Annotated in this window: 193 protein-coding genes, 3 tRNA genes, 6 pseudogenes, 1 CRISPR repeat array and 2 other annotated features (2 of these 205 only partly in view); of the genes and pseudogenes, 95 read left to right on the top strand and 107 right to left on the bottom strand. The window is 54.0% G+C overall.

Annotation, left to right across the window (positions count from 1 at the left end):
• On the top strand, positions 1 to 267 hold the end of the coding sequence (locus MKFW12EY_RS11850) for a CpsD/CapB family tyrosine-protein kinase (RefSeq protein ID WP_054762228.1). The gene continues 516 nt to the left of window position 1, outside the view; the window shows 267 of its 783 coding nt (coding positions 517–783); its start codon lies beyond the left edge, outside the window; the stop codon is at positions 265 to 267.
• A 93-nt stretch (positions 268 to 360) separates the two neighbouring features.
• Here the strand turns inward: MKFW12EY_RS11850 and acnB are convergent, their stop codons facing one another.
• The 3 genes from acnB to MKFW12EY_RS11865 are packed head-to-tail and all read right to left on the bottom strand — an operon-like array spanning position 361 to position 4592.
• Positions 361 to 2919, bottom strand: a complete 2559-nt coding sequence (gene acnB, locus MKFW12EY_RS11855; protein WP_054762240.1) for a bifunctional aconitate hydratase 2/2-methylisocitrate dehydratase — start codon at positions 2917 to 2919, stop codon at positions 361 to 363.
• A 19-nt stretch (positions 2920 to 2938) separates the two neighbouring features.
• Positions 2939 to 3559, bottom strand: coding sequence for a Uma2 family endonuclease (locus MKFW12EY_RS11860; protein ID WP_054762230.1), 621 nt, complete (start codon positions 3557 to 3559; stop codon positions 2939 to 2941).
• Between the two features lie 22 nt (positions 3560 to 3581).
• Complete coding sequence (locus MKFW12EY_RS11865) at positions 3582 to 4592, bottom strand: isocitrate/isopropylmalate dehydrogenase family protein (RefSeq protein WP_221053053.1); 1011 nt, start codon at positions 4590 to 4592, stop codon at positions 3582 to 3584.
• A 215-nt stretch (positions 4593 to 4807) separates the two neighbouring features.
• Here MKFW12EY_RS11865 and MKFW12EY_RS11870 point away from each other — a divergent pair, with 215 nt between their 5' ends.
• The 3 genes from MKFW12EY_RS11870 to MKFW12EY_RS11880 all read left to right on the top strand — a co-directional run bounded on the left by MKFW12EY_RS11870 (position 4808) and on the right by MKFW12EY_RS11880 (position 9081).
• Complete coding sequence (locus MKFW12EY_RS11870; protein WP_245006291.1) at positions 4808 to 5776, top strand: ABC transporter ATP-binding protein; 969 nt, start codon at positions 4808 to 4810, stop codon at positions 5774 to 5776.
• Positions 5773 to 7068 (top strand): hypothetical protein, encoded by a 1296-nt coding sequence (locus tag MKFW12EY_RS11875; protein WP_221053054.1) that lies wholly within the window; start codon positions 5773 to 5775, stop codon positions 7066 to 7068. The genes MKFW12EY_RS11870 and MKFW12EY_RS11875 overlap by 4 nt, the downstream gene beginning before the upstream one ends.
• Before the next feature lie 159 nt (positions 7069 to 7227).
• Positions 7228 to 9081, top strand: a complete 1854-nt coding sequence (locus tag MKFW12EY_RS11880) for an ATP-binding response regulator (RefSeq protein ID WP_221053055.1) — start codon at positions 7228 to 7230, stop codon at positions 9079 to 9081.
• 85 nt (positions 9082 to 9166) lie between these two features.
• On the opposite strand, the gene MKFW12EY_RS11885 is transcribed toward MKFW12EY_RS11880, so the two are convergent.
• Positions 9167 to 9841, bottom strand: a complete 675-nt coding sequence (locus tag MKFW12EY_RS11885; protein WP_245006292.1) for a response regulator — start codon at positions 9839 to 9841, stop codon at positions 9167 to 9169.
• A gap of 185 nt (positions 9842 to 10026) precedes the next feature.
• Here MKFW12EY_RS11885 and MKFW12EY_RS11890 point away from each other — a divergent pair, with 185 nt between their 5' ends.
• Positions 10027 to 10422 (top strand): hypothetical protein, encoded by a 396-nt coding sequence (locus MKFW12EY_RS11890; RefSeq protein WP_157199413.1) that lies wholly within the window; start codon positions 10027 to 10029, stop codon positions 10420 to 10422.
• Positions 10423 to 10491: 69 nt separating this feature from the next.
• Here MKFW12EY_RS11890 and MKFW12EY_RS11895 read toward each other — a convergent pair.
• Positions 10492 to 11346 (bottom strand): annotated as a pseudogene (locus MKFW12EY_RS11895) (IS256 family transposase); the annotation flags it as partial.
• Positions 11347 to 11385: 39 nt separating this feature from the next.
• Between MKFW12EY_RS11895 and MKFW12EY_RS11900 the strand changes: the two are divergent.
• Positions 11386 to 12614 (top strand): IS3 family transposase gene (locus MKFW12EY_RS11900; RefSeq protein ID WP_245006282.1). Its coding sequence is split into 2 segments (ribosomal slippage): positions 11386 to 11677 and positions 11677 to 12614, totalling 1230 coding nucleotides; the frame shifts between segments, so codons are not numbered across the junction.
• Positions 11670 to 11786 (top strand) — a sequence feature (AL1L pseudoknot). (Overlaps the previous gene by 117 nt.)
• Before the next feature lie 38 nt (positions 12615 to 12652).
• On the opposite strand, the pseudogene MKFW12EY_RS11905 reads toward MKFW12EY_RS11900, so the two are convergent.
• A pseudogene (locus MKFW12EY_RS11905) lies at positions 12653 to 13039 on the bottom strand (transposase); the annotation flags it as partial.
• Between the two features lie 136 nt (positions 13040 to 13175).
• On the opposite strand from MKFW12EY_RS11905, the gene MKFW12EY_RS11910 reads away from it, so the two are divergent.
• The 3 genes from MKFW12EY_RS11910 to MKFW12EY_RS11920 all read left to right on the top strand — a co-directional run bounded on the left by MKFW12EY_RS11910 (position 13176) and on the right by MKFW12EY_RS11920 (position 17005).
• Positions 13176 to 13820, top strand: coding sequence for a hypothetical protein (locus MKFW12EY_RS11910; RefSeq protein WP_221053057.1), 645 nt, complete (start codon positions 13176 to 13178; stop codon positions 13818 to 13820).
• 82 nt (positions 13821 to 13902) lie between these two features.
• Complete coding sequence (locus MKFW12EY_RS11915; RefSeq protein ID WP_221053058.1) at positions 13903 to 15000, top strand: IS5 family transposase; 1098 nt, start codon at positions 13903 to 13905, stop codon at positions 14998 to 15000.
• A gap of 574 nt (positions 15001 to 15574) precedes the next feature.
• Positions 15575 to 17005: an alkaline phosphatase D family protein gene (locus MKFW12EY_RS11920; protein ID WP_054763600.1), complete on the top strand. Its 1431-nt coding sequence runs from the start codon at positions 15575 to 15577 to the stop codon at positions 17003 to 17005.
• Between the two features lie 69 nt (positions 17006 to 17074).
• Here the strand turns inward: MKFW12EY_RS11920 and MKFW12EY_RS11925 are convergent, their stop codons facing one another.
• The 17 genes from MKFW12EY_RS11925 to MKFW12EY_RS12005 form a co-directional block, all read right to left on the bottom strand.
• Positions 17075 to 17935, bottom strand: coding sequence for an HDOD domain-containing protein (locus MKFW12EY_RS11925; RefSeq protein ID WP_221053059.1), 861 nt, complete (start codon positions 17933 to 17935; stop codon positions 17075 to 17077).
• Between the two features lie 2 nt (positions 17936 to 17937).
• Complete coding sequence (locus MKFW12EY_RS11930; protein ID WP_221053060.1) at positions 17938 to 23031, bottom strand: EAL domain-containing protein; 5094 nt, start codon at positions 23029 to 23031, stop codon at positions 17938 to 17940.
• A gap of 13 nt (positions 23032 to 23044) precedes the next feature.
• Positions 23045 to 23584, bottom strand: coding sequence for a YfiR family protein (locus tag MKFW12EY_RS11935; RefSeq protein WP_054763519.1), 540 nt, complete (start codon positions 23582 to 23584; stop codon positions 23045 to 23047).
• Positions 23585 to 23651: 67 nt separating this feature from the next.
• Positions 23652 to 25637 (bottom strand): TOL_0244 family TonB-dependent receptor, encoded by a 1986-nt coding sequence (locus MKFW12EY_RS11940; RefSeq protein WP_054763518.1) that lies wholly within the window; start codon positions 25635 to 25637, stop codon positions 23652 to 23654.
• Positions 25638 to 25917: 280 nt separating this feature from the next.
• Complete coding sequence (locus MKFW12EY_RS11945) at positions 25918 to 27006, bottom strand: hypothetical protein (protein ID WP_221053061.1); 1089 nt, start codon at positions 27004 to 27006, stop codon at positions 25918 to 25920.
• A gap of 57 nt (positions 27007 to 27063) precedes the next feature.
• On the bottom strand, positions 27064 to 29862 hold the full coding sequence (locus MKFW12EY_RS11950) for a class I adenylate cyclase (RefSeq protein ID WP_054762045.1): 2799 nt from the start codon (positions 29860 to 29862) through the stop codon (positions 27064 to 27066).
• Between the two features lie 42 nt (positions 29863 to 29904).
• Positions 29905 to 30504 (bottom strand): histidine phosphatase family protein, encoded by a 600-nt coding sequence (locus MKFW12EY_RS11955; protein WP_221053062.1) that lies wholly within the window; start codon positions 30502 to 30504, stop codon positions 29905 to 29907.
• Between the two features lie 29 nt (positions 30505 to 30533).
• On the bottom strand, positions 30534 to 31280 hold the full coding sequence (locus MKFW12EY_RS11960) for a phosphate/phosphite/phosphonate ABC transporter substrate-binding protein (RefSeq protein ID WP_221053063.1): 747 nt from the start codon (positions 31278 to 31280) through the stop codon (positions 30534 to 30536).
• A gap of 11 nt (positions 31281 to 31291) precedes the next feature.
• Positions 31292 to 31768, bottom strand: coding sequence for a PAS domain-containing protein (locus MKFW12EY_RS11965; protein ID WP_064021765.1), 477 nt, complete (start codon positions 31766 to 31768; stop codon positions 31292 to 31294).
• Between the two features lie 27 nt (positions 31769 to 31795).
• Positions 31796 to 32158 (bottom strand): roadblock/LC7 domain-containing protein, encoded by a 363-nt coding sequence (locus tag MKFW12EY_RS11970; protein ID WP_054762039.1) that lies wholly within the window; start codon positions 32156 to 32158, stop codon positions 31796 to 31798.
• Positions 32159 to 32204: 46 nt separating this feature from the next.
• Positions 32205 to 32849, bottom strand: a complete 645-nt coding sequence (locus tag MKFW12EY_RS11975; RefSeq protein ID WP_221053064.1) for a hypothetical protein — start codon at positions 32847 to 32849, stop codon at positions 32205 to 32207.
• Positions 32850 to 32853: 4 nt separating this feature from the next.
• Positions 32854 to 33390, bottom strand: a complete 537-nt coding sequence (locus MKFW12EY_RS11980) for a GTP-binding protein (RefSeq protein WP_054762037.1) — start codon at positions 33388 to 33390, stop codon at positions 32854 to 32856.
• Between the two features lie 21 nt (positions 33391 to 33411).
• Positions 33412 to 34635 (bottom strand): hypothetical protein, encoded by a 1224-nt coding sequence (locus MKFW12EY_RS11985; protein WP_054762035.1) that lies wholly within the window; start codon positions 34633 to 34635, stop codon positions 33412 to 33414.
• On the bottom strand, positions 34632 to 35336 hold the full coding sequence (locus tag MKFW12EY_RS11990; RefSeq protein ID WP_054762033.1) for a type IV pilus assembly protein FimV: 705 nt from the start codon (positions 35334 to 35336) through the stop codon (positions 34632 to 34634). Before MKFW12EY_RS11990 ends, MKFW12EY_RS11985 begins: the two co-directional genes overlap by 4 nt.
• A 64-nt stretch (positions 35337 to 35400) precedes the next feature.
• Positions 35401 to 36792: an argininosuccinate lyase gene (gene argH, locus MKFW12EY_RS11995; RefSeq protein WP_054762031.1), complete on the bottom strand. Its 1392-nt coding sequence runs from the start codon at positions 36790 to 36792 to the stop codon at positions 35401 to 35403.
• Between the two features lie 54 nt (positions 36793 to 36846).
• Positions 36847 to 38166, bottom strand: coding sequence for a sensor histidine kinase (locus MKFW12EY_RS12000; RefSeq protein ID WP_245006293.1), 1320 nt, complete (start codon positions 38164 to 38166; stop codon positions 36847 to 36849).
• Complete coding sequence (locus tag MKFW12EY_RS12005) at positions 38166 to 38828, bottom strand: response regulator transcription factor (protein WP_221053065.1); 663 nt, start codon at positions 38826 to 38828, stop codon at positions 38166 to 38168. The genes MKFW12EY_RS12000 and MKFW12EY_RS12005 overlap by 1 nt, the downstream gene beginning before the upstream one ends.
• A gap of 130 nt (positions 38829 to 38958) precedes the next feature.
• On the opposite strand from MKFW12EY_RS12005, the gene MKFW12EY_RS12010 reads away from it, so the two are divergent.
• Both MKFW12EY_RS12010 and MKFW12EY_RS12015 read left to right on the top strand, forming a co-directional pair.
• Complete coding sequence (locus tag MKFW12EY_RS12010; protein WP_054762029.1) at positions 38959 to 39597, top strand: cytochrome b/b6 domain-containing protein; 639 nt, start codon at positions 38959 to 38961, stop codon at positions 39595 to 39597.
• A 95-nt stretch (positions 39598 to 39692) separates the two neighbouring features.
• On the top strand, positions 39693 to 40823 hold the full coding sequence (locus tag MKFW12EY_RS12015) for a hypothetical protein (RefSeq protein ID WP_054762027.1): 1131 nt from the start codon (positions 39693 to 39695) through the stop codon (positions 40821 to 40823).
• 159 nt (positions 40824 to 40982) lie between these two features.
• Here the strand turns inward: MKFW12EY_RS12015 and MKFW12EY_RS12020 are convergent, their stop codons facing one another.
• From MKFW12EY_RS12020 to atpD, 8 genes are read right to left on the bottom strand one after another with little or no spacing between them, the layout of a single operon-like run.
• The gene (locus tag MKFW12EY_RS12020; RefSeq protein ID WP_221053066.1) at positions 40983 to 41783 is read right to left on the bottom strand and encodes a F0F1 ATP synthase subunit gamma; all 801 of its coding nucleotides are present in this window, start codon (positions 41781 to 41783) and stop codon (positions 40983 to 40985) included.
• Entirely contained in the window at positions 41780 to 43219 is a 1440-nt protein-coding gene (locus MKFW12EY_RS12025) for a F0F1 ATP synthase subunit alpha (RefSeq protein ID WP_054762025.1), read from the bottom strand. Before MKFW12EY_RS12025 ends, MKFW12EY_RS12020 begins: the two co-directional genes overlap by 4 nt.
• Positions 43212 to 43967 carry a F0F1 ATP synthase subunit delta gene (locus MKFW12EY_RS12030; protein WP_245006294.1) on the bottom strand — a complete coding sequence of 252 codons (756 nt, stop codon included), beginning with the start codon at positions 43965 to 43967 and terminating at the stop codon, positions 43212 to 43214. Before MKFW12EY_RS12030 ends, MKFW12EY_RS12025 begins: the two co-directional genes overlap by 8 nt.
• 46 nt (positions 43968 to 44013) lie before the next feature.
• Positions 44014 to 44280: an ATP synthase F0 subunit C gene (gene atpE / locus MKFW12EY_RS12035; RefSeq protein ID WP_054762023.1), complete on the bottom strand. Its 267-nt coding sequence runs from the start codon at positions 44278 to 44280 to the stop codon at positions 44014 to 44016.
• Positions 44277 to 44963: a F0F1 ATP synthase subunit A gene (locus tag MKFW12EY_RS12040; RefSeq protein ID WP_221053067.1), complete on the bottom strand. Its 687-nt coding sequence runs from the start codon at positions 44961 to 44963 to the stop codon at positions 44277 to 44279. Before MKFW12EY_RS12040 ends, atpE begins: the two co-directional genes overlap by 4 nt.
• Complete coding sequence (locus tag MKFW12EY_RS12045) at positions 44960 to 45238, bottom strand: AtpZ/AtpI family protein (RefSeq protein WP_054762021.1); 279 nt, start codon at positions 45236 to 45238, stop codon at positions 44960 to 44962. The genes MKFW12EY_RS12040 and MKFW12EY_RS12045 overlap by 4 nt, the downstream gene beginning before the upstream one ends.
• Positions 45239 to 45240: 2 nt before the next feature.
• A complete protein-coding gene (locus MKFW12EY_RS12050) occupies positions 45241 to 45651 on the bottom strand; it encodes a F0F1 ATP synthase subunit delta/epsilon (RefSeq protein WP_064021777.1) in 411 nt (136 codons plus the stop codon).
• The gene (atpD, locus tag MKFW12EY_RS12055; RefSeq protein WP_172680298.1) at positions 45648 to 47084 is read right to left on the bottom strand and encodes a F0F1 ATP synthase subunit beta; all 1437 of its coding nucleotides are present in this window, start codon (positions 47082 to 47084) and stop codon (positions 45648 to 45650) included. The genes MKFW12EY_RS12050 and atpD overlap by 4 nt, the downstream gene beginning before the upstream one ends.
• 257 nt (positions 47085 to 47341) lie before the next feature.
• On the opposite strand from atpD, the gene MKFW12EY_RS12060 reads away from it, so the two are divergent.
• Positions 47342 to 48238 carry a hypothetical protein gene (locus MKFW12EY_RS12060; RefSeq protein ID WP_221053068.1) on the top strand — a complete coding sequence of 299 codons (897 nt, stop codon included), beginning with the start codon at positions 47342 to 47344 and terminating at the stop codon, positions 48236 to 48238.
• A gap of 278 nt (positions 48239 to 48516) precedes the next feature.
• On the opposite strand, the gene MKFW12EY_RS12065 is transcribed toward MKFW12EY_RS12060, so the two are convergent.
• A complete protein-coding gene (locus tag MKFW12EY_RS12065; protein WP_054762019.1) occupies positions 48517 to 49518 on the bottom strand; it encodes a cytochrome-c peroxidase in 1002 nt (333 codons plus the stop codon).
• 289 nt (positions 49519 to 49807) lie between these two features.
• Between MKFW12EY_RS12065 and MKFW12EY_RS12070 the strand changes: the two genes are divergently transcribed.
• Together MKFW12EY_RS12070 and MKFW12EY_RS12075 are read left to right on the top strand one after the other, a co-directional pair.
• Positions 49808 to 50779 (top strand): helix-turn-helix transcriptional regulator, encoded by a 972-nt coding sequence (locus MKFW12EY_RS12070; protein ID WP_221053069.1) that lies wholly within the window; start codon positions 49808 to 49810, stop codon positions 50777 to 50779.
• 92 nt (positions 50780 to 50871) lie between these two features.
• Positions 50872 to 51507: a DEAD/DEAH box helicase gene (locus tag MKFW12EY_RS12075; protein ID WP_221053070.1), complete on the top strand. Its 636-nt coding sequence runs from the start codon at positions 50872 to 50874 to the stop codon at positions 51505 to 51507.
• Here MKFW12EY_RS12075 and MKFW12EY_RS12080 read toward each other — a convergent pair.
• Positions 51496 to 52245 carry an IS5 family transposase gene (locus tag MKFW12EY_RS12080; protein ID WP_054763859.1) on the bottom strand — a complete coding sequence of 250 codons (750 nt, stop codon included), beginning with the start codon at positions 52243 to 52245 and terminating at the stop codon, positions 51496 to 51498. The two genes, MKFW12EY_RS12075 and MKFW12EY_RS12080, sit on opposite strands and share 12 nt — an antisense overlap.
• A gap of 123 nt (positions 52246 to 52368) precedes the next feature.
• On the opposite strand from MKFW12EY_RS12080, the gene cas3 reads away from it, so the two are divergent.
• The 4 genes from cas3 to csb2 all read left to right on the top strand — a co-directional run bounded on the left by cas3 (position 52369) and on the right by csb2 (position 59061).
• Positions 52369 to 54081, top strand: a complete 1713-nt coding sequence (gene cas3, locus MKFW12EY_RS12085) for a CRISPR-associated helicase Cas3' (protein WP_221053071.1) — start codon at positions 52369 to 52371, stop codon at positions 54079 to 54081.
• Positions 54078 to 56369, top strand: a complete 2292-nt coding sequence (gene cas8g1 / locus MKFW12EY_RS12090) for a type I-G CRISPR-associated protein Cas8g1/Csx17 (protein WP_221053072.1) — start codon at positions 54078 to 54080, stop codon at positions 56367 to 56369. Before cas3 ends, cas8g1 begins: the two co-directional genes overlap by 4 nt.
• Before the next feature lie 175 nt (positions 56370 to 56544).
• Positions 56545 to 57543, top strand: a complete 999-nt coding sequence (gene cas7g, locus MKFW12EY_RS12095) for a type I-G CRISPR-associated RAMP protein Csb1/Cas7g (protein ID WP_221053073.1) — start codon at positions 56545 to 56547, stop codon at positions 57541 to 57543.
• Entirely contained in the window at positions 57544 to 59061 is a 1518-nt protein-coding gene (csb2, locus tag MKFW12EY_RS12100) for a type I-G CRISPR-associated protein Csb2 (protein WP_221053074.1), read from the top strand.
• 4 nt (positions 59062 to 59065) lie between these two features.
• Here csb2 and MKFW12EY_RS12105 read toward each other — a convergent pair whose 3' ends face one another.
• Together MKFW12EY_RS12105 and MKFW12EY_RS12110 are read right to left on the bottom strand one after the other, a co-directional pair.
• Complete coding sequence (locus MKFW12EY_RS12105) at positions 59066 to 59410, bottom strand: type II toxin-antitoxin system PemK/MazF family toxin (RefSeq protein ID WP_245006295.1); 345 nt, start codon at positions 59408 to 59410, stop codon at positions 59066 to 59068.
• Complete coding sequence (locus MKFW12EY_RS12110) at positions 59407 to 59715, bottom strand: ribbon-helix-helix protein, CopG family (protein ID WP_221053075.1); 309 nt, start codon at positions 59713 to 59715, stop codon at positions 59407 to 59409. Before MKFW12EY_RS12110 ends, MKFW12EY_RS12105 begins: the two co-directional genes overlap by 4 nt.
• A gap of 74 nt (positions 59716 to 59789) precedes the next feature.
• Between MKFW12EY_RS12110 and MKFW12EY_RS12115 the strand changes: the two genes are divergently transcribed.
• From MKFW12EY_RS12115 to cas2, 3 genes are read left to right on the top strand one after another with little or no spacing between them, the layout of a single operon-like run.
• Positions 59790 to 59993 carry a hypothetical protein gene (locus MKFW12EY_RS12115; RefSeq protein WP_064042695.1) on the top strand — a complete coding sequence of 68 codons (204 nt, stop codon included), beginning with the start codon at positions 59790 to 59792 and terminating at the stop codon, positions 59991 to 59993.
• 24 nt (positions 59994 to 60017) lie between these two features.
• Complete coding sequence (gene cas4g/cas1g, locus MKFW12EY_RS12120; RefSeq protein ID WP_221053076.1) at positions 60018 to 61739, top strand: CRISPR-associated endonuclease Cas4g/Cas1g; 1722 nt, start codon at positions 60018 to 60020, stop codon at positions 61737 to 61739.
• A complete protein-coding gene (cas2, locus tag MKFW12EY_RS12125; RefSeq protein WP_054761773.1) occupies positions 61739 to 62035 on the top strand; it encodes a CRISPR-associated endonuclease Cas2 in 297 nt (98 codons plus the stop codon). Before cas4g/cas1g ends, cas2 begins: the two co-directional genes overlap by 1 nt.
• Positions 62036 to 62468: 433 nt before the next feature.
• A CRISPR array of direct repeats spans positions 62469 to 62863; the repeat unit is 36 nt; unit sequence GCATTCCCCGGCCTCCCGCCGGGGCCTCATTGAAGC.
• 103 nt (positions 62864 to 62966) lie between these two features.
• Here cas2 and MKFW12EY_RS12130 read toward each other — a convergent pair.
• The 5 genes from MKFW12EY_RS12130 to MKFW12EY_RS12150 are packed head-to-tail and all read right to left on the bottom strand — an operon-like array spanning position 62967 to position 72478.
• The gene (locus tag MKFW12EY_RS12130) at positions 62967 to 66449 is read right to left on the bottom strand and encodes a response regulator (protein WP_054761774.1); all 3483 of its coding nucleotides are present in this window, start codon (positions 66447 to 66449) and stop codon (positions 62967 to 62969) included.
• Between the two features lie 19 nt (positions 66450 to 66468).
• Positions 66469 to 67002: a YfiR family protein gene (locus MKFW12EY_RS12135; protein WP_157199377.1), complete on the bottom strand. Its 534-nt coding sequence runs from the start codon at positions 67000 to 67002 to the stop codon at positions 66469 to 66471.
• Positions 67002 to 69938, bottom strand: coding sequence for a TonB-dependent receptor (locus MKFW12EY_RS12140; protein ID WP_221053077.1), 2937 nt, complete (start codon positions 69936 to 69938; stop codon positions 67002 to 67004). The genes MKFW12EY_RS12135 and MKFW12EY_RS12140 overlap by 1 nt, the downstream gene beginning before the upstream one ends.
• 56 nt (positions 69939 to 69994) lie before the next feature.
• A complete protein-coding gene (locus MKFW12EY_RS12145) occupies positions 69995 to 72019 on the bottom strand; it encodes an EAL domain-containing protein (protein WP_221053078.1) in 2025 nt (674 codons plus the stop codon).
• 45 nt (positions 72020 to 72064) lie between these two features.
• A complete protein-coding gene (locus tag MKFW12EY_RS12150; RefSeq protein WP_054761783.1) occupies positions 72065 to 72478 on the bottom strand; it encodes a response regulator in 414 nt (137 codons plus the stop codon).
• A gap of 280 nt (positions 72479 to 72758) precedes the next feature.
• On the opposite strand from MKFW12EY_RS12150, the gene MKFW12EY_RS12155 reads away from it, so the two are divergent.
• The 10 genes and pseudogenes from MKFW12EY_RS12155 (at position 72759) to MKFW12EY_RS12195 (ending at position 79374) form a co-directional block, all read left to right on the top strand.
• Positions 72759 to 72846, top strand: a tRNA-Ser gene (locus tag MKFW12EY_RS12155).
• A gap of 151 nt (positions 72847 to 72997) precedes the next feature.
• Entirely contained in the window at positions 72998 to 74212 is a 1215-nt protein-coding gene (locus MKFW12EY_RS12160) for a tyrosine-type recombinase/integrase (protein WP_054761786.1), read from the top strand.
• A gap of 108 nt (positions 74213 to 74320) precedes the next feature.
• Positions 74321 to 74914, top strand: a complete 594-nt coding sequence (locus tag MKFW12EY_RS12165) for a hypothetical protein (RefSeq protein WP_054761788.1) — start codon at positions 74321 to 74323, stop codon at positions 74912 to 74914.
• A 101-nt stretch (positions 74915 to 75015) separates the two neighbouring features.
• Positions 75016 to 75243, top strand: coding sequence for a helix-turn-helix transcriptional regulator (locus MKFW12EY_RS12170; protein WP_054761791.1), 228 nt, complete (start codon positions 75016 to 75018; stop codon positions 75241 to 75243).
• Positions 75240 to 76022, top strand: coding sequence for a Rha family transcriptional regulator (locus MKFW12EY_RS12175; protein ID WP_054761795.1), 783 nt, complete (start codon positions 75240 to 75242; stop codon positions 76020 to 76022). The genes MKFW12EY_RS12170 and MKFW12EY_RS12175 overlap by 4 nt, the downstream gene beginning before the upstream one ends.
• Before the next feature lie 137 nt (positions 76023 to 76159).
• On the top strand, positions 76160 to 76465 hold the full coding sequence (locus tag MKFW12EY_RS12180; RefSeq protein WP_054761797.1) for a hypothetical protein: 306 nt from the start codon (positions 76160 to 76162) through the stop codon (positions 76463 to 76465).
• A 506-nt stretch (positions 76466 to 76971) separates the two neighbouring features.
• The gene (locus tag MKFW12EY_RS23280; RefSeq protein ID WP_373280597.1) at positions 76972 to 77139 is read left to right on the top strand and encodes an HGGxSTG domain-containing protein; all 168 of its coding nucleotides are present in this window, start codon (positions 76972 to 76974) and stop codon (positions 77137 to 77139) included.
• A gap of 103 nt (positions 77140 to 77242) precedes the next feature.
• Positions 77243 to 77584 (top strand): hypothetical protein, encoded by a 342-nt coding sequence (locus tag MKFW12EY_RS23285; protein ID WP_054761799.1) that lies wholly within the window; start codon positions 77243 to 77245, stop codon positions 77582 to 77584.
• 105 nt (positions 77585 to 77689) lie between these two features.
• Positions 77690 to 77893, top strand: a complete 204-nt coding sequence (locus MKFW12EY_RS12190) for a hypothetical protein (RefSeq protein ID WP_157199380.1) — start codon at positions 77690 to 77692, stop codon at positions 77891 to 77893.
• Between the two features lie 308 nt (positions 77894 to 78201).
• Positions 78202 to 79374: pseudogene (locus MKFW12EY_RS12195) on the top strand (IS3 family transposase).
• Between the two features lie 271 nt (positions 79375 to 79645).
• Here the strand turns inward: MKFW12EY_RS12195 and MKFW12EY_RS12200 are convergent.
• The 12 genes from MKFW12EY_RS12200 to rpoH all read right to left on the bottom strand — a co-directional run bounded on the left by MKFW12EY_RS12200 (position 79646) and on the right by rpoH (position 91763).
• The gene (locus tag MKFW12EY_RS12200; RefSeq protein ID WP_054763794.1) at positions 79646 to 79873 is read right to left on the bottom strand and encodes a ribbon-helix-helix domain-containing protein; all 228 of its coding nucleotides are present in this window, start codon (positions 79871 to 79873) and stop codon (positions 79646 to 79648) included.
• A 228-nt stretch (positions 79874 to 80101) separates the two neighbouring features.
• A complete protein-coding gene (locus tag MKFW12EY_RS12205) occupies positions 80102 to 81136 on the bottom strand; it encodes a protein NO VEIN domain-containing protein (protein WP_157199706.1) in 1035 nt (344 codons plus the stop codon).
• Positions 81137 to 81551: 415 nt separating this feature from the next.
• Positions 81552 to 82778 (bottom strand): IS256 family transposase, encoded by a 1227-nt coding sequence (locus MKFW12EY_RS12210; protein ID WP_221053079.1) that lies wholly within the window; start codon positions 82776 to 82778, stop codon positions 81552 to 81554.
• A 317-nt stretch (positions 82779 to 83095) separates the two neighbouring features.
• Positions 83096 to 84267, bottom strand: a protein-coding gene (locus MKFW12EY_RS12215; protein WP_425334028.1) for an IS3 family transposase whose coding sequence is annotated in 2 segments (ribosomal slippage) — positions 83096 to 83997 and positions 83997 to 84267 — 1173 coding nt in all. Because the reading frame shifts where the segments join, the coding sequence is not laid out codon by codon here.
• An 833-nt stretch (positions 84268 to 85100) separates the two neighbouring features.
• The gene (locus MKFW12EY_RS12220; RefSeq protein WP_221053080.1) at positions 85101 to 85496 is read right to left on the bottom strand and encodes a cyclic nucleotide-binding domain-containing protein; all 396 of its coding nucleotides are present in this window, start codon (positions 85494 to 85496) and stop codon (positions 85101 to 85103) included.
• A gap of 351 nt (positions 85497 to 85847) precedes the next feature.
• A complete protein-coding gene (locus MKFW12EY_RS12225) occupies positions 85848 to 86168 on the bottom strand; it encodes a hypothetical protein (protein WP_054760533.1) in 321 nt (106 codons plus the stop codon).
• Complete coding sequence (locus tag MKFW12EY_RS12230; protein ID WP_172680256.1) at positions 86149 to 86724, bottom strand: helix-turn-helix domain-containing protein; 576 nt, start codon at positions 86722 to 86724, stop codon at positions 86149 to 86151. Before MKFW12EY_RS12230 ends, MKFW12EY_RS12225 begins: the two co-directional genes overlap by 20 nt.
• Positions 86725 to 86755: 31 nt before the next feature.
• Positions 86756 to 88984: a phage/plasmid primase, P4 family gene (locus MKFW12EY_RS12235; protein WP_172680257.1), complete on the bottom strand. Its 2229-nt coding sequence runs from the start codon at positions 88982 to 88984 to the stop codon at positions 86756 to 86758.
• Positions 88985 to 89021: 37 nt separating this feature from the next.
• The gene (locus MKFW12EY_RS12240) at positions 89022 to 89204 is read right to left on the bottom strand and encodes a helix-turn-helix transcriptional regulator (RefSeq protein ID WP_221053082.1); all 183 of its coding nucleotides are present in this window, start codon (positions 89202 to 89204) and stop codon (positions 89022 to 89024) included.
• A gap of 120 nt (positions 89205 to 89324) precedes the next feature.
• On the bottom strand, positions 89325 to 90578 hold the full coding sequence (locus MKFW12EY_RS12245; RefSeq protein ID WP_221053083.1) for a tyrosine-type recombinase/integrase: 1254 nt from the start codon (positions 90576 to 90578) through the stop codon (positions 89325 to 89327).
• Positions 90579 to 90770: 192 nt separating this feature from the next.
• A tRNA-Leu gene (locus MKFW12EY_RS12250) sits at positions 90771 to 90857 on the bottom strand.
• A gap of 51 nt (positions 90858 to 90908) precedes the next feature.
• Positions 90909 to 91763 carry an RNA polymerase sigma factor RpoH gene (rpoH, locus tag MKFW12EY_RS12255; RefSeq protein WP_054760542.1) on the bottom strand — a complete coding sequence of 285 codons (855 nt, stop codon included), beginning with the start codon at positions 91761 to 91763 and terminating at the stop codon, positions 90909 to 90911.
• A 233-nt stretch (positions 91764 to 91996) separates the two neighbouring features.
• Here rpoH and MKFW12EY_RS12260 point away from each other — a divergent pair, with 233 nt between their 5' ends.
• Together MKFW12EY_RS12260 and MKFW12EY_RS12265 are read left to right on the top strand one after the other, a co-directional pair.
• Positions 91997 to 93661, top strand: a complete 1665-nt coding sequence (locus MKFW12EY_RS12260) for a glutamine--tRNA ligase/YqeY domain fusion protein (protein ID WP_221053084.1) — start codon at positions 91997 to 91999, stop codon at positions 93659 to 93661.
• 10 nt (positions 93662 to 93671) lie between these two features.
• Positions 93672 to 94559: a fructosamine kinase family protein gene (locus tag MKFW12EY_RS12265; protein WP_221053085.1), complete on the top strand. Its 888-nt coding sequence runs from the start codon at positions 93672 to 93674 to the stop codon at positions 94557 to 94559.
• A 214-nt stretch (positions 94560 to 94773) separates the two neighbouring features.
• Here the strand turns inward: MKFW12EY_RS12265 and MKFW12EY_RS12270 are convergent.
• From MKFW12EY_RS12270 to cysM, 5 genes are all read right to left on the bottom strand, one after another.
• Positions 94774 to 94860 (bottom strand) — tRNA-Leu (locus tag MKFW12EY_RS12270).
• A gap of 104 nt (positions 94861 to 94964) precedes the next feature.
• Complete coding sequence (gene truA / locus MKFW12EY_RS12275) at positions 94965 to 95768, bottom strand: tRNA pseudouridine(38-40) synthase TruA (RefSeq protein ID WP_054760544.1); 804 nt, start codon at positions 95766 to 95768, stop codon at positions 94965 to 94967.
• Positions 95769 to 95840: 72 nt separating this feature from the next.
• Positions 95841 to 96395, bottom strand: a complete 555-nt coding sequence (locus MKFW12EY_RS12280) for a L,D-transpeptidase (protein ID WP_082409739.1) — start codon at positions 96393 to 96395, stop codon at positions 95841 to 95843.
• Positions 96392 to 97714 (bottom strand): 23S rRNA (uracil(1939)-C(5))-methyltransferase RlmD, encoded by a 1323-nt coding sequence (gene rlmD, locus MKFW12EY_RS12285; protein ID WP_054760561.1) that lies wholly within the window; start codon positions 97712 to 97714, stop codon positions 96392 to 96394. The genes MKFW12EY_RS12280 and rlmD overlap by 4 nt, the downstream gene beginning before the upstream one ends.
• An 87-nt stretch (positions 97715 to 97801) precedes the next feature.
• Positions 97802 to 98692 (bottom strand): cysteine synthase CysM, encoded by an 891-nt coding sequence (gene cysM, locus MKFW12EY_RS12290; protein ID WP_054760546.1) that lies wholly within the window; start codon positions 98690 to 98692, stop codon positions 97802 to 97804.
• 124 nt (positions 98693 to 98816) lie between these two features.
• Between cysM and ppk1 the strand changes: the two genes are divergently transcribed.
• A complete protein-coding gene (gene ppk1 / locus MKFW12EY_RS12295) occupies positions 98817 to 100886 on the top strand; it encodes a polyphosphate kinase 1 (protein ID WP_221053086.1) in 2070 nt (689 codons plus the stop codon).
• A 9-nt stretch (positions 100887 to 100895) separates the two neighbouring features.
• Positions 100896 to 101612 (top strand): DNA polymerase III subunit epsilon, encoded by a 717-nt coding sequence (gene dnaQ, locus MKFW12EY_RS12300; protein ID WP_221053087.1) that lies wholly within the window; start codon positions 100896 to 100898, stop codon positions 101610 to 101612.
• Between the two features lie 12 nt (positions 101613 to 101624).
• On the opposite strand, the gene MKFW12EY_RS12305 is transcribed toward dnaQ, so the two are convergent.
• Positions 101625 to 102083 carry an Rrf2 family transcriptional regulator gene (locus MKFW12EY_RS12305; RefSeq protein WP_054760548.1) on the bottom strand — a complete coding sequence of 153 codons (459 nt, stop codon included), beginning with the start codon at positions 102081 to 102083 and terminating at the stop codon, positions 101625 to 101627.
• A gap of 109 nt (positions 102084 to 102192) precedes the next feature.
• On the opposite strand from MKFW12EY_RS12305, the gene MKFW12EY_RS12310 reads away from it, so the two are divergent.
• The 4 genes from MKFW12EY_RS12310 to MKFW12EY_RS12325 all read left to right on the top strand — a co-directional run bounded on the left by MKFW12EY_RS12310 (position 102193) and on the right by MKFW12EY_RS12325 (position 105587).
• On the top strand, positions 102193 to 102531 hold the full coding sequence (locus tag MKFW12EY_RS12310) for a hypothetical protein (protein ID WP_082409740.1): 339 nt from the start codon (positions 102193 to 102195) through the stop codon (positions 102529 to 102531).
• Complete coding sequence (locus MKFW12EY_RS12315; protein WP_221053088.1) at positions 102524 to 103126, top strand: c-type cytochrome; 603 nt, start codon at positions 102524 to 102526, stop codon at positions 103124 to 103126. Before MKFW12EY_RS12310 ends, MKFW12EY_RS12315 begins: the two co-directional genes overlap by 8 nt.
• A 4-nt stretch (positions 103127 to 103130) precedes the next feature.
• The gene (locus MKFW12EY_RS12320) at positions 103131 to 104630 is read left to right on the top strand and encodes a cbb3-type cytochrome c oxidase subunit I (RefSeq protein WP_221053089.1); all 1500 of its coding nucleotides are present in this window, start codon (positions 103131 to 103133) and stop codon (positions 104628 to 104630) included.
• 390 nt (positions 104631 to 105020) lie between these two features.
• Positions 105021 to 105587, top strand: a complete 567-nt coding sequence (locus tag MKFW12EY_RS12325; protein WP_157199284.1) for a hypothetical protein — start codon at positions 105021 to 105023, stop codon at positions 105585 to 105587.
• Positions 105588 to 105822: 235 nt separating this feature from the next.
• On the opposite strand, the gene MKFW12EY_RS12330 is transcribed toward MKFW12EY_RS12325, so the two are convergent.
• The 7 genes from MKFW12EY_RS12330 to katG form a co-directional block, all read right to left on the bottom strand.
• Entirely contained in the window at positions 105823 to 106410 is a 588-nt protein-coding gene (locus tag MKFW12EY_RS12330) for a hypothetical protein (RefSeq protein ID WP_054760551.1), read from the bottom strand.
• Complete coding sequence (locus MKFW12EY_RS12335) at positions 106400 to 109837, bottom strand: type I restriction endonuclease subunit R (RefSeq protein ID WP_054760554.1); 3438 nt, start codon at positions 109835 to 109837, stop codon at positions 106400 to 106402. The genes MKFW12EY_RS12330 and MKFW12EY_RS12335 overlap by 11 nt, the downstream gene beginning before the upstream one ends.
• Positions 109834 to 110958 carry a PDDEXK nuclease domain-containing protein gene (locus tag MKFW12EY_RS12340; protein WP_245006297.1) on the bottom strand — a complete coding sequence of 375 codons (1125 nt, stop codon included), beginning with the start codon at positions 110956 to 110958 and terminating at the stop codon, positions 109834 to 109836. The genes MKFW12EY_RS12335 and MKFW12EY_RS12340 overlap by 4 nt, the downstream gene beginning before the upstream one ends.
• A complete protein-coding gene (locus MKFW12EY_RS12345; RefSeq protein WP_221053091.1) occupies positions 110945 to 112369 on the bottom strand; it encodes a restriction endonuclease subunit S in 1425 nt (474 codons plus the stop codon). Before MKFW12EY_RS12345 ends, MKFW12EY_RS12340 begins: the two co-directional genes overlap by 14 nt.
• Positions 112369 to 114810 (bottom strand): type I restriction-modification system subunit M, encoded by a 2442-nt coding sequence (locus MKFW12EY_RS12350; protein ID WP_221053092.1) that lies wholly within the window; start codon positions 114808 to 114810, stop codon positions 112369 to 112371. Before MKFW12EY_RS12350 ends, MKFW12EY_RS12345 begins: the two co-directional genes overlap by 1 nt.
• A 25-nt stretch (positions 114811 to 114835) precedes the next feature.
• Positions 114836 to 116290 carry an ATP-binding protein gene (locus MKFW12EY_RS12355; protein ID WP_221053093.1) on the bottom strand — a complete coding sequence of 485 codons (1455 nt, stop codon included), beginning with the start codon at positions 116288 to 116290 and terminating at the stop codon, positions 114836 to 114838.
• Between the two features lie 292 nt (positions 116291 to 116582).
• The gene (katG, locus tag MKFW12EY_RS12360; RefSeq protein ID WP_221053094.1) at positions 116583 to 118805 is read right to left on the bottom strand and encodes a catalase/peroxidase HPI; all 2223 of its coding nucleotides are present in this window, start codon (positions 118803 to 118805) and stop codon (positions 116583 to 116585) included.
• A gap of 391 nt (positions 118806 to 119196) precedes the next feature.
• Between katG and MKFW12EY_RS12365 the strand changes: the two genes are divergently transcribed.
• The 6 genes and pseudogenes from MKFW12EY_RS12365 to MKFW12EY_RS12390 all read left to right on the top strand — a co-directional run bounded on the left by MKFW12EY_RS12365 (position 119197) and on the right by MKFW12EY_RS12390 (position 125507).
• Positions 119197 to 120072 carry a LysR substrate-binding domain-containing protein gene (locus MKFW12EY_RS12365; protein ID WP_221053095.1) on the top strand — a complete coding sequence of 292 codons (876 nt, stop codon included), beginning with the start codon at positions 119197 to 119199 and terminating at the stop codon, positions 120070 to 120072.
• A 402-nt stretch (positions 120073 to 120474) separates the two neighbouring features.
• Positions 120475 to 120625: pseudogene (locus MKFW12EY_RS12370) on the top strand (IS3 family transposase); the annotation flags it as partial.
• Between the two features lie 453 nt (positions 120626 to 121078).
• Positions 121079 to 123028 carry a DUF3987 domain-containing protein gene (locus MKFW12EY_RS12375; RefSeq protein WP_054760557.1) on the top strand — a complete coding sequence of 650 codons (1950 nt, stop codon included), beginning with the start codon at positions 121079 to 121081 and terminating at the stop codon, positions 123026 to 123028.
• A gap of 253 nt (positions 123029 to 123281) precedes the next feature.
• Positions 123282 to 123821 (top strand): ParB/RepB/Spo0J family partition protein, encoded by a 540-nt coding sequence (locus MKFW12EY_RS12380; RefSeq protein WP_221053096.1) that lies wholly within the window; start codon positions 123282 to 123284, stop codon positions 123819 to 123821.
• A 47-nt stretch (positions 123822 to 123868) separates the two neighbouring features.
• Entirely contained in the window at positions 123869 to 124966 is a 1098-nt protein-coding gene (locus MKFW12EY_RS12385; RefSeq protein ID WP_221053058.1) for an IS5 family transposase, read from the top strand.
• A gap of 124 nt (positions 124967 to 125090) precedes the next feature.
• Entirely contained in the window at positions 125091 to 125507 is a 417-nt protein-coding gene (locus MKFW12EY_RS12390) for a hypothetical protein (RefSeq protein WP_221053097.1), read from the top strand.
• A 51-nt stretch (positions 125508 to 125558) separates the two neighbouring features.
• Here the strand turns inward: MKFW12EY_RS12390 and MKFW12EY_RS12395 are convergent, their stop codons facing one another.
• Positions 125559 to 126785, bottom strand: coding sequence for an IS256 family transposase (locus MKFW12EY_RS12395; RefSeq protein ID WP_221052987.1), 1227 nt, complete (start codon positions 126783 to 126785; stop codon positions 125559 to 125561).
• A 667-nt stretch (positions 126786 to 127452) separates the two neighbouring features.
• On the opposite strand from MKFW12EY_RS12395, the gene MKFW12EY_RS12400 reads away from it, so the two are divergent.
• Positions 127453 to 128466: a YagK/YfjJ domain-containing protein gene (locus MKFW12EY_RS12400; protein WP_082409863.1), complete on the top strand. Its 1014-nt coding sequence runs from the start codon at positions 127453 to 127455 to the stop codon at positions 128464 to 128466.
• A gap of 133 nt (positions 128467 to 128599) precedes the next feature.
• On the opposite strand, the gene MKFW12EY_RS12405 is transcribed toward MKFW12EY_RS12400, so the two are convergent.
• Positions 128600 to 128950 (bottom strand): hypothetical protein, encoded by a 351-nt coding sequence (locus MKFW12EY_RS12405; RefSeq protein WP_221053098.1) that lies wholly within the window; start codon positions 128948 to 128950, stop codon positions 128600 to 128602.
• A gap of 12 nt (positions 128951 to 128962) precedes the next feature.
• Between MKFW12EY_RS12405 and MKFW12EY_RS12410 the strand changes: the two genes are divergently transcribed.
• From MKFW12EY_RS12410 to MKFW12EY_RS12430, 5 genes are all read left to right on the top strand, one after another.
• Positions 128963 to 129388, top strand: coding sequence for a VOC family protein (locus MKFW12EY_RS12410; RefSeq protein WP_054762401.1), 426 nt, complete (start codon positions 128963 to 128965; stop codon positions 129386 to 129388).
• 112 nt (positions 129389 to 129500) lie between these two features.
• Entirely contained in the window at positions 129501 to 129797 is a 297-nt protein-coding gene (locus MKFW12EY_RS12415; RefSeq protein ID WP_172680309.1) for a hypothetical protein, read from the top strand.
• 995 nt (positions 129798 to 130792) lie between these two features.
• The gene (locus tag MKFW12EY_RS12420) at positions 130793 to 131326 is read left to right on the top strand and encodes a hypothetical protein (protein WP_157198135.1); all 534 of its coding nucleotides are present in this window, start codon (positions 130793 to 130795) and stop codon (positions 131324 to 131326) included.
• 166 nt (positions 131327 to 131492) lie between these two features.
• Entirely contained in the window at positions 131493 to 131966 is a 474-nt protein-coding gene (locus MKFW12EY_RS12425) for a hypothetical protein (protein ID WP_054762405.1), read from the top strand.
• Between the two features lie 236 nt (positions 131967 to 132202).
• Complete coding sequence (locus MKFW12EY_RS12430) at positions 132203 to 132673, top strand: GNAT family N-acetyltransferase (RefSeq protein WP_221053099.1); 471 nt, start codon at positions 132203 to 132205, stop codon at positions 132671 to 132673.
• A 247-nt stretch (positions 132674 to 132920) separates the two neighbouring features.
• Here the strand turns inward: MKFW12EY_RS12430 and MKFW12EY_RS12435 are convergent, their stop codons facing one another.
• Positions 132921 to 133430 (bottom strand): DUF1993 domain-containing protein, encoded by a 510-nt coding sequence (locus MKFW12EY_RS12435; protein WP_054762406.1) that lies wholly within the window; start codon positions 133428 to 133430, stop codon positions 132921 to 132923.
• Positions 133431 to 133831: 401 nt separating this feature from the next.
• Between MKFW12EY_RS12435 and MKFW12EY_RS12440 the strand changes: the two genes are divergently transcribed.
• The 6 genes from MKFW12EY_RS12440 (at position 133832) to MKFW12EY_RS12465 (ending at position 141765) form a co-directional block, all read left to right on the top strand.
• A complete protein-coding gene (locus MKFW12EY_RS12440) occupies positions 133832 to 135889 on the top strand; it encodes an HsdM family class I SAM-dependent methyltransferase (RefSeq protein WP_221053100.1) in 2058 nt (685 codons plus the stop codon).
• Complete coding sequence (locus tag MKFW12EY_RS12445; RefSeq protein WP_172680310.1) at positions 135886 to 137211, top strand: restriction endonuclease subunit S; 1326 nt, start codon at positions 135886 to 135888, stop codon at positions 137209 to 137211. The genes MKFW12EY_RS12440 and MKFW12EY_RS12445 overlap by 4 nt, the downstream gene beginning before the upstream one ends.
• Before the next feature lie 12 nt (positions 137212 to 137223).
• Positions 137224 to 137421 carry a ribbon-helix-helix domain-containing protein gene (locus MKFW12EY_RS12450; RefSeq protein ID WP_054762424.1) on the top strand — a complete coding sequence of 66 codons (198 nt, stop codon included), beginning with the start codon at positions 137224 to 137226 and terminating at the stop codon, positions 137419 to 137421.
• Positions 137408 to 137932: a PIN domain-containing protein gene (locus MKFW12EY_RS12455; RefSeq protein ID WP_054762411.1), complete on the top strand. Its 525-nt coding sequence runs from the start codon at positions 137408 to 137410 to the stop codon at positions 137930 to 137932. Before MKFW12EY_RS12450 ends, MKFW12EY_RS12455 begins: the two co-directional genes overlap by 14 nt.
• Positions 137925 to 141152 carry a DEAD/DEAH box helicase family protein gene (locus tag MKFW12EY_RS12460; RefSeq protein WP_054762412.1) on the top strand — a complete coding sequence of 1076 codons (3228 nt, stop codon included), beginning with the start codon at positions 137925 to 137927 and terminating at the stop codon, positions 141150 to 141152. The genes MKFW12EY_RS12455 and MKFW12EY_RS12460 overlap by 8 nt, the downstream gene beginning before the upstream one ends.
• Positions 141153 to 141246: 94 nt before the next feature.
• Positions 141247 to 141765 (top strand): hypothetical protein, encoded by a 519-nt coding sequence (locus MKFW12EY_RS12465; RefSeq protein ID WP_157199429.1) that lies wholly within the window; start codon positions 141247 to 141249, stop codon positions 141763 to 141765.
• Positions 141766 to 141966: 201 nt separating this feature from the next.
• Here the strand turns inward: MKFW12EY_RS12465 and MKFW12EY_RS12470 are convergent, their stop codons facing one another.
• Entirely contained in the window at positions 141967 to 145479 is a 3513-nt protein-coding gene (locus MKFW12EY_RS12470) for a bifunctional diguanylate cyclase/phosphodiesterase (RefSeq protein WP_221053101.1), read from the bottom strand.
• A gap of 37 nt (positions 145480 to 145516) precedes the next feature.
• On the bottom strand, positions 145517 to 148318 hold the full coding sequence (locus tag MKFW12EY_RS12475) for a CheR family methyltransferase (RefSeq protein WP_245006517.1): 2802 nt from the start codon (positions 148316 to 148318) through the stop codon (positions 145517 to 145519).
• On the opposite strand from MKFW12EY_RS12475, the gene MKFW12EY_RS23055 reads away from it, so the two are divergent.
• The gene (locus MKFW12EY_RS23055; protein ID WP_245006527.1) at positions 148277 to 148447 is read left to right on the top strand and encodes a hypothetical protein; all 171 of its coding nucleotides are present in this window, start codon (positions 148277 to 148279) and stop codon (positions 148445 to 148447) included. The genes MKFW12EY_RS12475 and MKFW12EY_RS23055 overlap by 42 nt on opposite strands.
• Positions 148448 to 148655: 208 nt before the next feature.
• On the opposite strand, the gene MKFW12EY_RS12480 is transcribed toward MKFW12EY_RS23055, so the two are convergent.
• Positions 148656 to 149884, bottom strand: a protein-coding gene (locus MKFW12EY_RS12480; protein ID WP_245006282.1) for an IS3 family transposase whose coding sequence is annotated in 2 segments (ribosomal slippage) — positions 148656 to 149593 and positions 149593 to 149884 — 1230 coding nt in all. Because the reading frame shifts where the segments join, the coding sequence is not laid out codon by codon here.
• Positions 149484 to 149600, bottom strand: a sequence feature (AL1L pseudoknot). It overlaps the preceding gene by 117 nt.
• A 47-nt stretch (positions 149885 to 149931) precedes the next feature.
• Positions 149932 to 150543 (bottom strand): hypothetical protein, encoded by a 612-nt coding sequence (locus MKFW12EY_RS12485; protein ID WP_054763849.1) that lies wholly within the window; start codon positions 150541 to 150543, stop codon positions 149932 to 149934.
• A gap of 178 nt (positions 150544 to 150721) precedes the next feature.
• Here MKFW12EY_RS12485 and MKFW12EY_RS12490 point away from each other — a divergent pair.
• Positions 150722 to 150967: pseudogene (locus MKFW12EY_RS12490) on the top strand (transposase); the annotation flags it as partial.
• Positions 150968 to 151204: 237 nt separating this feature from the next.
• Here MKFW12EY_RS12490 and MKFW12EY_RS12495 read toward each other — a convergent pair.
• From MKFW12EY_RS12495 to MKFW12EY_RS12505, 3 genes and pseudogenes are all read right to left on the bottom strand, one after another.
• Complete coding sequence (locus MKFW12EY_RS12495) at positions 151205 to 152302, bottom strand: IS5 family transposase (RefSeq protein ID WP_221053058.1); 1098 nt, start codon at positions 152300 to 152302, stop codon at positions 151205 to 151207.
• A gap of 47 nt (positions 152303 to 152349) precedes the next feature.
• A pseudogene (locus MKFW12EY_RS12500) lies at positions 152350 to 152565 on the bottom strand (transposase); the annotation flags it as partial.
• 23 nt (positions 152566 to 152588) lie between these two features.
• Positions 152589 to 153371: an IS110 family RNA-guided transposase gene (locus MKFW12EY_RS12505; protein WP_245006298.1), complete on the bottom strand. Its 783-nt coding sequence runs from the start codon at positions 153369 to 153371 to the stop codon at positions 152589 to 152591.
• Here MKFW12EY_RS12505 and MKFW12EY_RS12510 point away from each other — a divergent pair.
• From MKFW12EY_RS12510 to MKFW12EY_RS12585, 16 genes are all read left to right on the top strand, one after another.
• Complete coding sequence (locus MKFW12EY_RS12510; protein WP_221054605.1) at positions 153360 to 154379, top strand: restriction endonuclease subunit S; 1020 nt, start codon at positions 153360 to 153362, stop codon at positions 154377 to 154379. The genes MKFW12EY_RS12505 and MKFW12EY_RS12510 overlap by 12 nt on opposite strands.
• 167 nt (positions 154380 to 154546) lie before the next feature.
• Entirely contained in the window at positions 154547 to 154753 is a 207-nt protein-coding gene (locus MKFW12EY_RS12515; RefSeq protein ID WP_054762618.1) for an AAA family ATPase, read from the top strand.
• Positions 154754 to 154917: 164 nt separating this feature from the next.
• The gene (locus MKFW12EY_RS12520; RefSeq protein WP_054762620.1) at positions 154918 to 155268 is read left to right on the top strand and encodes a hypothetical protein; all 351 of its coding nucleotides are present in this window, start codon (positions 154918 to 154920) and stop codon (positions 155266 to 155268) included.
• Positions 155269 to 155686: 418 nt separating this feature from the next.
• Positions 155687 to 156016 (top strand): ArsR/SmtB family transcription factor, encoded by a 330-nt coding sequence (locus tag MKFW12EY_RS12525; protein ID WP_082409873.1) that lies wholly within the window; start codon positions 155687 to 155689, stop codon positions 156014 to 156016.
• 85 nt (positions 156017 to 156101) lie between these two features.
• Positions 156102 to 156593: an arsenate reductase ArsC gene (locus tag MKFW12EY_RS12530; protein ID WP_054762622.1), complete on the top strand. Its 492-nt coding sequence runs from the start codon at positions 156102 to 156104 to the stop codon at positions 156591 to 156593.
• A 55-nt stretch (positions 156594 to 156648) separates the two neighbouring features.
• Positions 156649 to 157131 carry an arsenate reductase ArsC gene (locus MKFW12EY_RS12535; protein WP_054762625.1) on the top strand — a complete coding sequence of 161 codons (483 nt, stop codon included), beginning with the start codon at positions 156649 to 156651 and terminating at the stop codon, positions 157129 to 157131.
• Positions 157132 to 157146: 15 nt separating this feature from the next.
• Positions 157147 to 157743, top strand: a complete 597-nt coding sequence (arsD, locus tag MKFW12EY_RS23195) for an arsenite efflux transporter metallochaperone ArsD (RefSeq protein ID WP_221053103.1) — start codon at positions 157147 to 157149, stop codon at positions 157741 to 157743.
• Positions 157744 to 157777: 34 nt separating this feature from the next.
• Positions 157778 to 159535, top strand: a complete 1758-nt coding sequence (gene arsA / locus MKFW12EY_RS12545; protein ID WP_221054606.1) for an arsenical pump-driving ATPase — start codon at positions 157778 to 157780, stop codon at positions 159533 to 159535.
• 15 nt (positions 159536 to 159550) lie between these two features.
• A complete protein-coding gene (locus tag MKFW12EY_RS12550) occupies positions 159551 to 160075 on the top strand; it encodes an arsenate reductase ArsC (RefSeq protein WP_221053104.1) in 525 nt (174 codons plus the stop codon).
• An 18-nt stretch (positions 160076 to 160093) separates the two neighbouring features.
• Complete coding sequence (locus MKFW12EY_RS12555) at positions 160094 to 160540, top strand: ArsI/CadI family heavy metal resistance metalloenzyme (protein WP_054762626.1); 447 nt, start codon at positions 160094 to 160096, stop codon at positions 160538 to 160540.
• 31 nt (positions 160541 to 160571) lie between these two features.
• The gene (gene arsB, locus MKFW12EY_RS12560) at positions 160572 to 161630 is read left to right on the top strand and encodes an ACR3 family arsenite efflux transporter (protein WP_221053105.1); all 1059 of its coding nucleotides are present in this window, start codon (positions 160572 to 160574) and stop codon (positions 161628 to 161630) included.
• A 35-nt stretch (positions 161631 to 161665) separates the two neighbouring features.
• Positions 161666 to 162496 (top strand): class I SAM-dependent methyltransferase, encoded by an 831-nt coding sequence (locus MKFW12EY_RS12565; protein WP_221053106.1) that lies wholly within the window; start codon positions 161666 to 161668, stop codon positions 162494 to 162496.
• Positions 162497 to 162962: 466 nt separating this feature from the next.
• Positions 162963 to 163670 (top strand): helix-turn-helix domain-containing protein, encoded by a 708-nt coding sequence (locus MKFW12EY_RS12570; RefSeq protein WP_221053107.1) that lies wholly within the window; start codon positions 162963 to 162965, stop codon positions 163668 to 163670.
• 55 nt (positions 163671 to 163725) lie between these two features.
• Positions 163726 to 164127, top strand: a complete 402-nt coding sequence (locus MKFW12EY_RS12575) for a DoxX family protein (protein ID WP_221053108.1) — start codon at positions 163726 to 163728, stop codon at positions 164125 to 164127.
• Between the two features lie 12 nt (positions 164128 to 164139).
• Positions 164140 to 164370: a DUF4287 domain-containing protein gene (locus MKFW12EY_RS12580; RefSeq protein WP_221053109.1), complete on the top strand. Its 231-nt coding sequence runs from the start codon at positions 164140 to 164142 to the stop codon at positions 164368 to 164370.
• A gap of 770 nt (positions 164371 to 165140) precedes the next feature.
• Entirely contained in the window at positions 165141 to 166508 is a 1368-nt protein-coding gene (locus MKFW12EY_RS12585) for a pentapeptide repeat-containing protein (RefSeq protein WP_054762628.1), read from the top strand.
• A gap of 224 nt (positions 166509 to 166732) precedes the next feature.
• Here the strand turns inward: MKFW12EY_RS12585 and radC are convergent, their stop codons facing one another.
• From radC to MKFW12EY_RS12620, 7 genes are all read right to left on the bottom strand, one after another.
• Positions 166733 to 167206, bottom strand: a complete 474-nt coding sequence (radC, locus tag MKFW12EY_RS12590; protein ID WP_054762630.1) for a RadC family protein — start codon at positions 167204 to 167206, stop codon at positions 166733 to 166735.
• A gap of 146 nt (positions 167207 to 167352) precedes the next feature.
• Positions 167353 to 169116, bottom strand: coding sequence for a DUF4942 domain-containing protein (locus tag MKFW12EY_RS12595; protein WP_054762632.1), 1764 nt, complete (start codon positions 169114 to 169116; stop codon positions 167353 to 167355).
• Between the two features lie 204 nt (positions 169117 to 169320).
• Entirely contained in the window at positions 169321 to 170208 is an 888-nt protein-coding gene (locus tag MKFW12EY_RS12600; protein ID WP_054762634.1) for a recombination directionality factor, read from the bottom strand.
• 236 nt (positions 170209 to 170444) lie between these two features.
• Positions 170445 to 170897 carry a hypothetical protein gene (locus MKFW12EY_RS12605; protein ID WP_221053110.1) on the bottom strand — a complete coding sequence of 151 codons (453 nt, stop codon included), beginning with the start codon at positions 170895 to 170897 and terminating at the stop codon, positions 170445 to 170447.
• A 57-nt stretch (positions 170898 to 170954) separates the two neighbouring features.
• Positions 170955 to 171452: a YqaJ viral recombinase family nuclease gene (locus MKFW12EY_RS12610; protein ID WP_221053111.1), complete on the bottom strand. Its 498-nt coding sequence runs from the start codon at positions 171450 to 171452 to the stop codon at positions 170955 to 170957.
• A gap of 227 nt (positions 171453 to 171679) precedes the next feature.
• A complete protein-coding gene (locus MKFW12EY_RS12615) occupies positions 171680 to 172651 on the bottom strand; it encodes a DUF932 domain-containing protein (RefSeq protein WP_245006299.1) in 972 nt (323 codons plus the stop codon).
• An 11-nt stretch (positions 172652 to 172662) separates the two neighbouring features.
• A complete protein-coding gene (locus tag MKFW12EY_RS12620; RefSeq protein WP_054762639.1) occupies positions 172663 to 173022 on the bottom strand; it encodes a hypothetical protein in 360 nt (119 codons plus the stop codon).
• Positions 173023 to 173383: 361 nt separating this feature from the next.
• On the opposite strand from MKFW12EY_RS12620, the gene MKFW12EY_RS12625 reads away from it, so the two are divergent.
• A complete protein-coding gene (locus MKFW12EY_RS12625; protein WP_221053112.1) occupies positions 173384 to 173671 on the top strand; it encodes a hypothetical protein in 288 nt (95 codons plus the stop codon).
• Here the strand turns inward: MKFW12EY_RS12625 and MKFW12EY_RS12630 are convergent.
• Positions 173637 to 174734: an IS5 family transposase gene (locus tag MKFW12EY_RS12630; protein WP_221053058.1), complete on the bottom strand. Its 1098-nt coding sequence runs from the start codon at positions 174732 to 174734 to the stop codon at positions 173637 to 173639. The two genes, MKFW12EY_RS12625 and MKFW12EY_RS12630, sit on opposite strands and share 35 nt — an antisense overlap.
• Before the next feature lie 59 nt (positions 174735 to 174793).
• Between MKFW12EY_RS12630 and MKFW12EY_RS12635 the strand changes: the two genes are divergently transcribed.
• Both MKFW12EY_RS12635 and MKFW12EY_RS12640 read left to right on the top strand, forming a co-directional pair.
• A complete protein-coding gene (locus MKFW12EY_RS12635; RefSeq protein WP_221053113.1) occupies positions 174794 to 176680 on the top strand; it encodes a hypothetical protein in 1887 nt (628 codons plus the stop codon).
• A 601-nt stretch (positions 176681 to 177281) separates the two neighbouring features.
• Positions 177282 to 177515, top strand: a complete 234-nt coding sequence (locus MKFW12EY_RS12640; RefSeq protein WP_221053114.1) for a helix-turn-helix transcriptional regulator — start codon at positions 177282 to 177284, stop codon at positions 177513 to 177515.
• Positions 177516 to 177523: 8 nt separating this feature from the next.
• On the opposite strand, the gene MKFW12EY_RS12645 is transcribed toward MKFW12EY_RS12640, so the two are convergent.
• Positions 177524 to 178816: a tyrosine-type recombinase/integrase gene (locus MKFW12EY_RS12645; protein WP_054759038.1), complete on the bottom strand. Its 1293-nt coding sequence runs from the start codon at positions 178814 to 178816 to the stop codon at positions 177524 to 177526.
• Positions 178817 to 178982: 166 nt separating this feature from the next.
• Between MKFW12EY_RS12645 and mutS the strand changes: the two genes are divergently transcribed.
• From mutS to MKFW12EY_RS12665, 4 genes are all read left to right on the top strand, one after another.
• Positions 178983 to 181559: a DNA mismatch repair protein MutS gene (gene mutS, locus MKFW12EY_RS12650; protein ID WP_245006301.1), complete on the top strand. Its 2577-nt coding sequence runs from the start codon at positions 178983 to 178985 to the stop codon at positions 181557 to 181559.
• Positions 181560 to 181704: 145 nt separating this feature from the next.
• Positions 181705 to 184011: a CHASE2 domain-containing protein gene (locus MKFW12EY_RS12655; protein WP_221053115.1), complete on the top strand. Its 2307-nt coding sequence runs from the start codon at positions 181705 to 181707 to the stop codon at positions 184009 to 184011.
• A gap of 207 nt (positions 184012 to 184218) precedes the next feature.
• Positions 184219 to 184665: a FecR family protein gene (locus MKFW12EY_RS12660; protein ID WP_064040833.1), complete on the top strand. Its 447-nt coding sequence runs from the start codon at positions 184219 to 184221 to the stop codon at positions 184663 to 184665.
• A 14-nt stretch (positions 184666 to 184679) separates the two neighbouring features.
• Positions 184680 to 185276, top strand: a complete 597-nt coding sequence (locus MKFW12EY_RS12665; protein ID WP_054759032.1) for an OmpA family protein — start codon at positions 184680 to 184682, stop codon at positions 185274 to 185276.
• 40 nt (positions 185277 to 185316) lie between these two features.
• Here the strand turns inward: MKFW12EY_RS12665 and dsbC are convergent, their stop codons facing one another.
• The 9 genes from dsbC to rpsB all read right to left on the bottom strand — a co-directional run bounded on the left by dsbC (position 185317) and on the right by rpsB (position 193490).
• The gene (gene dsbC / locus MKFW12EY_RS12670; RefSeq protein ID WP_221053116.1) at positions 185317 to 186024 is read right to left on the bottom strand and encodes a bifunctional protein-disulfide isomerase/oxidoreductase DsbC; all 708 of its coding nucleotides are present in this window, start codon (positions 186022 to 186024) and stop codon (positions 185317 to 185319) included.
• Positions 186025 to 186088: 64 nt separating this feature from the next.
• Positions 186089 to 187453 (bottom strand): RIP metalloprotease RseP, encoded by a 1365-nt coding sequence (rseP, locus tag MKFW12EY_RS12675; protein ID WP_221053117.1) that lies wholly within the window; start codon positions 187451 to 187453, stop codon positions 186089 to 186091.
• A gap of 7 nt (positions 187454 to 187460) precedes the next feature.
• Positions 187461 to 188645, bottom strand: a complete 1185-nt coding sequence (gene ispC, locus MKFW12EY_RS12680; protein ID WP_221053118.1) for a 1-deoxy-D-xylulose-5-phosphate reductoisomerase — start codon at positions 188643 to 188645, stop codon at positions 187461 to 187463.
• Positions 188642 to 189565, bottom strand: coding sequence for a phosphatidate cytidylyltransferase (locus MKFW12EY_RS12685; protein ID WP_054759028.1), 924 nt, complete (start codon positions 189563 to 189565; stop codon positions 188642 to 188644). The genes ispC and MKFW12EY_RS12685 overlap by 4 nt, the downstream gene beginning before the upstream one ends.
• A gap of 37 nt (positions 189566 to 189602) precedes the next feature.
• Positions 189603 to 190364 (bottom strand): undecaprenyl pyrophosphate synthase, encoded by a 762-nt coding sequence (locus MKFW12EY_RS12690; protein WP_054759026.1) that lies wholly within the window; start codon positions 190362 to 190364, stop codon positions 189603 to 189605.
• Positions 190365 to 190375: 11 nt separating this feature from the next.
• Positions 190376 to 190933: a ribosome recycling factor gene (gene frr, locus MKFW12EY_RS12695; protein ID WP_054759024.1), complete on the bottom strand. Its 558-nt coding sequence runs from the start codon at positions 190931 to 190933 to the stop codon at positions 190376 to 190378.
• A 4-nt stretch (positions 190934 to 190937) separates the two neighbouring features.
• Positions 190938 to 191657, bottom strand: a complete 720-nt coding sequence (gene pyrH / locus MKFW12EY_RS12700; protein ID WP_054759022.1) for a UMP kinase — start codon at positions 191655 to 191657, stop codon at positions 190938 to 190940.
• 85 nt (positions 191658 to 191742) lie between these two features.
• Entirely contained in the window at positions 191743 to 192627 is an 885-nt protein-coding gene (gene tsf, locus MKFW12EY_RS12705) for a translation elongation factor Ts (RefSeq protein ID WP_054759020.1), read from the bottom strand.
• A 119-nt stretch (positions 192628 to 192746) separates the two neighbouring features.
• Positions 192747 to 193490, bottom strand: coding sequence for a 30S ribosomal protein S2 (rpsB, locus tag MKFW12EY_RS12710; protein WP_054759018.1), 744 nt, complete (start codon positions 193488 to 193490; stop codon positions 192747 to 192749).
• 275 nt (positions 193491 to 193765) lie between these two features.
• Here rpsB and map point away from each other — a divergent pair, with 275 nt between their 5' ends.
• Positions 193766 to 194530: a type I methionyl aminopeptidase gene (map, locus tag MKFW12EY_RS12715; protein WP_221053119.1), complete on the top strand. Its 765-nt coding sequence runs from the start codon at positions 193766 to 193768 to the stop codon at positions 194528 to 194530.
• Entirely contained in the window at positions 194527 to 197172 is a 2646-nt protein-coding gene (glnD, locus tag MKFW12EY_RS12720; protein WP_245006302.1) for a [protein-PII] uridylyltransferase, read from the top strand. The genes map and glnD overlap by 4 nt, the downstream gene beginning before the upstream one ends.
• Positions 197173 to 197177: 5 nt before the next feature.
• Here glnD and MKFW12EY_RS12725 read toward each other — a convergent pair whose 3' ends face one another.
• Positions 197178 to 198398: an FAD-dependent monooxygenase gene (locus MKFW12EY_RS12725; RefSeq protein WP_064025968.1), complete on the bottom strand. Its 1221-nt coding sequence runs from the start codon at positions 198396 to 198398 to the stop codon at positions 197178 to 197180.
• A 249-nt stretch (positions 198399 to 198647) separates the two neighbouring features.
• On the opposite strand from MKFW12EY_RS12725, the gene MKFW12EY_RS12730 reads away from it, so the two are divergent.
• The 4 genes from MKFW12EY_RS12730 to MKFW12EY_RS12745 all read left to right on the top strand — a co-directional run bounded on the left by MKFW12EY_RS12730 (position 198648) and on the right by MKFW12EY_RS12745 (position 207270).
• On the top strand, positions 198648 to 204131 hold the full coding sequence (locus tag MKFW12EY_RS12730) for a glutamate synthase-related protein (RefSeq protein ID WP_221053121.1): 5484 nt from the start codon (positions 198648 to 198650) through the stop codon (positions 204129 to 204131).
• Between the two features lie 111 nt (positions 204132 to 204242).
• On the top strand, positions 204243 to 205985 hold the full coding sequence (locus MKFW12EY_RS12735) for a sulfite reductase subunit alpha (RefSeq protein WP_054759016.1): 1743 nt from the start codon (positions 204243 to 204245) through the stop codon (positions 205983 to 205985).
• Between the two features lie 316 nt (positions 205986 to 206301).
• Positions 206302 to 206694: a bacteriohemerythrin gene (locus MKFW12EY_RS12740; protein WP_054759012.1), complete on the top strand. Its 393-nt coding sequence runs from the start codon at positions 206302 to 206304 to the stop codon at positions 206692 to 206694.
• A 6-nt stretch (positions 206695 to 206700) separates the two neighbouring features.
• Positions 206701 to 207270, top strand: coding sequence for an alpha-ketoglutarate-dependent dioxygenase AlkB family protein (locus MKFW12EY_RS12745; RefSeq protein ID WP_054759010.1), 570 nt, complete (start codon positions 206701 to 206703; stop codon positions 207268 to 207270).
• 35 nt (positions 207271 to 207305) lie between these two features.
• On the opposite strand, the gene nqrM is transcribed toward MKFW12EY_RS12745, so the two are convergent.
• The 8 genes from nqrM to MKFW12EY_RS12785 form a co-directional block, all read right to left on the bottom strand.
• On the bottom strand, positions 207306 to 207500 hold the full coding sequence (gene nqrM / locus MKFW12EY_RS12750) for a (Na+)-NQR maturation NqrM (RefSeq protein WP_054759047.1): 195 nt from the start codon (positions 207498 to 207500) through the stop codon (positions 207306 to 207308).
• Between the two features lie 89 nt (positions 207501 to 207589).
• Entirely contained in the window at positions 207590 to 208810 is a 1221-nt protein-coding gene (nqrF, locus tag MKFW12EY_RS12755) for an NADH:ubiquinone reductase (Na(+)-transporting) subunit F (protein ID WP_064021958.1), read from the bottom strand.
• Between the two features lie 12 nt (positions 208811 to 208822).
• Positions 208823 to 209431 (bottom strand): NADH:ubiquinone reductase (Na(+)-transporting) subunit E, encoded by a 609-nt coding sequence (gene nqrE / locus MKFW12EY_RS12760; protein WP_054759008.1) that lies wholly within the window; start codon positions 209429 to 209431, stop codon positions 208823 to 208825.
• Positions 209431 to 210099, bottom strand: a complete 669-nt coding sequence (locus MKFW12EY_RS12765) for an NADH:ubiquinone reductase (Na(+)-transporting) subunit D (RefSeq protein WP_054759006.1) — start codon at positions 210097 to 210099, stop codon at positions 209431 to 209433. The genes nqrE and MKFW12EY_RS12765 overlap by 1 nt, the downstream gene beginning before the upstream one ends.
• Positions 210100 to 210107: 8 nt before the next feature.
• Positions 210108 to 210968: a Na(+)-translocating NADH-quinone reductase subunit C gene (locus MKFW12EY_RS12770; protein WP_054759005.1), complete on the bottom strand. Its 861-nt coding sequence runs from the start codon at positions 210966 to 210968 to the stop codon at positions 210108 to 210110.
• The gene (locus MKFW12EY_RS12775; protein WP_054759003.1) at positions 210961 to 212160 is read right to left on the bottom strand and encodes an NADH:ubiquinone reductase (Na(+)-transporting) subunit B; all 1200 of its coding nucleotides are present in this window, start codon (positions 212158 to 212160) and stop codon (positions 210961 to 210963) included. The genes MKFW12EY_RS12770 and MKFW12EY_RS12775 overlap by 8 nt, the downstream gene beginning before the upstream one ends.
• Positions 212161 to 213504: a Na(+)-translocating NADH-quinone reductase subunit A gene (locus MKFW12EY_RS12780; RefSeq protein ID WP_054759001.1), complete on the bottom strand. Its 1344-nt coding sequence runs from the start codon at positions 213502 to 213504 to the stop codon at positions 212161 to 212163.
• Between the two features lie 188 nt (positions 213505 to 213692).
• A complete protein-coding gene (locus tag MKFW12EY_RS12785; RefSeq protein WP_064021961.1) occupies positions 213693 to 214421 on the bottom strand; it encodes a metallophosphoesterase in 729 nt (242 codons plus the stop codon).
• A 96-nt stretch (positions 214422 to 214517) separates the two neighbouring features.
• On the opposite strand from MKFW12EY_RS12785, the gene ispG reads away from it, so the two are divergent.
• The gene (gene ispG / locus MKFW12EY_RS12790; protein ID WP_221053122.1) at positions 214518 to 215738 is read left to right on the top strand and encodes a flavodoxin-dependent (E)-4-hydroxy-3-methylbut-2-enyl-diphosphate synthase; all 1221 of its coding nucleotides are present in this window, start codon (positions 214518 to 214520) and stop codon (positions 215736 to 215738) included.
• A gap of 49 nt (positions 215739 to 215787) precedes the next feature.
• On the opposite strand, the gene MKFW12EY_RS12795 is transcribed toward ispG, so the two are convergent.
• Both MKFW12EY_RS12795 and MKFW12EY_RS12800 read right to left on the bottom strand, forming a co-directional pair.
• The gene (locus MKFW12EY_RS12795; protein WP_221053123.1) at positions 215788 to 216963 is read right to left on the bottom strand and encodes an NnrS family protein; all 1176 of its coding nucleotides are present in this window, start codon (positions 216961 to 216963) and stop codon (positions 215788 to 215790) included.
• Positions 216956 to 217759: a ferritin-like domain-containing protein gene (locus MKFW12EY_RS12800; RefSeq protein WP_054758999.1), complete on the bottom strand. Its 804-nt coding sequence runs from the start codon at positions 217757 to 217759 to the stop codon at positions 216956 to 216958. The genes MKFW12EY_RS12795 and MKFW12EY_RS12800 overlap by 8 nt, the downstream gene beginning before the upstream one ends.
• Before the next feature lie 365 nt (positions 217760 to 218124).
• On the opposite strand from MKFW12EY_RS12800, the gene MKFW12EY_RS12805 reads away from it, so the two are divergent.
• The 3 genes from MKFW12EY_RS12805 to MKFW12EY_RS12815 all read left to right on the top strand — a co-directional run bounded on the left by MKFW12EY_RS12805 (position 218125) and on the right by MKFW12EY_RS12815 (position 221003).
• Positions 218125 to 218880 (top strand): DUF6901 family protein, encoded by a 756-nt coding sequence (locus tag MKFW12EY_RS12805; protein ID WP_054758997.1) that lies wholly within the window; start codon positions 218125 to 218127, stop codon positions 218878 to 218880.
• A 15-nt stretch (positions 218881 to 218895) separates the two neighbouring features.
• The gene (locus MKFW12EY_RS12810) at positions 218896 to 219273 is read left to right on the top strand and encodes a VanZ family protein (RefSeq protein WP_064025992.1); all 378 of its coding nucleotides are present in this window, start codon (positions 218896 to 218898) and stop codon (positions 219271 to 219273) included.
• A 155-nt stretch (positions 219274 to 219428) separates the two neighbouring features.
• On the top strand, positions 219429 to 221003 hold the full coding sequence (locus MKFW12EY_RS12815; protein WP_231879418.1) for a peptide chain release factor 3: 1575 nt from the start codon (positions 219429 to 219431) through the stop codon (positions 221001 to 221003).
• Between the two features lie 53 nt (positions 221004 to 221056).
• Here MKFW12EY_RS12815 and MKFW12EY_RS12820 read toward each other — a convergent pair whose 3' ends face one another.
• The 3 genes from MKFW12EY_RS12820 to hrpA form a co-directional block, all read right to left on the bottom strand.
• Positions 221057 to 221380 carry a hypothetical protein gene (locus tag MKFW12EY_RS12820; protein WP_064021965.1) on the bottom strand — a complete coding sequence of 108 codons (324 nt, stop codon included), beginning with the start codon at positions 221378 to 221380 and terminating at the stop codon, positions 221057 to 221059.
• A 145-nt stretch (positions 221381 to 221525) separates the two neighbouring features.
• Positions 221526 to 222230: a rhomboid family intramembrane serine protease gene (locus tag MKFW12EY_RS12825; protein ID WP_064021966.1), complete on the bottom strand. Its 705-nt coding sequence runs from the start codon at positions 222228 to 222230 to the stop codon at positions 221526 to 221528.
• Between the two features lie 40 nt (positions 222231 to 222270).
• Positions 222271 to 226164 carry an ATP-dependent RNA helicase HrpA gene (gene hrpA / locus MKFW12EY_RS12830; RefSeq protein ID WP_221053124.1) on the bottom strand — a complete coding sequence of 1298 codons (3894 nt, stop codon included), beginning with the start codon at positions 226162 to 226164 and terminating at the stop codon, positions 222271 to 222273.
• Here hrpA and MKFW12EY_RS12835 point away from each other — a divergent pair.
• The 3 genes from MKFW12EY_RS12835 to MKFW12EY_RS12845 all read left to right on the top strand — a co-directional run.
• Positions 226163 to 226348, top strand: coding sequence for a hypothetical protein (locus MKFW12EY_RS12835; RefSeq protein ID WP_054758993.1), 186 nt, complete (start codon positions 226163 to 226165; stop codon positions 226346 to 226348). The genes hrpA and MKFW12EY_RS12835 overlap by 2 nt on opposite strands.
• A 357-nt stretch (positions 226349 to 226705) precedes the next feature.
• Positions 226706 to 228688: a TonB-dependent receptor plug domain-containing protein gene (locus MKFW12EY_RS12840; RefSeq protein ID WP_221053125.1), complete on the top strand. Its 1983-nt coding sequence runs from the start codon at positions 226706 to 226708 to the stop codon at positions 228686 to 228688.
• 10 nt (positions 228689 to 228698) lie between these two features.
• Positions 228699 to 230686: the 5' portion of a TonB-dependent receptor plug domain-containing protein gene (locus MKFW12EY_RS12845; protein WP_221053126.1), read on the top strand. 70 nt of this gene lie beyond the right edge of the window; 1988 of the gene's 2058 nt are visible here — the first part of the coding sequence; the start codon lies at positions 228699 to 228701; its stop codon lies off the right edge, out of view.

Genomic DNA, 230686 nt, shown 5'->3' on the forward strand with positions numbered 1-230686 from the left:
TCGCCGAAGATGGTCAGACTGGTCAACGAATTGAAGAGCCGTTATCCGTCGCGGATTATCATTTTCGATATGCCACCGATCCTGTCGCACGACGACACGCTGGGCTTCTCTCCGTATGTGGATTGCGTGCTGCTGGTAGTGGAAGAAGGCCACACCAAAACCGACGAACTGAAGAACGCCGCATCGTTGTTGAAAGATACTAACGTTTTGGGAGCGGTATTCAACAAGGCCACCGACAACAAAATCGGCTTTAACGAAGCGGTCTAAAAGCCGTTTGACGGCCCCGTAACCCAGCAGCCACTTTAGACTTAGAAAGCCGGACTACCTAAAACAGGTAGTCCGGCTTTTTTTATTGGCCTATCACGCGACTTGCTTGGCTTTATCTTGGTAACTGTCGATCTGGTCGAAGTTCAGATAACGATAAGTATCCGAACTGGTCTGCTCGATGCTGGCGGCATATTGCATGTACTCGGCAACTGTCGGAATCTTGCCCAATAGCGAGCACACCGCCGCCAATTCTGCCGACGACAGATAGACGTTGGCGCCATTGCCCAAACGGTTGGGGAAGTTACGCGTCGATGTTGATACCACCGTCGAGCCTTCTGCCACCCTCGCCTGGTTACCCATGCACAGCGAGCAACCCGGCATTTCGGTGCGGGCGCCGACTTTGCCGAAGGTGCCGTAATAGCCCTCCTCCACCAACTGATTTTGGTCCATCTTGGTAGGCGGCGCCACCCATAAACGGGTCGGCAGGTCTTTAGCTTTTTCCAGCAATTTGCCGGCGGCGCGGAAGTGGCCGATGTTGGTCATGCACGAACCGATGAACACTTCGTCGATTTTGGTGCCAGCCACTTCAGACAAAGGCTTGATATCGTCCGGGTCGTTCGGGCAAGCCAGCAGCGGCTCCTTGATTTGGTCGAGATCGATTTCGATGATTTCCGCGTATTCGGCGTCCTTGTCGGCTTGCATCAGCACCGGATTCTCCAGCCAGTCCTGCATGGCTTTAATCCGGCGTTGGATAGTCCGGGCATCGCCATAGCCTTCGGCGATCATCCATTTCAGCAAGGTGATGTTGGAGTTCAGATACTCGCGAATCGGCGCTTCGTTGAGCTTGATCGTACAACCGCCGGCGGAACGTTCGGCCGAGGCGTCAGACAACTCGAATGCCTGCTCAACTTTGAGATCAGGCAAGCCTTCGATTTCCAGTATCCGCCCGGAAAACACGTTCTTCTTGCCCTGCTTGGCGACGGTCAGCAAGCCGCGCTGTATCGCCGCATAGGGAATGGCATTGACCAAGTCGCGCAAGGTGATACCGGGCTGCATCTTGCCCTTGAAGCGCACCAGCACCGACTCCGGCATGTCCAGCGGCATCACGCCGGTCGCGGCGGCAAACGCCACCAGGCCGGAGCCAGCTGGGAAGGATATGCCGATTGGAAAACGGGTATGCGAGTCGCCGCCGGTACCGACCGTGTCCGGCAACAGCATCCGGTTCAACCAGGAGTGAATCACGCCGTCGCCGGGACGCAACGACACGCCACCACGGGTCATGATGAAATCCGGCAAGGTGTGCTGCATCTGCACGTCCACCGGTTTCGGATAGGCGGCGGTGTGGCAAAAGGACTGCATCACCAAATCGGCCGAGAAGCCCAGGCAAGCCAAGTCTTTCAGTTCGTCGCGGGTCATCGGTCCGGTGGTGTCTTGCGAGCCGACCGTAGTCATTTTCGGTTCGCAATAGCTGCCCGGACGCACGCCGGCCACGCCGCAAGCCTTGCCGACGATTTTCTGCGCCAGCGTATAGCCCTTGCCGGTATCGGCGGCTTCGCCCAAGCGGCGGAATACGCTCGATGACGGCAAGCCAAGAGCTTGACGAGCCTTATCGGTCAAGCCGCGGCCTATGATCAACGGAATGCGGCCGCCCGCGCGAACTTCGTCCAGAATCACCTCGGTTTTCAGTTTGAATTCGCAGACCACCTCATCGCTGCCGTGACGCTTGACCACGCCTTGATACGGATAAATGTCGATCACGTCGCCCATCGCCATATTAGTCACATCGCACTCAATCGGCAGCGCGCCGGAGTCTTCCATGGTGTTGAAGAAAATCGGCGCGATCTTGCCGCCGATACAGACCCCGCCGGCGCGTTTGTTGGGGATGTACGGAATGTCGTCGCCCATGAACCACAACACCGAGTTGGTCGCCGATTTGCGCGACGAGCCGGTGCCAACCACGTCGCCGACGTAGGCAACCGGAAAGCTTTTGGCTTTGAGTTCGGTAATTTGCTGCTCGGCGTTGGTGATGCCGTCGCGCGGCATTTTCAGCATCGCTTTGGCGTGCAACGGAATATCCGGCCGCGACCAGGCGTCCGGCGCCGGCGACAGGTCGTCGGTATTGGTTTCGCCGGTCACTTTGAACACGGTGACGGTCAGTTTTTCCGGCACTTCGGGCTTGGCAGTAAACCATTCCGCATCGGCCCAGGATTGCAGCACTTGTTTGGCGTAAGCGTTACCGGCTTGAACTTTTTCCTGCACATCGTGGAACGCATCGAAGATCAGCAAAATTTGCGACAAGGCTTTCGCGGCGAGCGGCGCCAATGCGAAATTGTCCAGCAATTCGATCAACGGCGCGACGTTGTAACCGCCAAGCATGGTGCCGAGCAATTCGGTGGCTTTTTCAGGCGTGATCAACGGCGATGAAGTCTCGCCTTTGGCTACGGCGGTCAGAAAGCCGGCTTTGACGTAAGCCGCTTCGTCGACGCCGGCTGGAATGCGGTTTTCCAGTAAGTCCAGCAAAAATGCTTCTTCGCCGGCAGGCGGCTGTTTCAATAATTCAACCAGCGCGGCGACTTGTTCGACGTCCAGTGGTTTGGGAACGATGCCTTCGGCAGCGCGTTCGGCGACGTGTTTTCGGTATTGTTCTAGCATGATGATTTCCGGTAAAAAATTAGGCTTGGGATGCGTCGGCATCGGCTTGCGCCAGCGCTTGTTCGGCGACGAAGGTCCGCATGTCGTCGTTATCGACCCGCTGATAAATCTCGGCGACATCCAGCGTTAAATCCACCGATTCGAAGCGAGCTTGATCGCCGAGAAAGTAATGATTGGAGACCCAACCCTCGCTACGTCGGCAGACTTCGACATCGACGATGTCCTGCTCGATCAGCACGTATTCCAATAGGCTGGGTATGGTTTGGTATAGCCGGCGCTTAATGGTTTCGTCGCGGCGGCGAGTGGATTTGGACAGCACTTCGACGATCAAGACCGGCGCTTCGGCGTAATACTCGTTTGGCGAGGTATCCTCGCAAACCACCATCGCATCCGGGTAAAACAGATACTGGCCGATCCTGACTTTGACATCGGAGCTAAACGGCTCGCAGGGTTTGCCGCGCAAGCGATTGAACAAGTACCCCGCCAAATTCATCTTAATCCGCTCATGATTCTTACTGGCGCCGGACATAGCCACGACTTCGCCGTCGTCATACTCGTGCTTTATGTCGCTGAGCAATTCCGCTGCCAGATAATCCTCGATGGACATCCAGGGCTTATCGAATCTAGGTTGCGCACTCATAACCGCCTCCGCCGCCGATTAATCACTCCATCGCGTCGACGATGGCTTGCCCCATTTCCTTGGTGCCGTATTGGCTGTTTGGGTTCAAATCCGGCGTCACGTAAACGCCTTCGTTGACGACTTTCTCGATGGCTTTTTGCATCCGCACCGCCGCCTCGTGTTCGCCGAGATGGTTCAGCATCATCACGCCGGCCATCATCACCGCAGTCGGATTGGCAATATTTTTGCCGGCGATGTCAGGCGCGCTGCCGTGCACCGCTTCGAACAAGGCCGCGTCTTCGCCGATGTTGGCGCCGGGAATCAGTCCCAAGCCGCCGACCAAGCCGGCGGTCAAATCGGACAGAATATCGCCGAACATGTTGGTGGTGACCACCACGTCGAATTGCTCCGGCTTCATCACCATGTGCATGCAGGCCGCATCGACGATTTTCTCGTCGAATTCGATCTGGGAATATTTCGCCGCCACTTCGCGAGCTGTCTTCAGGAACAAACCTTGCGTGTATTTCAGGATGTTGGCTTTATGGCAAACCGTGACTTTCTTGCGGTCGTTGTCGATGGCATATTTGAAGGCGTATTCGACGATACGCTCGGAGCCGGCCTTGGTGACCACGGCCAAACTCTCGGCAATATCCTTGGCCGGGGTCAGATAATGTTCCAGGCCGACGTATAAGCCTTCGGTGTTTTCGCGGACGATGACGATATCGACATCGTCGTAACGGGTTTTCACGCCTTTCCAGCTCTTCGCCGGACGCACGTTGGCATACAGGTCGTATTGTTTGCGCAGTTCCACGTTGATACTTCTGAAGCCCTCGCCGACCATTGTCGTCAACGGGCCTTTGAATGCCACCCGGGTCTGGGCGATCGATTCCATCGTCGCATCGGGTAAAGGCGTGCCGGTCCGCTCGTAAGCCGACATGCCGGCGTCGGCTTCATGCCAGTGAATTTTCGCGCCGGAGGCGTTAATCACCGCTACCGCGGCTTCCATAATCGAAGGGCCGATACCATCACCTTTGATCAACGTGACGTTGTGCATTCATATCTCCTGCTTTTGTTTAAAAATGGTGCTCATGATACACCGTTTCGGTGCGCCGGCCCATGCGGGCGGCATGCCCGCGAACGGCCGGCAATCCTGGATTCCTTGTCCTCGGCCGACGCGGCGACTATGCACTCCCAAAGTCATTAGCAAATCTCGTACCGACACACTACTGCAAGCCATTTTGATCGGCGCTGGTTTTAGCAGCCAAGCTTTTGCCGGCAATTACCGGTATCATCCGTTTCAACTTCACCGCCACGGTATTGCCGATGATCGCAGTCGATAATCTGATTTTCGAATACCCCGGCGTGCGCGCTTTAGACCGAGCCAGCTTTACGATTCCGCAAGGCCGCGTCACCGCCTTGGTCGGCCCGAACGGCGCCGGCAAAACCACGTTGCTGCGCTGTATGGCGGCTTTGGAGCAACCCGTCAGCGGCCGGATCGAAATCGGCGGGATCGACGTGCTGGAACAACCGCGCGCCTGCCACCGCATCATCGGCTATTTATCGGACTTTTTCGGCCTCTACCAACGCCTGACCGTGCGCCAATGCCTGCACTACGTCGCCCGCGCCCAAGGCATCGCCGCAGCGGATTGCCCGGCCGCAATCGCCGATGTGGCGCGCAGCCTGCAGATCGAAGACCGCCTGGACCAATACCCCGGCGAATTATCGCGCGGTTTGCGGCAACGGCTAGCCATCGCTCAAGCCATCATCCACAAACCGGCGGTAGTGCTGTTGGACGAACCGGCCTCGGGCTTAGATCCAGAAGCCCGCCACCAACTGGCCGAACTGTTTCTGCAATTGCAGCGCCAAGGCATGACCTTGGTAGTGTCGTCGCACATCCTGGCCGAACTGGAAGCTTACAGCAGCGACATGCTGGTGCTGCGCCAAGGCCGCATCGTCGAGCATGCCGCTCTCAATGCTCCGGCGCAACACAAACCGTTCCGCCTGCAGCTGGCCGCCGCGATCCCGCAACTAGCCGACATCTTGCACAAACTACCGGGGCTGGAACTGGTGCGCACCGATCAGGACCGCCTTGCCATCGTTAACCTGGAAAGCGACGGCCTCAGCCAACATCGGGTGCTAAAAGCGTTGCTGGATGCCGGCCTGCCGGTGTGCGAATTCGCCCCCGCCGCGGTCAATCTGCAAGACGCTTATTTGCAAACCCTGGATAAGCAGCCATGAACCCGAACCCGGAATTCGAACGCCAACTGCTGCTGGAATGCCCAGCCGCCCGCCTCGGCTCGGCAACTGCGGTGCTCGGCACCATCTTCGCGCTCTGCTATTTTCTGGACGATTACCGCTTCGGCTCGATCAGCGCCGGCGCCGCGCTGAGCCTGTTCTGGCTGATTACGCTGCTATGGGGCGCCCGCCAGAGCCTGGACAGTATCGTCGACGAATACCGCGACCGCACCTGGGATACGCAACGCTTGTCGGCTTTGGGCCCGTGGCAAATGGCCTGGGGCAAACTGTTGGGCAGCACCAGCATGGTCTGGTACTGCGCCGGCTTATGCCTGGCGATATACACGCTCGCCGCCGGCCCCGGCACCGACCTGCTCCGCTTTTATATTTATGCCGTTGCCGGTGCGTTGTTGGTGCAAAGTGCCGCCCTATTGCTTGGCCTGCTGGCGGTACGGCGCGGCCAAACCAAGACCGGATCCATTCTGCTGCCTGCCCTGGTCGGCTTTGCCGTGGTTGCGCCGCAGTTAGGCGATATAGCGGAAATGGCCAACCTTAGCGACGGGCCTGCGCCGCGGATTTTTTGGTACGCCTGGGCGCTAAACCAGCGCGATTTTGTCCAATTTAGCCTGTTCTGCGCCGTGTTCTGGTGCATGGCCGCCAATTACCGGCTGCTGTCGCAGGCGTTGGGGCTACGCAAGCCGCCGTCGGCCTGGCTCGGCTTCATCGTATTTCTGATTGTCTATCTAGGCGGACTGCTACCGTCCGGCAGTTATGCGTTGGCGACCGCCGGATTCGGCGTTTGCGGCGGCTTGACTTATCTGGGCATCGTAGCCGAATCCCAGGAAGCGATGCGTATCAAACGCTTGCTGGACTATTACCGGCAACGCAATTGGCGGCGGGTGGCGGAAGAGTTACCGCTCAGTTGGCTGAGCTTTAGCCTGGCCGTACCGTTTGCGCTATACCTTAGCGCCAATCGAGTCCATTTCGCTTGGTTCGAACTGTCCTTGCATAGCTACCCGTTGGTTGCGCTATTGTTAATCTGGCGCGACTGCGCTATTTACGTTTACTTCTGCTACGGTAAAAATCCGCAACGCGCGTTGAACCTTACCTTGCTGGCCGCGGTGTTGCTCTACGGCGTGCTGCCCGGCCTGTTCGGCGCCTTGGGCATCAGTGGACTGTCCGCGTTATTTTTTCCGCTATGGGCCGATTCCGCGCTCGCCGCCCTGCTCTACGCCGCCCTGCAATGCGGCGCCGTTTTGTATTTAGTTCGCCAGCGTTGGCAGCACGCCGTGTAACTGATAGAACGGTTTCGCCTGTTAGAAATTACCTTGCCTAAACCGGTAATAGCCATGACAATGCCGCCGCAGCCATAACAACAATAAAGCCACGCCGCCGCAAGCGCTGACGCGAATCGCCATCAGCCGCTGCCCGGCACCGCACAAGGGATCGGTAACATGCTCATTTCCAGGCCGTTCATCGAACACATTTCGGTAAAATCCTTTTTCCGGAGCCCGGCCGCACCGCCCTACATTTCTCTGAATTTCAAGGAATTATGCGCGGCGGTTACGCCCAGCCGGCTGTTCGCCATTCCGCAATTCGATGCCGACACCGAACGGGAATTTTGGCAGGAACGTTACCGGGTTTTGCTGTCGCCGTTAAAATGGGCTTTGGCCCTAGGCGCCTGTGCCTTCCTGGCTTATATCCTGCTCGACCTGCATACCGGAAACGCTTCCCGAACCAACGCTTTGCTGCGCTTGCCTATCGTGCTGTTATTGTTCGGACTGTTCCACTACTTGCAATACTGTCCAAACGCGGCGGACAAAATCAACGGCGTCGCCAAGCTCAGCGCCGGCTTGTCCGCAACCCATCTGACCGCGGTGCTATTGATCGACGGCAACCCACGCTATTATCAGGAAACCTGGCCGGCCTTGTTGCCTATGTATTTTTTCAGTTACGGCCAGATGTTCATGTCGCTACGGGCGACGATAGGCTTCGGCTGGAGCACGACGCTGGCGATGCCGCTGACCGGTTACTGGTTGGGCTTAAGTGCGGTGGATTTGATCCCGTCGATTCTCAATTTGGTGATCGTCAACCTGTTTGGCGTCTGCACCCGCTGCCAGCTGGAAGCCTACGCCCGCAACTCCTTCCGCGAAAAACGCAAAGTCGAGATCATCGCCGAACGCAAAACCCGCTTCCTGCGCCAGCTCAGCCACAATTTACGACAACCGTTGCAGGCCTTGAGCTGCTACGCCTCGGTGATGGAAACCGCCTGCCGCGAACCGGCCAGCCAGCATTTGCAACACATCGCCGGCCGCATGGGTTTTGCCATCGACGAATTGAACCGCGCCGTCAACCATATTCTGGACATCGGCAACCTGGAAAACGGTACTCAACGTCCGTTGCTGACCAGCGTCGACATCAATCTGTTGCTGGCCGCATTGGAAAACCAATTCGCCCCGCAAGCCGCCAAACGCGGACTTAAGCTGATCGTACATCTACGGCAAAGCCCGCCTTACAGCGTGCAAAGCGACGCCAGCATTTTGAGCCAGATTATCGGTAATTTGTTGGACAACGCCATCAAGTACACCGATAGCGGCTGGGTCGTGTTGGCCGCGGTCAAAACCGGTCAGGACCGCTTGCAAATACATGTCCGCGATAGCGGCCCCGGCATCGCTATCGACGTGCAAGGCGAGATTTTCAAGGAATTCGTGCGCGGCCAGCGCCGTAACAACGACCCCAGCGCTCACGGCTTGGGGATCGGTCTGGCTTACGTCGCCACGGCTATCCAACATTTGCCGGACCATAAACTGGCGCTGTACTCCAAACCCGGACGCGGCTGCGACTTTAAACTGAGCTTACCCATCGCACCACACTGCCATAGCGCATTCGAATCGCCAGCCGCCACCGGCGATTTCGTCGGCCGCTTGGTGTTGGTCGTGGACGACGATGCTTACATGCTCGATGCCCTGAGCTGCCAATTGCAAACCTGGGGCTGCGACGTGCAAACCGCCGGCTCGCTAGCCGAAACCCGCATGGTATTGGCCGACAACGTGCGTGTCCCGGATTTGTTGATCACCGATTTTTATCTGTCCAATCAGGAAACCGGCCACGACATCATCGCCGCCGTCCACGCCGATTGCGGCCCGGTGCCGATCTTGGTGCTGTCGGCGGAAGGTATCGGCGAAGAGGACAAAGCTCGCTGGCCGGTCGGCACCCACTTGTTACGCAAGCCGGCGAAGTCGGATGTGCTAATGGCGACGATGGTTAAAGCGCTAGAGCGCGAGACGGGGGATGCGCAACTTATTTAAGCCTGCCATCGGGCCTACGTCTCTACGCAACCGCAAAAGCGCTGCCAATTCCCCTCTTAGAAAAAGAGGGGCAAGGGGAGATTTTCTACAATCCCGCCCCCGGCAACCCAAACACAATCCCCTGCTCGAATAACTTCACCAGCAATTCGGTCCGCCGCGACACCCCGTATTTTTGGAAAATAGGCCGTAAATGATTCCTGACCGTCTGTTCCTGAATGTTTAACTGCTTGGCAATCGATTTATTGGTATGGCCGCAGGCGATCCAACGCAGAATTTCGAACTCGCGCGGCGTCAAACCCAGGCTGACGGGACTCGTCGCCGGCTGAAGGCCGGGCGCTGCATCATCAATGTTTGCGGACGCCGGAGGCTTACCGGCCATCGTCGCCGGCAAATACACCTTGCCGGACAACACATCGCGTAACGCTTCGACAAAAGCCTGCCGCGAAACGGTCTTGACCACAAACCCCATCGCCCCCAATTTCAAGGCCTGGAACACCACCTCCCTATCCTGCACCCCGGAAAACATTACCACGCATAAATCCGGAAACGCCTGTTTCAGCTCGGCTAAACCGTCCAGACCATTGCAATCCGGCAACTGCAAGTCCAGCAATACCAAATTCAATGCCTGCTCCCTGGCAATCGCCAAGCCGGCGTTGAAACTCTCCGCCTCGAATACCTGCATATCCGGGTAAATCTGTTTCAACAAACACGCCACGCCCTCGCGAGCACAGAAATGGTCGTCGATTAGCAAAATGTTCACAGCCACGGTTGTCCTGTGCTAATACGGTGAAATGATTGTACGCCCGGCAAGGGGGAAATAAATCCAGTACGTTTGTACTGGTACGGAAAACAAGTGGCTTGCATGAGAAAACTCGCAGAAACTGTATATCATGCCGAGTCAGATGATATACATAAACCATTTAATTACTTGTTAGGCGTCTCAGCATGACCAGCAGGCTCACATCGATTGCACCGGCGCTAGAAGCTGCTATTTCCTCCGCGCCGCCCAATATGCAGAGGCGTGTGACGACAGAAGTCTTGTCATGGCTCTATCGCGAGATCCCGCAACACGAGAAGAATCTGCGAGCGTCGCTTATCAACCAAGATGAAGAGACCGCAAATCGGCTCCTCACTCAGTTGGACGACGAGTACTTCTCACTTGAGGAACAAGACCTTCAGGAAGAATCGCTAGTATCTTTTTCCCAAGCACGCACTGCGGCAGCAACACTGTTCGCTATTCGCGGAGAGGTCAGCGAAGCCGTGTACGAAGCAATTGTTGCCACCGACAATCAGGCAGGTGTTGCCAAGGTCGTACTCGAGACGCTAAGTGGCGACGCCTAACCCTTCCATCGAGAGGACGCTTTCCGGCCTATGGGAGGGTGTCCTGAATTTTGTGTAAACGGGATTTAATTATCGATTGGGCATCCTGTCTTCAAACTGAATGCTAAACCGATTCAAAGCCGCTTTCCAGTCATGCAACGGCATGGTCCATTTTTGACTGATATTCATCAGGGCCAAATAGAACAATTTCGACAAGGCTTCATCACTGGGAAATGAGCCGCGATTCTTGGTGATTTTCCGCAAACTCATGTTCACCGACTCGATCGCATTCGTAGTGTAAATGATGCGGCGTATCTCGGGCGGATAGTCGAAGAAGGGAATGATTCTATCCCAATTACGTCGCCAAATTTGAGCAATGGGCGGGTAGGCCTCGTTCCACTGCGTCTCGAACTCAGCCAGCCTTTGCTCTGCTTCAACGACGCTGGCGGATTGGTATATTCGTTTGAGATCGCCGGCGATCTGTTTACGCATTTTCCAACTGACATAGTTCAGGCTGTTGCGGACTAGGTGGACGATACACAGTTGGACGGCGGCGTGTGGATAGACGGTTTCAATCGCTTCCGGGAAGCCTTTCAAACCGTCGACACAGGCAATGAAGATGTCTTGCACGCCGCGATTCTTGAGGTCTGTCACGACCTGTAACCAAAACTTGGCGCCTTCGGTTTGGGCGATCCACAAGCCCAGCACTTCCTTCTCTCCTTGCAGGTTAATCCCTATGGCCAGATAAACGGCCTTGACACGAACGGCACCGGTATCGCGCACTTTGACGTGGATACAATCGAGATAAACGATGGGGTAAACCGGATCAAGCGGCCGCAATTGCCAGGCTTTGACTTCCTCAATCACGGCGTCCGTCACCGAGGAGATCAAGGTGGGTGAAACTTCAGTGCCATACAGTTCTTCCAGATGGCTCTGAATCGCCCTGGTTTCCTCGGAGGCTCCAACCTTTGAGAGAATGGAGCAATGAACGAGAAAACGAGCAAGCATTATTCATCGGAAATTCGAGAACGAGCGGTTCGCATGGTGCGAGAGCATCAAGATGAATACCCGTCGGAATGGGCCGCTATCCAATCAATTTCGGCCAAGTTTGGCTGCACGGCGGAGACGTTACGTCGCTGGCTGAGGCAAACACAACCGATCACTAGCTCGAGCATAGAAGTGTCCGGCAATGGCGCGGAACGCATCAAGGCGCTGGAGCGGGAAGTCCGGGAGTTACGCCAGGCCAACGAGATCCTGCGTAAGGCCTCGGCGTATTTTGCGCAGGCGGAGCTCGACCGCCGGTTCAAGCCATGAAAGCGTTCATCGACGAGCATCGCGATGGCTATGGGGTCGAGCCAATCTGCAAAGTTCTGCCGATTGCCCCATCGACGTATTACCTGCATGCGGCGCGCAAAGCCAATCCTGAGTTGCGGTCGCATCGCGCCAAGCAGGACGAGGCCCTCAGTCAGCAAATTCGTCGAGTTTGGAATGATAGCTTCCAAAATTACGGCGCGCGTAAAGTCTGGATTCAATTGAAACGCGAGGGCTTAACCGTGGCCCGTTGTACGGTGGAACGCCTCATGCGAAGCCTGGAGCTGAAAGGCGTCAGGCGTGGCAAAACCATCAAGACCACCTTCAGCGATGCCAACGCGGAGTGTCCTCTGGATCGGGTGAATCGGCAGTTCAGCGCCGTACGACCGAATGCCTTGTGGGTGGCGGACTTCACCTATGTCAAAACCTGGCAGGGCTTCGTTTACGTGGCCTTCGTGATCGATGTGTTTGCCCGCTACATCGTCGGTTGGAAGGTATCGTCATCGGCGCATACCGACTTTGTGCTGGACGCACTGGAGCAGGCGCTTCATGACCGGCAACCCCAGCGCGATGGCGGCTTGATTCACCATAGCGATCGAGGCGTGCAGTACGTTTCGATCCGCTATACCGAGCGTTTAGCCGAGGCCGGCGTTGAAGCTTCGGTAGGCAGTGTGGGTGACTCTTATGACAATGCCTTGGCTGAAACTATTAATGGTTTGTACAAAACCGAACTGATTCACAAGCAATCCTGGAAGAGCCGCGAAGCCGTTGAACTCGCTACATTGACTTGGGTGGATTGGTTTAATCATCGACGGCTGTTGGGATCGATTGGTAATATCCCACCAGCCGAAGCGGAGGCTAACTATTATCGGCAACTTCCCGAGTCCGTCATGGCAGCGTGACTCACAACCTATGGCCTCCGAGATTCCCGGGGCGATTCACTCTGGATTTCCCTGACGGTCAGACCTCGGGCATAGAGTGAAATGATCTTGTCATCAAAGCCCGTCCAGCGGGATTGGTGTTTGCCAATGATTTGCGGCTCGAACTGACCATGACGATCACGGGGAATCTCAATCGGCAATGCGCCAAAATCGCCTTTGAGGGTTTTACGGCTCTTGCCATTGCGGGTGTTGCCGGTGGCGTTGCAGACTGACTCATGCTTGGCATGGCCTAAATGTTCAGTCATTTCGGCTTCTAAGGCTCGCTCGACCAAGGCCTTGGTGAGTTGTTTTAGCAGGCCATTTTCGCCCAGCAGGTCTTCAGGTTTTTGATAGCCCGACAATAAGGTATCAATTAGGTCGGTTGGGATGGCTTTTGGTAAGGTCATAGTTACTCCTCAAAGTAAGGGCAGTTTCCTGCCTAATGGCCGTTTACACAAAAATTCTTACACCCTCGCCTATGGCCTCCAAGCGCCTCTCATGTCAAACGTTAGCCTTACTGAACCACCAAGGGAGACACTTTGAATGAGCAGAACACGACTCATACGTTGGCTTACAGCAGTATGCTGTTGGCTTCTAATAATTTTAGCGTCGTACTTCTACGGAGCTTACTGTCAGGTTAAAGTAGGAACAACCGACTTAACAACGATTATCAAAGATATTATTCCGGTTGCGCTTGCAATACCTACAGCATTTCTGGCTTATGCTTTCGCGCGGCGTAACAGCTATCTGCAAGCATTAAGGGAATTTTGGAAGCAACTCGTTCCATCGATGCAAAAAGCCATCCAATACACTCACTTGGCAGAACCCAAGCAAACTGATTTTGCGCCAGTCATGGAAAGTCTTTCTTCCGCTATAGATTTAACCCGTGGTGTTTTTTCAAATATTTCTAAAAATGGTTCGCGAGGGCTGTTTCCCCACGAGAACCTCAAGGACATTCAATCCATTATTTCGTGGCTAGGCTTTGGAGAATCATTTAAAAAAGCCAACGCAGCTAAGGCGCGACAATGTATTACCGCTCTATGGCAAGAAATGCACCATGCCATGTTAGCCGAATTTGATCGTGATGTCCCCGTCACACCTATAAGCAAATATCTGTATCAAGGTAAATCGGTAGCCGATATTTTAATTTCCAAGCAATTAAAAGATGAAGACCTAGCAGGCTGGTGAAAAACTCCCAAAGCTGCAGTCATCAAGGCGCATAGCCTCAGCAAACAAGTAAAATAGCGCATCTAAATTGGAGAAGCCCCCCATGCGCGGACACGATGCCATTCAAAATAGCTGGTTCAGCTACGTTAGCCTGGAAGACCGTATTCCCAAACAGCATCCGTTGCGTCGTTTACGGCTACTCGTCGATGGCGTATTGGCCTCTATGGATGCGGTCTTTGCCGAATGCTACTCCCATACTGGCCGCCCGTCGATTGCGCCCGAAAAACTGCTGCGCGCCTTGCTATTGCAAGTGCTGTACACCGTTCGTAGCGAACGCCAGTTGATGGAACAGCTGGACTACAACCTGCTGTTTCGCTGGTTTGTCGGTTTGGGTATCGACGATGCTGTCTGGGAACGCAGCGTGTTCAGCGCCAACCGCGAGCGCCTGCTGTCCGAAGCACTGAGTCGCGAGTTTTTTGAGCGGGTCTTGGCCATTGCCGAATGGCAAAACCTGGTGTCCGACGAACACTTCAGTGTCGACGGCAGCCTGATCGAAGCCTGGGCCTCGCACAAAAGCTTCGTGAAGAAAGACGGCAGCGGTCCTGATAAACCCGCCGGCCGCAATCCCGAGGTCGACTTCAGCGGCGAAAAGCGCAGCAATGCCACGCATCAGAGCACGACAGACCCCGAAGCGCGGCTTTACAAGAAAGGCGAATACACCGAGGCCAAACTGCGTTACATCACCCATGCCCTATCCGAGAATCGTAACGGCCTGATTGTCGATGTCGAAACCACCCAAGCCACCGGCACCGCTGAAATCGAAGCCGCGCAAACAATGATCAAACGCCGTGTTCCCAAAGGCGGCAGCGTCGGTGCCGACAAAGGCTATGACCAACCGGCGTTCGTCAACAAACTCAAGACGCAAGACATCAAAGCCCATGTTGCTCGCAAAAAGACCGGCAGTGCCGTCGATGGCCGCACCGCGCGCGGCAAAGCGTACGCTCAAAGCCTCAAGCGCCGCAAAATCGTCGAAGAAGCCTTCGGCTGGATCAAGACCGTCGGGGGCCTGCGTAAAACCCGCCACATCGGCTTAGCCAAAGTCGCAGGTCAGGCCTTGTTTTGCTTTGCCGCCTACAACCTGACGCGCTTGCTCAACCTATTGGTGTTCACGCCGAAACCGGCGTGGAGTGCGCCCACCTAGGGCGAAGTGCGCCTGAAAACCGTCCACAGACGGCTTCAGGCGAATAAAAAGCCCTTGAAACAGGGGCAAAACGGTTGAAACTCGATGTCATGACCGATTTCAACACGAAAAAATCACGGAAACCGTGGGTAAGGGGAAATATCAGTGGGTTTTTCACCAGCCTGCTAGAGAAACATAAACCCGCATCACATCCAAGAGGCTAACCATGCGCTCTAGCCGACCGCTTTCCGCTACGCGCCAAGCGGACGGCTGAGCTCTACGTTGGGCATCATTACCTGGTTCCCACGGTCCCCCGCTAGCCGTTATACACATCTTTGTTTGATAACCGTCATTCCGGCAGGGATTGCCGGAATCCAAGCTGCACGGATAGCTTGAGGCGACCATCCATGGCATTGGATGCCCGCGTCCTGCGGGCATGACGGCACTTGTGTATAACGATGAGCGGCCCCCCGTGGGAACCCAGACTCTTGACAATACCTAAAATCTGGCGAACCTGATCATACCGAATATGCATTCCCACGCGGAAGCGTGGGAACGAGGCTCAAAGACAACATAACCCGATGGAGACCCAACTATGACCATCACCCTAGGCCCCATCATAGGCCACACCACCGATACCTCAGCCAAAATCTGGATTCGCGGCGCGAAGGGACCCAATCATAACAGCCGGGAGTTTTGTTACGGCGCGTTCGATTTGTACGACGGCGCCAAGCTTGTGGCGTCGCAGTTTTGCTTTTTGAAGGATTACTACGACTTCACCGGCGTCGCATTATTCGACCAGCTCAAGTCCAACACGGAATATCGAGTGGAATGCGGCGTGGTTTACAAGCGCGATGCCGATGCGCCGCAAACAGGTGTGCCAGTGGCGGGGCCTGTCATCGCCGATATCAGGAAGGCGACGGCGACGTTCAAGACCGACCGCGGCAGTAACGACACTCGGCTGGATTTCGTGTTCGGCTCCTGCCGCTATTTGTATTGGGACAATCTATTTCAAAACGATGCCGAGAAAGGCGACAAAACCTTTCGTTCCATCGTCAATTTGCATCGGCAGCGGCCGCTGGATTTGTTTCTGGCGGTGGGCGACCAGGTCTACGCCGATCCGTTGAACAAGCTATACGAGTACAAAAACTTCGACGCCTTATGCGAGATTTACCGCAAGTCGTTCCAGTTGCCGAACATCGCCGAGCTGATGCGCACGGTGCCGACCTACATGATTCTGGACGACCACGAAATTCGCAACGACTGGTCCAAAGACCAGATGCGCAGCGAAGCCGACAGCGGTTTTTACGCGATGCGGATGCGGGCCTATGCCTCCTACCAGCACCTGCATAATCCCAACACGCCGAACGGCCAGTTCTGGTACAGCTTCGCTAAAGGGCCGTTTGCATTCTTCGTGATGGATACCCGGACGCTAAGGATCAACGACGCCAATGCGGTGGGCGGCAAAACCCTGCTCGGCCGCGAACAACTGAACGCCTTTTTCGACTGGCTGCACCAAAACCGGGCTGCCCCGGTCAAGTTCGTCGTTTCCAGCGTGCCCTTCTTCCCCGATCCGAAGCCCAATAAAGGCGGCGACGACAAATGGGCCGGTTTTAACGACGAGCGCAGCATGATTCTGGAATTCATCCGCGTCGAAGGCATCAACGACGTGGTGTTCCTGTCCGGCGACGTGCATAACTCCAGCTTTGCCCGGATGCGCTGTTATCAAGACCAGCAGTTTTTGCTGACGTCGCTGGTGTCGTCGCCGTTTTACTGGCCCTATCCGCACGAAAGCCCCAGCGATTTCTACGGCGGGCGGACGCTGGAGTTCATGCAATGGACCGACGGCAGCCGCCGCGCGCGCGACCGTGTCGAATACCGGTACGATGGCGAAGGCTTTATCGGCGACGAGGCGTTTATGGCGGTATCGGTGGATATCGGCAAAGGCAAACCGTGGTGCAGCGCGGAAATTTTCGACCGCAAGGGCCAGTCGTTTCCGGCTTATGCCGGGCCGTTTTTCTTTTGAGTCATGGACAGCGGAAGCAACGCCGACTTACGCCGTACCGGCCGATTGGGTCGGATAATACAGCGCCACTTAACCGAACAAAACCTTGGCCAGTTCCTGGGTTTTGGCAAACTCGGCTTGCAAGTGGGAGAAACAACGCTGTTCGGCGTTTTCCGAGATAGCCAAGACCTCCAGCAGTTCCAATGTCGGCATTTCCCCGTCCTTGAATAGCGCGCCGGCCATCCGCGTGGCGGCGCCGACAATCAGCGCCTGCTGCCAATAGTCGCCGCGGTAACCGCTGTGGCGGTGGTGTTCGATGGTGGTGACCAAGGCGTCCGGGATGCCCCAATACTGGGCCAGATAGGCGCCGATCTCGCAATAGTCGGTGGCGGCGGTTTTGCGTAAGGCCTGGTTCAAGTGCCACTGCGGGTTGGCCTGTTTCAGTTGCAACGCTTCCTGGGTCTGCGCCGCCATCGTATCGGCCAGACACAACAGCCCCAAGTTATGCAAAATCCCGGCGGTATGCACGGTTTGCACGAAGGCCTCGTCGACGTCGGCATCCGGCAGCGCCCGCGCCAGATCGGTGGCCGCCTGTGCCGCCAACATGCTGCTGGTCCAGTATCGGCGGATGTCGAAGCTGCGGCATTGGTAGACGTTGAACGGCTTCATCACCGCCAAACCGATGCTGACGCCGCGGACGATGTTCAAGCCCAATTTGAAGCAGGTGCGTTCGATCGACGTCACCGGCTCGCCGTTGTTGTTGATCCAAGCCGAATTGGCCAGTGCGATCAGGCGCGAGCAGATGGTGGGATGCGTCTCCAGCACTCGCGCCAGGCCGGCATAATCCAGGCCGTCGTCGGCCAGGGCTTTGATCAAATGGTGCACGTCGTGCGGCAAAGCCGGCAATTGTTTTACGTCGGCAAAACAAGCCGGCAATTCGATTCGGGGCATAGTCAGTTGTCGGGGGCAGTAAACGGGCCGGATTTGGCGTCGACGAATTCCAAACGAAAGTCCTTGCGAAACAAGGCCGGCAATGCGGCGGCCGGCTGCGGCGCGCTGAACAGAAAACCTTGTACCACCTGGCAGCCCAAACCGCTCATCACCATAGCTTGGTCTATGGTTTCCACACCTTCGGCCACCAGGCAAAACTGCATCGCATGCGCCATGCCGATGATGGTTCCGAGCAAGATCGGGGTTTGCGGATTAATCAATACATCCTGGACAAAAATGCGGTCGATTTTCAAGCAATCCACCGGCATGTGCTTTAACGCCACCAGCGACGAGTAACCGGTGCCGAAATCGTCGATGGCAATTTTGACGCCGACGTCCTTGACCCTACGGAATACCTCCATATCGGCCGGGTTCTGCATCGCGCTTTCGGTGACTTCCAGTTGCAGATACTCGGCCGGCATGCCGGTCTGTTGCAAAATATCGCGCAGAGAAACCACGAACTGCGGATCGCGAAAATGGCTGGCGGCGACGTTGACCGCCATGGTCAGCAACGGCAAGCCCTGGCTGTGCCAACTCAGCAACTGCAAACAGGCGCTGCGGATCGCCCATTGATCGATCTTGCCGATCAAACCCAAGGTCTCGGCCAGCGGGATGAATTCGCCGGGGCCGATAATACCGCGCTGCGGGTGGCGCCAACGGGCCAGGGCTTCGATACCGACCATGCGGCCGTCGCGCATGCCGACCTGGGGCTGGTAATGCAATTCGAACTGGCCTTGCTCCAACGCATCGCGCAACATTTGTTCGTCTTGCAAGCGCTTGATCGCCAAGCCGGTCATCTCCGGCCGGTAATAGGCGTAACGCTGTTTGCCGGCGGTTTTGGCCGAGTACATCGCGGTGTCGGCCGCCTTCATCAAATCGTGTTCGTTGTCGCCGTCTTTCGGGTAAATGGCGATGCCGATACTGACCCGCGGCTTTAAGTGGTGGCCGCTCAAAATCAACGGCCGGTTAATTTCCTGCAGGCAGCGTTCGGCGATATCCATGGCCTGGAATTCGTCGGTAATGGTGTTGACGATGATGCAGAACTCGTCGCCGCCCAGCCGCGCGGCAAAATCTTCCTCGCGCACCACGCTCTGGATGCGCTGGGCGATGGCTTTCAAAAACTGGTCGCCGACATTGTGGCCGAAGCTATCGTTGACGTACTTGAATTCGTCCAAATCCAAAAACAGGAAGGCGAACTCCTGCTGCGCCCGCGCCGCGGCTTTAATGGTTTGCTGCATCCGCGAGTGGTAATGCACCCGGCTGGCCAAACCGGTCAACTCGTCGAAATAGGCCAACCGGTGGATGATTTTTTCCGATTCCTTTTGTTTGGAAATATCCTGAACCGTACCGGTGACGTAGCTCTGCGCACCGCTATTAATCAAGGCCGTATCCTGGCGCACCGTGATCGGCTCGTCGCTTTCGCTCAGCAGCCGGTATTCGACACAAGCCTCCTTGCCTTCGACGGCGGCATTGACCACATCTTCCACTTGCTTACGGTCGGCAACATCGATCAAAGCCAGATACTTGCCCAATTGGCCTTGAAAATAGTCCGGGCTGGTCCGGCACAATTCGGCCAGATAAGGCGAAATCTCGAACTTGTCCTGCTTGGCGTCCCAAGTCCAGTAGCCCAGGCCGGCTATGCGTTGGGCAGCGGACAGTTGCTGCTTGCTGTTACGCAATTCGGCGGTATCCCGGTAGGAACGCAGCAGAAACTTGATGTGGTGAATCAGCACCACGTGGTTCAACGGTTTGATGATGAAATCGGCGGCGCCGGCTTTGAAGGCGCGGTTGATCGATTCGATATCGTCCAGCCCGGTGGACATGATGATCGGCACGTCGGTCATCTCCGGTAAGGCCGACATCCGGGCGCAGGTTTCGAAACCGTCTATGCCGCCCATGATCGCGTCGAGTATGACCAGATCCGGGATCTCGCGTTGCAACATTTCCAGAGCATGCTCGCCGCTGCAGGCTTCCTCGACCCGGAAACCGGCCGATTTCAGTTGTTCGCCGGTAATCAGCCGAAAGTTCGGATCGTCGTCGACCAGCAACAAGCGTACCGAGGCGCCGGCCGGGGCCGCAGCAACCTTATCGACATCGGCAGCCGCCGATTCCGCCGGACCGGCTGCGGCCAAATGGCTCAATTCGGTCACGACCTCCGGCAATTGCCGTTCGAAGGCGGCGAACAAAACCTCGACTTCTTCGGTTGCACCCTGGCGGCCGGCGGTCTCCAAGGCCAGACAGGTCTTGGCAAACTCGCGCGCGCCCAAATTGGCGCTGGCCGATTTCAACGCGTGCGCGGTATTGGCAACGGTCGGCAGGTCGGCCGCCGCTACGGCGTGGCGCAGTTTCTCGACCTGTTCCGCGGCGGTTTGCAGATACAAGGCCACCGCTTTATCGAACAAACTGGCGCCTTGGGCATCGACAATTTCGCGCAACTCGGCAATATCGGCGTGGCAAATCGGGCTCAGCCCAGCCGGCGCCGGCAGTGCCGCCGCAGCGGCCGGGCTATCGGTTCGCGATGCCCCGCCGGCCGGCAACCAAGCCAACAACAACGTACGCAACTGGTCCTTGCTGAAAGGCTTGCTCAAATAGCCGTCCATCTCCGCCGCCTGGCATTGGTCCTGGATGCCTTTTTGCACGTCGGCAGTCAATGCGATGACCGGAACCCGGCGCTTGCCGGCTGCGGCTTCCTGTTCGCGCAGCTTCAGCGTGGCGCTGAAACCGTCCATGACCGGCATGTGGCAATCCATCAGGATCAAGTCGTAATCGCGGCGGCCGGCGGCGAGTACCGCGGCTTCGCCGTCGTTGACCACGTCGGCGCTGCACCCCATGTTTTCCAGGAAGCTTTTCACCACTTCCTGGTTCACCAGATTGTCTTCGGCGACCAGTATCCGCCCGCGCAAGCGAGCGGCGGAAGTCGGTTTACCGGTTTGCGACAACTCCGGCTCGGCTACCTTGTCCTGCGCCAACGTCTCGCGCAAGCAGTTCAACAGCCGTTGCTGGAATACCGGTTTGTTCAGGAAAAAACTGATGCCGTATTCGTGGCTGCGTTCGGGTTGGAAACTGACGTTTTCCGAACTGAGCATGATGATAGCCGGCTTGGGAATCCGCCGGTCGCTTTGGATCGCCTTGGCCAGCGACAAACCATCCATGATCGGTAAATGCCAATCCAGCAACGCCAACTGGAACGGTTGCTGCACCGCGGCGGCTTCCAGCAGCATTTTCAACGCACGCGGCCCACTATCGACGCTGGTGGCGTTGGCGCCCCATAACGCCAGCTGCGAGGTCAGAATATCGCGGTTGGTGGCATTATCGTCCACCACCAGAATATTGACGCCGTGCAAATCCGCGGTGTCGGCCCGCTCGATGGCGGCTTGTATTCCCAGGCCGAATTCCAGGCTGAAGTAAAACCGCGAGCCGGCGTCGACTTTGCTTTCCAGGCGCAGTTCGCCGGCCATCAGTTCCACCAGTTGCTTGGAGATGGTCAGGCCCAAGCCGGTACCGCCGTAACGGCGGGTGATGCTGCCGTCCGATTGGGTGAAGCTGTCGAAGATCTCGTCTTGGCGTTCGTCCGGCACACCTATGCCGGTATCGACCACTTCGAACAATAGCCGGACTTTATCCGCGGCAACGCCGTCGGCGATTGGAGCCACCTTGAGCTGGACATCGCCGCGCTCGGTAAATTTGATCGCATTGCTGAGCAGATTGACCAATACCTGACGCAACCGCTCGGCGTCGCCCTGCACGATGTAATTCAGATCGTGGGGCATGTTCAAAATCAATTCGACGCCCTTGCGGTGGGCCTGGTCGGCCAGCAACTCGACGGTTTCCTCCAGCATCGGCCGTAAATCGAACTCCTGCAGAATCAATTGCAGCTTGCCGGCTTCGATTTTGGAAAAATCCAGAATGTTGTTGATGATGCTGAGCAGAGAATTGGCGGAACGGTAAGCGGTTTCGGCGAAGCGTTTTTGCCGCTCGTTCAAACCGGAGGCCATCAACAGCTCGGTCATGCCCAACACACCGTTCATCGGCGTCCTGATCTCGTGACTCATCGTCGCCAGAAACTGCGATTTGGCCTTGCTGGCCTGTTCGGCCTGCTCCTTGGCGGCCAACGCTTCGGCGATACTGCTGTTCAACTCCCGGTTCTTCTCGGCCAACTGCCGGGTGCGCTCCAGTACCTGCTGCTCCAGCGAATCGCGGTGCATCGCCAATTGGTCGTCGCGGAACTGGATTTCGGCGAGCATGGTGTTGTAGACATCGGCTAAGTCGCCGAACTCGTCGGAACTGGTCTTATTGATGCGGTGGGAAAAACTTTTTTCGTGGCCGACCGACTGCATGGCTTCCATCAATTTCAGTAACGGCGCCAGAAAGATATGCTGCATCTTGGAGGTCAACGCACTGATACACAACATCGTAAACAGCACGATGAAGCCGATGATTAGATAAAAAGTTTTCAGGATCGCGTAAAAGCCGCTCTGGTCGTCGACCAAATGCAGGACACCGACCGTTTCCCGGTCCAGTTCGATCCGCCGCACGAAATGCAGATTGTTATCGGCGTCGTATTGGAACACGTCCCGCTCCGAGCCGGCGCCGCCGGTGTCGCGGTTGTAGGGAAACAGCCTGTCGTACCAATGCGCCACGGCGTCGCCCAAGGTATCGAACAGACTGCCGCCAGCGTCGGGATTTGCCGCCTGTTGTAATAAAGCCATGGCTTGCTCCGCATCCCAATGGCTGATTCCGGGTTTGCCGGAATGGTAGTCGGCAAACAACTCGCCCTGTTTGTTGTACAACTCGGCGTTGAGGATGCTTTCCCGGGTCCGCATGCTCTCCAACATGGTGTTGGCCGCAACCGCGTCGCCGAATACCAATGCGGCGGAAATATTCGAGGCGATGATATTGGCCACTAACACCAATTGCTGCTCGGTTTCCTTCTTCTTGGCAAAGTATTCGTTGATGATGATCGCCGTGGTGGCCAGACACAGCGTCAGCATTGCAATCAGCGTCATGATCGACACCAATTTGATTTTGATCGGCGCGTTATTGAACCATTTCACCATGCGCTAAGCTCTCCTAACGGTCTCCGACGATTTTCGCCAACCGCAGCAGGTTGGAACTGATGGTTAAACCCGAGGCTTTGACGGCGGCCAGGTTGATATGCAACTGGATTTTGCCGTCGACATTGACCATGGCCACCATGCCGCCGTTAGCGGCGAAATCGGCATCCTCTCCCATCGTCAACACCGGCAATGTTTTGGTATCCAGGAATACCTGCAACAGCACGTTATTCGGCAATTCGCTGATGAACAAAATCTGGCACTGGTTCAAATTACGCAATCTCTCCGAGTTGACGATTTTAATCGAGCGGTTGCCGACGTTCTTGCCGTCGATCGATTCGAACGACTGCAGCAACACGTTGTCCCCCACCAGGCACACGTTCAGCACGTTACCCGCATCGGCGAAGGCGCTGTCCGGCCATTGGGTAAAACGGGCGAAGTTCAACGTCAGCGCCGCCAGCACCGAGTATTGTTCGAACGCCGCCGGCGCCGCCGCACAGACGCTTGCGGCCGACGCGAATAGCGCCAGCGCACAGGCTCCGATAGCGTTTACCACATTTCGCCGCGATAACAAGTCAATAACCGTTTGCAAAAGTTAGTCGAGGATTGGTAATAATAACGGTTCAAAAGCTCCAGGCCAGTTTGCCGTACATACCGCGGTCGATAAACGTGGGTAAAGTTTGGTTCTCCTGCCTAAACTCCAAATGGCTTTCGCTGAGCAGATTTTGCCCGACCAGCGACAATTCCAAATTCTGCGCCGGCCGCCACGCCAAGCGCACATCCATCGTCACGTAATCGTCGATATGCTGCAGGCCGAATACGCCGACGGAGGCGTTGCTATCGACATAGCGCAACCACAGGTCAAAATCCAAATCTTTGCGCAAGCTCAATGCGCTACGCAGGCTGACGCGTTGTTGCGGGCCGGCCGCCGCGATAAAGTTGGTTGTGGCGGCAAAATCCGATTTTAGCAGGCTGTAATTGGCGTCCCAACGCCACCAATCCAGCATTTGCCAGACGGCGGCGACTTCGTAGCCGTAGGTTTTGGCTTGATAATTGTTATTCAGCGTCAACGGTACCACCACCACGCCGCTCACCGGATCGAACGTTCCGCCGCCTTGCGAGACGTTGCGCAGGTTGTCGTAATCGTTATAAAACACGGTGACATCGAGCGATAACGCTTTGACGAACGTGGTCCGGTAACCTATTTCATAGGCGATGACATCCTCGGCCCGATAGTTGCGGTCTCCGTTCAAATACACGGCGACCGCCGGCAAAAAACCTTGCGGCGGCTGCACGGTTTGCAAGATCGACATGTTTTGTTCGGCGCGCGACGGCGTTCTGACCGCACGCGACACCGCCGCCCAAAACCGGTGTTGCGAGTGCGGCGCCCACATCAGCCGCGCAGTGGGCTGGCCTTCGAAGCCGCTGTAGTCGTTGTGTTCGAATTTGGAACCCAAAGTCAGCCACAAAGTATGATCGACCAATTCGATTTCGTCCTGGATAAAGCTGCTGAACAGTTGGTCGTTACGGCTGGCCGGGCTCAGCCGCAGCAAGCGCCCGACCTCGGTGAGGTCGTGGGTGTACTGGTAGCCGAAGCCCCAGATCACCTCGTGGTTGTCGAACAAGCCGAAGCGGTGCTGGAAATCCAAATCCAGCGTATCGCGCCCTTCGCTGAACCAGGCTTCATTGCGCCGGTAGTAGTCGTAATAGAGTTGCAACGAATAATCCGAACGGGTGGAAACGGTATGCTGCCAACGGCTCAAAAGGTTGCCGCCGTAAGCGTCGACCCGCTCGCCGAACTGGCTTTGGTAAGGCGCGGCGATTTGCGGAATGGCCAAGGTCTGGTTGATGGTGCTGTGGTACAAATCGCCCTGCACGGTCAATTCGTCTTGCAGCGACAAGCGCGAATCCAGCCTGAAACCGCCCTGAGCCTTATCCCAAGAGTCGCCGGCCGGCTCGGCGTTGGCGCGGCTGTTGGCGTCGCGGTTGAAGCCTTTAACGTAAACCCGGCCGGTAGTGTCTTCGCCGAGCCGACCGCCGTAACGAAAGCCGCCGAAGCCGCGTTCCTCGGTGCCGCCGCCCGCCACCGCCAAACCGCCCTGGGTCTTGGCCGAATGTTTGGTGATGATGTTGATAACGCCGTTCACCGCATTGGCGCCCCACAGCGTCGCACCCGGACCGCGTATCACTTCGATGCGTTCGACGTCTTCCAGCATCACGTCCTGGTTTTCCCAGTAGACGCCGGAAAACGAGCGGGTGTAGGTGTTGCGGCCGTCGATCAACACTAACAATTTATTGGCGAAGCGGCCGTTAAAACCGCGGGCGCTGACGGCCCATTTGTTGGAATCGATTCTGGAAACGTCCATCCCCGGCGCCATGCGTAGCGCTTCGGGAATGCTGGTTACCCCGGTGCGTTTGATGTCGTCATGGGTGATAACGAAGACCGCAGCCGCCGAGTCGTTCAAGGCTTGCGCTTTCTTGGACACCGACGTCACTTCGACGCTGAGCAAATCCTCGACATTCAAGTCGAGCGCATCCTTCGTATCCGGCGCCCCTAAACCCGCTTGGCTCACCGCAACGAGCAGCAATCCGGCTATTGGCTGTTTCATACTGTAACTGGCTATTGGTTTGGCGTTCCATTGCCCGCGCCGGCCGAAATCCGCTCAGTCTGGGTGGCAACGATATAATCGGGGCAATTCCGCCGCGCAGCGCCGCTCTCGATAACGGCGGACTAAGCACCGGCAAAATGCGGCTCCTCGTCAGACGAGAAAACCGAATTCGATTTGTCGAAATTTCCTCACACGCCAAGTTTAGTCCAATTTCCGATTTGGCAACGGCAGCCGGCGGCGTGGATAGCGTTTGCTGGGTAGCGCGATCGAAACGACCGCTTCAGACCACGAAATTGAGTTGCTGTACGCTACCGGCGCGGCCTTGCTCGGTCAGATAAAGGCCGCTGGCGGCTACTTCCGCCACGGCACGGTTATCGCTGTCTTTGTATTGAAACGGCGTGGCGAGATGGCCGAGGTAAATCGCGCCGATGTTTTTGTCGCCCAGAGCCAGCAATTGCTGGCTGCCGTCGTCGTGGCGTTGCCAGATGCGCAAGCGTTGGTAAATGGCGTCGCCGGCATCGATAAATTGGTTGCCGTCCTCGTCGTAAGCCGCCAGCTCGGCAAAACCGTTACCGCTGGCCGGACCGAACAGTTCGGAACCGTCGTTGACTACGCCGTCGCCGTTTTTGTCCAGCGCGAGCATGCCGCTTCCGGCTTTCAGGCCGGCAATTTGCTCCAAGCGGCCGTCGGCATCGATATCGAACGCAAACCGGGTATTGCTCAACTCGGCGGCGTTGCCGTCGAAATTGATCACCAACGGATCTGTTTTGACGGCGTCGCCGGCGCGGATTTCCAGATTCGATTCCAGATAAAAACTGCGGCTCATCGACAGCGAAACGCTAAAACTCAAGCTCTGGCCGTCTTTAGTTTTGATCGTCCCTTCCGCCGCGAAATCTAAGGTCTCGCTCTCGGCATAGGCAACGGATTGCCGGTAAATCAAACCGCCCTCGCCGGCTGCCGGCGCGTCGCCGCCGGCGGGAGGCTGCTGCGGCGGCGTTATCTCGGCGGCTCCGGCGTCGGTCGCCGGTTGCTCCGGCGCAAACAAGACGAAATCGCGGCCGGTGATTTCCTTGAATATGCGTTTGATGATTTGCAGCGTCAGACTGTGCTGAGAATCCAGCCGATTCTCCGGATCGATCGGCCGATTGCGGGAGGCGGCAGACCGCGCTGAGCTGCTGAGTTGCAACGTGTCGCCGAGCGCTTGCCGCGCCGGCGGCTCGTTAGCGGCAGGTGCCGCCGAATTGTTACGGTTAGCGCTGTCAAGCTGCGGCGCCCGGCCGGACCACACCTGTAACGAGGTTTTGCTGCGAACGCTTTGCTGAAGCTGGTGCTGGCTGCTGAAACGGATTGCGGATTTATCGATGATCATGGCGAACGCCTCCGGCCGGATGGTTACCGCACGGTTATCGGCCGCATCCGCTCGAACTTAAATGTTTAATTTATCCTCCATTTTTTGCTTGTAGTTCAGGAAATGCAGGGTTTGCAGATCCTCGCTATGTTCGGCCCCCAAAACCCGGTAAGGCGCGTCTATTTCGGTGATGTGAAACGGATAATCGTCATGGCTGTTGCGGTAACCGAGGATATTGCTGCGCACCGCCTTAAAACTGTCGGGACCGTCTATCGCGAAGCGGCGCTCGTTGCAATAGACCGCGACACCGCCGCCAGTCTCGCCGACGATCCTGACCCGCAAATCGAACACGCTGGCGCCGACCTTGACCTGGACGGCCTGGCAGGAGACGACTCCGGCCGAGTTTTTTTGAATCTCGTAAAAGCGCACGCCAATCCCTTCCGGCAACTGCGCTTGTGCCAGCAAGGTGCCGAGGAACACCGAATAATGGTTCAGCACATGCTCCGGATTGGCATTGGCATGCTGGCGGACGAATAGCGAACCTTTTTCGTCCAGTACGTAAACGGCGACGTGCTTGCTGGTGGCGTGGTAAAACACCTGCACGATGTCGGCCAGATTGTGCCGGTACAACACCGGTATATAGGTCTGTTCCAACACGTAAGCATCGAACAGCACCGCCGAGAACTCCGGCTGCGGCTTGGAAAGCTCCTGAATCAGTTGGTTGGCGTTATCCAAGCGGAAATAACCCAAGCGGCCGTTATTGAATCGAAACAGGCTGTAACCGGTCTCGGCCGGAATGATGTAACGCTGGGCCCCGGCGCCGGCCGCGACGAAGCACTTCACCAGGTTGTTGAACAAGGCCTCGGTACGCAACACGATGCTGCGGCCGCGCACCGGCGTGTAACACAATACCCGTAGCGAGTCGGCCGCGATTTGCGCTCCACTGTTGTGGACGATGTCGAGCAGGCAGTTGAGCAGGCCCTCCAATCCGGCATAGTGTTGCAAGGTCACTTCGCCCCAGCTCGACACCGACAGTTTGTGCACCGATTGCACGAAGCATTGGCGGGTTTCGCCGTAACTCAGCGGGTCGGAACGTTCGCTCATGACCAATTGCTGGCTGTTGGCGTCCATGGCCAAACTTTCGCCGAGGTTGACCAGCAACAGCGACGCCGACAACCGGTTCGGCGCGGCGAAGGCGTCCAAGCCGCCGTCGCCGCCCGGCAAGCGGGACTGAAAAAACGCGTGCAACTCGTTGAACAACAGGTACAAATCGTTGCCGGCCAGTTTCAGGTTTACCGCAGCGACCTGTAAGTTCAAGGTTTTTTTATACAATCCGTTCAGCACCGCCCAACTCAGTATTTCCAACAAACTGTCGCCCTGTTTGATGGCGCTGTGCTCGGCCGCTTGTTGGGCGGCGTTTCTGTCGCTGTACAAACGCCAAACCGGTGCGGCATCTTCGACAACGGTTTCCTTGGCCACCAGCAAATCGGGCGTGGTATGCACCGCGGTGCGCGTCGTCAGAATTTCGATTTTGCCGGGGCGCTGGTCCAGCGCGGCACGCAGCTTGCGGCCGATCAAGCGTAAATCCCGGTTTTCGCGTTGGGCCTGGTCGACCGGCAGTCCGGTGAACTTGATGATCATGCGCAAGCATTGTTGCAACTGGTCGCGAATCACGGCGTGTTCGCTGTTGGCGCGTTTTATGTCCCAGTAGCGCTGGCTGGCCAGACTGTCCAGCAAATCGTCCGGCCAGTGCCATTGTCCGGCGACTTGTTGCATAAAATTTTCGCGCAATTGCCGTACCCGGTTTTCCAGAATCGGTCCGGAACCGGCCATGATCTTCATGTAAAAACACTCGCGGATCAGGTCGAGCCGCTGTTTGGAACCGCCCTGCTGCAGGTAGGCGTCGACCTTGCTGTACATCAGCAAATACGGATCCAGGCTTTCCACGCTGAAGTCGCCGCGGTAAACGGCTTGCTTCAGCGCCAGGCACAGCCATTGCGGATGCGGAAACTCGCTGGCGTAGCTTTCCATCAATAGCAGCTTCAACAGCGACTTATGCGGCGAAGTCAGCGATTTAAAAATGTGCCACAGCGTCGCACTGACGAATTCCGCCGTCGGCATATGGTTCAGGTCGCCGAAATCCAACACCTCGGCTTCGGCGACGAAACGGTTCTCCAGCAGATGTTGCACGTATTGGCCGTAGTGGCGCTCCTGGTCGGGCGGCACCAGCCACCAGACCGGCGTGCGGCCGGCGACGTAAATCGAAGTGCGGTAAAACTCCTCCAGCAATAGATAGTGCTGGGTTTCGCCGCTGCTTTCCTTGGATATCGGCGTATTCTCGCCGCGCACAAATTGCCCGGCGTCGACCAGAAAAAAATGCACCTCGATCTTCAGCGACGCCGCCCATTTCTCGACTTCCCGGGCTTTTTGCCGCAATTCCTCCAACTCGTCGGCGGCCAACCCGGCGGCGTGGCATAACCAGATATCGATGTCGCTTTCCTTGGAAAAGGCCATGCTGCCGACGCTGCCCATCAGAAACAGGGCGTGTATCGGATATTGCCGCAACGCCTTGCGCTTGTAGACAAAACCTTTGGAAAACTGTTTGGCGACGTCGACGGTTTGCTTGCTCGGCGCGTAGTCGGGAATGCCGGCCGGGGTCTCCGACGAGACGAAGCCGGGCAATAACGGATGGTTTTGGTGGAATAACAGCGGCAATAATTTCAGAAAATCCTGCTGCCGCGGTTGCAACAAACCTTGCACGTGCAACAGCCGTTGCTGGTTGAAATATTTGAAACGCTGCGTCACCGCATGCAGATCTTTTTTACTGATCTCTTCGCCGGGTGCGCCCAATCGGATTGGAAGGAATCGGTTCGTCACTGCGGCGCGCCAAAATCGGGGGAGCCTTGAGTATAAAAGAAATCAACCCGGCCGGTGAAAGTTAAACTGTAGATAACGGCCGTCTTCGCTATCGAATGCCGTGAACCGGGTCAGCCCGGCCTGCGGAATCTCGATATGGAAAGTCTTTTCCAGCGGTAGTTGCAGACAATGGCCGAACAAGCTGCGCACGACGCCGGCATGGCTGACTACCAGCACCTTTTTGCCGGCGCAATCGGCCAGCAAATTTTCCCAGGCGGCATGCACGCGGCGGTTGAACCCGCCGAAATTTTCGGCATTGGGCGGCGGGCAGCGTTCCGGATCGCGGTAGAACGCCGCCAACGCGCCGGGCCACTCGCTTTCGATGCGATCGGCGGTCAGACCCTCCCAGGCGCCGAAATCGTATTCGGCCCAAGCCGGATCGACGCGCAACTCGGCCTGCTGCTGTTCGCACCAGGCGGCGGCGAACGAGCGGCAGCGGCGCAGCGGCGAACTGGCCACGACGTCCCAATGCAGTTCGCCGCATTGCCGGTACATTTGCCGCCAGCCGCGCTCGGTCAACGCATCGTCGGTCACGCCGCGGTAACGGGAACCGCCGCGGGCTTCGCCGTGCCGCAAAATATCCACAGTCGTCACTATCGCCATCGTTGCCGCTTCCGCTTCAGAAGTCAGGGTTAGGTGTTCAGCGTATCCATCAAATCGATCATGAATTCCATTTCCTCGTCGTCTACCGCTTGCCAACCGCTGAAGCCCAACGCGGCTAACACGCCACCACCCTTCTCGTCCGCCGCCATGTTAAGCAATACCTGGCGCAGTTCGCCGCGCCTTGCCTGCAAGCGCGGGCCGACCATCAAAGAATGGTGGATCACGCTGATCTGGCTGCGCACCAGCACCCGTAATTGTTTGCGAATCACGCCGGACAAATTGTCGTAGGCTTCGGCCAGAATGATACCGGCGTCCGCCTCGCCTTTCAGCAAATGTTTCGCCACCAGCACATGGCTATCGGCCAAAACCGGGACGATGTTGCCGACATCCAGGTCGGCCGGCTCCAGCATGATCATGCCCATCAAGCGCACGTCGGGATCGTCGGTAAACGCCACCCGGCTATTGACTTGCAAATCGGCCACGTCCTGCGCCGGGCTGTCGGCATGGACGGCGACGATGGCTTCGTCCGCCTGGCCTTGAGCCTTGACCAGCGGCAAAAAACCTTTGTTTCTGACCAGCATCGCCGCGTCGTAAGGATTGGCGTAAATCAGGTCGATTTTATCGGCCTCGATGGCTTGGTGCAGTTGTTGGTAATGGTTGTACATTTCCAGATGGATCGCGCTATCGGTTTGTTTCTGCAACCAAGTGTTGAAGATATACCAACCCGACAGGCGGTCCGGAGCGAAATCGGGACTGACGGTAAACAGGAATGTCATGGCGGGCTCCGTTAACGTAAAGTCGGATAGAGTTTGGCGCATTCGTCGACCTTGGTCCGCGACGGTTTGCGCCGGACCGAGGTATAACCCACCACCTTGCCGCCGCGCACGTTGGGAATCACCGTGGCCTTGACCCAATAATACCCGCCGTCCTTGCGCAGGTTTTTGACGTAGCCTTGCCATTTCTCGCCGCGCAGCACCGTCTCCCACAAATCCTTGAACGCCGCCGCCGGCATGTCCGGGTGGCGCAGAATATTGTGCGGCGCGCCGATCAGTTCGGCTTCGCTGTAGCCGGACATCTCGACGAAGGCCCGGTTCACCTGGCGAATTACGCCCTCCGGCGTGGTCGTCGACACGATCAATTTGCCGTCCGGATACGGCGTTTCCAGTTCGGTGTACAACACTTTGCGGCGGCTGCCGTCGTAGAACGCCAGCTCGGCTTCCCGGTAATCTCCGACGATATCCTCGGGTTTCATATCGCTAATCATGATCGGCTCCGTAGCATGGTTTCGGGATCACAGCATTTCGGAAATGCTTTCCGCCGCGCGCTTGACGTCGAGAAAAATCAAGCCCAGCTTGGCGTTAGGCTTGGCCAGCACGGTCAATACGGCTTCGCTGCCGGCATAAGTCATCAGCACATAGCCGCGCGCACCCTTGATCAGCACCTGCTCCAGATTGCCGCGGCTCAGTTCCTGTGCGGTACGGTCGCCCAGCGACAGCATCGCCGCACTCATCGCGCCGACCCGGTCTTCGTCCATGCCGGCCGGCAATACCGAGGCCATCATCAAACCGTCCGTGGATATCACGCCCGATGCTTCAATATCAGCCGAAGTGCCATTCAGCTCGGTCAACACCGAGGTCAGCATATCTGCTTTCATAATTGCTATCTCCTAAAAGTAAAATTGACAAGGGAGCCGGGCAAAACTAATCGCCCTTTTTGACGTACCGGGTCGTCAGAATCCAGGCCAGACTGACGAATTCGGCCTGGTTGAAATGCGGCGTACCGGCGATGGCCAGCACGAAACGGTGGCCGCCGACGAAGATCGGCCAAAAGCCGATTTGGCTGGCGCCGAAGGCATCGACTATCGCCCAGGCGTGGCTGGCGATGCCCATGTTGTTGCTCAATAGGCCGGAGCGGCGTTTGTGCACGGTGGCCAATTCGGCGCTCAAAGCCGATAATTCCTCGGCCACCTCGTGCGGAAAGCCGCTGCAGGCCAGATAAAAACCCTGGTCGTCGGCCAGCAACACCTTGCCCGATTCGGAGATTGCCGCCAGCAGACCGGGCAACACGTCTTCCAACGCGCCGGCGGGGGCTTGCAGCGGCGTATCCACACCCTGCACCCAGCCCAGCTTCTGGCAGTGCAATAACATTTCCAAGGCCTTGTGCTCGTCTTCGATCTCCATCAGGCTTTGCAACTGCGGCAATGCCAACGCCGGCGTTTGCGCCTGCTGCAACAAGCGCAGCAAAAACCGCCGCGGTTTGTCGGAGTCGGGAAAAGCCACCGCGTAATAGGCCCCGGCCGGCGTCGGATATAAATACAGCCCTTCGGCCAGTGTGAAGTTCTGCATGGCCTTACTCCGCCAAACCGGGATCCAGCGAGTACAACAAGGCCTGCACCAGTAACGACACGTCGTTCTTTTCCCGGGCATCCACCGCAAACACCGGAGGTTTGATGCCGAACTCCTGCAAGCGCAGATGGTAATCGTCTATGGTCGGGCGGTTGCTCAAATCCATTTGGGTAACGCCGATGGCCAGGCTGGTATCGCTGATGAATTTGCTGAACGCCTCCAAAAAGAACTTCATGTCCTGAAACGGATCGGCGCGGGTATTATCCAACAGCAAAATCAAGCCGATGCCGCCGTTGACCAGAATGTCCCACATGAAATCGAAGCGTTCCTGCCCCGGCGTACCGTATAAATGGATCTTCTCGCCTCCGGCCAGATTCATAACGCCGTAATCCATAGCCACCGTGGTCGAGGCTTTGCGGTTTTTGGTCATATCGCTGGCCGCCGCGTCGGTTTTTACCGGCGGCGTATCGCTGATGGCATTGATCGCAGTGGTTTTGCCGGCACCGACCGGCCCGGTGAAAATGATTTTGTATTGGCTCATCGAGATTCCTGCTGAGAGCGGCTAGGTACCGCGCAATTTACTGAGAATTTTGCGTAACAAACCTTCGTTTTTCGGCTTGTCGGGCGCAGGTGCGGCGATTACCGCATCCGCTTCGCGTTCGCTCTGCCGCAACAGCCCCAGGGCATGGCATGCGCTGATAAATACGAACACGTATTGCGGCTTGACGTTGAGCACCCGGCAAACCGCGATCGGCGCAGTCGGCGTTTTCACCAGCAACGCAGCAATCCGCATCGCGTCGGGCGTAATCACCAAACGGGTAAAATTGGGCCAGCGTTGCAGGAACACCGGCCGCTGGATATCCAAGCCGATAGGGAAGCGGCCTTTCGAAGTCCAGATTGCCAATTTCCAGATAAACGCCTGCAAATCCTGATACTTCTCCGGCGCCCGCTCCGCGCCGGCCGCGGCCGGGTCCAGGGCCGACAGACTCATGTTGTTGGCCGTGCCGGGTTTGAAGGCGACGCCGGCAAACGCCCGCAGTTGTTTATCGTCGGCATCGAGCCAGACCTCGTTTTGTTCGGGAAACAGGTACAACGGCTTCCAAATCGAGCTGAGTCGCAACGGCCGCGCCTGCAAGCCGGCGGTCTTGGCCGCCGACTGCACGTAACCCAGGAAAAACTGGCGCGGATCGTAGCAAGCGGTGGGCAATTGCGCTTCGTCGTCGAAATCGATATCGCCGACCGTGCCGAGAAACGCGGTGAAGCCGCCCTCGTTCAGTTGCACTGCCGATTGGTGTTTGCCGGTCTTCTGCCGCTCTGTGTTGTCGATCGGTTTGGTCGGTTTGACCGGTTTGACGTAGACGTCCAGCGTCGTTTTGATTGGAGCGGCAGGCGCCTGCTGCGGTTTTGCCGGAGCGGCCGGGGCGGGCGCCGGTTCCGGCTTGTTTTCCGCCGCTTTCAATAGCAAGCCGATTTTGTCCAACACACCGAGTATTTGTTCGGCAGTGACCGGTTTTTTGATGAAAAAAGTATTGTCGATTTGCAAGCTCTGCAACGACAGCAAAATAATCGGCCGGCCCGGCGCCGCGGCCTTGCGCTGGTCCAGAATTTCCCGCGCCTTGGCGTGGTCGGCGTCGATCATGTCGATTTGCGCGTCGTCGGGAGCAACAACCTGCGCGGCACCACGGCACGGTCCTTTCAGGTACATTTCCATGGTCTTGCAGGTGCGGCTGTCCATGCCGTGCAACGCAACCCGGTAGGGATTGGCGGTTTTTGCGGTTTTAGTCATGGCAGCTGCCGGTCGAAATAGTCTGCAACCGATTGCCATTCGCCAACTAACGGCACGGCCAAATCGGAGAAAGTGCGCCAGGCGTTTCGAAAACGCTCGTGGCTGGCGGTGGAGCGGTACAGTTCCAATAAGGCCAGTTGCAGGTCGGCGCGCTGCGGCTGGAGGCCGACCGCATTTTCCAGCACATTGATGGCCTGATCCAACTGGCTGTATTCGATAAAGTCGTTAGCCAGCACCAGCGGATCGTGGCTAGTTTCGGCTTGCGCTGGCCGCAGTGCGAGCAGTTCGCTGCTCCCCTGGACCCCGCTAGCGAGTATGGAATAGCGATTACCGAGTTTCTTCGGATCGTGCCGGTCCAAAGCTGACAGGACTTGGAAATCGCGCGGTTCCAAGCGCAACCGGCTAGCGTTAAGTATCCGGCGCCTAAGCGCCTCGCCCTTGCCTTGCAACGCAATCGACAAATCCAGCAAAGCCGCATACAACGCCGCCGAATGGCGATTTCGGTAACAACTGTGGATGCGCCGCAAATGTGCCGCCAAATCGTGCGGCTTTCTATGCACCTTGACCGACAACACGGCCAGAGCCTGGTCCGCGGCCGGATCGTAACCGAAGCCGGCCAGTTCGCCGTCCAGCCAGAAACTGCTCTCAGGCGTTGTTCCGAGCGGCGCGTCGGCAAACAAATTGGAATGAAACACGGCCATTGCCACCTTCCGTAAAAAAACGATGCCGGAAGGTTAGCAGCTAGGCCGCTTATTTCCAGGCGAATTATCCGGTTATTTGTTGTCTTGCTTCACAGATTGCCTTACGCACAGTCGCCGGAGCCGTGCCGCCGATGTGGCTGCGGGCGGCGACCGAACCTTCCAACGTCAGGATATCGAACACTTCGGCGCCGATAGTCGCGGAAAAACCCTGCAACTCCGCCAGCGTCAATTCCGACAAATCCCGGCCGCTCTGCAAACCCAAACGCACGGCTTGGCCGACCACTTCGTGCGCATCGCGGAAGGCCATACCTTTACGGACCAGATAATCGGCCAGATCGGTCGCGGTGGCGAATCCGCGCTGGGCGGAGCGGTACATATTCTCGCGCTTGGCTTTGACGTGCGGCACCATGTCGGCAAAGGCGCGCAAGCAATTGATCAAGGTATCGGCAGTATCGAACAAGGGTTCCTTGTCTTCCTGGTTGTCCTTATTATAGGCCAGCGGTTGGCTTTTCATCAGCATCAGCAACGAAACCAAATGCCCGGCCACCCGGCCGGATTTACCCCGAACCAGTTCCGGCACGTCAGGATTTTTCTTTTGCGGCATGATCGACGACCCGGTGCAGAACGCGTCCGGGATATCGATGAAATCGAATTGGGCACTGGCCCACAGTACCAACTCCTCGGAAAACCGCGACAAGTGCATCATCAACACACTGCCGGCCGCGGCGAATTCGATGGCAAAATCGCGGTCGCTGACCGAATCCAGCGAGTTATTCGACGGTCGGCTGAAACCCAGCAATTCTGCGGTCATAAAGCGGTCGATGGGGTAACTGGTACCGGCCAGTGCGGCGGCGCCGAGCGGCATCACGTTCAGGCGCTTGGCGCAGTCCAGCAAGCGGTCGCGGTCGCGGCTCAGCATCTCGAACCAAGCCATCAAGTGGTGGCCGAAAGTGACCGGTTGCGCCACCTGCAAATGGGTGAAGCCGGGCATGATGGTATCGGCTTCCTGTTCCGCTTTATCCAGCAACGCCAGTTGCAAACGCTGCAATTGGCCGAGAATGTTGCCGATTTCGTCACGCAGATACAAACGGATATCGGTCGCCACCTGGTCGTTGCGGGAACGGCCGGTATGCAGTTTCTTGCCGGCGATGCCGATCAAGTCGGTCAAGCGCGCTTCGATATTCATATGCACGTCTTCCTGCTGCACCGACCAGACGAATTCGCCGCGCTCGATCTCGCCGCCGATCTGTGCCAAACCTTTGCGGATATCCGCCAACTCCTGCTCGGTCAGAATACCGATTTTGCACAACATCGCCGCGTGTGCCAGCGAACCTTGGATATCTTGTTGCGCCATGCGTTGGTCGAAATTCACCGATGCGGTGAATTCCTCGACGAAGGCGTCGGTGGCTTCGGCAAAGCGGGCGCTGGAGAGTTTTTCGGAATTTACGGTGGTCATGATACTCGGAAGGTTGATCGAACAAAGCCCAATTATACCCGCCGCTGCCGGCGTTCAGCGCGGGAATTGCACGCTGACGCGCAAGCCGCCGAGCTGCGCAGAACGTTCGATGCTGAGCTTGCCCCGATAAAACTCGGCGATATCGCGCACGATCGCCAGGCCCAAACCGTGGCCTTGCACCGCCTCGTCCAGCCGCAAACCGCGCCGACTGAGTTGCTGCAACTCAAGCTCCGAGCAGCCCGGCCCGTCGTCCTCGACGCTGATCCGCATTGCCTGAGAACAATCGATATCGACGATGATGTGTCCTGCGGCCCATTTGCAAGCGTTGTCCAGCAGATTGCCGATCAATTCCAACATGTCTTCTCTGTCGAAATTGATCAACCGGTCCGGCGCAGCGATTTGAAAGTTCAGCACCTTTTCCGAATAAATGTTCCGCAGCAACATGGTTAACGCCGCCAGTTCTTCCTGCGGATTAAACATACTGGCCGATTGCAAATTGCCGGATAGCCGAGCCCGTTTCAATTCGCGTTCGATGCGTTCGTGCATGCGTCGAGTCTGTTGTTGCAGCTGCAACCTCAGCTCGGGATGAGCAGCCAATTCCGGATGCTCGGCCAACCTGAACAGCATCGCCAACGGCGTTTTCAAAGCGTGCGCCAGATTGCCGATTGCGGTACGCGACTGGTGCAGCCGCCGCTCCACCAACAATAGTAAGCGGTTGACCTCTCTGACCAGCGGTTTGATTTCCATCGGCACCCTGGTTTGGATTTGCTGCTTGCGGCCGCCGGCAATCTCGGCCAACTCGCCGCGCACGGCTTGTAACGGGTGCAGAGAACGCCGGACGTCGCCGGTCTGCAAACCGATGGCCAACAGCAAAACCAATACGGTCAACGCTAAATAAGCTAAGCGGATATGGTCGATATCGCGGCCGATATCGGTCAAATCCTCGGCAATTGCGATACTGACCGGAAAATCGAAGCGTTGCCAGCCGCGGGTTAACACCAACAGCGGCTGGTGCTGCGGCCCGTCGGCATAATGGGTTAACTGCACCGCGTCGGCCGGCAACGGGGTTATCGGTAGGGTTTCGCCCTGCAGGGATTGCGAATAATAGGTTTTGCCGGCGATATGCAGCACAAAGTAGTGGCCGGAGAATGCCTGGCCGTAGACGGTACCGATGTGCGAACTGTCGAAATCCAACTGGCCGGCGCTATTGGGCCGCAACGTATCCAGCAACGAATCGGCGTCGTGCTGCAAGCGCGTCGTCATCTGTTTTTCGGCGACGGCGCGAATCACCCAGTCCGCCGCCAGCCAATGGCCGACAAAGACCGTGCACAGAATAAACATCAAGCCGCGGTTCAAACGCCGTTGTAACGACATCAGGCCTTCTCGCCGAATACGTAGCCCTGGCCGCGGCGGGTAGCAATCAGGCCGTTGCCCAGTTTGCGGCGCAGGCGGTTGACATAGACTTCGATCACGTTGCTGGCGGGGTCGCTGTCGTATTGGTAGATATGCTCCAGCAAATGGGTTCGGGTAAAGACTTTGCCGGGATGCAACATGAAATAACGCAGCAAACGAAATTCGATGGCCGTCAGTTGTTCCGACCGGCCGCCGACACTGACCGTCTGCGTGTCTTCGTCCAGAACCAATCCGCAAGCGGCCAGTTGCGGCTGCATCCGACCGTGAAAGCGCTTCAACAAAGCCCGCACTCGAGCCAATAGTTCTTCGCTATGAAACGGCTTACCCAGGTAATCGTCGGCGCCGGCCTTGAAACCGTCCACTTTCTCGTGCCAGGCGTCGCGTGCCGTCAATACGATCACCGGCACTTGGTTCTCCGTGCGGCGCCAGCGGCGTAGCACCTCCATGCCAGGCATTTTCGGCAAGCCCAAATCCAGGATCACGATGTCGTAGGATTCGGTCGAGCCCAGAAACTCGGCCGCCTCGCCGTCCGTCGCGCAATCGACGGCGAAACCGGCGTTTTCCAGCTCGAGCTTTAACGATCTCGACAGGCCCGGATCGTCCTCCACCAGCAATAAACGCATAACCGACGCTCACTCCGCTTGCAAATTGGCAAAAGTTTAATGGTTTATCCGCCGTTGCGGCGATTTTTAAGATTGGTTTCATTTCGCCTGACTACAATGCCGACACCTTAACCATTCTGGAGCTTGAACCATGCAAAATGACAATTCGGTCGCTGTTTGGGATATTTTCGTCCGTGTGTTCCATTGGTCGCTGGTCGCCGCATTCGCCGTCGCTTACGCCACCAGCGAGGAAGAAAATTCCTGGCACATCTACGCCGGCTACACGGTACTGGGTTTGATCAGCCTGAGATTGGTCTGGGGTTTCGTCGGCGGCCGCTACGCCCGATTCGGCGAATTCGTGCGGTCCCCGGCTGCTGTGCTTCGCTACGTTTCCCAGCTACGCCAAGGCACGGCACCGCGCTATCTGGGCCACAATCCGCTCGGCGGTTGGATGGTGTTGGCGTTACTAGCGACGTTGTTCGTGGTGACGATCAGCGGCTTGAAGGTTTACGCCATCGAAGAAGGCCGCGGCCCGCTGGCGCAAGGAACCGAAATGATTACCGTGATCGGCGCCGCGCACGCCGAAGACCACGAAGGCAACCGGGCCGAAGCGGATGGCGATGCCGAAGAGTTTTGGGAGGAAATTCATGAAGGCGCCACCAATTTCATGTTGTTGCTGATTGCCGCCCACGTGCTGGGCGTGGTCGTCTCCAGCAAACTACACCACGAGAAACTGGTAAAAGCCATGATCACCGGCCGCAAAGCCAAAGACCTGAATTGCGATAAATAACGCATTTTTAATATTGGATTCATGCTCGCTTGCTATAACGCTCCCGTTTCTTGCACACGTTCAGTTCGATTCCGTCCGGCCAATCAGGAGCAACTATGGCGACCAAACTTAAATTCCAGGCTTATGCCGCAACTTTCTCGTTAGCCCTGTTCCCGAATATCGCTGCGGCGAGTTTTCTCGGGTTTCTGGGCAATTTCGACGTCGTTAACGATAGCGGAAATACCGCCCACGGCTTCGAAATCGAACTGGAAGGCCTGCACAGCAGCGATATTACCGACACCTTCGGCGGCGCCAACCGCGGCTTTCCCAGCGGCACCGGTTTCGATCCGAACACGGCAGTAGTGCGCTACGGCGCACCGACCATTTCCGAGTACGCCAACGGCAGCATCTTCGGCACCCGGGTCACTTATGCCAGCGCCTGGGATGCCGCCAGCCAATCCTGGTTATTCGGCACCCCGAGCGGCACCTTCATCACGCCGGGCGATAACTGTTGGACCGGCGGCGGCGTCGGCTATAACGCCGGCACGCCGTGCGACCATTTCGGCGTCGGCACCAGCAAGACCGCCAGCAAAACCAGTTACAGTTGGCTGTTCGACGACGGCAGCAACAGCGGCAAGCTGACCAACAGCAACGGCCAAGTGGTGCTGCCGGCACCGAATTGGAACGTGATCCCTGCCGATCCGGCACCGGCCGGCCAACCGCAACCCAAACCGGTAGTTGCAGCCGACATTCGCGCCCCGCAAGCCGAGCAAGAAGGCCAATTCGGCGAAGCGATTTGGGTAAAAGTGTTCCGCACCGAATTGGAACGCGAAGTGGAACTCGAAGAACTGATCGGCGGTAATCCGGTTATCGAACAAGCCGAAACCGAAATCGAATGGCAATTGCTGCAAACCGATCCGGGCAATCCGGACGCCGGCAAACTCGAAGCCGGTTACCTGAACGTATTGGGCCAAAATGCCGAGTCGGTGATCTTCCATTACGAGTTTTACAAATATGCCGGCGAGTACGATCCAGAAAACCATGAAGCCAAGGCAGGCAGCGACTCCAATCCGACCGAAGCCGAAATCGGTACCTATCTAGGTGCCCAAAACGGCGCGGTCAACTTGAATGCAGTCGCGCCCGTGCCAGTACCGCCGGCAGTTTGGTTGATGGGGTCCGCGTTGCTGGGCCTGGCGGCGAACCGCCGTCGACACTCGGCTGGGGCAGCACAAGCCGATCGGATATAACCTCTGAAGCCCGATAAACGGCGGCGCCGGCGCCCAAGCGCTTACATCCGCCGTTTACATCGGCCCCTGCTCGATCTTTCGCCACTTACCCTGGCCAAGGCGGGCCGCCCTTCCGTCCCGATGCCGGCTAAACGCAGATTTGGCCGGTGTTGGAAAGCATCAACGCCGTCCGACCATCAACTCGATTTCCTCGACGATTTCTTCCTGGCGCAAGCGGTTGCGCTGGCGTTGCAAGTCCTCGCCGCCGCGTTCCAGATGGCGCAGCGCGGTTTCCATCTGCATCAGCCGCATATGGTTTTCGACTCGGATCGACCGCAACATCAGCGCCAGCAAACTGTGGAACAGGTAATGCTGAGCCACGCCGGTAGCCACTTCTCCGGCCGGCTGATACGTCAACGGCAGTTCGGCCGGCGTACGACCGACGCTGCGCGGCAACGGCCACAGCCGCTGGCTGCGGGCGCCCTGCTCGTCGCGGATGCCTGCCACCAGGCCGTACTCGCCGCCCAGCCTTAGCTCGGAAACCGCCGCCAAAATCCGGTCTATCGCCGCCGGCGCGTCCAGCCCGCCTTCGGCGCCGTCCAGGCAACAGGCCGACGCATGGCCGCTAAATAGACTATGCAGGCGTTCGCCCACCAGGATCAGCGGCGCTTGCCCATCGGCCGCACCCTGCCAGAACCGTATCACGTCTTCGTTGAAGCTGCCGCAAAAACCGCGCACCGAACCGAATAACAGCCAGATGTCGGCGCGGGTTTCGGCGGTATCGGCATAAAACGCCGCCGGCAACGCGCCGGACAAATCCTGCAACGCCGCAGCCAACGACTCGACCACCTGTTGTTGCGACGCTTCGCGCTTGCCGACCTTACGCAACTCGGCCAAGGCAAAACTGCGCATCGCGCCAAGGATACCGGACAATTCGTCGAACAAGGCCAGGCGGGCTTCGACTTCGCGGCGCTGGCTCATGGCTTATGCGCCAGCCATTGTTTCAACGCGGCCAGCCACTGCTGTTTCGGCGAATCCAGTTTCAACGCGCTACCCGGCAATTGTTGCAGCAGCTGCGCCAGCACCGTAGCGGCTTGCTCCGGCGCGACATCGGCTAGCAAACCCTCGCCGTAAGCCAGCAGCCAAGCCAGATGCGCCTGTTCGGACAAGGGCTGCAAGCGGTCTTGTTTTAGGATTTCCCGCAACAGCCGGCCACGCTGTAATTTTTGCTCGACGCTGGCTTCCAGACGGGTGCCGAAGCGAGCGAACAGTTCCAGCTCCAGGAATTGCAGATAATCCAACCGGATATGCGCCGCCGCGTTTTTGATGGCCGGATGTTGCGCCTTGCCGCCGATGCGCGACACCGAGCGGCCGATATCGATGGCCGGCAGGATGCCGGCAGCGAACAATTTGCTCTCGAAATAAATCTGACCGTCGGTAATCGAAATCAGATTGGTCGGGATATAGGCCGATAACTCGCCCTGGCGGGTCTCGATGATCGGCAATGCGGTCATACTGCCGCCGCCGTGTTCCAGGCTCAATACGGTCGAGCGTTCCAGCAAACGCGAATGCAGATAAAAAATGTCGCCCGGATAGGCTTCGCGGCCCGGCGGCCGCTGCAGCAGCAGCGACAGCTCGCGGTAGGATTGGGCGTGGCGGGTCAAATCGTCGTAGACCACCAGCGTATCGCGGCCCAAGCGCATCCAGTGTTCGGCGATGGCGCAACCGGCAAACGGCGCCAGATAGCGAAAGCCCGGCAACGCGTTGGCTTCGGCCACGACCAGCACCGTGTAATCCAGCGCCCCGGCCGCGCGCAGGGCCTCCAGCGTGCCGGCCACCGACGAACGCGGCTGGCCGATCAACACCATCACGCACAACACGTTGCGGCCGCGCTGGTTCAACACCGCATCCAGCGCCAGCGCGCTTTTACCGACACCGTCGTCGCCTATTATCAACTGGCGTTGGCCCTTGCCGATCGGAATCAGGCTATCGACGATCTTGCAGCCGGTATAAAACGGTTCGCTGACGAAGTCGCGCTCGATAATGCTGGGCGCTGCCGCTTCCAGCGGCCGCAACTGGCGGATTTGCGGCGGCGGCAAACCGTCCAGCGGACTGCCCAACGGATCGACCACCCGGCCCAGCAAGGCGTCGCCGACGCCGATTTCCAGTTTGCGGCCGATATGCTGTACCGCCATGCCGGCAGTGACGCCGCGGCTCTGCGACAGCAGAATCGCGCCCAGCACCTCCTTACCCAACTGAAATACCAGCCCCGAGCTGCCGTCGTCGAAGCCGATCAATTCGTCCAGCCGGGCCGACGGCAAGCCGCGAATCCAGGCGATGCCGTCGCCGATGCCGGCTACGCAACCGCGCTCGGACAGACGCAAACCAAAGCGGTAAGGCGCACTCGGCTCAGTCATGGTTGATTTGGCGGCGGAAAAAGGCCAGCTCGTCGGCCAGATTGGCGTGCAACTGGCATTCGCCGACCACGGCGCGCACGCCGGCAATCAGGGCCGGATCGGTGGCAAAATTGAAGGTCAACGCCTGGCCGGCCGCTGCCGACAGGGCTTGCGTCAAACCGGCCTGCTCGGCAGCGCCGAGCGGATGGGCGCTGGCGATTTCCACCGCCGACGCCGTAATCAACCCGGCAGCCGCTTTATGCAGAGCCGCCTGCTCGGGCTCCGGCAATTGCCGCAAGTCCTCCAGAAAAATATCGACGATAGCCGAGGTCAATGCCGGCGAGGCCAAGCGTTGCAGCATCGCCGCGGTTTGGGCGTAAGCCTTGCCGGCCGCTTCGCGCACCAGGGCCGCTTCGCGGGTTGCGGTCGCGGCCTGGTTTCTGACCCGGAATTTGGCTTCTTCGTCGGCCAAGGTTTTTTGCAGCGCGGCCAATTCGCTGCTGCGCAATTGCGCCAATTCCTCGTCCAGCGCCCGCCGCGCCGCTTCCTGCTGTTGCTGCCAATCCCCCAAGCGGGCCTGGTATTGGCTTTGCAACGCTTCGGCTTCGGCCCGCAGTTGCTCCGCGCGTTCGGTTTGTTCGCTGATCCGTTGTTGGCGGGCATCCAGCAGCGCCAGCATCGGCCGGTACAGAAAACGTTGCAGTATCCACACCAGTACCAGGAAATTGACGATTTCCAGAATAAACGTGGTCCAGTCGAGTTGCATCATGGCAGAGGTCCGGCGGATTGGAGGGCGATACGGATAGTTCGGCGGCCTAGCTCAGGAAATATTCCAGCAACGGGTTGCGGAACAGCACGATCAAGGCCACGACCAGGCAGTAAATCGCCAGCGATTCGATCATCGCCAAGCCGATAAACAGGGTGCGGGTGATGGTTTTCTCGGCTTCCGGCTGCCGGGCCAGGGCTTCCAAAGCACTGGCAATGGCTTTACCCATCGCAATGGCCGGCAACATCGTGCCGAGGGCGATGACCAGCCCGGCCACGCCGGTGGAGATGATGCTGAACAGGTGTAAATCGGTCATGACGGATTCTCCGGGGATGAATTGTCGGATTCGTTGGGTTCCAGCGCGCCGGCGATGTAAATCAAGGCCAGCATGCCGAAAATATAAGCCTGCACCAAGGCTTCGACCACGTGCAGCATCAATAGCGGTACCGGCACCAGAAAGCCGGCGATCAGCAATACCAGCAACGCGGCCATTTCCAAGCTCATCACGTTGCCGAACAAGCGGATCGCCAAGGCCAGCGTTCTGGTCAGTTCGCTGATGATATGAAACGGCAGCAGGATCACGCTGGGCTCGATGTAATGGCGCAGATGGTTGCGCAGGCCACGGTCGCGAATCCCGAACCAGTGGGTCGAGGCAAACACCAGCACCGCCAACGCGGCGGTAGCCGATAAGTCGCGGGTCGGCGAATGCAAACCCGGAATCAAACCGACCAAATTGGCGACCAACACGAACAACCACAGCGTGGCGACGAACGGCAGGACCCGCCGAACCGACGCCGCCGGCAATACTTCGCCGATGGCGCTTTCTATCGCCAGCACCACCGCTTCCAGGGCATTGTGCAGCCGGGCCAATGCGCCGTGCGCCGGCAAACGTAGCAGTAAGGCCAGCACGGTAAACCCGGCCATCACCCCCCAGGTCGTCAGCACCGTGCCGTTGATCGCCAGCGGTCCGAGCTGTAAAGCAGCGTCGGGCTCGGTCATCGGGAGTGCTCCTGTAAAAAGCGGATGGCATTATAGCCGCCGACCACGATGCCCAAGACGATCAGACTGACGGTCCAGCGCACCGAATAGCCGGCCGCCAGCGTATCCAGCCAACGCCCCAGGTAGGCGCCGGCGACGATGGGCACGACAAACAACAGGCCCAACGTGCCGCCGTACAGCAACAAGCCGAGCCAGGACGCCGATTGCCGGCGTTTGTCCTGCAAGCGCCGAACATCGCGCCGGGTGAATTCGATCAATTTATTACGAAAACTCATGGTTAACGTCCCCCCGCAACCCGGTTACTCAATTCCGCCAATCGCCGCAGCAACGAGCGTTCGATTTCGGTCAGCGTCGCCCGCGCCCGGTGCACTTCCGAATCGATCCGGGCCATTTCCGCCGCCAATAGCTCGCAAATCGCGTCCGGATCGTCGCCGAGAAAATAACGCACCGCAGTCAGCGTCATCCGATTTTCGCTAAAGCGCAACACGCCGCCCGGCAAGGCCAGATAGCGCCAGACGCCGGCTTGGTCGCGAAACCGCGCCAGCCCGTAACGCAACAGCGCAACCATGCCGACATGGCCGGGCAAAATACCGAAACTGCCGTCGGCGTCGGCGCCGACGAATTGGCCGACTTGCTCGAAATATTCGACGCCGCGGCTGTCGAACAAAGTCAAGCTAAAACCGCTCATGCCGGCATCGCTCCTTTCATGTAGCAATCGGCTTCGCTGAGGTGGTCGTATTTGCCGGCGATAAAGGCCTCGCAATCGGCGATGGTTTGTTGCAACGGCACGCGCACGCCCGGCAAACCGGTATGGTCGGCCACGGTAACGAAGGGTTGGGTCAGGTAACGTTGCAGGCGGCGGGCGCGCTCGACGATGCGCCGGTCTTCGACCGACAATTCTTCGATGCCGAGCATGGCGATGATGTCTTCCAGCTCGCGGTAGCGCGACAGATGTTCGCGCACCGCCCGCGCCACCTGGTAATGGCGTTCGCCCAGAATGTGGCGGTCCATGATGCGGCTGCCGGAACGCAGCGGGTCTATCGCCGGATAAATGCCTTTGGCCGCCTGCTGCCGCGACAGGATCACCACGCTATCCAGATGACCCAGGATCGTGGCGACGGCCGGATCGGACATATCGTCGGCCGGCACGTACACCGCCTGCACCGAGGTGATCGAGCCGGAACGGGTGGATACGATGCGTTCCTGTAACGAAGCGACTTCGGTCAATAAGGTGGGTTGGTAGCCGACCGTGGCCGGCATCCGCCCCAACAGTCCGGAAATCTCGCTACCGGCCTGGACGAAGCGAAAGATGTTGTCCATTAAGAACAACACCTCGCCGTGCAACGTGTCGCGCAAATATTCGGCGTAGGTCAACGCGGTATAGCCAACGTGGAAGCGCACGCCCGGCGATTCGTCCATTTGGCCGTAGACCAGCAAAGCCTTGGGCAACACGCCGGCGTCGGCCATTTCGTGCCACAGCTCGTGGCCTTCGCGCATGCGTTCGCCGACCCCGGCATATACCGAAACGCCCTGCATGCCCGAGCTGACGGCATGCATGAATTCCATCATCAATACCGTTTTGCCGACGCCGGCGCCGCCGAACAAACCGGTCTTGCCGCCGCGCACAAATGGGCACAGCAAGTCGATGACCTTGATGCCGGTTTCCAGAATCTGCGAGGCCGGCAAAGTATCGGACAACAGCGGCGGCTTGGCCAGAATATTGCGGAATTCGGTTCTCGGCAGCGGCGGGCCACCGTCCAGCGCTTCGCCGAACAGATTCAACATCCGCCCCAGACAAGCCGGATCGACCGGCACCTGCAAGGCGTCGCCGCGGTCGTAAACCGGCATGCCGCGGTAAATTCCGGTTACCGGATGCAGGGCTATCGCCCGCACCAAGGTCGGCTCCAGATGTTGAAATACCACCATCACATAGGCATTTCCGCCGTTGGCGACATCCAGCGCCTGGCCGATAGGCGGCAGATAATCGCAGCGCACGTCCACCACCGGCCCCTGCGCCGCCTCGATGCGGCCGACCGGTTTCTGCGAGTGGCGCGTTGTTTCCGCCGGCGTCGAGTCTGCGCGATCCGCAGCCGTCTGCCGGACTGTCGATGCAGTTGCCATAAGCGCAATTTCCTTATTAGTCCTGCCGAAATACTACTCCTAAGCCGGCGCTTTCACCAGCGCCGCGCCGATCTGCCATGCCGGCCGACGTTAATCCAAAATTGAGATAAACAATTCTAAAAATATCGTTTTATTTCACAAGCTACGCTGCATAACATTAAGCGAAAGAATACAGCGCTCAACACTTGGGCGTGGCTGGCACTATTTCAGGAGCGGCGGTTTTGGCCGATCCGCCTATCTTTCGCGAGGAACTCATCATGCCGTTGCAACAATTAGTGGAATATTTCAACGACCGCCTGGAACAGGAACATAACGACGGCGTGCGGCCGTTTGTACTGGAGAACGGCGCGGCGCACGGCTTGTTCGGCCCGATCAAAGTCGGCAGCGTACTGGCGCCGATTCGGGAAACCTTGCGCAGCTCGCACGTCGTCGGCCATATTGCGCAACTGACGGTAGCGGCTAACCCGGTACTAACGCTGCAAGGTAACGAGTTGGATAATCTGGTCAATCTGCCGCGCGCACCCGGCAATAGCGACTCGGTGATCAACTTCGACCGCTTGGCTCGTACCGTGCACATGCTGAATTACCTGCCGCAGTCGCATCTGGACGAACTGCTGTTTCTCCACGTCGACCCGCGGCATATTTTGGGCGTCAAGGCCGACCACGGCGCCTATTTCGAGGAAATCATCGTCAAATGCGGCCTGCAAACCGGCAATGTGGCGATTGCGCTGAACGTCAGCAACGCCTACGCCCGCTTCTTTCCGTCTTTGCAAAAAGGCCTGGAAAACTACCAACGCCGCGGCTACAAACTGGCGTTGAAATTCGATATCCAATCGCTGGAAAAATCGGCGCTGGAGCTGATATCGCGCTTGGCGCCGGATTTTGTCGGCCTCTCCGCCGAAAACCTGGATCAAGTCAGAGACAGCCAATTGCCCGGTAAAATCCAGCAACTGAACAGCCTGGTCGCGTCGGTCAAAGGCCGCAGCATATTGCTGGACATCGACGACAAACGCGGCGCGGCACTAGCCAGACAGAGCGGCTTCGGTTTGGTGCAAGGGCGCTATTTCGAACTACCGGTAACCTCGGCGAACAAACCCGATGCCGATAATAAGGTAAGCAAGCCAGAGAGTTACCAAAGCCGACGCGCGGTTTGACCGATGTTTGCGCCATGCGGGTTGTTTAACCCTTGCCCGATTTGGCGCAGGGCAAGTTGGCGACAACCAACGTCGCGAAAACGCCCTACTCCCCAGGCTAGTTGGACGCCGCAACCGGCTGTTCGGCGATACCTTGGCCGGTTGACCGGCCGCGTCCGAATCTCGATTCGCTCATCGAAACTGGCAAAGCCGGCGGCCACCGGCAATATCCGCCGAAACTGCAGCCAATAAAAAGGGGCCGGAAGGCCCCTTTGGCTGAACCGATAAAACGGCCGCGCTTAATTGAAGCTGGAACCCGGAGTCGCCGGCAATTGCGGCATTGTTTGAGTCGGGAATTCGCCGGTCAACGCGTTCAGGAACGCGACGATGTCGGCAACGTCGCCGTCGGACAACTCTTTGTTCAACTGCAATTTGGCCATCAACCAGACCGCTCTATCCAGGGTTTTTACCGAACCGTTATGGAAATAAGGTGCGGTCAGAGCTACGTTGCGCAAGGTCGGTACCTTCCACATGTGCTCGTCGCTGTCCTTTTTGGTGACTTCCGCCAGGCCTTTGTCTTTCAAGAAGTGGTATTGCGCTTCGAAATAGCCGTTAGAGTTAACCGGGAATTTCTGGAACACACCGGGGCCGTTGAATGCCGGGCCGCTGTGGCAACTGGTGCACCCGACCTCGACTGCTTTCTCCATACCGCGGATTTGTTGCTTGGTCATCGCGTCTTTATCGCCGCCGAGGTATTTGTCATACGGGCTGTTCGGCGTGATCAGGGTTCTTTCGTAAGCGGCGATGGCTTTGGTGGCGTTTTCCTTGGAAATCGAATCCTTACCGAAGGCTTTTTCGAACGCGTGTTGGTAACCTTCGATAGTTTTCAGGCGGGCGACCACGTCGTCCCAGCTCTTCATACCCATCTCGATCGGATTGGTCACCGGACCGGCGGCTTGGGCTTCCAAACTGTCGGCACGGCCGTCCCAGAACTGGACTTTATTAAAGGCGGCGTTCCAGACGGTCGGCGCGCTACGGCCGCCGGTTTGGCCGTTGACGCCCATTGCCACCGGACGGTTGTCTTCGCCGCCCAACATAGTGTTATGGCAAGAGGCGCAGGATACGGTGCCGGTGGAGGACAACCGCGGATCGTGGTACAGCATTTTTCCCAACGTGACTTTTTCCAGCGTGGTCGGGTTGTCGGCAGGAGCCGGAGCCACGCTCGGCAGCGGCTCGGCCGCCATTACGGACATAGAACCGGTCAGCGCAATCGCGGAAACCAGCAGGCGAAATTTGAACATACCATCCTCCTAAAAATAGTTATTGTCAGAGCCAAGGGCCGGCGAATTGTAAGATATTGGCGCGCGGCAGGTAAATTAAATTGCGTCCCTCCCGCCGCGGCAGGCGCGGCGGCCGATCCGTCGGATAACGTTTCCCCGCCGCGCAACGCCGATGACGGACCGGACCGGGCGAAAATCTACCGGCCCCGCCGGCCGAAGCGACAGTTACTGGCAAAACAGCCCGGAATCAGCTAATTTTCCCCAGCAGTTAAGACGCTAGAACTTTCACTCGCTCAGGGAAGACGCTCAGATGCAACACCTCGACAAAATCGTCAAACTCCACAACCTGCTGAAAAGCCGCCATGCCCCAATCTCGGGCCCGGAAATAGAAAAAGAACTGGAATGCTCTAAAGCCACCCGCCAGCGCGTGATAGCCGATCTGCGCGACCGCCTGAACGCCCCGCTGGTCTGCGACCGTAGCGCGGGCGGTTACTACTACGACCGCGATGACCCGCGCCACCCGTTCGAGCTACCCGGCATCTGGCTCACGGCCGAAGAGCTACAAGCCTTAATTGCTTGCCAGCACCTGCTCGGCAACCTGGCGCCGGGATTATTGCAAAATGAAATCGGCCAACTCCGCGACCACCTGCAAAAACTGTTGGACCGCTCGCCGGGCGTCAAAACCCCGCAACTGGGCCGCATCAAAATCCTCAGCCAAGCCTACCGCAGCCGCAACGACGACTTGTTTCTGACCTTGGTCCAAGCCTTATTCAATCAACACCGGCTACGCATCCATTACCACGCCCGCAGCGACGACCTAACCAGCGAAAGACTGGTGTCGCCGCAAAACCTGGTTTTGTACAAAGACAACTGGTACCTCGACGCCTACTGCCACCAACGCCAGGAACCGCGGACCTTCGCGCTGGACCGAATCAGATCCGCCACCGCCAGCGGCGAAGCCGCGCAACTGCTGGACCCGGACGCGTTGCAACAACACTTCGGCTCCTCCTACGGCATATTCGCCGGCACGCCCGAACACACCGCCGTCCTCAATTTCTCCGTCAAAGCCGGCCGCTGGGTTGCCGACGAAACCTGGCACAGCCAACAAGAATCCGAGTGGCTAACCGACGGCCGCTACCAACTGCGTATTCCCTTCAACCGCCACGAAGAACTGCTGATGGATGTTTTGAAATACGGCGCCGAGGTGGAAGTGGTCGAGCCGGGGTTTTTGCGGGAGTTGGTGAGGCAAGAAGCGGAGAAGCTGCAGGCGGTTTACCGATGACTTGAAAAATATTTGTACGAAAAAAACCCCGGTATCGGCTTTTGAGACCGAGGCATGTTAGAAAACGTTTACCCTGATTCAAAAGGTTTGCCATGAGCGACTACAGCGCATTTTTCAGACAAGCAACATTGTTAGCGGAACCTTTTCCGTATCAACAAACCCTGGCCCAAGCTGCTTGGCCGGATTTCCTGGAAATTCCGACCGGCCTCGGCAAAACCGCCGCAATCATGCTGGCGTGGCTTTATAAGCGCCAAGTCGCGCATGATGCCGACACGCCGCGCCGCTTAGTGTATTGCTTGCCGATGCGGGTTTTGGTCGAGCAAACCCAAGCCAACATCGATTGCTGGCTAGAACGGCTGAATTTGCAAGGCCAAGTCAATGTACACATTTTGATGGGCGGCGAAGACGGCCAATCCTGGGTGATGCAACCGGAAAAAGACACCATTCTGATCGGTACCCAGGACATGCTATTGTCGCGCGCCTTGATGCGCGGTTACGGCGTTAGCCGTTACCAATGGCCTGTGCATTTTGCCTTGCTGCATAACGATGCACTGTGGGTGTTCGACGAAGTGCAGTTGATGGGGGCGGGCTTATCGACCAGCGCACAACTGGAAGCCTTCCGGCGTACGCTGATAACCAGTGTCGTCACAAAAAGCCTTTGGGTTTCCGCCACCTTAAATCGCGATTGGTTGAATACAGTAGGGGCTGTTGCCGTTTTACATGGGTAACCAAATAAAAGCGCAGGCCAAAGCGACAACGCTTTCAAAATTGCGTTTCAATTTGTCATATCGCGTCGCGATGGCTCTGAAATGTTTCAATCGCGCAAAGACATTTTCAACGAGGTGGCGATATTGGTAGAGACACCAATCCATTCCGTCATTCCCGACGATTGAATTCTGTTTTCTAGGAATGATGGGCACACTCCCTTTCTCTCGAATTTGAATCCTTAGAGGTTCACTGTCATAGCCTTTGTCAGCGACCGTGTAGTCAGCCAAAGGCAGTTTAGCCACTAATTTCGGCGCTTCTTTACAGTCATGGACTTCACCACCGGTGACCGAGAAATGAATAGGCAGCCCGCAGGCATCAACGGCCATATGGATTTTCGTGGTGTTACCCGCGACGGATTTCCCAATCGCGGCATCCTGTTCACGAGCCGCGCCACTACTATGCTGATGCGCTTTTACGATACTGCCGTCAATAAAGGTCCATTCCAAATCGGGTGCCACAACTAGACCTCGAAAAATGCCCATCAGTTTTTCTTGCAGTGACCACGCATTGAACCGTTTGTACACGGCATTCCACTTACCAAACGTGGCAGGCAGGTCTCGCCAGGGGCAGCCGACTCGCATGCGATAAAAAATCCCTTCTACCGTTTGCCGGAGCGAAGGCTTGTCGTAAATCCCCAGGCTTAACATGATGGCTTTGAATTTATTCCAGTATTCGTCCGTAAACAATTGTCGTGGCATCGGTTGCTTGTCTTTTGATTGAAAAATCAATCTACTGAGGCAGAGCCGCTCAATTTCAAGGCTATTGTTTGAAAATGGCAACAGCCCCTAGACTTTGCCGATTATTTGCCAAAGGCAATCAGCTTGCCATTGAGCAGCGTCGAACAAACCCTGCCAGAGGTACAACGACGCATTAAGGCGATAAAGCGCCTAACCAAAGCAGCATGCCTGCTAAGCAGCGAAACCAAAAAAAGCTACGTCGCGCAACTCGCCGAACTGGTCAGCCAACAGCATCAAATAGGGACGAACAGTTTGGTGATCGTCAATCGGGTCGAACGCGCGCAACAGTTGTTCGCGCAACTGAAAAAGCAAAAACCGACGGCGGAATTGTTGTTGGTTCACGCCCGGTTCCGGCTGCATGAGCGGCGGCAACTCAACCAGCGTTTACAGCAAGCGGCACCGGAAGCGGGCCGAATTATCATCGCCACCCAGGCCATCGAAGCCGGGGTGGATATTTCCAGCAAAACCTTGTTTACCGAGATTGCGCCGTGGTCGTCGTTGGTCCAACGCTTCGGGCGCTGCAACCGTTACGGCGAATATAACCAAACCGGCGGCGCGGATATTTTCTGGATCGACATCGAAGACGATACCTTGCCCTATGCGCCTGAGGATTTTGCACTTAGCCGCAGTCATTTGCTGAGTTTGGAGAGCGTCGCGCCGGCCGAACTGCCGAAAGTCACCGCTGAACAGGCGATTCATCCAGTCATACGCAAAAAAGATTTTCTGGATTTGTTCAACACCGACACCGACCTGAGCGGCTTCGATACCGACATTTCCCAATTCATCCGAGACCTAGGCATGCCGCAACTGCGGGTGTTTTGGCGCGACATCGAAAAGCCGCAACCGGACGAACCGCAACCCCTGCCTGGCGAGCTTTGTCCGGTGTCGATGGGGCAGATCAAAGACTATTTCAAGGACAAGGAGCGAGCCGCTTTCGTTTGGGACGGTTTGGCAAAAACCTGGAAAAAGATCGATCAACCGTTTCCCGGCATGACCCTACTCCTACCTGCTCGGTGCGGCGGCTACGATCTGGAATCAGGATTCGATCCCATCAAAAAACAAGCGGTGCCGGTTACGCTGTTGGAAACGGCGCAAACCGACGATAGTTATACCGGCGACCAAGATAGCCGTAAAACCAAGGCGATAGAACTGCCCGCTCATTTGCGCCATGTTTTCGAACATGCCCAGCACTTGGTAGATCAGGTTCATGCGCAAGTAAGCGGAAAACACGCGGTAGTTACCGCTGCTGCTTGGCATGACGTGGGTAAATCGCACAAAGTATTTCAACACACCATGCTGCAAGATGACCGGCTGAGCAATGAAAAGCTTTGGGCCAAATCCGCGGCAAACGCCAGTCACCAACGCCGATATTTCCGTCACGAACTGGCCTCCATGCTGGCGTGGCTAATCAACAATGCCGAACACCCGCAGCGCGACCTGATTGCCTATTTGATCGTCTCCCACCACGGCAAAGTGCGGTTAAGCCTGCGAGCCATGCCGGACGAAAAGCCGCCCAAGGACAAGCCGCATATTCTCTATGCCCGTGGCGTTTACCAAGGCGACCGTTTGCCGGAAGTTACTGTCCTCGACCAAATCATGCCGGCCACCGAGTTGCGGCTGGAATTGATGCAACTGGGCGAAACTGACGTGATGGGGCCGTCTTGGACCACGCGCGTGCAGAACCTATTGCGCGAACACGGCCCATTCGAGCTGGCCTGGTACGAAACCCTGGTCCGCATCGCCGACTGGCGCGCCTCGGAAGCCGAGCAACAAAACGGTACGGAGAATCTGCAATGAGCCATGAAATCGAATTAAAAGGCTGCGCACCTACGCCGCTGGCCCATTACCTGAAGGCGCTGGGCATATTGCGTTTGGTGGCGGAGCAGAAAGACCCGAATGCCAAAGGCTGCTGGCGGGACGAGGCCTTTGTGTTACAAAGCAGTTTGGATAAAGAAAGTCTGTTGCGGTTTTTTCTGGATGAGTATCAACCCACGCCGATTACCGCGCCTTGGAATGGCGGAAGCGGATTTTACTTTCAGGAAGGCAAGACCAGCGCCGTCGATCCTGAAACTGGAAAAAAATTAAAAACCGGCGTGCGAGATCAGGAGACGGAAGCCACTCGAACGGTTAAAGCCTTTATCGATAGCGAATGCGACCGTTTTGCTGTTTATCGGGATGTACTAAAACAAATTCGCTCACTGCTAACAAAATACGCTTGCCAGGAAGCACCGAAAACAGAAGCCAAAGACCTGATTCTGAAAATTTTCCGAAATACCTTTCCCGATGTTTTTCTTAGTTGGTTGGACGCCGTTTTGCTGATCGGCACCGATAAAACCTTTTTCCCGCCATTGCTCGGCACCGGTGGCAATGACGGCAACTTGGACTTCACCAACAATTTCATGCAGCGGCAACTACAGCTGTTCGACCCTCTAACCGGCCAAGCGACAGCATTGAGTGAAGCTTGGTTATCAAACTCGCTATTTGCCGATGCCACGCCACAGATGCACAAAGACGCCGCCATTGGACAATTTTTCCCCGGAAATGCGGGTGGCCCGAATGCGACGGCGGGATTCGAGGCCAAATCGCTGATAAATCCTTGGGACTTTGTGCTGATGCTGGAAGGGGCGTTGTTATTTGCCGCCAGCACGACCAGACGCTTGCAGCAGGATAAAAACGGTAGTTTGAGTTACCCCTTCACCGTTCGGATGGCCGGTGGCGGTAGTGGTGCGGGCAACCAAAACGACGAAGCGGATTCGCATGACGAAATCTGGTTGCCTGTGTGGTACCAAGCGACAGGTCTAAACGAGTTGAACGGCTTGTTTCAAGAAGGCCGGGCCACCGTGGGCAGAAGACCGGCCAAAGATGGCTTGGACTTTGCGCGTGCGGTCGCGTCCTTGGGCGTGGATCGCGGCATTACCGAATTTCAGCGCTACGGGTTCATGATGCGTTCCGGTAAATCCTATCTGGCAACCCCGATAAGCCGGATTGCAACGCGCGCCAACCCATCGGCGGAATTGATTTCCGATTTGGAACGCAACCGCTTTTTGGACAGTTTGCGCCGCTTTGCCCGCAGTGACAAAGCGTCGGCGCGATTGGCCGCCTTGGCGCATCAACTGGAAAACCGTTTGTTTGACCTCACTCGCGGCGCAGATCGGCGGGTTTGCCAAGACATTTTGATGTTACTAGGCAAAATTCAACGCGCAGTCAGTATCAGCCCGAAAGCGAAAGAAGACATTCATCAACCGATACCTTTATTAAGCTCGCAATGGCTGGTCGCCAGCGACGATGCCAGCTCGGAGTTTCGTTTGGCCTGCGCTTTGGCCGGCTTAAAAGCCGTTGGCGGCGGATCAGCAAAATCCGCAGGGTACGAAAGCTCTACCGAATCGGTTGTCGAGGCGTCTGCCGGCTTACCTATGCGCCTGCATTTTGCCGGAATCAAACTCGACAAGAAACGCTATATCTGGGACAACGAATCGCGGTTGGCCGTTTGGGGCGAAGGTTCTCTGACGCAAAATCTTAACGAAACCCTGCGTTGCCGCTGGCTGGCGGCGCAACGGCTTTCACATAAGGACAAACCCTTTGCCTATGGTGTCGGGGCAAATCAAGCCGATATAGCCGCATTTTTGGCTGGCTCAGTAGATGATCGGCGGATCAGCGACTTGGCGCATGGCTTGGCGTTGCTCAAGGAATTCAACTCAAGCGGGCTTCAAACACCGACAGCTCGGCATGCCGCATTGCCCGCCGCCTATGGTGTGCTCAAGCCGTTTTTCGTGCCGGATCGCGAATTAGTCAGAATCGGTTTCCTGGCGGAAGACGCCCACTTACCGCTACGCGGAGAATTATTGTCCTGGCTGGCCGGCAATCAAACGCAAAAAGCCGTCTATTGGGCTTGGGCCAAGTTGCGCCAGGTCGGCGTCGGTTTGCCGCATTTCCCGCAGCAAGCGCCAAGCGCGGTTGGAATTGATGGGCCTCGCCTGTTGGCGGCGTTGGCATTTCCGCTTGCATCCGGCCAACTGAAAAGTCTGTTGCTGACGCTTGGCGCCAGTGAAAAAGCAACAGAACAGCAAGCTGAATCGGTCCAATGACATTTACCTCAGATATTCCTTGTTCCAACGCGCCGCGTTGGAATATACCGGGCTTGACCGCGCTGCGGTCAGCCTAGGCACCGCAGCGCGGTGCATTCGGGTTACCACGCAGCGCATGGTAACCAGGGAACCGATCTATGTTCGCTATTTTAATTTTGTTACCAGGAGATAAACCATGAGTATCGACTTTTCCGCTCTGCACGCCGCCCCGAGGCTGTTGATCGAGGCCGAATTGCAACCGCTGCAAGGCGCGCGTTTTCAGCCCACCGGTTTTCCGGACTTGGGCGCCGCCGTTTACGATGGTCCCAACGGTAATCGACTGCTGCTGGTGGAATCGGCGCAGAGTATGGCTAACCGAATGGAGACCGTTTGCTGGGATGCACCGAACGACGATTGGGTTGATGCGTTAAAGGGCTTACCCTTGATTAAGGTGATTGATAGTCAAGGAAAACCTTTAACCAACACGGTACAGGAAGCCCACCGCCTAAACTCGGCATACGTCCTTGAGGGAAAAGACCAAACAGTCTTTGATCAATTGAAAGCCGAATTGGCGGATATGGACGAGGGGGCAGTAGATCTCAAAAAACTTGCCGCAGTCGTTCTGAGATACGACTCAAACGCTTTACTCCACGGCTTGTTTCTTGCGAAAAAAGAATTGGCCGGCGGCCGGTTACGCTTGCCGCGTGTCGTGTCATCGTTCATCGAAGCGGAAGACGTCAATTTGGCGCAAAGCGGCGGCGTCAAAAACGACCACGTAAACCCGTCCGGCGATACCGCCAAAGGTTTCGGCAACGTTCCTTATTCGCGCAGCGACTACACCGCACCCAAAATCACCGCTTACTTCAACATCGATCTGGCTCAAATACGCGGCTTCGGCCTGGGCAATGCGGTCGAGCAATTGCTGATTGCCTTGGCGCTCTACAAAATCCGCGCGGTTCTGGACTTCGGTTTGCGCTTGCGCACCGCCTGCGATTTGGATGTCAAAAAACTGACCGTTACCCGTCCGGCGGGCTGGGAATTACCCGAACGTAATACCTTGGAAGCCGCGTTACCGGGTTTGATTGCCGCCGTTGCCGCCGAAAACCGCTTTGCCGAGCCGCGCGTTACGACGGTCACCTGGGAAAAAGGCAAAACCAAAAAAACTAAGGGCGAAGCGTACAGCGAGGACAAATAGATGCTTACGCTATCGCTCAGCTTTCCGGGCGGGCGTTACCACGCCACGCCTTGGGGCCGCCACGTCAACGAAGCTGATGTGGCTTGGCCGCCCGACCCATGGCGCTTGACCCGCGCCTTGATTGCCACTTGGCACCGCAAACTCGACCATCAGCTTTACCCTGAGATTTTGCTGACAAGTTTGCTCGGATTGCTGGCGGACGAACCGCCGCATTACCGGCTGCCGACGGCGGTGCACAGTCATACTAGGCATTACATGCCCAATCGCCAAAAATCCACGTTGATTTTCGACGCCTTTGCCCGCATCGATCCAACTGAAGCGCTAATCGTGCACTGGCCCGAATGCCAACTGAACGACGCACAAACCGCATTACTGGACGAGCTTTTAAACTGCATCGGCTATGTCGGACGCGCCGAATCCTGGGTAGAGGCAAAACGCCTCGACGATTGGAACGGTGAACCAAACTGTTTTCCGGGAAGCACCCAAATCGATCAGGAAACCGGCGAGATTCAGACCGAACCGGTGCAGTTGTATGCTCCACTTACCCCCGATGCCTACGTCAATTTCCAGCAGCAAATGCAGTCCGGCTTAGCCTTACGCAAGTTGAAAACCTCGGAATTGAAAAGCATCAAGAAAACGCTGCCGATCAGTTGGTTGGAGGCGGTCAGCCTGGATACTGCCGACTTGCAAAACGCCGGCTGGAGTGCGCCGCCGGCCGCGCAAAAAGTGCTTTACCAGCGCCCGATTCAGGCATTGAAAAGCAGCGTTGCCAGCCGCGCCAAACCTAAACCAAGCCCGTCCGCCGACACGGTGCGTTACGCCGTTTACGGCAAGCCGCTGATGCGCGAATTGGATACCATCAGATTTGCCGAGCATGTGCGCCGAGCGGTGATGGGTAAGGCCAAATGGACATTGGGCGAAACCGCGATTCCGCCGTTGCTGACCGGTCATGGATTGAATGCCGATAACCGCCACTGCCACGCCTTTTACCTGCCGCAAGCCGACTCCAACGGCCTGCTCGATCACGTGCTGATTCACGTCCCGGCCGGTATTGACGGCGACATGCGCCGGGTTTTCGGCGCGTTAAAAACGGTCAAAGGCTTTGACGGCCAGGAATGGCGCCTAATGTTGGAGCATATCGGCCAGCGTGAAGATTTCGAAAACGTCTCGCCTATTGTTCAGTCCGCCAGTGTTTGGCAGTCGCGAACACCGTATCTACACCCGTGGCACTGCAAAAAAGACTTAGATGTGTCGGCACAGATTCGGCGGGAATGTAGGGAACGCCAGTTGGCCGAACCGACGGAAATCCGGCTGTTACCGACCATTAAGCCGTACGGCCGCGAGCTCCGGCCGATTGACTTTCACCGCTTTCGAAGCAAAAGGGGGCTAATGCAGCCGGATACCCGAGGTTCGTTCTGGCAGCTGACATTTGCCGAATCCGTTTCTGGACCGCTGGCATTAGGCTTTGGCTGCCATTTTGGCTTGGGTTTGTTCGCTCCAGTAAAAGCAAATGAATAATTGCTCACCACAACCCCATCACTCCCCGCAAACTCTTCTCCACCGCCGCCAGTTCTTCGGCGGTGACGGTGGCGAGGGGGCCTTCGCCGAAGCGGTCTCTGTCCAGGGCGCGGGGTTGGTCGGTAATGACCTGGCACGATTTCAACAGGCGGCCGCGCGGCGGCAGGGTCACTCGCCAGCGTTTGAACAGCGGGTAAACCTGAGTCGTCAACGGCAACACCACCACCATCGGCGTGATGCTCTCGTTCAATTCGTCAGTTTGGATAATCAGCACTGGCCGAGCTTTACCGATTTCCCGCCCGCGCGGCGGGTTGAGGTTGCCGATCCAAATTTCGCCGCGTTTCATCATTCCCACCATTTTTCGTCGGGGTCGATGCCGGCGGCGCGTTCTTCGGCAATCAATCGGTCCAGGGCCCCGTCGGCCGCATCGAATTCTTCGGCAATGGCCAAGGCTTCGCGGCGGATTTCCGGGTCGGCGTACGCCGTGCGCACTTCGGCCACCATTTCCGCCATAAACCGCTCGCGCTCGCGGCGGGCCAGGTATTCGGTGATCGCCAGGCGGGCGATTTCCGACTGGCTTTTGCCTTCCAATTGGGCTTCGGCTTTGAGGTTGGCTTCCACATCGTCGGGTAGACGTAGGCTGATGGCTGGCATGGCGGACTCCTTCAAAAGGCAAAGTGACAGACAAATTGTATGACAAAACGTATAACAAACCAGGCTTTTTTACCATGTGCGATGTAACGATAACCGATTGGCCCGAAGACACACCCATACCCTTAGATCATCCGGCGATTCCGGAGTTGATCCGCGAGGCTGTCTTGGAATATTGGCAACCGGGTTATGCCTTGCATCGTATAGTGACCGAGCAAGGCCTGGAGTGGTGGCTGCTCGATACCGAAGGCGGGTTGATCGAAGCGTTTTGGCTCGACTAAATTTTAAGGAAAATCGAGGCAGCCATGGCCGACGAACGCCCGCCCATTCAACTGGAACTACCGCTACCGTTCCCGGAACTATCCGGCGACATGCCCTTATTGCCGGCGCGGATGATTAACGAATACCAGTATTGCCCGCGTCTAGCCTATCTGGAATGGGTGCAGGGCGAATGGGCGGCGTCGGCCGATACCGTGGAAGGCGACCACGCCCACCGCCGGGTGGACAAACCGTCCAAAAGCTTTCCGGAAGCCGACGACCTGGACGAGACGGAAAAATTGCACGGCCGCTCGATTACCTTGTCGTCCAATCGCTTGGGGCTTATCGCCAAGCTGGATTTGATAGAAGCCGAGGACGGCGTGGTCACGCCCATCGATTACAAGCGCGGCAAGCGTCCGCACGTGGCGCGCGGCGCTTACGATCCGGAGCGGGTGCAGCTTTGCGTGCAGGGCATGGTGTTGCAGGAACACGGTTATGTCTGCGAGGAGGGCGCCTTGTATTTTGTGCAAAGCCGCGAGCGAGTGCGGGTGGCTTTCGACGAAGAATTGAAGCAACTCACCGTCAATGCCATCAACGGTCTGCGCCTGATTGCCGCTGGCGGCCATATTCCGGAACCCTTGCAGGACAGTCCTAAATGTTCGGGTTGCTCGCTGGTGGGTATTTGCTTGCCGGACGAAGTCAATTACCTGCGCCACGCCGACCTCGAACCCCGGCCGTTGGCGGTGATGCGCGACGAAGCCTTGCCGGTTTACGTGCAGGCCTGGAAGGCCAAGATCGGCAAGAAGGGTGAGGAGCTGGAAATCAGCATCGACGACGAAAAAGTCCAGACCGCGCGGCTGGTGGACACCTCGCAAGTGGTGGTAATGGGCAACGTGTACATCACCACACCGTGTTTGCAAGACTTGATGAAGCGCGAGATTCCGGTCAGTTGGCACAGTTACGGCGGCTGGTTTGTCGGCCACACCATAGGCACCGGCCATAAGAATGTCGAGTTGCGCACCGCCCAGTACAAAGCCAGTTTCGACGACAAAACCTGCCTGGCAATTGCCCGCAACCTGGTGCGCGCCAAAATCCAAAATTGCCGAACTCAGGCCCGCCGCAATTGGCGCGCTGACGAGCCGGTGGAAACGTTGTTGGAACCGCTGAAATCCCTGGCCGATAAATCGCAGCGCGCGCTCGATTTAGCACAATTATTGGGTATCGAAGGCGCGGCGGCGGCCTTGTATTTCGGTACGTTCGATAAATTGATCAAAAAGCCGGACGACAGCAAACAGATGAGCTTCGACTTTAACACCCGCAATCGCCGGCCTCCCACCGATCCGGTCAACGCCTTGCTGTCGTTTGCTTATGCCATGCTGGTACGCACTTGGACCATGAATCTGAGCGCGGTTGGTTTGGACCCGTATCGCGGCTTTTATCACCAGCCGCGTTACGGCCGGCCGGCGTTGGCGCTGGATTTGATGGAACCGTTTCGGCCCATCATCGCCGACTCCACGGTATTGCAAGTCATCAACAACGGCGAGGTGCGGCCCACCGACTTTATCTGTGCCGCCGGCAGCGTGGCCCTGAACGAGGGCGGCCGCAAGCGCTTCATCACCGCCTTCGAACGGCGCTTGAGCCAGGAAGTAACCCATCCCATCTTCGGTTACAAGGCCAACTATCGGCAGGTGTTCGAGATTCAGGCGCGCTTGTTCGGCCGCTATTTGCTCGGTGAATTGCCGGAATATCCCAACTTCACCACCCGCTGATGGCTGCCCTAGAACACCTGTATATTGTCACTTACGACATCAGCGATACCAAACGCTGGCGGCGGGTGTTTCGGCTGATGAAAGGTTACGGCGACTGGCTGCAACTGTCGGTTTTTCAATGCCGGTTGAGCCGCAAACGCCATGCGGAATTAATCGCGTTGCTGGATGGCATCATCCATCACAGCGACGACCATATCCTGATCATCAATGTCGGGCCGGCGGAAACGGTGAAGCCCTCGGTGGTCAGTTTGGGCAAGGATTTCGACGTGGTGGAACGGCAACCGGTCATCGTCTGATGTTGAGGAGATCAGTAAAATGTCGGCCGATCTCCACTCAAATGTGGCCGGTTCAAACTGTAAAACCGGCTCGTGGGTTTGGTTGGGTCTGGCGTACAGTCGCCCTGTCTCCTATCGCCACGGTCTGATTTTATTACGGTTTACCGTGTATGTTTCAAAAGCTTGGCAGGGCAACAATAGAATGGAACGAAAATTGACCGGTTTAAACTGGTGGCTGAGAACGTTAATCGGTGCTTGCCGCCACCACGCGAGCGCTGCAGTGCCGCGCAAAAGTCTGGCAGCTCTCGCAAGCCGGCAGCTCTTTAACAATCAGGAACTTAGCTATTTGGATTGGCGCGGCGCAGGCTTTTCCGCTAAAGTTGACCGGCCGTTTTACGCAGTCCTCGCAAACGGCCCGCGCAGGCCGCGCCAATCAAGGCCTCCAGCCCGCGCTGCATTCCCCGGCCTCCCGCCGGGGCCTCATTGAAGCATGTCGTCCGGCATGTTGCCTCCGCCGCCGCAAGAGCATTCCCCGGCCTCCCGCCGGGGCCTCATTGAAGCCATTAGCATTGCGGTTAATGTAATCCAGGTATTGAGCATTCCCCGGCCTCCCGCCGGGGCCTCATTGAAGCCAAGATACACATGCTATTATGGCGATGATTCTAATTGCATTCCCCGGCCTCCCGCCGGGGCCTCATTGAAGCCTGTACCAGCGTCACGTCGGTATCGGGGGCTTTGGTTGCATTCCCCGGCCTCCCGCCGGGGCCTCATTGAAGCTGGCCGCGCACACTGGACAGCTCCACACGCTGCCGCGCATTCCCCGGCCTCCCGCCGGAGCCTCATTGAAGCGCTGATTCCGGAAAAAGACCTGCACGTGGTCAACCGCGGCATTCCCCCTCGGCCTCACACCAGAGACTCTTGGAGCGATAACGAAAAGCAATGAAATAATCGGCTAACTTTGCGCGATCAGCCGGCGCAGTTCGGTCAGTTGGGATTGGGCTTCGTCGATTGCGAAGCGGTCCAGTTTGTTGCTGATTTCGGCAACGATAGCCTGATAATGGCTGTCGGCCAGACTTGCGCGTACTTGTTCCATCAAATCCTCCGCCGCACCCAGGTCGTGTTCCAAGGCGTCAGCCAATTTTTCCAGCAATGCGGTCATTTCCGCCTGAGGTTTGGCCGTTACGCTCGCCTCTGCCGCGGCGGAATGGCCGGCGGCGGGCAGATTGCCGATTTCGGCCAACAATTCGGCCAACAACGTGTCCATTCGCTGCAATTGGCCGGGGTCGGGGCATCGGTTTTGTTTCAGCAGGCTGTCCACCTCGGCGGCGGCTTCGAATAGCGCCACGGCCGCCAAGTTGCCGCTGACCCCTTTCAGGGCGTGGCAGCGTTCTTCGGCCGCTTTCAGTTCGCCGGCGTCGACCAGGCCGCGAATCTCGGTTATCGCTCCGGGGTAATGGGCCGCAAACCGTTGCAATTGTTTGCGGTAGGCGTCGGTGTTGCCGCCGATGCGGCGAATGCCTTGGCCGGCGTCGACGGCAGCCAAGGCCGCCAAATCGGCCGGTAAATCGGGCTGGCCGTTTTGGCGGATGCCGGCTTCGCGTTGCGGCAACGGTACCCAGGTCGACAGTGCCGACAACAGCCGCTCAGGGTCGATCGGTTTGGTGATATGGTCGTTCATTCCGGCCTCTAAACTTTTTTCCACATCGCGCGCCATGGCATGCGCGGTCATGGCGATAATCGGTAGCTTGGCGTAACGGGCATCGCCGGTGGCCGCCGCCAGTTCCCGTATCCTGCGGCTGGCCTGCAAGCCGTCCAGCACCGGCATCTGAATATCCATCAACACGGCATCGTAAGCCTGTTGTTGCACCATGGCGACCGCTTCTTCGCCATTGACCGCCTCGTCCACTTGCATGGCATGGCTGCGCAACAATTCCGACGCGAATTCGCGGTTGATTTCGTTGTCCTCCACCAACAGCAGGCGGATGCCCTGCAAATGGCGGACGTTGCCGGCGTTGGCGGTGCCGATTTGTTTGAATTTGTCGGCCATGGCCTGCACCCGGCCGCGGCCCAATGCCGACAGGATCGCATCCAGCAGCGAGGACGGCGATACCGGTTTGACCAAAAAGCCGTCGATGCCGGCGCGGCCGGCCGCATGCATGACGTCTTCGCTGCCGTAGGCGGTGACCATGATGATTTTCGGCTGCCGCACCAGCCCGGAATCGGCCCGAATCCGGCTCACGGCTTCGTCGCCATTCATGCCGGGCATTTTCCAATCCATCAACACCACGTCGTAGGGTTCGGTGCCGGCCTGGCCGATCCGGTTCAATGCGGCAGCGGCACTGGCGGCGCTATCGATGCGCAAATGAAACGGCCGCAACATGTCGGCAATGATTTCCCGCGAGGCGGCGTTGTCGTCCACCACCAGCACGCGGACATCGGCCAATAACGCGCCGATGCTGCGCTCCATCGCTTGCTGCCGCACCAACGTTTCGCCGGCGACGCCCAATTGCACGGTAAAACAGAATGTGGTGCCTTTGCCCGGTTCGGAATGTTCGATCCAGATCCGGCCCTGCATCATTTCCACCAGGGTTTTACAGATGGCCAAACCCAGCCCGGTGCCGCCGAAGCGGCGGCTGGTACCCTGGTCGGCCTGGGTAAATTCCTTGAACAATTTGTCTTTGTCGGCGGCGGACATGCCGATGCCGGTGTCGCGTACCGAGATCCGCAAGTCGATGCTTTGCTCGGTTTTGGCCGTGCATCGAAACGCCAGCTCCAGTTCGCCGGTTTCGGTGAACTTCAAGGCGTTGCCGCACAGGTTGGTCAAGATCTGGCCGAAGCGCAGCGGATCGCCGACCAGGATCGGCGGGATTTGCGGATCGTGGCGGATCAAAAATTCGATACCCTTCAGGCCGGCCTGGTAACCGATCATGTCGGCCAGTTGTTCGACGACGCTGTCGAAGTGGAATTCGATGCTTTCCAGTACCAGTTTGCCGGCTTCGATTTTCGAGAAATCCAGAATATCGTTCAAGATCCCAAGCAAGGCCCGCGCCGAGCTGTGCGCCTTGGCCAGATAGTTGCGCTGCGACGCGTTCAAATCGGTCTGCAGCGCCAGGTGCAGCATGCCCAACACGCCGTTCATAGGTGTGCGGATCTCGTGCGACATGTTGGCCAGAAACTGGCTTTTGGTCTGGGTGGCGGACTCGGCGGCGTCGCGGGCCTCTTTCAAGGCCGCCTCGGCCTGAATCCGCAACGTGACGTCTTCGTAAGTACTGACGAAGCCGCCGTCGGCGATGGGGCCGCCGGCGATTTCGATGACGCGGCCGTCGAGCCGGGTGCGGGTGAAACGGTGCGGCTGAAACCGGGTAATCTGCGCGAACAATTCGTTAAGGGCGCCGTCCGGGTTTTTGAAGCGCAGGCTGTCGTGGTCCAGATCGAAACGGACGAATTCGGCATGGTCGCGCCCGACCTGCAACATAGCGGGCGGATAACCGCGCACTTCGCTGAGTTTTTTGTTCCAGACCAGCAATTTCAGCTTGCCGTCGAATGCGATCAAGCCCTGCGACATGCTGTCCAATACCGTCGCCAGGATCACGCTGTTGTGCGCCAATTTGGCGTTGCTGTCGGCCAATTCGGCGGTGCGCGCCGCCACCCGTTCTTCCAACGCTTCGTTGATGCCGGCCAATTGTTTTTCGTTTTCGGCCAGTTGCCGGTTGGCGGCCAACAACTCCCGGTCGCGGGCCTCGATGGTGGCAATCATGGTGTTGAAGGCGCGGTTCAACGCACCGAATTCGTCGTCGCTGTCCACGGCGGCGCGCAACGTGTAGTTTTTCTGGCTGTTGATGGTCTCGACGGTTTTTTTCAGTTGCATCAACGGCACCGACACCAGCCGTTGCAAGCGGGAAGCCAATAACAACGCAATCGTCGCCGACAAGGCGATGATCGCCGCCGCCGCCAGCAGGAACTGGCGCCACAAGCCGATCAGTTCGTTCAGGCTGGCTTTGATCCAGACTTTACCCAGCACCTGGCCATCCAACAGGATGTCTTCGCCGACGTTGCTGTAGCGTTCGTAAACCACGACGCCGCCCTCGCCCAGCAAGCCCGGATATAACGGCGGACAGGCCTCCTCGCGGCGGTATTCGGCGAACAAATGGTCGTTGCGGTCGTAAATGCAGGCGGAGACGATGCTGCTTTTCATGCTGAGCGCGGCCAGTGTACCGGCAGCGACGCCACTGTCGTTGAACGACAGCGCTACGGTGCTGCGGTTGGCGACGATGCGCGCCAACGAGCGTATATCGCGGTCCATGTCGGATTTGACCCGGATGTGTTCGTAAGCGATAAAGCCGGCGCCGGCCAATACCAAGGCCACGCAACTGGTCGCCAGCATGATCAGCACCAGCTTGGTTTTAATGTTCATATCGCGTTTGGCATGGGTCATGGCAAGTTTCTCGCAAGCATCAGCGGACGATACGGGCTATTTCCATCAGTAAGGCGTTGATTTTCAATTGGGCTTTGCGCACCGCTTCCGGATTGACGCTGAGCTTGACTTGGCCTTGTTCGCGGTAAAAACCGACGGCACCGCCCTGCTCGGCAAAGCCGTCGGCGTCGCTGACCGTCAGCACCGGCGCGCCGCTGACCTCGCGCATCAGCGCCGACAATTCCGCAACGGTCCGCTCGACGTACAAAATCTGGCAGACGTGCGGGTCGTCGACTCCCGACCAGATTTGCAGCAGGCGGCCCTTGGTGTCGCGGCTGGCCAGATCGCTCAAGATATTGACCACCGCTTCGGAGCCGACCACGCAGATGTGCAGCGTGTCGGCCGCCGCCGGCCATTCGACGAACTTGGTAAAGTTGTATAGGTAGTTCGCCTTGGTATTGGCCTCTGCCGCATCGTCGGCATGGCCGGGCTGCAGCAGCAAGCCGAGCAGTAGTCCCAGCAGCCGGACCGGCGCTCGGCAACGTCGCCGCGGTATCGGTGCGAAATCGGCCATCAAAACTCCAACCGCGCGGTCAGCTTCAGCGTCAGGCCCGGCCCGGCCAAGGTGCCGAGCGGCGAGCCGAAATTCGGCGATGTAAAATCCGAGTTAAAACCCGCGTAGTTTTTGAAATCGAATAAATTCAACACATCCAGGCGCAGTTTCATCCGCGTGTCGTGCGGCGTATCGAAACTTTTGATCAAAGCGACATCGACTTGGCGGTAACCCCACCAATTGCCGGGAAAAATGAAATCTTCGCCGCGCGGCGCGAAGGTATCGAAGCGGCAGCCGCCGCCGTTGCAATTGACGCCGGAGCGGGTTTCCGGCGTGGCCAGGGTCAGCTTGGCGGAGAAAATCAGGTCCCAGGGCAAATCGACGCTGCCGCTGGCGACGATTTTATGTTTGCGCACGCCGGCGGTGTCCAGCCAGCCGACACTATGGGTATTGGGGTATTCGAACAAATAGCTGCTGCTGTCGGCAAACGATTGCGGTTTGTTCTCTTCCGAATCGGTAAAGGTATAGGCAAAGGTCATGCCCCAACCGCTATCGCGGTCGTAGGATTTTTCGGCTTTCAGGAAGATCGAATTGGTTTTGGTCTGCACGCCGTTATCGAACAGAATCAGTTGACCGTAACCCGGCAAGGCCTGGAAGGTACCGCCGAAAGCCGAGCCCGGCGCGTAGAAGCTGCCGTCGGCATTGCGGCCGCCCAACAGCCCGACCAAGCCGTTGTAGCTAACCACGTGCGAAAAGGCGATTTCGGTGAACCAGTCGCCGATCCGGTTGCGCATGCCCAGGCTGAACTGGTCGGAGAACGGCGTTTTCAAGTTGTTGCGGATCAAATTGATTTCGCGGCTGGTCCCCGGCTGCGCGCCGGTCAGCGCCGTCAACTGCGCCGGCGAATAATTCAGGTATTCCGGCGCCCAGGCGATGCAGTCGGCCGCCGCGGCGCAATCGTAGTTCGGGTCGCCCAGAAAGTTGACGCTGTAGCTGGGATAAGTGCCCTTGGTTTGCTCCAGTTGCAACACGTCGTAGATATTGCGGTCGTAAGCGCGGGCAAAGCCGCCGAATACGACGTGGCGCTGGTCGGCCAGCAAATCGTAGGCAAACCCCAGCCGCGGCGCGATATTGTTGCTGTCGGCGCTGCGGTTATTGCCGCTGCTGATGAAATTTTCGATGTCGTAACCGGCGTTGCCGTTCTGCAGATTGCTCCAGCCGCGCAAAGCCCCTGCCACGTCGGCCGGCGTGACGAAATTCAGATAACCGGGGTTGTATTCGTAATCCCAGCGCAGGCCCAGATTCAAACTGAGGTGTTTGTCCACCTGCCAGTCGTCTTGCAAATATACGCCGAACTGGCTAACGTCGCTGGCGGTGCTGCCGTCGCCGGCCCCGGCCAGCGCCGAGGCCCAACGCACCCGGTACGGAGTGCCGGCCGGATTGTTCAAGTTGAAACTGAATTGCGGATGATAGGGATCGCGTTCCAACGCGTTCAGTTCGATCCGCTTCAGTTTGACGCCGACTTTAGCGACGTGCTCGCCGTACCAGTGCAAATCGCTGAAGGTCAAATCGTCTTGCAGGCCCGGTCCGTTCTGGCCCTTCTGTTGGTAATTGGTGCTGCCGCCGGCGTTTAATACCGAGCGGCTGGCCAGCGTGTTGCCGCTCAGGCTGCCGTCCAAACGCTGCAGCAAGACGCCGGGCGCGTTTTCGGCCGGCGTTTGCTGCCAGTTGGCGTCCTCGTAGGTAAAGCGGGCTTCGTTGACCCAATGTTCGGCGCTGTATTGGTATTTGAAGTCCAGCCTGTGCTCGCTGTTGCCTTTTTCCAGCGCATAGGTGCGGGCGTTGATGCCGCCTATTCCCAAGCTTTCGGTTTCGTCGCGGAATTTGAACGAGGCCTCCAGCAGATGCCTGGCGCCGATCGCCCAATCCAATTTGCCGAAAAACAAGTCCTGCTCGAACGGCCGGTTGAATGCGCCCAGCAACGGCTGGTAAGCGGCCGGGACCGAACCGCCGTCGCCGGCGGCGACGTTGGCGAAGTCGTCGTTGACCTTGCGTTCGTAGGCCATGAAGAAATGGGCAACGTCCCGGACGATGGGCCCGCTCAAAGTCACGCCGTACTGGGCCTGTTCGGTGTCGCGCTTGCCGGCGAGCTGTTCGCTGGGGGTGGCCGCCCGCAAATCCTGGTTGGTATGGTCGTAAAAGGCTTCGCCTTGGAACCGGTTGCCGCCGGACTTGGTTTGGACCGAGACCGCCGCGGCGGCGACCTGGTCGAACTCGGCTTTATAATTTTGGCTGATGACCTTGTATTCGGCCACGGCCGATTCCGGAAACACGTTGCCTTTACTGGAGTCCTGGCCGGCCACGCCGCCGCGTACCACATAGTTTTTCTGGCTGACGCCGTCGATGAACAGATTGACGCTGTCCGGCCGCTGGCCGCCGCTTTGCAAGCGGGTAGCGCCCTCCTCGCCGTTGACGACGTTGACTCCGGGAGCGAGGTCGGCGTAATTCAGGAAATTGCGGTTGACTTGCGGCAAGCGCTGCATTTGCTCCGGCGTCAGGTAAGTCGCCAGTTCCGACGAATTTTGTTCGGCCGGATTGCCGTCCGCAGTGGTTACATCGGGTTTCGGATCGAGCGAAATGTCGAGCAAGGCGGTCTGGCCGACCTGTAGCGTCAATTCCTGCTCGGCTTTCCGGCCGTCTGGGGCCTGCACCGAAAGCCGGTAGCGGCCCGGTTTCAAGGCCATCAGCACGTAGGAGCCGTCTGCGCGGGAGAAGGTGCGGGTCGAGAAGCCGCGTTGCAGGTGGGTGGCAATGATTTGGATGCCGGCTTGGTCGCTGCCGGCGCCGAGCCGGACTTGGCCGCGAACCATCGCCGCGCTGATGTCGGCGCGGGCCGGCGGGCAAAGCAATCCGCCGCATAAGGTTGCCATGGTTAACCAGTGCAGTAGCCGCGGCATCGTGCGGTCCGGTTTAGGCGGTGCCGGCCGAAAATCGTGCGCCGACCGCTGCGACCTTAGCTCGCATCTCCGACGGATAAGGGCTTGGGCAAGGGTTTGCCGAGGTAATACCCTTGCGAGAAGTCGATGCCGAGTTGCTTGGCTTTGATTTGGATATCGGCGCTGCCGACGTATTCCGCCACCGTACGCATTCCCAAACGGCGGGCGGCATCGACGATGACTTGGGCTATGGCCTCCGAATCCGGATCGTCGATGATGTTCATGATGATGGAGCCGTCGATTTTCAAATAATCGATTTTCAAGCGCAGCAAGTGCACGAAATTGGAATAGCCGCTGCCGAAATCGTCGATCGCAAATTTGCAGCCGTAACCTTTCATCCGGTCGACGAACAAACGGACTTCCTCGTAATTCTCGATACCCTCGGTTTCGGTAATCTCCAAAACCACTCGCGGGCCGATGCCGGGTTGCGCCAGTTTTTGGTCGATGAAGGCCACCGTGTTGCTGTCCAGAATGTCTTCCACGGTCAGGTTGATGGTAACCTCGCCGGCGCACTCGGCCAAAACCGCCACCGCCTGTTCGAAGATGGCTTTGGTCAATGCCGCGTATTGCCGGGACAATTTGGCCGCCCGCAAAAAGGTCGGCGCGATCACATCGCCGTCCTCGTCTATCATCCGCATCAAGGCCTCGTGCTTGCAGACCTTTCCGCTACGGTTGTCGACGATGGGCTGGAAAAACGGCACGATGCGGCCGTCGTTCAAGGCGTTACGGATTTTCTGGCTCCAGCGGATATTGTCCTTGTAATGCGACTTGATCTCCATTTGGTCGGTATAAACCAAATAATCGCGGCGCTCGATCCGCGCCCGCTCCAAGGCCAACGCGGCATGGGTATAGGCGTTGTCGCGGCCGAAACAAATACCGGCGGTAACGCGGATATTGATTTTGTCGTCGCCGCAATCGACGGCCACCGATTCCAACTGGTTGACGATGCTGGCGATCGAACTTTCGAAGCCGCCGGCGTCGCCCTGGTTATCGGAAAACAGCGCGAACAGGTCGCCGCCGATCCGGTAGGCCGAGGCGCGCCCGGCCGCCATTTTTTGCAGGCGGTCGCCGATTTCCAGCAACACTTTGTCGCCGTTGCACAGGCCGTAAAAATCGTTGATTGCCTTGAATTGGTCGATATTGATCATGCCGAGCATGGCCCGGCTGGAGGCTTTGCCCAAATCCTGCATCAATTTGACCCGGTTCGGCAGGCCGGTCAGGGCATCGGTAGTTTGTTGACGGATCAACTCTTCCTGTTTGATCAGATAAGTGACATTGACGCTGGTGGAGATGAATTCGCGAATGCTGCCGTCGGCGTTCAGAATCGGCACGATGGTGTTGTTGACGTAAACTTCCTCGCCGGATTTGCTCAGATTGCTGTAGGTACCGCGCCATGTCGCCCCGGATAGAATCGTGCTCCACATTTCCCGGATCAGGCCCGGCGGCGTGCTCGGGTCGCCGATCACATGGTGGGTTTTACCGATCAGTTCCTCGCGGGCATAACCGTAGGTATCGACGAAGGCATCGTTGACGTAGGTAATGACGCCGGCGGGATCGGTTCTGGAGACGATATTGGAGACGTCCGCCGCGTGCTTGTATTCGTTGAGCCGCTCCACCCGGCCTTCCAACACCCGGCGCAAGCGGCCGAGTTCGAGATGGGTTTTGACTCTGGCGCGGACTTCGTCGATATCGAAGGGTTTGGTGATGAAATCGGCGGCGCCGAGCGAAAAACCGCGAATCTTTTCGCCGGAGGCATCGACGATGGTCACGAACAGAATCGGAATATTGCAGGTCTTCGGGCTGTTTTTCAGCCGCCGGCACACCTCGTATCCGTCCATTCCGGGCATTTTCACGTCGAGCAGCACCAGATCCGGCGGCGTCGGCCCTTGCGCCAATTCCACGGCTTTCGGACCGTCGGTCGCCACCAAAATGCTGTAGTCGTCTTTCAAGGCTTCGAGAAGACCGTGGATATTTTCCGGCAAATCGTCTACGACCAAAATGGTCGGCCTACCGTTCGGCACTGCGCTGTCGTCTCTGCTCATCGGTCTGAAATCGGGATAGGGTTGGTCGAGGGTAGAAACCGCTGATTATAGTCGCCCGTACCGTTTCCGATAGGCCGCCAGCTCCAAATGCACGCCAACCCGCGCCAGCAATATATCGGCGACTACCGGTTTGGCGACGTAATCGGCGGCGCCGATTGCGTAGCCTTGGGCTGCGTCCTGATTTTCGCCGGCGGCCGTCACGAAAATTACCGGGATATCGGCAGTGGCGGTTTGGTTGCGCAAGCGTTTCAACACTTCGTAGCCGTCCATTTCCGGCATCATAATATCGAGCAGAATCAAATCGGGCGGCGCATGGCCGGCGATTTCCAACGCCTTACCGCCGCTGGTCGCCGCCTGAATCGCATATTTTCCGCGCAGGATGTTGAGCAAGGTATGCAAATTTTCGTGAACGTCGTCGACGATCAAAATTCTGGCTTTATCGGGATGGGTATCGGCCATTGAAGGTGTGATTCGTTTCGGCTGAGCAAGTGCGGCCCCCTTATAACCGGCGGAAGCGTAAAACAAGATTAGCCAATATTCCGCAGAGCCGCAATAGAATGCGCTTGCGAGGCCGGACGGCCCGATTGTTTCCCCAACTGACCGCTTCGAGATTGCATCGCGAGCAAAAAGCGTCGATTGCAATTAGACAACGTTTGAATTATCCTATGCGGCTTAGATCAGCAAGCAGCATGCCAAAGCGAAAACCGCTTCCGGTAACGATGTAGCTGGTAACGATTTAGGAGAGATGGCCGAGCGGTCGAAGGCGCACGCCTGGAAAGTGTGTATACGGAAACGTATCGAGGGTTCGAATCCCTCTTTCTCCGCCAATTAAGCATCCAACCAGATGCAAAGAAAATCAAAAACCCGCAAGTTATCTGGCTTAGCGGGTTTTTTATTGTCCAGCGACATGCAACGGGATGTATTGACATACCGTCATTAGCGGCGGTAACTCACTCCAGGCCTAGAGGTGTTACCGTCATGCCGCTTTCAGATACCGCGATCAAGAACGCAAAACCCAGAGCCGACAAGCCCTACAAGCTGCCGGATGAAAAAGGCTTATATCTGCTTGTTACCGTCAATGGCGGTAAGTGGTGGCGGTTTGATTACCGATTTGGCGGTAAGCGGAAAACCCTATCCATGGGCACTTACCCTGATACCAGCCTGAAACAGGCCAGAGACAAACGGGACGAGGCCAAAAAGCAGATTGCTGCAAATGTCGATCCCGGCATAACCCGCAAGATCGAAAAAGCCGGCAGCACCGAAAACACCCTGGCCGCCGTTGCCAAGGAATTTATGGAAGCCAACCGGAAAAGATGGAGCGCCAGCCACCATGCCCACATCGAGCAATGTTTCGAGCGTGATGTGTTTCCCTGGCTTGGCAACAGACCGCTAAAAGACCTGTCGGCGGTCGAGGTATTGGCAACCTTGCGCCGCATCGTGGATCGAGGCGCACTGGAAACCGCCGCCAGAACCAAACAATTCATCGGCCAAGCCATCCGCTACGGTATCGCCACCGGTCGAGCGGAACGCGATGTAACCGCGGATTTACGCGGCGCGCTGCCCTCACCTAACCGCGGCCATTTTCCAGCCATAACCGAGCCAAAATCCTTGGCCGAGTTGTTAAGAGATATTGACGCTTACGCCGGGAATTTTGTCGTTAGAACCGCCTTACAACTCCAGCCGTTGATATTTGCCAGACCTGCCAACCTAGCCGCCGCCGAATGGACTGAATTTGATTTGGATGCCGCCGAGTGGCGCATTGCCGCGGACAAAATGAAGATGAAGGACGCGCATATCGTCCCACTCAGCAGACAAGCCATTGCCTTGTTGCGTGATATTCAGCCGCTAACCGGTTCGAGTCGTTATGTTTTCGCCAGCAACCAAGGCAAAAAAGGCAATAAACCGCATATCAGCCGCGAATCGATTGGCGCGGCCATCCGCCGCATGGGTTACCAAGGCCAGCACACCGCCCACGGTTTTCGCACCACCGCCAGCACGCTATTACATGAGCAAGGCTATCACTCCGACATGATCGAGCGCCAACTTGCCCACGCCGAGCGCAACCGGGTTAAAGCGGCTTACAATCGCGCGCAACATTTACCGGAGCGGCGAAAAATGATGCAGAGCTGGGCGGATTATCTGGACAGCTTGAAGCCCGGCGCGCAAGTCTTTCCGTTCAGGCAAGTGAGTTAAACCGTTATAATCGAATTTAACCGGATAGCCCGACGGGGCAACAAGCGGGATTCGTCCCCCGTTTCCGGTTAATCCTTTCGGACGGCTTGCACTTTGACGGAGTGTTAAATGACAGAAAGAGCAATATTTGAACTGGCACTTTCTAAAAGAAACAAACTCGCCGAAAAAATCCTCGAACTAATCGCCAAACTTGCCAACAATGAAGAAAAGGAAATTGAACGGATAAAACGAGCCAGTAGATGGATGTTTTACAGGGTATCGAAAGATGATTTTGTTTCATCTGGTTTCGATATTCCTGCGGACAAGGAACCATCAGGCGCAGAAAAGGCTTTATCTATGGGGCTTTTATCACTTGATTCAATTTTAGAATCTATCAATGACGAAGATTTAAATGAAACAATTGAAATGATGCTTATCGCGTCTGAGTGCTTCGGCTTTGCGATGGGCTCCACTATAACCCATCATTTAAACAATATTGAACAAACTCTTTTTTATAGAAATGCAGCACTGAAGCGGCACGCCGAAAATCATGCAATTAAAGCCGACGCTTTGAAATACTATGCCGAAAATATCGATAGTTTTAGAAGCATGGAAGATGCTGCCGAAAAAATAGCGCGGAAAATCGTACCGGCAAGTGTTAGAACGGTTAGGGGATGGATAACCCAATATCACAAAAAGCTACGTTCTGCTGGCACAGCGTAAGCTCTGCAAGCAAACTATAAACTATGCCAGTAAACCGTCTTAAATATTGACACCGAACGCCATAACCTACCCTTGTTTTTTACTAGACAAGGTTAGACAAAATGCAAAATCAACAATCCGCCATTGTTCTTGGCTACCTGAGAATCTGGCAAATCGTCGGCGACCGCAAACGCGGCATTGAACCATTATTGCCAGTGGGCCGCTCGACTTTTCTGGCCGGCGTAAAATCCGACAAATATCCCAAACCCGTTAAGTTAGGCGAACGCACCACCGCCTGGAAAAAAGCCGATATTTTGGCTTTGCTGGACAGCGTGGACGGTGCCGCATGAAAGCACTAGCCAAATCATCCGCCGAAAGCCAAACCGCCGACAGCTCAATCAATCTGATTATTCACGGCAGCAGCAATCAGCTTTGCGTCGATAGCCGCGATATTGCCAAGGAGTTTGGCCGGCAGCATAAAAACGTATTACAAACGTTAGATGATTTGCTGGCCGATGGCACTATTTCGCGGCTTGAATCCAAGCCACGAAATTATCAAAAATTGGGCCGGGAATACCGCTGTTTTGAACTGAACGAAGCCGGGTTTTTAAAAGCCATGCCGTTTATCGGTGGGCGCAAATCTCGGGAAGGCCAAAAGCGACTGGTCGATGAATTCTTACGAGTCCGCAGCCAACTCGACCGGCAAGCCAAGGAACGCGAAACCCTGGCCTACCAGGTGGCGCGTTTGTCCGGCAAGGACAGCCGCGGCATTCTGACCGATGCCATTCAACAGTTTGCCGACTATGCCCGCAGCCAAGGCAGCCAGCACGCCGACCGCTATTTTGCCAACATCACCCAGGCGGTTTACAAGGCTCTGCTAATCATCGAACCGCAGGCGACCGAAATCAGAGAGTTATTGACCGCGGTACAGCTCAAAACCTTGGAACTGGCCGAACTGACCGCGGCCCAGACCTTGACCGAGGGCATGGAAAGCCAGCAGCCTTACAAAGCCATTTACCAAGCCGTGAAAACGGCCCTGGATGGCGTTGTCGGCGCTAGGGTTAAGGGAACCTCTAAAAATTCACTCTCGATCCAAGAGATTGATAGAGTCAAGGATGTAAGCAATTGATTTTAAACCCATCATCCCAACCTTCTCCCCGTGGAAGAAGGAGTTTGTTTTATTTTTAGAGGTTCCCTTAAGATTCTGGGCGGTTAGGCATGGCGGCAAGGCAGTCTAAAAAACCCTACATCGCCCAAAGTGTGGAGATGATCCGTTCTGCCGCTTACCTGGATTTAAGCGGCAATGCGGTTAAATTGCTGATCCTGATGCAAACCCATTGGCGCATGTACGAACCCGTCGCCTACAGCATCAGCGAGGCCCAGAAACGCATCGGCTGTTGCCGCGGCAAGGCGCACGAAGCCTTTCGAGAACTGGAAAGCCACGGATTTATCAAGCTGATGCTGGAAGGGCATTTCAGCAAGCAATTGGCGCGACGCTGGCGACTGACGTTTCGCGAATTCAACGACCAGAAACCGACCGATGATTGGCGCAACTGGCAGCCCGAAAATTGATTTGCTTGTTCATTATATGAACGCTGCATGCCGTATGCTGAACAAGTCATGCCGTATAGTGAACAGGTGTTCATAATATGAACGCAAAACGCCAACAATCAATCACTTAGCTTGCCGGAAAATAGCCTTGGGTGTTCACTATGCTGGATGTACCTATTGTTTACCATCCGCCCCGGCTGGATTCAGCACAAAAAAGGGCAGCAAACCGGCTACGGCAGCACGGCGGCGGAAAATTGGCTGATAACCCACCTTGCCCGGCTATTCCAGCGAAGTCATGGTAAGGCAAGGTTGTAGCAAGGCTTAATAGGTATCCAAAATAGGGTAACCAGGCTGGTAGCCATCAAAATCGCCGTTTCTCGGCCAACGTACTAATGACGACACCGGAACTAAGAAAGCAGCTTAAAGCCTACTGCCGGCGGCATGAGGCCATCTTTGCCGAATGGCGCGAGCGCGGCTATCAGTATCCGCCGCCAGTTCGCGAACCTTTCCCCGCCGAGTTTCGCGATATGACTTGCGGCGCCAAAACCCGAGCCGGCACACCTTGCCAGCAAAAGGCGATTTTCGCCAATGGCCGCTGCAAATGGCATGGCGGATGCAGTACCGGCCCCAAGACCGAAGCCGGCAAACAGCGGGCCGCTTTGAACGGAAAACGCCACTCCTTTGGCGATAGGTAACATAGGCACAATTAACCTTCTGCCTTCAGATTTTACCCAGGGAGTATCATCAGTGATAGCCTTATAACTACCAAGTGAATTGGTGTTTCGATGAGGTGCTATCGTGAAAAAGTTGGTCTTATTACTGGCCTTCATTTATCTGCAAGGATGTACATTCAAAGTCCTTGAGATGGCCCAAGGTGGCGCACCGATTAACCCTCAGTGCCCAGAAAAAGGTGTCGAAGAGGCGAATCCTTGGTGGTACGCTGCTGTTCCTTTGACTATCCCCCTGGACATCATTGGTGGCTTGATATTACTGCGTGCAGGTTTTCCATTAGGAGCTGGGCTCCCGCCAGGAGGTGATGCCTCCGATAGGTACAGCAGGAGACAGGAGCTAATCGACAAGCAGAAGTGCGAAAGCAAGATAACAGTGATCCGTGTCCCTCCAGTTAAAAGCCAAAAGTAAATATAAACCCTCACCGCCTAAGTCCCCGTGACCTGTTCCACAGCGAAAGCGAAGTCATGCCGGTAGGTAAAACTCTAGTTTCAACGGCACGGAGGAATAACGATTATGGCTGCATCCAGTTTTAAAACATCCGCCGAATATCAACGCGAACGGCGAGAACTCAACAGGCGGCACGGCGTGCGGCGATTGGATATTGAAATCGGGCCAAAGCTAATGGCAAGGCTGCAACGAGAACTGGCCGACTATGGTGCGGCCACACATCCAGGGGCGGCGTTGGTGGAGTGGCTGGACGATGTGTTACCGGAATAAAGTACGCTAAAGTACGAAAACGGTACGAACGGAAATACTCAAAAACGCCACCCCGAACGCAACACCCACGGCTAGAGAATACGCGGCGTTAAAGGGCAAAAACAACAGCAATCTGCAACATAAAATGCCGCAGGTTTGCGCGCAGTGTTCGAACCAGTCAGCGCCCTAACTACCCGATAAATCAAGCCGTTATGACACGTGATAATGTTGCAATTATGTCGAAAAAATTCGACATCCATTTTTGATCCCCACCACGAATAGTGGACATTTTGAAAAGCGAGTATTCTCAACCGAAGAGAGGTACTTGCATGAACACGAAATCGACAGGCAGCAAAAGCAGTTACACAAGGCATAGCGCCGAATACAAACAAGAAAGCCTGAAACTGGCGACGCAGATTGGCGTTGCCAAGGCGGCCAAGCAGTTGGGATTACATGAATCCCAATTTTATACCTGGCGCAAACAGTCCGAACACGCCCAAAGCGTCAGTGAACGAGAGTCCGGCCTGGCCATAGAAAATGCCCGCTTAAAACGCCAACTGGCTCAGCAAGCCGAGGAGTTGGCGATCTTAAAAAATGCGGCGACGTACTTCTCTCAGCAACTCAAGCGAGGTACGACTTCATGAAAAAGCATCGAGTTGATTATTCCCTGGCAGGCATGTGCCATTGTTTTAACGTATCCCACAGCGGTTATTACGCGTGGTTGCTACGAAAGCCCAGTCACCGGCTTCAGCGACGTGAGGCCCTGGATAAGCAGGTCAAGTTCTTGTTTTATAAATACAAGCAATGTTATGGCGCAGAAAGACTGCAGCGGAAAATGCCTAATGAAAATGGTCAGCCGTACGATCTGAAAACCATCGCCGCCAGTCTGAAACGCCAAGGTCTCGTGGCCAAGGCCGCCCGAAAACTTAAGGCTACAACCAACAGCAAGCATAATCTGCCGCTGTTCGATAACCTGCTACAGCAAGACTTTTCAGCGAGTGCACCGAATCAGAAATGGGCGGGCGACATTACCTATTTGTGGACTGACGAAGGTTGGCTGTATCTCGCTGTCATCATTGACCTGTTTTCCCGACAAGTCGTGGGTTGGTCCATGAGCGAACGGATGACGGCTGATCTGGCTTGTCATGCACTACGGATGGCGATTTTCAGGCGTAAACGCCCCAAAAACGTGATGGTTCATTCGGACCGCGGTAGCCAATATTGTTCGCACGCTTACCGACAATTGTTACAACAGCACGAATTATTGGGAAGCATGAGTGCCAAGGGCAATTGTTACGAAAATGCCTGCGCCGAGAGCTTCTTCCACTCGCTCAAGGTTGAGGCTAATTCACGGTGAACGATTTTCTACCCGTGAATCCATGCGGCAGGCCGTATTTGAATATATCGAAACGGATTACAATCCCGTTAGACTGCACTCAACCAATGGCTTTTTAAGTCCGGTTGAATTTGAAACCCAGTTTTATCAATCACTCGCTTCTTGAACTGTCCGTTTTTGATGGTGGGGATCACAAAACCACTTTGATGAACTCATTGACATTTCGCAGAGTGAACCAGTGCTGATCATACGTCGTGGTTGTCCTATAGCATTCGTTCTATCGACATCTGGAAATCTGTCTACAACCCTGTTGCAAGTGATGACGCTAATGAGCGAATTGTCTCCACTTAAAGGTGATGCAGCAGTTAAAGCATTTGATGCTTACACTCAGAAAATCAGCAGTGCTGCTGAAGAGGAAGGGTTAACAGAATACGACGTTACTGCTGTAGTTCATGCCAGTCGATAGAAGAGAGAATCTCGTTCTGATCAAATTGTTTGTTGCGACTTTTTACCTTTTCCGTCACTAGGCCTGCTAAATGCAACTGGACAGCTTCATCAACAAAGTTGGAAATATCCCCTTTTTTCATCCCTGTTCCAGCAAGATAGGTTCTTAGCGCAATATCAGTAGATTCAGAAACGACAACTGACCATCGAACTCTGTTCATTGTAAGCACCTTATGTTTAGTTTTGAGCGACAAGCTGATTATATGTGTTTATACGCACAATGCTTTTGAATTGCAGCATCACAGTTCTTAACGCTTTAAGTACTCAAGAGGTCCAAGGACATTCAGACTCCGATAGCATATACCCTAAATCCGCCCTGTGGCTTGGGGTAAGGGGATATTTGTTCACTCTAAGATTTATGCAACAAAGCCGTCGGCTTTGGTGTAGTGCTAACTCATATTGTATGTGTAACTTACCACTGTTAACTTAGACTCATCAATTTCCCAAGGATCAATAATTACCGCTTGGCCGCTCCCAATTTTTATGGTTTTTCTATTCATTTCAATAGAATGAACTAAATAGAGAATCATTTTCGTAGATTTTTTCTTACTCATTTCTACTTCGTTTTTGGTAAGAATTATTTTACTGCCATCGGTTTGTGTTCCTTTGACTTCAATAAAATATTCTTTACCATCTTTTTTTGCCACAAAATCATACGGCTTTGTAAGTGATACGTCCTCTATTTCATATCCATTACTTAAGAAATGTTTTTTGCATTTATTCATTGAATATTCTTCGACGAGCTTCTTAAGCTCTATATTAGACTGAAACCCTTGCCCCGAGCTACCAAAAGCAGAATTTTCTAGTTCTTCTGATACTTCATCTTCAAAGGTTCGAATCGACGGCCCTTCGTAATTGTTCACATATTCGATAGCTTTGAATATCCATGAGTTATGCTTATCTTTTGTTTTGATTTTATTTTTTTCGTCCCTTAAGTAAAATGCATTGGCTTGGCCTGGATTGCCTTCTTTTACACCAATTATTCCATGCCCCATGAAGAATTTTCTTTTTGCGACAGGAAGCAATACTGCATCTTTTTCATCCGCCACGATGTTGTACCCGAAATTATCTCTAGCCTTTTGGTTCTTAGGACTTTGTATATATTCATAAACTGTAGATCCTTTGTACCACCCAACTATTACTTGCCCTTTTCCAATAGGATTTTTTGAGAAAAAAATTACCAAAACATCTTGGGCAGAGTTTTTTGAAAATACAGGATTGATACGTGAGAGGTTTATTTTATATGGTGATTTCATGTGAGGCTGGAAGTATCCATATAGCTTTCCATTTAGTGCTTTAAAGTTATATGCTTCATGGCCAATTTTATCTTTATTATATTTACCGCCATCAATAGGCTTTTCATCACCCTTTTGTGGCCCTTGGTAAAATTTCATATAGCCTATACGTGCAAATAAAACATCCATCTTCAATCCTTGTATTGCTAACTAGCTATTAAATAGATTCTGTATAACCGCGAAAAAATGATCCTCTACCCTCGCGAGCAACCGCGCATCACTCGGGGCCGAGACGGTGGGCTAGACCTTATCTTGTGGAGGACTTTCACCTCCTATCCTTTGCCATCTTATCCTGGAGCACACGGCTTGGGGTCGGTTTTCCTCATTCGGCTAGGTCGAGGCCCAACGTCAACTATTAAGAATGGCGAATTCACAGTTCCGGCCAAAAGCCGACCATCAAGCTTTTTGAATCAATGGAAAGTAATGGTCTCAGAGCTGTCAGTCAACGTCAGGGTAACAGGCGCCCAAACAGCTGGCAAAGTCTGCTGCTTGGATGTCCTTGCGACCGTGAGAGTGTCCTGAATTTTGTGTAAACGGGATTTAATTATCGATTAGGCATCCTGTCTTCAAACTGAATGCTAAACCGATTCAAAGCGGCTTTCCAGTCATGTAAAGGCATGGTCCATTTTTTACTGATATTCATCAGTGCCAAATAGAACAATTTTGACAAGGCTTCATCACTGGGAAATGAGCCGCGATTTTTGGTGATTTTTCGCAGACTCATATTCAAGGACTCGATGGCATTGGTGGTGTAGATGATGCGACGTATCTCCGGCGGATAGTCGAAAAAGGGAATGATTCGATCCCAATTCCGCCGCCAAATTTGGGCAATCGGTGGATAGGCCTCGTTCCACTGCGTCTCGAACTCAGCCAGTCGTTGCTCTGCTTCAACGACGCTGGCTGATTGGTATATTCGCTTGAGATCGCCGGCGATCTGTTTGCGCATTTTCCAACTGACATAGTTCAGGCTGTTGCGGACTAGGTGGACGATACACAGTTGGACGGCGGCGTGTGGATAGACGGTTTCAATCGCTTCCGGGAAGCCTTTCAAACCGTCGACACAGGCAATGAAGATGTCTTGCACGCCGCGATTCTTCAGGTCTGTCACGACCTGTAACCAGAACTTGGCGCCTTCGGTTTGGGCGATCCACAAGCCCAGCACTTCCTTCTCTCCTTGCAGGTTAATCCCTATGGCCAGATAAACGGCCTTGACACGAACAGCACCGGTATCGCGCACTTTGACGTGGATACAATCGAGATAAACGATGGGGTAAACCGGATCAAGCGGCCGCAATTGCCAGGCTTTCACTTCCTCCATCACGGCGTCCGTCACTGAGGAAATCAATCTAGACGACACTTCAGTGCCATACAGTTCTTCCAGATGGCTCTGGATTTCCCTGACCGTCAGACCTCGGGCATAGAGCGAAATGATCTTGTCGTCAAAGCCCGTCCAACGGGATTGGTGTTTGCCAATGATTTGCGGCTCGAATTGTCCATGCCGATCACGGGGAACCTCAATCGGCAATACGCCAAAGTCGCCTTTCAGGGTTTTCCGGCTCTTGCCATTGCGGGTGTTACCGGTGGCGTTGCAGACTGACTCATGCTTGGCATGGCCTAAATGTTCAGTCATTTCGGCTTCTAAGGCCCGCTCGACCAAGGCCTTGGTGAGTTGTTTTAGCAGGCCATTTTCGCCCAGCAGGTCTTCAGGTTTTTGATAGCCCGACAATAAGGTATCAATTAGGTCGGTTGGGATGGCTTTTGGTAAGGTCATAGTTACTCCTCAAAGTAAGGGCAGTTTCCTGCCTAATGACCGTTTACACAAAAATTCTTACACCCTCAGTATTCAAAGAAGCAGGTGATATGCTGAAACTGACAATCAACACCCACTCGATGCGTAAAAGTCGCGGGATGGCAATGTACAAAGACGGGGTGCCATTGCAAAAGTGCTCAATCATTCAAACACGACATCTACTTTGCGTTATCTTGGTATCACGAAAGAAGAAGTGCTGAAAACGTATGATGACTATGAGCTCTGATCTGATTGTTTCATCAATTCTAAGCTGATCCCCACCATCAAAAACGGACAGTTCAAGAAGCGAGTGATTGATAAAACTGGGTTTCAAATTCAACCGGACTTAAAAAGCCATTGGTTGAGTGCAGTCTAACGGGATTGTAATCCGTTTCGATATATTCAAATACGGCCTGCCGCATGGATTCACGGGTAGAAAATCGTTCACCGTGAATAGCCTCAACCTTGAGCGAGTGGAAGAAGCTCTCGGCGCAGGCATTTTCGTAACAATTGCCCTTGGCACTCATGCTTCCCAATAATTCGTGCTGTTGTAACAATTGTCGGTAAGCGTGCGAACAATATTGGCTACCGCGGTCCGAATGAACCATCACGTTTTTGGGGCGTTTACGCCTGAAAATCGCCATCCGTAGTGCATGACAAGCCAGATCAGCCGTCATCCGTTCGCTCATGGACCAACCCACGACTTGTCGGGAAAACAGGTCAATGATGACAGCGAGATACAGCCAACCTTCGTCAGTCCACAAATAGGTAATGTCGCCCGCCCATTTCTGATTCGGTGCACTCGCTGAAAAGTCTTGCTGTAGCAGGTTATCGAACAGCGGCAGATTATGCTTGCTGTTGGTTGTAGCCTTAAGTTTTCGGGCGGCCTTGGCCACGAGACCTTGGCGTTTCAGACTGGCGGCGATGGTTTTCAGATCGTACGGCTGACCATTTTCATTAGGCATTTTCCGCTGCAGTCTTTCTGCGCCATAACATTGCTTGTATTTATAAAACAAGAACTTGACCTGCTTATCCAGGGCCTCACGTCGCTGAAGCCGGTGACTGGGCTTTCGTAGCAACCACGCGTAATAACCGCTGTGGGATACGTTAAAACAATGGCACATGCCTGCCAGGGAATAATCAACTCGATGCTTTTTCATGAAGTCGTACCTCGCTTGAGTTGCTGAGAGAAGTACGTCGCCGCATTTTTTAAGATCGCCAACTCCTCGGCTTGCTGAGCCAGTTGGCGTTTTAAGCGGGCATTTTCTATGGCCAGGCCGGACTCTCGTTCACTGACGCTTTGGGCGTGTTCGGACTGTTTGCGCCAGGTATAAAATTGGGATTCATGTAATCCCAACTGCTTGGCCGCCTTGGCAACGCCAATCTGCGTCGCCAGTTTCAGGCTTTCTTGTTTGTATTCGGCGCTATGCCTTGTGTAACTGCTTTTGCTGCCTGTCGATTTCGTGTTCATGCAAGTACCTCTCTTCGGTTGAGAATACTCGCTTTTCAAAATGTCCACTATTCGTGGTGGGGATCACTAAACGTGTCACTACTTTTGGTGTATGCCCCTGTATTTTGTTGCATTTCGTTGGACAATAAAAAACCCGCTAAGCCAGGCGGGCTTGCAGGTTTTTGGATTTCTTTGGTCTACCCTGGAAGAGTAGGTGGTACGAGGGTCGGTATCGAATTCTTCATAAGCATATGATTTACAAAGCCTCTATTTTCAATTTGTTCAAATTGACACGAAAATTGACACGATTTCAAATCATGTACCGTTTTCGCGGCCTAAAATACCAAAAAATAAACCGGCCACAAATTGTGGCCGGTTGAAGTTTTCCCTATCCAAACTGCCAAAGAACTTGAAGGCCAGCCAAAGCCACCTGGCAAACTGCAGGCAACTTAGCAAAGCCTTGCGATAAAAAGTGCCCTTGCCTTAAGAGAGCTCCTCATGCCGTGTGCTGTCAGCATAAGGTTTATCTGTGCAGCCACAGAAAGGCGGGGGGCCGCCACACGTTGATTTACTTCGGTCTCCGGTACGTGCGGCGGGGTGGTGTTGGCCTAATCCATTCCCTTAATTTAACTAGCTCCGAGTTTCGAACAATAGAAGCGTGCCTTGTTTAGCTTTTGCTAATTTCCCTTCACCCATTAAGGCCGCTATTACCCGTCTGCTCGATTCCTCGCTTGCTCAGATTAATTGAGACAATTCACGAGTATTGATCGTCAATAAAGTCCCGGCCTTGTGGGGTTGCCCAATCGATCCTTTGAGGAGGTTCAAGATAGACGTCAACTGTCGTCGGGGTGTGTTCAAAATGGCAACCTCACTAAGGTACCTACTTTCTTGAATTGAGTTGAGTTGTGGCTAACCATTTGGGCAATAACTCGGTGCAGTTCGATTTGCCTATCGGGTGGCGCGCCGTCGATCAACCGCCGCAGAGCGGCTTTGTTGATAACCCCGACTTTGGCCGGCGCTGCCAAGGTAACCCTTGTTGCTGGCTGATTGCATTCGGTGAGCAGGTATTCGAGCCCAATAACACTCCCTGGCAACTTAGGTACTACCAGTTGCCTATCTTCGTCATAGGCTTGACCTTGCAGCGCCAACCCCTCGAGCAGGTAAAACAGGTCGGGGGATTTGGCTAGATCATGTGTTAACTCACAGTTCACCTGTTCGGTGACTTTCAACGCGGGTTTGACTAACGTCAAAAATCTTTCAGGCAGCAAAGGGCCTCCTAAATCGTGTAATTTAAGTGGCTTCGAGTGTGCTGCCTCGAAGATAAACAAATTCTAATATTTGGCACAAGCAGTCGACTACATGGGTTGTCTCCGAACCCCAGCCCGCTTTGTGTTGGTGAACAGCTTACCGGCTTTTTCGACCCCGTAAAGTGCCGTCGTAGGGTCCGACCCGGTCAGCCCCGGCCATACTTCTCGTGACAGGGCGTCCAGCGTGGGAGGTAGTTCCCAAACGCAAAAATTTCCAATTTCAGAACCGCAACGATTCTCGACCCGCAGTGGCCGGCAAAGCCAACGAACTTGCCGACCCCTTACGCCGAGTACTTAATCCTCTTTTACCGATTCGCAAAACGCAACCGCCTGCATCCAACGCCGGAACCCGACGCATGTGAATCTACTAGCAAACTTGCTGTACAGGCTCATCAGTTGCCTTCGGTAAGTGTGCCAATATTCCGCTCCCCGCCTGGTTTGGTGGTCGGGCAAGGATTCCAATTTTTCGTTGGCCGCACCATAAATCCCGAAAATGTCTTCCAACGTGTCCAGGCATTGAGCCGAATTAATCAGAAGCACGTTGTCGGGTGCGTTTGAAAATCGGCTAATTTCGTCGATCAGGTCATTTATGAAGTCATCTGCTGGGTTCGTCATAGTTAAGCCCCTCCATGGGCTCGATTGAAAAATTGCCGGCATCCGAGCCAGCTATGGTTTGGTCTTGGCGACATTCCGCCGCTTTTATCTCGATAATCTGGCCGCCGTCTTCCTCGGCTTTCTTCATTTTGACCGGTCGCGGCGTCAACCACCTCAGCACGAAGTGTGCTGCTTGCACCCTGCTTTCCATCAAAGGGCTATGCAGCTGTGTTTCCAGTACGGATACCGCCTTCCGCACAAGTTCGGGCAAAGCCTCCGCTAACGCTGCTTCGGACTCGGCTCGTAACCTTTCAAGTTCCTCCCGCCCTGCCGCGGACCTCTGTAGCCGCGAAATGGTCGCTGGACAGTACCCAACTTCCCGGGCGGCCTGTGCGGGAGGCAGTCCCTCCGCCAACTTTTGAAGGACTCGCCGTTGTCTTGGCGATAATTCTTTGATTTTTAATGACATACAACAATTTCCTTTTGCTGTTTCGAGAAAAAAGTGGAGGATGTGGAGCAATGGAGGCGAAATCACCTCTATAGGCTTACAAAATCCCTCGTAAAACTCAGTAATCACGTATCCTCCACTCCTCCACATCTTCCACCGCTTACCTAGGCCTTCGGAGGTAATTTCCGTCAGATCGTCTAAGAACCTCAAAACCTTTCTCACTGAGTTTTTGCGTAAAACGTATCTGGGAGAAAGCCTTGTGCCCCTGGTCCGCCGCCCATAGGCTGTATTGCTTGTACATAACCGAAGATTTGACGGGATCGAATGGCGGCGGATAGTCATTTAGAAATCGGCCAATCGTGTCCGACTCCTGGCGGTATTCCGCCGTTGCTTGGGCCACGCATTCCGGTATCACCAAGCCGTTAGTTCGCCAATCCTGATACCCCGCAACCATCCAGTTCAGAATTCCCGGCGCCTCAGCTTTCAATTTTTCGAACAACCTTCGATCAGGGTTGGCGACTTCGGCCCGGCAAGGTATCAGCAACAATCGCCTCCATATTCCATTATCCGTTCCCGAGACCCTTGGTTTACTGTTGGTTGCCAAGTTCAGCTTGAACTTCGGACGATATGTCACAAATTCCTCAAACAATTTACGGCAAACAACCTCGTCACCCCCGGTAAGCGATTTTACACGCCCCTCGGCTAGCGCTTGACCCTCGTCTGACTCAATCGCAGAGACGAAACGGCCCCCTTGTAGCATGGCCACATCATTGGTTTGGTCAGAGCGGCGCTGCAGCAAAGTATCCGCAGGTGTGGTTGTGGCGAAGTCGCCTAGCGCGAACTTGGTGATTTCGATCAAAATTGATTTGCCGTTTTGACCGTGACCAAAAAACACCGCCATCCGTTGCTCCGTCGTCCGGCCCGAGCAACAATACCCCAACCATTGCTGGACAAAGCGCTCCAATTCCTTATCCCCGCAGCAAAACTCTGTCAAAAATTTCTGAAATGTTGGGCATTCGGCTTCGGGGTCAAAAGCTACTGAACTTTTTCTCGTCCAAAAGCTGTTCCTGTCATGTGTCATCAGTCGTCCAGTTCTTAAGTTGAGCTGGCCATTTGCCACACACAAAAGTTCATCGTCGCTGTCGGTGGCGTTCGGGTCGAACTCCCTTAACTGGTATATGGCAAGTGTGGTAATGTCGTCCAGAGCTCTCCGGGTTTCAAGTTTTTTGGCGAGTTTGTAAAGCTTGTCGCGGCGCTGGGCATCTCGTTCATCTGTTATTTCCGATAATATCTGCCTCCCAACCTCCCGAACCGCATTGAGTAAAGCCGCCTTGTGGTGGTCGATTTTCCAAATGCCTGCCCCGGCATCGTAGGCCCATACAATTGGCCGCCGCGCCTGGCGCTGCACTCGGAAATTGTCTCCGCCGACTCCTTCGACAAATCGCCGAGCCGCTTCGGCTTCGCTGGTCCCGTGGCGAGTTTCGGCCTCCCGTCGCTGATAAGTCGCCGTCAGGCTTTCCAGTGCTTTATGTATGGTCGAATCTCGGTAGTCCGCCCTCTCGGCCCATTTGAGCCGGAACAACGCTGATTCCCTGAAAATCCGGTCGATTTGCTCTTCATCCTGGGTATAGAATCCTAACATGGAGCATAAGCGCAAATCGTCCGAGCTGTGGTCACCCGTGGTGCCGTTGTCAAACAATTGCAAAAACTCCCCACCCTTCCGAGAATTTCTCGCAAGCTGAATCACCTCTTCGTCGGACAACTCCGGCGAACTCTGCACAACCTCCGCCGAGCGCCTTGCAACTTCCGGCCTCTGCAGAAATTCGGCAAAGAACCAACTTAAAGCCTCCGTACAATCCGGGACTGTGTCCACGACTTGAATGGCGTTTCCCGTGATACTTAAGAAATGCAGACCTTTGCTACCTCTCCCATAGGCCTCAAATGTGTGGAATTCGCCGTGGCCTTTCCCGAAATGGGGCATGGTTCCCTTGCAAATTATCCGAAGCCCCAAGCCGCTTGGGGAGCGCTCTAAATAAGCTCCAGCGTCTTGGAAGCGTCGAACAATTTCACCGGCTTTGCCTGGAATATCGCCGGTATCTGGGTTGATACACCGGTCCAGGTCGATACCTAAGAATTCATCGTAGCCGAACGCATAGTTTAGGCCCTCGAACTGGCCCGAATTGACGCCAGCCAAAGCTTCGCCGAAGGTTACAAATGTCTCGGGGTCGTTGATTGCGGCATGCCGGCCCGTTCTCGGATCGTAGGGGGCACTTTGTGCGGCTTGCCGCCGGCAGGGCTTGCCTTTGCCTTCCAGCAAACCCAGCGCCGTTGCTCCCGCAATTGCTGCGGGATATTTTCTGCTACAATTTTCATTGAAATTCCCTTTCAAATCATACGTTTGTCGCCCCGGCCTTGGGGCGGTTCTCTTACGCTGCCTGGAGTGCTGCAAGCCAGGCTTGGACATCCTCCTCCCTCCAGGCAACGCTTCGGGCCGACAGTTTGACCGGCTTGGGAAATGTACCCGCCTTAATTCGGGCGTATAGGGTGGATTTTGGCAGCGCTGTTGTTTCCAAAACTTCTGGCAGTCTCAGCAATTTGATTTTTTCCATAAAAATGATCTCCTTAATGACTTGTGGAACCTCCACAGGTCTATTGTGCCGACAATTTCATGGTGGGCCTAGTGCGGATGGAGGGTTTTTAGGTAATGCGGAAACCCTCCAACTTTAGAGTTAGCCTATTTTCCGAAATGGGACTATCGTTGCCCCTGTCTTCAAACCGTCCAGGTAGTCCGCCCAGCTTTGCATCATCCGCCGTCGTTCGTCCAAATATTGCGCCCTGTTATAGGCGGCGCGGACTTGATCCCTGGGCATGTGGCACAGTTGCCGCTCAATCGCGTCCGGCGACCACCCTTGTTCGTTGAGCAAGGTCGACGCCGTAGTTCTGAAACCGTGGGCGCTCATCACGTCCTTTTCGTAGCCTAACGACTTCAGCGAGGTGCGGACGGTGCCGTCCGACATCGGCCGGCCATCGCCTCGGCTGGACGGAAAAACGTACTGACCGGCACCGGTCAATGGTTTGATGGATTCCAGTATCTCCACTGCCTGACGCGACAGTGGAACGATGTGTTTCACCTCGGTTTTAGTGACGAAGTAACGCCATTCTCTGGCCGCAAGATCAACGTCTTTCCATTCCATCTGCCGAATTTCGCCAGGCCGCTGGAACAAGTAAGGCGACAACCTTAGCGCGGTCTGCACAACAAATGTACCTTGATAGTTGCCAATATCCCGTAATAGTTGGCCGACTTCCTTTGGATCAGTAATTGCGGCATTGTGAGTCACTTTCTGGGCGGGAATCTGTGCCCCTACGGCTTGCGCCGGATCGTAATCGGTGAACCCATGCGCGATAGCGTAGGCAAAAGCGGCGCTAATGTCAGAACGCACCCGGTGGGCGGTTTCCAGTTGGTTTTTGATGATCAGCGGCCGTACGATCGCGAAAACGTCCGGCGACTTCACGGCAACAATCGGCATTCGGCCGATCACGGGGAACACGTAAAGCTCAAACCGGCGAAATTTCTTTTGCTGGGTTATATCGCGCACAGTGTGTGCTGTATCGGCCAACCATTGTCGACATACATACTCAAAACTATCAACAACAGGTAAGCCGGCCTCGATCAACTTTTCGTTAGTTGATGCCTGTTTCTTGGCTTTTTTTACCTGTGCTTTTGTTTCGGCAGGGTCAACGCCCTTAGCAACTGATTCCCTTGCCTCTCGCGCCTTTTCTCTGGCGGTTTCAAGCGTCACCGCGGGGTAAACCCTGATAGACAATTTTTTTCGCTTACTCTCAAACGTATAGACGAAATACCAGCGCTTATGGTTTTGAGTCGTGATTTGTAGATATAGCCCACCGCCGTCGTTAATCATGCGGTTTTTGCTTTCAGCCTTAGCTGAACGATAGACAGTATCCTTATTAAGATTTATCGCCATTGCTTTACCCCTCCGTGGGTGTGTCAACTTGTGTGTCAATATTATTGGCACACTTCGAATTGCTACGATATTTGCCACGCTTTTGCGTGTATGTCCTTAGCACTCCTTGTACATTGTCGGACAATAAAAAACCCGCTAAGCCAGACGGCTTGCAGGTTTTTAGATTTCTTTGGACTACCCTAAAAGAGTAGATGGTACCGAGGGTCGGAATCGAACCGACACTCCCTCGCGGGAACCGGATTTTGAATCCGGCGCGTCTACCAGTTTCACCACCCCGGCAAAGAAGTTGTCATTATACTGAAATTTTCAGCAATAGCAAATGATTTTTTATTATGCCTCAAGCGTCACTGCGGCTCTGAGCTTCTTCATCGCATTTTGTTCCAGCTGGCGGATGCGCTCAGCGGAGACCTGGTAACGGTCGGCAAGTTCGTGCAAAGTCGCTTTTTCTTCGACCAACCAGCGGCTGGACAAGATATCCCGGCTCCTTTCGTCCAATCCGGCCATTGCATCCATCAACAACGCCTCCTTGCGGCCTTCCCAATCGCTAGCTTCGAGCATTAAAGCCGGATCCGCACCGTGTTGCTCAAGGTATGCAATCGGCGCCTGAACCTGGTCCTCGCCGTCGTCGCCGGTAGGCTCCAATCCCACGTCTCGCCCATCCAAACGCCGCTCCATCTCATAGACGGTTTTGACGTCTACATCCAGATTTTGGGCAATCGCTTCAGCGTCTTCCCGCGTCAGATAGCTCAGTTCTTTTTTGAATTTACGTAAATTGAAAAACAACTTACGTTGCGCTTTGGTTGTCGCCACCTTGACGATACGCCAGTTACGGATTACGAATTCGTGGATTTCGGCTTTAATCCAATGCACCGCGAACGACACCAAGCGCACGCCCATATCGGGGTCGAATCTTTTGACTGCCTTCATCAAACCGATATTCCCTTCCTGAACGATATCCGCCATCGGCAAACCGTATCCCGAATATCCTCGCGCCACGTGCACGACAAATCTCAGGTTGGACATCACCAGCTCGCGGGCGGCTTCCAAATCGCCGCGATCGCGGTAACGCAACGCGAGATCCTGTTCCTGCTCGGCGCTGAGCTTGGGCATCTGCGCAATCAAACTTAAATATGAATCAAACGTCCCAACCGATAAATTGATAGGTAAAGCCAAGCTGTTACTCATATCACCCTCGACTCTTCTGAAAAATTAGACATGGCTGAATTCTAGCACTCGTTATCTAAGAGTGCTAATAATTTAACAAGTTCATTACAGATCAAACAATTAAGCTGCTTTTCCGCCTTTTATCCCGGCTTTCATCCGCCTTTACGGGTTCGCAGCAAACTCGTTAAAATGGAAGGCCGCCCGCTTTACCGGCGTTCTCGCAAAAAATCTAAAACTTCAGCCCCTAACCGAACATGTCCGCCAACGATAACAGCACCGCCGCGCCTAATTTCATTCGCCATATTATTGCCGCCGATTTGGCATCCAACAAAAACAACGGCAAGGTTGCCACCCGCTTCCCCCCGGAACCCAACGGCTATTTGCATATCGGCCATGCCAAATCGATCTGTCTGAATTTCACGCTGGCTTTGGAAAACAACGGAACCTGCAACCTGCGCTTCGACGATACCAATCCGGAAAAGGAAAGTATCGAATATATGGAATCGATCGAGCGCGATGTCGCTTGGCTGGGCTTCAAATGGGCCGGCAAATTTCATGCCTCGGATTATTTCGAACAGCTCTACGACTATGCGGTGCAACTGATCAAACAAGGCGACGCTTACGTAGACAGCTCCAACGCGGAACAAATGCGCCAGGACCGCGGCACGCTAACCCAGCCCGGCAAAGAAAGCCGGGACCGGAACCGTAGCGTCGATGAAAATCTGGATTTGTTCCAGCGCATGCGCGCCGGCGAATTCGCCGACGGCCAATATGTCTTGCGCGCCAAAATCGACATGGCCTCGCCTAACATTAATATGCGCGACCCGGTGATTTACCGCATCCGCCGGGTTCACCACCACCGCACTGGCGACGCTTGGTGCATCTATCCGATGTACGACTACACCCATTGCTTGTCGGACATGCTGGAAGGCATCACCCATTCGATCTGCACGCTGGAATTCGAGGACCATCGGCCGCTGTACGACTGGGTATTGGACAAATTGAACACACCCTGCCACCCGCAGCAAATCGAATTTGCCCGCCTGCAATTGGAATACACCATTGTCAGCAAGCGTAAACTGCTGCAATTGGTTACCGAAAAACACGTTTCCGGCTGGGACGATCCGCGGATGCCGACCATTTCCGGCCTGCGCCGCGCCGGCTTCACTCCGGAAGCGATTCGGGATTTCTGCGAACGGATCGGCGTAACCAAAAACGATTCCTGGATCGAAATGGGCGTACTGGAAAACTGTATCCGCGAAGACTTGAACGAACGAGCACCGCGCGCCATGGCGGTGTTGCGGCCATTGAAAGTCACCATCAGCAATTGGGAAGACGGCAAAACCGAAACCTATCAGATTGCCAACCATCCGCAAAAACCGGAAATGGGTAGCCGCGAAGTACCATTCGGCAAAGTCATTTTGATTGAACAAGACGACTTCATGGAAAACCCACCCAAAGACTTTAAACGTCTGGTACCGGGCGGCGAAGTCCGCTTGCGCGGCTCCTATGTGATCAAATGCGACGAGGTAATCAAAGACAGTTCCGGCAACGTTGTCGAACTGGTCTGCAGCTACGACCCGGCAACCTTGGGCAAAAACCCGGAAGGCCGGAAAGTCAAAGGCGTGATCCATTGGGTATCGGAGGCACATTCCATCCCGGCAGAACTGCGTTTATACGACCGCCTGTTTAGCCATCCCAATCCGGACACGTTGGATAATTTCCTGGACGGTATCAATCCCAACTCGCTGGAAATTCTCAGTGACTGCCGACTGGAAGCCAGCTTGGCCAATCCGCTACCGGACACGCGTTACCAATTCGAACGTACCGGCTATTTTTACCCAGATTACGTCGATAGCCAGCCCGAAAAGCTGGTATTCAATCGCACCGTCACTTTACGCGATAGCTGGGGAAAATAAGGAATTGCCGATGTCGGACCGGTTGCAAGGTTTAATTCAACATTTGGCGCAAACCACCGGCCATACGTTGAAACAATCTCGCCTGACGAGTCTCGGCGGCGGCGACATCAATTCCGCTTACCGACTGCAGAGCCAGGGTATCGACTGGTTTATCAAAGTTAACCGAGCGGAATTGGCCGACATGTTTGCCGCCGAAACCGCCGGCTTAACCGAATTGGCCGCCATCGGCGCAGTTCGCGTCCCGAATGTGGTCTGCCACGGCCAGCATCAGCATCACGCTTATTTGGTTTTGGAGCACATCGAACTGCGCTCCTTGTCCTTCGATGCCACCGCGCTATTCGGCGAACAACTTGCCTGCATGCACCGCCAACCGCAAGCTTATTTCGGTTGGAAAATCGACAACACCATAGGCTCAACCCCGCAATACAATCCGCGTTATCGTGATTGGGTGGAGTTTTGGCGCGACCAACGCCTAGGCAAACAATTGCAACTTGCCGCCGAGAACGGCTATTGCGGCACTTTGCAAAACCAGGGCGAACAATTATTGGATCGCCTGGACGATCTGTTCAGCGACTATCGGCCCTACCCTTCCATGTTGCATGGCGATTTATGGGGCGGAAACGCTGCGGCCGATAGTCTGGGAAAGCCGGTGATGTTCGACCCGGCCTGCTACTACGGCGACCGCGAAGCGGACATCGCCATGACCGAATTGTTCGGCGGTTTCGGCCGGGAATTTTATGCGGCCTACCAAGCGCACTACGGGCTGGATGCGGGTTACCCAGTCCGTAAGACCTTATACAACCTTTACCACATACTGAATCATCTAAATCTGTTCGGCTCCAGCTACCTAAACCAAGCTACCCGGATGCTAGGCCAACTACTCGCAGAATTGAAATAATCCGCACGCCCGATCCGCTCCAAATAGATTCCGAACAGCGGCCGAGCCAATTTGACAGGCATACCCTGGCAAAAGCTATGAGCCATGGCGAAAGCGAAAATCCAAAATTTACTTGCTGGTGAACTCAGAATGGTCAATACCCTGAGCGGATAAGCCATATAGATAAAAGATAAGAACTTTGCAGAAAAAAGACCATTTACTCGTGAAAAATAAATGGTGCCGAGGAGAGGACTTGAACCTCCACGGGGTTACCCCCACTAGCACCTGAAGCTAGCGCGTCTACCAATTTCACCACCTCGGCTGAGTCAAGTGAAGCCGCCATTGTATAGATCACTGACATACCTGTCAACAGTTGCGTGAAAAACGAATTGCCTCATCCAGCAAGCGCTCGCCAAAGCGTTTGCTTCAATCAAATCGCTTGGCATCCGCCGGCAACTTGGCGAACAGCGGATGCTTGGCGATACCGTATCGGTCAGGATAATACACCGCGGCCAGATGCAGGCCATGTGGCGGCGCCGTCATTGCCGCCCGAGTGCGGTCCCTGGCAGCCAACAATTCCGCCGTCCACTCCTCTGGCTGTTTGCCGCTACCGATTTCGATCAATACGCCGGCAATATTGCGCACCATGTGATGCAAAAAGGCATTGGCACATAACTCGATCACGACTTTCTCGCCGTCGCGGTAAACGTCGATGAAATACATTAATCGGTTCGGACTGACCGACTGGCAACTTTGGGCGCGAAACGAGGAAAAGTCGTGCTCGCCCAGCAAATGCTGCGCAGCCCGGTGCATACTCCGCTCGTCCAGCGGCAGATAGCACCAGGTCGCTTGGTTGCGCAGCAAGGCCGATTTTGTCGGCCGATTTAGAATCACATAACGGTAAGCGCGCGCAATGGCGCTGTATCTGGCGTGAAAATCGGCAACCGCTGGCTGCGCCCAAGTAATCCGAATATCGTCCGGCAAATGGCTGTTGCCCCCCATCAGCCAGCCGCGCAGATCGCGCTGTACCGGACTGTCGAAATGCACGACCTGCTCCAGTGCGTGCACACCGGCATCGGTGCGGCCGGCGCACAATACGTTGATCGGTGCGCAAGCGATCTTGCTCAACGCCCGCTCCAATTCGCCTTGTACGGTGCGCTTGCCTTGCTGCCATTGCCAACCGGCGTAGGCGCTGCCGTCGTATTCGACGCCCAAAACGATGCGATTCATACAGACAGAAAGCTGAGATCGACAGGCACGGTTTGGTGTATTAAATTGCCCGTCATATCTTGGGTACGAGGATTAGACATGGATGCACACCCGGCAACCGACCGGCACCGCATCGAATAAGGCGATCACGTCGGCGTTGGCCATCCGGATGCAACCATGCGACTCGGGTTGTCCGTTGATCAATTCGTCCGGCGTGCCGTGGATATAAATATAGCGCCAGGTGGTATCGACCTCGCCGTAACGGTTCTTGCCCGGCTCCAAACCACCCAGCCACAGAATCCGGCTCAGAATCCAATCGCGCTGCGGATATTGTCTAGACAAATCCGAACTGTAAATCTCGCCGGTCGGGCGCCGAGCCTTGAACACACTGTTGATCGGCAAACCGGCACCGATTTTGGCGCGAATCCGGTGCCAACCGGTCGGCGTGCAGTAACTGCCCTTTCTTTCGCCGGGACCGTTTTTGGCGGTCGATACCTGGTAATCGGCAATCAGCTCGCCGGCTTGCACCAAGCGCAAGCGCTGTTCGGCAATCGAGACGTCGATCAAACACGCCTCCGGCGCATGCCCTCCGCCCGGAACGTTACCCTGGTTCCGGCCCAAGCCGGTGGCACCGGTCGAAACCGTCATTTCACGAACAACGCAATCGATTCGACGTGAGCGGTCTGCGGGAACATGTCCATCACGCCGGCCTTGACTAGTTTGTAGCCAAGTTCGTTGACCAAAATACCGGCATCTCGAGCTAGCGTCGACGGATTGCAGGACACGTAGACGATACGCTCCGGCTGCCAGTGCTTGAAATTGTGCAACACCTCTGCCGCGCCGGCGCGGGAGGGATCGAGCAAAACCTTGCTGAACTTCTGCTTGCTCCAAGGCTGATCCTTAACGTCCTTGCTCAAATCGGCGACGTGAAATTCCACGTTTTGCAGATTGTTCAGTCGGGCGTTTTCCCGGGCGTGGTTAACCAGCGGCAAATCGCCCTCCACCCCGACCACATGGCCGGCGAGGGTCGCCAGCGGCAGGGTAAAATTTCCCAAGCCGCAGAATAAATCCAACACCCGGTCGTCGCGGTTTAACTCCAGTGCGGCCAGCGCGCGCGTCACCATTTTTTGGTTAATTTCGTAGTTGACCTGGGTAAACATCGCCGGACGAAAATTGAATTTGACGCCCTGCTCGACCAACGAATAGCTCGGCATAACCTCGGCGGCGCCGTCCAACGGCACGATGCTGTCCGGGCCTTTGGGTTGCAGGCAAATCGTCACGCCCAACTTGGCGGCGTATTCGCGCAAGCGCTGCTTGTCCGCCTCGGTCGGCGGTTCCAGTACCCGAACCGCCAATATGCATTCGTTATCGCCGATCGCCACTTCAATTTGCGGAATTTTGTCTTTAATCGTCAGGCCGGCGATCATTTCGCCCAAGGCCAGCAGATTCTCGCCGACCAGCGGATGCATGACCTTGCAGCTATCGATTTCCGCCAAAAACGGATTACGCCGCTCGCGAAAGCCGACCAATACCCTGCCCTTCTTCGCCACCCATTTCACGCCCATCCGGGCTTTGCGCCGATAGCCCCAATGCGGACCGGTCAGCGCCTCCCAGATTTGCGGTATTTCCACTTTACCGATGCGGCGGAACTGGTCGCGCAACAGTTCTTCTTTGAAATGGATTTGCTCGGCATCGTCGACATGCTGAAAACTACAACCACCGCAACTGCCGAAATGCCGGCAAGCCGGTTCTACCCGGTGCGGATTTCGATCGTGCAATTCGACGACCTTGCCCTCGGCGTAATCGCGGCGGCTGTCGGTGTAGACGAAATCCAACGTTTCGCCGGGCAAGGCTTCGTCGATGAACACCACTTTGCCGTTGACGTGGCTGACGCCGCGGCCGTCGTGGGATAAAGATTCGATGGTTACCGTAACGGGTTCGAGCGGGAGTTTTTTCTTGTGGGCCATTATCAATAGAACGTAGGCGGGCTAGCTCGACAGAGCGTACCCGGCATGACAGGATTCGAATGCAACCGATGCGTTACAAGCGGTTGTTCAGGTTGGAAACACGCCGGTCGACAAATAGCGGTCGCCGCGGTCGCAGACGATGGTGACGATCACGCCATTTTCGACTTGCTCGGCCAATTTCAACGCGGCGAACACGGCGCCGCCGGACGAGACGCCGGCAAAGATACCTTCAACGGCGGCCAGACTGCGCGTGGTGTTTTCCGCATCCAATTGCTCGACTTCGATGATCCGGTCCACCCGGTCGGCGTCGTAGATTTTCGGCAGGTATTCCTTGGGCCAACGGCGAATGCCGGGTATTTTCGATTCCCCTGCCGGCTGCACGCCGACGATTTGAATCGCCGGATTTTGCTCTTTTAAATACCTCGAGGTACCCATAATCGTACCGGTAGTCCCCATCGAGCTGACGAAATGAGTCACTTTGCCTTCGGTGTCGCGCCAGATTTCCGGGCCGGTGCCTTCGTAATGCGCGCGCGGGTTATCCGGATTGGCAAATTGGTCCAAGATTCGGCCTTCGCCGCGCGCCTCCATGGCCCGCGCCAAGTCAATCGCACCTTCCATGCTTTGCTTGGCCGGCGTCAAAATGATTTCAGCGCCATAGGCTTTCATCGACGCGATCCGTTCCGCACTCATGTTGTCGGGCATGATCAAGATCATTTTATAGCCCTTGATCGCCGCGGCCATCGCCAAGGCGATACCGGTATTGCCGCTGGTCGCTTCGATCAGGCGGTCGCCGGGTTTGATCTCGCCGCGGGCTTCAGCGTGCTTGATCATGCTGACCGCCGGCCTATCCTTGACCGAACCGGCCGGATTATTGCCTTCCAACTTCAATAAAACGGTGTTGCCGCCGGCCACCGGCAAACGCTGCAGGCGCACCAATGGCGTATTTCCGACAAAAGATTCAATGGTTGGAAAGTTCATGAATAGCATCCGATTTGCGTAATCGCGGCGATTATAGCAAGTTCGAGGCCTGGGGCGCCGCTGTAACCCAAGCCTAAAAGTTTTCCTTTATAATCGAGCCACCCCAATCCAACCCGCAGCAGACATGGAATCCATCGACTTGACCAGCCCCGAACTTTACCTGAACCGCGAACACAGCCTGCTGGAATTCAACGTCCGGGTGCTGGCGCAGGCGTTGGACGAACGGCTGCCGCTGCTGGAGCGCCTGAATTACTTATGCATATCCTGTTCCAACCTCGACGAGTTCTACGAAGTGCGCGTCGCCAGCTTGTTGCAAATGGCGGAAATGGACCCCAATCTGGTCAGCGCCGACGGCCTGACCATCAACGAACAGTTCGAGAGAATTTCGCAGAAAGCCCACGAACTGGTCGCCGAACAGTACCGGGTACTGAACGAAATCCTGATCCCCAAGCTGGAGAGCGAAAACATCCGCTTCCTGCGCCGCGACCGCTGGTCGCCGTCGCAAAAAGCCTGGCTGGAAAAATACTTCAACGAGGAATTGCTGCCGATTCTGACGCCGGTGGGTTTGGATTCGGCCCACCCGTTTCCGCGCATCCTGAACAAGAGTTTGAATTTTCTCATCTCGTTGACCGGAAAGGACGCGTTCGGCCGTAACAGCGGCCGCGCCGTGCTGCAGGCGCCGCGGGCGCTGCCGCGCATCATTCAATTGCCGGTCAACGAAACCGACAGCGGCCCGCACGATTTCGTGTTTCTGTCGTCTATCATCCACGCCTTCGTCAACGACCTGTTCAACGGCATGACGGTCAAAGGCTGCTACCAATTCCGCGTCACCCGCAACAGCGATTTTTTCGTCGACGACGACGCCATCGACGATTTGCTGTTGGCGGTCGAAGGCGAGCTGGCGATGCGCAACTACGGCGACGAGGTCAGGTTGGAAATCGACGCCAACTGTCCGGAAGAAACCACCAGCTTTCTATTAGCCCGCTTCGACCTGACCCAGGAGCGGCTGTTTCTAGCCAACGGCCCGGTCAATTTAAGCCGGATGCAAGCCATCTATAGCATGGTCGAACGGGCCGATTTAAAATTCCCGCCGTTCAAACCCAGCGTACCGTCGGCTCTCGGCCGCAACAAAGACTTCTTCGCCAGCATACGTAAACAGGACATCCTGCTACACCACCCCTACGAATCGTTTTCGCCGGTGGTGGACTTCATCAAGCAGGCCGCGGCCGATCCCGATGTGTTGGCGATCAAGCAAACGCTGTACCGGACCGGCGTAGATTCGCCCATCGTTGCCGCGCTGATCAAAGCCGCCCGTGCCGGTAAGGAAGTCACGGTCGTAATCGAATTGCGCGCCCGCTTCGACGAGAAGGACAACATCGGCCTGGCCGCCAAATTGCAGGAAGCTGCCGCCCACGTGGTGTACGGCGTAGTCGGTTATAAGACCCACGCCAAAATGTGCATGGTGCTGCGTAAGGAGGGCAACACCTTGCGCAATTACGTCCATCTCGGCACCGGCAACTACCACCCGCGCACGGCCAGGCTGTATACCGATTACGGCTTGTTCACCTGCGAAAAGGAACTAGCCGAGGACGTGCGGCGGGTATTCATGCAATTGACCAGTTTGGGTAAGGTCAGCAAACTGAATAAATTGCTGCAATCGCCGTTTACGCTGCATCACGGCTTGCTGAAAATGGTGGAAAGAGAGATCGAGCAAGCCAAGAAGGGTAAAGCCGCAAAGATCGTCATCAAGGTCAATGCAGTGGTCGAGGAGCAGGCGATCCAGGCCCTCTACCGCGCCTCCCAGGCCGGCGTCGAGATCAAATTAATCGTGCGCGGCGTTTGCTGCCTGCGGCCGGGTGTACCGGGGGTTTCCGAGAATATCGAAGTCCGCTCCATCGTCGGCCGCTTCCTGGAACATACTCGGGTTTATGCCTTCTACAACGGCGGTGACTGGGCCGTGTTTGCCTCCAGCGCGGACCTGATGAACCGCAACCTGTTCCGCCGCGTCGAAGTCTGCTTCCCCATCGCCGACAAGAAAATCGCCGAACGCATACTCGGCGACCTGGACGGTTATTTGAAGGACAACACCCAGGCCTGGCGGCTCGGCTCCGACGGCCAATACCAAAGGGTGCATGACGAGCAGCATCCGCCCTACCAAGTACAAGCCGAGCTACTGAAACATTTTTGTGCCTGAGGCCGCACCATGAGCAAACCGGTAACCCGCCAAGTCGTCCTCGATACCGAAACCACCGGTATCAATCCGAAAGAAGGCCATAAAGTCATCGAAATCGGCTGCGTCGAATTGGTCAACCGCCGGCTGACCCGCAACCATTTCCACGTCTACCTGAATCCGGACCGGGAGATCGACGCCGGGGCGATCGAGGTGCACGGCATCACCAACGAATTCCTGCGCGACAAACCGCGCTTCGCCGACGTGGTCGACGATTTCATGGCATTTACCGCCGGTGCCGAACTGATCATCCATAACGCGCCGTTCGACGTCGGCTTCTTGAATCACGAACTGTCGCTGCTGCCGCGAGAAACCCGCACTGTGGAAAGCAACAGCAGCGTATTCGACACGCTGGCTTACGCCCGCAAAAAACACCCTGGCGCCCGTAATAGTCTGGACGCGTTGTGCAAACGTTACGGCATCGACAACAGCCACCGGGAATTGCACGGCGCGTTGCTCGATGCCGAGATTCTGGCCGACGTCTATTTACTAATGACCGGCGGCCAAGCCTCGTTGCTGGACGAGGGCGACCAGCAGGACGGCGGCTTAGAACGCGCCATCGTCAGACTGCCGGCGGAACGGCCGCGGTTGAAGGTCATTTCCTGTAGCGACGACGAATTGGCGGCGCATCGGCAACGTTTAGCTAAAATTGGTAAAGCCAGCGGCGGACTCTGCCTGTGGCAAGAATAAAACCGGCGGCGTTTAGCGCGGGTCGCGGCCCGGCTCGACCAGACCGGCGACGGATTTGGCCGACATTGCCGGTACGCTGATGTCGCTTAACGCGGCTTTATCCAGCGTTTGCAAAAATTGCTCGATGGCCCTGCCCAGCAAACCGGTCAAGCCGCAGCCATACTCCAAAGGGCATAGCCCTTGTTTCTTCGGGTTGAAGCACTCGGCCATTTGAAACCGGCCTTCGACTTCGCGGACCACGCTGCCGATACTGATTTCCCGACCGGGCCGGGACAAGCGGATGCCGCCGCCTTTGCCGCGTACGGTCTGGATAAAACCCTTTACCCCCAGCTTGTGCACGACTTTGACCAGATGGTTGCGGGAAATACCGAAGAAATCGGCCAGCTCGGTAATCGTTACCAATTTTTCGTTATTGACGTTCAGATATATCAGTACGCGCAGCGCGTAATCGGTATGGGCAGTCAGTTGCATGTTCAGTCCTCGTTAAAGCTGCATTTGAAATAAATGTTAATGGCGCTTACACTTGCCGTAAAGCTGCATTTAAAAAACACCTTAAAAACTGACCCAGCGGTGGCAACCGATGTTGATCGAACCCGTGGCCTTATCCGATTTTTTTCTGAGTTTTTTCACCGCGGCATCGATCATTTTGCTCGCCACGCTATACGCGGCGCTATTCGCTTGGGGCAAGGCCAGCGGCCGCCGCTCACTCGGGATCGCCGCTTGGCTCTGTTACCTCGCATTACTGGTTTGCGTCGCAATATTTAGCTACGTCAACCATTTCAGCGGCTATTGGCTGGCGCTTTCGCTGCTGATGGCGCTGGGTTACGGCTGGATGCCGCGCTTCATCTGGCGATTGTGCGCTGCGACGCACCAGCCGGACCACCACCACCCTCACCAACCTGGAGGTCACCATGAGTGAACAAATTCCAGCCCGCTGGGCGTCGGAAACTTTCTGGAAGAAAACCGCAATCTGGGTCACCGGCGGCTCATTTGTACTGCTAGTGATATTAACCTTCGACTCTTTGGCGAAAATTTCCGCCGGCGGCCCGCGGGTACCGGCTTTCAGCGTGATCAATAAAGAGGTCGGTTACCGTTTCGATAAAACCAAACAACGCTACCAGCCGGTGATCGGCGACGACGCTCCGCTATTCGGCAAGACCTTAAGCGAAGAGGAAGCGGAAAAACTGGTCGATCTGGGTAAGAAAACCGTGCAGGCCAAAAATTGCATGAATTGCCACACGCTGCTCGGCAACGGCGCCTATTATGCGCCGGATCTGACCAAGGCCTGGCTGGACCAAGGCTGGATCGCCAAAGAATCGCGCGAACAGATGATGCTAAATTTCTTGCTCGATCCGGAAAAGAACGCCCGGACGTTCGGTTCCAACCGCAAGATGCCGAACCTGGAGATCACCCCGCAAGAAGCCGAAGGCATCGTCGCTTTCCTGAAATGGATGGCATCCATCGATACCAACGGTTTCCCGCACAATTTCAGAGCACTCGGCGCAGAGGAATAAGCCCATGTCAGCGACAACCTATCAAGATAAAGCCGCCGCCTGCTGGACCGGCTGCAAACAATCCTACGCCGCGTTCCAGGCCAACCCGCACTTAACCGGCGGCCAGAAGCTGGCGGTACACTATTTCACCGTCGCGCTGGTGTTGTTCATGGCGCAATTGCTGTTCGGACTGCTGGCCGGCCTGCAATTTCTATTTCCGAGCTTTTTGTACGAAATCCTGGATTTCAACGTCAACCGCATGGTGCATATCAACGCCATGGTGGTGTGGATGCTGTACGGCTTCATCGGCTCGGTGTACTGGTTTCTGGAAGACGAAAGCGGCGTCCAGATCGTCGGCCTGAAGTGGGGGCAATTGGCATTCTGGGTGCTGACCGGCGCCGTCACGTTAGTGGTTTTGGTCTACCTGTTCATCCAGTTCGGCGCCGGCAACGACACCTCGCTGTGGCTGATCAACGAAGGCCGCGAATACATCGAAGCGCCGCGCTGGGCCGACATCGGCATCGTGGTTGTGGTGTTGACCTTCTTTTATAACGTCGCCGCTACCTTCGCCAAAGGCCAATGGTCCGGCATCGCCGGCGTACTGGTGCTGGACTTGGTGGCCTTGGCCGGTTTGTATCTGGCCGGCATGTTTTACGTCACCAATATCTCGGTCGACCAATACTGGTGGTGGTGGGTCATCCATCTGTGGGTGGAAGCCACCTGGGAAGTCTTGGTCGGCTGCATCATGGCCTGGAGTTTAATGAAACTGCTCGGCGTGCGCCGCCAGATCGTGCAAACCTGGCTGTATATTGAAGTGGCGCTGATGTTCGGCTCCGGCATCCTGGGCTTGGGCCACCATTATTTCTGGATCGGCACGCCGGAATATTGGTTCAGCATCGGCGGTTTCTTCTCGGCGTTGGAACCGATCCCGCTGGTGGCGATGGTGGTGCATTCGGTCTACGACTCCGGCGTCCACCGCTTCAAAAATAGCAACCACCCTGCCCTGGCCTGGATCATCGCCCATACCTTCGGCAACTTTCTCGGCGCGGGCGTTTGGGGTTTCATGCATACCCTGCCGCAAATCAATTTGTACACCCACGGCACGCAATGGTCGGCCTCGCACGGCCATCTGGCCTTCTTCGGCGCCTACGCCACCATCAACATCGCCTTCTTTTATTTGGCGGCGCAACAAGCGCGCGGCAATGTCTGGATGGGCGGCGACCTGGCCAACGGTTGGCGCTGGAAAGCCGCGGCGATTTTATTGAATGTCGGCGTCTTGGGCATGACCGTAGCCTTGCTGATCGCCGGCTACGAGCAATCCTTCATCGAGCGTGCCGTCGAAGGCTCGACCTGGGCCGGCTACTTCGCCGCGCAAAACCACCCCTGGTTTATGCAAGCCATGGTCTGGCGCATGGTATTCGGCTTGATGACCGCGGCAGGCGGTGGCTTGCTGTTCTGGGATTTGCTGGACATCGGCAAAGGCGAACAACGGCCCGCCGCCGTGATCGCCAACGCAACCGAATAATCGATTAGCGATCCAACCGGGCAAGCGCAGGCAGGCTTGCCCGGTGTTCTGCCATCGGCACCATCGCTGGCGTTAGGCAACCCACCGCTCCGATTCGATTTCCCCAGCTCTGGCCGATATCTTGCTTGCAATCCTCTACCCATCCGCTCCTGGTCCGCTGCTGCTGGACAAATTCTATCCCACAAGCCATGCGCCGTTGTCGGGGATAGCGGCCTCTCCCGCTGGAAACCCTCGGTTCTGCATACCATTCGCCGGCATTTTCATCTCAAAAAGTGTGACTGCCTGACATTATTTTGCCGAATCCGTTTGTCGGTTCGCGTAAATCTCTTCGATACTGTGCCGTCCAGCGCTTGCGTTCGGACAACTAAAACAACGATAACGAGAACATTCATGGCACTGCTAACTCCACGCACTTACCGGTCAGCCTTTGCGGCCGCATTGATTTTCAGTACTGCGGCGACGGCTTCTTTCGTCAACACCTCGCCGTTGATCGCGAGTTCGCGCAGCTCGCGTAATGTCGACAACGGCTATGCCGGCCTGAAATGGACCTTGGGAGAAAGCTTCATACCGGAACTGGTGGTCGGGTTTCGCCATGCCAACGTCGGCTCGAACGGCGAGACCTACGGCGGCGACATTTCATTTTCGTTTCGCGTCTGGGGCGGACTGCAACCCGGCCAGATCCGCTTGAAATATTTTAACGGCGCCGATTATTTGCAGGGCGAAGTCGGCGGCGGCTACGACTTCAAAAACGGCTTCTTCGTCGGTCTCGGCGGCAAAGCCCCATTTTCCAGCGTCGGCTTGGATTACCAATTTAGCGGCCCGGTGCCGTTGGTACCCTATTTCATGCTGGATTCTATCGGCCAATACCGCAAGCCGGCGGTCAATTTCAGAATCACCTGTCCGTTACCAGGCCAACATTACAATCCGGTAACCGGACTCTGCGGCGGAATCATCTAAATTTCGAGCGGCCGACGCCTTGCGCGCCGCCGCCGTTAAATTTTTCGCCGATTCAGCGGATGGCTGTTAAACGCCTTGTCTCCTGCCGCCAATGCTCGCGAACAGCTCCGATCCTATTGGTATTGGTCGGCGCCCCACTTTGCGGGGATATTTACTTAACCGGGTTTACCCAAAACTCAGGACGCCCCCGTAACGTCGGCGCCGACCACCATTAATACTCTGCTTGAAATGGCGGTCACCGCTTCAAGTTGATATTGATATGCACAACCCTAAGCAACTCCTCGCTGCTGTGCCGATGCCTGCTAACGTAAGCCCAACGCATGTCGTGGTCTGAGGTCAAGCCCTCCTGGCATTCCGGCAACTCAGCATCGGCTTGGCTACGCAAACGCATCACGATGTCAGCAATGCCGGGCTTCTTGACATATTCGATCACGTAACCGCTGGGCTGCCGGCCTGTCGAATATCGCGAAATTAACTGCGTGATAGCTTGCGCATGGTAGACCGGGCCGTCATAAATTTTCGCTTCCGCCAAGCGCTGCTCGGCGCTTAATAGACTTTCCGAACGGATCGTCAGATCGACTCGGCCGTTGCTATAAGCTTCGCGGACCACAGACAATCCGGGCATGCTTAAGGCCGCGGCCAAAAATGCAGACAGTTTTTCCTCGCTATCGCCGGCCAAATGATGCGCTTCGGCTTCCATGCGCTGAATGCAACGCGCGAAGTGCAAATCGAGGAAATCATCGAAATCTTCGGCGCCGCGTGCCTCGTAAAGTCTTCTCAGCTCGGGAAACCAATTAAACAGTCGGCTTAATTTACCGCTCATCGCGGCCTCCCGCGTTTACCTTCGCTTCCGGCAACACCACCCAGCGCATGCTCAAGCTGTCCGCCCAATCCGCGTTCGCACCACCGGCTTGTGCCCGCTGCCGCACGGCATCAAAATTCAATGGCCGATTTGCCGGCTTGCTGTCTATTTCAATAAACTCGCGGCGCAATACGCCCACATCGTCGGCCGATAGTAAATTCAATACCGGGAACAGGATATGGCTGACCGAGAGCTGTTCCCGCGCCTCAACTGCCGCCAGGTCCGCCAAATTCAAAGAATCTCGCTCGCCCGCATCGAGTTGGCCAAATAAAGCCTCCACCGCCTTGATCCAGATCGGCGCATCGCCAAACGCAGCCCGTACTATACTGGCGGCTCGGGTTTTCAGCCGACTCGAATGGTCGGCTGAGCCAGTCGATCCCGGCCTATAAGTCACGTCAAACACCGTATCAGTCAACCAGCGCTTAAAGTTGGCATTGTCGCTAAACTGTTTGAACAGCTCAGTATGATCGGCCAGTAGTTCGAGAATCACGCGATTTAACGCCTTGTCATGTTCGAGGCGAGCGTTCTGTTTGTCGGAGTGCTGCACGGCATTTTGATAGGCCTTGTCTTGAGAAACCCGATTCGGAATGTCCTCGGTAATCACCTTGCGAATTTTGTCGCCATCCTTCCATTCGATATTGCCGAACAAGTCGTTAAAGGCTTTGATGATGTTGGACAATTTGTCGATTTCGGTAATCCCACCGCCGCCACCCGCGCTGGTCGGTGCCGGTTCCACACTGCCATCTTCGTCCTCCATGCCCATACTCAACGCGGCTTTCACTTCCGGCCGATAGCTATCCATGTCGATGGCAACGAGCACACCCTTGGAAAGGTCTTCCTCTTTCGGCGCCGGTAATTTTGGAATGAGGAAATTCAGGAAAATTGCCAGCTTTTCCCAGGCCGGGTGACCATAGGTCAAAATAGCCCCAAGGAATCCATAACTACGCACGAAGGCTTTGGCTTTACCCTTAAACTCGACTTGCGCATTTTCATCCAACTGCTGCTGGTACGCTTCGACGCAAATATCCAGAATCGGGTCCAGCTTGTCGCGGTCCGCGCCTTTGACGTACAACGCCACCAAGTCCTCAACTTGCTGCCAGGCATATACCTGATGGCCGTCCAGATCGTTTTTCAGGTCATGTAGTTTGTTCGGGTCGGTTTCGCCGACCTGCACCGTGGCGCGGTAATATTCCTGAAACGCCGCCTTCACCGCTTCGGCGTTGTCGGCAAAATCCAGCACGAAGGTATCGTGTTTTTGCGGGTGGGCGCGATTCAACCGCGACAGGGTTTGTACAGCCAACACCCCGGCCAACGGCTTGTCGACGTACATCGTATGCAGCAACGGTTCGTCGAAGCCGGTGACGAATTTGTTGGCGACGATCAAAATCCGATACGGGTCTTGCTTCAGCTTGGCCGGAATGTCCTTGCTAGGGAAACCATTCATATCGGCTTCGGTAACATTCTTGCCGCCCACTTCTTGTTCGCCAGAGAACGCCACGATGGCCTTGTACGGACTTTTGATTTCCTGCAAATAGTCGCTGATCTCGCGGTAATAATCGATGGCCCGCGCGATGCCATTGCACACCACCATCGCCCGCGCCTGACCGCCGATTTTGCGCTTGCCGATCACTTGCGCCGTGAAATGATCGATCATGATTTCGGCCTTGCGGCGTATGGCCTTGTCGTGCGACTCGACGTAATGGCGGATTTTTTTCAGCGCCTTGACCTTGTCAAAATCCGGGTCGTCTTCCACGGTCTTGGCGACGCGGTAAAAGCTGTCCACCGGCGTGTAATTCTTGATCACATCCAGGATGAAACCTTCCTGAATCGCCTGCTTGGTGGTGTAGGTCAATTCCGGCGGCGAACGAAAATGTACGTCGCCGCCTTCCTGGTAACGCTCGCCGAATAACTCCAGGGTTTTGTTTTTCGGCGTCGCGGTAAAGGCAAAGTAGCTGGCGTTGGCCAGCATCTTGCGCGACTCGATCAGCTTGTTCACCGCATCCTCGACCGACTCTTCGTCGTCCTCGTCGTCGCCGGGCGCGGCGGACAAGGCGATATGCATCTTGGCGGTGGTCTTGCCGCCCTGGCTGGAATGCGCTTCGTCGATCAGCAGTGCGAAACGCCGGGACCCCAGGTCGTCCAATTCATCCAGAATGAACGGAAACTTTTGCACCGTGGTGACGATGATTTTTTTGCCCTTGCGCAGAAAGCCGCGCAATTCCTCGGCGCTATCGGAGTGGCCAAAGATCGAAGCAACGTGGTCATAGCCCTTGATGGTCTTGGCAATCTGCGTATCCAAGGCGCGGCGGTCGGTGATGACGACCACCGAATCGAACTGGGCGCTGTTGGCGTCGTCGGCTTGCTTCAACTCCACCAACTGATGCGCCAGCCAGGCGATGGTATTGCTCTTGCCGCTGCCGGCCGAATGCTGAATCAGGTAGCGGCGGCCCACGCCTTCGGCACCACAAAGACGCAACAAGGCCCGCACCGTGCGCAGTTGATGGAAACGCGGAAATACCTGCTTGCGTTTTTTCTTGCCGCGTTCGTCTTCCTCTTCGACGATCTGGGCAAAGTTTTCGATGATGTTGGCCAGCGATTCTTTGGCCAGCACCTGCTTCCACAGATAATCGGTTTTCAGTCCGTCCGGATTGGGCGGATTGCCGGCGCCACTGTTCCAGCCCTGATTGAAGGGTAAAAACCACGCCGTTTTGCCGGTCAGATGGGTGCAAAACGCCACCTCGCTATCGTCCACCGCAAAATGCACGATGCAACGGCCCATTTGAAACAACAATTCGCGCGGGTCGCGGTCGGTTTGATATTGCGTGATGGCATCGGCCACCGTTTGTTTGGTCAGCGAGTTTTTCAGTTCAAAAGTCGCCACCGGCAGGCCGTTGATGAAAATTGCCATGTCCAGCGAGCGCGCGGTTTCGTCGTTGCTGTAACGTAGCTGGCGGGTGACGCTGAAAATATTTTTAGCGAAATTCTCCGCCGAGCTGGCATTGCCCGGCGTCGGCAGAAATTTATACAAATCGGCATGCACCGGGCCGTGGCTGACGCCTTTGCGCAACACATCCACCACGCCGCGCTTGGCGATTTCGCCCTGAATGCGATGCAGAAACTGGCTGCGTTTGATGCCGTCCTGCGCCAACTCCAAGGTTTCGACAGTCTTGGGCTGGGTGGCCTGCAAAAAGGCCAGCAACTTGACGACATCCAGCGCCACGTCGCGGTTGTAATCGGCGGGCAGGCCTTGCTGATAGCCGCCGACGCTGTAATAACCCACGCTGGATTGAACCGCGTTATCCGCGGCAAAGTCGGGTGTCGGTTGACCAGTGAGATGTTTAACGATCAGGGCTTCCAAACCTTTTTCGCTGGTGTCGGTGGGCTTCATGCGTTGTCTCCCTTTTTCTTGCGCCGGGGCTTGAGCGCTTGATTCGCTGTCTCGGCAATAGCCGCCGGTAGCGGTGAAGTGGCCTGAGCGGTTCGTTCGCGCGCCAGTTCCACGGCGCGGTGCAGCTGTGCCTGCAAAACTTTCATGTCCGGGATGTGTGCCAGATATTCGGCCACGCGGATATTGGAGGCATCCATATCCATCAGCTTGACCTGCTCGGCGTCCTTGGTGGCGCACAGAATCAGCCCGATGGGCGGCTCTTCGCCCACGGCGCGGTCATATTGGTTTAGCCAACGCAGATATAGCTCCATCTGCCCCTTGTGCGCGGGCTGGAACTTCTCCAGCTTCAGTTCCACCGCGACCAAACGTTTCAGGTAGCGGTGGTAGAACAGCAGGTCGAGGTAGAAATCGTCCGCGCCGACACTGATGCGCTTTTGCCGCGCCACGAAAGTGAAGCCCACGCCCAGTTCCAGCAGGAATCGCTCCATTTCGCGCAGAATAGCGTCTTCCAGGTCGCGCTCGCTGTAGTCGTGCGGCAGGCCCAGAAAGTCCAGCATGTATGGGTCGCGGAACACCAGCTCGGGCGTCATTTGCCCACCCGCGCGCAGGTGGCTGAGTTCGGCCTTCAACACTTCTTCCGGCTGCTTGGCGATGGCCGTGCGCAGGTACAACTGGCTGGCGATGCGCTCGCGCAGGGTGCGGACGCTCCAGCGTTCTACGCGGCACATTTCCGCGTAGAATTCACGTTCCAGCGGCTGTTTTAGCGGTATCAACGCGATGAAGTGGGTCCAGCTCAATTGTCGTGACAGTGATACGACAATTTCCTCGTCAGGAAAAACTTCGGCGAACTGGATCATGCGTGCCAAGTTCTTGGCCCCGAAACCTTGACCATACTCCCGCACCAATTCTTGCGACAGTGTCGCAAGAATCTGCTCGCCGTACTCCGCGCGGCCATCGCGCAGAACTTCACTACGGATGCGTTTACCTACATGCCAATACAGCATCGTCAGCGTGGCGTTGGCGGTCTGCGCGACGTGCTGGCGGGCGGAGTCGATCAGGCCGCGCAACTCCAGTAATAAGGCGTCGGCCGGTTTGGGTGCGGCGGGCTTATTCTTCGCCATCGTCTTCCTCCCCATCGGCTTCGATGTCTTCGCTTCCGACCAGCGCCGCCAGGTCTTCCTCGGCCACCACGTCATCCGGGCCGGGCAGCCAATCGCGCACATCGATTTGGCCGGTGACGACATCGGCTATCAGGCGGTCACGGTATTCAAGGATAAGTTTGATTTCCTCAGATGCGCTCCTAATTGCATCATCTAATGGCCCAGATTCATTCTTTATCCATGTGCAAATGCTTTTTTGCTCTTCAATTGGAGGCAAGGGAATCACTGCGTTTTTTACATCATGCTTGGATAGGGCATAGCGAGTAACTCCGGTTGCCAGAACATGAAGTTGCTCGGCAACTTGAGACGACCCGATTGCATAGAATAAAAATTCACCCTTGAGTTGGTTTAGATCTGGGCGCAGCAGACCAAGATGGTATGCACAAACTACACCTGGGAGGCTTTCGGGCACCCATGCGGGTATGGCAATGTCTTCTGGCGTTTCTGAATCTTTGGTAATAATGACATCACCAGCTTGGAGCGTAAGTCGGGAAATTTCACTTGGAGTCGCTGTGGCTTGCATCAAAGCCATTTCGGCGTTTATCTCGTTATTCTTATAAACATCAGTGTAATTACACAAGCGAACTGGAATTTCGTTGTCGTGCGAATGCTTATCCACACCACTGAAACGCACATCAGCAATGTGTTTCAAAAGAGTAATACTCCAATGCTCTGGGATGTCTCCCAACCAATCGAAACCTGAGGGCTGAAGCTTAATCGATAGGTCAATGCCACGAGTAACCGCTTGATCAATAATTCGCAGCTTTTGCTCGTTTAGCAATTTAATCAATTCACGCTTGGCCTTAACAAAACGGGCGATGTGGGCATCCTGCACCCGCAGATATGCGACGATTTGATCCTGCTCGACTCGCGGCGGCATCGGAATACTAAGCGACGCAAAGCGATCAGAATAAAGCCGCAAGAAGCCAGAGGTTCCCGTCCCAAGCCCTTTCGACTCAGACCGAAATAAACCACGCATTGGTGCTGATCGAAACAAGTGCCCGAGAAATTCTGGATTGTCATCTCGAATTAACCTGAACACCGCGTAGTCTGGGCTAACAAGACCATGTAACGAGCTACAAAAGAACATGGCATTACCGGCTTGCATTCGATTCAAGACCAATTCATCAGGATGCGTTCGCTTATAGCCGATCAGATGTTCTGCACCAATAAGCTTGTTAGAGACATCGTTGTGCGGAACCAATCCTCTATGCTGACGCATTGACAATAATTGTTCCTTACCGGTTGTCGAACGATCATCAATTTCTTGGAGAAAATTTTTAGCACGTAACAACTGCCAATGCGCTGGTACACGCGGCACCCATCTGGACGATGTATTCTTATACTCCGTGTAGGCTGATAGTTTATCCATCAACCGACTCCCACAATCTTGTGCAGCAAACCTTCCGTCTGCTGTTCCAGAGCCAGAATATCGGCGCGGATTTCCGCCAAGGTCCGTAGCGGCGCGGGCCGGTAGAAATAACGGGCAAACGAGATTTCATAGCCGATTTTGGTGGCGTCCATCGCGATCCAGGCGTCCGGGGCATGCGGCAGCACTTCGCGGACGAAAAAGGCTTCGATGCCGCCGGGTTCGGTCAACGGTACCTGTTCGGTATCGCGCAAATCGCTGTCGGCTTCGTATTCCAGCATGTAGCGGTCTTTGCCGTCTTCTTCCAGATACGCGCCGTCGTAACCCGGTTGGAAGTATTCGCTGGCTTTGAGTTTGGTACGTTTGGCAATGACGGGCGGCGCGGTTTCGTCACGCCAGCTGACCGCTTTGTAAATCAACTTTTTGTCGGCCGCGCTGGGTTTCTTGTCGAGCTGTTTCATGGCTGCATCGAAACGCACGCGAAATTGGTTGTGATCGTCAAAGACGCCCTCGCCCAGTTCTTGTTGCGCCAAACGGGCCAGTTCGACCAAGGTAAGGTCGCGCAACCAGGTAGCGGGATCGAGCAGTTTCTTGCGCTTTTGAGACGATACGATCCTGTATCGTCCCCCTTCGGGGTCGCTATGCGATCCAAATCCGTTCCAGACGGATTTGTCCGGCACGGCTTTCTTGGCGGGCTTGCTGTCCTCGTCGCCATCGTCATCCGCTTCTTCCTCGCTGTCGTCACCTTTCAACCAGGCTTCGATCTCCGGCCGCAGTTTTGCGAATTGATCGTACAGCGCGTCGCCCCAGCGACTGTAGATTTCGCTACGCACCGTTTCGTCGCCGGAGGCAAAGCGCAGGGTTTCGATAGCACTGCGTTTAAGCTGGCTCTTCAGACGTAATGGCCGCTCGACGGTGATTTTCCAGTAACCAAAATCGGCATTGTTAAACCATTTGGCTTCCGGACTGGTCTTTTCCGTCTCTTCATCGGCCGGCGGCAGCTGCAGGTAATGTTCCAGAATCCGGGCGATATCGGCTTCGCCGAGCGCGCAATTTTTCTTGCCCAAGTTGCGGCGCAACGGCTGAAACCATTGGCTGGCGTCGATCAGTTGCACTTTGCCTTTGCGGTGTTCGGCCTTGCGGTTGGTCAGCACCCAGATGTAGGTGGCGATGCCGGTGTTGTAAAAGATATTCAGCGGCAAGGCGATGATGGCTTCCAGCCAATCGTTTTCGATGGCCCAACGGCGGATGTTGCTTTCGCCCTGGCCGGCGTCGCCGGTGAACAATGCCGAACCGTTATGCACCAAGGCGATGCGGCTACCCAGCGGGGTGTTGTGCTTCATCTTCTGCAGCTTGTTGACCAGGAACATCAATTGGCCGTCGCTGGAACGGGTGATGAGTTTGTATTCCGGGTCGCCGTCGTGGGTGACCATGAAGCGCGGATCGCTAAAGCCGGCTTTGCCGCCCATGCGTTCCAGGTCGGTTTTCCAGCTTTTGCCGTACGGCGGATTGGACAGCATGAAGTCGAATTCGCGCGCCGGAAACTGGTCGGCCGACAAGGTGGATTTATCCGCGCCGCCGACGATGTTTTCGGCTTCTTCGCCTTCGCCCTTGAGCAGCAAATCGGCTTTGCAGATGGCGTAGGTTTCCGGGTTGATTTCCTGGCCGAATAAATGAATCGACACTTCCTTACCGTGGCTGGCGGCCAGTTCCAGCAAGGTTTCCTCGGCCACGGTCAGCATGCCGCCGGTACCGCAGGCACCGTCGTACAAGGTGTAAGTGCCGGATTCGATCCGGTCGGCGATCGGCACGAATAACAACTTGGCCATCAGTTTGACCACGTCGCGCGGCGTCCAGTGTTCGCCGGCTTCTTCGTTGTTGTCTTCGTTAAAGCGGCGAATCAATTCCTCGAAGGCCGTGCCCATGCCGTGATTGTCCAGCCCCGGCAGTTTGATGCGGCCGTCACCATCGAGCACGGGTTGCGGCGACAGATTGACATCCGGATTGAGAAAATCTTCGATCAAGTAGCCGAGAACATTGGCATCGACCAAGGTCTGAATCTGGTCGCGGAACTTGAATTTGGCCAGAATTTCCTGGACGTTGTGCGAAAAACCGTCGAGATAATCGATGAAGTTATCGCGCAATCGTTGGCCTTGGCCGCTGGCCGCCAGACGCGACAGGGTGAATTCCGAGGTGTTGTAAAACGCTTGACCGGCGGCCATGCGTAGCGCGCCTTCTTGATCGAGCACGCCGTGCTGATCGAGAAATTTCTTACGTTCCAACACCGCGTCTTTGCTGGACTCCAGCACGGCATCGAGACGACGCAGCACGGTAAACGGCAGTATCACATCGCGGTATTTGCCGCGCACATACACGTCGCGCAGACGGTCATCGGCGATATTCCAGATGAAGTCCGCAATCCATTTAAGTTGGCTTTGATCCATGGTTTCCTATCGCCGGTTGCCCGGCTTAATCGTTAAATTCGGGTTGATTCAATTCCGCTGCCCCCATCCAGTAGCACAGCAACGGTGCGGGTAGACGCATGATCTGGCTGGCGGTATCGCCAGTTTGCGGCAGACCGGCCATTAAACCGAAGTCATCCAGCGACTTGGTAACAACGTAACCACGGGCAATTTTCTTTTGCTCACACAGCTCAATTAAGCCTTTCAATTCACGCGCACCGGTGTGTTGGGCGCGGTATTTCACTTCAAAGGGGATCAATTGGCTGCCGATTTCCGCGACCAAATCGACCTCACGGTCTTTTTTCCCGTGCCAGTAGGTAAAACGCACATTTTGGGAATAATAGCGCGCAAATAGGTGTTTAAACACGGCGGTTTCGGTCGCCACGCCCAAGGCGGCGGAATCGTCGATGATGCTTTTGCCCTTGAGTAAAACAGCGGGCGCGATGGCGGCATCGGCCAGGTAAATTTTGAAGCGTCCCTTGAGTACGTCTTTGCCGTAACCGAACGGCGGCAAGCGATAAATCAGGTGGCAGGCTTCCAACAGCTCGATGAAATGCTGGGCGGTGGGGCGCTTGACTTCCAGGTTGCTGGACAAGTCGGTGATATTCAGCAAGCCACCGTCGTGCATACAGAGGTACAGAAAGGTATGTTCCAGATCGAGAATGCGACGCACACCGAACAATGCGGTCATATCGCGCTTGAGTGCCTTGTCGATGATGTCCTCACGCAACAGGCGCTGGGCCTGGGTGATGCTATCCACCTGGGCGGTTTGCGGAAAGCCGCCGCGAATCAGATATTCGTGAAAATGGCCGACATAAGGCGCGGCGATTTCCTGCGCGCGGTAAAACTGCGGCGGCGTCCAGTCGAACAGCTCGGTCAGGCTTTTTAAAGGTGGCAACGCCGGCAGTTGCACCTGTTTGATTTGTAGATATTCGTAGAACGACAGCGTGGTCAGCCGAATGGTATGCCAACGACCGACGCCAGATTCCTGGTCGGCTTCCACCAAGGGCATGACCGAGCCGGTAAATACAATGCGGCGCTGTTTGTTGAAATCGATTTGGTGTTTGACCCAAGTCCCCCAATCGCGAATAAACTGAGCTTCGTCAAGGAACAGAAACTCTGATCCATCGACACGCGGCTCGCGCTCGCGCCAGGCTTCCAACACGGCTTCGATGCCCGCCAGCTTGAGCACCGGATGGTCAAATGTGGCGTAAAGGATGTTGGCCGCCGGAACACCCTGCTTCAACAACGCGTCGATCTGTTGCAGCAGCAACGTGGTTTTGCCGACCTGGCGTGCGCCGGACAGCAAAATGGCGCGATGGACCGGCGGATGATTGATCCAGCGACTTAACTCACGCGAAGCGGCACGCTGCCAATCCGGCAAATCGGCAATCGGCTCGCCACGCCACCAGGGATTGAATTGGGCCAATACGGCGATTAGTTCTTCTTTTGAGACTCTCATCAGGCAATATTAGCATTAGGATGCTTTTATTGTCATGTATACATGACAATAAATACTATTTTATGCTGATACTGCCGAGCTTTCATAGCTCAACGCATTCTTCCACCAGCCAAATCTCGCTATCCTTCGACAACAATTCCATTCACAGGGCTTGCCGAATGCAACACAAGCCGTAAAACAAAGCCGACTTTCGGGCGACAAAACATCGGGTCACTTTTGTAAGCTTAGTTTTAACCGGTTCGCTCAACCTGGCCCTAATTCCGGCCAAGTTGAGCGCTGCGCTAGTTAACAGTTAACGCAAGTCGAAACGGTCCAAATCCATCACCTTGGCCCAGGCCTTGGCGAAGTCCTGCACGAATTTTTCCTTGGCATCGTCGGAGGCATAGACTTCCGCCACCGCCCGCAACTCGGAGTGGGAGCCGAAGATCAAATCCACCGGCGTCGCGGTCCATTTGACCTGATTGGTCGCCCGGTCCTTACCCTCGTAAACGCCTTCGGTTGCCGACTTGTTCCATTGGGTGCCCATATCCAGCAAGTTGACGAAAAAGTCGTTGGTCAAGGTACCCGGCTTGCTGGTGAATACGCCGTGTTTGGCATGACCGGCGTTGGCATCCAGCGCCCGCATGCCGCCGACCAGCACCGTCATTTCCGGCACGCTCAAGGTCAGGAAATTGGCGCGCTCGACCAGCATTTCCGCCGGCGAGTGGGCGTTATCCTTGGCAAAGAAATTGCGGAAGCCGTCAGCTTTCGGTTCCAACACCGCCGCCGAGTTCACGTCGGTCTGTTCCTGCGAGGCATCCATCCTGCCCGGTTTGAACGGCACTTGCACATTGACACCGGCTTTCTTGGCGGCTTCTTCCACCGCCGCCGAACCGCCGAGCACGATCACGTCGGCCAGCGAGACTTTCTTGCCGCCTTTCAAGGAACGGTTGAAGTCGCTTTGGATGGCTTCCAGCTTAGCCAACACTTTCGCCAATTCGGCCGGATCGTTGGCTTCCCAATCTTTCTGCGGCGCCAGCCTTATCCGTGCGCCGTTGGCCCCTCCGCGCATATCGGTGCCACGGAAGGTCGCCGCCGAGGCCCAGGCGGTGCGGACCAGTTCCGGAATGGTCAGATCCGAGCCCAGGATGGTTGCTTTCAACTTGGCGGTATCCTTGGCGTCGATCAGTTTATGGTCGACTTTGGGGATCGGATCTTGCCAGACGAAATCCTCGGCCGGCACTTCGGCGCCGACATAGCGCGCCTTCGGTCCCATGTCGCGGTGGGTCAGCTTGAACCAAGCCTTGGCGAAGGTGGCTTCGAACTCTTTCGGGTTATCCAGAAACCGTTTGGAGATCTTTTGGTAGTCCGGGTCCATTTTCAACGCCAAGTCGGTGGTAAACATGATTGGCGGGTGGCGCTTGCTGGTATCGTGCGCGTCCGGCACGAAATTGTCGCCCTTGCCGTCTTTCGGTATCCACTGGGTGGCGCCGGCCGGGCTCTTGGTTTGCTGCCAGTCAAAGGTGAACAGCCAAGTCAGATAGTCGTGGGTCCAGCGGATGGGATTGGTCGACCAGGCGCCTTCCAGACCGCTGCTGACGGTATCGACGCCATGTCCGGCGCCGCATTTATTGGCCCAGCCCAAGCCTTGCTGTTCGATCGGGGCGGCGGCCGGTTCCTTGCCGACGCATTCGTCGGGTTTATGCGCGCCATGGGCCTTGCCGAAGGTGTGGCCGCCGGCGATCAGTGCCACGGTTTCTTCGTCGTTCATCGCCATCCGGCCGAAAGCTTCGCGGATATGTTTGGCAGCGGCCAACGGGTCGGGATTGCCGCCCGGGCCTTCTGGATTGACGTAAATCAAGCCCATTTGCGTGGCGCCCAACGGCTTGGCCAGTTCGCCCTTGGCGTCGTGGCGTTCGTCGGCCAGAAACTTCTTCTCCATGCCCCAATTGACGTTCTCGGCTTCCCAATCGTCGGCGCGGCCGCCGGCAAAACCAATGGTTTTGAAACCCATGTCTTCCAGCGCGACGTTGCCGGCCAGCACCATCAAATCGGCCCAGGACAGTTTGGCGCCGTATTTTTGCTTGACCGGCCACAGCAGGCGGCGGGCCTTGTCCAGACTGACGTTATCCGGCCAACTATTGAGGGGCTCGAAGCGCTGCTGGCCGCCGGACGCACCGCCGCGACCGTCGAAGATGCGATACACCCCGGCGCTATGCCAGGCCATGCGGATGAAAAACGGGCCGTAATTACCGTAATCCGCCGGCCACCAGGGCTGGGAGGTGTGCAGCACGTTGGCTATGTCTTTTTTGACCGCTTTCAGGTCCAGGGTTTTGAATTGTTCCGCGTAATTAAAGGCCTGGCCCAGCGGATTGGACTCGGCCGAATTTTGCCGTAGCGGTTGCAAATCCAGTTGCTCCGGCCACCAAAAGCTGTTGGTGGTCGGTTGCATGTCGGCAAACGCGGGTGGAGTCTGCAATGTTGCGCCGATGGCTACCGCCAATGCGGAAGCCAGGAATAGTTGCTTGGTTTTCATGGTGCACCTCAGTTCCTTATTGTTAGTCAATCAAAAACATACCGTCGCTTTTGCAGTTTAGACGCCGCTCCCGGATTAGCCCAGCGGCCGACAAAACTAGGCGCGCAACTTTCCGAAGCGGAAGGTTGCGCGCCGGCTGCCGCCGATGGGGTATTACCGAATCTTGTTTGCATCCTGGGATATAAACCCAGACTGGTTTAAGCACCGTTGGCTGATTGCGCATCCGCTGTTGGATCGCTTCAGTGGGTATATTCAATCGAATCGAGCCGATAATTTGAAATTGATTGCGTCGATAAGCCGATAGGCCGAGTCAATGGCTACGGCGTTTAGCTGGTATCATTCCGCGCCGGGCAGCGTTTGTCCGACCTATAACCAACAGCGGGCACGATAGATGACTTTGCGCGATTTGAGCTATCTGCTGGCGGTAGCGGAATTCAGAAACTTCAGCCAAGCGGCTGAACACTGTGCAATAAGCCAGCCGACTTTAAGTACCCAAATCAAAAAACTCGAGGACTATCTGGGGATAGACCTGTTTCTGCGCGACAAAAACAATATCGCCGTCACCGACGCTTGCCGCGAAATCCTGCCCATCGCCCGCAGGATACTTGACGACGTCCGCTCGATTCGGCAAATTGCCGCCCATGCCAGCGCCCGACACCGCAACCAACTATCGCTCGGCGCGTTTCCGTCGCTGGCGAGTTATGTGCTGCCGGAATACGTGTTTCGGATCAAACAACATTATCCAGACCTGAAAATACAGTTGGTCGAAGAAAAAACCCATGCGCTGATCGCGTTGCTGCTCGACAAAAAGTTGGATGCGGCCCTGCTGGCCTTGCCGGTGGAACATGCAGCGCTGGAATACCGGCTGTTATTCGAAGACCCGTTCACATTGGCGGTAAGTGCCGACCACCCGCTCGCGGGGCTGGAGGAAGTCGACCTGAACCTAGCCGCCCGGGAAAACCTGCTGTTGCTGGACGAGGGCCATTGCCTGCGCGACCAGGCTTTGAAGTTATGCGATCCGGCACGCTTCGTCGAACACGACTTTCGGGCGTCCAGTCTGGAAACCCTGCGCTTCATGGTCAAGAACGGCGTCGGCGTCACATTGATGCCGTCCGTTGCCATTCAACCGGAAGACAAGGACATTCGTTATATCGACATCCGCCAAAGGCCCAGCCGTTCCATCGCGCTGGTCTGGCTGAAAACCCATCCGCGTAGCGCGTTGCTGGAAACCATGGCCAAACTGCTGGCGTACAAGCCGCTGCCCTAGGCGCCGGCGCGCGCCACGCCGGGATTGTTAAGCGTAGCCGGGATTTCGGCGGTTTGGTCTGGGTGGACCGCATCGCGGTTCCCATTATCGAGGCCGGACAATTTCGACCGGTTGCGCCTCAACGGGACAATACCAAACTTAACTGAATTAATACGCATATCGTTGATTTACAAATGGATAACCGAACAACAACTCACTCCAGACAAGAAGCGGCTCCGCAACACACGCCGATGATGCATCGAAGTGTAATTATTTAAAAACAATGGCTTGAACATTAATGATTTTTATAATACGCCAGAAGTTACGCCAAAATAAGTTCGACAAGAATTAGATGACCACCGCCCTGCCCCTGCCTTCCGCATGCGGAAATAAAAACGAAAGTCTTTGTTATTGGAAGATAACCTGATTCACCATAGCGACCGCGGTGTGCAGTACATTTCGATCCGCTATACCGAAGGTCCGGCCGAAGCCAGCGATGAGGCCCACGTCGATAAGCTGGGCCACTCTACCCGTATGACATACCATCGCTGAAACCATCAATGGTTTGAATAAAACCGCGAAGCCGTCGAGCTCACCACATTGACCTGCGTCGATTAGTTTAATCATCAATGACTGTTTGGGCCGATTGCATTATCCAATCCGGCGAGGCCATGTATTTTTTATTAACAACGTTTCGAGTCAGCAGAATCGGCATGACTCAACTAACGCTTCCGAGATTTTCGGGGCCAATTCAAACACCTCAGTTTTAACACCCTTTTTCGCGTCTGCGGCTGCACAAGAACCTGTTTAACCCGAAAAAAAATCGGTTTTAGCCCGTATATTCGTCCTGAAGGGATTAAATTTTGCCTTTTAGCCAATTACAGGCGCAAGAATAAGATTTTTTCCAGAAAAATCAGATTGTTTTATTCAAGAATGGCTTGTTTCTTAAAAAACTAAGAAGCATTTATCGCTTACTCGCCGATATCCGTCGGCAAGTAAGATTGACATTAATTTTGGGTAAAACATTATGTATGAAGAACAAGTGGACCGTAGTCACGGTGAGAACATTGAAAAATTTAACAGTATAAATGATCCACATTTTCTAATAAAAGGTGCGGGATTTATAGAAGACTTCAGCTCAATAAAATATAACTATATGGGTCGCATCCTTTATTCTCGTTACTACGGCTCGAATCATGAGATAGTTGATGTGCATTTGAATGGCCAAAATGGTCTAATTGAAATTCACATTCCCAGAGGCATTATACTTCAAAGTTCGTTTGACTTTTATGTGCATTACTACCACTCTGGAAATGTAATAAATGCACTTAAATGGGAGACTGATCCGCGAATAAACATACCAAAACCGCAAGCTATCCAAGTGCCGCCTCAATATCAGTACATTCAACAATCTCAAGACTGGCCTTGCCAATCACCACCACCTACTTCACTTTTTCAAGGTTATCCGAAACCAACTATTGATATTGATTTTGTGATGGATAATTCAGCGCCAAAACACTATTTAAAGCTTGAAGATTGTATTCAGGATAAAGATTCGTTGGTTTTTAAATTACCTAAATTCATTAGCCACAAATCTGACAACCCTTTCAGCACAACTTTTCTGCTTAGCTTGGGGCTATGGAGCGGCATAACTAGCAAACGCTACCAAGTTGCTTATGCTGATGAACGCACTGTTTCAACCGGGTTATATGTCGCTGGCGAGCAAAACTCTGGTGCTGGTAAATCACTTGCCATGAATATACTACTCGAACCTTTTTCAAATAGGATCCAGACAAAGATTTCTGAAATAATATCAAGTATTCAAATATATGACGGCATATTAGATGAATTGAATGAATCTCTTGCGGGATGTACTACAAAAGAAGACAGAGCATACAACAGGAAACAGAAAGAAAAAACAAAAAATCATCTTAAGTATCTCAATAAAAAGCTTCATAAATTGCAAAATCTAGCTCCAATAACAAACGTTACATCTCCAGCGTTAAACAGTATGTTAATAGCTACAAATGGATTCTTTTTTGCAGCTTCATCAGAAAACGGATTGTTTATTTCTATTTTAGGTCTACGTGATAATCCTAAATTCAATGACAACGATTTACTTCTTAACGCTCGTGAGGGGGGGTATGTTAATAATATCCGTGCTAATCGGAACGCTTACAGAGGTCAAGCTCGTGGCGCTATCACAAGTTATGCCCAAGAGGGTGGAATTGGATATCTATTATCCGCCAGTGGCAATACTGGTCTTGCCGAACGTTTTCTTCTTATTAGTGAGCCTTCACTCATAGGCTACCGTGACAGAATTAAAGAAAAGATAAATGGCGAGCATATTCTTGAAGAATATGCAAAAAGGTGTGCGATTTGTCAAGCATTTATTGATGATGACAACGCATTAAATCATGAGGCGCTTATTACTTTGAAGATAACTGTTAATGGTTGGCGGTATATTGCACACTTCGAACAGGATTTGGAAAACAAAATGCGGCCAGGCGCGGAATTGTCTCATCCTATTTTGCAACGAGTAGTTGGCAAAACGAAAATGCAAGTTATGGGCATAGCAGCGAATATGTACCTACTTCATACAGAAAATCCACCCGCAAATGAATCGGATGACCCATCCATACCCGATGAGTTTGTTGTAATGGGGATAAATATTTTTAAAAAGCTGATATTTGGCGTAAGAAGTTATTGTGAACGCAAAGGGCTAATCAGTGATGTGCCGCAACTGACCGCTGTTTATAACGCATTTATTGGCAAGGGCGATAATGTTTCTTATTCGGACCAAGAGCTTAAAAAACGATTGCAACAAGTGAAACCCTTTAAGGATATAACTGAAGAATCGCCCCGAAAAGTCATTCAGCGCGCGATTGATTACCTTGTGCAACACCACGTTCTGCTCATAGATAACAATGGAAGGTATTTTAGAAACCCGGAAAAGTTCGTTCCTACTTACCAATAAAAATGGCACTACTTTCGCAATTACGCCAAAAAATCTAGGATTACTAGGCAAAACGCTGCTTTTTTAAAGCATTCGCGAAAATGTGCTAAGTCAGTCGAGAACCACGTTTCAACTCCTTGTTGGGTTGAAACGTGGCGATGTGGCGAGTCAGAGCGCGGAATACATAAGTAATCGCGTAATTAATGCCATATTAACCAATTAAACTCAAACTCCATCAAATTCTAAAAATATGATAAATTCAAATTCGCAGCGAATGCTCCTTGCTAATTGTTTTCAGACCGAGTCCAAGGCCAAGCATCTTTATATCCCAGTTGATTTGATTGATCCAAACCCTCATCAACCACGCACTGACTTTTCCGATGAATCATTAGTGCAACTCGCACAGTCAATCAATGAAAATGGCATGCTCCAACCCATTATTGTTGGCAAATTTGGGGACCGTTATCAAATCATTGTTGGAGAACGGCGATGGAGAGCTCATCTGATTCTGAATAAAAAAACAATTGAAGCGATAGTTAGGACAGTAGATGACCAAAGTCATGCGATTTTTGCCCTAGCTGAAAATATAGCCCGAGAAGATTTAAGTGATTATGAAATTGGTAAAGCGATTCGGAGCATTGAGGATAATTTCCCAAATAAAAAAGACCTCGCTGCTATGATTGGCATAAATCGTACCGACATGTACCGCTATTTGGCTTTCGATAGTCTACCTGACTTCATTTTGAATGATTTGGATACGAATCCTAACAGGCTGGTGAAAAACTCCCAAAGCTGCAGTCATCAAGGCGCATAGCCTCAGCAAACAAGTAAAATAGCGCATCTAAATTGGAGAAGCCCCCCATGCGCGGACACGATGCCATTCAAAATAGCTGGTTCAGCTACGTTAGCCTGGAAGACCGTATTCCCAAACAGCATCCGTTGCGTCGTTTACGGCTACTCGTCGATGGCGTATTGGCCTCTATGGATGCGGTCTTTGCCGAATGCTACTCCCATACTGGCCGCCCGTCGATTGCGCCCGAAAAACTGCTGCGCGCCTTGCTATTGCAAGTGCTGTACACCGTTCGTAGCGAACGCCAGTTGATGGAACAGCTGGACTACAACCTGCTGTTTCGCTGGTTTGTCGGTTTGGGTATCGACGATGCTGTCTGGGAACGCAGCGTGTTCAGCGCCAACCGCGAGCGCCTGCTGTCCGAAGCACTGAGTCGCGAGTTTTTTGAGCGGGTCTTGGCCATTGCCGAATGGCAAAACCTGGTGTCCGACGAACACTTCAGTGTCGACGGCAGCCTGATCGAAGCCTGGGCCTCGCACAAAAGCTTCGTGAAGAAAGACGGCAGCGGTCCTGATAAACCCGCCGGCCGCAATCCCGAGGTCGACTTCAGCGGCGAAAAGCGCAGCAATGCCACGCATCAGAGCACGACAGACCCCGAAGCGCGGCTTTACAAGAAAGGCGAATACACCGAGGCCAAACTGCGTTACATCACCCATGCCCTATCCGAGAATCGTAACGGCCTGATTGTCGATGTCGAAACCACCCAAGCCACCGGCACCGCTGAAATCGAAGCCGCGCAAACAATGATCAAACGCCGTGTTCCCAAAGGCGGCAGCGTCGGTGCCGACAAAGGCTATGACCAACCGGCGTTCGTCAACAAACTCAAGACGCAAGACATCAAAGCCCATGTTGCTCGCAAAAAGACCGGCAGTGCCGTCGATGGCCGCACCGCGCGCGGCAAAGCGTACGCTCAAAGCCTCAAGCGCCGCAAAATCGTCGAAGAAGCCTTCGGCTGGATCAAGACCGTCGGGGGCCTGCGTAAAACCCGCCACATCGGCTTAGCCAAAGTCGCAGGTCAGGCCTTGTTTTGCTTTGCCGCCTACAACCTGACGCGCTTGCTCAACCTATTGGTGTTCACGCCGAAACCGGCGTGGAGTGCGCCCACCTAGGGCGAAGTGCGCCTGAAAACCGTCCACAGACGGCTTCAGGCGAATAAAAAGCCCTTGAAACAGGGGCAAAACGGTTGAAACTCGATGTCATGACCGATTTCAACACGAAAAAATCACGGAAACCGTGGGTAAGGGGAAATATCAGTGGGTTTTTCACCAGCCTGCTAAGCTACTGTCACGCTTTGCTGCCGACCAGATAAAAAAGTTGTTAGCTCATTATACAAATTCCGATACCGTTCGCTCACCATTAGAGACTGCGTGGAATTTACTGAAAGATGGAAAGCTTCAACAAACCAAAATCACTGCTTACGTTAAAAACAAACTCAAGGAAGTCTGTGGGGTAAATCAAGCTTCCACTGAAAATGCTCTATTGAATGAAAATGGTAGTGAGATTGGCAGGGTAAGCCAGAACGAAAAATACTGGACGGTTCAGCTGAGTGCGGACGGGATTGATGAAGGTAAGCAGGAACAAATTCTAAACTTCATCCGGAGACTGCTCAATGAGCGATCTCCAAGTGTCACAAGTTGCGACACCGGTTAAAACATTAACTCGGATGGAGGGTGTCCTGAATTTTGTGTAAACGGGATTTAATTATCGATTGGGCATCCTGTCTTCAAACTGAATGCTAAACCGATTCAAAGCCGCTTTCCAGTCATGCAACGGCATGGTCCATTTTTGACTGATATTCATCAGGGCCAAATAGAACAATTTCGACAAGGCTTCATCACTGGGAAATGAGCCGCGATTCTTGGTGATTTTCCGCAAACTCATGTTCACCGACTCGATCGCATTCGTAGTGTAAATGATGCGGCGTATCTCGGGCGGATAGTCGAAGAAGGGAATGATTCTATCCCAATTACGTCGCCAAATTTGAGCAATGGGCGGGTAGGCCTCGTTCCACTGCGTCTCGAACTCAGCCAGCCTTTGCTCTGCTTCAACGACGCTGGCGGATTGGTATATTCGTTTGAGATCGCCGGCGATCTGTTTACGCATTTTCCAACTGACATAGTTCAGGCTGTTGCGGACTAGGTGGACGATACACAGTTGGACGGCGGCGTGTGGATAGACGGTTTCAATCGCTTCCGGGAAGCCTTTCAAACCGTCGACACAGGCAATGAAGATGTCTTGCACGCCGCGATTCTTGAGGTCTGTCACGACCTGTAACCAAAACTTGGCGCCTTCGGTTTGGGCGATCCACAAGCCCAGCACTTCCTTCTCTCCTTGCAGGTTAATCCCTATGGCCAGATAAACGGCCTTGACACGAACGGCACCGGTATCGCGCACTTTGACGTGGATACAATCGAGATAAACGATGGGGTAAACCGGATCAAGCGGCCGCAATTGCCAGGCTTTGACTTCCTCAATCACGGCGTCCGTCACCGAGGAGATCAAGGTGGGTGAAACTTCAGTGCCATACAGTTCTTCCAGATGGCTCTGGATTTCCCTGACGGTCAGACCTCGGGCATAGAGTGAAATGATCTTGTCATCAAAGCCCGTCCAGCGGGATTGGTGTTTGCCAATGATTTGCGGCTCGAACTGACCATGACGATCACGGGGAATCTCAATCGGCAATGCGCCAAAATCGCCTTTGAGGGTTTTACGGCTCTTGCCATTGCGGGTGTTGCCGGTGGCGTTGCAGACTGACTCATGCTTGGCATGGCCTAAATGTTCAGTCATTTCGGCTTCTAAGGCTCGCTCGACCAAGGCCTTGGTGAGTTGTTTTAGCAGGCCATTTTCGCCCAGCAGGTCTTCAGGTTTTTGATAGCCCGACAATAAGGTATCAATTAGGTCGGTTGGGATGGCTTTTGGTAAGGTCATAGTTACTCCTCAAAGTAAGGGCAGTTTCCTGCCTAATGGCCGTTTACACAAAAATTCTTACACCCTCCTCGGATGATGATTTGTATTTTTCAGTCACAATTCTTCGAGAACTCCGAACGGATAGGTCGGTGATTAGCCCACCGACCTATCAGATAGACGATTGAGGTTGATTATCGCCCTTCGTCACAGAATCAATGTGGTGCCCGATCAGATTAGTCGCCCTGTTTGGAATGTATTCTCATCGCCTCTTGCTCGACAAGTTGAAATTATGAATTGAAGTGAAATTATATTCTAGTTATGCATATAGTATGGACTTGCACTAACTGTATATAAAAAATGGATTTTAGTTTTACTAGCAATCAAGCATTCATCACGAATCCTTATTCAGGATCGCTAGGAATATTTGATCAGGCGATAGTTTTGGTTTTTATGTTATTAAATATATAGCACTCTCCTAGCCATTATTTAAACAACATCAATCCTCAATCTTTACACCGTGAAAAGATCAGCCCTTTTAATAATTAATATATAGAAACGAGAGAACGATCAGTCTCTCATAATATTATTAGTTTTTAGAAAGATGGATTGCACCAAACAATCCATCAAAAATAATTATCCAGGCCGTGCAGGTTCATAACGAAATACACTCAACATTCGAGGTTTTATTATGACCACTTTAAGCAATCAATTACACCATATCGGACAACTGACACGAGCTATCATCAATCATCCTAATGATCCTCTCTACACCGTTATCGATCAAGGTAACAGTATGTTTCAGGTAACGCCAACAGAGTTAGCGATCACGATAGAGAACACGGTCTTACATTCACTATATGAAATCCTGGAAGGGTTTCCGATCCATGACTTCCATCCCTTTATCAGTGTATTCGTCAGAAATGCTTTGGACTGTAATCTTAGACCTTCGATTGAACATCATCGAGCATTGAAAAAAACCGATGACCTGTATCAAATCGGTGGCGACTATGATGTGATGCTAGACATAATCATTAGGATGAGGACTTTCGTCAAACAGATCCTTGAGGTTACCGGAGGCTTCGAATTTAAAGACTTAATCTACAACGCTCATCGTACAGCGAACAAAAATCATGAAGGAATGGTGCGTTACATCGATTCATTATTCGAGCGCTACTCTCGTTTGGCAGTGATTCGGCTGGATTTGTACGAGGATGGCTTCATCATGAGTCAAAGAGATATAGAAAAGAAATACTGGCAAGCGAAATACGATCTTAAGCATCTATTAAACAACGCCAAGATGAACAGCTTGTTTGACCATATGGTGGGCTATATTTGGACCTTAGAATACGGGCCAGAACGAGGATACCATTACCACTTGGTCCTGTTCTTTGATGGTTCTCAGGTTAGAGACGATGTCTATCGGGCTTGGGAGATAGGTGAATACTGGAAATTGGTCATTACTAACGGGCGTGGTTCCTACTGGAACTGCAATGCTGAAAAGTCAAAATACCCTCATCTTGGTATTGGTATGATCCATCACAGAGATGTTGAAAAGATCAACAATCTGAAACAAGCGGCTGCTTATTTGATTAAAGTCGATCACTTCGTCCGTATGCTGACACCAGATGGTGGTCGAACCTTTGGACGTGGGATCTTACTACCTCCTAGAACCGGTAATGTCGGTAGACCAAGAGCAGCATAGTTCTTTACGTTAGATTGATTTGCCGCTGGCTCCGTATATCTTATGGAAGTCAGCGGTTTGTCGGATTTACTAGGGAATTAGATTGGCTAGACATCACGTAACTCTGAACTTAAGATCAGCCGATTTATGAATTTCAGAGGCATTGAGTATGGATGGTTGTTATCGCAGTACTCCGAAGTTTGTCGGCGCGTTTATTGATGCGCTGTATCAAAATCCCACAACACTTATGCTGCTTGTCGTAGGGATTTCCGCGCTTGCTGGTTTCTGGTGGTTCAAAACCAACAAAAACACTGAATAAACGCTGTAAATGATGTGCAGAGGGTTGCAGTTGATAGGTGGAGATGGCCTTTTTTCGATTCCGGTGCGCCTGTTTTGTGCTGTTAAACACCCGCATCCCATGGAACAGGCTGCCATCGGGTTCTATAAATGACGTTTTTGAGTTCGATTTGCCATGACTTTCCCGGCATATCTTTACACGTGACATGAGTTATGAATCATGAAACAGACGATTAGTTTCATCACTTTAGGAGTTGCCGATCTGGAACGCAGCCGGCGCTTTTATCGTGCGCTGGGCTGGACTGAATCGTCGAGTAGCCAAGCGGAAGTCGCTTTTTTCCAAGTTGGCTGTATTGCTTTTGCCTTATTTGGCCGCGAATCCTTGGCCGAGGATGCCAATGTTTCGTCTGAAGGATCGGGATTTGCGGGCTTTACGATCGCGCATAACGTCGCTTCCGAAAGCGACGTGGAATCGACCTTGTCAGAAGCCGTTGCCGCGGGCGGACGCTTGCTGAGACCTGGAGAAAAAGCCCCGTGGGGTGGTTTCAGAGGGTATTTTGCCGATCCCGATGGCTTTGTTTGGGAAGTGTGTTACAACCCATTATTTCCGTTAGATGCTCATAGATTCGTGCAATTGCCGACCTAGTGGACGATGGACACGCGGTTGGCGCATTGCGCGGCTTCATGATCATCGTCACGGAATTGCCCTGGCGTATTCGTTAGTCTGACCCCACATGAAAAAAACGGGGGTTTGTGTCATGTCTACTGCGGCTATCGATACTCATGTGTTAAACAGCCTATTCGACAACCAACAACGGCTGGAGGATGTGTTTAACTCAATTTTCGACGACGACAGCTACTTTATCGGTAGCGATTACTCGACGGCGGCAGGGACACCTAGCTCAGCAGACGCCCCAAGCCGTTCATGTCCGCCAAAACCCAATCGGGTTAGCGACTCGTGGCAGACATTCAACAAGCGCTACCATCGCTTTTATCTACTGCCAGTGGTTTTGGAAATCGCGGCGATTTACTGGATGGTAGCCCACTTTTTTTGAGGACGTTGCGCGCGGGTTGATCGATTAGCCTTCGAGAAGACAGTTCAAAAAATATTTCTCCTGAGCTTTATGCGCCAAGGCCTTGAGTTTTCAAGCTATCGCTATTGGCCAGCAACAACTTGTTGCCCCGTATCGACTTGATATTCCAAGAAAAACTGAAAAAATGCGGCCCATCGACAACGTGATGAATTTGAAGGGGGCTCTATGAAAGTTTTACTCGTGGCTTTGACTGTGCTGTTTTCTGCGACCATTTTACTGGTCGCCGGTTTTCAGCTGATTCGCTTGCTCGTCAGCGAAATGGCCAGGTTTGTCTTGGAAGCGTGACGTAATCCGGAACTGCCTGCTGCGCATTGAGTTCAAATAGAACGCTCATTCACTTCGAATGAATACACTGGTTCGTGCGGGCAAGCCAACGACCTAAGCCAGTTCACCGAGACGATTGACCAATTTTTGGTCAATCTGAATCAAGTCGTTGTCCCGCAACAAAAAGCACCGCTTAGTCAAGGCTTCGTCACAGTCTTATCCACAGAAACTGTGCATAAAGTTCAATACGAGCGCAGCCGACTAGTCCATCGCGTCATTTGGAGTCTAGCCTCTTGTGTTTGACTGTCATGGCTTGCATTGAATCGCTAAGCGGCTGATGTTCTGATAAGCCGTTTTACGCTTTGAATCATCATGCAAGAACTCACGGATAAACCGCTCTTCGCAGCCCTGCAATACGCTAGAAGCCAAGATGAACAGGCCGGCCGTACAATCTTGGAACGTTTCCAAACCCGGCAACCGGTGTTTGCACCAAGTTCTATTTTTTCAGGTATGCCGGCTGTACCCGACTATGCCCTAAAGCATGGATGGTGCGAATGTCGGTGCCGCGTTGCAGCAAATTGCCAACGCATTCGGCATCCATTATTCTACTGTTAGCCGACTTATCAACGCCAAGCACAAATTGCAACATTGCAAGACCTGACCCTATGCCTCTCAAAGACAGGAGTAGATCCATGAGCAACCCACTAGATGATTTCAACCGGCGAATGACTTATGGCGACTCACTTGGCCCCGCAAAAAATGCTGCAGAGTCGGCAGCCCAATCGTTTATTGATATTCAAAAGCGTAACAGTTTTTCGGTCGGAGGAGGCAGCATTGACTTCGGCGCAAAGATCTCAACTGTCATTCTTGTTACAGGGATAGCCCTGTTCTACTTCGGAGTTTATTTAGTCGAAAACTTCCAGGAAGGACCCGCTATGATGGGAATCATTGCCTCCCTAATAGGTGGATTCGTGATACTGATTGGAGGGGGTGGTCTCGCTGTCGCGGGGATCAAAAATATTGGCAATGTCGCGAGCCTTCTGGGAACGAAGAACTTGCTGTTCGCGGCGGCGGCCGGATTCATAGCATATTGGATTTCCCCGGCAATCTGGTCACTATTTTGGATGATAGGATTACCAATGGTACCGGTTTGGCTAATCGCACTTATCGCCTATTGCTTACTGTTCATGATTATTCGGAGATTTTTCAGGTTTTTACAGATCTAGCTCAACGCAAATAACGTAAACATACCAGCCTAAGACTGTGTGGCGAATATGTCTAAAACCAACGGCCCAAACCATCATTCCAGCGAGCATCAAAAGCCGCGCCTAAATTTCAACGTCAGGCCGCCTGCATGTTAGATGGAGCAAGCGTATCAAGAAAAGTAATGCCATGAATCACAGTAAATACCTAGCAAATGTATTGTCGATAGCCCTTCTCTCGGTCTCCGCTTCTTCGGCAACGCATGCCGCCGACCCGCAACTTCCCCCCGAGGTTTACGGTAGGTATACGTCTGGTGGCGATTGCACCAAGCAGCCCCGCATCATCGTAGACAAGGCGGGAGTCCACCTCGATACAGCTGCTGGGCAGCGCACCTCGCTGCCGATTGCGGTAAGCTTCACAGCCATCGGCGGCATAAACTATGACGGCATCCAGATATGGGCGTGGGTCAAGCATGGTGGCAAGGACCGTTATGGCGATGACAATGCCCCAGTCATCCTGACGTTCAATGCTGGGGAGAAGCTCGGCGCTCTGAGCGCCGAACGTAGCGCGCCGGGCACTGAGCGCCCTGTAGCACTCGATGGTCCACTCACCAGTATCGTCCAGGCAGCCAGTTTCCATCTGTGCAGTGCGGACGGAAGGTAGGTACCCTCGCAGTGGCAGATGGGCTGCAACTCTATCTCCCTTGGATGGATCAGAGGTGCTTCATGCGAAACGTAATTTCCCCACTATCGAGCTGACGAAACTTGCTGCCTTCGACGACATTTCCCGGCTTCTTGCTGCCAATGTGGTCTAACCTTACGCTCAAGTTCGCTCCCTCCTGTCGCTGGGACGCGCCTACGGTGTCCCCTTAGCTCTACGTTAGACATCAGGAACGAACGGTGCAGATTCGACGATTCAAGCCAGGCGAAGAGGCCGCCCTCTTCGAGGTCCACTACTCAGCGATCCATCAGGTGGCCTCGCACGACTACTCTCTAGAGCAAATCGAGGCTTGGGCACCACCGGATTTGGATCCGGCACTTTGGGAGCGCCGCATAAGGGACATAAACCCGTATGTGGTGGAGTTGGACGGATGTGTGGTTGCCTATGCCGACCTACAGGCGAATGGATACATTGACCACTTCTTCGTGTCAGGCGCACACCCAGGCCGGGGACTGGGGTCCATGCTCATGACGCACATTCTTAAGGAGGCCCAATCGCTCGACCTTTTGGAGCTCACTTCCGATGTGAGTCGCACGGCCCAAGGGTTCTACGAGAGGTTTGGATTTCGGGTCGTCGAGCAACGCACGCCTGTACGCCGCGGGGTAGCGATTCCGAACGCCCTGATGCGGTTGGAGCTGAAAAGTGGTTGACGGGCAGGCTCTGCTAAGGTCTAACAAGACGTTCGACACGGACACGCGCCGACAGGGCGCCGCGAGACTTTCTGGTGAGCGTATGCCTCGCGGCGCCCTGCCGGTGCGTGCCGGTCAACTCCAACGTTGAATGTCAGTTCATCGGTTGCCTGCCGACATCGAGCGCAAACCTTCGAATGTCAACTAGGGGTCTAAACATCACTGTCAACCAAACATCCTGAATGGCCGCTTTTACATCAACCATTCATCATCCCACGTCGCCGAGATAATCCTTCTTACCGATTTCCAGCCCGTTATGCCGCAAAATGGCGTAGGTGGTGGTAACGTGAAAATAAACATTCGGCAGCACGAAGTCTGTCACGTAAGTCAAACCCGTAAAGGTCGATGTTCGATCATGCCGGGGTAGCAAAATGGTGTTGTCTTCGCTACCGTCGATTTGGCTGGCAGTAAACGAATTGATATGTGCCAGTGTTTTATCAACGCGTTCGATCAACTCAGGAAAAGAGTTTTCGACATCTTCAAATTTCGGCGGCTCTTGCCCCGCTAATCGGGAAACAGCGCCCTTGGCAACGTCGCTGGCAATCTGTACCTGGCGTTTCAATGGGTACATGTCCGGGAATAGTCTGGCGTTGACCAAGACCGACGGATCGATCTTCTTGGCTTCCGCGTAAAGTTCTGCCTTTTCCAGAATCGTTCGTAATTGCGTCAAGCTACGAACGATTGGCAGAACCGTGATGGCATGCATGGATAATGACATTTAAAGTCTCCTGAGCGAGTGAAGCAGAGAAACGCGCAGTTTATGCAAAAACGCGCGATCAATATTGTCGAATTTAATTTGGCTTAACTAATACGCCTTTCCTTTGTCGGTCGGGAAAAAATGGCAACAAACCAATGCTAACGGATTTCTCCTCCAAATCGGAGTCGCATCCCGCCACGTCCCTTCCGCTCATGATTTCACCTTGCGCTAAAGCAGCGGATTCGCCATGATTCACCGCTTAGCGCTTGCTGAGCCGGAAAATCCGACTTTAAGAATTCATCCGTTTTAAGAATCGGCGGATTCTTTTTTCAAAAGCCACAACACGCAACCTACAAAAACCCTGTACATTTAGCCGACACCCTGACTGTACAAACACAACGGATACGATCTACTTAGGAACCATGGCCGACAATCAAAATATCCTGCAATACGAATCCAAAATCTGGGCAACCGCCGATCTGTTGAGAGGTTGCGGCATCAAGGAATCCGAGTGGCCGTCTTTCATGATGCCATTCTTTGCCTTGGTTATGATCGAAAGCCGGCTGATTCGGATGCTGGACGACATGAAAGCCGAATATGGCGAAGACACCTTGGCGGAGATGGATCAGGACGATTTCATCGGCATGATTCGGGACAAGGGCCAAGGTTACAACGTCTATATCTTCGAGCGCCACAAAACCCTGAAAGACATTTGCGCCAACGACAAATCCTTTGATATTGATTTTGACGCCTATTTGCACGGCTTCGACGGCGAAACCAAAGACCTGCTGGGCGTGGATGCCAGCGAAGGCGAAAAGTTTCTGGATATTAAAGGCGTAATATCCAAGCTTAAAGCTAAGAAAACGGTACTTTTTGGCTACACCAAGGAATGGAGCGAGATCGATCTCAAGCCCTTCAACAACTCCGAAATCACCACGCTGGAAGAACACATCAAGCGCAAATGGGCGGACATTTCCGCCGAAACCGCCGGGGAGCAATACACCCCGGACGACGTGATTGCGTTGATTGCCGAGATTATTGCCTCCAAGATTCAGCCCTCCGAGAAACTGTTGAAGCTGTACGACTGCAGCTGCGGCGGCGGCAACATGTTGTTTGGCGTGGAAGACCGGATCAGTGAGAAGGTCCAGCGCCTGACGCAGACCTTCGGCCAGGACTGGAACGACGCGCTTTATGCCTTGGCCAAGATCGAAAGCCGGTTTCGGATCGATTCCAAAATCGAGCACGGCAACACCCTCACCGATGACAAATTCTATAACGAAGAATTCGACGTGGTGGTCGCCAATCCACCCTATGGCGTCAGCTGGAAAGGCTATCAAAAAGACATCCTCAACGACAAAACCGGCCGCTTCAAATTCATCCCGTCCATCTCCGACGGCCAATTGCTATTCATGCAGCACCTGATCGCCAAGCTTGATGCCACCGGCATGGGCGTAGTGGTTCACAACGGCTCGACCTTGTTTTCCGGCGATGCCGGTTCCGCCGAAAGCAATATCCGTAAATGGATGCTGGATACCGATGTGGTCGAAGCGATTATCCAGCTGCCGACCGATGAGTTTTTCAACACCGGCATTTATACCTATCTGTGGGTACTCAATAAAAACAAGGACGCCGCCCGCAAGGATAAAGTCATGCTGATTAACGCCAGCGAGAAATTCAAACCGCTGAAGAAAAGCAAAGGCTCCAAGCGCAAGGAAGTGGACGAACAAAGCCGCCTGGAAATCGTGGAAACACTGGCCACGTTTGTAGACAATGACTATGCCCGCGTGTTTGAAAAGGAATATTTCTATTTCAACAAACAGGCCATCCTGCTCACAAATATCGATAGCAACGGCAGAAGCTTTGAAGCGCAACTGGCGGACGGCAAAAAAAGCCTGAAACTAAAGCCGATCAAACTGGACAACGGCGAACGCTCAATCACCGATTTTGACATTACCACCTTCGACGCCGGGCAATTTATCTCTCTGGCAGACTATTTTGAAAACGACATCAAACCGTTTATCGCCGGGTTGGATTACAAGGAACAGCCTGTGGTCATCACCACGGCAAAAGCCCAATACCGCTTTGACAACGACAAGGAAACCCTGCTTAAAACCGAAAACGGCCAAACCGAAGAACTGGGCTGCGGCAAGATCGTGGTTAAAGCCAGCTTGAAAAACGCCAGTCGCAGCCAGTCGGAGCGCATCGAAATCACCGTCGAACTCACCCCGGACACCCAGAAAGATTACGAGATCATCCCGTTTCATAAACACGAAGTCGACAACCAACAGGCGATTGCCGCCTTCATGGCCAAATACATCAGCAAGCCGTTCGAGTATCTGGAAAACGTGGTCGGCGTGGAAATCAACTTCAACAAAGTGTTCTACCAGCCTGAAAAATTGCGGCCGGTCGGCGATATTCTGGCCGACATTGCCAAGCTGGATGAGCAAATCAAGGCGCTGGAAGAAGGGTTGGTTTTATGATCCAGCAGGTTTCCAAACGCTATGATGCCTATCGGGATAGTGAGATTGAGTGGTTGGGTGAGATTCCAAAGCATTGGGAGTTAAAAAGGCTAAAAGAAGTTGTAACTGGCGGATTATCTTATGGTGCAAATGAAAGTGCCGTAGATTCGAATCCGCTGCATCCTCGCTATATCAGGATTACAGATTTTTCTGATGATGAGACACTACGCGAAGAAACTTTTAAATCGTTAACACCAGATATAGCAAAGAATTACCTCTTGAAAGAAGGAGATATTTTATTAGCGAGAAGCGGCGCTACTGCAGGAAAAACGTTCCATTTTAAAAATTATTCAGGTCAAGCCTGTTATGCCGGATATTTAATTAAGGCTCGTCCAAAGCAATCAATACTATTATCCGATTTTATTAGCTATTTCACGAAGTCACATGCCTATAACAATTGGAGAAATTCAGTTGTAATTAAAGCAACGATAGAGAACATTAGCGCCGAAAAGTATGGTTTTTTTCTACTCATCCCAAGACCTTCCTTATCAGAACAACAAGCCATCACCGCTTATCTCGACGATAAAACCGCGCAAATTGACCAACAAATCGACCTGCTTTCCCAAAAGGCCAAGCACTATAGCGAACTGAAGCAAGCCCTGATTAACGAAACCGTCACGCGCGGGCTGGATAAAACCGTTCCCATGAAAGAAAGCGGGATTGAGTGGATTGGTGAAATTCCGGCGCATTGGAGAATAGAACGAATAAAAGAGACTTCCGTAATAAATAGAAAATCTCTTTCTGAGAAAACGCCTGATGACTATAAATTTGAATATGTCGATATAAGTGGCGTTACTTTTGGCCAACGAGGTTATTTAACCGAAAGTTTGATTTTTTCCGAGGCACCATCACGAGCAAGACGAATAGTAAAAAAAGGCGATACCTTAATATCTACGGTACGGACTTATTTGAAAGCCGTCGCTAATATCGAAAGTGACGTAAAAGATTTGATTGCTTCTACTGGGTTTGCTGTAATTACACCTAAAAACAAGGTTTATGAGAAATATCAGTCATACCTTCTGACGGCAGATTTTATAATTGATGAAATCTGTGCTCTTTCGACGGGTGTAAGCTATCCGGCGATCAATGCCTCTACAATTGGGAATTTGTTTTTTCTTCTTCCTCCATACACTGAACAAAAAGCCATCGCCGACTATCTCGACCAAAAAGCCTCGCAAATCGACGCGATTGTCGAAACCATCAACGCCCAAATCGATAACCTGAAAGCACTGCGCAAAACCCTGATTAACGATGTCGTGACCGGTAAAATCTGCATCCTTTAGGAGGACCTGACCATGAGCCAAACCGTACAAGCCGAAATACCCGATCAACTGTTCCAACAGGCGCAAACTCTGGTGCATCAGGGATGGGCCGGCAGTTTTCAGGAAATCGTCAACGATGCCCTGCGGCGTTATCTGGAATCCCATCAGGAAGCATTGACCGAAGCCTTGATTCAGGACGATGTGCAATGGGGCTTGCATGGGGATGACTAAAGCCGCGCTGGTCGTCGCCGACGCCGGGCCGTTGATTCATCTGGATGAATTGGCCGCCCTGGATGTGATCGGCGATTTCTCTGCCGTGATTGTTCCCGATGCGGTTTGGCGGGAAGTGCAACAACACCGGCCGCAGGCTTTATCACATCCCGCTGTAAAACTGCTCAGGCAGCCCATGCTGTCGGCCTCGGCGCAAGTCAATGCCGTCGCGGCTTTATATACCTTGCATCAGGGAGAACGCGAAGCGCTGGCTTTGTGTTTACAACAGCACATTACGCTGCTGCTGACGGATGACACTGCCGCCCGTTTGGCCGCCAAAAATCTCAATATCAACGCCCACGGCACCTTGGGTTTGCTGATCCGTGCCGTGCGCAAACAACATCGCAGCCCTGCCGAGGTGTTAGCGTTATTGGCCGCCATTCCGGCTCAATCCAGCTTGCACATACGCCCGAGTTTATTGAATGACGTGATCGCCCAAGTCAAAGCGGAATGGATGACCGACGATGAATGAATTACACCTGCAAGACCGATTTTTAGTGCCTTTTCTGCGCGATAGCCTGGGTTACCGGGAAGTCAAAGCCAACACCGTCACGCAGTCGCTGATTATCGAAGAAGACCTGCAAGCCTTTATTGCCGAAACTGAACTGAACCAAAAGCCTTATGAGGCCTTGCTGAAAAAATACGATGGCAACCAAAAACAGTTGTTAGCCGATTTGATCGAGCTGATCCAGGAACGCTGCGGCAGCAGCCGTAACAAGGCATTGTTCCTGAACGCCAATAAATCCGTGGCTTTGCAGGGTATCAAACTGCACTTGTTCTACACCGGCGACAGCGTGATTCATGACAACGCCTTGTTCGAGCAGAACATTTTTTCGGTGGTGCAGGAATTGCCTTATAAGTACCGCTATCAGGAGCAATTGATCTATTCCTTCCGGCCGGATTTGGCCTTCTTCGTCAACGGCATTTATTTGGGCTATAGCGAGCTGAAATCCAACTACACCAACCAGAACGCCAGCAAGAATGGCCGTGGCAAGGTGATCAAGGACTATTTCGAGGCGGTGAAAGCCTATTACACCCATGTGGACGCCAACGCCATGCTCAGCGAGAAGGACAAGGAAGCCATCCGCCGCGATTTTTTGAAAGTGTTTGAAAAAGCCATCCACATCAGCACCACCGATATTAAAGACACCTACGTGATTCGCAACATCTCGGATTTTTTCGAGGATATTCTGGAAACCTGCCGCCAAGGCAAGTTTGACCGCGAAGACTATGAAAAACGGGTGATGAAGGTGTTCAAGCCGTATCCCTTGGTTAATCCGGATGCCGACAAAAAGGACAAATTCAAGGAGCTGTTTACCGCCCATTACGGCAAACCCTTCATCGAGAAGGAAATTCTGTATTACAACTTCATCGAGCGGGATGTGTACGTCGTCAAGGGCGTCAAGCAGCTTAAAGACGAGAAAGGCCAGCTGATTTCGCCCCGGCCGAAACAGAAATTCGGCACCGATAAAATCATCGCCAAAATCGATGAGTTTCTGGAGCATGAAGGCGAGGACGATTACTTTATCGCCTTGCTGGAAAAGCAACTGGCCCAGGTGTCGCCGGCCAGACGTCAAGAGCTGATCGACAAGCGCAAAGCCTACGCCAACAACAAAAACGTCTATTCCTTGCTGATGCAATACGCGGCCGGCTTTGGCAAATCCAATATCATCGGCTGGACGGCGTTGCAGCTGAAGGACATGCGCCGTCATGGCGAGTATGTCTACGACAAGATCATGATTGTGGTGGATCGCTTGCAGTTGCGCAGCCAGATCGATTCGTTGATGTTGAATATGAACATCGACAATCGAATGTATATTGAGGCCCACAACAAGAAGACTTTTCAGGATGCATTAAAGTCAGACATGCGGATTGTGATCGTCAATCTGCAAAAGTTCGGCGCCGCCCGCGACATGCTGGACAAAGAGGTGTTGGACAAACTGGCCAAGCTGCGGATCGTGTTTCTGATCGATGAAATCCACCGCTCCAATAGCGGCGAGATGCACGAGGACATGGTGAATATCTTCGATGAATTGCAATCTGCGTTCGATCAGGACCGGGCTTATCAGGCCAAACGCGATAAAAAGAATCTGATTATCGGTTTCACCGCTACGCCGGACGATCATACGCTGGCCCGGTTTGGCGAATATAGCGGCTACGCCGAAAGTGAAAAGTTATGGGTGCCGTTTGATTCGTACACCATGAAAGAAGCCATCGAGGATGGCTTTATTCTCAATCCGCTGAAGAATATCGTGCCGGTGGCCTCGAAGATGTTGTTCGACGTGCCCAAAAACGAGCTGGAAGGCTTGGAAGCCAAGACGTACAAGGACGCGCAAAAGAAACAGATTTATGAAAACCGCGACCGCATCGACGCCATTGCTGAATACGTGGCCGATATGCTGGTCAAGGATGTGTACCGGCAGATACGCGGCACCGGTAAAGCCATGCTGGCCGTGCATTCCATCAAAGCGGCCATTGCCTATAAACAGGAAGTGACCAAGCATTTTAATCAGCGGATCAAGGAACCTAAATACCAGAAGTACGCGGACGCGCCGATTTATATCGTCTATTCCGATAATCAGGATGAGCAAAGCGCCAAGGGCTTGAATGGTGGTTTGTCGGAAGAAAAGGTGTTGGAGCAATTTTCGCTGAGAAAAAATGGCCTGATCATCGTGGTGGCCAAGCTGCAAACCGGCTTTGATGAACGGCGGCTGCATACCTTGTTTCTGGATAAGGAGATTCGCGGCATCAGTGCCATTCAAACCATTTCCCGCGTCAACCGCACCACCAAGTATAAAAACGACTGCAAGATCATCGATTTCTCTTACGAGAATGTGAATGTGCAGAACATCAAGGATGCTTTCGAGCATTTTTCCGATGTGGTGGTCAGTGATTTCGACCCGTTCAGCGATAAACGGGTTCTGGATATACTGTTCACCGAGCTGAAAAAATCCGAGGTGTATCAGAAGTTTTTTGATGTCTTCATGCAGATTTTCAAGGATGCCGACAAACGGGACGATCCGGAAAGCTATCTGGACCTTGAAAACAGTATCGAAAAATTCATCGATGCCAACCCGAAGCGAACGGCGGATACCAAGGCCAAAACGGCGCAGTATTTTACGATCCTGAACCGGATCGAGTACGTGATCGAGCTGGAACTGAAATTCAGCGTGCCGTCCTTTTTGCGCTTCTGGCGGCTATTCAATACCTTGTACAACCAGATGCACCGGACGGATGATGTCAAAGACCCGATCGAAGTCTATTTCGACAATCAGATCGGCATCATTGAAGTGGAAACACAGGAAACCGAAGCGAAGAAAAAAAAGCCAACCAAAGTGGCGGAAGGCACCGAATCTGGCGGCAGCTACCAATTCGATATTTTGAAGATCATCGAAGCTCGCAACGAGCAGGAAGCGATTGTCGGCGGCTTGATTAAAGAGTTCGAAGGTAAGATTCAGGAGCTATTCGAGTTTGTCCGCCAAGAAGACGAAGGCAAACGGCTGATGGTCAAGATTAAATCCCAGGTATCCGAAGATGAGATATACAGCGATTTTGCCAAGCTATACCGGCGCTTCAGAGCCTTACGAAAGAAGACGGTGGGCGATTATTTTTTCAAGGAAACCGAAGATTTGGTGGAAAAACTGTGCGATGATTTTGAAGTGAGCGTTAAGCTCAATGATGAGGGGATATGAAACATGTCGAAATTACCACACCTCCAAACTGTCCATAAGTCGATGTCGCTCTGGAAATAGCCAAACGCATTTTACAGTCATTCAGGTAGGCAATATGAAAACTATCCATCGATCAATTCAGGCTTTGAGCAACTTTTTAAAAGACCTGCCTGCAAACGAACGAATGATTACTGAAAACTCCCGTCCCAAAGTTCTTGAGCTACTGCAAGAATGTTGGCCACACCTAAGTGGCAGTGATGAACATAATACGCGTTCAGATAAAATTTACCGCGCAGAAAATTTACGCTGGATGCCGCCGATATTGTATTTTGAACTTGAGCGACATGGCGCTACAGTCAATGGGTCCAGCAGAGCCGATGTTCACCACTGGGAAATTGATGTAGATGATGGCACCGCTCAAGTCGTAAAGGAGGGACGTCGACAGCTTACAAAAATGGCACCTAGAATGGATGTCAGAGCAAAAGCGAAGGAGATTGCAGATGCTATCTTAAACGGGCGCGAACATCCTTCGTTCAACTGGGATAACAATCAAGAGTGGGTCGTGATTACGATTAGTGAAATTATCCCCAATCAACAGCATTGTGTTGACACAAATCCGCGCCGAGCCGATTAATGATATCCATCAATCAAGATGCTGTTCGTCAACTTATGGCATACCTGTTTCGTAGCTTTTATCCCATTGTATAATCGTCATTTCCATTATCCGAATTTAGAACTCAAATCAGTTCAGATGACCTGGGGGGCCACCCTAAAACGGGTAGCACCCAAAAAGTTACTCAAAATTGCTGTAACGTGCCGCTAGTCGAATTCAGGTTTAGGCATCTTCTTTCCATAACAGCGTAGTTAACTGATCCACCGTTAATGGCCGCGCAAACAGATACCCCTGCGCTTCTTGGCAGCCCAAGGTTTTGAGGAAACTGGCTTGCTGTTCGGTTTCCACGCCTTCGGCGATACAGCTGATTTTCAGGCTACGCGCCAGATTGATTACGGCATGCACGATGGCTTCGTCATCAGGATCTCCCGGCACGTCACGCACAAAGGATTGGTCGATTTTCAGTTTGTCTATCGCAAACCGCTTTAAATAACTCAAACTCGAATAACCGGTACCAAAATCATCGATGGAAAAGCGCACGCCCATCGCTTTGAGTTCCTGCATGACGGTTAGCACCTTGTCGGGATCGGTCACCAGGATCGATTCGGTCAGCTCCAGTTCCAGATACTGTGGCGGCAAACCGCTGTCCGCCAAACACGCCTTGATCAGGCCTAGCAGGTTATTACGGCTGAATTGTGCGTAAGACACGTTCACCGCCACCGTCAACGACCGCCCTTGATCCAGCCACTGTTTGGCTTGCAAGCAGGCTTGCCGCATCACGAAATGGCCCAAATCAACTATGAAACCGCTTTCTTCGGCTACGCCTATGAACTCGGCGGGCGCAACCGATCCCATGCTAGGGTGCTGCCAACGCAACAGGGCTTCTACGCCCTGAACTTCCAGAGTATCCAGCTGAAACTGCGGCTGGTAACACAGAAAAAATTGCCCTAGTCCCAACCCCTGGCGCATTTCAACTTCCAGTTGCATGCGGCGGGCAATCTGTCGATTCATCGCATCGGTGAAGAACTGGTAATTGTTACGTCCCCGCACTTTTGCCTGATACAACGCCGTATCGGCTTTTTTCAACAAGGTATCGAAATCCTGACCGTCATCCGGACAAATGCTGATGCCGATGCTACACGACAGATTGAAGGCGGTTTGTTCGATCTCAAAAGGCTGAGACAGGGTATCCAGTATTTTTTGCGAGATATCAACCATGTTCTCAGGACTGTTCACATCACTGAGCACAATCACAAATTCATCGCCACCGATTCGACTAACAGTATCCATGTCACGTAAGCAAAACGATAAGCGGCGCGCCGCTTCCAGCAACAATTGATCGCCGGCGGGATGCCCCAAGGTATCGTTGATGTTCTTGAAATGATCCAAGTCCAGATATAGCATGGCTGCCAGCCTATCCAAGCGCTGACTGCGGGCGCGAATCTGCTCGAAACGATCTCGCAGTAGAATGCGGTTGGGTAGACCGGTCAGTGGATCATGATGGGCCAAATGCTCGATTCGCTGTTGGGCTTGAATATAATCGGTGATGTCCATGAACACCCCGATATAACCGGTCAGTTGGCCCTGACTGTTTTTGACCGCGCTGATGCCCAACCATTGTGGATAGATAGCGCCATTCTTGCGTCGATTCCAGATTTCACCTTGCCAATAGCCGATATCCTTGATATCCCGCCACATCTGCAGGTAAAACGTTGCATCATGACGGCTGGATTTCAAAATGCGCGGTGATTGACCCATCACTTCGTCAGCCGAGTAGCCGGTTATGTCAGTAAATGCCTGATTGACCGATAAGATGCGGGTTTCCAGATCGGTGATCATCACCGCTTCCCGGCTGGAGCGGAATACCTGGGCATGCATTTCCAGCATTTGCTGCCCTCGATTACGCTGCAATAAAGCCCAGGTGTTATTGGCAAACATTTCCAGTACCGTGGCATCGCTCAGGTCATAAGGCGCGCTTTTATTGCCGACCCCCATGATCATTACCACCAGACCGGCCTCGATGACCGGCACACTCATATGACGCGACAGCTTGACATGCCCGTCCGGTAAACCGCGTTTTTCCACCAATGCCTGATAATCGTTGTGAATCACGGTCTGACGCCGCCTAAAGCAATCCGCCCATACACCGGCTCGCGATATAGGATAATGATTGTCGTATATTGCGTTGCAATAGCGCAGGGTATTGTTCGACCAGGCACCAAGCGTAAGCGTTTCCTGATCGAAATTGACGAAATGCACATAAGCGATGTCGCTTCCGGTCAGGCTCTCAGCCTGCTTTAATGCAAAATTTAGCAACTCTTGTTCGGACATGCTGTGGGACTGCGTAGTCAACAGCAACAACGCTTGGTTTCGTTTCGTCACCAGTTCGCGTTCCCGCTCGGTACGCAAGCGGTTACAAAACCAAACGATCAGCTCGGCCAAACCGTCGACAAACTGTTGTTCTTCTTTGAAAAACGGACCGTGATCGATTTCATCGTGCGGTTTGTCATAACCCACGATAATTTCCCCGGAAGGACCATTGTCCAAGACGATTTGGCCGTGCAGAGCTGACAGCATGCGATTGGCACCGGATGTTTGATAAGTCTCACCCTGTAATTCGATGCGTATCTGGGTGTCTTCTGGATACAACATACCGGGGGGGATCAAAGTCAGTAGCTCCGCAAAAAAGCCGGACTGTTCCTGACTCAAGCGCGCCAATCGCGAAACCGCATAAATGGCGCGCAATTCCTTGATGCGTTCGCGCAAGGCCAATGATTGTTGATGCAACAGCGCATCCCGTTCCAACAAGGCTTGTTCGGCTTGCTTGCGCCGGCCAATGTCCTCGATGATCGCCACACAATAGTCCAGGCTACTATCAACCTTCCTGACCGCATTGACCGCAATGTACGCATCCAGAATAGAGCCGTCCTGTCTTACGAATCGCTTGTCTATCTGGTATGAATCGAGGTCTTTATTCAGTAGTCGCTGAAACTGCTTCAGCTCGGATTCGACGTCGTCCGGATGCGTCATTTCCAGCCAAGTCATGCGAGACAAGGCCTGACGTGAATAGCCCAGCATCTCGCACAACTTGTCGTTGACTTCGATCCAACCTTTGTCTGGACTAAGCGACGCCATACCGACCGGCGACGAATCGAAGTAAGCCATGAAATGACGGCGGCTGGCATCCAGCGCACTGCGTTGGGCCACATTCTGAGTTTGGTCGATGATGGAGATCAGGATTTCATGAGCGTCCTGATCTTCGCCTTCCAACAAAGTCCCGTGCAAGTCGCCGATGAACACCAGCTTATCCGCCGTTTTCAAGCCAACCTGTGTGATCTGATCTTGACCTTCTTGCTGGGTGCGCTGGAAAAACTTCTGCAAGCGCGCATGATCCTGATTTTGTATCAGGCTCGGCAGAAAATGTGAACGCAAATGCTGTCGCCTGAGATTGAAGCGGCGTTCGGCTTCGCTATTGCACTCCCGAATCACCCCCATCAGATCGACCACCAGCACAGGCAAGGGCAAGTTATTAAAAAACTGGCTAAAGCGGCGCATGCTGAATTCCGTTTGCAGCTGGCTTTGCCTGAGTTCATCATTCTGGATTTCCAACTCGGCTTGGTAGATTTTCAGATCCTCCACCATATCCGATATATTTGCTTCGCCGCGTTGTACCGCCTGCAGGGCAAAATCGAAATCGCCGTCACGCAACGCCTTCAGCGCTCGTTGACGGTGCATTTGAGCATCCTTACTAACGGCCTGATTGTTATTGGGCTCATTCATGCGGTCGCCCGCCCTCCACCCATGCGGTGATATTCACATGACTGACCACCACGCCACCGGCCGGGTGGCGCACCGGCGCTACGTGCATCAGAAACCAACGCCGTTCCGAGGGGGAATGACAAGGATATTCGATAGAAAAATGCTGCCTGTCGCCGTTCAACACATGGTGAATCCCCTGCAGCACCTGCTGCACCACTTCGGCGTCAGAGCCGTCCTGAATCCGGCAGACCTCCAGGTAATTACAGCCTGGCCCGCTGTGCGCCATGCCACGATCACCATTGCGCTCGGCAAATTCTCGCCAGGCCTGGTTGACCTGAACGATGCGGCCCAGATTGTCCAGTACAGCGATGTGTTCGGGCAGCGAATCCAGAATGCCCTGCAACCGCTGCATATCCTTCAAATTGGTGATGTCGAATAAGGTCACCACCGCCCCGGAAATGTTGCGGGGCTGATCGATATAAGGCAAGGAACGCACCAAATACCAATGATGATCCCAGGTTTTGACCTCCCGTTCGCAGACCTGTGCGGTCTCCATCACCCGGTGCAGATCAGCCAGAAACTCCGGATATTCCATTTGATGGGTGAAATCGTCGATCGGGCGGCCAATATCGCCTTCCCGAATCCGAAAAATCTTGCTGGCTTCCGGCGTAAAGCGGGTGAGTTTGAGATTGCTATCCACGAATACCGTGGGAATCAGCGCTGCCTTGGTCATGTTGTCCAAATCAGCATTCAGACGGTTAAGGATTTCTATCTTTTCCTGATTCTCGGAATTGACCGTGTACAACTCTTCATTGACCGATTGCAATTCCTCGTTGGTGCTCTGTAATTCTTCATTGGATGCCATCAACTCTTCATTGGTGGCCTGCAACTCTTCATTGGAAGTTTCCAGCTCTTCAATGGTGGCCTGCAAACTGTCCCGAGTAGCCGACAAGTCGCGTTCGAGCGAATTTATCCGCTCATTGGTCACCGCGCTGACGTCGATGGGTTCCGGATCAATCATCTGCAAATCGTTGGGCTGCGCTTCGAACACCATCAAAAAATGCAGATCGGCGCCCACTTCCGGAATCACAGGATAAACCACCACCCGCACCAGTTCGGAGCCACCCCGCCCAGGGTCAAACATTTGCGGCTCCGAACGTAACGGCGTATTGTCCTTGCTCACCTTGTGCAACAGGGCAATGCCGACCGGCGCCAGCTTGCCGACCAACAGCTTGGACACTTCCAAGCTGGCGCTGCCTTCCGCGATGCGCATGTAGCGCTGGGCATCCCCATAGACATGCACCAGCTCGCGCTCTTCATTAATCAGCAGGGCCGGCGGCGCATAGTGTTTTATCAACTGGTTCATGCCACTCTCGATGGTGGCCGCCTCGCTGGTCCAACTGCGCTCCCGCCTGATCTGACTGATACGCAAGCGACTTTCATTGCGTTTGCCAGTGTCTTTAAAATCCAGCGGCAAAGACACCGGGCGCAATAGCCGGTAAATCTTGTGCTTGGCGTTAATGACTGCAAATTCCTTGTGCAACGCGCCTAGCGATTCACTGGAACCCAGAAATAGAAAGCCGTTGTGTGTCAGGGCATACTGAAACCGCAACAAGGCCTTTTCCTGCGCAACGGTTTCGAAGTAAATCAGAGTATTGCGGCAAGTGACCAAGTTCATGCGGGTAAACGGCGGGTCTTCCAGCACATTGTGCCGGGCGAACACGATATGCTGCCGAATGTCGTTCTTGACTACGAACTGGTTCCCGCTGCGAGTGAAAAAACGCTCCAGACGTTCGGGGGACAACTCATTAACGATACCTTCGGAATATACCCCGGCGCTTGCGAAATCAATGTGGGTCTGCTCTACATCGGTTGCAAAAATTTTAAGCTGTGGCCAGCGTTTGAAACGTTCACAGACTTCGGCAAACATCATGGCCAGCGAATAGGCTTCCTCGCCGGTGGAACAACCGGCCACCCAGACCCTGATCGGTTGGGCATCTTTATGTTCCTGCACCAAGGTATCGACGACCGCCTGCTCCAGCGTCTGGAAACTTTCCGGATCGCGAAAAAAATTGGTCACCGGAATCAGGGTATCGCGTTTTAGTGTAAGTACTTCAGCACGATCGCTTTCCAACAGACCAAGATAGTTGCCCAGATCGCGCACGTGCCTGACCTGCATCCGCCGCTCAATGCGGCGCATCACCGTCGTAGGTTTGTATTCCTTGAAGTTGATGCCGCCTTCCTGATAGAGCAAACGGAAGATGCCTTCCATCGGATTGTCGTATCCGGTGGTTTTATCTTTCGTGACTTTGACTTGCGGCGGATGGATATTTTTGACGTGAGCCGCCACCCGGGCTGCCAGTACTTCCGGCGGCAACACTTCATCGACCAAACCGGTCGCCATTACACTGCGCGGCATGCCGTCGAATTTGGCCGTTTCCGGATCCTGTGCCAAGAGAAAACCGCCTGCATCGTTGATGGCTACGGCACCGCGTGTACCATCCGAACCCGTGCCGGACAAAATCACACCGACACATCGATTGAGAAATTCCTTGGCCAGCGAATTGAAAAACAAATCAATGGGTAAACTGAGTGTATGCGGACTTTTCGGTACCAGGCGAAGATGGCAACCCGCCATGGTCATGTTCTTGCCCGGTGGAATCAGGTAGACATGATTGGCCTGCACAGACAAGCCGTTTTCCGCCATCAACACCGGCATGGTGGTATGGCGGGACAGTAAGTTGTCCATCATGCTCTTGTGGTCTGGGGACAGATGTTGAATCACCACAATGGCAGCGCCAATATCGACAGGCAATTCGTCAAAGAAGCGTTCAAGCGCATCGAGACCGCCAGCCGAGGCGCCTATGGCCACGACATAGCCTTTGAAATCTTCTTTAATCGCCGCTTTTTTTACAGCCTTGGCAGGCTTTTGGGGTGCGGTTGATGACTGGACCGCCTTCTGATCATCTGAGTTTCGCGCCATGATGCGAAGAAACCTATTGTGTTAGTAATTAAGAAAAATCGATGGGCAATCACCTGAATTGAGCTGATATCCCCATCAGAAGGTTTTTTTCATTTTTCCTGCACTGCACACATTATAGTATCAATGACATTGAATCGCCCCGGGAATCTCGGAGGCCATAGGTTGTGAGTCACGCTGCCATGACGGACTCGGGAAGTTGCCGATAATAGTTAGCCTCCGCTTCGGCTGGTGGGATATTACCAATCGATCCCAACAGCCGTCGATGATTAAACCAATCCACCCAAGTCAATGTAGCGAGTTCAACGGCTTCGCGGCTCTTCCAGGATTGCTTGTGAATCAGTTCGGTTTTGTACAAACCATTAATAGTTTCAGCCAAGGCATTGTCATAAGAGTCACCCACACTGCCTACCGAAGCTTCAACGCCGGCCTCGGCTAAACGCTCGGTATAGCGGATCGAAACGTACTGCACGCCTCGATCGCTATGGTGAATCAAGCCGCCATCGCGCTGGGGTTGCCGGTCATGAAGCGCCTGCTCCAGTGCGTCCAGCACAAAGTCGGTATGCGCCGATGACGATACCTTCCAACCGACGATGTAGCGGGCAAACACATCGATCACGAAGGCCACGTAAACGAAGCCCTGCCAGGTTTTGACATAGGTGAAGTCCGCCACCCACAAGGCATTCGGTCGTACGGCGCTGAACTGCCGATTCACCCGATCCAGAGGACACTCCGCGTTGGCATCGCTGAAGGTGGTCTTGATGGTTTTGCCACGCCTGACGCCTTTCAGCTCCAGGCTTCGCATGAGGCGTTCCACCGTACAACGGGCCACGGTTAAGCCCTCGCGTTTCAATTGAATCCAGACTTTACGCGCGCCGTAATTTTGGAAGCTATCATTCCAAACTCGACGAATTTGCTGACTGAGGGCCTCGTCCTGCTTGGCGCGATGCGACCGCAACTCAGGATTGGCTTTGCGCGCCGCATGCAGGTAATACGTCGATGGGGCAATCGGCAGAACTTTGCAGATTGGCTCGACCCCATAGCCATCGCGATGCTCGTCGATGAACGCTTTCATGGCTTGAACCGGCGGTCGAGCTCCGCCTGCGCAAAATACGCCGAGGCCTTACGCAGGATCTCGTTGGCCTGGCGTAACTCCCGGACTTCCCGCTCCAGCGCCTTGATGCGTTCCGCGCCATTGCCGGACACTTCTATGCTCGAGCTAGTGATCGGTTGTGTTTGCCTCAGCCAGCGACGTAACGTCTCCGCCGTGCAGCCAAACTTGGCCGAAATTGATTGGATAGCGGCCCATTCCGACGGGTATTCATCTTGATGCTCTCGCACCATGCGAACCGCTCGTTCTCGAATTTCCGATGAATAATGCTTGCTCGTTTTCTCGTTCATTGCTCCATTCTCTCAAAGGTTGGAGCCTCCGAGGAAACCAGGGCGATTCACATGCTTACCTTCTGGAATGCATGTTGGCAATCCTGACAAATACCATATACAACATCCAGACAACCTGTTTTTTGACTTAAAGCAATCTCATCCGCTTCCAACCAGTTTTCTTTGACCCGGAGGCGATTGCAATTGCTGCAGCGCACTAGGGTTTGTTTGGTGCGCTCTTTTGCACAGCGAGCAGACAAACCTCTGACACGCGGCTCCTTGTTGATGCAGATTGTGCTCACTCGCAAAAAACCGACGTTATCAGGTTGCAGGCTCATCCGCATGAAACGTCTTTCAAAAGGGGCATCACAACGAAAATCGATACTAATGGTTTGCCCGGCTATGCGAACTTTGTCGAATAAATCCAGCCAGTACTGTTTAGTCACCTTACCACTAATGAAATCAAGCAATGGCTTACCAAGCACTTCACTTTTGAAAACCCCAACGCCGTCATTCTGGCCAGCAAATTCATCCCAGACGCCCTCTATGCTAATGATCAAATTATCCTGATCCAGCACGTATGTTAGGGTATCGCTTAATTGGTCGCGGCCAGACTCTGACAGGATCGCTTTTGAATGATTTAATCTGCGCCCGTTTTTCTTGATTTGGGATAAATGCATAATTGCCTGACAAAAAGCACAATGGTAATTAGAGTAGATAAGACTTGTTGCTGCAAATAAACGAGTTAAAATAAAGAGTTATAACTAGATCTGGTGTAGGGCCCAACTTGAAGAGAGGAGGCGTCCTCTGCTGAAATGAGATTGTCGAGATCGAATAACAGCAAACACGAGAAACGCCATGAACAAAGATAACGCAAAAGACAGGGAATGTGCAGGTTCTATTAAGGATGCCTTGACTGATTTATTGAGGAGTGGAGCCCGCGCTTTAATTCAACAGGCCGTTGAAGCGGAGCTCCAAGCCTTTATGAACAACTACCGGAATGTCACTGACTTGCAAGGCCGCCAGACGGTGGTTCGCAATGGGTATTTACCTGAACGAGACATCGTCACAGGCGTCGGGAACGTAGTCGTCAAAATTCCCAAGGAGGGTGTCCTGAATTTTGTGTAAACGAGTTTGGGTTAGTCGCTTGGCATCCGTTCTTCGAACTGTATGCTAACAGGCTGGTGAAAAACCCACTGATATTTCCCCTTACCCACGGTTTCCGTGATTTTTTCGTGTTGAAATCGGTCATGACATCGAGTTTCAACCGTTTTGCCCCTGTTTCAAGGGCTTTTTATTCGCCTGAAGCCGTCTGTGGACGGTTTTCAGGCGCACTTCGCCCTAGGTGGGCGCACTCCACGCCGGTTTCGGCGTGAACACCAATAGGTTGAGCAAGCGCGTCAGGTTGTAGGCGGCAAAGCAAAACAAGGCCTGACCTGCGACTTTGGCTAAGCCGATGTGGCGGGTTTTACGCAGGCCCCCGACGGTCTTGATCCAGCCGAAGGCTTCTTCGACGATTTTGCGGCGCTTGAGGCTTTGAGCGTACGCTTTGCCGCGCGCGGTGCGGCCATCGACGGCACTGCCGGTCTTTTTGCGAGCAACATGGGCTTTGATGTCTTGCGTCTTGAGTTTGTTGACGAACGCCGGTTGGTCATAGCCTTTGTCGGCACCGACGCTGCCGCCTTTGGGAACACGGCGTTTGATCATTGTTTGCGCGGCTTCGATTTCAGCGGTGCCGGTGGCTTGGGTGGTTTCGACATCGACAATCAGGCCGTTACGATTCTCGGATAGGGCATGGGTGATGTAACGCAGTTTGGCCTCGGTGTATTCGCCTTTCTTGTAAAGCCGCGCTTCGGGGTCTGTCGTGCTCTGATGCGTGGCATTGCTGCGCTTTTCGCCGCTGAAGTCGACCTCGGGATTGCGGCCGGCGGGTTTATCAGGACCGCTGCCGTCTTTCTTCACGAAGCTTTTGTGCGAGGCCCAGGCTTCGATCAGGCTGCCGTCGACACTGAAGTGTTCGTCGGACACCAGGTTTTGCCATTCGGCAATGGCCAAGACCCGCTCAAAAAACTCGCGACTCAGTGCTTCGGACAGCAGGCGCTCGCGGTTGGCGCTGAACACGCTGCGTTCCCAGACAGCATCGTCGATACCCAAACCGACAAACCAGCGAAACAGCAGGTTGTAGTCCAGCTGTTCCATCAACTGGCGTTCGCTACGAACGGTGTACAGCACTTGCAATAGCAAGGCGCGCAGCAGTTTTTCGGGCGCAATCGACGGGCGGCCAGTATGGGAGTAGCATTCGGCAAAGACCGCATCCATAGAGGCCAATACGCCATCGACGAGTAGCCGTAAACGACGCAACGGATGCTGTTTGGGAATACGGTCTTCCAGGCTAACGTAGCTGAACCAGCTATTTTGAATGGCATCGTGTCCGCGCATGGGGGGCTTCTCCAATTTAGATGCGCTATTTTACTTGTTTGCTGAGGCTATGCGCCTTGATGACTGCAGCTTTGGGAGTTTTTCACCAGCCTGCTAAACCGATTTAAAGCGGCTTTCCAGTCATGCAATGGCAGGGTCCATTTTTTACTGATACTCATCAGTGCCAGATAAAACAGTTTCGATAATGCTTCGTCATTGGGGAACGAGCCGCGATTCTTGGTGATTTTCCTAAGGCTCATGTTAAACGACTCGATGGCATTGGTACCCAAAGATACTGTTATCCGAGTCAAGCCAAATGCACAGCCGAATCGAAAGGTTTAGCGGATTTCAGAACACCGAACGCCACATGAATCAATTTACGCATCATGGCACCGATGATGAGCTTATTGGGCTTACCGGCGCTGGCTAATCGGCTTCTGAATTGTTTGCCCCAGGCCGTTTTGTAGAGTGTCACCATGGCCGACATATACATCGCCTTACGCAAGAATGCATGGCCGACTTTGGAAAGCCTGGGTTTGCCCTTGATGCTACTGCCCGATTCGTATTGTCGGGGATCGAGTCCGGCAAAGGCGGCAGCCTGCCGGCTATTGGCGAAGCGCGAGGTGTCGGCGTAGAACGCCAGAATGATGGCGCTGGTGCGCTCACCAATGCCTGGAATACTGTCGAGCAGTTCGCGCTGTTGCTTGAGATCAGGATGGTGATCGATATGATCGTTGATGGTATTGATCAATTGCCGAATAGCACTATCCAGCCAATTCAGATGTTGCTGAATGTCCTCGCGCACGGCTTCCCGTGCCACCAGCAAGCGGTTGCTTTCCTGAGTGCGCATGGTTTGTAAGGCGTCCAGGCGTAACACCAAAGCACGTAGCGTGACTTCCGCCTCGCAACGGGGCTGCCAAGCAGGTGGTTGGCGCTCGGCACAGAAATCGGCGATGAGTTTGGCGTCGATGGTGTCGGTTTTGCTGCGGGTGAGCCGTGAAGCACCATAGGCTTTGATTTGTGCCGGATTGACGACGCTGACGGTTAAACCGGCGAAGTTGCCAATGCAGGTGACTGGATCACGACGCATAAATCGACTTATTCAGAGGCTGGTTTAGCTCAAAGCAAGCTTTGGCCAAAAGGCACGTTGTGCATCACCATTGCCGCCAATATTGCCAAAGCAGCGATTTTGGAATTCGATGCTTGTTTCCCGGATAGTGTTGTTGGCTTTACGCCGTTTGAGGGTATCTCAAGCGAATACGTGCTGTATTGCATCAGGTTTTATCAGGAATATTTCGAGCATAGGGCACCGAAAGCGGCGCAGATGAATATCAACCTGGAAACGCTAAGAACGTTGCGAGTCCCCAAGCCGCCCGAATCACTGCAACTTGAGTTCGCCGATTTTGTTAAACAGGTGCGTTTACTGAGTCAAGCAACGACTGAGCAATTCGAAAAGCATAATGAATTGCTGAACGAACTTAAAATTGCTGCATTTTCCGGTGAATTGACCGCCGGCTGGCGAGAAACAAATAGGGATGAAATTGTCGCCGCTGTAGCGGAAAGGGATGAGTTACTAAATAAAAAGTCTACCAAGCCATTCAAGGCAGACGAACTCGATAATCAAACCCAACCGGTAACATCAAAATCAGTCAGGGCAAAAACTCGTGACGCCGCTCCAGATCAACTCCGAAAACTGAACGAACAAGGGCGACCCGCTCGCCATTGGCTCCTCAACGAACTCAGTGAATTTCAAGGTGCAATTTGGACCATGTTGCGTCACGAATGGCCTCAAAAACTGGTCATCGTCGACGATCCCGAAGCGTTTAACGACTTCTGCACCGATCCGCAAACCACTTGGCCGATTGAACATTTCAACGCCTCGCCCAACCGTATTCGCCGCACGCTGGAACAACTGGCGGCCTTGGGCTTGATCGCCAAAGTCAGCGTACCGCGCCAGAATGCGGCGACACAACAAACCGAGTACTTAACTGCCTTCCGCCCGCTACGCAACGACGAGAACAGCCGCTTGAGCGACGCGGCGGTGTTGATAAACGCGCTAAATGGCGATGGGCCATTGGCCGGTCATTTAGCGGAGTAAGCGGGCTTAAGACATGGCAATAAAGCGCTTCCCGGAACATGGATTGTTCCGAATCACAAGATTGTTGCCCCCCTCTTTGAAAAAGAGGGGTTGGGGGAGATTTTTTAAATAAATCCCCCTTAATCCCCCTTTTTCAAAGGGGGAAGTTATGTGTAGTGAGATCCTTAATGAAACTGCGTTATCTACATTTGCAAGACTACCCACCGATCAAGGACATCAAGGTGTTATTCGCTAGCGGTTCGCCGCTGCAACGCGATTGCGCGATTCGCTTCGTAGTTGGCGTCAACGGCAGCGGTAAATCCAATTTGCTGCGCGCCTTGGCCGAGGTGTTTTTAGCCTTACCCTTGATGATATACAAGTCGATCATTGGCTAGCTAAAAGCGAATATCCATTGTTCAGTGTTGGCGTTGATAATTTGGTGCCGATTTGCGGGAAATGTAATTCCCCAGGAATCAAAGGCACTAAGTCCGTGCATGATTCGGGTTGTTTTACAAATTGGTTTCACCCGTATTTGAGGCATCCTAATGGTTCAGTGTCTTTGGGTTACGATCAGCATACAGCGTCAATAACGTTCTCCACTTTCGATCTCGTCGATGCTCCGAAAGCAGCTAATTTGGATAGGTTGCTTAATTTAACCGAGCGCTGGACACGCGAATTTAAGGCGGAACATTTAAAACAAAGACGGAAATTAATGGAGCGCGAACGGCAGAGACTTGAGAAAGGCCAAACTCGGCAAACGCATGGCGAAATAGAAAATTATTTTCAAACGGAATTGGAGGAACTTTCAGCGGCCGAACCTCATTATGAGGTTCATCAAGTACTGTTCAATACTATTTTGGAACCGTGCAGATTAGCGGCTTGGAAATCAGAATTAGAGGCCATTTCGTGAATACTAAACATGATCCTATCTCGTTAATTGACACACCTCACGGCTATGTCGATTGGCTAACCGATCTCAAAACCCGTATCCATTCCGCCCCGCAACGCGCGGCCTTATCCGTCAACCACGAATTGGTTTTGCTGTATTGGCAAATCGGTCGTGACATACGTTCAGGAGTTTCGAAATGTCTATACCTATGTATGCCATTACGGGAACACCAATCGTTCGCAATCTGAGGATGAAAATTCTCTCATTCTGGAAATAGGGTTAAACCAAAGGTGCCAATGGCCACCGCCAGTTTTGATAATGCTGGTTTTTTCATAAATTGAACCGAAAGATGATGACTGGAACGCCAAGCCTAACTTTGTCGCGTGACAATTTCGTGAAATCCATTGACTAATTTTTATATTTCGACTAATTTTGAAATATGGAAAATAAAACCGCCGTTACTGCTCTCGCTGCCCTCGCTCAAGAAACACGCTTATCCATTTTTCGAATCCTGATTCAAGTGGGGTCCGACGGTTTGACCGCCGGCAAAATTAGTGAAACCTTGGGAATTCCACCATCTTCGCTGTCGTTTCATCTTAAGGAATTGGTTTATGCCGGCTTGATCAAATCGCGCAATGAGAGCCGGTTTGTGATTTATTCAGCCAATTTTGATGCCATGAATGAACTTTTGGCGTTCTTGAGCGAGAACTGCTGTGGTGGTAATGATTGTTTATCAATTTCTCATCCGGTTTGCACGGTCGAGACATAAGGTGACTGTTGAACTCGTTCAAAATCAATGGCTGCTTTGCTCAGTTCATCACCATTTATCAACTTGTCATTGAGAGGAAAACATCATGAACGATAAAGTTTTGAACGTGCTGTTTCTGTGCACCGGTAACTCGGCCAGAAGCATCATGGCTGAGGGCCTGCTGACCAAATACTCCAATGGCCACTTCAATGCTTTCAGCGCCGGTAGTCATCCGACGGGTCAAGTCAATCCCTTCGCTTTGGAAAGGCTGGAGTTAGAAGGCATTACGCTACCCAATGCACGGAGTAAAAGTTGGGATGAGTTTGCGCGACTCGATGCACCTGCCTTGGACTTCGTCATTACTGTTTGTGATAACGCGGCAAGCGAAGTGTGTCCGGTTTGGCCAGGTCAACCGATGACCGCGCATTGGGGGGTATTTGACCCCGCAGCGGCGGATGAGCATGAAAAACGGCTGGCATTCGGCAAAGCCTTTGCCATTCTGGAGCGTCGCATTACGTTATTCACCAATTTACCGATAGCCAACCTTGAACGCATGTCCTTACAACGACAGATTCAAGATATTGGCAAAACGGAGTAATCCCTGAATAAATCAGGGACATTACCCATTTCTTACTCAACCGTTAAGATTTACGATGAATGTATTATTCCTTTGTACCGGTAATTCTTGCCGCTCACTGATGGGTGAAGCGGTTTTCAATCATCTAGCCCCCGAAGGCTGGCAGGCTATCAGCGCCGGTAGTAAACCCATTGGCAGACTCAACAGCGGCGCCGTGGCGTTGCTGGAAGAAAAAGGCATCTCGACCGAAGGCTACTACAGCAAGTCCTGGAACGATTTGCCAGTCACACCGGATATTGTGATCAGCGTGTGTGGTAATGCGGCCAACGAAACATGCCCCGCCTATCTGGGCCCTGTCTTGCGCAGTCACTGGGGTGTGGAAGACCCCGCACATGCCGTTGGCACCGAAGCGGAAATCAAATCAGCGTTCGAAACGGCCTATGGCATTTTGCGTTACCGGATCGAGCAATTTCTGGCTTTACCGCTGGATGAATTAAAAAACCAGCCTGAACGCTTGAAAGCGGAAATGGACCGTATCGGCGTTTCTTTGCCTGAATGATTTAGGAGTGTAGTCATGACAACTATTCAAGTTTTCGATCCATCCCTATGTTGCAGCAGCGGTGTGTGTGGTGTCGATGTCGATCAGCAATTAGTAGAGTTTGCCACCAACGTTGACTGGGCTAAACAAAACGGCGTCACCATTGAACGCTTTAATTTGGCGCAACAACCGATGGCATTCGCCGAAAATCCGGTCGTAAAAGCCTTTTTGGAAAGTTCCGGGGCGGAAGGATTGCCATTGATCTTGATCGATGGGGCGCTGGCATTGACGGGGCGTTATCCATCCCGAAGCGAATTAATGCGCTGGCTGAATATTGATGCAATATCCGAGCAGAACGCCGAACTGATTGCCATTGGGGCAGCCATCGCGGCGGGTTGCGATCCGTGTTTCAAGTTCCATTACGATAAGGCCAGAAAGCTCGGTGTCGCCAATGAAACCATGATGGAAGCGGTCAATATCGGTTATACGGTCAAGCAAGCCGCCGGTAAAAACATGTTGGCTCTGGCAGACCGGATGTTAGGTTCGGGATCGACCGAAAAGGCGGCCTCGTCTTGCTGTGGCGGCTCTTCGGCTGATCAGCCAAAAGAGGAAGCCGGCGGGTGTTGCCGCTAATACGGCTTTTCATGTCTTAACTCAAGAGTTGCCCATGCACTACTTAACCCACGCACCACGCTTTTTGTTCTTCACCGGCAAAGGTGGTGTCGGCAAAACTTCGGTTGCCTGCGCTACCGCTATTCGATTGGCCGAGAATGGTCATCCCGTTTTACTGGTCAGCACTGATCCGGCTTCCAATGTCGGCCAGGTTTTTGGTTTGACTATCGGCAACCGGATAACCCCGATTCCTGATGTATCCGGATTAAGCGCGTTGGAAATCGATCCCATGGCCGCCGCGCTGGCCTACCGGGAGCGTATAGTCGGTCCGGTAAAAGGCGTGCTGCCGGATGCAGTGGTTAAAAGTATCGAAGAGCAACTATCGGGTGCCTGCACCACTGAAATTGCCGCGTTCGACGAGTTTACCGGTTTATTAACGGATGAGGCGTTGATCGCCGGTTATGACCACATCGTGTTCGATACTGCGCCGACGGGTCATACCATCCGGCTTTTGCAATTGCCTGGGGCATGGACCGGCTTCCTGGAAACGGGTAAAGGTGACGCATCCTGTCTAGGGCCTTTGGCCGGTTTGGAAAAGCAACGCTCGCAATACAAAGCAGCCGTAGCGGCCTTATCCGATAGTCAGCGAACGCGGCTGATTCTGGTGGCCCGTCCTCAACAAACCACCTTGCGCGAAGTCGCGCGTACCCATGAAGAATTGGCCGCCATTGGTTTGCATAATCAATATCTGCTCATCAATGCCATCATGCCGGTTGAACAGGTAGCCGATGATCCTCTGGCATTGGCTATTGTTCAACGCGAACAAGCAGCCTTGGCGGCAATACCCAAACAGCTAGCGGGTTTGCCGCGCGATGAAGTCTTATTGAAGTCCTTCAATATGGTGGGCCTGCGTGCCCTGCGTCGATTATTGGACAATGACGCCGCAGAAAACGTGATGCCGAACGAGCCCTTGAGGTTTGGCAATTATCCCAGTTTGTCCGCCTTGGTTGGTGAAATTGCCCAAGAAGGCCATGGCCTAGTGATGTTGATGGGTAAAGGTGGTGTGGGCAAGACCACGTTGGCCTCGGCGATAGCAGTTGATCTCGCTCGTCGCGGTTTGCCTGTACATTTGACGACATCTGACCCAGCGGCGCATTTGCAGGAAACCTTGGATGGCGTGCTGGATCATTTAACCGTCAGCCGTATCGATCCTCATGCCGAGACTGAACGCTACCGCCAGCATGTATTGGAAACCAAAGGCGCTCAACTGGACGACCAAGGCCGAGCATTATTGGAAGAAGATTTGCGTTCGCCCTGTACCGAGGAAATAGCGGTGTTTCAAGCGTTTTCGCGGATCATTCGTGAAGCAGGCAAACAATTTGTAGTGATGGACACGGCACCTACCGGCCACACCTTGCTATTACTGGATGCGACCGGGGCTTATCATCGGGAAGTCGCTCGGCAAATGCAAACCGGTGCCCACTATCTGACGCCGATGATGCAATTGCAGGATAGCCGACAAACCAAAGTGTTAATCGCGACGCTGGCGGAAACCACCCCCGTCCTGGAGGCTGCTAATTTGCAAAACGATCTGCGTCGGGCTGGCATCGAACCCTGGGCCTGGATCGTCAATAACAGCATCGCCGCCACCCCAGTCAAATCCCCGCTCTTGCAGCAACGGGCCCACAACGAACTGCGCGAAATTGAGGCCATCGCCAACCAGCATGCGCCGCGTTATGCCGTCGTGCCGTTGTTACAGGAAGAGCCTGTCGGCATTACGCGCTTGCAACACTTAGCCAATCCTGGACAGTAACCGTGCGATTTTTTCATGTCAGAAAAAATCTATAACGTGTTGTTTATCTGTACAGCGAATTCGGCACGCAGCATCATGGCAGAGGTCATTCTTAATCGAATAGGCCAAGCCCGTTTTAGGGCGTTCAGTGCCGGTAGCGAACCCGCGGGCACCGTGCATCCGTTAACCATGGATTTACTGAAACGGCTGGATTACGACACCCGCCCATTGCACAGTAAACACTGGTTGGAATTTAGCGGCGAGGCGGCATTCCCGCTCGATTTCGTGTTCACGGTTTGCGATAAGGCGGCGGGCGAGCCATGTCCTGTTTGGCCAGGCCAACCCATAAGAGCGCATTGGGGAGTAGAAGATCCCGCGTTGCTTTACGGTTCCGAGGCACGACGAAAAAAAGTATTTTTTGACGTTTATAGCCTCTTAAAACGGCGAGTCGAATTGTTTTGTGAATTGCCAATCGCAAAACTGGATGCGTTAACGTTAATCCGGCAGGTTGAGCGGATTGGGCATGCAACCACTGAAATGATCCCTACATCCCATGAATAAAGGTTACTCAGTCAAACTATGAAGCGTTTTCATATTCATATCGCTGTCGATGACCTCGACGCCAATATCCGTTTTTACAATGCCTTGTTTCAAGCCGAACCATCGGTTTTGGAACCAGATTACGCCAAATGGATGCTGGATGATCCGCGCATCAATTTCGCAATATCCCGTCGCGGACGCAAACCTGGATTGGATCATTTAGGCATTCAGGTTGAATCCACCCTTGAATTGGATGCCGTACAACAAGGGTTGAATGATGCGGCATTACCGGTTGCGGAACAAAAACAGGCGGCTTGCTGTTATGCCCAATCGGATAAATATTGGACAGTCGATCCACAGGGCATCGCTTGGGAAGCTTTTCATTCTTTAAATAGCATTCCCATGTTCGGTGAAGATGATGTCATCCAACTGGAACATGCATCGCCTTGCTGTCAGCCGAAAAAGACTGATCCCAATCACGATTAGGCCGCGCTATCCACTTTTTAGGAGATTACCCATGAATACCCCGCTTTGTCCGCATCCTCGTCTATCGTTCCTGGATCGGTTTCTGACGCTATGGATATTTATCGCCATGGCGATTGGCGTCGGCGTTGGTTTTATGTGGCCCGCTCAGGTCAATGAAAACAACAATGCCGTTTCGGTCGGCACGACCAATATTCCCATCGCCATTGGCTTAATCTTGATGATGTACCCGCCGCTGGCCAAGGTGCATTACGAAGAACTCGGGGACGTGTTTCGCAACTGGCGAGTATTGGGGTTATCGCTGGTTCAGAATTGGATCATCGGCCCGGTACTGATGTTTGCGTTGGCGATTGGATTTTTAAGCGATTATCCGGAATACATGACCGGATTGATCATGATCGGCCTGGCTCGCTGCATTGCCATGGTGATCGTTTGGAATGAACTGGCTCGGGGCGACAACCAATACTGCGCCGCCTTGGTCGCCTTCAACAGCGTGTTTCAAGTGCTGTTTTTCAGTGTCTACGCTTGGCTATTCATAACCATACTACCGCCATTATTCGGCATGCAGGGTAGCCTGGTTGCCATCACCATTGGCGAAATTGCCAAGACTGTTTTTATTTATCTGGGTATTCCCTTCATCGCCGGTTTCACCACGCGCTTGCTGCTGATTAGAACAAAAGGCAAGGACTGGTATCAGCAAAATTTTGTACCGAAAATCAGCCCGCTGACGTTAATCGCCTTGCTATTTACTATTGTGGTGATGTTTTCCTTGAAAGGCGAGTTGATCGTGCAGTTGCCGTTGGATGTGTTGCGGATTGCCGTGCCGTTGTTGATCTATTTTGTCGTGATGTTCTTGGTCAGTTTCGCGATGGGCAAATTGATAGGCGCCGATTACGGCCAAACCACCACCTTGGCCTTTACCGCAGCCAGCAATAATTTCGAGTTGGCGATAGCCGTTGCAGTGGCGGTGTTTGGTATCAATAGCGGCGCCGCTTTTGCGGCAGTGATTGGTCCCTTGATCGAAGTGCCGATGATGGTGGCATTGGTCAATGTGGCGTTTTTGTTTCAGAAACGGTTATTTGCGGGCCGATAACCAACTTCAAATAACTGATGAGCGACACAAACTTTATGAATACGACCGAACATCAAGTTGCCAAAACCAAGGCAGCCATGACTTATAACGCGGCCGCCGATCATTTCGATCATCCGGTCAGCTCTTTTTGGCATTGTTTTGGTCGAAGAACCGTTGAAAGAATCGGCTTGAAGGAAGGCGAATCAGTGCTGGATGTTTGTTCGGGAAGTGGTGGCTCTGCACTACCGGCCGCCGAGCAGGTTGGAACAACCGGTAAAGTCATTGCGGTCGATCTTGCCGACCAATTGATTGCCTTGGCCGAAGCCAAGGCAACTGCCAAGCAACTTGAAAACATCGAGTTTCGCGTCGCCGATATGCTCGAATTGGGCTATCCCGATGAGCAGTTTGACGCGGTGGTCTGCGTATTCGGCATCTTTTTTGTACCCGATATGCCGGCTGCTGTTCGAGAACTCTGGCGGATGGTGAAACCGGGCGGCCGTTTAGCGATTACCACCTGGGGACCTGATTTATTTGAGCCAGCCAACAGCGCCTTTTGGGATGCTGTCGGCAACGTCAGACCCGATTTGCAACGTAGCTTCAATCCTTGGGACAGGATTTCTGATCCAGCCGGATTACAGCAAATGCTCGCCGAGGCGGGTGTTTATACGGATGACATCACTTCAGAAGCAGGCACTCATCCGTTACAAACATCAGAAGATTGGTGGAAAATTGCCATGGGTAGCGGCTATCGAGGCACCTTGGAGCAGTTGGATGCCGAAGCTTTTAACCATGTGTACGCTACAAATTTGAAGCGCCTCAAAAATGATCGAGTACAGTCAATTACCACCAATGTACTCTATGGCGTAGCGCAAAAATCGTCTCTTTAGCTGACCAATCTTTAGATTTGATTGTCTGTAATGTTTGCGAAAGCCGACAATTTAGGATTTCGCAATGATTGTCGCCTTCGGGTCGGTTGAACTCAGTGACGACTGGCTGCTTTCTGGAATCGGAATTCAATGACAGCTTTCCGGTGATGAATCTGAAGAGAACGCGGTCCCTTGGGCGACCCTAAGCGGAAAGTGGCGAATATTCTCCAAACGTCAAAAAACGGGAAATATCCAGGCTGTCATTTTTACCTGATTATCCGTTCGGAGTTATCTAGGGTCGTCTATCATTCCTAAAAGGTAAGCTATACCGCCTAAAAAGGCTAGTTCTCAAGCTCATTCTTGACGACCATGCATCGAAAGTCGTATGTTGGCCAGATAGGGGGTAACCTAACAATGCAAATTTACTCGGATGTTCGTTTCGCTCGCGCCGGCAATTTGCGGTGTTAGTAACATCGGAGGCCGAAATTTGTTCATTGTCTTTGAAGATAGAGCATCAGACTCTCCTGTTGTTGAAAGAGTTTGGCAAAGCCAGAGCCAGCGGGCCGGCACATTTCACTCAATGGCTGCGTGCAACTGGGTAATGGTTGTCACCAGACACGAGGGAAAGACTTTCCTCACCGTTCGCGGTCCGGAAACTAAAGCGACCATGGCTGACTGTCCCGCAAATGGGGAATGGTTTGGTATCCATTTCAAGCTCGGTACTTTCATGCCCTTACTACCATCAGGCCAACTCCTTGACCGTAATGATCTGACCTTGCCAGATGCCTCAGGCCGATCTTTTTATTTAAATGGTTCAGCCTGGGAGTACCCCACATTCGAACACGCCGAAACGTTCGTAAATCGTCTCGTAAAACAGGGATTAATTGCGACGGACCCATGCGTCGAGGCCGCACTACGTGGTCAGCCGAAGCCGCTTTCCCAACGTACCGAGCAGCGGCATTTTCTAAGAGTGACGGGGATGACCCAAACCACCATTAATCAGATCGCACGTGCCCGCCATGCCACAAATTTATTGAAGCGTGGGGTTCCTATTCTCCAGGTGGCATACGATGCCGGCTATTACGATCAAGCCCATCTTACCCGTTCGCTAAAATATTTCATCGGACAGACCCCGGCAGAAATTACGCGTGGGGAGGAACAGTTGTCGTTTTTATACAATACAGACGGAACCTGATCCATTACCTTTTCATCTGCGTAAGTTTTTGTAAAACCAGTTAAAGGTGATATTCATGTCTATCGAGGCACAAGCAAGCACATCAGGCATTATCTGGATTGGCCGAATCCTCAGCGGATTAGTCGTTGCCTTCCTGCTATTCGACGCCGCAATAAAGCTGGTTCCTATTCAACCTGTCACGGATGCAATGCAGGAGTTGGGTTTCATCAGTTCAACCCAGTTGGCGCGCGGCCTTGGCATCTTACTTTTGGTTTGCACAATACTCTATGCCATCCCAAAAACATCACCACTCGGGGCCTTGCTATTAACCGGTTATCTCGGAGGCGCGATTGCAGTTCAGCTTCGGGCTGGCAATCCACTTTTTAGCCATATCTTGTTCGGCTGCTACGTAGGTATTGCTCTTTGGGCCGGTCTGCTCTTCCGAAATCGCCGATTAAAATCGCTGTTTTTTACTTAATTGGAGGCTTTTATGTCATTTCAAGCATATCTCGACAACATTAAAGCAAAAACGGGCATGGGGGCTGATGACTTCAAACAACTTGCCACAAAAAAGGGCTTCATGGCCGACGGCAAGCTCCGCACCGATGTCAAAGCAGGGCAAATTGTGGCTTGGCTCAAGGAGGACTTTGAACTTGGGCATGGTCATGCAATGGCCATTGTTGCCGTTCTCAAAGGTTCAAAAAATGAAGGAGACAAGTAAGGGATTTACGCGCAGCCCAGCTTTGAAGACATCAACATCAACAACAGCCTCCGGGGAATCTCAAATGACAGAAACATTAAGTCCTGCCCAACGAGTCTGTCGCCTGGACAAGTTTATAGTCCCGAACATCGCGCGTGAAGAATTTCGAACCGGCTCGCCGCCTTTCCGGCCGACCAACCGATTTTGGTATTACTCGGTGGCCTGCACGCATTGAAAAAAGTTAAATGGACTGTGACCAGCGGAAAACCTGCTGTCGCTGAAATTTTGGTCCATCGTGGATTCCAGGTTAAATCGTATCCGCAGCGCTGGCTACCTGAGACATGCCCCGCTGATCAGGGCAGAACCAGTCGTTTTGTTAGTGCCACAGAGTCAGAAGCACTGCAGATTTTGATTCGAACCCTGATGTCGTTGATTAAGGCAAAGCAGCATCGAACGGCGAATGACGTGATTGACGGGCTCGTAGTTTGGCGATGTAAGTAAAGGTGAAAAGACTTAGAATCGATGCAGTACGTTTTGCTCTATTTTTATGCTTGTTTAATGACCGTTGGTATTCTGAACGATCATTCAAAGGTACAAAACGACCCGTTATGGCCATCACCTAATCTGATGAAATGACTGGAATTAGATCATTTCCTGCCACCGACGAGATTCTGAAAGGAAAATCATATACAAATCTATAAACTATTACATTGAGGATCATTTTCCCGTAAATGTACTCTAATTTCTAATTTTATGGTGTTTGATGCCGTGCGGTGTGAGAGGAATATCTTATGCTTAAATTTCTGTTACGCGTCGCCACAATTGTGGCTCTTGTCCTGTGTTGCGCCGCGTGGATGCCGATCGAGCGAGAAGGTGCTTGTCCGCGTTCCAGCGAGCAATGCCCTAGGTCGCCAGAATGTAAGATTTCTAAATTACAACTTGAACAATTCCTTTCGGATCATCAGGCATGGCTAGAAAAGTGGGATGCGCAAACGAAATCGATGTCCGCAGACGGCAGACCGACGCTGTGTAACGCGGATTTGCATGGAGTAAATCTCAACGGTGCATTTCTGAGGCAAGCGGACCTTAGAGGGGCTGATTTGAGTGAGTCCCAATTGCATGGCGCTGATTTATTTGGGGCATCAATGACAAAGGCGTACCTACACTTGACACAGCTTAGCACAGCGGATCTTGATAATGCTCAAATGCAAGATGCAAATCTAACTGCTGCTGTTTTGAAAGATGCCAAAATGTCGGGGGCGGACCTAAGCCAAGCCGATTTGTATCTAGCAGACTTGCGTGGTGCAAAATTGATCAGAGCTAAACTGACAAAGGCATATTTAGAGCAAACGCGTTTAGACCATGCAGACCTAGAAGGAGCCGATCTAAAAGGTGCAGTCCTCCAAAATTCGGTTGTGGATGAAACAATTTTAGCCTATTCAGATATGACAGGAGCCACCTATTCGCCTCAGTCCGCATCACCAAACGCATTTGTAGCGGGCATCAGAGGTTTGCAGTCCTTGAAGTTTCCCCAAAGCCGTGAAGACGGGCTTGTCCAGCTACGCGAATTACTGAAGAAAAGTGGTCACCGCGAACTAGAACGCCAACTAACATACGCTTTGGAAAGCGGAAAGACTGCTCACGCAATCGCCGAATGGTCTTGGCGAACACCCGATGGGGTGGAAGGTGTGTTTCGCAAAGTAGCGTTCGATTGGACAACCGCATATGGAATGCACCCTGGTCGTGCATTGCTTTTGATAGCATCTATTTGGTGTGGGCTAATTCCAATTTACGGCTGGGCTATGTGGCGCCAAGCTCACTTCCCCAGGCCGCGTTCGGGCATATATCGTATTTGGCCCAAGGATCGGCTTGAAGTCAGGAGTGGCGGTCCGACGTTAGATAATCCGGGCTACGTAGAGTGCGTAGCGTCCAGAGGTCTAACTCTTGTTGCTTGGTCTGCATATTTTTCGCTAATGTCGACCTTTCACTTCGGTTTTCGCGAATTCAGTATTGGCAATTGGCTATCAAGAGCCCAGCCTCGTAGTTTTTCATTAGAATCCACTGGATGGGTCCGCACAGTGGCAGGAGTCCAAGCTATGGTTAGCCTTTACTTATTAGCGATTTGTATATTGACCTACTTCGGTCGGCCTTTTGAATAGCATGTAATGCGACTTCGCTTTAGCAATCCGACACTAATGGTGTTTTTCTGCAGCGAAAGTGCTCTATGTACCGGCGGCGTTTTGATCGATACCAAACGCTGCTTATAGTGGGCATGAAAATCGGATTTTTCAGGAAAAAATTTTGTTTGGTTAGTTCCTTGTGCGAAGCAGGCGATACCGGGGGTATGTCCCGGTATCGCCTGCCGACTTATGCCCGGCCCTTCTCAGAGTAACCCATGCTCCGCAAAGGAGTACACGGCTTCTCCGACCACGAAGTGATCCAGTACCCGGATGTCGATCAAGGCCAAGGCGCTTTTTAGCTTCTCGGTAATCACCCGGTCGGCTTGACTGGGTTCGCTGATGCCGGACGGATGGTTGTGGGCAAAGATCAGCGCAGCGGCATTGTGTTGCAGTGCGGTTTTCACCACTTCCCGTGGATAGACACTGGCGCCGTCGATGGTGCCACGAAACAATTCCTCGCAGGCGATGACCTTGTGTTGATTGTCCAGAAACACCCCCAGAAACACTTCGTGTTCCAACGGTGCCAGTTTTAACTTGATACAGTCCTTGGCTTTGTCGGGATCGGTCAGCGCTTCGCCGCGACTGAAATAGCGGTTATAGATTTGCAAGGCCTCGAAGATCACATCGTCTTCAGCGGCCACGCGGTAACGGTTATTGCTTCCGCGAATGAATAACATCGGTTGTCTCCTGTCAGAAATAAACGGCAGAACGCCCCCCCTGGCGGGGCGGACGTTCTCCGGAATGGTGATGAAATGGGATGGGGTTGCCGGCGACGGCGCTTGGCGTTAATCGCCGGCAGAACACTCGAAGACGCGAAGACGGCTTACGAGGCCAACGCCTGGATAGGGCTTGAGGCTGAGGCGCCGGTTTCTATAAGCAAGGGGGTTGGTTCATTTTCCAACGCGGCATCCGGATCAATGCCGCGGCTGGCCAACACGCTGTTCATCGCCTGGGTTAACAGACGTTGGCTTTGTTCCCGTTCCGAGCCGCAGCCATGTTGGATGGCCCAATAGGGATTAAAGCGGTAATTCTGACCTTCCCGTTTGGATTGCCTGTTCACTTCGGCATGAAACGCTTTATCGAAGCGTTCGGCTTGTTCGAACTGCTGCCAGAAGCCTGTGCCAGCCTGCGTGTCCACCGGCGGCAACCAGCGGCGCTGGCGGCCGACCCAACGGTTCATCCGATCGATCAAGGTTTTGCTTTTCGGAAAGAAGTGGATGGTGCCGATGCCCGGATAGTAGCGCACGTCAAAGTAACTGGCGCTGATCCGCTGGCCGTCCCGTAGCGCATGAAACTGCTGTTTAAACACCGATACTAAACTGACTTCGGCTTCGGTCTTGCCGTCGAGCAAGGCAAACACCTTGTCGAAATCCGCTAACAGCCGTTCCGATTCCCAATTCAGACCGTTCTGGTAGGAACTGACACCATGTCCCGGCAAAATGAAGCGGGTGGTTTTGATTCGCATCCCCAAGGTGCGGTGTTTGTCGTTGGATTTCCAGCCCATATAAAACACCGTGTTATCGCGGTAATAGCGGGTGATCAGATCGAACACATCGCAGACCATGCTCAGTTGAATTTCGCCTTGCTGTTCGATGATGCCTTGCATAAAGCCATAGATGTTCGGCACGGTAAATTCCAAAGACTTCACCGTTTCGAAATCCGCCTCCAGCCGCTTTTGCGCCGCCGACGACAAACGCGAGGTGACTTGGGTCGAGCGCAGGATGCTGGCCCAGGCCCGATTCTTCAGCTCGTGATAGCGTTTAAACAGGGTCCGCTTCACCGCAGCCGACGACGACTCGTCGTCCCCCCGGAGACCACCCCCGTTCAATTCACCCAGGGTTTTACCCAGCATGACCCGATAACGGTTGGCGCGGGCTTCACTGAACACGGCTTGGCGTGCAGCTTCGACCGCGGCATTGAACATCAGTACCGCGTTGTCGATGAAGTCATTCGGCAAGGCCAACTCGTTTGGCAATTGAAACTCACCCAGCAAATCGTCGGCCTCCCGCCTATCCTGGCGCAAATCGTCCAGAATACTGCCGAGGATGTCCTGTTCGAAGGTCGAGGTTTTCTGCAACCAGACCAGGGCAATTTCCACCGCGGTTTTGCGTTCGGCCTCCGCGCCGGCGAACATGTCCGATAAAAACTCGACCTCACCGTGCTGCTCGATCAAGCGCAGCAGCTGTTGCCGTTCCCTGGAAAACGGGTTTTTCAGCGTTTCGGCATTGACAATGGCGACGATCTCACCGTCAAATAAAATCTCCCACGCCTTCAGCACATGCTTGGCGCCGTCGGCAAACGGCGGATTCATGATGATGTGCGAATAGACACTGCCGCTTTGAAACTGCAGAAAATCCATGCCCACCACCGCATAGCCTTCGTCGCGTAACACGGCGTGTTTACGAATATCGAGTTCGATGCAATCGATAGCCAAGCGTTGGTAATGATCGCGAGGCTTGGCTTTGAGTAAATGGCCTTCGCCGGCCGAGGGTTCCAGCACTCGGACGAACTGGGTATTCTTGAACTTGGCCCAGGCTTTGCGGCCCAGGGTTTCCGGTGTGGGGTAGTATTGAAAGGGTTCCATCATAACGTGCTCTCGAAAACGGCGAGCACGCCGACCCCGGCGGGATCGACGTTGTCCCGCTCAGGTGAAAAGATAGAAAACGCCCACGGCCGCACTCGGCGCCGGGCGTGATCGGTTTAGTGCCTATCAGCTAGCGTAAAGGTCAGCCAGTCCCTAACTCAACATCGAACGGCATAGCAACCGCTTTGCGCCGCAGCATGCCGGTCATCAGGCCGCCCCCGCTAACTGCTGGGTTTTAGCCGCCAGTTTCTGTGTCAAAGGATCGGCGTCCGTTTCCGATTCATTTGCCGGAGTGGCGTTGGCAAAAAACTCCTCCACTACCGCCGAGCCATCCTCCTCGTTGTCCTCGAACGCACCGTTACCGAAGCCTTGTCGAGCCGCCCGATCCAGTGCCGCTTGATCGAAGCCGGCGGCTTGGCGTTGCTGGTCCAGTTGCTGGGCTTCCTGAAACGCCGCTTCCAGCGCTTGGTCACCGCGCAAGGTAATATCGACATAGAAGATCGCCGATCCATGGCTTTGCCGGGTGGATTTACCGCGCAGTTTCAGTTCCAATGGCAGACAAGACAGACGATTGCCGGACACCGCCTTGAAATACTCCAGCCGAGCCGCCAAGGTGCGAATACTGTTGAAGCCGGTGGTGCGAAAGATGAAACTGCCCAAGGGATCGTCATCGCCGATCAACACGTTCAAGCGGCCATAGGGTTTGCAAGCCCCACCTCTGGCCAGCTCGCAGCCATCCGGCGAAGGACAAACCAAACTGACCAAACCCTCCTGAGTGCGGCGTTTAGAGGTTTCACCGTTGCCGACACAAACCGGCCGACCGGTTTGCCGGTCGAACAAACTGTATTCGGCCCGAAAGTTCAAATCCGGCTCGTTAAACAGCAACCGGATCGGAATACTGCGGATTTTGCCGCCTTGGGATTTACGCAAGGTGTCGTCCAAGGGATGCGGAATCCAGCCGTCCTTGCTTTGCAGTTGGCTGGTAATGGTGAATTGGTCGTCTTTCTCCGGTAAGCGTTTACCGTTCTTCTCGACCACCTTGCCGATGGCAATCCGCCCGAGAATCGGCGGAGTAATGGCTAAGCCTCTTAACATAAAGGGTCTCCTGTTGGTAATTTGTCGTGTGTATGTGTTTAGGTGTGTAGGTGCATAGATAGGATTAAGCCAGTAACCAACGAGCCAGCGCCTGCAAAGCGCTGGCTCGGGGTTGGCGTTGAGGTTTAACGAAAGATGGATGAATGACAGGCCGCGATTGATCGATAAAGGCTGTCGATCAATACCCGCTGGTGTTTGAGCTGTTCCTCACTCAACCCGATACCTCACGAACGGCCTTACTGAATCAGGAAACGCCGACTACCGGTTTTGGTGGTCGCGTACTGATTCAGCAGATCGGGTTGATCTTGCAGTAAGCGCTTGCTATCCAACACCTGGCTGTCCTTGGCTTTCTTCCAAGTGACCGTGCCGGTCTCGAACACGGCTTTGCTGGCGTCGCCCATCGCCTGTTGTAAGGCTTGCTTGAGTTTGGCTTCCTGGGTTTCCAGGCCGGCCAGACTGAGTCGAACCTGCACCAGATCGGCAAAGGCAGCGGATAACGTGACATCCTGACTGAAGTCGACGGTTTGGCCGTAGTCCTGTGGATACAAACAACGCAAAGCCTGATCGGCCGATTCCGAACCGTCCGCCGGCGGTGGCGTATCGCTTTCGACGTATTGCCAGAAATGCCGCTCCAGTTGAATCAGACGCCCGATCAAGCCGTCATCGCGCGCAATCCGATGAATCTGCAACTCCTGGCCACCTAACAGTACGGCGACATCGGCTGCCGCTTTGCCGGTGACGGCTAACTAGTGTTGCACCTGTAACTGGATATATTCCGGCACGCCGTCCCGCCAGAGCCGGGCGCCGTTGATGCCGGCGGTTTTGCATTCCAGGATTTGCACCTCAGCACGACCGACGACTTCGCGGTCGATATTGGCCAGCATCCACAGCAAGCTGGGATGCGGATGTTGCAATACGGCATTGATGCGCCGTACCTTGTTACCCGTGCGCCGTGTGTAATGCGCAGCCACAATCGGTTCTAGCAGATTGCCCCAATAAGTCGGACTGTCCTCGTCATTGGGATCGGTTTTCGGCAGATTGCCGTCGCGGCCGGTCTTTTCCAGCCACAGTTCCAGCTGGGACTTATACGGGTTCAAACCGACCGCTGCAGCGGCATCGGAACTGCCAATCCCGCGCTTTCTGACATCAAGCCAGTCTTCACGGGGTAAGTTTTTGGTGTTGACCAGACGCAAGGCAGGTTTAGCCCGCCGGGTCGGTGGCGTTTGTAATGCGGTTTCGGTCATGGTGACCTCCATGGACAATGAGTAACAGTAAAAACATTCAATGGCCTTAACAGTAAGCAGGTGGCAACCTGTGCTCAGCATCGAAAGCAACATCCCAACTGCCCAAAAACAAAAACGCCCGGTCGGAAAACCGACCAGGCGTTTTGTCAGTGGATTGGGTTGTAATGTCGGGTTAAAGCGCTGCCGGATCAGGCGATTGGCATGCGACCAAAGCCGCGGTAATGGATTTATGCGGCCAACTGCAAGGCCGCATCCAATGCCCGTTGTTTCAGGGCGGCACCTTGACCGAACCAAGCCGAATCGATCCGGTGTTCGCTACTACGCGCCCGCTTTTCATGATCGACGTATTCGGTCACGGCATTGAGTAACCCCCAGGCCGTGCCTTTGGCCGCTTCCAGATCGGCGCCATGACCGGCCCCTTCATACAGGCTTTGCACTTTCTTCAACGCCCGTTCGTTGCTCAGCGTCACTTGCTCGCCATTCGCTGCCGGGGTATCGCACAACACCCGTAGGAAGTAGTTCATCGCCTCATGGGTTTTGACTTTGCGTTCCGCCAGGGTGCGCATCCGGTACATGAAGGTATCCCATTGCGATACGGCAATACCCAGTTGCTGTTTGACGGCTTGGGCATCGAATTTGGTACTGTGCGGCACCTTGATCGCTGCGCTGGCACCGTTGACGGCAATGGTCAGGGTGTTGTTGCAGACCACCCGGATCGTGGTCGGCGTGGCGGTTGTTGCTAGCGTGCCGTCACAGGAAGTGGCCAGCAGCAAATAGCCGTGGATTAGATCGGCCCCTTTCAATGCCGCCGATTGTCCGGTTTTAGCCAAGGCCCAGAACTTCTTGCCGCCTTTCAACACGCCAGCGGTTTCCAGTTCATAGCCTGCGACTTCGGTTAAATCCCGATAGAACTCCAACACCTCCCTAGGCTGTACCACCTGGTAACGTTTCGAGACTACCGACAAGGCCTGCTTGGAATCGGAGCGGTACAATACCTTGTGATCATCAAAGCGATGAATCTCACCCAAATTACCTGCGGTATTCGAGGTAAACCGCACCGGGGATTCCTGAATCTGCCAATCCATGCCGGCTTGCTTGGCCCAGACTTCCAACGGTTGCTTGGGCGCCAATAAATTACCGAGCCCATGCCAGGGCTGCTGCCCGACATAGGCCATGTTTTCCACTAAATGTGCCATCATCCACCTCCCACTTATTCAAAAGGTTGATCGGTATGCACGTCGCCGAACTGCAAGCCGCAGTTCTGGCAGACGTAGTTGTGTAATACCTTCTGATCGATGACCTGACCTAACTTGGCCCCGGTCACGCCAGCAGTGGTAGCCCAGATCAAGGCACCAATCAACGCACCACCCAGAGTGCCGACAGCAGCACCGACCGGACCACCGATCAAACCCACCGTACTGCCAAACTCGGCCCCAACAACAGCACCGGAACTCGATGCCGCCCAGCCACTCATGGCGCCACCCACGGCACCCACTGCACCGCCAATCCGCTTGGCACGGTCTAACGTGATCACCTGATGCGATCGACAAATCGGACATTCCATACTCATAGACATATTCCCCAAGAAAAACGCCGGACAGCCGGCCGTAAACCAATGCGCCAAAACGCATCGATTAACCGAAACCAGTCAACGGCAGAAAAAGATGAAGGCTCGACGCAATGCGTCAAGCCAGACAGAAACAAGCATTCCCAGCGCCTTTGGACGGAAAAGTCCAAATCGGATAGGTCAGCTCAAGGGATGTATATGTAACTGAAAGAATTTAAAAACGGCTGCAATTCTTTCTAGTTGGTCGACGATTTTCATGATCAACGGATAAAATAAACTCATCTAATCTTTAAGGCTATTCTAGGTACTATTACATTGAACAGCCGTTCTATGGCCTTTGCTGGTTAAACAGTAGGAAATCAATATGACACCAATTACCATTGAAAATGCGAAAGGCTTAGTTAATAAAGTAAACAATACCTTTCAAAAGTATCCAGATAAATTGGCATCTAACAGGCTGGTGAAAAACCCACTGATATTTCCCCTTACCCACGGTTTCCGTGATTTTTTCGTGTTGAAATCGGTCATGACATCGAGTTTCAACCGTTTTGCCCCTGTTTCAAGGGCTTTTTATTCGCCTGAAGCCGTCTGTGGACGGTTTTCAGGCGCACTTCGCCCTAGGTGGGCGCACTCCACGCCGGTTTCGGCGTGAACACCAATAGGTTGAGCAAGCGCGTCAGGTTGTAGGCGGCAAAGCAAAACAAGGCCTGACCTGCGACTTTGGCTAAGCCGATGTGGCGGGTTTTACGCAGGCCCCCGACGGTCTTGATCCAGCCGAAGGCTTCTTCGACGATTTTGCGGCGCTTGAGGCTTTGAGCGTACGCTTTGCCGCGCGCGGTGCGGCCATCGACGGCACTGCCGGTCTTTTTGCGAGCAACATGGGCTTTGATGTCTTGCGTCTTGAGTTTGTTGACGAACGCCGGTTGGTCATAGCCTTTGTCGGCACCGACGCTGCCGCCTTTGGGAACACGGCGTTTGATCATTGTTTGCGCGGCTTCGATTTCAGCGGTGCCGGTGGCTTGGGTGGTTTCGACATCGACAATCAGGCCGTTACGATTCTCGGATAGGGCATGGGTGATGTAACGCAGTTTGGCCTCGGTGTATTCGCCTTTCTTGTAAAGCCGCGCTTCGGGGTCTGTCGTGCTCTGATGCGTGGCATTGCTGCGCTTTTCGCCGCTGAAGTCGACCTCGGGATTGCGGCCGGCGGGTTTATCAGGACCGCTGCCGTCTTTCTTCACGAAGCTTTTGTGCGAGGCCCAGGCTTCGATCAGGCTGCCGTCGACACTGAAGTGTTCGTCGGACACCAGGTTTTGCCATTCGGCAATGGCCAAGACCCGCTCAAAAAACTCGCGACTCAGTGCTTCGGACAGCAGGCGCTCGCGGTTGGCGCTGAACACGCTGCGTTCCCAGACAGCATCGTCGATACCCAAACCGACAAACCAGCGAAACAGCAGGTTGTAGTCCAGCTGTTCCATCAACTGGCGTTCGCTACGAACGGTGTACAGCACTTGCAATAGCAAGGCGCGCAGCAGTTTTTCGGGCGCAATCGACGGGCGGCCAGTATGGGAGTAGCATTCGGCAAAGACCGCATCCATAGAGGCCAATACGCCATCGACGAGTAGCCGTAAACGACGCAACGGATGCTGTTTGGGAATACGGTCTTCCAGGCTAACGTAGCTGAACCAGCTATTTTGAATGGCATCGTGTCCGCGCATGGGGGGCTTCTCCAATTTAGATGCGCTATTTTACTTGTTTGCTGAGGCTATGCGCCTTGATGACTGCAGCTTTGGGAGTTTTTCACCAGCCTGCTAATCCATCCGGGTTAAGCGCACTTTTCGTTTACCAGGTTGGGTATGATTCAACGCATCACAGCGACACTAGGGTGATTGCCTTCGAAAAGATAGAAAATGAAGAACATTTAGCAATTTATGTGAATAATGTGTCCAGGCATGGAATTAAATATCTTGATTTTTTTGATAGCGAATCTTGGGTACTTCATAAACACATTAAGAAAAACGGCAAACTTCCGCCTATACCAGACAATATATTTCCGACCAAGTTAAAAAACTTTCCATCACTCAATCCTCGAACTGACGAAATACTAAAAATTCAGTTATCGACATTAGAGGATTTTAGGATTTTACTTTTATGGTACGCAGGCTACTCGTATACTCAGGATGAAATTCAAAATATTTTGTTGAGAAATAATTATAACTTTCCTGACTCACCATTTGAGATTCATAGCGCCACACCCATTAATAAAAAACTATTAAAAAGAGGTGGATTACTAAAATACTTTAAGACCTTGTTCGAAACCAATGACAAACCAGATCTTCATCGAAAATATATAAAAAGAATAATTGGCGAAAATCAAGAAGCTATTTTCTATGAGACGGAAGCATCCGATTACTTTAAAGTTTTGAGTCTTTTTAAGTTCTTATCGAAGGCAAATGATAAATGGCATAGCTTAATATGCAATAACATGGAATTTCCCTCGCTTTCCAATAATCCAGTTGCTTTAGAATATGAGGGATTTATTGATCAAGAAAGCATTCATACGCACGAAACAAAACGCATGAAAGATGCAATTCTTCGCTGTTTTTATAACAGACTAATACAACCGACTTTGATTAAACAACCCTCCCTGAAACCTATTTTATTTTCAGATAACGAGTGTTTCACGAAGTTTGACATACAGCTTGCTGAATTTGATATTTATATACAAAAGCTATTTGATTTATGCATGATAAGAAAGTCAAGCTATCGAAATGGTGATATATCTACTGCTATAGATGAAGCCTTCTTAGATGCACGAAGATACGTTGATGCGCTCTCACAAAAATTCGATTCTGAGGCTAAGTTTTTAACAAAAGACGACCTTATATTGACTTTAATAAAGTGCGCTTCGATTAATAGAGCCGAAAATGATTACGATGGCATATTAAATATTTATAATAAGATAGAGCACGATGGCACTCCTGATAAGATTGATATAATGAAATCTGTTCAGAGCACTCGTCAAATCCATTTTGCGTTATCAGATATTTTTGATATAAAAACAAATGAAATCCCTGATGACCTTATTCAATGCGCTGCCATAGTCAATGAAATGTTTTCAAGATTTTATAATCGTGAAGCATCCCCTGAAGAACGATATATATTTAAAGATAAAATTTATTCTCCAGCATATGTTGGATTATCTGCGACATTGCTTTTAAATGGGTATATTAAAAGCAATAAATTCAGATCGAGAACAGAAAATATCGATGACTTTAAAATTAGGATAAGAGGAGAGACTAACAACGGTGTTAATGTTTACAGTTGCTTGTCAGAAATATACAATAGCTGTGATCTTGATAAAAAAAGTTTAAGTTCTCTTATATATTGCATGCCGGATGACTTGTATAAGTTTTTAACCGCTCGCTATTCTATTGTGATTGCAGGAATGGAAAGCCAGCGTCCGATAAAGGAGACTACCGTTGATGCATTAAAGCTTAAAAGAAGAAAAATTGAGATTCAAAAAGAAATTATCGAAAAATTCAAAGATTACAATATTGAGCACACTTATAATTTTGTAGGATTTTTTAAAACTCATGTCATTAACCTTGAAGGATTCCTTAAAGATCCCGTAAACATAATTAACTTATGGCTTTCTCAATAGTGCTGCCAGAAATATGGGCAGCGCAAGTAAACTGATTGGTGAAACTTTCTTCAGGCGTTCAATAATTCAGGAGGCTTTAGAAAAAAGTAATCTATAGGCTCTCATCTGTGCTTCACAAGCCTGATTACTATTCTTTAGTTAGTACTGTATCGACTTAAAGCTGATAAGCATAGGGTCGTTTATTTTGTTTGCCTTGACGTCTCTGAGTTATTACGGCACTCAGGCGGTTTCTGTCTCCTTTCCTACTCGATGTCTAACGGCATAATAGACACACTTGATGCGCTAGTCACAACTTGTCAGCACTGAGCAACAACTCTGCCGAGACCATTTAATTTGATCGCTGACAGCAAAACACTCCGACGGGGGCATACAATTTTTGCTCAGCGCTTACCGTTTAAGTTGAGGAATAAGTTTTATACCAAAAACCAATTTTTGGTCGTGCTTAATATGCTTATCGTCAGTTCAAAACCGAACTAACCGTGTGAGGTAGGGGAAATGCTTTCTACGAATGAGCCAACTTTTAACGAAAGAATTCACTACTTCTCAATGATAGCCCCACAAGTTTAGCAACACAGGCGATTAGACGATTGAAGGACAAACAATGAAACCAAGAACCATCCTACCAGGCGCGATGACAATAGACGAGGCCGCTGATTATGTAAGTCTTTCCAAAGCCACCTTGAAAAATCTTATACATAAAGGTGATTTTCCAAAGCCAAGACAACTAGCCGGCAAGCGGGTCGGCATATTAGTCAGAGAAGTTAATGAGTGGCTGGAAACAAGACCCGTTTCCAATCAGTTACCCCCGCCGAATACGGGTAGAAATGAGGCATAATTATCAAACTAAGCTACCAATCCTTCCAAGTGATCAGACAACCTTTTCAGCCATTCTTGTTTCTCTGTATCGTATTGATGCCTGTTATACGTGCCTACCACGCCTGGCAGCATATGCCCCAATATCGATTCGCCGACGGAATCCGGGCATCCTAACTCCGCAAGAATGGTTCGTGCAGTTCGGCGTAGGTCGTGCGGCGCCCAATGCGTGACAGTTAATCGAGGCCTATTTAAATTCGGCCTTATTTTCGAGTACGGTTGCCTGTAAAACACTTGCTCAGTGATGTATTTTTGTTGAATATGGCTTGATCTATCACGCATAGGAAACAAGTAGCTGTCACCAAATAGTAACTTCCTCCGCTTCACAATCGCTAATGCCCGGCCGTAAAGTGGCACACGTTGATCAGTAGCCTTTTCGTGTCTAGAATTCTTTGTTTTATGCTTAGGGATGGACCACCAAACTTGTCCATTTTTTTCATAGATATCCGATCCGGCCATGCTGACAATTTCTGCGCCCCGGCATGCTGTCCACAAATACAGCGTTAAGACATCCTCGAGCGGCTTTGTGAAATTGGGTAGCCATTCAATCAATTCGGCTACTTCCATTTCTGTTAACACTCTCTTTGCGGTACCGATCTTTACTCCTTCTATCGTTTTGCCTTTCGAGCGTATTTTTCCTCTAAGAATTAACCGCCACCAATTAGCGACAGTTTCTGGCAACCTCCCAGAATCAATTGCGTAATCCCAAGCAGCGCCAAGCTCGCAGCGTAACTTTCCAGCCTGTACAGGCGATGAAGTGGCGTAACTTTGTATCAAATTAAATGCAATCGAACGTGTAATCGATGATGCCGGAAGATTGCTAACCTCGCCCAGCATAGTATTAAACATCCGTGCAATTTCGGTCCGTCCTTTTTTAGCCCTATGCTGATTTACATGTCCCTGCAAGTATTCGTCGCATAAAACCCTTACTGTGTAGGCATTTTCAACATCGATAAGAGATTTTGTTTCTTCAACTTTTCGCTTTTCCTGTCGATTAGTCTTTACTACCAATGCATGATCGATACCCTTTTCACGATCAGCTTTGAGCTTTTCCCATGCAACAATGGCTGCAGGAAATGACATAGCGGGCCAGTGACCGAGAGCCGTTTGTCTCATTCGACTATCTATAGGACTTTTATAGCGGTAAACCCACGTGCGAGTTGTAGCTGTTGCAGTTAGACGCAACCCAGGGTAATTAGAGATAATGATATGTTGTCCTGGCGATAGAGATTTAGCCGCCCTGGCGTCAAAGTGGCGTAACATTTGGAGTTAAGATTTCTTAGGCGTAACATTCAGATTTTAATGAACAAAATGTTACGCCAAAATACTGACTTTGCCTAGCTTTAGTTGACCGTAGATAGCCTAAATCATTTGCCATTGATTCAATAGAATCGGGCCATACAAGCCAAAACACCGCAAAAACCAAGAGATGCAGAAAGACCAGACAATACAACACACCCCGATGATGCAGCAATACCTGCGCATCAAGGCGCAACATCCGGAGATTTTGTTGTTTTACCGGATGGGCGATTTTTACGAGCTGTTTTACGACGACGCCAAGCGCGCCGCGCAATTGCTGGACATCACGCTGACCGCGCGCGGCGCCTCGGCCGGCGCGCCGATTCCGATGGCCGGCATCCCTTACCACGCAGCCGAAAACTATATCGCCAGACTGTTGAAGCAAGGCGAGTCGATTGCGATCTGCGAGCAAATCGGCGATCCCGGCAAAACCAAGGGGCCGGTCGAACGTAAAGTCGTACGCATCGTCACGCCCGGCACCGTCACCGACGAAGCCTTGCTGGAGGACCGCAAGGACAATCTGCTGTTGGCGTTGGCGCGCTTCGATAAATCGATTGGCTTGGCCTGCCTGGATTTGACCAGCGGCAAGTTCGTACTGCAACAACTGGACAACGACAGCCAATTGCTGGCCGAAATCGAACGGCTGAATCCGGCCGAATTGCTGTATAGCGAAGACCAAGCCTTGCCTGCCGGCGTCAAGGAACGCAAGGGTTTGTGCAAACGGCCGCCCTGGCATTTCGAGTTGGATAGTTGCCGGCAATTGATACTCAAGCAATTCAACTGCCACGACCTGAAAGGCTTCGGCTGCGAACAGCTGCCGGCGGCGATTTGCGCGGCAGGTTGCTTGCTGCAATACGTGCGCGATACCCAATTCAACGCCCTGCCCCACATCCGCGGCATCGCGGTCGAGAACGAAGGCGATAGCATCAGCCTGGACGCCGCCAGCCGCCGCAACCTGGAACTGGACAGCCACCCCAGCGGCCAGATGCAATACACCCTGCTCGGCGTGCTGGACAAAACCGCCACGGCGATGGGCAGCCGCTGTTTGCGGCGCTGGTTGCACCGGCCTTTGCGCGACCAGACAGTGGTCAATGGCCGTTATGCCTGCATCGCCAGCCTGATCGACAACGAGCTGTATCGCGATTTGCAAACCAGCCTGCGCCAGGTTGGCGACATCGAACGCATCAGTTCGCGTATCGCCTTGAAATCGGCCCGCCCGCGCGACCTGTTGACCCTGCGCCTAACCTTGGCCGTATTGCCGGAGCTGCAACAAAAACTGGCCGGTAGCGACAATCCGCACCTGGACGCGTTGCGCGGACAATTGCGCGAACACCCGGAATTGGTCGATCTGTTGCAGCGCGCCATCATAGCCAATCCGCCGATGTTGATCCGCGACGGCGGCGTCATCGCCCCCGGTTTCAACACCGAACTCGACGAATTGCGCAACCTGAGCCAAAACGCCGACCAATTTTTGATCGACATGGAACAGCGCGAACGCGCCAGCACCGGCATCGCCAATTTAAAGGTGAATTACAACCGGGTGCACGGCTATTACATCGAAATTTCCAACGCCCAGGCCGACAAGGTGCCAGTGCATTACACCCGCAAACAGACTTTGAAAGGCGCCGAGCGTTACATCACGCCGGAACTCAAATCTTTCGAAGACAAGGTGCTCAGCGCCCGGGAAAAATCGCTGGCGTTTGAAAAAGCCTTGTACGACGAACTGCTGGGTACGCTGGGCGAGGCGTTGATCGATTTACAACAATGCGCGACGGCCTTGGCAGAATTGGATGTGTTGGTCAATTTTGCCGAACGCGCCGAAACCCTGGACTGGACGCAACCTGTTTTGACGCAAGAGCCAGGCATTCATATCGTCGCCGGCCGCCATCCGGTGGTCGAACAATTGTCCAGCATTCCGTTCGTTGCTAACGACCTGGATTTTTCCGGCGACAGACGCATGCTGGTCATCACCGGCCCCAACATGGGCGGTAAATCGACCTATATGCGTCAGGCGGCTTTGATCGTGTTGCTGGCCCACATCGGCAGTTACGTGCCGGCGCAGTCCCTGACTTGCGGCCCCGTTGACAAGATTTTCACCCGCATAGGCGCCTCCGACGATCTGTCCAGCGGCCGCTCGACCTTCATGGTCGAGATGTCGGAAACCGCCAACATCTTGCACAACGCCAGCGCCAACAGTTTGATTTTGATGGACGAAATCGGCCGCGGCACCAGCACCTTCGACGGCCTATCGCTGGCGTGGGCTTGCGCCGATTACCTGGCGCGCAACGTCAAGGCCTTTACCCTGTTCGCCACCCACTATTTCGAATTGACCACGCTGGCCGAGGAACAAAGCGGCATCCACAACATTCATCTGGATGCGATGGAACACGGCGACAAGATCGTGTTTTTACATGCGGTCAAGGACGGCCCGGCCAGCCAGAGTTACGGCTTGCAGGTCGCGGCGTTGGCCGGCGTGCCGCAATCGGTGATCGCCAACGCCAAGCACAAGCTGGCGCAATTGGAAAACGTCGCCTACATCGAGCAGCAGGACCGTAGCGAAATCGACCAATTCGATTTGTTTACCAGCCAGGAATGTCATCCGGCGCTGGTGTTGTTGGACGAACTCGATCCGGACCAACTCAGCCCCAGACAAGCGCTGGATACCCTATACCGTTTGGCCGGCTTGGTGAAAAACTACAAAACCTGAAGCGTTGCCAACGCTGCGCAGCCCAGACCGCCGGCGGGCCGGTTACCAAAATCGGCCCGCCGCACGCCGAACAATCGGCGCGGCCTTACTTGCCGTGGCACTAGCCGACTATAATTAGCCGACAGCCATTATTTATGTGAATCCCATGGCGAAACGCCGCTTCGAAAAACCGTTATTGATCTCGATTCTGGCGTTATCGACGGTGCTGCTGACCGTAAGCGATGCGTTGTGGCGCGTGGACCGTTGGATCTACGACTTGCAATTGCCGTTACTGGCGTCGCCGGCTTCGCCGGAGATCATCATCATAGAAGTCGACCAGAAAAGCCTAGCCGATTTCGGCCGTTGGCCCTGGCCACGAGACATCCACGCCCGGTTGCTGGAGTTTTTAGCTCGCTCGAAACCGCGGGCGATAGCCTTGGACTTTATTTTTTCCGAAGCCGACAAATCGCACCCCGAAGCCGATGCCCACCTCGCTCAAGCGTTAACCTTGGCCCGACCGGTAGTGCTACCTGTCGTCGTGGAATATAACGGCCAAACGTTGGTGGAAACCCTGCCGCTACCGGACTACGCCAAACATGCCGCACTCGGCCACGCCAACGTCGATTTGGACAAAGACGGCATCAGCCGCAGCATACTTTTGCAAGCCGGCTTGGGCGACAGGCTGTGGCCGGCTATGCCTTTGGCAATCTATGCCCAGCAACATCCGGAATTTCTGCAGGCGCTACCCGGCCTGCGCACCGAAACGCCGCGCGATTCGCTGCACGGCGACTTCCGGGTGTGGCTGCCGTTTTTCGATCCGAGCAGCGATTTCGCCCGCCTTTCTTATTCGGAGGTATTGTCCGGCAAAGTCCCGGCCCGAGTATTCGACGGTAAATACGTGCTGGTCGGCTTAACCGCGAGCGGCCTGGAACGCGAATTGCCGGCACCGTTGGCGGTCGGCGGCCGGCCGATGACCGGCGTCGAATTCATCGCCGCCGGCCTGGACGGCTTGTTGAAACAAACGCTGTGGCAGCCCTTACCGGGAATTTGGCAATTTTGGGCCAGTCTGGCGATAGCCGGTTGCTCGGTTTGGCTAAGCACCCGGTTCTCGCCGCGTTGGCTGCCGCCGGCGATACTGGCGCTTTCCGTGACGATTCTGTGCGGGAGTTGGCTGCTGCTGCGCCTGAGCCACTATTGGTTCGCGCCGTCGGTAGCGCTTTTCGTGTTGTGGTTCAGTTATCCGCTACGCAGTTGGCGCCATTTCGAGAAGTTGATCCAATCCTTGTTCGCCGAACGCAAACGGGCATTTGTCACGCTGAACGCAATCGCGGACGGCGTCATCACGACGACGCCGGACGGCGTGATCGACTACATGAACGCCGCCGCAATCGACATCGTCGGCCATAGACCGCCCAGCTCCAGCAGCCTTAATATCGACCGGATTTTCACTCTGGAAATTCGCGACAAACCATTCGCCATCGCCGATTTGATCCGGCAAAGCATCGCCGAAAACGCCCCGCTGAAATACAGCCATTGCCGGTTGACCGTGTCCGGGCAACACCAAATTACCGCCAACCTGGGGATTGCGCCTTTACTGGCCGGCAGGGGCGTGGCAAGCGGCGCCGTGATCAGCATTAACGATATCGGCGAACGGATGCTGATGGCGAAGATGCTGTTGCAGAAAACCGAAGAGCAAGCCGTAATGCGCGAATTGATTAACCGCGCCGAACAAATGAGTCTGGCCAAAAGCCAGTTCCTGTCGCAAATGAGTCACGAGCTGCGGACACCGCTGAACGCGGTGATCGGTTTCGCGCAACTGCTGCAAATGGACGATCCCGAGCATCCGCTGGATCCTTACCATCTGGATTCGGTGCAAGAGATCCTGAAGGCCGGCCAGCATTTGCTGGGTTTGATCAACGAACTACTCGATCTGGCCAAAATAGAATCGGGCAAAATCGCGATGAATATCCAAAGTGTGGCGCTAGCCGATTTGATTGGCGACTGTACGGCGTTGATTTCGCCGTTGGCACGCAGCAAAGGGCTGAACTTGGCCGTACAAAATCCGTTAGCTCCCGATGTCTTGTTGCAAGTCGACCCGAAACGGGCCAAGCAGATTCTGTTGAATTTCCTGTCCAACGCCGTCAAATACAACAGCCCGCAAGGCCGCATCGATTTGCACGCTCAACTCAGCGGCGGCGACCGGGTCCGTATTTCAATAACCGATACCGGCCAAGGTGTGGCCGAACAGGAACAAAAGCTGCTATTCCAGTCGTTTCAACGTTTGGGAGCCGAAAGCAGCGAGATCGAAGGCACCGGTATCGGCTTGGCCATCACCAAACAATTGGCCGAGCTGATGGACGGCGGCGTCGGCGTCAGCAGTACGCCGGGCGTTGGCAGCACTTTCTGGGTGGAATTTCCGCTGGCAAATGAACCCGCCGTGTTGACTCATCCCGTGATTGACCCGGCTCTTTGAGAACTTTGGGATTTAAGCCTGGAGGGTACTCGGCGCGCGGACGGGCACCCAATATCGGGCTTCGACAAGTTTCAGCCCCAACGGAATACAGGTAGGGTTATTACGGCGTCTCTGGGCAGTACGCCAATCGCGGCTATACTTTTCCGGCGCACCTCGCCGCCTTACGCGGCACGACCTACCTTCTTTTTTTCGATTGCCGAGGCTCTTATGAAACGTTTGCTTTTACCGTTATGCGTGGGGTTTGGCCTTACGCTCTCAACTGCCCCGTTCGCGGACGATAGCGTAATCGGTTACATCAAAACATCCACCGATGAAACCGCCATCATCGAAGCGGGTAATAAATCAAAGGCCGGCCTCGGATCGGCCGTGCATGTCGGCGACATCATCAAAACCGATGCCAATGGCTCTGCCGGATTGACGCTGAAGGACAACACCGTGCTATCCATCGGCCCGAACACTGAATTAAAAATCGAGGCATACCAATTTTTGCCGGAACAGGACCGGCTGGAATTGAACGCCAGCTTGCTGAGCGGCACCCTGCACTATATTTCCGGAGTCATCGCCAAACTCAAGCCGGAAGCGGTAAGGCTCAACACCCCGACCGGCGTTATCGCGGTCAGAGGAACCCGTTTTCTAGTCAAAATTGCAGAATAAGCCGAGTATTTGCCATGACCAAAATGCCCATATCAAAAAAATTTCTGACATTTGCCGCCGCATTGGCGTTGACCGGTTGCGCCGAATCCTACTTGGTATTGTTGGAGGACCACGACGGCAGCACCGGCAAGGTCACATTCAACAGCCGGGCCGGCGGCGAAACCTTGGTCGAAGCGGCCGGCTACGGTGCCGCGTTGAACAACGACAAGACGGTGTTTAAAGTGGAACAGCAACGCATCGAAAAAGATTTCGGCCGGGCCCTGGCCTCGGAACCGGTGCGTCCGGAAGTATTCCTGCTGTATTTCGAGACCGGCGGCGCCAAACTGACGCCGGAATCGGCAGCGTTGATACCGAAAATCGTCGAAGCGGCGGGCAATCACCCGGCAGCGGACATCTCGGTGATCGGCCACACCGACACGGTCGGCAATGCGGATAAGAACGAAAAACTGGCGCGAGAACGGGCTGTGGAAGTCAGCCGTTTGTTCGACCCGAGCAAACTGGACGTCAAGGAAGTGACCGTGACCTCGCACGGCGAGAAGAATTTATTGATCAAAACCCCGGACGAAACCTCGGAGCCGAAAAACCGGCGGGTGGAAGTCACGATCCGTTAAACCGGCCGGCGGTCCGGCCGGATGCCGGACCGCCCCCGTTTTATTCGCTAGCCAATATCTTGGCCAACTGCGCAGCGGGCACGTAACCGGGCAAAATATTCCCTTTTTGGGTCACTATCATCGGCGTGCCGTTCATGCCGAACGCTTCGCCCAAGGCCATATGTTCGTCGACCGGATTTTCACAGCTTTTGCTATCCAGGCTTTCGCCTTTCTTTGCTGAGGTCAGAGCTTTGTTTCTATCGGCCGCGCACCAGACAGAAACCGCTTTTTTGTAGGAATCGGAACCTTTACCGGCTCTAGGGAAAAACATATAGCGCACTGTGATGCCTTGCGCCAAATATTGATCGATTTCCGAATGCAATTTACGGCAGTAGCCGCAGTCGATGTCGGTAAACACCGAGACCGTGTGTTTGGGAGTCTCCGGTTTGAAGATAATCATCTTCTGTTCGCCGAGCTTGTCCAATTCCGCTTTACGAACGCCGGCCAATTTGGTCTCGGTGATATTTTTCTTGGCTTGCACGTCGAATAATTGGCCTTGCACCAAATATTTGCCGTCTTCGGAGGCATAAAAAATATTGCCGCCCATCGTCACTTCGTACAGCCCCTGAATTTCGGACGGTTTAACCGCATCGATTTTGCCTTCCGGCATAAACTCGCTGAGCGCCTTTTTGATTGCCGCTTCGTCGGCAACCGCTTGGCCGCAGGCCATCGCGGCCGATAAGGCCAGAAGGTGTGAGATTTTTTTCATGCTAGTACCAATGGAAGATAGTCAAGGAAAGCGGTTGACCGGGATTGCGCCGATTCGTTCAGCGTTATTGGAATAGCCGGTCGATATCGAGAAACATGGCTAACGCCATCAATAGCATCAACAGGACCATGCCAATCTGTTGGAAATACATCTGCATTTTCTCCGGAACCGGACTGCCTTTGACCGCTTCCACGGCAAAAAACAACAAATGGCCGCCATCCAATACCGGCACCGGCAAAAGATTCAATACGCCGAGACTGACGCTGACCAGACCCAGAAACTTCAGGAAGGCGGTCAGGCCCATTTCGGCAGATTGTCCGGCATACTGGGCGATACTGATCGGACCGCTCAGGTTTTCCACCGACGCCGACCCTACCACCATTTTACCCATCATTTTCAGGGTGTTGACGGCGTAGAACCAGGTTCTTTCGAACGCAGCCGGTACCGCATCGAGCGGGGACAGTGCATGCTTAACCAATAGCGAATCCAACAAATCCTTGGGCGTCTCGACACCTGCGCCGATCTTGCCGATGCTGTTACCGTCCTTCTGCTGCTCTCGGCGCGGTGTTAGCGTTAATTCCGAGCGGGCGCCGTTACGCTCTATCGTTAAGCTAATAGCGACTTCCGGGCGGGCCTGCACATATTCGACCCATTGTTGCCAATCGGCGATCTCGACGCCGTCGGCGCTGACCAGCAAATCGCCGCTTTGCAGACCGGCCTGTTTGGCCACACCGTCGTCCATCAGTTTGCCGACTACGGGTTTAATCTTCGGCGACCAGGGCTTCAAGCCCAAACGCTTGTGCAAACCTTCCGGCGTTTCGGCATCCCGGTCGGACAAGCGCAGCATATGGCTTTGCCGGCTGTCGTCCGCCGATTTGGTGGTTATACTGATTTCGCGTTCGCCGGCAATCGCCGCCGAGAGCAACGCGTCGAAGGTTTCTATCCAGGTTGGCGTCGTCTTGTCGTTAACGGCGACGATTTCGTCGCCCTCGACCAGACCGGCTTGCTCGGCCAGAGAACCTGGCTCGACTCCGCCGATCAACGGTTTGACACCGACTTCGCCAATGACCAGTACGACCCAGAACAACAGCACTGCCAGCAGCAGGTTGAACAACGGACCGGCCGCCACTACCGCGGTCCTGGCCCATAACGGCCGCCGATTGAACGCAAACGGCAGATCGGCCTCTTTGACGGCCTCCTCGCGTTCGTCGACCATCTTCACATAACCGCCCAATGGCACCGCAGCAATGACGAATTCGGTATCGTCTCCGCTTTTCCGCCACGACAGCAACGGCTTGCCGAAGCCAATCGAAAAACGGATGACTTTTACCCCGACCTTGCGTGCGACCCAAAAATGGCCGAATTCATGAAACGCCACCAGTACTGCGATGGCGACAATGAAGTAAAACAAGGTATGCAGGGTATCCATCTAACTCCTAATGCGACAGTTCGGTAATGACGGTTTCGGCAACCTCTCTGGCACGCCGGTCGGCGTCCAGAACGTGCTCCAAGGTATCGGCGGCTTCCGGTTCGAAACGGGCCATGCTGCGTTCGATGATTTTGGCAATATCGGTGAAACGCACCCGTTCGTTCAAAAATGCGTCGACAGCGATTTCATTGGCGGCGTTCAGCACAGTAGGCATGATGCCGCCGGCCTTGATCGCCTGGTATGCCAGCTTCAAACACGGAAAACGTTGCAAGTCGGGTTGCTCGAAATCCATGTGCTTGACTTGAAAAATGTTCAAGGGTTCCACACCGGAATCGAAACGCTCCGGCCAGGCCATTGCATGGGCGATCGGCGTACGCATATCCGGATTACCCATTTGCGCCAACACCGAGCCGTCGACGTAATCCACCATCGAATGAATGATGCTTTGAGGATGAATGACGACCTGAATCGCATCGGGGTCCATATCGAACAGCAAGCAGGCTTCGATCAGCTCCAGGCCCTTGTTCATCATCGTCGCGGAATCGACCGAGATTTTTCGTCCCATATCCCACTTGGGGTGGGCTACCGCCTGCTCCGGCGTGACGTGCTCCAGCTCGGCCAGCGGCGTTTGCCGAAACGGACCGCCGGAAGCGGTCAGTAAAATTCTACGGGCCTGCTTGGCGCGGTGTCCGGCGGTATATCCGGCCGGCATGCACTGGAATATGGCGTTATGCTCGCTATCGATGGGCAGTAAGGTGGCACCGGACTCGGCCACCGCATTCATGAAGATTTGGCCGGACATTACCAAAGCTTCCTTATTGGCTAGCAGCACCGCTTTACCGGCTTTCGCCGCAGCCAGAGTCGGCAGCAAACCGGCAGCGCCGACAATGGCGGCCATGACGGCGTCCACGTTATCCAGCGTCGCGACCTGAGCCAAGGCATCGGCGCCGGCCAGGACCTTAATGTCGGCAATCGGCGTGCCAGCCAGTTTATCCGTGAAAGCTTGGACATTGTCCGGGTTGGCAACTACGGCATATTCCGGCCGGTGCGCCAGACATTGTTCGAACAACGCGTCGATATTGCCATTGGCGGTTAACGCGACCACCTTGTATTGGTCGGGATGGCGGGCGACCACGTCCAGCGTACTAACGCCGATGGAGCCGGTGGCTCCGAGTATGCAAATGCCTTTCATGAGTAAAAAATCCTGCCGATCAGCAAAATGCCGGCATAAAAGAATGGGGCCGCGGCAATTACGCTATCCACCCGGTCCAGGATACCGCCGTGTCCAGGCAATAAGTTTCCACTGTCTTTCACGCCTTTTTTACGTTTGACCAGACTGAAAAACAAATCCCCGTAAATGGATACCAACACCGTTATCACCGACAAGATCAGCATATCGGTCCAGACCAGGCCGCCCAAAAAGCGCAGGCTACTGTCTTGGGCTTCGGCCGGTTCGTTGGCGGTCAACCAGCCGTAGATAGCGAAACCCAAGCCGCACAAGGCTGCCGAAGCCAACGCGCCGTACATACCCTGCACCGTTTTGCCGGGGCTGACTTCAGGAGCCAATTTCTCCTTGCCCCAGGTTTTGCCGGCAAAGTACGCGGAAATATCGGCGGCCCAAATCAGAATCAAAAAGTAAAGCACCATGCCGGTACCGTAATAAGCACGTAATTTGCTGAGGAACATCCAGGCGCCGAGCAGCACCATCCAGCCGACAAACGCCTTGAATCGGGGTTTGAACTCCATGCTCAGCAACTGCGGGCTGGTCTTTCTGATCAAGACCATCGTCAGAATCCAGAACGATACCGGCAATATGACAAACCACTCCAAAGCATCCGAATAATCCTTGATTTCCGGCCATTCCATTGCCTCGCTGGTCAGTTCCAACAACACGGTCCAGTAAGTCACACCCAGCATTGGCACAATCAGCGCGAGCAGAAACAGAATCTTGCTGCCGAGTTTGATAACGTCGGTCAACAGCATCCATTCGTAGGCGGCAGCCAGTGTGATCAGAGCGATAAACAACGAAAAATAGGTGGCGGGCAGCAACAGCACCGCAGCCGTGGCGGCCGCTGCCAAAACCAGCGCGGTTAAAATGCGTTTTACTAACATGTCGATTTTCTAGTTATTATGGTTATGGAAAACATGCCTAGACAACTCTGCCGGCGACAACCTGCTCGCCGGTGTGGCCGAAGCGGCGCTGCCGACGCTTGAAACTGCCGATGGCTTGTTGCAAGGCGTTGTGGTCGAAATCCGGCCACAATGCATCGGTGAAATAAAACTCCGTGTAAGCCAATTGCCAGAGCAGGAAATTACTGACCCGTTCCTCGCCGCCGGTACGGATAAATAGATCAGGTTCCGGCAAGCCGGCTGTCTGCAAATAACGCTCTACCAAATCTTCGCTGATTTCCTGTTCATCAATGGTACCGGCTTTGATTCCGGCCACGATTTGGCGCATGGCATTGGCGATATCCCAACGTCCGCCATAATTGGCGGCAATCAACAGAGTCAAACCGGTATTACTCGCTGTTTGCGCTTCGGCAGAGCGGATTTTATCTTGCAATTTGTCGTTGAAGGCGGTTTTGTCGCCAATGATTTTCAGGCGGATATTATTTCTGTCCAGTTTGTCGACCTCGGCTTGCAAGGTCGACATAAACAATTCCATCAACAGGCTGACTTCGTCCTTAGGCCGGCGCCAGTTCTCGCTGCTGAACGCAAACAAGGACAACACTTCGATGTTTTCCTTCGCGCAGAATTCGACGATTTTACGCACCGCCTTGACCCCGGCATGGTGCCCCATTATCCGCGGCATCAGACGCTTTTGCGCCCAACGGCCGTTACCATCCATGATGATGGCAATATGGCGCGGATTGCCGTTATCAATCACCGGTTTGTCGTCAACAGCATTCATGTCTTTCTCGGTTACATGGACAGCAAATCAGCTTCTTTTTCTTCCAGATGCTTTTCCACTTCCTTGATGTATTGGTCGGTCAGTTTTTGGATCTTGTCTTCCGCTTGGCGCGCGTCGTCTTCGGAAATCAATTTCTCTTTCAAAGCGTCTTTGATTGCGGCGTTGGCGTCGCGGCGAATGTTGCGGATCGACACCCGGCCCTGCTCGGCTTCGTTTTTTACGATTTTGACCAAATCTCGGCGGCGCTCCTCGGTCAAGGCCGGCAAAGGCAGTCGAATCACCGTACCCTGCGTGGCCGGGTTCAAACCCAAACCGGAAGACATGATCGCCTTTTCGATCGCCTGCACCATGCTTTTTTCCCACGGAACGACTTTCAGAGTCCGCGCGTCCTCGACCGTGACGTTGGCGACTTGCGACAACGGCGATTCGTTGCCGTAGTAAGACACCGAAATTTGGTCCAGCAAACTAGGATGGGCGCGCCCGGTTCTGATTTTGGTGAACGCTTTTTGCAACGCTTCGATACTTTTTACCATCCGCGCTGCAGCATCTTGTTGAATATCGCTAATCATTCTGTTAATTCCTCACGATCAGAGAGCCGATGTCTTCGCCGCGCATCAAACGCATTACGGCGCCCGGCTCGAATACATTCATTACCCGCATCGGCAAATTGTTATCCCGGCACAGTACCAAAGCGGTGGTATCCATGACGTTTAGACGCTGATCGATGGCTTCGTCATAGGTCAAACGGGGATAAAATACCGCATCGGGTACTTTCACGGGATCGGCCGAATAAACACCCTTGACCTTGGTGGCCTTGATCATCAACTCGGCGTCGATTTCGATGGCACGCAAGCTGGCCGCGGTATCGGTGGTAAAAAACGGGTTACCGGTGCCGGCGGCAAAAATGGCGACACGGCCTTTTTCCAAATGGCGGACCGCCCGGCGGCGAATGTAGTCTTCGCACACCTGGTTGATTTTCAAGGCGGTCATGACTCGCACCGGTTGGCCCAGGTACTCCAATGCATCCTGCATGGCCAAGGCGTTGATCACGGTGGCGAGCATACCCATCTGGTCGCCGGTGACCCGATTCAAACCTTCCGACGCCTTTTCGCCGCCGCGTAAAATGTTACCGCCGCCAATTACCAGACCTACCTGGATACCGGCGTCGCACAAGTCTTTCACTTCCTGAGCCAAGCGCTGGACAATATCCGGATCGATACTGCCGCCCCGTTCGCTCATCAGTGCTTCACCGCTCAACTTCAGCAAAATTCTCTGACAAATCAATTGACTCATATTCAAATATCCAGCGTAAAGGGTAAAAGCAACGAAACATCCAGAAAAATAAACCCGGAAAACCGGGTTTATGTCCTGGGCGGGGTTAACCTCTGACTTGCGCCATAACTTCGGCGGCGAAATCCTCTTCTTTCTTTTCGATACCCTCGCCTACTTCGAAACGGGCGAAACGCAACGCGGCATTGCCTTTTTCCTTCAACAGCTGGCCAACGGTTTTGCTGTCGTCTTTAATGAAAGCTTGGCCTTGCAACGTGATTTCCGACAAAAATTTGTTGACCCGGCCTGAAACCATTTTTTCGACGATATCGGCAGGTTTACCTTTGATCTTTTCTTCTTGCTGAGCCAAGAAAATTTCTTTCTCTTTTTCGATAGTTTCCGGAGCAACTTCATCGGCGGAAATGCAAGCAGGTTTACTGGCGGCGATGTGCATCGCGACATCTTTACCCAGTTCCGCATCCGCTTTAGCCAATTCGACGATAACGCCGATTTTGCTGCCATGCAGATACGCCGCTTGGCCGCCATCGGCGGTGGAATATTTCACGAACCGGCGTACGGTAATGTTTTCGCCGATTTTAGCGATCAAAGCCCGCCGAGTATCGTCCACACTGACGCCGGTGCTGAGCAGCATCGCTTGCAACTCTTCGTCGCTGTTGACGTTGTTGTTCAACAAGCTGTTGACGACATCGTTGGTGAAACCGATAAAGTCGTCGCCTTTGGCTACGAAATCGGTTTCGCAGTTGACGTCGACCATGACCACGGTTTTGCCGTCGTCGGATACTTTGACGCCGATGACGCCTTCCGCCGCGATCCGGCCGGATTTTTTGTCGGCTTTTGCCAGACCGGCTTTACGCATGTTTTCGATCGCCAATTCCATATCGCCGTTGGCTTCGACCAAGGCTTTCTTACATTCCATCATGCCCGAACCGGTACGTTCACGCAGTTCCTTGACCATCGCCGCACTAATACTCATCGTTTTTTTCCTCAATTTATCAACTAAAAAAACGCCTCACTAAGGAGGCGTTTAAAAGACAGTCTGTTCTGAACGCTAGGTCCAGGAGCCCGGCGGCGGCGCCGGGCAGCTTGTAATACTTACGCTTCCGAGACGACTTCTTCTACAAATTCGTCGACTTTAGCCGAAGCGTCCATACGCAGTGCCTTGGCTTCCAGAATAGCGGCGGAAGCGCTTTGGCAATACAGCGTGACTGCACGAATGGAATCGTCATTTCCCGGAATCACGTAATCGATTTTTTCCGGAGAGTTGTTCGAATCGACCACGCCTACTACCGGGATGCCCAATTTTTTGGCTTCCATAATCGCATTTTTTTCGTAACCGACGTCCAGGACGAAAATCACGTCCGGCGTGCCGCGCATATCTTTGATACCGCCCAGGCTGCGTTCGAGCTTCTCCAGCTCGCGCTCCATACCCAAAGCTTCCTTCTTGCTGAAACGTTGGTACAGGGTACCGTCGGCTTTCATCGCCTCCAGTTCTTTCAGGCGGTTGATCGATTTTTTAATGGTTTTGAAGTTGGTCAACATGCCGCCCAACCAACGATGGTTGACGTAAGGCATGCCACAACGTTTTGCTTCTTCGGCTACTGTTTTGCGCGCGGCTTTTTTGGTGCCGACGAACAGGATGGTACCTTTGTTCGCGGTCATTTGACCGAGGTAGTTCATCGCATCGTTAAACAATGGAAGGGTTTGTTCCAAATCAATGATGTGGATTTTATTACGGGCTCCAAACAAGTATGAAGCCATTTTCGGGTTCCAGTAACGGGTTTGATGTCCGAAGTGAACACCCGCTTCCAGCATTTGACGCATTGACACTGCTGCCATTTACTTCTCCTAATATTGCCGAATTTTCGGCTTTGGGTTACGCCTCCACCCGCCCCGACCAGTGACCGTAAACCCAAGGTTTTCGGCACCCCACCGACCGTGTCGACAAGTGTGAGTATTGATTACATAGTGAACTTACCTTTATACCATGATTACAATTTCACAACAACTTCAAGTCTGATAGACTCGGCGGCATAGCGTGCAGGGGTTGACTCCGGTTTTTGCCGCAAGCCCTGCTCGAATCGCACTCGTTATTCATTCTTAAAATTGACCCGATGACCATAATTATCAAAACCGCCGACGAAATCGAGAAGATGCGCGTAGCCTGCAAACTGGCCGCCGACGTGCTGGACATGATCGCTCCGCATGTCGCCGCCGGCGTCGCTACCGAGGAACTCGACCGCATCTGCCACGAATATATCGTCGACGTGCAACAAGCTATCCCGGCACCGTTAAATTACCGGGGCTTCCCGAAATCGATATGCACCTCGATCAATCACCAAATTTGCCACGGCATCCCCAGCGATAAAAAACTGAAAAACGGCGATATCGTTAATATCGATATCACCGTGATTAAGGACGGCTACCACGGCGATACCAGCAAAATGTTCTGCGTCGGCGAGGTCAGCCCGCACGCCAAACGCCTGGTCGACGTGACCCGGGAGAGCTTGTTTTTAGGCATCGAACAAGTCAAACCGGGCGCGCATTTCGGCGACATCGGCTACGCCATACAAAAGCACGCCGAAGCCAACCGCTACTCGGTCGTGCGCGAATTTTGCGGCCATGGCATCGGCAAAAAATTCCACGAAGACCCGCACGTCATGCATTTCGGCAAACGCGGCGAAGGCGCAATGATGGAGCCGGGCATGATATTCACGATAGAACCCATGCTCAACCTCGGCAAACGCCACATGAAAATCCTTCCCGACGGCTGGACCGCCGTAACCAAGGACCGCAGCTTGTCGGCCCAATGGGAACACACGATTCTGGTGACCGAACAAGGCTACGAAATATTGACCTTGAGACAGGACGAATTGTGAGCCCGTTTCCGTTCACGGAAAGCGACTTTTTGGGTTGTTTCGAACAGGACAACCCGATTGCCGAGTTTAAGAACGCGATCGCCGCGGAAAACTCCCATTTAAAACTGCGCTTTAATCCGGACCAGGCTACCGCCGGCCTGCTCACCGAAAAAGCCCGCTTCATCGACAACATACTCACCGCGTGCTGGCTGCATTTCCTCGGCCCGGCAGCCGACTTGCACTGCCTGATTGCCACCGGCGGTTACGGCCGCAGCGAGCTGTTTCCGCATTCGGATATCGACATACTGGTTTTACTGGCCGACGCCGATCCGGCCGACTACCAACACTCGCTGTCCGGCTTTTGCAACTTTCTGTGGGATATCGGCCTGAAACCGGGCCTCAGCACACGCGATGTCGACGACTGCCTAACGGCCGCTCAAGACGATCAAACCGTGTTTACCAGCCTACTAGAAATGCGCCTGATCGGCGGCAACACCGAGCTTTTCGAAAAGCTGAAAAGCCGCGTCAGTTCCGAGGCACTATGGCCTTCCGACCAATTTTTCCCGGCAAAAATGCTGGAACAACAAAAACGCTACGCCAAATACCACGACACCGCGTACAACCTGGAACCCAACATCAAGGAAGGCCCGGGCGGCCTGCGCGATTTACAAGTGATTAGCTGGGTATTCAAGCGCCACTATAATGCCTCGTCGCTGCGGGAATTGATCAAATACGGCTTTCTGCCCAAATCCGAATACGACAACCTGATCACGGCGCGCGACATTCTGTGGCGCCTGCGTTTCGCTTTGCATAATTTGACCAACCGCTGCGAAGACCGCTTGGTATTCGACTACCAACGGGAACTTGCCAGCCAATTCGGCTACGTCGACCGCAACGAACAACCCGACGTCGAACAGTTCATGCAGTTCTACTTCAAAACGGTCGTCGACATCGAGCGGCTGAACGAAATGCTGTTGCAATTACTCAACGAGCGCCTGATCAGCAACAAGGAAAGCCTGACCCCGATACCGATCACCGCCAACTTCTCGTCGATAGACGGCTACCTGGAAGTCAGCAACAAAGACGTATTTCAAAAACAACCGCTGGCCTTGCTGGAAATTTTCCTGATCCTGCAGCAATCGCCGTCGCTCAAAGGCATTCGCGCCAGCACGATCCGGCTGATCAGAAAAAATTTGCCGCTGATCGACGAAAACTTTCGCCACAACAAACAGGCCAACCGGTTGTTCATGGACATCCTACGCCAGCCGCGCGGCATCACCAGCCAGTTGAAACGGATGAACCGCTACGGCGTACTGGCAGCCTATTTGCCGGACTTCGCCAATATCGTGGCCCGGATGCAATACGACCTGTTCCATATTTACACAGTGGACGAACACACGCTATTCGTGATCCGCAATCTACGCCGCTTCTCGCTGGCCAAGCACAATAACGAACTGCCGTTTTGCAACAACATTTTTCTGCTGATCGCTAAACCCGACATCCTGTATCTGGCGGCGTTATTCCATGACATCGCCAAAGGCCGCGGCGGAGACCATTCCACGCTGGGCGAAACCGTGGCCCGCAACTTCTGCCTGCAACACGAATTGCCCAACCACGACACCAAGGTCATTACCTGGCTGGTGCGCCACCACCTGCTGATGTCGATGACCGCGCAACGCAAAGATATCAGCGATCCGGACGTGATTCACACCTTCGCATTGCAAATCGGCAGCATCGAATACCTGAACTACCTGTACCTATTGACCGTGGCCGACATTCGCGCCACCAATCCCAGCCTGTGGAACGCCTGGAAAGACGCACTACTGAAAGAACTCTACATTTCGACCCACCAAGCGCTGCATCGGGGCCTGCACAATCCGGTAGCCCGCTCGGAAAGGGTGCAGGAGAACAAGAAAGAGGCGCGCGAAGAACTATTGAAACTGGGAATTTCCAAAACCACGATCAAGCAGTCTTGGCAACACCTCAGCGACGATTACTTTCTGCGTTACTCCGCCGACGAAATCGCCTGGCATACCATTGCCATCGCCGCCTGCCAGGAAAGCGAACTGCCGCTGGTATTGCTGCGGCCGCAGACTCAACGCGGCAGCGCCGAAATATTCATTTATACCCGCAACGAAGCCCTGTTGTTCTCAATTTGCACGGCGACGCTGGACCAACTGGGCCTGACCATCCTGGACGCGCGGATCATTACCACTGCGGACCAGTACGTTTTGAACAGCTTTCAGGTGCTCGAACAATCGGGCGAAGCGATCAACGATCTATACCGGGAGGTCCATATCTGCAACGCATTGCGCCAAGGCCTGATTGCCAAAAAAGCCAAAGCCTCGAAGAATATCCACAAACAATCCCGCCAGGCCCGGCACTTCCCGATCGAGACCAGCATTACCTTTCTGGACGATCCTTCGCATAAACACACGATTGTGGAACTGGTCACGACGGACCATGCCGGCCTGTTATCGGCCATCGGCCGCGCGTTTACCGAACTCGACATTCAACTGCACGACGCCAAAATCACGACGATAGGCAGCCGCGCCGAGGATATGTTCTACATTACCGACCCGCAGTCGCGTCCGATCGACGACGATCACAAAAAACAACAGCTGCGCACGACGATGCTGCGCTACCTGGACCTGAAAAACTGAGCGCGCTAACCGGCCGACAGACGTTCGCCGCGCGCCAATTTCGGTAAGCGCCCCTCCAGCCCCATCGCTGCTTTCATGACTTTATTTCGCGCCGGCGTGATGCGCTGCGCCAAACCCAGACCGAGATTGCGCAGCAACTTGACCGGCAGAATGTCGTTGCTGAACGAACGGTAAAACACATCCATCACCGTCATCATCTTTAGGTTTTCGTTACGCCGCATCGCTTCGTAACGCCGCAGAACCGAAACATCGGCAAAGCTTTTACCTCGGCTGCAGGCATCGACCACCACTTCAGCCAACGCCGCGGCATCCAGCAAACCGATATTGACGCCCTGCCCGGCCAGCGGGTTAATCATGTGCGCCGCGTCGCCGACCAAGGCGACGCCCTGCTTAACGTAGGCCTGCGCATGCTGGCGCCGCAACGGGAAACTCGCCACGCCGAGCACCTGCTTGACTTCGCCTAGACATTCCGGAAACGCGCCGACCAATTCCGCCTTAAGCTGCTCGAACGGCAGGGCTTGCAAGCGCCTAACCTCATCCGGCGATTGGTACCAAACGATGGAACCGTAATTGCCGGTTAACGGCAGAAACGCTTGCGGCCCGGACGAAACAAAGCGCTGCCAGGTGATGTCCTGCTGCGGATATGCCGTCTCGATGTAAATCACCAACGCATGCTGGTTATAGTCCCAACTGGTAACGCCCAAACCGACCGCCTGCCTAACCCTGGAGTGGCCGCCGTCGGCAGCGACCAACAGCTTGGCTTGCAGTTCGCGGCCATTCTCCAGCGCCACAACGGATTGGGCGCCGTCGTAATCGATTCGCTTGATAGCCTGCGGCATCAATAGCTCGACGTTATCAAAAGCGGCCAATCTATCGAGTAATGCCAATTGCGTAATCCGGTTTTCGACGATATAACCCAACTCGGGATAGCTGATATCGGTACTGTCGAAGGTCGTATCGCCCGCATTCTCCCATACGCGCATGCGCCGGAACGGGCAATAACGCCGCGAGGTCACGCCCTCCCAGGCGCCGACGGTTTCCAGGATGTTTTTCGAAGCGATGCTGAGCGCAGAAACCCTTAAGTCATGCGGCTGATCGGCGGAAAACGGTTCAGGCGTCTGGGCTTCCACCACGACCACCTTCAAACGGCTGCCGCCTAAACTGCATGCCAACGCCGCACCGACCATGCCGCCACCCACAATCACCACATCAATTTGTTCTTTCATATTTGGTCACAAAGTTTTAAAACAGAAGCCTAACGGCAAACTTGACAAGGTTGACTTCACGAAATGACAGAGCCCGTGCTGCGTGGTATCATTGGAAAGTTTCGCCAACTGAAATTCGGAAGTTATCGCGCGTTTTCGCCCGCTTTTCCGGACGACTCTAACACGCAGCAGGCAGAAAAACCATAAACAGCGTTTTCGGCAAGGAAAACACCGGCAACGCCTCAATCAGTAGACAGGATCTGGATAGCTATGATTAAAAACGCCCAGAAAATCAACTCAGTACACATGCTTTACGACGCCGATCTTTCTCAGGACAGTTGCGGCGTAGGCTTCATCACCCGCAAGGACAGCAAACAAACCCACGAGCTGTTGCTGAAATCGCACGAAGCGCTCTGTACGATTCCACACCGCGGCGGCATGAGCGCCGAAGGCATCGGCGACGGCGCCGGCGTCAATATCGACCTGTCTCTGAAGTTTTTCCGCAAGGTCACCGGCAATCCAAACTTAGTATTGGGCCAATTCGGCGTAGCCAATTTCTTCTTTCCGGAAGACCACGCCCACTACGATTCCGAAGCGCAAAAAATGGTCGAAGAGCACCTAAAGCAATTCGACCTACCGGTTTTGAAATGGCGCGAAGTACCGGTCGATAACTCGGTGTTGAACGCCGCCGCGGTTAAAGCGCAACTGCCGATCAAACAATTGATTTTCGGTCGCCCCGCTTCATTGCAAGACGCCAACCACGATGCGTTCGAAAAGTACATCCAGCAAGCTTTGCTGGCTATCGAGGCCGACGGCTTCAATCGTCTGGAATTGCAGGGCTTCTACCCGTTGTCCATGAGCTCGCGCACGCAGGTTTACAAAGGCCGCTTGAATTCGTTCGAGGTTATCCCCTACTTCGTCGACCTGTACGATGCCGACCACGAAATCAGCACGCTGTTCTTCCATACCCGCTTCTCGACCAACACCGCGCCGGCGACGATGATGGCGCAGCCATTCCGTTACATGGCGCATAACGGCGAATTGAACACCGACAAGAAAAATCGCCTGAGCGAAAACGCCATCGCCCGGCAAAACAACAAGCACATCGTGTTTCCGTGCGGCCAATCCGACTCCGGACGCCTCGACCAAACCCTGACCCGCCGCATCAACGAAGACGAACTCGACATCGTCACGGCGATTCTGGCGATGATGCCTCCGGCTTGGGAAAACGACCCGACACTGTCCGACGAGGTTCGCGCCATGTTGGAATACTTCAGTTTGTACGAGGAAAAAAACGACGGCCCGGCTGCGTTGATCTTCAACGACGGCACCCGCGTCGGCGCCCGCCTGGACCGCTTGGGTTTGCGGCCGCTGCGCTCGGTCGAAACCTCGGAATATCTGGCAGTCATGTCGGAAGCCGGCCAAATCGACTTCCCTCCCGAACAAGTATTGCGCCGTGGCCGTATCGAAGCCGGCGGCATGCTTTATTTCGACCATAACACCGGCGAGTCATACGACAGCCACCAGGTGATGGCGCGCCTGGCCAGGGAAAAAGACTACAAAGCGATGCTGGCGCAGCGCTGCGTGCACATGGATCAACTGCCTAAAGTGGAATTGTCCGAGATCGGTAACGAACACACGCTGAATATAGAGCAACGCCACACCGCTTATGCGTTGAATCAGGAAAGCTTCAAATTCCTGCTGGACCCGATCCTGCAAACCGGCCTGGAAAAAGTCTCGGCGATGGGCTACGGCCTGACTCCGAACGCCCTAAGCTCGGCTGAGGGCGGCATGTCGCGTTATTTCAGCCAACGCTTCGCCCAGGTGACCAATCCGCCGCTGGATTCGTTGCGGGAAAGCGACGGCATGACGCTAAGGGTCGCGCTGGGGGCAAAACCGACTTTCGCGCCACCGACCAGCAAACAGTTGATGATCGAATCGCCGATCCTGCAACGCACGCAACTGGAACAAATCCGCCGCCAGACCCTGGTTAAAACCGTGACGCTGGACATGCTGTACACGCCCGATTTCGACGATGCCGCACGAAACGAACAAGCATTGGAACACGCGTTCCTGGCTGTCTGCGAACAGGTCGAGCAAGCCGCGCGCAACCATACCGGCATTATCATTTTGAGCGACGCCAACATCGATCAAACCCGGGCGGCGATTCCGGCTTTGTTGATGATTGCTGCCGCCAACCAACATTTGGTCAAACAAGGCCTACGCTTCAATTCCTCCATCGTCATGGAAACCGGCCAGGCCGCCAGTCCGCACGATGTCGCGACAATTTTGGGTTTCGGCGCCTCAGCAATCTGTCCGCTCAGCGTGCACAACCGGGTCATGACCGAATACGCCGACGAAGCCGGCCGCAAAAAAGCCTTGTACAACTTCCAAAAAGGCGTCGAGAAATCGCTGATGAAAACCATGGGCAAGTTTGGCTTGTGCACCGTGGAAAGTTACATCGGCGGCGAGTTTTTCGAGTCCAATTATCTGGACACCGAGGAGCCGAAGCTAAAACCCTATTTCCCGAATATCAACTCGTCGGTCGGCGGCGCCCGCTACGCCGATATCGCCGCCAGTTCCTGCGAATGGCACAATAAGGCGCTGTCAGTACAGAGCGAAAACGATATCCCGTTCCTGGGCCTGTTCAAGGAACGCCAGGATGGCGCCGGCCATACTTTCGGCAATGCTGCGGTGCGCGAATATATAGCGATGACCGACGAGCCGATTCTGTACATTCCGCAGCAACAGGCCGGTGAAGCCAGCGATAACGCTTACCGCGATTTCGGCTACGAAAAACGTACGCCGGCGCAGATCGACTCTTTCGGCGTCACCCCGGCTTACCGCAGTTTCAGCCGCAATCTGGCTCAGGAACGCGCCAACCGCCCTGCCGCGTTGCGCGACGTGATGGAGTTTCCGGTCGATATCACGAACGCCGAAACCCAAGCCGATTTCGATCGCCTACTCGGCAGCCAAAACCTGCATGGCAATAACAACTTTCTGGTTCGCGGCTTGACAGCGTCTCGCACCAACGGCGCCGTGTTCAAAATCGAATTAACTAACAATTCGAATAAAGCCCGACTGGAGCAATTAGCAGACCATTTCAAAGCCCGCTTCGCCGAACAGGATTTTTCCGTAGCCATCGAAACCGACGGCTTAAGCATACGGATCAACGATACCGACAGCGTACTTTACTTCTACCTGAGCAACCTCCGCACGGCTCGCGAACGCCTGGATTTGAGCAAAGTACAACCGGCGCACGAGATAACGCCAACCTTCGCTTCCGGCGCAATGAGCCATGGCGCTTTGTTGGCCGAGGCCCACGAAGCCGTGGCACAAGGGACTAATATCGCCGGCGGCATGAGCAACTCCGGCGAAGGCGGCGAACACTCCAGCCGCTTCGGTACTATCCGTTCCAGCAAAATCAAGCAGTTCGCCTCCGGCCGTTTCGGCGTCTGGGCCGGCTATTTGGCCGACCCGAATCTGGAAGAAATCGAAATCAAAATCGGCCAAGGCGCAAAACCGGGCGAAGGCGGCCAATTGCCGGCGCCGAAAGTTTCGGTGGAAATCGCGGCATTGCGCGGCGGTACGCCGAAAGTGGAACTGGTCAGCCCGCCGCCTCACCACGACACCTATTCGATCGAAGACTTGGGCCAATTGATCCACGACGCCAAGGCGGCGCGCGTGCGCGTAGTGGTCAAATTGGTATCGTCGGAAGGCATCGGCACGATCGCAGTCGGTGTCGCCAAAGCCGGCGCTGACGTGATCAACGTCGCCGGCAATACCGGCGGCACCGGCGCCGCGGCGGTCACTAGTTTGAAAAACACCGGCCGCTCGCCGGAAATCGGCATCGCCGAAGTCCACCAAGCTCTAGCGGCTAACGGATTGCGCGATAAAGTCACGTTGCGCTGCAGCGCCGCCCACCAAAACGGCACCGACGTGGTCAAATCGGCCATCCTCGGCGGCGACTCGTTCGAATTCGGCACGACTGCGCTGATGATGCTGCGCTGCGTGATGGCGAAAAACTGTAACATCCGCTGCCCGGCCGGTCTGACCACCGCCCACGAGGAGTTCAAAGGCGATCCGCGGGTGCTGGCACAGTTTTTCATGAATCTGGCCCACGAAGTGCGGGAAATCCTGGCCGACCTGGGCTACACCAGCCTGAAGGAAATCCGCGGCAAGACCGAATTGTTGCACTTGATCAACCATCCGAGCATGATCGGCCAATTGCATCTGCAAAGACTGTTGGCCGAAGTTCAGGAGATCAAAGTCGAAAAGCCGATCTATCTGGAAAAAGATTTCACCATCGACGACCTGATCTTTGCCCAAGTAAAACAAGTCTTGTTCGATCAAGGCAAAAAACAAGTCGTGGTTGAAGGCAGCGAGTTCAAGCTCAACAATCGCAACAAAACGGTCGGCGGCCAAACCGCGATCGATATCGAGCGTTTGTTGCACTACGGGATGAGCGCCGAGCAAATCGCTGCCAGCCACATCGTTTACACCAACCAGCATGGCCGCCGCTACCTGGCTGACGATACCGTCATCGTTCGCACCCACGGCTCCGCCGGCCAAAGTTACGCTGCTTTCAATAACGACGGCATGCGCATGGAACATACCGGCACCTGCAACGACGGCGTCGGCAAAACCGCTTGCGGCGGCGTGATCGTGATCAAATCGCCCGGCGGCGGTTCGAACAAACCTGGCGAAAACGTGTTGATCGGCAATTTTGCCCTGTTCGGCGCCTCAGGCGGCAAAGCCTTCATCGAAGGCGAGGCCGGCGACCGCTTCGCGGTGCGTAATTCCGGTGCAATGGCGGTCGTCGAGGGCGTCGGCGATTTTGCTTGCGAATACATGATCAACGGCGCGGTATTGAATTTGGGCGGTTTCGGCAAAGGCTTCTGCACCGGCATGTCCGGAGGCAACGCCTACCAATACGACCCGGAAAACCGTCTGGAAGACTTGTACGACGATACCTCGGTCAGCATCCACCGCCTGACCGACGCCAGCGACGTGGCGGCCAGCCACGAACAGTTCATTCTGTACATGTTGGAACAGCACATCGAACACACCGGCTCGGCGAAAGCGAAAGCGATCCTCGCCGATTGGCCGCAACAACGCGCGCATTTCAAATTCGCGCTGCCGCTATGGCTCAACCGTACCCAGACTGCGGAGTATTTGAGCAAATCTCTGGACCGCAAAGCGATGATCGAAGAGTTATCGGTCGCATTCGCGCAAAACCAGATAGAACAGATCAAGCAAGCCCATAAAACCGGTAGCGCCTTGTTTAACGGCGCTATTCCCGGATACGGCGAAACCGACAGCGAGCTGACTCTGAAACTGATCAATAGCTATGCGGTGATCGACAAAGCCCAACAAATCGCCCGCGACCAGTTGACCAAAGCCAATATGCCTTTGACGCAAACCTTGATCGATAAATATGCCGACAAACTGCTGATGGAGCGCCCGCGTAAATTGCAAGACACCCTGGTGAAAAACATTCGCGAAGCGTACAGCCAGTACGACGACCAGCAATTGGCGGCGTTAATGGCGGAAAAGCGTTTGAACGATTATAAGACCACGTTGAAATTGCGCGACGTCCAAAGCATTTATTCGATAGGTTCCTCCGCCTGGATTATCGAGCAGGACCGATTCAACCGCCAAGCGCTGGCCGGCGTGCCGACCATCGACAAGAATTTGGCTAGCCTGGAGAGCCTGAGCATCGTCAAGGAAATGCTGGAAAACGAAGCCGCATAACCTTGGCCGGCCGGGAAATACCGAAGCCTACGTTTGGATAGGTAACCCCCGGCCTATATGGATTTATTCGTTTAACGGGCCGCCTCGGCGCGGCCCAAAGTTGGTAAAGAAATGAAATCACCTTTTATCCCCGAAAACGCCCCCTATTCCGACATCCAACGCGCTTGGTTGAGCGGATTTTTTGCCGGCATGCACAGCCATATGGTGCAAAGCTCTAATAGCAGCAACCAGAGCGCTAGCCGCACCTTACATATTTTGTTCGGCAGCCAAACCGGCAATTCCGAAAGCGTGGCCCACGATGCCGCCAACCGCGCCAAAAGCCATGGACTGGTCCCGGTGGTCAAAGGCATGGACGAAATCGATATCGGCCAATTGGCCAAAATGGAATATTTGCTGATCATTACCAGCACGTACGGCGAAGGTGCTATGCCCGACAACGCCGAGATGCTATGGGAAGCCGCTAAGGCGGATTCCGCACCCCGTTTGGAAAACGTCAAATATTCGATTCTGGCGCTGGGCGACACCAGCTACGACCTGTTCTGTCAGGCCGGCAAGGATTGGGACGAGCGCTTGTCAGCCTTAGGTGCACAACGCCTGTTCGACCGCGTCGATTGCGACGTCGATTTCGAGGCCCCTGCCGAACAGTGGCTCAGCGAAGTTATTCCATTGATGGCCGAAGGCGCGGCGACGGTCGCAGTGCTGGATACCGAACAGAATGTAGCGGCCAAACCGGCTTATAACCGCAAGAACCCGTTTCCGGCTAAATTGCTGGTTAATCGGTTACTGACCGCAGAAAACTCGTCCAAGGAAACCCGCCACTACGAAATCTCCATTGCCGGCTCCGGACTCAGTTACGAAGCCGGCGATGCGATGTGCGTCGTACCGACCAATTGTCCGCAATTGGTCGCCGATATCGTTAAAACCTTAGGTTGTACCGGTACCGAAGACGAACCGGTCAACGGCGAATTGATGACGTTATCGGAAGCATTGCGCACCCATTTTGAAATCAAAACGCCGAGTAAAGAGTTCGTCGAAGAAATTGCAAAACGTTCCGGCGACCAAGAGCTCAACGGCATCCTTCAGGCCGGAGACAAAGAAAAGTTATCCGACTATTTGTGGGGCCGCGATACGCTCGATCTGTTGTTACAATTCCCGGCCGTCGAATTTTCCGCCGCCGAATTTCTGAGTTTATTGAAACCATTGCAACACCGGGCCTACTCGATCTCTTCCAGCAGCAAATTGACCCCGGACACCGTGCATTTAACCGTGGCCAGCGTCCGTTACGATGCCCACGGCCGCCACCACAAAGGCGTATGTTCCACATTCTTGGCCGATTTGGTAGATGACAGCTCGAACGTCAAAATTTTCTTCACGCCGAATAATAATTTCCGGGTGCCAAGTGACGACAGCCTGCCGATGATCATGGTCGGCCCCGGTACCGGTATCGCACCGTTCAGAGCCTTCCTGCAAGAACGCCAAGCCCGCAACGCCAACGGCAAGAACTGGCTGTTCTTCGGCGACCGCAACGCCTCGACCGATTTTATTTACCGCGAAGAAATCGAAGCGATGCAAACCAGTGGCTTGTTGACCAAGCTGGATCTGGCGTTCTCCCGCGACCAAGCCGAGAAAATCTACGTACAAGACCGGATGAAGGAACACGGCGCCGAATTGTTCGCTTGGTTGGAACAGGGCGGCTATTTCTTCGTCTGCGGCGACGCATACCGGATGGCGAAGGATGTCGATCAGGCCCTGCACGATGTGGTGCGCGAGCACGGCAAAATGAGTCTGGTTCAAGCGGTGGAATACGTTAACAGCCTGAAAAAAGACAAGCGTTACGTCAGAGACGTCTACTGATCGAATGGGCCAATCCGGCTCAGTGCGCTTTTCCGCAAGCTTCGAAAGCAATCCGCTAGGGCCGGCTTCAATTTGCCGGCAGCGGATTGTCCCTCCAAATCCGGTTTTAAATTTCGGTCCGATTGGTTAACCTTACCGTTCGAGGCAAACTTGGCCCGCAGCGCCGAGCCTCTATAAAACCGGGCATTGAATTTACCGACTCGTAGCACGAGTAGCGGGGCTCTCGAAGGTTCGGTATGGCATGGCTCCTGCTTTAGATCAGGCAGCCAACGCCTGGTTAAGCCAACCGTAGGCACTTCGCTTTGGATACTAGACAATGACATTAATCGACAAATCGACGATTCCCGCTACCGGCAACGATCAAATCGACAGCGATCACGCGGAGTTCATTAGCCTTTTGAATCAATTGGATAACGCCGACAACCTGGAGTTTGCCGGGCTTTTTCGGCAATTACACGAACACGTGGCGGCGCACTTCGAACGCGAAAACCAATTGATGGCGCAAAGCCTATTTCCGGCGGAAAGCGAACACAAAGGCGAACATCAAAGGGTTTTGTCCGAATTCAAACAATTTCAATCCAGAGTCGATAAGGGGCTAATCGCCTTCGGCCAAGCCTTTATCCGGGAGCGTTTGCCGGGATGGTTTGCTGTACACGCGGCGACGATGGATAACGTATTGGCGAGTTATATTCGGCAGAATCGGGCGTAGCCTGTTGTGGATGCAAACGGAAGCCTGCAAATCATCGAGCGATTTTACGCAAAAACCGAATGCGAGGAGATTTACCTACGTTTCATGCTCGACCACGATTGGCCGGCCAATGTCTACACCGTCGGCGGACGCCGGTTCGCCCTGCCCCGCTTACAAACTTGGCATGCCGATTCGGGCATCCGCTACAGTTACCGTTACAATCTGTTGGAAACCCGACCGTGGACGCCGCTTCTGAGCGGAATTAGGCAGCGAATCGAAGCTTGTCTGAACGTTTCGTTTAACTCGGTTTTGGCCAACCTGTACCGCGACGGTAACGACTATGTCGGATGGCACGCCGACGACGAACGGGAATTGGGGGCTCGACCCTTTATTGCCTCTTTAACATTCGGTACCACGCGAAGCTTTGCGTTTCGCCATAAAAAACTCGACCAGAAGGGCGAGGTCTTTTTGGCCGACGGCGCATTGCTGATTATGCGTCCTGAATTTCAACGCGATTGGCAGCATAGCTTACCGGCGGTTCCCGAACTTGGCAGCGGCCGTATCAATCTGACTTTCCGCAAAGTCATCGTGCCTTAACCGGACTTTCTAAACTCTTCTACCCGCACCGCCGTTCAAGAGTGTTCGATAGGCGCCGCTTGCGCCTGTTCGGCCTCGAATTTCTTTCTTTTATCGCACTTCTCGGTACAAATGCAGTTGCCGGTGCCGCCGCAAGACCCCTTGATCGCGTTTCTGCCAAAAATAACGCCTATCGCCATGATTGCGATCACAATCAGCATGAATAAAAACGTCGCAAGAAAATAACCCATAACAATTACCCCATTAGATAAGACGTATAAACAAAAAAACGAGGGACGATCCAATCGCCCCCCGTTTTTTAAACCCGACCAAGCTGTTATTAGCCGCCGAAATCGTCCAGGAAGATGTTTTCTCTGTCGACGCCGTTAGCCAGCAACATATTGATCACTGAGGAGTTCATGATCGGAGGACCGCACATGTAATATTCGCAGTCTTCCGGAGCCGGATGGTTTTTCAAGAACTCTTCATACAAGACGTTATGGATAAAGCCGGTATAGCCTTTCCAATTGTCTTCCGGCAGCGGATCGGACAATGCCACGTGCCATTTGAAGTTTTCGTTCTCGCGTTGCAGCATGTCGAAATCTTCGACATAGAACATTTCCCGTTTGCTGCGCGCTCCGTACCAGAAGGTAATCTTGCGTTTCGACTTCAGTCTGCGCAATTGGTCGAAAATGTGCGAACGCATCGGCGCCATACCCGCACCGCCGCCGATGAAGACCATTTCGGCATCGGTATCTTTGGCGAAAAATTCGCCGTAAGGGCCGGATACCCAAACTTGATCGCCCGGCTTCAGATTGAAGATGAACGAAGACATGATGCCCGGCGGTACGCCTTCCGGCGCGCCCGGCGGCGGCGTGGCAATACGCACGTTCAACATGATTTCTTTCTCTTCCGGATAGGAAGCCATCGAGTAGGCACGCAAGGTCGGTTCCTTCACCTCGGAAACGTAACGCCACAGATTGAATTTATCCCAATCCGGCCGGTACTCCTCGGCAACATCCATATCCGCATACTTGGACACGTGCGGCGGACATTCGATCTGAATGTAACCGCCGGCACGGTAGTTAATGGCCTCGCCTTCCGGCAATTGCAACACCAGCTCTTTAATGAAGGTCGCGACGTTGTCGTTGGATTTGACCGTGCACAGCCACTTCTTGACGCCGAATACGCTATCTTCGACCTCGACTTCCATATCGGTTTTTACTGCCACCTGGCAGGCCAGGCGTTCGCCGTGCGCCGCTTCGCGCTTGGTGATATGGGAAAGTTCGGTAGGCAGAATATCGCCGCCGCCTTTATGGACTTTAACTTTACATTGGCCGCAAGAACCGCCGCCGCCGCAAGCCGACGAAACGAACAATTGGTTGTCGGACAGTGCGTTCAGCAACTTGGAACCGGCCGGCACGTGAATTTTCTTCTCGTTGTTGATCAGAATTTCCACATCCCCGGCGGCGACCAGTTTGTTTTTCGCGCCGATGATCAAGAACACCAGCGCAATCACGATAGCCGTGAAGAAAATAACACCTAATGCAATTTCTAGCATTACGATACCCTTTTACAATTGAATTCCAGAGAAAGCCATGAAGCCCAAGGACATCAAGCCTGCGGTGATGAAGGTGATGCCCAGGCCTTGCAGCGCGGCAGGCACATCGCTGTATTTCAGTTTCTCGCGCACGCCGGCCATCAGAGTGATTGCCAACGCCCAACCGAAACCGGAACCGATACCGTAAACCACACTCTCGCCGAAGTTGTAGTCGCGTTCGATCATGAACAAACTACCGGCCAGAATCGCGCAGTTAACGGTAATCAACGGCAGGAAGATACCCAGCGCGTTGTACAAAGCCGGAACGAACTTATCCAAGAACATTTCCAGAATCTGTACGATCGCTGCGATCATACCGATACAGCTGAGCAAACTCAGAAAGCTCAAATCGACACCGGTGATCCCCAGCCAGGACAAAGCGTCTTCTTTCAACAAAGTTTGGTAGATGAAGTTATTGGCCGGCACGGTCAGGGTTTGCACCACCATCACCGCTACGCCCAAACCCATCGCTGTAGCAATCTTCTTGGATACCGCCAAGAAGGTGCACATACCCAGGAAGAAAGACAGCGCCAGGTTTTCGATGAAAACCGCTTTAACAAATAATGCGATATAGGCTTCCATTAGTGGTGCCCTCCTTCACCGTGAGCAATAGCCATAATTTTGAACTCGTTGTGTTCGACTTGTTTCGGCTTCCAGGTGCGGAAGGCCCAAATGATCAAGCCAATGACGAAGAACGCACTGGGCGGCAGCAACATCAGGCCGTTCGGCACGTACCAGCCACCGTCTTTGACCAACGGCAGAATTTCGATGCCCAACAACTTGCCTGAGCCCAGGGTTTCCCGTACCAGTGCCACCAGAATCAGAATCAAGCTGTAGCCGGCACCGTTACCGATGCCGTCGATGAAGCTTTGCAGCGGCGGATTTTTCATCGCATACGCTTCGGCGCGGCCCATCACGATACAGTTGGTGATGATCAAGCCGACGAACACCGACAGTTTTTTGCTGACGTCGAATGCAAACGCTTTCAACAACTGGTCGACCACGATAACCAGCGACGCAATGATGATCATCTGCACGATGATACGGATGCTGCTGGGCGTGTGCTGACGCACCGCACTGATCGCAGCGCTGGAGCACGCCGTGACCGAAGTCAGGGCCAAGGCCATGATCAGCGAGGTAGACATTTGCGAAGTCACCGCCAGTGCCGAACAAACCCCCAACACCTGCAAGGTGATCGGATTGTTATCGACCAACGGCTCGAATAATACTTTTTTGGTTTCTTTGTCCATGACGACTCCTAACCGTTTGCTTTGATTTTGTTCAGGTAAGGCGCAAAACCTTCCGGCCCCATCCAGTACAGGATCAGGTTACTGACGCCGCGGCTGGTCAAAGTCGCACCGGCCAGACCATCGACTTTGGTCGCAGCATCCGGACGGCTGCTATCGACCGTGCCTTTAACCAAAGTCAAAGCCACTTCGCCGTTATCGCCGTAGACTTTCTTGCCTTTCCAAAGCGCACGCCAGTTCGGATTAACCACCTCGCCGCCCAGACCCGGAGTTTCCCCTTGGTCGTACAGGTTGATGCTTTGCACGGTTTGGCCGTCGGCATCAAGCGCCAGGAAACCGTACATGGTGGACCACAAACCGTAACCATTGATCGGCAAAATGATGGATTGCAGTTTGTCGCCGTTTTTCACCAGAAACACCTTGGCCAATTTGGCTTTGGTACGAATGCTGGCGATATCTTTTTCCGGCGGAATCACTTCGTTTTGCGCAGGATCCTTGGCGGCTTTGCGTTGGTCGTATTCGTCGATGTTGCCGTCCACGTATTCGCCGGTCGCAATGTCGACCAATTTGGCTTCGATCCGTTCTTTGAACGCTTGGTCGATATCGGTACCTTCGTCCAACAAACCGGCGACATCCAGAATATTCTTCTTCATGTCCAAAGCTTTGTTGTGCGCTTGCAGCGGCCTTAAAGCCACAGTGGCGATCGATACCAATACCGCGCAGACCAAACACAGCGCCAGCGCGACATTGACCGTTTTTTCCAGGCTATCGTTGCTTAAAGCCAGGATACGGTCGGCATAAACCCGGAACTGCGCGTAGTACTTGCACAACTGCTCGTTAAAGTTATTGGTCTTGTTTTCGGAATTAGGCATGACGTTTGATCCTTCTTCTGATATTCGCTTGAATCACAAAATAATCAATCAATGGTGCGAACATATTGGAGAACAGAATCGCCAGCATGACGCCTTCCGGAAAGGCCGGGTTGATTACACGGATGATGATGATCATGACGCCGATCAGCACGCCGTAGATCCAGCGTCCGATATCGGTATTCGCCGCGGAAACCGGATCGGTAGCCATGTAGACGGTACCGAAGGCAAAACCGCCCAAGACCATATGCCAATACCAAGGGATCGCGAACATCGGATTGGTGTCGCTACCGACGACGTTCAATAAGGTCGACATACCGATCATGCCGATCATCACGCCGGCCATGATGCGGTAAGAAGCCACGCGGGTATACAACAGGAAGGCGGCGCCCAACAAACAAGCCAATGTCGAAGTTTCGCCCATCGAACCCGGGATGAAGCCCAGGAAGGATTGAAACCAGCCGAAGCTGCCGGTGATCGCATCCAGACCGCCGGCCGAAGCCAAAGACAGCGCGGTCGCACCGCTATAGCCATCGACTGCGACCCAGACCGAATCGCCGGAGATCGAAGCCGGATAGGCGAAAAATAGGAAGGCGCGGCCGGTCAACGCCGGGTTCAAGAAGTTTTTACCGGTGCCGCCGAATACTTCCTTGCCCAACACGATACCGAAGGAAATACCCAACGCCACTTGCCACAGCGGAATGCTGGCCGGCAAGATCAGGGTGTACAACATCGACGATACCAGGAAGCCTTCGTTGACTTCGTGTTTGCGCACGGTGGCGAACAATACTTCCCAAAAACCGCCCACCGCCAATGTGACGATATAGACCGGGAAGAAATACAACATGCCGTGCACCAGGCAGGAAAACGGGTTGTACGGGTTGTAGCCGAACAAGGCCATCGGAATGCTGCGCCAGCCGTCGATATCGGTGGCGCCGATTTTCTGCATCGCCAGATTGGCTTGAAAGCCGGTGTTATACCAAGCCATCAAAATGCAGAACGCCGTTGCAATGACCACGAAAGTCATCGTCCGCTTCAGGTCGTTACCGTCCCGGACGTGAGTGGTGCCGCGCGTTACATCGGACGGCGTATACATGAAAGTATCGACCATCTCGTACAGGCCGTAATACTTTTCGAATTTGCCGCCTTTTGTAAAATGCGGCTCTATGCTATCTAATAAGTCTCTAGCCGACATTTATCCTTCCTTCTCGATTTTGGTTAAATTTGCTCTGAGCACCGGCGCAAAATCGTGCTTACCCGGATCGACAAAAGTAAACAGGGAAACGTCTTCCTCGTTCAATTCCAGACAGCCCAGGGCTTGCGCAGTATCGGTATCGCCGACGACAATCGCTTTCAACAGCGGTGTCGGGAGAATATCCAAAGGCATTACGGATTCGTAGATCCCAACCGGGACGATGGCCCGGTTACTGCCGTTTTTATCGGTCGTCAGCGGAAACAGGCGTCCGGATTCACGGTCTTTGGAAGAGACGTAGACATTCAACGCCGAATATTTGTCTTTGCCCGGCACGATCCAGCCGAAGAACTCGCGGTCGCGGCCTTCTTTCAGCGCGGAAACTTGCAGCGCATAGGCACTCAAATAGGCGAACGGCCCGGCAGCTTCGTGTCCGTAAAGTACGGAACCGGAAATGACCCGATTCTCGCCGTCTTCCAATTCCCCGGCAGCCAATTCCAACAGATTGGCACCGACGCGGGTTCTGACCAAACGCGGCTTTTTCACGGTAGGGCCGGCCAGGGATACGACGCGCTCGACATTCAGTTGGCCGGTGGTAAACAACGCACCGATTGCGATCACAGCCTGATAATCGATGTGCCAAACAAACTTGTGGGCGTTGACCGGATCGATAAAGTGGATGTGGGTGCTGGGCAAACCGGCGGGATGCGGGCCAGCGAACTCGGCGGTTTGTACGCCGGCAACAGCGGAAATATTGGCGCCGGCTGCTTTGCACAAATAGGTTTTGCCCGCCAATTTGGATATCACCGTCAAACCGTTGGCGAAATCGCCTGCTCTTTCGGCTATCACCACCGCCGGATCGGCCGCCAACGGACGCGTGTCGATTGCAGTGACGAAGATGGAACTCGGCGTCGAATCGGCTGCCGGAACTTTACCGTAAGGGCGGGTCACGAACGATGCCCACAACCCGGACGTCTGCAGATTCTGCTTGACTTGCTCGGCAGACAAACCGGCCAACTCGGACTCGGCATACTTGCTGAACTTTTCGTGTTGGTCGCCTTTCAGCTCGATCACCACGGATTGCAACACCCGCCGGTCGCCGCGGTTTATGGCTTTGACAACGCCGGCACCGGGGGACGTGAAATTTACGCTGGGATTTTGCTTATCTACGAACAGAGCTTGGCCAACTTTAACCTTGTCCCCTTCCGCAACCAGCATTTTCGGCTTCAGCCCAACGTAATCGGCGCCCAACAGCGCGACCGATTTGACGGCATTACCCTCGCTTATTTGCTGTTCGGGCTTACCCGTAATGGGCAAATCCAAACCTTTCTTTAGTGTAAATTGCATAGTTAATACGCCTGCTCTCCAGACAAATTTCAGCAAAACGCCCCCTTGGATACAGTGATCCGCGAGAGCAGTTGAAAACTTAAAACTTTGCCATTACATCACAAGTTATCGGCTTTCTCAACGATAAATCCCGAGCTGCAAGCCAGGAAAAGCCGCTTGCCAAACCGCTTGAAAAGTGGTTGCCGCGATCAAATTTCGACGACTTTATTGATGTCGAAACCGGCAACGGTTTTCCGTCCCAGGTAACCGCGGGTATTGCTCAAAATTCGAGCATCAGCGATCCGGTAATCGCCCAGATTATGCACATGACCATGAAACCAGGCCGCAATTTCGTACTCGTGAAATAAAGGTTTCAGATCGTTGCAGTAGGCAATTTTTTTTATGACGTTGGGCGAATCAATCCAACTCCATTCGGTCGGCGCGTGGTGGGTCACCACTACGGTCTTGCCGATATAGGGCTCGGCTAAACGTTGCTCCAACCAGACTCTTGCATCCAAATGCAATGCTGCGAAATGTTCCGGTTGAAACGGGCAATCTCCGAACGATATTTTTCTAAAGTCGTTAAGCGACCTACCGAGCGCTTCCGCCTTATCCAATCCTTCGACAAACAGATCGCTCCACAGCGTACACCCTAAGAACCGAATCCCTTGAAAGATAAACTGATCTTTCTCCAAAAACCGAATCGGACTACCGGCGCACTGCTCCCGCAACATGTTCAGGGTCTGCCGGTACTCGTATCCGTAAAATTCGTGATTGCCGGCGACGTAAATAACCGGTTTGCCGATTGCCTTCAACCATTCGACTCCTTGAGCAAAAACGCCGATGTCTCCCGCAGCCACGACAATATCTGCGTCGGTATCGGGCAAGTCTTGGTCGCCGAATTCTAAGTGCACATCAGAAAAGTAATTTATCCGCAAAATTTTTCCGTCCCGTGACTATGGAGGTATAATTTTAATCCTAAGTGAAATACTTGGTATTTTTAAACAACTCGAGTTACTGCGAAGCACAATTCTATGTCGATTAGCCCCAGAAAACACACCCAACAGGTTTTGGTCGGTAACGTTAAAGTCGGCGGCGGCGCGCCGATCGTCGTCCAATCTATGACCAATACCGATACCGCCGATGTTGCAGGAAGCGTACAACAGATCATGGAATTAGCCACCGCCGGCTCCGAGCTGGTTAGAGTAACCGTCAATACCGAGGAAGCGGCTAAGGCGGTACCGGAAATCGTCAACCGCTTGGCGCAAAAAGGCTTCTCGGTGCCGATTATCGGCGACTTCCACTTCAACGGCCATAAACTGCTGGAAAAATATCCCGACTGCGCGCAAGCGCTGGCGAAATACCGGATCAACCCCGGCAACGTCGGCAAAGGCAAGGCGCGCGATCCGCAATTCCAGCAAATGATCGAATTTGCCATCCGCTACAACAAACCGGTCCGGATCGGCGTCAACGGCGGCAGCCTCGACCAAGCCGTATTGACCCGCTTACTGGACGAAAATCGCCAACTGGCTCAACCCAAAGAGCTGCCGGCGATTACCCGCGAAGCCATCGTGCTGTCGGCATTGGAAAGCGCTGCCAAAGCCGTCGAACTGGGCTTGGGCAAGGACAAAATCGTGCTGTCTTGCAAAATCAGCAACGTGCAGGAGTTGATCAGCATCTACGAAGATATCTCCAGCCGTTGCGACTATGCCCTGCATTTGGGTTTGACCGAAGCCGGCATGGGCTCAAAAGGCATCGTCGCTTCTTCAGCCGCTTTGGGCGTCCTGATGCAACAAGGTATCGGCGACACGATCCGCGTCTCTCTAACGCCGGAGCCGGGCGCCCCGCGCACCAAAGAGGTTATCGTGGCCCAGGAAATTTTGCAAACCATGGGCTTCCGCTCCTTCACACCGATGGTGATCGCCTGCCCCGGTTGCGGCCGCACCACCAGCGACTACTTCCAAAGGCTGGCGCAAGATATTCAAGCCTACCTGCGCGATCAAATGCCGGTCTGGAAAGACAAATACAAAGGTGTAGAAAATATGGAAGTCGCGGTCATGGGCTGCGTCGTCAACGGTCCGGGCGAAAGCAAGAACGCGAATATCGGCATCAGTTTGCCGGGTAGCGGCGAGTCGCCGGTCGCTCCGGTATTCGAAGACGGCGTGAAGACTGTCACCTTAAAAGGCGACAATATCGCCGCAGAATTCCAAGCCTTAGTCGAGCGCTATATCGAAACGCATTACAGCACCCACTAACCGGCGGTCACAAAAAAAGGCGGCTTTTAGCCGCCTTTTTTATTGCCTGTTAACCGGGTTGGCCATCGATACGCGGCGACGTCAGTATCGGCGCATAGTAAAAAGCGAATAAGGAAAACGCCGCCAACCAGCAGTAACTTGACACCACGACAAAGGCGCTGTACCAAGCCGGCAAAATCGCCGGAAACATGACTCTGAACAGAGTAGCGACGTTCAACAGCAAAAATGCGATCGCCACCACATTCGACGCCTTCAAGGCCCGCCCGGTGTGCCCCAAAGCCACTCTTGCCATCATGCCCAGCGTCAATACGCCGATTCCGCCTACCGTAAAGGCGTGCATAGCCAGCGCCGGCTGAACCCAGGCAAATGCCGATAACGCCACCAAGCCGAACCCGAGTATCAACCACCCGTAACCGACGTATAACACCCATAGCAACGGCACATACCAAATTCTAGCGTTGTACCAGGCAGACACCCGCAAGACATTGACGATTAACGCCGCAATTGCTGTTGCCGCCAACGCCGCGCCGGAGACGCCAAACATCAGCAACGCAAAAACCGCCATGCCGGCGGCCACCGCAGCCACGTCCAAAGCAGGATTGCGGATGCAAATCACGCCCGACAAACCGCGCTCGGTAAAAAACGGAAACACCCGGCCGGCAATCACCAAAATCATCGCCACCACCACGGCAACCACCAGCGTCAAACCGAATCCGGCAGTCGCAGCCGACAAAGCCAAAATTTGGGCGTGGATCAAACCGTTACCCAGCGCCAGCAATAATAACAAAGCGATAAAAACCAGATTTTTGAAATTGCCCGTCTGCAGCAAGGGCCGGGCCACGAAATAAGCCACCGCCGGCAAAAACAGCAAATCGACAATCGCAATTAAAGCGTCGGGCAACAGGCCGGAATAAAAAGGCAACACCCGGCCGTATATCCATAGAAAACTTAACGACGCCAACTGGTCCGGGTTGACGGTTTGCAAACCGGTCCAGTTTCTGACGGCGGTCAGCAAAAAACCGGCTATCACAGCCGCGGTGTAACCCAACAGCATTTCATGAGCATGCCACAGGCTACCGGCAAAATAATTGTCGATATGCAGCGCGCCTTTGGACATCGAGTTCCATAATGCAATCAAAGCCAGCGCCGATAAACCCGCCAGCGCGAAGAAGGCGCGAAAGCCCATTGCAAACAACGGGTAATCGAAAACCGGTTTGTTATTCATGCAGCCTTTCCTCCAGCCAGTCGAGTTCGTTTTCCGAGAAGCCGGCGATTATACGCACTTCTCGGTTAAATGGCCCTTTCGGTTTCCCCTTGTAATAACCCAAAATCAAATCCTTATAATGCTGTTCGGACTGCAATCCGCGCTGTTGGGCCAGAGTATTGAACCAATACGAGCCGCGCTCGACATGGCCGATTTCATCGGTGTAGATCCGCTCCAATATGGCCGCGCCTTCCGCATCGCCCATCGCCGCCAGCTTGTCGCGCATGCCGGGAGTAACGTCCAAGCCACGGGCTTCCATACAGCGAGGCACGATCGCCAATCTGGCCAATATATCGCCGGCCGTATCTTCGGCATGCGACCACAAGCCGCCGTGCGCCGGCAGGTCGCCGTAATCGAAACCCAACTGTCTGAGCCGATTGCGAATCAATCGAAAATGCTGCGCTTCCTCAGCGGCGATCAGCAACCAATCGCGGTAAAAATCGTCGGGCAAGCCGCGGAAACGGTAAATAATGTCCCAGGCCAGATAGATCGCGACAAATTCGATATGGGCCAAGGCATGGAAAAAAGCCGCTTGGCCTTCGACGGTATCCAATCGCCGTTTCGGCATGTCGCGCGGCATCATCAACTCGGGTTTTGCGGGAAACAGCGTAGCGGCGATCGGCAACGCTAAGCCGGCCGGCGTAAACGACAGGCAGTTTTCCGCCAATAGCTGCACAGCCTGGCTGGTAACGGCCAGTTTTTGCTCGATATCGGCGTCGAACAGACACCGCTCGGCAAATTCGAACACTGATTGCATGGCACTCCGGGTGAAATCCTGCGATGCGCGCTTGGCATCCCATTCTGGTATCGAAAAATCGGTCGCTCCGCGCGGGCCATCGCGACAAATGTTGCCGGGGAAAGGCGCGCGATTGCCGCACCCAAACTACACACTCGCCGCTAAGTCGAACCGAATAACCGGCTGCGATTCTAACATGGGCTTAACCGCTTCAGTTGGCGCCGCCTCGCCGATGGAACCGACCCAAGCGCGGCTAAGGCTCGGAAAGATTTACAATCCTAAGGTCAACCCCCTACAATCTGGTGCAACTGTAGGGGATTTGCCGAGCGACCGGATGAATTCGCCAAACCGCCTACGCGATTTTTTCAGTTTATCTCGTAGGCCAAATGCAAAGCCAAGCCGCAACTTCCAACGAATATCCGCCGCAGGATGTTTTGCGCTTCGTCTACCGGCTCAAAGCCGACGACTACGAGTGCGCCGAATTTCCGATCGAAATCCACAAACCGACCATGACGCTGATTCCGGCGGCGCAGGAACCCTACCCATTCTGGACCGAGCTGGCCTACCACCAATGCCACAACTGCCCATTGCAGGCCGCGCAAACTCCACATTGCCCGGTCGCCGTCAATCTGGCTCCGCTGTTGGAATTGTGCGGCCATTTGGTGTCGCACAAACCGATGAGCGTCGAAGTCGTCACCGACCGCAGAACGGTTAACTGCGAAAGCACGGCGCAACATATCGCCAGCTCTATTCTGGGTCTGATCATGGCCACCAGCCCCTGCCCGCACACCGAATATTTGAAGCCGATGGCACGCTTTCACCTGCCTTTGGCCGACCAGGACGAAACCATTTACCGGGTAACCGCCACATTCCTGCTGGCGCAATATTTTCGGCGCCGGGACGGTTTGCCCTATTCGCTGGAACTCGAAGAATTGCTGAAGATTTACCAAAACCTGCAAATCATCAATCTGCATCTGACGCAACGCCTAAAAGCCGGAATCAGCGAAGATGCGGCCGTTAACGGCGTGATTCTGCTGGATTTGCTGTCGAAGACGGTTTCCTGGTCGATAGAAGACGGTCTGGAGGAAATCAGCTATCTGTTCGACAGTTACCGTAAACCGCTGCAACCGCCGCCCTCATAAACCTGAGCCACTGTGATGTACAAAATTCTGGATCTATCGGCCCTGCTGCTTTATTGCGCATTGATTTTCTGGCTATCCGACCAAGCCAAACTGCCCGACCACTCACTGATCGAAAACCAGGACAAACTCGACCATTTCCTGGCCTACTTCGCGATGGCGGTGTTTGCCTGGCGCTACTTCGCCCACTTTTCGGTTCCCCGCCACTGGCAACTCCTGATCGGCACCGTATTTTGCAGCCTGTACGGCCTGTCCGACGAGTGGCACCAATCCTTTGTCGCCGGCCGCGAATCGAGTGCATTAGACTGGTTGGCCGATACTTTGGGCGGCTTGTGCGGCGGACTTGCTTGTTACTGGTATACCAAGCGTTACGCCGCTCAGCGTTCGCCCGGCTGATCGCTTCGGCCGGCGGTCTTTACCCCGCGCGCCGGCCGCTCCGCTCCGGCAACCGTCCAGAGCCGCCGCTGCTTAAGTTATAATGCTTGGCTATTTTCAATTGCGTGCGGTTCAGATCGTACGCAACGTTTATCGCGTAACCCATCAGAATCTCCATGGAAGTCCCAGAATATAAGCGCCGCAGAACCTTCGCCATCATCTCCCATCCCGACGCCGGTAAAACCACGATCACCGAAAAGCTGCTGTTGTTCGGCGGCGCGATTCAGTTAGCCGGCTCGGTCAAGGGCCGCAAGGCGGCGCGCCATGCCACGTCAGACTGGATGGAAATGGAAAAGGAACGCGGCATCTCCGTCACCACGTCGGTCATGCAGTTCGAACATAACGACGCGATTGTCAACTTGCTGGACACGCCGGGCCACGAAGATTTCTCGGAAGACACCTACCGCACGCTGACTGCGGTAGACTCGGCGTTGATGGTGATCGACGTTGCGAAAGGCGTCGAGGACCGCACCATTAAATTGATGGAAGTCTGCCGGCTGCGCGACACGCCGATTCTGACCTTCATTAACAAGCTGGACCGCGAAGGCCGCGAACCGATAGAACTGCTGGACGAGGTCGAAAGCGTGCTAAAAATCGAATGCGCACCGATGACCTGGCCTATCGGCATGGGCAAGCGCTTCAAAGGCGTGTACCAGTTGTACAAGGACGAGATTTTGCTGTTCAACCCGCAGCACGGCGGCAAAATAGCCGAGTCAACCCTGATCAAGGGCTTGAACAACCCGCAACTGGACCAATTGCTTGGCTTGCAGGCCGACGAATTGCGCGAGGAAATCGAACTGGTCAAAGGCGCCAGCCACGAATTCGATCTGCAAAAATACCTGCGCGGCGGGCAAACCCCGGTGTTTTTCGGTTCGGCCATCAACAACTTCGGTATCGTCGAACTGCTCGACGCCTTCGCCGAATTCGCGCCGCCGCCGCGTCCGCGCCAAGCCGAGCAGCGCGAAGTCAAACCGGAAGAAGACAAATTTACCGGCTTCGTCTTCAAGATTCAGGCCAACATGGACCCGGCTCACCGCGACCGCGTCGCCTTCATGCGCATCTGCTCCGGCAAATTCGACAAAGGCATGAAGATGCACCACGTACGGATCGGCAAAGCCATCCAGGTCGCCAACGCCATTACCTTTCAGGCCGACAGCCGTAAGCATGTCGAAGAAGCCTACCCCGGCGATATCATCGGCTTACACAACCACGGCACCATCCAGGTCGGCGATACCTTTACCCAAGGCGAAACCTTGAAATTCGGCGGCATCCCCTACTTCGCGCCGGAATTGTTCCGCCGCGTGGTGTTAAAAGACCCATTGCGGGCCAAGGCCTTGCAAAAAGGCTTGGTGCAATTAACCGAGGAAGGCGCCACCCAGTTGTTCAAGCCATTGAAAAACAACGACTTAATTCTGGGCGCGGTCGGCATTCTGCAGTTCGACGTCACCGCACACCGGTTGAAGCACGAGTACAACGTCGAATGCGTTTACGACGCTTCGCCGATCAATACCGTGCGCTGGATCAGCTCGGACAATCCGGCCAAACTGGAAGAGTTCAAGAACAAGGCCTTCGAAAATCTAGCCGAAGACGGCGGCGGTTATTTGGTCTATCTGGCAACCAGCCGGGTCAATCTGCAATTGACGGAAGAACGCTGGCCGGACATTCACTTCAGCGCGACGCGGGAACTGTAAATCCCGCGCATAAAAAAGGGGCCGCAAGGCCCCTTTTCCTTATCCGTAAAGACTTATTTCGCGGCTTCGGCGATTTTATTGAAAGCCTCTACCCGTTGTTTGCCCAAGTTAGCCAGTTCAATGCCGTTTTCGACGATCATCGGAATCAGACCCGGCGTGTTGTAAACGATTTTACCCAAGTAGGCCACGGCAGGCACCGCAACGATAGCGCCGAACAAAGTACCGATGCCCAGCACGCTCAAGGCTTTGGTAATCAGTACCACGATATCCAGCGGCAGCAAAATCATCGTGCCAAAGTAAACCAGCACAATGAATGTAAACAAGGCGAACACCACGAACTGCAACAGCCTTACCAGCACAACATTTAGGTTTTTCATGATCAATATTTCTCGATTGGATGGGGATTCTTTTGCATTTATAAGCAACGGCCTTGATTTGTATCGCATTTTCCGCCGCTTGCTAACGCCGGCATTATAAAATAAAACCCCTAGCGTTTTCTTTACTTTTTGCCCGCCGCAGCGCTTATTCCGCGCTTAAATCCGCCTGAGCGGGTTTGTTGTCGATGAATAGCGGATGCAACAAAGCCCCGGCCGCGAAACCGCCCAAGTGCGACCACCAAGCCGAATCGACCGCAACGTTGTCGAATACCGCGGCTGTAAACGCATCGCCCAATTGCACGATCACCCAGAAGCCGAGAAAGGCAATCGCCGGCACCTGAAAAAACAGCGGATAAAACAAGATCGGCACCAAAATCACTACCGTCGCGTAAGGAAAACGCACGAAATAGGCCCCCAAGACACCGGCAATTGCGCCGGACGCGCCGACCACCGGCACCGCCATGGTCGGATAAAAGTACCATTGGGCGTAGGTCGCAAGCAGCCCGCACAGGATATAAAACACCGTAAAGCGCCGGTGTCCCATTAAATCTTCGATGTTGTCGGCGAAGATCCACAAAAACACCATATTCATCAGCAGGTGCAAAAACCCGCCGTGCAGGAACAGGCTGGTCAGAAATGACAAGTAATGGTCCGGCGGCAAACCGAAGGCATAAGCCCAGTCCGGATTGGAATAACGAATCGGCACCATGCCGTACATGTAGGCGAAGTGCTGGCCGACCTCGTCCGGCATCAACAACATCATCAAATACACCGCAACGCACACGGCCATGATGCCCCACGTGACGTAAGGCTTAGTCTGGCAAGGTATCGAATCTCGAATCGGTATCATCGGTTGCCCTCTTAGTTATGGTTTCTCCGGCAGCCGAGCTTCAATAGCTGTCGTTCCACTGCTTTTCCAGGCGTTGTACCGACACCGGAAATGCCGTTTTCAGTTGTTGAGCAAATAAAGACACCCGCAGTTCCTCCAAAGCCCAGCGGAAAGATTCCCGCTCCGGCGTCGGCGTGACGGTCTTGCTCTGCCGCTCGATGTGTTGCCAATAGCGTTGGTTCAGTCGTTTCAGGCCTTGCGTGTCGGCCGAATCCGGCTTCTGCTTGTCCAACCGAAATTCAATTGCCTTCAAATAGCGGGAGATAGCGGGCAATTGGCCCGCCGGCGTGTAGCGTAAAAAGCCTTTGTATAACAGCAAACCCAGCTGCTGTTCGATATCTTCGCGTAACGCCGGCACCACCGACGGCTGTTGCAAACGCCTGCTCAACGTTTGATAGTTTGCCAGAATTTCTCCGATTTGCTTGCCGGCCTGCGTCATTGTCGCCATCAACCCCGATTTGTTCTTCGCCAGAATGGCCTCGAACTGCTGCTGGGTGCGGATGGTCTGGCCTTCGACGAATACCGCCGCGAAGACTTGGGACAGAATGTCTTCCTTGAAATCGCCGCCGGCGCGCTCTTTCAACAATCGATGCACCGGCAACTGGTTATACGCCAGTTGCAAGGCCGGCGATACGCCGTGGTTTTTTAGTATGTATTGCGCGTCTTTTTTACAGACCAATTGATACAGCTTGGTTAGGCCATCGAAGTGAGCCAATTCGGCCTTGTGCTGGGTTTCCAGTATTTTCACGCCGACCGTCTGGCCTTCATCGACGATGGCCGGAAAGCCGATAAAGCTCTGGCCTTTTTGCATGAACTGCCAGGTTTCCGGCAAGTCGTCGAAGGCCCAGGCGATGCAGCCGGTGTGATTCATTTCTTCCTGGGCCAATTTGTCGAAACTGTCGCCGGCCTTGGTCGCGTGTTCGGCTTGCAGCTTGGCCAGATTACGGCCGTAACCGATGGCCCGGCCGGCGTCATCGACGACGCGGAAATTCATTTTCAAATGTTCCGGCAATTGATCCGGCTGCCATTCGTTGAGCGGAATCGCCTCGCCGGTCAGTTTGCGCAAACGATTGCTAAGCCATTCGTAGACCGAACCCTTGAAATCCGGCTCGATTTCCAGACAGGCCTTGGCGGTGTTCGGCACCGGCACGAAGTGCTTGCGTAGATGCTTGGGTAAGGCCTTAATCAAGGCCACGACTTTTTCCTCCAGCATACCGGGCACCAGCCAGTCGAACGGCGCCTGCCTGATCTGGTTAAGCTGATGTACCGGAATGATCGCGGTAACGCCGTCCTCGTCGTGGCCCGGCTCGAAGCGGTAATGCAGTTCGATGGTCAAATCGCCAACTTTCTTGCTGTCTGGAAAATCCCAGTCGTTGATTTGATTGTCATCGTGGCGGGTCAAGTCTTCCTTGGTCAAAAACAGAATCTTCGGATTTTCCCGTTCGACCTTTTTGCGCCATTGATCCAAGGCAATGCCGCTGACGATCTCGGCCGGCAGTTTCTGGTCGTAAAACCGGTACAGCCACTCCTCGTCTTCCACCAAATCCACCCGGCGGCCTTTGTGCTGGATGTAGCCGACTTCCTCCAACAGTTTTTCGTTGGCCTTAAAAAACGGCGCGTTGGAATGGTAATCCTGATTGACCAGCGCGTGGCGGATGAACATCTCCCGCGCCGCTTTGGGATCGACGTTTTCGTAGGGCACTTTGCGCTTGGCGGTCAAGGTCAGGCCGTACAACAAGGTGCGTTCGTAAACGCCGCAGCGGCCGGCGTTTTTCTCCCAATGCGGGTCGTAATAATTGCGTTTGACCAGATGCTGGGCGCAGGCTTCTATCCATTCCGGCTCGATCTTGGCGACGGTGCGGGCGTAGACCTTGCTGGTCTCGACCTGCTCGGCGGCCATAATCCACTTCGGCCGCGCCTTATGCTGGCCGGAACCGGGGAAGATGAAAAACTTCAAGCCGCGCGCGCCCAGGTATTCGTACTGCTCGTGTCTGAAACCGATGTTGGACAGCAAGCCCGGCAGCAGTGCCATGTGTATCTGCTCGTAATTGGCCGGATTGCCGCTAGTCTTGAGTTGCAAATCGCCGCGCGCCACCTGCATGATCTGGGCGTGGATGTCGTGCCACTCGCGCATCCTGATGTAGGACAGGAAATTGTCCTGGCAGTATTTACGCAACTTGCTGTTGGTCAGGTGCTTTTTCTGTTCCTCGAAGGCATTCCACAAATTGAGCAAGGTCAGAAAGTCCGAATCCTCAGCCTTGAACTGGGCATGTTTGGCTTCGGCCTGCGGCAATTTATCGGCCGGCTTGTCGCGCGGGTCTTGAATGCTCAAGGCCGAGACGATAATCGCCACCTCGTGCAGCGAACCCAGTTGCGCGGCCGCGAGCAGCATGCGCGCCAGTTTCGGGTCGGTCGGAATCTTCGCCAACTGCCGGCCGGTTTCGGTGAGATTACCTTGCTTGTCCAAGGCATCGACTTCGAACAGCGAAGTCTTGCCGTCGCGCACCATTTTTTCGTCGGGCGGCTCGACGAACGGAAACTCCTCGATGTCGCCCAATTTCAGCGCCGCCATCTGCAAGATCACCGACGACAGATTGGTGCGCAGTATCTCGGGATCGGTAAATTCCGGCCGGGCCAGATAATCCTCTTTCGAATACAGCCGAATGCAAATACCTTCCGCGACCCGGCCGCAACGCCCTGCCCTTTGATTGGCGCTGGCTTGCGAGATGCGCTCTATCGGCAGGCGCTGAATCTTGCTACGCGCGCTATAGCGGCTGATGCGTGCATGGCCGGAATCGATCACGCAACGGATGCCGGGCACGGTCAACGAAGTTTCGGCGACGTTGGTCGCCAACACGATGCGCGGCTTGTTGCCGCTAGGCTTGAATACCCGCTCCTGCTCGGCGACACTGAGCTTAGAATACAACGGCAACACCTCGTAGCGACCGTTATTGTGCGACTTGCGTAAGGATTCGGTGGTCTCGCGAATCTCGTGTTCGCCGCTCAGGAAAATCAGGATGTCGCCGCGCAAATCCCGGTACAGCTCGTCCACCGCATCCAGAATGGCCTGCTGCAAGTCGGCCGAAGTCTCGTCGTCTTCCTCGATTAACTCGATAGGCCGGTAGCGGATGTCCACCGGGTAGGTGCGGCCGGAGACATTGACGATGGGCGCGCCGCCGAAATGCTGAGCAAAACGCTCGGGGTCGATGGTCGCCGAGGTGATCACCACTTTCAAATCCGGCCGCTTCGGCAACAGCCAGCGCAGATAGCCCAGCAGAAAGTCGATGTTCAGGCTGCGTTCGTGGGCCTCGTCGATGATCAGCGTGTCGTATTGGTTAAGGTAACGGTCGTTCTGCGTTTCCGCCAGCAGAATGCCGTCGGTCATCAGTTTGACCAGCGAATTCGGCGCGGTCTGATCATGAAACCTCACCTTGTAACCGACCGTGTTGCCGATGGCCTGACCCAGCTCCTCGGCGATACGGTCGGCGACGGTGCGCGCCGCGATACGCCGCGGCTGGGTATGGCCGATCATGCCGCTGATGCCACGGCCGATTTCGAGGCAAATCTTCGGCAACTGGGTGGTCTTGCCGGAACCGGTCTCGCCGCAGACGATGGTGACCTGGTTGTTCCTGATCAGCTCGGCAATCTCGTCCTTCTTGCCGCTGACCGGCAAATCCGGATAGTTAATCACCGGCACCGAAGCGCGGCGCTGGTTGCAACGGCTTACCGAGCGCTCGATCTTGTCGGCCAGTTGCTGGAGTTGCCCGCCTACGTCCTTGCCCTTGCCCGCCTCGCTGCGCAGTCTATCCAACTGGCGTTTCAGGGAATGCCTATCGGCACTCATCGCGGCGGACAAATGCTTTGCCAAGGATTGAATTTGTTGCTGAACGGACATGATTCGCCAAGACGTCAAAAAGCCGGGAATTATACGTGGCTCGCGCGCAAAGGCGCCAAATCAAACCGAAGCTGTTACCGGACCCGAATTAAGCGCAACGGCACTATCGAACTTCAGCAGCAACATCATCGCCGTTGCCGAACAAAGCGGCCATAGTTCAACCGCGCTCGAGCAGCGCGGTTAGCTGCAACGCACACTGGGCAAGCGGAAACCGATTCATACCTAAATTGCCACCTGTCATCGATAGCACGAGTTTGCCCACCTCGCTCAAAACCTCAAACGCGATGCAGTAATTCGGGCCGGCTCCAGTACGTTTTTCGGGGTTGAAACCACGACCGAGCGCAGAAATCTGCGGCCGCTGCCAAGATTTGACCGGAAACTGCTAGCCAATCGCCTGAAATCTGGCAAGCTTGGGCGACTATGCCGCTGTTACCTATACCTATTACAATACTCGGCTGAATCGAGCATTCTTCAATCCAAAGACGCCGCAATTGCTAACTTTCTAACCCATGACCTTGCCCAAAATCGACCGGTGCGGCCAATGCGTAAACTGATTGCGGCGTCCTTTTTCGCTTCCGCGGCCTTGGCCGGCGAGGCGCCGCAGGACGATTTCACCAATCTGTCGATCGAAGAACTGTTGAATCTGGAAATCATCAGCGCGTCGCGCCTGGGGCCGAAAACCAGCCAGGCGCCGACTTCGGTTTCCATTCTGACCGCAAAAGACATCCGCACTTTCGGCTGGCGCACGCTGGCAGAAGCGCTGAACAGCCTGCGCGGTTTGTTTACCAGCAGCGACCGCAACTACAGTTTTCTCGGCGCGCGCGGTTTCATGCGCAGCGGCGACTACAATTCGCGGATTTTGCTAATGATCGACGGCCAGCGTCTGAACGAAAACATCTACGACGGCGGCTACATCGCTCAGGAATTCATGCTGGACATGGACTTGGTCGACCATATCGAATACGTCCCCGGTTCAGGCTCATCGATTTACGGCGCCAATGCGTTTTTGGGCATGATCAACATTGTCACCAAACAGGGCAAAGCCATCAACGGTGCCCAGGTGGCCGGCGAAATCGGCACCTTCGACACCTATAAGGGCCGAGTCAGTTACGGCAAATCGCTGGATAACGGCGCCGACGTGTTATTTTCCGCCTCGCATTTCGATAGCGCCGGCGTCGAGAACTTGTATTTCCCAGGGTTCGACACTCCGGAAACCAACCGCGGCGTTGCCCACAATATGGACGACGAGCGCGCCGACCGCTTGTTCGGCAAATTCAAGTTCGAGGAATTCACACTGAGCGGCGGTTACGTCAACCGCTTCAAACGGGTGCCGACCGCATCCTTCGATGGGATTTTCAACGACCAGCAATTTTTCACCGAAGACAAACAGTTTTTTACCAACCTCAAATACGAAAAAAACGTCAGCGATACCGCCAAGTTACAACTGAAGGGCTATTACCAGGGCTACGATTACCATGCCGATCAGGCTTATTTGCTGGACGGTAGCCGGGTAATCAACCATGATTTTGCCAGCGGCCGCTGGTGGGGCGGCGAAGCCCAGTTGACCTTTTCGCCGATTAACGGCCACAGGATGATCTTGGGCCTGGAATACCAATACGACCAACGCCAAGCGCTGACCAACCACGATATAGACCCCTACTTCTCCTACGTCCGGAGCCGGCGGAGCGGCCATCGGCTGGAAGCCTATCTGCAAGACGACATCCAAATCCTGGACGATTTGATTTTCAGCGCCGGCGCCCGCGTCGATTACCACCACATGCTGAACAGCATGCAAGCCAATCCGCGGCTCGGCCTGATTTGGAGTCCGTTGGCAAATACCCAATTCAAATTGCTTTACAGTTCGACGTTTCGCGCCCCCAACTCGTGGGAGCGCGATTACAACGCATTCGGTTTCGTCGCCAATCCCGACATGCGCGAAGAGCAAATCAAAAGCTACGAAGGGATTGTAGAATGGCGCGCCGCCAACGGTTTGCGGCTGCTAGGCTCGCTGTTTCACAACGATATTTCGCAGTTGCTAATGGGCCGGCCGGCCACCGCGGACATCGACGGCGACTATTCGGTGCAAAATTACGGCCGTTACCACGCTTACGGCATCGAGTTGGAAGCGGAAAAACGCTGGAGCTCAGGCCGGTTACTGAAGGCCTCTTACACTTACAACCTGCTGACCAACGAAAACAGCCACGGCACTTGGGCGACCTATTCGCCGCAAAACCTGTTCAAATTGCATTATGCCGAATCGTTTTTCAACGATTACATGACGCTGGGTATCGAAAACATTTTTATCGACCGGCGCAAACTCGATTACGCCGGCAGCTTTGGCGACGGCTACAATTTAGTAAACATCAACCTGAGTTCCGATAAACTGATCCGCGGCCTCGACACCTCTTTCGGCATCTACAATTTGTTCGACATCCACCCGCAAATGCCCGGCGTCAGCGACCAGGTCGACATCATCCGCATGAACGGCAGGGAGCTGCGTTTGAAACTGCAACTGACTTTTTGAGCATCCGCCGATGGTAACCAAAGCATATCGACCTTTGATACCGGCAACGTTGGCCCTGGCACTGGCCGGCGCTCGGCTGGCCCACGCCGCCAACCAGGTACCGGAAGACGAAAACCTGCCGGATTTGACCGCGCTCAGCGTCGAACAACTGATGAACCTGGACGTAACCTCGGTCATGAAGACTTCGACCGACGTCAGCCATGTCCCGGCGGCGATTTACGTGCTGAGTAACGAAGAAATCCGCCGCAGCGGAGCGACTACGATTCCGGAAGCGTTGCGAGTGGTGCCGGGCCTGAACGTGGCCAAAGTCGACGGCAACAAGTGGGCAGTTTCGGTGCGCGGTTTCAACACTCAATTTGCCAACAAACTGTTGGTGCTGGTGGACGGCCGCAGCGTCTACAACCCGCTGTTTTCCGGCGTCTGGTGGGACCAGCAGGACGTGCTGATGGAAGACATCGACCGCATCGAAGTCATCCGCGGCCCGGGCGCCAGCCTGTGGGGCGCCAACGCGGTCAACGGTGTGATCAACATCGTCACCAAAAACGCAAAGGACAGCCAGGGCACGTTATTGAGCGGCCAGGTCGGCACCCAGCGCCACGGCGGCGGCGTGCGTTACGGCGCCGATTTGGGCGACGACGCTTACCTGAAGGTCTACGCCCGCCACTCGGATTACGGCGATTCCAGAACCCGGGATTCGGCCAACCCGGCCGGCGACGAAGGCGACATGAGCAAAGCCGGGTTTCGTTACGACAAGGCCTTCGATATCGCCAACAAACTCAGCATCCAGGGCGATGCCTTCATCGGCGACAGCAACGGCGCACCGGTCGATTTCCCTAACCTGGCCGCCAATTTGACCCCGGTCGCGGCCCCGCCCTACTCCCGGGCGCTGCCGGCCGACCAGCAATTTTCCGGCCATTCTCTGCAAGGCCGCTGGGAACACCACCAAGGCGCCGACTCGACCACGGTAGTTCGGATGTACTGGGACCGGCACAGCCGCAAATCGCCGTTCTTGAACTCGCGTTACCAGATCGACAGTTTCGATCTCGACTTTCAGCACAACTACCAACTCGACGAGCGCCACCTGCTGCTGTGGGGAACCGGCTTGCGTTTCAATATCAACCAGTTCGAGAACAGCCCGCAAATTTCGATGAGTGCGCCGCAGCGTACCGACCGCATCTACAGCTTCTTCGCCCAAGACGAAATCAGCCTGGTACCCGAGCGTTGGCGTTTGACCTTGGGCGGCAAAGTGGAACACAACCCGGTCACCGAATTCGAAGTCCAGCCCAACGCCCGCCTGCTGTGGACGCCTAACGAACACCACTCGTTCTGGGCCTCGGTATCGCGTTCGGTCAGAACCCCGAACTGGGTGGAACAAAATATCTCGTACAGCCTGAGCGTTCAGCCGATTCCCGGCTTGCCGATACCGCAAATAACCGGCCTGGTCGGCAATTCAAATATGGCGGCGGAAAAAATGCTCGGTTTCGAACTGGGCTGGCGCGGCCAATTGCTGCCGCAACTCAGCGCCGATATCGCGCTGTACCACTACAACTACGACGATTTGTCCAGCAATACCATTTCGGTATTGCCGCCTGCCAGCTACTTGTTGATTAAATCGACCACCGGCAATTTGGGTATCGGCCAAGTCTACGGCGGCGAATTCAGTCTGGATTGGCAAGTCACCGATACATGGAAGCTAAAAGCCAACTACAGCTACGAGGAAGATAGAATCCGGCCGGGCAACGCCACGCCGGCCAACGTCTTCGTCAACGACGGCGGCAGCTATCCGGCCCACAAAGCCATGCTCTGGTCGATGTACCAACTGACGCCGCAACTGAAACTGGACATGAATTGGCGTTTCGTCAGTTCCACCGTCACCAATCTGAGCTTCACCCAGGGCTACCACGATCTGGACGCGCGCCTGGCTTGGGACTTGGGTGCGGGCTTGGAATTGGCGCTGGTCGGGCGCAATCTGCTCGACAGTTACCATTTCGAGTACGG

It is taken from the genome of Methylomonas koyamae, from assembly GCF_019669905.1.
Taxonomy (GTDB): Bacteria; Pseudomonadota; Gammaproteobacteria; order Methylococcales; family Methylomonadaceae; genus Methylomonas; species Methylomonas koyamae.

What these genes read in the sequence shown, in the direction of transcription:
- acnB (WP_054762240.1), bottom strand. Translation starts at nt 2,919, where the DNA reads ATGCTAGAACAATACCGAAAACACGTCGCCGAACGCGCTGCCGAAGGC.
- MKFW12EY_RS11860 (WP_054762230.1), bottom strand. Translation starts at nt 3,559, where the DNA reads ATGAGTGCGCAACCTAGATTCGATAAGCCCTGGATGTCCATCGAGGAT.
- MKFW12EY_RS11865 (WP_221053053.1), bottom strand. Translation starts at nt 4,592, where the DNA reads ATGCACAACGTCACGTTGATCAAAGGTGATGGTATCGGCCCTTCGATT.
- MKFW12EY_RS11875 (WP_221053054.1), top strand. Translation starts at nt 5,773, where the DNA reads ATGAACCCGAACCCGGAATTCGAACGCCAACTGCTGCTGGAATGCCCA.
- MKFW12EY_RS11880 (WP_221053055.1), top strand. Translation starts at nt 7,228, where the DNA reads ATGCTCATTTCCAGGCCGTTCATCGAACACATTTCGGTAAAATCCTTT.
- MKFW12EY_RS11890 (WP_157199413.1), top strand. Translation starts at nt 10,027, where the DNA reads ATGACCAGCAGGCTCACATCGATTGCACCGGCGCTAGAAGCTGCTATT.
- MKFW12EY_RS11910 (WP_221053057.1), top strand. Translation starts at nt 13,176, where the DNA reads ATGAGCAGAACACGACTCATACGTTGGCTTACAGCAGTATGCTGTTGG.
- MKFW12EY_RS11915 (WP_221053058.1), top strand. Translation starts at nt 13,903, where the DNA reads ATGCGCGGACACGATGCCATTCAAAATAGCTGGTTCAGCTACGTTAGC.
- MKFW12EY_RS11920 (WP_054763600.1), top strand. Translation starts at nt 15,575, where the DNA reads ATGACCATCACCCTAGGCCCCATCATAGGCCACACCACCGATACCTCA.
- MKFW12EY_RS11925 (WP_221053059.1), bottom strand. Translation starts at nt 17,935, where the DNA reads ATGCCCCGAATCGAATTGCCGGCTTGTTTTGCCGACGTAAAACAATTG.
- MKFW12EY_RS11930 (WP_221053060.1), bottom strand. Translation starts at nt 23,031, where the DNA reads ATGGTGAAATGGTTCAATAACGCGCCGATCAAAATCAAATTGGTGTCG.
- MKFW12EY_RS11940 (WP_054763518.1), bottom strand. Translation starts at nt 25,637, where the DNA reads ATGAAACAGCCAATAGCCGGATTGCTGCTCGTTGCGGTGAGCCAAGCG.
- MKFW12EY_RS11945 (WP_221053061.1), bottom strand. Translation starts at nt 27,006, where the DNA reads ATGATCATCGATAAATCCGCAATCCGTTTCAGCAGCCAGCACCAGCTT.
- MKFW12EY_RS11955 (WP_221053062.1), bottom strand. Translation starts at nt 30,504, where the DNA reads ATGGCGATAGTGACGACTGTGGATATTTTGCGGCACGGCGAAGCCCGC.
- MKFW12EY_RS11960 (WP_221053063.1), bottom strand. Translation starts at nt 31,280, where the DNA reads ATGACATTCCTGTTTACCGTCAGTCCCGATTTCGCTCCGGACCGCCTG.
- MKFW12EY_RS11965 (WP_064021765.1), bottom strand. Translation starts at nt 31,768, where the DNA reads ATGATTAGCGATATGAAACCCGAGGATATCGTCGGAGATTACCGGGAA.
- MKFW12EY_RS11970 (WP_054762039.1), bottom strand. Translation starts at nt 32,158, where the DNA reads ATGAAAGCAGATATGCTGACCTCGGTGTTGACCGAGCTGAATGGCACT.
- MKFW12EY_RS11975 (WP_221053064.1), bottom strand. Translation starts at nt 32,849, where the DNA reads ATGCAGAACTTCACACTGGCCGAAGGGCTGTATTTATATCCGACGCCG.
- MKFW12EY_RS11980 (WP_054762037.1), bottom strand. Translation starts at nt 33,390, where the DNA reads ATGAGCCAATACAAAATCATTTTCACCGGGCCGGTCGGTGCCGGCAAA.
- MKFW12EY_RS11985 (WP_054762035.1), bottom strand. Translation starts at nt 34,635, where the DNA reads ATGACTAAAACCGCAAAAACCGCCAATCCCTACCGGGTTGCGTTGCAC.
- MKFW12EY_RS11990 (WP_054762033.1), bottom strand. Translation starts at nt 35,336, where the DNA reads ATGGCCGTGTTTCATTCCAATTTGTTTGCCGACGCGCCGCTCGGAACA.
- argH (WP_054762031.1), bottom strand. Translation starts at nt 36,792, where the DNA reads ATGACCACCGTAAATTCCGAAAAACTCTCCAGCGCCCGCTTTGCCGAA.
- MKFW12EY_RS12000 (WP_245006293.1), bottom strand. Translation starts at nt 38,166, where the DNA reads ATGTCGTTACAACGGCGTTTGAACCGCGGCTTGATGTTTATTCTGTGC.
- MKFW12EY_RS12005 (WP_221053065.1), bottom strand. Translation starts at nt 38,828, where the DNA reads ATGCGTTTATTGCTGGTGGAGGACGATCCGGGCCTGTCGAGATCGTTA.
- MKFW12EY_RS12010 (WP_054762029.1), top strand. Translation starts at nt 38,959, where the DNA reads ATGCAAAATGACAATTCGGTCGCTGTTTGGGATATTTTCGTCCGTGTG.
- MKFW12EY_RS12015 (WP_054762027.1), top strand. Translation starts at nt 39,693, where the DNA reads ATGGCGACCAAACTTAAATTCCAGGCTTATGCCGCAACTTTCTCGTTA.
- MKFW12EY_RS12020 (WP_221053066.1), bottom strand. Translation starts at nt 41,783, where the DNA reads ATGAGCCAGCGCCGCGAAGTCGAAGCCCGCCTGGCCTTGTTCGACGAA.
- MKFW12EY_RS12025 (WP_054762025.1), bottom strand. Translation starts at nt 43,219, where the DNA reads ATGACTGAGCCGAGTGCGCCTTACCGCTTTGGTTTGCGTCTGTCCGAG.
- MKFW12EY_RS12030 (WP_245006294.1), bottom strand. Translation starts at nt 43,967, where the DNA reads ATGATGCAACTCGACTGGACCACGTTTATTCTGGAAATCGTCAATTTC.
- atpE (WP_054762023.1), bottom strand. Translation starts at nt 44,280, where the DNA reads ATGACCGATTTACACCTGTTCAGCATCATCTCCACCGGCGTGGCCGGG.
- MKFW12EY_RS12040 (WP_221053067.1), bottom strand. Translation starts at nt 44,963, where the DNA reads ATGACCGAGCCCGACGCTGCTTTACAGCTCGGACCGCTGGCGATCAAC.
- MKFW12EY_RS12045 (WP_054762021.1), bottom strand. Translation starts at nt 45,238, where the DNA reads ATGAGTTTTCGTAATAAATTGATCGAATTCACCCGGCGCGATGTTCGG.
- MKFW12EY_RS12050 (WP_064021777.1), bottom strand. Translation starts at nt 45,651, where the DNA reads ATGAGCGGTTTTAGCTTGACTTTGTTCGACAGCCGCGGCGTCGAATAT.
- atpD (WP_172680298.1), bottom strand. Translation starts at nt 47,084, where the DNA reads ATGGCAACTGCATCGACAGTCCGGCAGACGGCTGCGGATCGCGCAGAC.
- MKFW12EY_RS12060 (WP_221053068.1), top strand. Translation starts at nt 47,342, where the DNA reads ATGCCGTTGCAACAATTAGTGGAATATTTCAACGACCGCCTGGAACAG.
- MKFW12EY_RS12065 (WP_054762019.1), bottom strand. Translation starts at nt 49,518, where the DNA reads ATGTTCAAATTTCGCCTGCTGGTTTCCGCGATTGCGCTGACCGGTTCT.
- MKFW12EY_RS12070 (WP_221053069.1), top strand. Translation starts at nt 49,808, where the DNA reads ATGCAACACCTCGACAAAATCGTCAAACTCCACAACCTGCTGAAAAGC.
- MKFW12EY_RS12075 (WP_221053070.1), top strand. Translation starts at nt 50,872, where the DNA reads ATGAGCGACTACAGCGCATTTTTCAGACAAGCAACATTGTTAGCGGAA.
- MKFW12EY_RS12080 (WP_054763859.1), bottom strand. Translation starts at nt 52,245, where the DNA reads ATGCCACGACAATTGTTTACGGACGAATACTGGAATAAATTCAAAGCC.
- cas8g1 (WP_221053072.1), top strand. Translation starts at nt 54,078, where the DNA reads ATGAGCCATGAAATCGAATTAAAAGGCTGCGCACCTACGCCGCTGGCC.
- cas7g (WP_221053073.1), top strand. Translation starts at nt 56,545, where the DNA reads ATGAGTATCGACTTTTCCGCTCTGCACGCCGCCCCGAGGCTGTTGATC.
- csb2 (WP_221053074.1), top strand. Translation starts at nt 57,544, where the DNA reads ATGCTTACGCTATCGCTCAGCTTTCCGGGCGGGCGTTACCACGCCACG.
- MKFW12EY_RS12105 (WP_245006295.1), bottom strand. Translation starts at nt 59,410, where the DNA reads ATGATGAAACGCGGCGAAATTTGGATCGGCAACCTCAACCCGCCGCGC.
- MKFW12EY_RS12110 (WP_221053075.1), bottom strand. Translation starts at nt 59,715, where the DNA reads ATGCCAGCCATCAGCCTACGTCTACCCGACGATGTGGAAGCCAACCTC.
- MKFW12EY_RS12115 (WP_064042695.1), top strand. Translation starts at nt 59,790, where the DNA reads ATGTGCGATGTAACGATAACCGATTGGCCCGAAGACACACCCATACCC.
- cas4g/cas1g (WP_221053076.1), top strand. Translation starts at nt 60,018, where the DNA reads ATGGCCGACGAACGCCCGCCCATTCAACTGGAACTACCGCTACCGTTC.
- cas2 (WP_054761773.1), top strand. Translation starts at nt 61,739, where the DNA reads ATGGCTGCCCTAGAACACCTGTATATTGTCACTTACGACATCAGCGAT.
- MKFW12EY_RS12130 (WP_054761774.1), bottom strand. Translation starts at nt 66,449, where the DNA reads ATGACCCATGCCAAACGCGATATGAACATTAAAACCAAGCTGGTGCTG.
- MKFW12EY_RS12135 (WP_157199377.1), bottom strand. Translation starts at nt 67,002, where the DNA reads ATGGCCGATTTCGCACCGATACCGCGGCGACGTTGCCGAGCGCCGGTC.
- MKFW12EY_RS12140 (WP_221053077.1), bottom strand. Translation starts at nt 69,938, where the DNA reads ATGCCGCGGCTACTGCACTGGTTAACCATGGCAACCTTATGCGGCGGA.
- MKFW12EY_RS12145 (WP_221053078.1), bottom strand. Translation starts at nt 72,019, where the DNA reads ATGAGCAGAGACGACAGCGCAGTGCCGAACGGTAGGCCGACCATTTTG.
- MKFW12EY_RS12150 (WP_054761783.1), bottom strand. Translation starts at nt 72,478, where the DNA reads ATGGCCGATACCCATCCCGATAAAGCCAGAATTTTGATCGTCGACGAC.
- MKFW12EY_RS12160 (WP_054761786.1), top strand. Translation starts at nt 72,998, where the DNA reads ATGCCGCTTTCAGATACCGCGATCAAGAACGCAAAACCCAGAGCCGAC.
- MKFW12EY_RS12165 (WP_054761788.1), top strand. Translation starts at nt 74,321, where the DNA reads ATGACAGAAAGAGCAATATTTGAACTGGCACTTTCTAAAAGAAACAAA.
- MKFW12EY_RS12170 (WP_054761791.1), top strand. Translation starts at nt 75,016, where the DNA reads ATGCAAAATCAACAATCCGCCATTGTTCTTGGCTACCTGAGAATCTGG.
- MKFW12EY_RS12175 (WP_054761795.1), top strand. Translation starts at nt 75,240, where the DNA reads ATGAAAGCACTAGCCAAATCATCCGCCGAAAGCCAAACCGCCGACAGC.
- MKFW12EY_RS12180 (WP_054761797.1), top strand. Translation starts at nt 76,160, where the DNA reads ATGATCCGTTCTGCCGCTTACCTGGATTTAAGCGGCAATGCGGTTAAA.
- MKFW12EY_RS23280 (WP_373280597.1), top strand. Translation starts at nt 76,972, where the DNA reads ATGACTTGCGGCGCCAAAACCCGAGCCGGCACACCTTGCCAGCAAAAG.
- MKFW12EY_RS12190 (WP_157199380.1), top strand. Translation starts at nt 77,690, where the DNA reads ATGGCTGCATCCAGTTTTAAAACATCCGCCGAATATCAACGCGAACGG.
- MKFW12EY_RS12200 (WP_054763794.1), bottom strand. Translation starts at nt 79,873, where the DNA reads ATGAACAGAGTTCGATGGTCAGTTGTCGTTTCTGAATCTACTGATATT.
- MKFW12EY_RS12205 (WP_157199706.1), bottom strand. Translation starts at nt 81,136, where the DNA reads ATGGATGTTTTATTTGCACGTATAGGCTATATGAAATTTTACCAAGGG.
- MKFW12EY_RS12210 (WP_221053079.1), bottom strand. Translation starts at nt 82,778, where the DNA reads ATGACCTTACCAAAAGCCATCCCAACCGACCTAATTGATACCTTATTG.
- MKFW12EY_RS12225 (WP_054760533.1), bottom strand. Translation starts at nt 86,168, where the DNA reads ATGACGAACCCAGCAGATGACTTCATAAATGACCTGATCGACGAAATT.
- MKFW12EY_RS12240 (WP_221053082.1), bottom strand. Translation starts at nt 89,204, where the DNA reads ATGGAAAAAATCAAATTGCTGAGACTGCCAGAAGTTTTGGAAACAACA.
- MKFW12EY_RS12245 (WP_221053083.1), bottom strand. Translation starts at nt 90,578, where the DNA reads ATGGCGATAAATCTTAATAAGGATACTGTCTATCGTTCAGCTAAGGCT.
- rpoH (WP_054760542.1), bottom strand. Translation starts at nt 91,763, where the DNA reads ATGAGTAACAGCTTGGCTTTACCTATCAATTTATCGGTTGGGACGTTT.
- MKFW12EY_RS12260 (WP_221053084.1), top strand. Translation starts at nt 91,997, where the DNA reads ATGTCCGCCAACGATAACAGCACCGCCGCGCCTAATTTCATTCGCCAT.
- MKFW12EY_RS12265 (WP_221053085.1), top strand. Translation starts at nt 93,672, where the DNA reads ATGTCGGACCGGTTGCAAGGTTTAATTCAACATTTGGCGCAAACCACC.
- truA (WP_054760544.1), bottom strand. Translation starts at nt 95,768, where the DNA reads ATGAATCGCATCGTTTTGGGCGTCGAATACGACGGCAGCGCCTACGCC.
- MKFW12EY_RS12280 (WP_082409739.1), bottom strand. Translation starts at nt 96,395, where the DNA reads ATGACGGTTTCGACCGGTGCCACCGGCTTGGGCCGGAACCAGGGTAAC.
- rlmD (WP_054760561.1), bottom strand. Translation starts at nt 97,714, where the DNA reads ATGGCCCACAAGAAAAAACTCCCGCTCGAACCCGTTACGGTAACCATC.
- cysM (WP_054760546.1), bottom strand. Translation starts at nt 98,692, where the DNA reads ATGAACTTTCCAACCATTGAATCTTTTGTCGGAAATACGCCATTGGTG.
- ppk1 (WP_221053086.1), top strand. Translation starts at nt 98,817, where the DNA reads ATGGAATCCATCGACTTGACCAGCCCCGAACTTTACCTGAACCGCGAA.
- dnaQ (WP_221053087.1), top strand. Translation starts at nt 100,896, where the DNA reads ATGAGCAAACCGGTAACCCGCCAAGTCGTCCTCGATACCGAAACCACC.
- MKFW12EY_RS12305 (WP_054760548.1), bottom strand. Translation starts at nt 102,083, where the DNA reads ATGCAACTGACTGCCCATACCGATTACGCGCTGCGCGTACTGATATAT.
- MKFW12EY_RS12310 (WP_082409740.1), top strand. Translation starts at nt 102,193, where the DNA reads ATGTTGATCGAACCCGTGGCCTTATCCGATTTTTTTCTGAGTTTTTTC.
- MKFW12EY_RS12315 (WP_221053088.1), top strand. Translation starts at nt 102,524, where the DNA reads ATGAGTGAACAAATTCCAGCCCGCTGGGCGTCGGAAACTTTCTGGAAG.
- MKFW12EY_RS12320 (WP_221053089.1), top strand. Translation starts at nt 103,131, where the DNA reads ATGTCAGCGACAACCTATCAAGATAAAGCCGCCGCCTGCTGGACCGGC.
- MKFW12EY_RS12325 (WP_157199284.1), top strand. Translation starts at nt 105,021, where the DNA reads ATGGCACTGCTAACTCCACGCACTTACCGGTCAGCCTTTGCGGCCGCA.
- MKFW12EY_RS12330 (WP_054760551.1), bottom strand. Translation starts at nt 106,410, where the DNA reads ATGAGCGGTAAATTAAGCCGACTGTTTAATTGGTTTCCCGAGCTGAGA.
- MKFW12EY_RS12335 (WP_054760554.1), bottom strand. Translation starts at nt 109,837, where the DNA reads ATGAAGCCCACCGACACCAGCGAAAAAGGTTTGGAAGCCCTGATCGTT.
- MKFW12EY_RS12340 (WP_245006297.1), bottom strand. Translation starts at nt 110,958, where the DNA reads ATGGCGAAGAATAAGCCCGCCGCACCCAAACCGGCCGACGCCTTATTA.
- MKFW12EY_RS12345 (WP_221053091.1), bottom strand. Translation starts at nt 112,369, where the DNA reads ATGGATAAACTATCAGCCTACACGGAGTATAAGAATACATCGTCCAGA.
- MKFW12EY_RS12350 (WP_221053092.1), bottom strand. Translation starts at nt 114,810, where the DNA reads ATGGATCAAAGCCAACTTAAATGGATTGCGGACTTCATCTGGAATATC.
- MKFW12EY_RS12355 (WP_221053093.1), bottom strand. Translation starts at nt 116,290, where the DNA reads ATGAGAGTCTCAAAAGAAGAACTAATCGCCGTATTGGCCCAATTCAAT.
- katG (WP_221053094.1), bottom strand. Translation starts at nt 118,805, where the DNA reads ATGAAAACCAAGCAACTATTCCTGGCTTCCGCATTGGCGGTAGCCATC.
- MKFW12EY_RS12365 (WP_221053095.1), top strand. Translation starts at nt 119,197, where the DNA reads ATGACTTTGCGCGATTTGAGCTATCTGCTGGCGGTAGCGGAATTCAGA.
- MKFW12EY_RS12375 (WP_054760557.1), top strand. Translation starts at nt 121,079, where the DNA reads ATGTATGAAGAACAAGTGGACCGTAGTCACGGTGAGAACATTGAAAAA.
- MKFW12EY_RS12380 (WP_221053096.1), top strand. Translation starts at nt 123,282, where the DNA reads ATGCTCCTTGCTAATTGTTTTCAGACCGAGTCCAAGGCCAAGCATCTT.
- MKFW12EY_RS12385 (WP_221053058.1), top strand. Translation starts at nt 123,869, where the DNA reads ATGCGCGGACACGATGCCATTCAAAATAGCTGGTTCAGCTACGTTAGC.
- MKFW12EY_RS12395 (WP_221052987.1), bottom strand. Translation starts at nt 126,785, where the DNA reads ATGACCTTACCAAAAGCCATCCCAACCGACCTAATTGATACCTTATTG.
- MKFW12EY_RS12400 (WP_082409863.1), top strand. Translation starts at nt 127,453, where the DNA reads ATGACCACTTTAAGCAATCAATTACACCATATCGGACAACTGACACGA.
- MKFW12EY_RS12405 (WP_221053098.1), bottom strand. Translation starts at nt 128,950, where the DNA reads ATGTCACGTGTAAAGATATGCCGGGAAAGTCATGGCAAATCGAACTCA.
- MKFW12EY_RS12410 (WP_054762401.1), top strand. Translation starts at nt 128,963, where the DNA reads ATGAAACAGACGATTAGTTTCATCACTTTAGGAGTTGCCGATCTGGAA.
- MKFW12EY_RS12415 (WP_172680309.1), top strand. Translation starts at nt 129,501, where the DNA reads ATGTCTACTGCGGCTATCGATACTCATGTGTTAAACAGCCTATTCGAC.
- MKFW12EY_RS12420 (WP_157198135.1), top strand. Translation starts at nt 130,793, where the DNA reads ATGAGCAACCCACTAGATGATTTCAACCGGCGAATGACTTATGGCGAC.
- MKFW12EY_RS12425 (WP_054762405.1), top strand. Translation starts at nt 131,493, where the DNA reads ATGAATCACAGTAAATACCTAGCAAATGTATTGTCGATAGCCCTTCTC.
- MKFW12EY_RS12435 (WP_054762406.1), bottom strand. Translation starts at nt 133,430, where the DNA reads ATGTCATTATCCATGCATGCCATCACGGTTCTGCCAATCGTTCGTAGC.
- MKFW12EY_RS12440 (WP_221053100.1), top strand. Translation starts at nt 133,832, where the DNA reads ATGGCCGACAATCAAAATATCCTGCAATACGAATCCAAAATCTGGGCA.
- MKFW12EY_RS12445 (WP_172680310.1), top strand. Translation starts at nt 135,886, where the DNA reads ATGATCCAGCAGGTTTCCAAACGCTATGATGCCTATCGGGATAGTGAG.
- MKFW12EY_RS12450 (WP_054762424.1), top strand. Translation starts at nt 137,224, where the DNA reads ATGAGCCAAACCGTACAAGCCGAAATACCCGATCAACTGTTCCAACAG.
- MKFW12EY_RS12455 (WP_054762411.1), top strand. Translation starts at nt 137,408, where the DNA reads ATGGGGATGACTAAAGCCGCGCTGGTCGTCGCCGACGCCGGGCCGTTG.
- MKFW12EY_RS12460 (WP_054762412.1), top strand. Translation starts at nt 137,925, where the DNA reads ATGAATGAATTACACCTGCAAGACCGATTTTTAGTGCCTTTTCTGCGC.
- MKFW12EY_RS12465 (WP_157199429.1), top strand. Translation starts at nt 141,247, where the DNA reads ATGAAAACTATCCATCGATCAATTCAGGCTTTGAGCAACTTTTTAAAA.
- MKFW12EY_RS12470 (WP_221053101.1), bottom strand. Translation starts at nt 145,479, where the DNA reads ATGCACCGTCAACGAGCGCTGAAGGCGTTGCGTGACGGCGATTTCGAT.
- MKFW12EY_RS23055 (WP_245006527.1), top strand. Translation starts at nt 148,277, where the DNA reads ATGTTGAATCACCACAATGGCAGCGCCAATATCGACAGGCAATTCGTC.
- MKFW12EY_RS12485 (WP_054763849.1), bottom strand. Translation starts at nt 150,543, where the DNA reads ATGCATTTATCCCAAATCAAGAAAAACGGGCGCAGATTAAATCATTCA.
- MKFW12EY_RS12495 (WP_221053058.1), bottom strand. Translation starts at nt 152,302, where the DNA reads ATGCGCGGACACGATGCCATTCAAAATAGCTGGTTCAGCTACGTTAGC.
- MKFW12EY_RS12505 (WP_245006298.1), bottom strand. Translation starts at nt 153,371, where the DNA reads ATGCGTCGTGATCCAGTCACCTGCATTGGCAACTTCGCCGGTTTAACC.
- MKFW12EY_RS12515 (WP_054762618.1), top strand. Translation starts at nt 154,547, where the DNA reads ATGAAACTGCGTTATCTACATTTGCAAGACTACCCACCGATCAAGGAC.
- MKFW12EY_RS12525 (WP_082409873.1), top strand. Translation starts at nt 155,687, where the DNA reads ATGGAAAATAAAACCGCCGTTACTGCTCTCGCTGCCCTCGCTCAAGAA.
- MKFW12EY_RS12530 (WP_054762622.1), top strand. Translation starts at nt 156,102, where the DNA reads ATGAACGATAAAGTTTTGAACGTGCTGTTTCTGTGCACCGGTAACTCG.
- MKFW12EY_RS12535 (WP_054762625.1), top strand. Translation starts at nt 156,649, where the DNA reads ATGAATGTATTATTCCTTTGTACCGGTAATTCTTGCCGCTCACTGATG.
- arsD (WP_221053103.1), top strand. Translation starts at nt 157,147, where the DNA reads ATGACAACTATTCAAGTTTTCGATCCATCCCTATGTTGCAGCAGCGGT.
- arsA (WP_221054606.1), top strand. Translation starts at nt 157,778, where the DNA reads ATGCACTACTTAACCCACGCACCACGCTTTTTGTTCTTCACCGGCAAA.
- MKFW12EY_RS12550 (WP_221053104.1), top strand. Translation starts at nt 159,551, where the DNA reads ATGTCAGAAAAAATCTATAACGTGTTGTTTATCTGTACAGCGAATTCG.
- MKFW12EY_RS12555 (WP_054762626.1), top strand. Translation starts at nt 160,094, where the DNA reads ATGAAGCGTTTTCATATTCATATCGCTGTCGATGACCTCGACGCCAAT.
- arsB (WP_221053105.1), top strand. Translation starts at nt 160,572, where the DNA reads ATGAATACCCCGCTTTGTCCGCATCCTCGTCTATCGTTCCTGGATCGG.
- MKFW12EY_RS12565 (WP_221053106.1), top strand. Translation starts at nt 161,666, where the DNA reads ATGAATACGACCGAACATCAAGTTGCCAAAACCAAGGCAGCCATGACT.
- MKFW12EY_RS12575 (WP_221053108.1), top strand. Translation starts at nt 163,726, where the DNA reads ATGTCTATCGAGGCACAAGCAAGCACATCAGGCATTATCTGGATTGGC.
- MKFW12EY_RS12580 (WP_221053109.1), top strand. Translation starts at nt 164,140, where the DNA reads ATGTCATTTCAAGCATATCTCGACAACATTAAAGCAAAAACGGGCATG.
- MKFW12EY_RS12585 (WP_054762628.1), top strand. Translation starts at nt 165,141, where the DNA reads ATGCTTAAATTTCTGTTACGCGTCGCCACAATTGTGGCTCTTGTCCTG.
- radC (WP_054762630.1), bottom strand. Translation starts at nt 167,206, where the DNA reads ATGTTATTCATTCGCGGAAGCAATAACCGTTACCGCGTGGCCGCTGAA.
- MKFW12EY_RS12595 (WP_054762632.1), bottom strand. Translation starts at nt 169,116, where the DNA reads ATGATGGAACCCTTTCAATACTACCCCACACCGGAAACCCTGGGCCGC.
- MKFW12EY_RS12600 (WP_054762634.1), bottom strand. Translation starts at nt 170,208, where the DNA reads ATGTTAAGAGGCTTAGCCATTACTCCGCCGATTCTCGGGCGGATTGCC.
- MKFW12EY_RS12610 (WP_221053111.1), bottom strand. Translation starts at nt 171,452, where the DNA reads ATGACCGAAACCGCATTACAAACGCCACCGACCCGGCGGGCTAAACCT.
- MKFW12EY_RS12615 (WP_245006299.1), bottom strand. Translation starts at nt 172,651, where the DNA reads ATGATGGCACATTTAGTGGAAAACATGGCCTATGTCGGGCAGCAGCCC.
- MKFW12EY_RS12620 (WP_054762639.1), bottom strand. Translation starts at nt 173,022, where the DNA reads ATGAGTATGGAATGTCCGATTTGTCGATCGCATCAGGTGATCACGTTA.
- MKFW12EY_RS12625 (WP_221053112.1), top strand. Translation starts at nt 173,384, where the DNA reads ATGACACCAATTACCATTGAAAATGCGAAAGGCTTAGTTAATAAAGTA.
- MKFW12EY_RS12630 (WP_221053058.1), bottom strand. Translation starts at nt 174,734, where the DNA reads ATGCGCGGACACGATGCCATTCAAAATAGCTGGTTCAGCTACGTTAGC.
- MKFW12EY_RS12635 (WP_221053113.1), top strand. Translation starts at nt 174,794, where the DNA reads ATGACTGCAGCTTTGGGAGTTTTTCACCAGCCTGCTAATCCATCCGGG.
- MKFW12EY_RS12640 (WP_221053114.1), top strand. Translation starts at nt 177,282, where the DNA reads ATGAAACCAAGAACCATCCTACCAGGCGCGATGACAATAGACGAGGCC.
- MKFW12EY_RS12645 (WP_054759038.1), bottom strand. Translation starts at nt 178,816, where the DNA reads ATGTTACGCCACTTTGACGCCAGGGCGGCTAAATCTCTATCGCCAGGA.
- mutS (WP_245006301.1), top strand. Translation starts at nt 178,983, where the DNA reads ATGCAGAAAGACCAGACAATACAACACACCCCGATGATGCAGCAATAC.
- MKFW12EY_RS12655 (WP_221053115.1), top strand. Translation starts at nt 181,705, where the DNA reads ATGGCGAAACGCCGCTTCGAAAAACCGTTATTGATCTCGATTCTGGCG.
- MKFW12EY_RS12660 (WP_064040833.1), top strand. Translation starts at nt 184,219, where the DNA reads ATGAAACGTTTGCTTTTACCGTTATGCGTGGGGTTTGGCCTTACGCTC.
- MKFW12EY_RS12665 (WP_054759032.1), top strand. Translation starts at nt 184,680, where the DNA reads ATGACCAAAATGCCCATATCAAAAAAATTTCTGACATTTGCCGCCGCA.
- dsbC (WP_221053116.1), bottom strand. Translation starts at nt 186,024, where the DNA reads ATGAAAAAAATCTCACACCTTCTGGCCTTATCGGCCGCGATGGCCTGC.
- rseP (WP_221053117.1), bottom strand. Translation starts at nt 187,453, where the DNA reads ATGGATACCCTGCATACCTTGTTTTACTTCATTGTCGCCATCGCAGTA.
- ispC (WP_221053118.1), bottom strand. Translation starts at nt 188,645, where the DNA reads ATGAAAGGCATTTGCATACTCGGAGCCACCGGCTCCATCGGCGTTAGT.
- MKFW12EY_RS12685 (WP_054759028.1), bottom strand. Translation starts at nt 189,565, where the DNA reads ATGTTAGTAAAACGCATTTTAACCGCGCTGGTTTTGGCAGCGGCCGCC.
- MKFW12EY_RS12690 (WP_054759026.1), bottom strand. Translation starts at nt 190,364, where the DNA reads ATGAATGCTGTTGACGACAAACCGGTGATTGATAACGGCAATCCGCGC.
- frr (WP_054759024.1), bottom strand. Translation starts at nt 190,933, where the DNA reads ATGATTAGCGATATTCAACAAGATGCTGCAGCGCGGATGGTAAAAAGT.
- pyrH (WP_054759022.1), bottom strand. Translation starts at nt 191,657, where the DNA reads ATGAGTCAATTGATTTGTCAGAGAATTTTGCTGAAGTTGAGCGGTGAA.
- tsf (WP_054759020.1), bottom strand. Translation starts at nt 192,627, where the DNA reads ATGAGTATTAGTGCGGCGATGGTCAAGGAACTGCGTGAACGTACCGGT.
- rpsB (WP_054759018.1), bottom strand. Translation starts at nt 193,490, where the DNA reads ATGGCAGCAGTGTCAATGCGTCAAATGCTGGAAGCGGGTGTTCACTTC.
- map (WP_221053119.1), top strand. Translation starts at nt 193,766, where the DNA reads ATGACCATAATTATCAAAACCGCCGACGAAATCGAGAAGATGCGCGTA.
- MKFW12EY_RS12725 (WP_064025968.1), bottom strand. Translation starts at nt 198,398, where the DNA reads ATGAAAGAACAAATTGATGTGGTGATTGTGGGTGGCGGCATGGTCGGT.
- MKFW12EY_RS12730 (WP_221053121.1), top strand. Translation starts at nt 198,648, where the DNA reads ATGATTAAAAACGCCCAGAAAATCAACTCAGTACACATGCTTTACGAC.
- MKFW12EY_RS12735 (WP_054759016.1), top strand. Translation starts at nt 204,243, where the DNA reads ATGAAATCACCTTTTATCCCCGAAAACGCCCCCTATTCCGACATCCAA.
- MKFW12EY_RS12740 (WP_054759012.1), top strand. Translation starts at nt 206,302, where the DNA reads ATGACATTAATCGACAAATCGACGATTCCCGCTACCGGCAACGATCAA.
- nqrM (WP_054759047.1), bottom strand. Translation starts at nt 207,500, where the DNA reads ATGGGTTATTTTCTTGCGACGTTTTTATTCATGCTGATTGTGATCGCA.
- nqrF (WP_064021958.1), bottom strand. Translation starts at nt 208,810, where the DNA reads ATGCTAGAAATTGCATTAGGTGTTATTTTCTTCACGGCTATCGTGATT.
- nqrE (WP_054759008.1), bottom strand. Translation starts at nt 209,431, where the DNA reads ATGGAAGCCTATATCGCATTATTTGTTAAAGCGGTTTTCATCGAAAAC.
- MKFW12EY_RS12765 (WP_054759006.1), bottom strand. Translation starts at nt 210,099, where the DNA reads ATGGACAAAGAAACCAAAAAAGTATTATTCGAGCCGTTGGTCGATAAC.
- MKFW12EY_RS12770 (WP_054759005.1), bottom strand. Translation starts at nt 210,968, where the DNA reads ATGCCTAATTCCGAAAACAAGACCAATAACTTTAACGAGCAGTTGTGC.
- MKFW12EY_RS12775 (WP_054759003.1), bottom strand. Translation starts at nt 212,160, where the DNA reads ATGTCGGCTAGAGACTTATTAGATAGCATAGAGCCGCATTTTACAAAA.
- MKFW12EY_RS12780 (WP_054759001.1), bottom strand. Translation starts at nt 213,504, where the DNA reads ATGCAATTTACACTAAAGAAAGGTTTGGATTTGCCCATTACGGGTAAG.
- ispG (WP_221053122.1), top strand. Translation starts at nt 214,518, where the DNA reads ATGTCGATTAGCCCCAGAAAACACACCCAACAGGTTTTGGTCGGTAAC.
- MKFW12EY_RS12795 (WP_221053123.1), bottom strand. Translation starts at nt 216,963, where the DNA reads ATGAATAACAAACCGGTTTTCGATTACCCGTTGTTTGCAATGGGCTTT.
- MKFW12EY_RS12800 (WP_054758999.1), bottom strand. Translation starts at nt 217,759, where the DNA reads ATGCAATCAGTGTTCGAATTTGCCGAGCGGTGTCTGTTCGACGCCGAT.
- MKFW12EY_RS12805 (WP_054758997.1), top strand. Translation starts at nt 218,125, where the DNA reads ATGCAAAGCCAAGCCGCAACTTCCAACGAATATCCGCCGCAGGATGTT.
- MKFW12EY_RS12810 (WP_064025992.1), top strand. Translation starts at nt 218,896, where the DNA reads ATGTACAAAATTCTGGATCTATCGGCCCTGCTGCTTTATTGCGCATTG.
- MKFW12EY_RS12815 (WP_231879418.1), top strand. Translation starts at nt 219,429, where the DNA reads ATGGAAGTCCCAGAATATAAGCGCCGCAGAACCTTCGCCATCATCTCC.
- MKFW12EY_RS12820 (WP_064021965.1), bottom strand. Translation starts at nt 221,380, where the DNA reads ATGAAAAACCTAAATGTTGTGCTGGTAAGGCTGTTGCAGTTCGTGGTG.
- MKFW12EY_RS12825 (WP_064021966.1), bottom strand. Translation starts at nt 222,230, where the DNA reads ATGATACCGATTCGAGATTCGATACCTTGCCAGACTAAGCCTTACGTC.
- MKFW12EY_RS12835 (WP_054758993.1), top strand. Translation starts at nt 226,163, where the DNA reads ATGATTCGCCAAGACGTCAAAAAGCCGGGAATTATACGTGGCTCGCGC.
- hrpA (WP_221053124.1), bottom strand. Translation starts at nt 226,164, where the DNA reads ATGTCCGTTCAGCAACAAATTCAATCCTTGGCAAAGCATTTGTCCGCC.
- MKFW12EY_RS12840 (WP_221053125.1), top strand. Translation starts at nt 226,706, where the DNA reads ATGCGTAAACTGATTGCGGCGTCCTTTTTCGCTTCCGCGGCCTTGGCC.